Annotated in this window: 216 protein-coding genes, 2 tRNA genes, 1 pseudogene, 1 riboswitch and 1 other annotated feature (2 of these 221 cut by a window edge); of the genes and pseudogenes, 27 read left to right on the top strand and 192 right to left on the bottom strand. The window is 40.9% G+C overall.

Translation table 11 applies throughout. The features are described 5' to 3' along the window. The 43 genes from B7709_RS08150 to gyrA all read right to left on the bottom strand — a co-directional run. On the bottom strand, positions 1–2 hold a 2-nt sliver of the coding sequence (locus B7709_RS08150) for a TraX family protein (protein WP_084883117.1). It extends 736 nt beyond the left edge of the window; only 2 of the gene's 738 nt are visible here; its start codon straddles the left edge of the window (only 2 of its three bases are visible, at positions 1–2); its stop codon lies off the left edge, out of view. 144 nt (positions 3–146) lie between these two features. Further along, positions 147–1,022 carry an N-carbamoylputrescine amidase gene (aguB, locus tag B7709_RS08145; protein WP_084972390.1) on the bottom strand — a complete coding sequence of 292 codons (876 nt, stop codon included), beginning with the start codon at positions 1,020–1,022 and terminating at the stop codon, positions 147–149. Between the two features lie 9 nt (positions 1,023–1,031). Then, positions 1,032–2,117, bottom strand: a complete 1,086-nt coding sequence (aguA, locus tag B7709_RS08140; RefSeq protein WP_084972389.1) for an agmatine deiminase — start codon at positions 2,115–2,117, stop codon at positions 1,032–1,034. Next, entirely contained in the window at positions 2,114–3,241 is a 1,128-nt protein-coding gene (gene nspC, locus B7709_RS08135) for a carboxynorspermidine decarboxylase (RefSeq protein ID WP_084972388.1), read from the bottom strand. Before nspC ends, aguA begins: the two co-directional genes overlap by 4 nt. Continuing rightward, positions 3,241–4,500, bottom strand: a complete 1,260-nt coding sequence (locus B7709_RS08130) for a saccharopine dehydrogenase family protein (RefSeq protein ID WP_084972387.1) — start codon at positions 4,498–4,500, stop codon at positions 3,241–3,243. Before B7709_RS08130 ends, nspC begins: the two co-directional genes overlap by 1 nt. Beyond that, on the bottom strand, positions 4,497–5,357 hold the full coding sequence (speE, locus tag B7709_RS08125) for a polyamine aminopropyltransferase (protein WP_000366713.1): 861 nt from the start codon (positions 5,355–5,357) through the stop codon (positions 4,497–4,499). The genes B7709_RS08130 and speE overlap by 4 nt, the downstream gene beginning before the upstream one ends. After that, complete coding sequence (locus B7709_RS08120; protein WP_084972386.1) at positions 5,358–6,818, bottom strand: aminotransferase class I/II-fold pyridoxal phosphate-dependent enzyme; 1,461 nt, start codon at positions 6,816–6,818, stop codon at positions 5,358–5,360. Between the two features lie 548 nt (positions 6,819–7,366). Continuing rightward, positions 7,367–7,678 carry a hypothetical protein gene (locus tag B7709_RS08115; RefSeq protein WP_084972385.1) on the bottom strand — a complete coding sequence of 104 codons (312 nt, stop codon included), beginning with the start codon at positions 7,676–7,678 and terminating at the stop codon, positions 7,367–7,369. A 143-nt stretch (positions 7,679–7,821) separates the two neighbouring features. After that, positions 7,822–9,615 carry a KAP family P-loop NTPase fold protein gene (locus B7709_RS08110; RefSeq protein WP_084972384.1) on the bottom strand — a complete coding sequence of 598 codons (1,794 nt, stop codon included), beginning with the start codon at positions 9,613–9,615 and terminating at the stop codon, positions 7,822–7,824. Positions 9,616–9,856: 241 nt separating this feature from the next. Beyond that, on the bottom strand, positions 9,857–10,732 hold the full coding sequence (locus B7709_RS08105; RefSeq protein ID WP_084972383.1) for a DUF4300 family protein: 876 nt from the start codon (positions 10,730–10,732) through the stop codon (positions 9,857–9,859). Positions 10,733–11,017: 285 nt separating this feature from the next. Beyond that, positions 11,018–11,962 (bottom strand): bifunctional riboflavin kinase/FAD synthetase, encoded by a 945-nt coding sequence (locus B7709_RS08100; protein WP_084972382.1) that lies wholly within the window; start codon positions 11,960–11,962, stop codon positions 11,018–11,020. 143 nt (positions 11,963–12,105) lie between these two features. Then, a complete protein-coding gene (gene smc, locus B7709_RS08095; protein ID WP_084972381.1) occupies positions 12,106–15,645 on the bottom strand; it encodes a chromosome segregation protein SMC in 3,540 nt (1,179 codons plus the stop codon). Beyond that, positions 15,636–16,334: a ribonuclease III gene (gene rnc, locus B7709_RS08090; protein WP_084972380.1), complete on the bottom strand. Its 699-nt coding sequence runs from the start codon at positions 16,332–16,334 to the stop codon at positions 15,636–15,638. Before rnc ends, smc begins: the two co-directional genes overlap by 10 nt. A 185-nt stretch (positions 16,335–16,519) precedes the next feature. Next, positions 16,520–16,591, bottom strand: a tRNA-Arg gene (locus B7709_RS08085). Between the two features lie 67 nt (positions 16,592–16,658). Continuing rightward, positions 16,659–17,645, bottom strand: a complete 987-nt coding sequence (locus B7709_RS08080) for a GMP reductase (protein ID WP_084972379.1) — start codon at positions 17,643–17,645, stop codon at positions 16,659–16,661. 174 nt (positions 17,646–17,819) lie between these two features. Further along, on the bottom strand, positions 17,820–19,163 hold the full coding sequence (locus B7709_RS08075) for an McrC family protein (protein ID WP_084972378.1): 1,344 nt from the start codon (positions 19,161–19,163) through the stop codon (positions 17,820–17,822). Further along, on the bottom strand, positions 19,150–20,778 hold the full coding sequence (locus tag B7709_RS08070) for an AAA family ATPase (protein ID WP_084972377.1): 1,629 nt from the start codon (positions 20,776–20,778) through the stop codon (positions 19,150–19,152). Before B7709_RS08070 ends, B7709_RS08075 begins: the two co-directional genes overlap by 14 nt. Before the next feature lie 162 nt (positions 20,779–20,940). After that, a complete protein-coding gene (locus B7709_RS08065; RefSeq protein ID WP_084972376.1) occupies positions 20,941–21,720 on the bottom strand; it encodes an L-threonylcarbamoyladenylate synthase in 780 nt (259 codons plus the stop codon). 25 nt (positions 21,721–21,745) lie between these two features. Then, a complete protein-coding gene (gene leuD / locus B7709_RS08060) occupies positions 21,746–22,339 on the bottom strand; it encodes a 3-isopropylmalate dehydratase small subunit (RefSeq protein WP_000410625.1) in 594 nt (197 codons plus the stop codon). Between the two features lie 9 nt (positions 22,340–22,348). After that, the gene (gene leuC, locus B7709_RS08055; RefSeq protein ID WP_084972375.1) at positions 22,349–23,731 is read right to left on the bottom strand and encodes a 3-isopropylmalate dehydratase large subunit; all 1,383 of its coding nucleotides are present in this window, start codon (positions 23,729–23,731) and stop codon (positions 22,349–22,351) included. A 3-nt stretch (positions 23,732–23,734) separates the two neighbouring features. Next, positions 23,735–24,004 (bottom strand): DUF1294 domain-containing protein, encoded by a 270-nt coding sequence (locus B7709_RS08050; protein WP_084972374.1) that lies wholly within the window; start codon positions 24,002–24,004, stop codon positions 23,735–23,737. Continuing rightward, positions 24,001–25,038 carry a 3-isopropylmalate dehydrogenase gene (gene leuB, locus B7709_RS08045; protein ID WP_084972373.1) on the bottom strand — a complete coding sequence of 346 codons (1,038 nt, stop codon included), beginning with the start codon at positions 25,036–25,038 and terminating at the stop codon, positions 24,001–24,003. The genes B7709_RS08050 and leuB overlap by 4 nt, the downstream gene beginning before the upstream one ends. Positions 25,039–25,049: 11 nt before the next feature. Further along, complete coding sequence (locus B7709_RS08040; RefSeq protein ID WP_084972372.1) at positions 25,050–26,612, bottom strand: 2-isopropylmalate synthase; 1,563 nt, start codon at positions 26,610–26,612, stop codon at positions 25,050–25,052. Positions 26,613–26,926: 314 nt separating this feature from the next. Then, positions 26,927–27,583: an MmcQ/YjbR family DNA-binding protein gene (locus B7709_RS08035; protein ID WP_084972371.1), complete on the bottom strand. Its 657-nt coding sequence runs from the start codon at positions 27,581–27,583 to the stop codon at positions 26,927–26,929. A 43-nt stretch (positions 27,584–27,626) separates the two neighbouring features. Next, positions 27,627–28,259: a copper homeostasis protein CutC gene (locus tag B7709_RS08030; RefSeq protein ID WP_084972370.1), complete on the bottom strand. Its 633-nt coding sequence runs from the start codon at positions 28,257–28,259 to the stop codon at positions 27,627–27,629. Between the two features lie 93 nt (positions 28,260–28,352). Further along, complete coding sequence (locus B7709_RS08025) at positions 28,353–28,712, bottom strand: YbaN family protein (RefSeq protein ID WP_084972369.1); 360 nt, start codon at positions 28,710–28,712, stop codon at positions 28,353–28,355. A gap of 108 nt (positions 28,713–28,820) precedes the next feature. Beyond that, entirely contained in the window at positions 28,821–30,908 is a 2,088-nt protein-coding gene (gene topA, locus B7709_RS08020) for a type I DNA topoisomerase (protein WP_084972368.1), read from the bottom strand. A 117-nt stretch (positions 30,909–31,025) separates the two neighbouring features. After that, positions 31,026–31,874 (bottom strand): DNA-processing protein DprA, encoded by an 849-nt coding sequence (gene dprA / locus B7709_RS08015; protein WP_084972367.1) that lies wholly within the window; start codon positions 31,872–31,874, stop codon positions 31,026–31,028. Positions 31,875–32,036: 162 nt separating this feature from the next. Next, a complete protein-coding gene (gene lepA / locus B7709_RS08010; protein ID WP_001047199.1) occupies positions 32,037–33,860 on the bottom strand; it encodes a translation elongation factor 4 in 1,824 nt (607 codons plus the stop codon). Between the two features lie 78 nt (positions 33,861–33,938). Then, positions 33,939–34,667 carry a metallophosphoesterase family protein gene (locus B7709_RS08005; RefSeq protein WP_084972366.1) on the bottom strand — a complete coding sequence of 243 codons (729 nt, stop codon included), beginning with the start codon at positions 34,665–34,667 and terminating at the stop codon, positions 33,939–33,941. Then, positions 34,668–36,335 carry a DNA repair protein RecN gene (gene recN / locus B7709_RS08000; RefSeq protein ID WP_084972365.1) on the bottom strand — a complete coding sequence of 556 codons (1,668 nt, stop codon included), beginning with the start codon at positions 36,333–36,335 and terminating at the stop codon, positions 34,668–34,670. A 6-nt stretch (positions 36,336–36,341) separates the two neighbouring features. After that, positions 36,342–36,773, bottom strand: a complete 432-nt coding sequence (locus B7709_RS07995; protein ID WP_084972364.1) for an arginine repressor — start codon at positions 36,771–36,773, stop codon at positions 36,342–36,344. Further along, on the bottom strand, positions 36,766–37,581 hold the full coding sequence (locus tag B7709_RS07990) for a TlyA family RNA methyltransferase (protein ID WP_084972363.1): 816 nt from the start codon (positions 37,579–37,581) through the stop codon (positions 36,766–36,768). The genes B7709_RS07995 and B7709_RS07990 overlap by 8 nt, the downstream gene beginning before the upstream one ends. Then, positions 37,574–38,449 carry a polyprenyl synthetase family protein gene (locus B7709_RS07985; RefSeq protein ID WP_084972362.1) on the bottom strand — a complete coding sequence of 292 codons (876 nt, stop codon included), beginning with the start codon at positions 38,447–38,449 and terminating at the stop codon, positions 37,574–37,576. Before B7709_RS07985 ends, B7709_RS07990 begins: the two co-directional genes overlap by 8 nt. After that, positions 38,446–38,658: an exodeoxyribonuclease VII small subunit gene (locus B7709_RS07980; RefSeq protein WP_000043230.1), complete on the bottom strand. Its 213-nt coding sequence runs from the start codon at positions 38,656–38,658 to the stop codon at positions 38,446–38,448. Before B7709_RS07980 ends, B7709_RS07985 begins: the two co-directional genes overlap by 4 nt. Beyond that, on the bottom strand, positions 38,636–39,976 hold the full coding sequence (gene xseA / locus B7709_RS07975) for an exodeoxyribonuclease VII large subunit (protein WP_084972361.1): 1,341 nt from the start codon (positions 39,974–39,976) through the stop codon (positions 38,636–38,638). The genes B7709_RS07980 and xseA overlap by 23 nt, the downstream gene beginning before the upstream one ends. 128 nt (positions 39,977–40,104) lie before the next feature. Beyond that, positions 40,105–40,743, bottom strand: a complete 639-nt coding sequence (udk, locus tag B7709_RS07970) for a uridine kinase (RefSeq protein ID WP_084972360.1) — start codon at positions 40,741–40,743, stop codon at positions 40,105–40,107. 113 nt (positions 40,744–40,856) lie between these two features. After that, positions 40,857–41,735 (bottom strand): tRNA pseudouridine(55) synthase TruB, encoded by an 879-nt coding sequence (gene truB / locus B7709_RS07965; RefSeq protein ID WP_084972359.1) that lies wholly within the window; start codon positions 41,733–41,735, stop codon positions 40,857–40,859. Positions 41,736–41,744: 9 nt separating this feature from the next. Then, positions 41,745–43,019 carry a DUF2130 domain-containing protein gene (locus B7709_RS07960; RefSeq protein WP_084972358.1) on the bottom strand — a complete coding sequence of 425 codons (1,275 nt, stop codon included), beginning with the start codon at positions 43,017–43,019 and terminating at the stop codon, positions 41,745–41,747. A gap of 94 nt (positions 43,020–43,113) precedes the next feature. Next, a complete protein-coding gene (locus tag B7709_RS07955) occupies positions 43,114–44,394 on the bottom strand; it encodes an O-acetylhomoserine aminocarboxypropyltransferase/cysteine synthase family protein (RefSeq protein ID WP_084972357.1) in 1,281 nt (426 codons plus the stop codon). A gap of 150 nt (positions 44,395–44,544) precedes the next feature. Continuing rightward, positions 44,545–45,342, bottom strand: a complete 798-nt coding sequence (locus tag B7709_RS07950; RefSeq protein ID WP_000254787.1) for a formate/nitrite transporter family protein — start codon at positions 45,340–45,342, stop codon at positions 44,545–44,547. A 199-nt stretch (positions 45,343–45,541) separates the two neighbouring features. Next, positions 45,542–46,288 (bottom strand): class A sortase, encoded by a 747-nt coding sequence (locus tag B7709_RS07945; RefSeq protein WP_084972356.1) that lies wholly within the window; start codon positions 46,286–46,288, stop codon positions 45,542–45,544. Then, on the bottom strand, positions 46,288–48,756 hold the full coding sequence (gene gyrA / locus B7709_RS07940; protein ID WP_084972355.1) for a DNA gyrase subunit A: 2,469 nt from the start codon (positions 48,754–48,756) through the stop codon (positions 46,288–46,290). Before gyrA ends, B7709_RS07945 begins: the two co-directional genes overlap by 1 nt. 193 nt (positions 48,757–48,949) lie before the next feature. On the opposite strand from gyrA, the gene B7709_RS07935 reads away from it, so the two are divergent. Then, the gene (locus tag B7709_RS07935) at positions 48,950–49,936 is read left to right on the top strand and encodes an L-lactate dehydrogenase (protein WP_070800159.1); all 987 of its coding nucleotides are present in this window, start codon (positions 48,950–48,952) and stop codon (positions 49,934–49,936) included. Between the two features lie 216 nt (positions 49,937–50,152). On the opposite strand, the gene B7709_RS07930 is transcribed toward B7709_RS07935, so the two are convergent. The 31 genes from B7709_RS07930 to B7709_RS07770 all read right to left on the bottom strand — a co-directional run bounded on the left by B7709_RS07930 (position 50,153) and on the right by B7709_RS07770 (position 79,529). Next, positions 50,153–50,644, bottom strand: coding sequence for a phosphoribosylanthranilate isomerase (locus B7709_RS07930; protein ID WP_084972354.1), 492 nt, complete (start codon positions 50,642–50,644; stop codon positions 50,153–50,155). A gap of 63 nt (positions 50,645–50,707) precedes the next feature. After that, complete coding sequence (locus B7709_RS07925) at positions 50,708–51,589, bottom strand: diacylglycerol/lipid kinase family protein (protein WP_084972353.1); 882 nt, start codon at positions 51,587–51,589, stop codon at positions 50,708–50,710. Between the two features lie 163 nt (positions 51,590–51,752). Beyond that, positions 51,753–52,379: an SAP domain-containing protein gene (locus B7709_RS07920; protein ID WP_084972352.1), complete on the bottom strand. Its 627-nt coding sequence runs from the start codon at positions 52,377–52,379 to the stop codon at positions 51,753–51,755. Between the two features lie 102 nt (positions 52,380–52,481). After that, positions 52,482–52,610: an ADP-ribosylglycohydrolase gene (locus tag B7709_RS10265; protein WP_084972351.1), complete on the bottom strand. Its 129-nt coding sequence runs from the start codon at positions 52,608–52,610 to the stop codon at positions 52,482–52,484. 11 nt (positions 52,611–52,621) lie between these two features. Further along, positions 52,622–53,428 (bottom strand): alpha/beta hydrolase, encoded by an 807-nt coding sequence (locus tag B7709_RS07910; RefSeq protein WP_084972350.1) that lies wholly within the window; start codon positions 53,426–53,428, stop codon positions 52,622–52,624. Positions 53,429–53,494: 66 nt separating this feature from the next. Further along, positions 53,495–53,992 carry a hypothetical protein gene (locus tag B7709_RS07905; RefSeq protein WP_204956360.1) on the bottom strand — a complete coding sequence of 166 codons (498 nt, stop codon included), beginning with the start codon at positions 53,990–53,992 and terminating at the stop codon, positions 53,495–53,497. Positions 53,993–54,073: 81 nt separating this feature from the next. Beyond that, on the bottom strand, positions 54,074–54,337 hold the full coding sequence (locus B7709_RS07900; protein ID WP_084972349.1) for a hypothetical protein: 264 nt from the start codon (positions 54,335–54,337) through the stop codon (positions 54,074–54,076). Between the two features lie 45 nt (positions 54,338–54,382). Then, positions 54,383–55,024, bottom strand: a complete 642-nt coding sequence (locus tag B7709_RS07895; protein ID WP_275655636.1) for a T7SS effector LXG polymorphic toxin — start codon at positions 55,022–55,024, stop codon at positions 54,383–54,385. Positions 55,025–55,084: 60 nt separating this feature from the next. Continuing rightward, the gene (locus B7709_RS07890) at positions 55,085–55,528 is read right to left on the bottom strand and encodes an SMI1/KNR4 family protein (protein ID WP_061603750.1); all 444 of its coding nucleotides are present in this window, start codon (positions 55,526–55,528) and stop codon (positions 55,085–55,087) included. 1 nt (position 55,529) lies between these two features. Next, the gene (locus tag B7709_RS07885; RefSeq protein ID WP_084972347.1) at positions 55,530–55,850 is read right to left on the bottom strand and encodes an HNH endonuclease; all 321 of its coding nucleotides are present in this window, start codon (positions 55,848–55,850) and stop codon (positions 55,530–55,532) included. A gap of 182 nt (positions 55,851–56,032) precedes the next feature. Then, entirely contained in the window at positions 56,033–56,422 is a 390-nt protein-coding gene (locus B7709_RS07880; RefSeq protein WP_000656834.1) for a hypothetical protein, read from the bottom strand. Then, complete coding sequence (locus tag B7709_RS10195; protein ID WP_193431704.1) at positions 56,419–58,323, bottom strand: T7SS effector LXG polymorphic toxin; 1,905 nt, start codon at positions 58,321–58,323, stop codon at positions 56,419–56,421. The genes B7709_RS07880 and B7709_RS10195 overlap by 4 nt, the downstream gene beginning before the upstream one ends. Continuing rightward, positions 58,323–59,027: a DUF4176 domain-containing protein gene (locus B7709_RS07860; RefSeq protein WP_084972346.1), complete on the bottom strand. Its 705-nt coding sequence runs from the start codon at positions 59,025–59,027 to the stop codon at positions 58,323–58,325. Before B7709_RS07860 ends, B7709_RS10195 begins: the two co-directional genes overlap by 1 nt. Further along, positions 59,027–59,320, bottom strand: coding sequence for a type VII secretion protein (locus B7709_RS07855; protein WP_084972345.1), 294 nt, complete (start codon positions 59,318–59,320; stop codon positions 59,027–59,029). The genes B7709_RS07860 and B7709_RS07855 overlap by 1 nt, the downstream gene beginning before the upstream one ends. A gap of 12 nt (positions 59,321–59,332) precedes the next feature. Then, positions 59,333–59,761, bottom strand: coding sequence for a DUF5082 domain-containing protein (locus B7709_RS07850; protein WP_070842359.1), 429 nt, complete (start codon positions 59,759–59,761; stop codon positions 59,333–59,335). A 108-nt stretch (positions 59,762–59,869) separates the two neighbouring features. Beyond that, positions 59,870–64,318: a type VII secretion protein EssC gene (essC, locus tag B7709_RS07845; protein ID WP_084972344.1), complete on the bottom strand. Its 4,449-nt coding sequence runs from the start codon at positions 64,316–64,318 to the stop codon at positions 59,870–59,872. Next, the gene (gene essB / locus B7709_RS07840; protein ID WP_084972343.1) at positions 64,308–65,498 is read right to left on the bottom strand and encodes a type VII secretion protein EssB; all 1,191 of its coding nucleotides are present in this window, start codon (positions 65,496–65,498) and stop codon (positions 64,308–64,310) included. The genes essC and essB overlap by 11 nt, the downstream gene beginning before the upstream one ends. Then, positions 65,495–65,743 (bottom strand): EsaB/YukD family protein, encoded by a 249-nt coding sequence (locus tag B7709_RS07835; protein ID WP_084948606.1) that lies wholly within the window; start codon positions 65,741–65,743, stop codon positions 65,495–65,497. The genes essB and B7709_RS07835 overlap by 4 nt, the downstream gene beginning before the upstream one ends. Beyond that, positions 65,743–66,228, bottom strand: coding sequence for a type VII secretion EssA family protein (locus B7709_RS07830; protein ID WP_084972342.1), 486 nt, complete (start codon positions 66,226–66,228; stop codon positions 65,743–65,745). Before B7709_RS07830 ends, B7709_RS07835 begins: the two co-directional genes overlap by 1 nt. Before the next feature lie 98 nt (positions 66,229–66,326). Further along, positions 66,327–69,785 (bottom strand): type VII secretion protein EsaA, encoded by a 3,459-nt coding sequence (gene esaA / locus B7709_RS07825; RefSeq protein ID WP_084972341.1) that lies wholly within the window; start codon positions 69,783–69,785, stop codon positions 66,327–66,329. Between the two features lie 65 nt (positions 69,786–69,850). After that, positions 69,851–70,144 (bottom strand): WXG100 family type VII secretion target, encoded by a 294-nt coding sequence (locus tag B7709_RS07820; protein WP_084972340.1) that lies wholly within the window; start codon positions 70,142–70,144, stop codon positions 69,851–69,853. A gap of 471 nt (positions 70,145–70,615) precedes the next feature. After that, a complete protein-coding gene (rlmD, locus tag B7709_RS07815) occupies positions 70,616–71,974 on the bottom strand; it encodes a 23S rRNA (uracil(1939)-C(5))-methyltransferase RlmD (RefSeq protein WP_084972339.1) in 1,359 nt (452 codons plus the stop codon). Positions 71,975–72,047: 73 nt separating this feature from the next. After that, positions 72,048–73,022, bottom strand: coding sequence for a DUF1002 domain-containing protein (locus B7709_RS07810; protein ID WP_084972338.1), 975 nt, complete (start codon positions 73,020–73,022; stop codon positions 72,048–72,050). A gap of 86 nt (positions 73,023–73,108) precedes the next feature. Next, positions 73,109–73,711, bottom strand: coding sequence for a lysozyme family protein (locus tag B7709_RS07805; protein WP_084972337.1), 603 nt, complete (start codon positions 73,709–73,711; stop codon positions 73,109–73,111). Further along, entirely contained in the window at positions 73,711–74,685 is a 975-nt protein-coding gene (locus B7709_RS07800) for a nucleoid-associated protein (protein ID WP_162279176.1), read from the bottom strand. Before B7709_RS07800 ends, B7709_RS07805 begins: the two co-directional genes overlap by 1 nt. Before the next feature lie 7 nt (positions 74,686–74,692). Beyond that, complete coding sequence (gene glyA / locus B7709_RS07795; protein WP_084972335.1) at positions 74,693–75,949, bottom strand: serine hydroxymethyltransferase; 1,257 nt, start codon at positions 75,947–75,949, stop codon at positions 74,693–74,695. A 58-nt stretch (positions 75,950–76,007) separates the two neighbouring features. Next, positions 76,008–76,439 (bottom strand): GNAT family N-acetyltransferase, encoded by a 432-nt coding sequence (locus B7709_RS07790; protein WP_084972334.1) that lies wholly within the window; start codon positions 76,437–76,439, stop codon positions 76,008–76,010. Position 76,440: 1 nt separating this feature from the next. After that, positions 76,441–77,043 (bottom strand): L-threonylcarbamoyladenylate synthase, encoded by a 603-nt coding sequence (locus B7709_RS07785; protein WP_084972333.1) that lies wholly within the window; start codon positions 77,041–77,043, stop codon positions 76,441–76,443. Beyond that, positions 77,027–77,863, bottom strand: coding sequence for a peptide chain release factor N(5)-glutamine methyltransferase (gene prmC, locus B7709_RS07780; protein ID WP_084972332.1), 837 nt, complete (start codon positions 77,861–77,863; stop codon positions 77,027–77,029). The genes B7709_RS07785 and prmC overlap by 17 nt, the downstream gene beginning before the upstream one ends. Further along, positions 77,863–78,942, bottom strand: a complete 1,080-nt coding sequence (prfA, locus tag B7709_RS07775) for a peptide chain release factor 1 (protein WP_001028815.1) — start codon at positions 78,940–78,942, stop codon at positions 77,863–77,865. The genes prmC and prfA overlap by 1 nt, the downstream gene beginning before the upstream one ends. Further along, positions 78,939–79,529, bottom strand: a complete 591-nt coding sequence (locus tag B7709_RS07770) for a thymidine kinase (RefSeq protein WP_084972331.1) — start codon at positions 79,527–79,529, stop codon at positions 78,939–78,941. The genes prfA and B7709_RS07770 overlap by 4 nt, the downstream gene beginning before the upstream one ends. A 122-nt stretch (positions 79,530–79,651) precedes the next feature. Between B7709_RS07770 and B7709_RS07765 the strand changes: the two genes are divergently transcribed. Further along, positions 79,652–79,834, top strand: a complete 183-nt coding sequence (locus tag B7709_RS07765; protein WP_049509325.1) for a 4-oxalocrotonate tautomerase — start codon at positions 79,652–79,654, stop codon at positions 79,832–79,834. A gap of 135 nt (positions 79,835–79,969) precedes the next feature. Next, positions 79,970–81,343: a tRNA uridine-5-carboxymethylaminomethyl(34) synthesis GTPase MnmE gene (mnmE, locus tag B7709_RS07760; RefSeq protein ID WP_084972330.1), complete on the top strand. Its 1,374-nt coding sequence runs from the start codon at positions 79,970–79,972 to the stop codon at positions 81,341–81,343. 37 nt (positions 81,344–81,380) lie between these two features. On the opposite strand, the gene dapA is transcribed toward mnmE, so the two are convergent. The 4 genes from dapA to B7709_RS07740 all read right to left on the bottom strand — a co-directional run bounded on the left by dapA (position 81,381) and on the right by B7709_RS07740 (position 84,493). Beyond that, positions 81,381–82,316, bottom strand: a complete 936-nt coding sequence (dapA, locus tag B7709_RS07755; protein ID WP_084972329.1) for a 4-hydroxy-tetrahydrodipicolinate synthase — start codon at positions 82,314–82,316, stop codon at positions 81,381–81,383. 55 nt (positions 82,317–82,371) lie between these two features. After that, positions 82,372–83,448 carry an aspartate-semialdehyde dehydrogenase gene (locus tag B7709_RS07750; RefSeq protein WP_084972328.1) on the bottom strand — a complete coding sequence of 359 codons (1,077 nt, stop codon included), beginning with the start codon at positions 83,446–83,448 and terminating at the stop codon, positions 82,372–82,374. Between the two features lie 357 nt (positions 83,449–83,805). Continuing rightward, positions 83,806–83,878 (bottom strand) — tRNA-Thr (locus B7709_RS07745). 105 nt (positions 83,879–83,983) lie between these two features. After that, entirely contained in the window at positions 83,984–84,493 is a 510-nt protein-coding gene (locus tag B7709_RS07740; protein ID WP_084972327.1) for a QueT transporter family protein, read from the bottom strand. Next, a riboswitch (PreQ1 riboswitch) is annotated at positions 84,491–84,587 on the bottom strand. It overlaps the preceding gene by 3 nt. Positions 84,588–84,615: 28 nt before the next feature. On the opposite strand from B7709_RS07740, the gene B7709_RS07735 reads away from it, so the two are divergent. Next, a complete protein-coding gene (locus tag B7709_RS07735; RefSeq protein ID WP_084972625.1) occupies positions 84,616–85,053 on the top strand; it encodes a GtrA family protein in 438 nt (145 codons plus the stop codon). A gap of 77 nt (positions 85,054–85,130) precedes the next feature. Next, positions 85,131–85,511, top strand: a complete 381-nt coding sequence (gene mscL / locus B7709_RS07730) for a large conductance mechanosensitive channel protein MscL (RefSeq protein ID WP_084972624.1) — start codon at positions 85,131–85,133, stop codon at positions 85,509–85,511. A 40-nt stretch (positions 85,512–85,551) separates the two neighbouring features. Here the strand turns inward: mscL and hemH are convergent, their stop codons facing one another. Continuing rightward, complete coding sequence (hemH, locus tag B7709_RS07725) at positions 85,552–86,646, bottom strand: ferrochelatase (RefSeq protein ID WP_084972326.1); 1,095 nt, start codon at positions 86,644–86,646, stop codon at positions 85,552–85,554. A gap of 150 nt (positions 86,647–86,796) precedes the next feature. Here hemH and pepT point away from each other — a divergent pair, with 150 nt between their 5' ends. Further along, positions 86,797–88,020 carry a peptidase T gene (gene pepT / locus B7709_RS07720; protein ID WP_084972325.1) on the top strand — a complete coding sequence of 408 codons (1,224 nt, stop codon included), beginning with the start codon at positions 86,797–86,799 and terminating at the stop codon, positions 88,018–88,020. A gap of 36 nt (positions 88,021–88,056) precedes the next feature. On the opposite strand, the gene B7709_RS07715 is transcribed toward pepT, so the two are convergent. The 6 genes from B7709_RS07715 to B7709_RS07690 all read right to left on the bottom strand — a co-directional run bounded on the left by B7709_RS07715 (position 88,057) and on the right by B7709_RS07690 (position 98,650). Further along, the gene (locus B7709_RS07715; protein WP_084972324.1) at positions 88,057–91,104 is read right to left on the bottom strand and encodes a pneumococcal-type histidine triad protein; all 3,048 of its coding nucleotides are present in this window, start codon (positions 91,102–91,104) and stop codon (positions 88,057–88,059) included. 13 nt (positions 91,105–91,117) lie between these two features. Then, on the bottom strand, positions 91,118–92,035 hold the full coding sequence (locus B7709_RS07710) for a metal ABC transporter solute-binding protein, Zn/Mn family (RefSeq protein WP_084972323.1): 918 nt from the start codon (positions 92,033–92,035) through the stop codon (positions 91,118–91,120). A gap of 195 nt (positions 92,036–92,230) precedes the next feature. Further along, positions 92,231–94,708, bottom strand: a complete 2,478-nt coding sequence (locus tag B7709_RS07705; RefSeq protein ID WP_084972322.1) for a pneumococcal-type histidine triad protein — start codon at positions 94,706–94,708, stop codon at positions 92,231–92,233. A gap of 254 nt (positions 94,709–94,962) precedes the next feature. After that, the gene (gene ptsP / locus B7709_RS07700; protein ID WP_084972321.1) at positions 94,963–96,696 is read right to left on the bottom strand and encodes a phosphoenolpyruvate--protein phosphotransferase; all 1,734 of its coding nucleotides are present in this window, start codon (positions 96,694–96,696) and stop codon (positions 94,963–94,965) included. Positions 96,697–96,701: 5 nt separating this feature from the next. After that, positions 96,702–96,965 (bottom strand): phosphocarrier protein HPr, encoded by a 264-nt coding sequence (locus B7709_RS07695; RefSeq protein ID WP_000146948.1) that lies wholly within the window; start codon positions 96,963–96,965, stop codon positions 96,702–96,704. A 464-nt stretch (positions 96,966–97,429) separates the two neighbouring features. Next, positions 97,430–98,650, bottom strand: coding sequence for an alpha/beta hydrolase family protein (locus tag B7709_RS07690; protein WP_061453578.1), 1,221 nt, complete (start codon positions 98,648–98,650; stop codon positions 97,430–97,432). 668 nt (positions 98,651–99,318) lie between these two features. Between B7709_RS07690 and nrdH the strand changes: the two genes are divergently transcribed. The 4 genes from nrdH to B7709_RS07670 all read left to right on the top strand — a co-directional run bounded on the left by nrdH (position 99,319) and on the right by B7709_RS07670 (position 103,846). Next, positions 99,319–99,537, top strand: coding sequence for a glutaredoxin-like protein NrdH (gene nrdH / locus B7709_RS07685; protein WP_000259249.1), 219 nt, complete (start codon positions 99,319–99,321; stop codon positions 99,535–99,537). A gap of 86 nt (positions 99,538–99,623) precedes the next feature. Then, on the top strand, positions 99,624–101,783 hold the full coding sequence (gene nrdE, locus B7709_RS07680; protein ID WP_084972320.1) for a class 1b ribonucleoside-diphosphate reductase subunit alpha: 2,160 nt from the start codon (positions 99,624–99,626) through the stop codon (positions 101,781–101,783). Positions 101,784–101,978: 195 nt separating this feature from the next. After that, a complete protein-coding gene (nrdF, locus tag B7709_RS07675; RefSeq protein WP_000451372.1) occupies positions 101,979–102,941 on the top strand; it encodes a class 1b ribonucleoside-diphosphate reductase subunit beta in 963 nt (320 codons plus the stop codon). Between the two features lie 137 nt (positions 102,942–103,078). Then, positions 103,079–103,846, top strand: coding sequence for a DeoR/GlpR family DNA-binding transcription regulator (locus B7709_RS07670; RefSeq protein ID WP_084972319.1), 768 nt, complete (start codon positions 103,079–103,081; stop codon positions 103,844–103,846). A 40-nt stretch (positions 103,847–103,886) separates the two neighbouring features. Here the strand turns inward: B7709_RS07670 and lacG are convergent, their stop codons facing one another. From lacG to B7709_RS07585, 17 genes are all read right to left on the bottom strand, one after another. Continuing rightward, positions 103,887–105,293, bottom strand: a complete 1,407-nt coding sequence (gene lacG / locus B7709_RS07665; RefSeq protein WP_084972318.1) for a 6-phospho-beta-galactosidase — start codon at positions 105,291–105,293, stop codon at positions 103,887–103,889. 84 nt (positions 105,294–105,377) lie between these two features. Further along, positions 105,378–107,072, bottom strand: coding sequence for a lactose-specific PTS transporter subunit EIIC (locus B7709_RS07660; RefSeq protein ID WP_061421069.1), 1,695 nt, complete (start codon positions 107,070–107,072; stop codon positions 105,378–105,380). Next, positions 107,072–107,389, bottom strand: a complete 318-nt coding sequence (locus tag B7709_RS07655) for a PTS lactose/cellobiose transporter subunit IIA (protein ID WP_001078319.1) — start codon at positions 107,387–107,389, stop codon at positions 107,072–107,074. The genes B7709_RS07660 and B7709_RS07655 overlap by 1 nt, the downstream gene beginning before the upstream one ends. A 35-nt stretch (positions 107,390–107,424) precedes the next feature. Then, complete coding sequence (locus tag B7709_RS07650; protein ID WP_084972317.1) at positions 107,425–108,261, bottom strand: PRD domain-containing protein; 837 nt, start codon at positions 108,259–108,261, stop codon at positions 107,425–107,427. Positions 108,262–108,493: 232 nt separating this feature from the next. Beyond that, complete coding sequence (gene lacD / locus B7709_RS07645) at positions 108,494–109,474, bottom strand: tagatose-bisphosphate aldolase (protein WP_084972316.1); 981 nt, start codon at positions 109,472–109,474, stop codon at positions 108,494–108,496. Position 109,475: 1 nt separating this feature from the next. Further along, on the bottom strand, positions 109,476–110,405 hold the full coding sequence (locus B7709_RS07640; RefSeq protein WP_084972315.1) for a tagatose-6-phosphate kinase: 930 nt from the start codon (positions 110,403–110,405) through the stop codon (positions 109,476–109,478). A 10-nt stretch (positions 110,406–110,415) separates the two neighbouring features. Then, positions 110,416–110,931, bottom strand: coding sequence for a galactose-6-phosphate isomerase subunit LacB (gene lacB / locus B7709_RS07635; protein WP_001216905.1), 516 nt, complete (start codon positions 110,929–110,931; stop codon positions 110,416–110,418). 30 nt (positions 110,932–110,961) lie between these two features. Continuing rightward, entirely contained in the window at positions 110,962–111,387 is a 426-nt protein-coding gene (gene lacA / locus B7709_RS07630; protein WP_061452607.1) for a galactose-6-phosphate isomerase subunit LacA, read from the bottom strand. A gap of 287 nt (positions 111,388–111,674) precedes the next feature. Next, the gene (locus B7709_RS07625) at positions 111,675–112,571 is read right to left on the bottom strand and encodes an aldose 1-epimerase family protein (RefSeq protein WP_084972314.1); all 897 of its coding nucleotides are present in this window, start codon (positions 112,569–112,571) and stop codon (positions 111,675–111,677) included. A 105-nt stretch (positions 112,572–112,676) separates the two neighbouring features. After that, positions 112,677–114,152: a PTS galactitol transporter subunit IIC gene (locus B7709_RS07620; RefSeq protein ID WP_000382509.1), complete on the bottom strand. Its 1,476-nt coding sequence runs from the start codon at positions 114,150–114,152 to the stop codon at positions 112,677–112,679. Positions 114,153–114,196: 44 nt separating this feature from the next. Further along, positions 114,197–114,502, bottom strand: coding sequence for a PTS sugar transporter subunit IIB (locus B7709_RS07615; protein ID WP_038805326.1), 306 nt, complete (start codon positions 114,500–114,502; stop codon positions 114,197–114,199). 41 nt (positions 114,503–114,543) lie between these two features. Next, positions 114,544–115,020 carry a PTS sugar transporter subunit IIA gene (locus tag B7709_RS07610; RefSeq protein WP_061453571.1) on the bottom strand — a complete coding sequence of 159 codons (477 nt, stop codon included), beginning with the start codon at positions 115,018–115,020 and terminating at the stop codon, positions 114,544–114,546. A gap of 182 nt (positions 115,021–115,202) precedes the next feature. Then, a complete protein-coding gene (locus B7709_RS07605) occupies positions 115,203–115,892 on the bottom strand; it encodes a sugar phosphate nucleotidyltransferase (RefSeq protein WP_084972313.1) in 690 nt (229 codons plus the stop codon). 11 nt (positions 115,893–115,903) lie between these two features. Next, on the bottom strand, positions 115,904–116,782 hold the full coding sequence (locus tag B7709_RS07600; protein WP_084972312.1) for a DMT family transporter: 879 nt from the start codon (positions 116,780–116,782) through the stop codon (positions 115,904–115,906). Further along, a complete protein-coding gene (locus B7709_RS07595; RefSeq protein ID WP_084972311.1) occupies positions 116,772–117,641 on the bottom strand; it encodes a phosphotransferase family protein in 870 nt (289 codons plus the stop codon). The genes B7709_RS07600 and B7709_RS07595 overlap by 11 nt, the downstream gene beginning before the upstream one ends. 16 nt (positions 117,642–117,657) lie before the next feature. Next, a complete protein-coding gene (locus B7709_RS07590; protein ID WP_084972310.1) occupies positions 117,658–118,680 on the bottom strand; it encodes a ribitol-5-phosphate dehydrogenase in 1,023 nt (340 codons plus the stop codon). A 4-nt stretch (positions 118,681–118,684) separates the two neighbouring features. Beyond that, positions 118,685–119,392, bottom strand: a complete 708-nt coding sequence (locus B7709_RS07585; RefSeq protein ID WP_084972309.1) for an IspD/TarI family cytidylyltransferase — start codon at positions 119,390–119,392, stop codon at positions 118,685–118,687. 954 nt (positions 119,393–120,346) lie between these two features. Between B7709_RS07585 and B7709_RS07580 the strand changes: the two genes are divergently transcribed. Continuing rightward, positions 120,347–120,646 (top strand): YbaB/EbfC family nucleoid-associated protein, encoded by a 300-nt coding sequence (locus B7709_RS07580; RefSeq protein ID WP_061453840.1) that lies wholly within the window; start codon positions 120,347–120,349, stop codon positions 120,644–120,646. A gap of 196 nt (positions 120,647–120,842) precedes the next feature. On the opposite strand, the gene B7709_RS07575 is transcribed toward B7709_RS07580, so the two are convergent. The 7 genes from B7709_RS07575 to glmU form a co-directional block, all read right to left on the bottom strand. Further along, positions 120,843–122,606 (bottom strand): glycerophosphoryl diester phosphodiesterase membrane domain-containing protein, encoded by a 1,764-nt coding sequence (locus B7709_RS07575; RefSeq protein ID WP_084972308.1) that lies wholly within the window; start codon positions 122,604–122,606, stop codon positions 120,843–120,845. 8 nt (positions 122,607–122,614) lie between these two features. Beyond that, entirely contained in the window at positions 122,615–123,205 is a 591-nt protein-coding gene (locus B7709_RS07570; RefSeq protein ID WP_084972307.1) for a 3'-5' exonuclease, read from the bottom strand. A gap of 81 nt (positions 123,206–123,286) precedes the next feature. Then, positions 123,287–123,781 carry a chromosome segregation protein RocS gene (gene rocS, locus B7709_RS07565; protein WP_061453567.1) on the bottom strand — a complete coding sequence of 165 codons (495 nt, stop codon included), beginning with the start codon at positions 123,779–123,781 and terminating at the stop codon, positions 123,287–123,289. Positions 123,782–123,857: 76 nt separating this feature from the next. Continuing rightward, positions 123,858–124,550 carry a 5'-methylthioadenosine/adenosylhomocysteine nucleosidase gene (locus B7709_RS07560; RefSeq protein ID WP_084972306.1) on the bottom strand — a complete coding sequence of 231 codons (693 nt, stop codon included), beginning with the start codon at positions 124,548–124,550 and terminating at the stop codon, positions 123,858–123,860. Positions 124,551–124,565: 15 nt separating this feature from the next. Then, the gene (gene macP / locus B7709_RS07555; RefSeq protein ID WP_084972305.1) at positions 124,566–124,877 is read right to left on the bottom strand and encodes a cell wall synthase accessory phosphoprotein MacP; all 312 of its coding nucleotides are present in this window, start codon (positions 124,875–124,877) and stop codon (positions 124,566–124,568) included. 11 nt (positions 124,878–124,888) lie between these two features. Then, entirely contained in the window at positions 124,889–125,434 is a 546-nt protein-coding gene (locus B7709_RS07550; RefSeq protein WP_084972304.1) for an NUDIX hydrolase, read from the bottom strand. A gap of 9 nt (positions 125,435–125,443) precedes the next feature. Then, complete coding sequence (glmU, locus tag B7709_RS07545) at positions 125,444–126,823, bottom strand: bifunctional UDP-N-acetylglucosamine diphosphorylase/glucosamine-1-phosphate N-acetyltransferase GlmU (RefSeq protein ID WP_084972303.1); 1,380 nt, start codon at positions 126,821–126,823, stop codon at positions 125,444–125,446. A gap of 156 nt (positions 126,824–126,979) precedes the next feature. Here glmU and B7709_RS07540 point away from each other — a divergent pair, with 156 nt between their 5' ends. From B7709_RS07540 to lysS, 5 genes are all read left to right on the top strand, one after another. Then, positions 126,980–127,780, top strand: a complete 801-nt coding sequence (locus B7709_RS07540) for a glycoside hydrolase family 25 protein (RefSeq protein ID WP_084972302.1) — start codon at positions 126,980–126,982, stop codon at positions 127,778–127,780. A 105-nt stretch (positions 127,781–127,885) separates the two neighbouring features. Next, positions 127,886–128,728, top strand: coding sequence for a DUF368 domain-containing protein (locus tag B7709_RS07535; RefSeq protein WP_084972301.1), 843 nt, complete (start codon positions 127,886–127,888; stop codon positions 128,726–128,728). Next, positions 128,728–129,210, top strand: a complete 483-nt coding sequence (locus B7709_RS07530) for an aminoacyl-tRNA deacylase (RefSeq protein ID WP_061453562.1) — start codon at positions 128,728–128,730, stop codon at positions 129,208–129,210. The genes B7709_RS07535 and B7709_RS07530 overlap by 1 nt, the downstream gene beginning before the upstream one ends. Further along, the gene (locus B7709_RS07525) at positions 129,210–129,833 is read left to right on the top strand and encodes a histidine phosphatase family protein (protein WP_084972300.1); all 624 of its coding nucleotides are present in this window, start codon (positions 129,210–129,212) and stop codon (positions 129,831–129,833) included. Before B7709_RS07530 ends, B7709_RS07525 begins: the two co-directional genes overlap by 1 nt. 138 nt (positions 129,834–129,971) lie before the next feature. Beyond that, positions 129,972–131,462 (top strand): lysine--tRNA ligase, encoded by a 1,491-nt coding sequence (gene lysS / locus B7709_RS07520; protein WP_084972299.1) that lies wholly within the window; start codon positions 129,972–129,974, stop codon positions 131,460–131,462. Between the two features lie 74 nt (positions 131,463–131,536). On the opposite strand, the gene B7709_RS07515 is transcribed toward lysS, so the two are convergent. The 5 genes from B7709_RS07515 to B7709_RS07495 all read right to left on the bottom strand — a co-directional run bounded on the left by B7709_RS07515 (position 131,537) and on the right by B7709_RS07495 (position 136,203). Further along, positions 131,537–132,376: an amino acid ABC transporter substrate-binding protein gene (locus tag B7709_RS07515; protein ID WP_084972298.1), complete on the bottom strand. Its 840-nt coding sequence runs from the start codon at positions 132,374–132,376 to the stop codon at positions 131,537–131,539. A gap of 9 nt (positions 132,377–132,385) precedes the next feature. Next, positions 132,386–133,015: an amino acid ABC transporter ATP-binding protein gene (locus tag B7709_RS07510; RefSeq protein ID WP_084972297.1), complete on the bottom strand. Its 630-nt coding sequence runs from the start codon at positions 133,013–133,015 to the stop codon at positions 132,386–132,388. Positions 133,016–133,025: 10 nt separating this feature from the next. Further along, positions 133,026–133,667, bottom strand: a complete 642-nt coding sequence (locus B7709_RS07505) for an amino acid ABC transporter permease (RefSeq protein ID WP_084972296.1) — start codon at positions 133,665–133,667, stop codon at positions 133,026–133,028. 150 nt (positions 133,668–133,817) lie between these two features. After that, positions 133,818–135,047, bottom strand: coding sequence for a tetratricopeptide repeat protein (locus tag B7709_RS07500; protein WP_162279174.1), 1,230 nt, complete (start codon positions 135,045–135,047; stop codon positions 133,818–133,820). After that, a complete protein-coding gene (locus B7709_RS07495) occupies positions 135,037–136,203 on the bottom strand; it encodes an AI-2E family transporter (protein WP_084972295.1) in 1,167 nt (388 codons plus the stop codon). Before B7709_RS07495 ends, B7709_RS07500 begins: the two co-directional genes overlap by 11 nt. A gap of 144 nt (positions 136,204–136,347) precedes the next feature. Here B7709_RS07495 and B7709_RS07490 point away from each other — a divergent pair, with 144 nt between their 5' ends. Beyond that, a complete protein-coding gene (locus B7709_RS07490) occupies positions 136,348–137,361 on the top strand; it encodes a lactonase family protein (protein WP_084972294.1) in 1,014 nt (337 codons plus the stop codon). A gap of 43 nt (positions 137,362–137,404) precedes the next feature. Here B7709_RS07490 and B7709_RS07485 read toward each other — a convergent pair whose 3' ends face one another. From B7709_RS07485 to B7709_RS07435, 11 genes are all read right to left on the bottom strand, one after another. Continuing rightward, positions 137,405–137,824, bottom strand: coding sequence for a F0F1 ATP synthase subunit epsilon (locus B7709_RS07485; protein WP_084972293.1), 420 nt, complete (start codon positions 137,822–137,824; stop codon positions 137,405–137,407). 10 nt (positions 137,825–137,834) lie between these two features. Next, the gene (gene atpD / locus B7709_RS07480) at positions 137,835–139,241 is read right to left on the bottom strand and encodes a F0F1 ATP synthase subunit beta (RefSeq protein ID WP_000094372.1); all 1,407 of its coding nucleotides are present in this window, start codon (positions 139,239–139,241) and stop codon (positions 137,835–137,837) included. Positions 139,242–139,326: 85 nt separating this feature from the next. After that, positions 139,327–140,205 (bottom strand): F0F1 ATP synthase subunit gamma, encoded by an 879-nt coding sequence (locus B7709_RS07475; RefSeq protein WP_084972292.1) that lies wholly within the window; start codon positions 140,203–140,205, stop codon positions 139,327–139,329. A 15-nt stretch (positions 140,206–140,220) separates the two neighbouring features. Continuing rightward, positions 140,221–141,726, bottom strand: coding sequence for a F0F1 ATP synthase subunit alpha (atpA, locus tag B7709_RS07470; RefSeq protein WP_084972291.1), 1,506 nt, complete (start codon positions 141,724–141,726; stop codon positions 140,221–140,223). A gap of 14 nt (positions 141,727–141,740) precedes the next feature. Continuing rightward, the gene (locus tag B7709_RS07465; RefSeq protein WP_000359021.1) at positions 141,741–142,277 is read right to left on the bottom strand and encodes a F0F1 ATP synthase subunit delta; all 537 of its coding nucleotides are present in this window, start codon (positions 142,275–142,277) and stop codon (positions 141,741–141,743) included. Next, positions 142,277–142,771 (bottom strand): F0F1 ATP synthase subunit B, encoded by a 495-nt coding sequence (gene atpF / locus B7709_RS07460; RefSeq protein ID WP_000366311.1) that lies wholly within the window; start codon positions 142,769–142,771, stop codon positions 142,277–142,279. Before atpF ends, B7709_RS07465 begins: the two co-directional genes overlap by 1 nt. A gap of 18 nt (positions 142,772–142,789) precedes the next feature. Further along, entirely contained in the window at positions 142,790–143,506 is a 717-nt protein-coding gene (atpB, locus tag B7709_RS07455) for a F0F1 ATP synthase subunit A (protein WP_000392937.1), read from the bottom strand. Between the two features lie 32 nt (positions 143,507–143,538). Next, complete coding sequence (locus B7709_RS07450; protein WP_001054551.1) at positions 143,539–143,739, bottom strand: F0F1 ATP synthase subunit C; 201 nt, start codon at positions 143,737–143,739, stop codon at positions 143,539–143,541. 231 nt (positions 143,740–143,970) lie between these two features. Continuing rightward, positions 143,971–144,282, bottom strand: a complete 312-nt coding sequence (locus tag B7709_RS07445; RefSeq protein WP_008279616.1) for a CHY zinc finger protein — start codon at positions 144,280–144,282, stop codon at positions 143,971–143,973. Positions 144,283–144,296: 14 nt separating this feature from the next. Beyond that, entirely contained in the window at positions 144,297–145,583 is a 1,287-nt protein-coding gene (locus B7709_RS07440) for a peptidase U32 family protein (protein WP_000169097.1), read from the bottom strand. Positions 145,584–145,719: 136 nt separating this feature from the next. Further along, the gene (locus tag B7709_RS07435) at positions 145,720–146,418 is read right to left on the bottom strand and encodes a GntR family transcriptional regulator (RefSeq protein ID WP_084972290.1); all 699 of its coding nucleotides are present in this window, start codon (positions 146,416–146,418) and stop codon (positions 145,720–145,722) included. Between the two features lie 140 nt (positions 146,419–146,558). On the opposite strand from B7709_RS07435, the gene guaA reads away from it, so the two are divergent. The 5 genes from guaA to B7709_RS07410 all read left to right on the top strand — a co-directional run bounded on the left by guaA (position 146,559) and on the right by B7709_RS07410 (position 152,889). Further along, the gene (guaA, locus tag B7709_RS07430; RefSeq protein WP_084972289.1) at positions 146,559–148,121 is read left to right on the top strand and encodes a glutamine-hydrolyzing GMP synthase; all 1,563 of its coding nucleotides are present in this window, start codon (positions 146,559–146,561) and stop codon (positions 148,119–148,121) included. Positions 148,122–148,367: 246 nt separating this feature from the next. Next, on the top strand, positions 148,368–149,141 hold the full coding sequence (locus tag B7709_RS07425; RefSeq protein ID WP_049485215.1) for an ABC transporter ATP-binding protein: 774 nt from the start codon (positions 148,368–148,370) through the stop codon (positions 149,139–149,141). Beyond that, positions 149,131–151,185, top strand: a complete 2,055-nt coding sequence (locus B7709_RS07420; protein WP_084972288.1) for an FtsX-like permease family protein — start codon at positions 149,131–149,133, stop codon at positions 151,183–151,185. Before B7709_RS07425 ends, B7709_RS07420 begins: the two co-directional genes overlap by 11 nt. Positions 151,186–151,217: 32 nt before the next feature. Beyond that, positions 151,218–151,901: a response regulator transcription factor gene (locus B7709_RS07415; protein WP_084972287.1), complete on the top strand. Its 684-nt coding sequence runs from the start codon at positions 151,218–151,220 to the stop codon at positions 151,899–151,901. Further along, positions 151,891–152,889: a sensor histidine kinase gene (locus B7709_RS07410; protein ID WP_084972286.1), complete on the top strand. Its 999-nt coding sequence runs from the start codon at positions 151,891–151,893 to the stop codon at positions 152,887–152,889. The genes B7709_RS07415 and B7709_RS07410 overlap by 11 nt, the downstream gene beginning before the upstream one ends. Positions 152,890–152,971: 82 nt before the next feature. Here the strand turns inward: B7709_RS07410 and ffh are convergent, their stop codons facing one another. From ffh to B7709_RS07390, 4 genes are all read right to left on the bottom strand, one after another. Further along, complete coding sequence (gene ffh / locus B7709_RS07405) at positions 152,972–154,543, bottom strand: signal recognition particle protein (protein ID WP_084972285.1); 1,572 nt, start codon at positions 154,541–154,543, stop codon at positions 152,972–152,974. Between the two features lie 11 nt (positions 154,544–154,554). Continuing rightward, positions 154,555–154,887, bottom strand: a complete 333-nt coding sequence (locus B7709_RS07400) for a putative DNA-binding protein (RefSeq protein WP_000402066.1) — start codon at positions 154,885–154,887, stop codon at positions 154,555–154,557. Between the two features lie 140 nt (positions 154,888–155,027). Then, positions 155,028–156,224 (bottom strand): elongation factor Tu, encoded by a 1,197-nt coding sequence (gene tuf / locus B7709_RS07395; RefSeq protein WP_001040719.1) that lies wholly within the window; start codon positions 156,222–156,224, stop codon positions 155,028–155,030. 234 nt (positions 156,225–156,458) lie between these two features. Continuing rightward, positions 156,459–157,568 (bottom strand): AI-2E family transporter, encoded by a 1,110-nt coding sequence (locus tag B7709_RS07390; protein WP_084972284.1) that lies wholly within the window; start codon positions 157,566–157,568, stop codon positions 156,459–156,461. Between the two features lie 104 nt (positions 157,569–157,672). On the opposite strand from B7709_RS07390, the gene pbp3 reads away from it, so the two are divergent. After that, a complete protein-coding gene (gene pbp3 / locus B7709_RS07385) occupies positions 157,673–158,914 on the top strand; it encodes a D-alanyl-D-alanine carboxypeptidase PBP3 (RefSeq protein ID WP_084972283.1) in 1,242 nt (413 codons plus the stop codon). A 31-nt stretch (positions 158,915–158,945) separates the two neighbouring features. Here the strand turns inward: pbp3 and sdbB are convergent, their stop codons facing one another. The 9 genes from sdbB to B7709_RS07340 form a co-directional block, all read right to left on the bottom strand. Continuing rightward, positions 158,946–159,491, bottom strand: a complete 546-nt coding sequence (gene sdbB / locus B7709_RS07380) for a thiol-disulfide oxidoreductase-associated lipoprotein SdbB (protein ID WP_000755591.1) — start codon at positions 159,489–159,491, stop codon at positions 158,946–158,948. A gap of 12 nt (positions 159,492–159,503) precedes the next feature. Further along, positions 159,504–160,211, bottom strand: coding sequence for a thiol-disulfide oxidoreductase-associated membrane protein CcdA2 (ccdA2, locus tag B7709_RS07375; RefSeq protein ID WP_002875594.1), 708 nt, complete (start codon positions 160,209–160,211; stop codon positions 159,504–159,506). 126 nt (positions 160,212–160,337) lie between these two features. Continuing rightward, positions 160,338–161,198: a methionyl aminopeptidase gene (locus tag B7709_RS07370; protein WP_061453536.1), complete on the bottom strand. Its 861-nt coding sequence runs from the start codon at positions 161,196–161,198 to the stop codon at positions 160,338–160,340. 15 nt (positions 161,199–161,213) lie between these two features. Next, the gene (gene spxR / locus B7709_RS07365) at positions 161,214–162,491 is read right to left on the bottom strand and encodes a CBS-HotDog domain-containing transcription factor SpxR (protein WP_084972282.1); all 1,278 of its coding nucleotides are present in this window, start codon (positions 162,489–162,491) and stop codon (positions 161,214–161,216) included. Continuing rightward, positions 162,484–163,035, bottom strand: coding sequence for a GNAT family N-acetyltransferase (locus B7709_RS07360; protein ID WP_084972281.1), 552 nt, complete (start codon positions 163,033–163,035; stop codon positions 162,484–162,486). Before B7709_RS07360 ends, spxR begins: the two co-directional genes overlap by 8 nt. 15 nt (positions 163,036–163,050) lie before the next feature. Next, positions 163,051–164,310 (bottom strand): UDP-N-acetylglucosamine 1-carboxyvinyltransferase, encoded by a 1,260-nt coding sequence (locus tag B7709_RS07355; protein ID WP_084972280.1) that lies wholly within the window; start codon positions 164,308–164,310, stop codon positions 163,051–163,053. A gap of 173 nt (positions 164,311–164,483) precedes the next feature. Beyond that, positions 164,484–165,989, bottom strand: coding sequence for a pyruvate kinase (gene pyk, locus B7709_RS07350; RefSeq protein WP_084972279.1), 1,506 nt, complete (start codon positions 165,987–165,989; stop codon positions 164,484–164,486). A gap of 66 nt (positions 165,990–166,055) precedes the next feature. Continuing rightward, positions 166,056–167,063, bottom strand: a complete 1,008-nt coding sequence (gene pfkA / locus B7709_RS07345) for a 6-phosphofructokinase (protein ID WP_000820883.1) — start codon at positions 167,061–167,063, stop codon at positions 166,056–166,058. An 80-nt stretch (positions 167,064–167,143) separates the two neighbouring features. Further along, positions 167,144–170,245, bottom strand: a complete 3,102-nt coding sequence (locus tag B7709_RS07340; protein ID WP_084972278.1) for a DNA polymerase III subunit alpha — start codon at positions 170,243–170,245, stop codon at positions 167,144–167,146. Between the two features lie 266 nt (positions 170,246–170,511). On the opposite strand from B7709_RS07340, the gene B7709_RS07335 reads away from it, so the two are divergent. Both B7709_RS07335 and B7709_RS07330 read left to right on the top strand, forming a co-directional pair. Then, positions 170,512–172,785, top strand: coding sequence for a Xaa-Pro dipeptidyl-peptidase (locus B7709_RS07335; protein WP_084972277.1), 2,274 nt, complete (start codon positions 170,512–170,514; stop codon positions 172,783–172,785). 16 nt (positions 172,786–172,801) lie between these two features. Then, the gene (locus tag B7709_RS07330; protein ID WP_001043005.1) at positions 172,802–173,272 is read left to right on the top strand and encodes an arginine repressor; all 471 of its coding nucleotides are present in this window, start codon (positions 172,802–172,804) and stop codon (positions 173,270–173,272) included. A gap of 248 nt (positions 173,273–173,520) precedes the next feature. On the opposite strand, the gene B7709_RS07325 is transcribed toward B7709_RS07330, so the two are convergent. From B7709_RS07325 to B7709_RS07245, 17 genes are all read right to left on the bottom strand, one after another. After that, the gene (locus B7709_RS07325) at positions 173,521–174,507 is read right to left on the bottom strand and encodes a PhoH family protein (RefSeq protein ID WP_084972276.1); all 987 of its coding nucleotides are present in this window, start codon (positions 174,505–174,507) and stop codon (positions 173,521–173,523) included. An 80-nt stretch (positions 174,508–174,587) separates the two neighbouring features. Further along, positions 174,588–174,803, bottom strand: a complete 216-nt coding sequence (locus B7709_RS07320) for a YozE family protein (protein WP_084972275.1) — start codon at positions 174,801–174,803, stop codon at positions 174,588–174,590. A gap of 44 nt (positions 174,804–174,847) precedes the next feature. Further along, entirely contained in the window at positions 174,848–175,405 is a 558-nt protein-coding gene (locus tag B7709_RS07315) for a GrpB family protein (protein WP_084972274.1), read from the bottom strand. 11 nt (positions 175,406–175,416) lie between these two features. Then, the gene (gene cvfB, locus B7709_RS07310; RefSeq protein ID WP_084972273.1) at positions 175,417–176,271 is read right to left on the bottom strand and encodes an RNA-binding virulence regulatory protein CvfB; all 855 of its coding nucleotides are present in this window, start codon (positions 176,269–176,271) and stop codon (positions 175,417–175,419) included. Positions 176,272–176,330: 59 nt separating this feature from the next. Beyond that, the gene (gene frr / locus B7709_RS07305) at positions 176,331–176,888 is read right to left on the bottom strand and encodes a ribosome recycling factor (protein ID WP_084972272.1); all 558 of its coding nucleotides are present in this window, start codon (positions 176,886–176,888) and stop codon (positions 176,331–176,333) included. A 7-nt stretch (positions 176,889–176,895) separates the two neighbouring features. Further along, entirely contained in the window at positions 176,896–177,633 is a 738-nt protein-coding gene (gene pyrH / locus B7709_RS07300; protein WP_000002996.1) for a UMP kinase, read from the bottom strand. A gap of 84 nt (positions 177,634–177,717) precedes the next feature. Then, positions 177,718–179,052 carry a methylenetetrahydrofolate--tRNA-(uracil(54)-C(5))-methyltransferase (FADH(2)-oxidizing) TrmFO gene (gene trmFO, locus B7709_RS07295; RefSeq protein ID WP_084972271.1) on the bottom strand — a complete coding sequence of 445 codons (1,335 nt, stop codon included), beginning with the start codon at positions 179,050–179,052 and terminating at the stop codon, positions 177,718–177,720. Positions 179,053–179,238: 186 nt separating this feature from the next. Further along, positions 179,239–180,117: a 16S rRNA (cytidine(1402)-2'-O)-methyltransferase gene (gene rsmI / locus B7709_RS07290; RefSeq protein ID WP_084972270.1), complete on the bottom strand. Its 879-nt coding sequence runs from the start codon at positions 180,115–180,117 to the stop codon at positions 179,239–179,241. Between the two features lie 2 nt (positions 180,118–180,119). After that, the gene (yabA, locus tag B7709_RS07285) at positions 180,120–180,437 is read right to left on the bottom strand and encodes a DNA replication initiation control protein YabA (protein WP_000358229.1); all 318 of its coding nucleotides are present in this window, start codon (positions 180,435–180,437) and stop codon (positions 180,120–180,122) included. A gap of 36 nt (positions 180,438–180,473) precedes the next feature. Next, a complete protein-coding gene (locus tag B7709_RS07280; protein ID WP_000808200.1) occupies positions 180,474–181,364 on the bottom strand; it encodes a DNA polymerase III subunit delta' in 891 nt (296 codons plus the stop codon). Continuing rightward, entirely contained in the window at positions 181,361–181,999 is a 639-nt protein-coding gene (gene tmk / locus B7709_RS07275) for a dTMP kinase (RefSeq protein WP_000033370.1), read from the bottom strand. The genes B7709_RS07280 and tmk overlap by 4 nt, the downstream gene beginning before the upstream one ends. Before the next feature lie 120 nt (positions 182,000–182,119). Then, on the bottom strand, positions 182,120–182,917 hold the full coding sequence (gene proC / locus B7709_RS07270; protein ID WP_084972269.1) for a pyrroline-5-carboxylate reductase: 798 nt from the start codon (positions 182,915–182,917) through the stop codon (positions 182,120–182,122). Positions 182,918–182,920: 3 nt separating this feature from the next. Then, positions 182,921–184,183 carry a glutamate-5-semialdehyde dehydrogenase gene (locus B7709_RS07265; RefSeq protein WP_084972268.1) on the bottom strand — a complete coding sequence of 421 codons (1,263 nt, stop codon included), beginning with the start codon at positions 184,181–184,183 and terminating at the stop codon, positions 182,921–182,923. Positions 184,184–184,192: 9 nt separating this feature from the next. Then, positions 184,193–185,302: a glutamate 5-kinase gene (gene proB, locus B7709_RS07260; RefSeq protein WP_223330948.1), complete on the bottom strand. Its 1,110-nt coding sequence runs from the start codon at positions 185,300–185,302 to the stop codon at positions 184,193–184,195. A 100-nt stretch (positions 185,303–185,402) separates the two neighbouring features. After that, positions 185,403–186,302 (bottom strand): RluA family pseudouridine synthase, encoded by a 900-nt coding sequence (locus tag B7709_RS07255; RefSeq protein ID WP_084972266.1) that lies wholly within the window; start codon positions 186,300–186,302, stop codon positions 185,403–185,405. Further along, positions 186,286–186,753, bottom strand: coding sequence for a signal peptidase II (gene lspA / locus B7709_RS07250; protein ID WP_084972265.1), 468 nt, complete (start codon positions 186,751–186,753; stop codon positions 186,286–186,288). Before lspA ends, B7709_RS07255 begins: the two co-directional genes overlap by 17 nt. Beyond that, entirely contained in the window at positions 186,750–187,658 is a 909-nt protein-coding gene (locus tag B7709_RS07245) for a LysR family transcriptional regulator (RefSeq protein ID WP_084972264.1), read from the bottom strand. Before B7709_RS07245 ends, lspA begins: the two co-directional genes overlap by 4 nt. On the opposite strand from B7709_RS07245, the pseudogene B7709_RS10385 reads away from it, so the two are divergent. Further along, a pseudogene (locus tag B7709_RS10385) lies at positions 187,651–187,752 on the top strand (AraC family transcriptional regulator); the annotation flags it as partial. The gene B7709_RS07245 and the pseudogene B7709_RS10385 overlap by 8 nt on opposite strands. Before the next feature lie 345 nt (positions 187,753–188,097). On the opposite strand, the gene metK reads toward B7709_RS10385, so the two are convergent. From metK to ybeY, 36 genes are all read right to left on the bottom strand, one after another. Beyond that, positions 188,098–189,288 (bottom strand): methionine adenosyltransferase, encoded by a 1,191-nt coding sequence (gene metK / locus B7709_RS07240; protein ID WP_084972263.1) that lies wholly within the window; start codon positions 189,286–189,288, stop codon positions 188,098–188,100. 463 nt (positions 189,289–189,751) lie between these two features. Further along, positions 189,752–191,131: a VWA domain-containing protein gene (locus B7709_RS07230; protein WP_084972262.1), complete on the bottom strand. Its 1,380-nt coding sequence runs from the start codon at positions 191,129–191,131 to the stop codon at positions 189,752–189,754. Between the two features lie 241 nt (positions 191,132–191,372). After that, a complete protein-coding gene (locus B7709_RS07225) occupies positions 191,373–192,716 on the bottom strand; it encodes a DEAD/DEAH box helicase (protein ID WP_084972261.1) in 1,344 nt (447 codons plus the stop codon). Between the two features lie 274 nt (positions 192,717–192,990). Further along, positions 192,991–196,350, bottom strand: a complete 3,360-nt coding sequence (locus tag B7709_RS07220; protein WP_084972260.1) for an SHIRT domain-containing protein — start codon at positions 196,348–196,350, stop codon at positions 192,991–192,993. A 288-nt stretch (positions 196,351–196,638) separates the two neighbouring features. Continuing rightward, positions 196,639–196,812: a hypothetical protein gene (locus B7709_RS10130; RefSeq protein ID WP_000502572.1), complete on the bottom strand. Its 174-nt coding sequence runs from the start codon at positions 196,810–196,812 to the stop codon at positions 196,639–196,641. A 9-nt stretch (positions 196,813–196,821) separates the two neighbouring features. Further along, positions 196,822–198,132, bottom strand: coding sequence for a GTPase ObgE (gene obgE, locus B7709_RS07210; protein WP_084972259.1), 1,311 nt, complete (start codon positions 198,130–198,132; stop codon positions 196,822–196,824). A 65-nt stretch (positions 198,133–198,197) separates the two neighbouring features. Further along, entirely contained in the window at positions 198,198–198,332 is a 135-nt protein-coding gene (locus B7709_RS07205) for a DUF4044 domain-containing protein (protein ID WP_061453515.1), read from the bottom strand. A gap of 42 nt (positions 198,333–198,374) precedes the next feature. Continuing rightward, the gene (locus B7709_RS07200; RefSeq protein ID WP_162279173.1) at positions 198,375–198,566 is read right to left on the bottom strand and encodes a PspC domain-containing protein; all 192 of its coding nucleotides are present in this window, start codon (positions 198,564–198,566) and stop codon (positions 198,375–198,377) included. Positions 198,567–198,588: 22 nt separating this feature from the next. Beyond that, positions 198,589–199,905 carry a glycosyltransferase family 4 protein gene (locus tag B7709_RS07195; RefSeq protein ID WP_084972258.1) on the bottom strand — a complete coding sequence of 439 codons (1,317 nt, stop codon included), beginning with the start codon at positions 199,903–199,905 and terminating at the stop codon, positions 198,589–198,591. A gap of 8 nt (positions 199,906–199,913) precedes the next feature. Beyond that, the gene (locus B7709_RS07190) at positions 199,914–200,957 is read right to left on the bottom strand and encodes a glycosyltransferase family 4 protein (RefSeq protein WP_193431703.1); all 1,044 of its coding nucleotides are present in this window, start codon (positions 200,955–200,957) and stop codon (positions 199,914–199,916) included. Positions 200,958–201,067: 110 nt separating this feature from the next. Next, entirely contained in the window at positions 201,068–201,397 is a 330-nt protein-coding gene (locus B7709_RS07185; RefSeq protein WP_033585983.1) for a metal-sulfur cluster assembly factor, read from the bottom strand. Between the two features lie 13 nt (positions 201,398–201,410). Next, positions 201,411–202,520, bottom strand: a complete 1,110-nt coding sequence (gene rpoD / locus B7709_RS07180) for an RNA polymerase sigma factor RpoD (protein ID WP_000201893.1) — start codon at positions 202,518–202,520, stop codon at positions 201,411–201,413. 2 nt (positions 202,521–202,522) lie between these two features. Next, on the bottom strand, positions 202,523–204,283 hold the full coding sequence (dnaG, locus tag B7709_RS07175; protein WP_084972257.1) for a DNA primase: 1,761 nt from the start codon (positions 204,281–204,283) through the stop codon (positions 202,523–202,525). 185 nt (positions 204,284–204,468) lie between these two features. Next, a complete protein-coding gene (locus B7709_RS07170; protein ID WP_084972256.1) occupies positions 204,469–205,227 on the bottom strand; it encodes an ABC transporter ATP-binding protein in 759 nt (252 codons plus the stop codon). Beyond that, complete coding sequence (locus B7709_RS07165) at positions 205,224–206,090, bottom strand: ABC transporter permease (protein WP_084860027.1); 867 nt, start codon at positions 206,088–206,090, stop codon at positions 205,224–205,226. The genes B7709_RS07170 and B7709_RS07165 overlap by 4 nt, the downstream gene beginning before the upstream one ends. A gap of 65 nt (positions 206,091–206,155) precedes the next feature. Continuing rightward, positions 206,156–207,151, bottom strand: coding sequence for a tryptophan ABC transporter substrate-binding protein (trpX, locus tag B7709_RS07160; RefSeq protein WP_084972255.1), 996 nt, complete (start codon positions 207,149–207,151; stop codon positions 206,156–206,158). Between the two features lie 118 nt (positions 207,152–207,269). Then, positions 207,270–207,486: a binding site (T-box leader), on the bottom strand. A 95-nt stretch (positions 207,487–207,581) separates the two neighbouring features. Beyond that, complete coding sequence (gene ppc / locus B7709_RS07155) at positions 207,582–210,278, bottom strand: phosphoenolpyruvate carboxylase (protein ID WP_084972254.1); 2,697 nt, start codon at positions 210,276–210,278, stop codon at positions 207,582–207,584. Positions 210,279–210,301: 23 nt separating this feature from the next. Beyond that, positions 210,302–211,525 (bottom strand): cell division peptidoglycan polymerase FtsW, encoded by a 1,224-nt coding sequence (gene ftsW / locus B7709_RS07150; protein ID WP_084972253.1) that lies wholly within the window; start codon positions 211,523–211,525, stop codon positions 210,302–210,304. Positions 211,526–211,715: 190 nt separating this feature from the next. Continuing rightward, positions 211,716–212,663 carry a peptidylprolyl isomerase PrsA gene (prsA, locus tag B7709_RS07145; protein WP_084972252.1) on the bottom strand — a complete coding sequence of 316 codons (948 nt, stop codon included), beginning with the start codon at positions 212,661–212,663 and terminating at the stop codon, positions 211,716–211,718. A gap of 189 nt (positions 212,664–212,852) precedes the next feature. Further along, positions 212,853–214,109 (bottom strand): LPXTG cell wall anchor domain-containing protein, encoded by a 1,257-nt coding sequence (locus B7709_RS10075; protein ID WP_158085829.1) that lies wholly within the window; start codon positions 214,107–214,109, stop codon positions 212,853–212,855. Between the two features lie 302 nt (positions 214,110–214,411). Continuing rightward, positions 214,412–215,035 carry a recombinase family protein gene (locus B7709_RS07135; RefSeq protein ID WP_084972250.1) on the bottom strand — a complete coding sequence of 208 codons (624 nt, stop codon included), beginning with the start codon at positions 215,033–215,035 and terminating at the stop codon, positions 214,412–214,414. A gap of 47 nt (positions 215,036–215,082) precedes the next feature. Further along, a complete protein-coding gene (locus tag B7709_RS07130; RefSeq protein WP_068981916.1) occupies positions 215,083–215,796 on the bottom strand; it encodes an O-methyltransferase in 714 nt (237 codons plus the stop codon). Position 215,797: 1 nt separating this feature from the next. Next, positions 215,798–217,600 carry an oligoendopeptidase F gene (gene pepF / locus B7709_RS07125; protein WP_084972249.1) on the bottom strand — a complete coding sequence of 601 codons (1,803 nt, stop codon included), beginning with the start codon at positions 217,598–217,600 and terminating at the stop codon, positions 215,798–215,800. A gap of 18 nt (positions 217,601–217,618) precedes the next feature. Beyond that, positions 217,619–218,575 (bottom strand): competence protein CoiA, encoded by a 957-nt coding sequence (locus B7709_RS07120; protein ID WP_084972248.1) that lies wholly within the window; start codon positions 218,573–218,575, stop codon positions 217,619–217,621. Between the two features lie 74 nt (positions 218,576–218,649). Beyond that, a complete protein-coding gene (locus B7709_RS07115) occupies positions 218,650–219,798 on the bottom strand; it encodes a PDDEXK family nuclease (RefSeq protein WP_084972621.1) in 1,149 nt (382 codons plus the stop codon). A gap of 171 nt (positions 219,799–219,969) precedes the next feature. Continuing rightward, complete coding sequence (gene tehB, locus B7709_RS07110) at positions 219,970–220,830, bottom strand: SAM-dependent methyltransferase TehB (protein ID WP_084972247.1); 861 nt, start codon at positions 220,828–220,830, stop codon at positions 219,970–219,972. Positions 220,831–220,844: 14 nt separating this feature from the next. After that, positions 220,845–221,312: an SsrA-binding protein SmpB gene (gene smpB / locus B7709_RS07105; RefSeq protein ID WP_001051743.1), complete on the bottom strand. Its 468-nt coding sequence runs from the start codon at positions 221,310–221,312 to the stop codon at positions 220,845–220,847. Further along, positions 221,275–223,632, bottom strand: a complete 2,358-nt coding sequence (rnr, locus tag B7709_RS07100) for a ribonuclease R (protein WP_084972246.1) — start codon at positions 223,630–223,632, stop codon at positions 221,275–221,277. The genes smpB and rnr overlap by 38 nt, the downstream gene beginning before the upstream one ends. Positions 223,633–223,727: 95 nt before the next feature. Further along, positions 223,728–223,961: a preprotein translocase subunit SecG gene (gene secG, locus B7709_RS07095; RefSeq protein ID WP_000282517.1), complete on the bottom strand. Its 234-nt coding sequence runs from the start codon at positions 223,959–223,961 to the stop codon at positions 223,728–223,730. A gap of 39 nt (positions 223,962–224,000) precedes the next feature. Next, complete coding sequence (rpmG, locus tag B7709_RS07090) at positions 224,001–224,150, bottom strand: 50S ribosomal protein L33 (protein ID WP_001809104.1); 150 nt, start codon at positions 224,148–224,150, stop codon at positions 224,001–224,003. Further along, entirely contained in the window at positions 224,150–225,349 is a 1,200-nt protein-coding gene (locus tag B7709_RS07085; RefSeq protein ID WP_084972620.1) for a multidrug efflux MFS transporter, read from the bottom strand. Before B7709_RS07085 ends, rpmG begins: the two co-directional genes overlap by 1 nt. After that, positions 225,336–225,941 (bottom strand): dephospho-CoA kinase, encoded by a 606-nt coding sequence (gene coaE, locus B7709_RS07080; protein WP_084972245.1) that lies wholly within the window; start codon positions 225,939–225,941, stop codon positions 225,336–225,338. The genes B7709_RS07085 and coaE overlap by 14 nt, the downstream gene beginning before the upstream one ends. Next, complete coding sequence (gene mutM, locus B7709_RS07075; RefSeq protein ID WP_084972244.1) at positions 225,941–226,765, bottom strand: DNA-formamidopyrimidine glycosylase; 825 nt, start codon at positions 226,763–226,765, stop codon at positions 225,941–225,943. The genes coaE and mutM overlap by 1 nt, the downstream gene beginning before the upstream one ends. Before the next feature lie 48 nt (positions 226,766–226,813). Beyond that, the gene (gene era / locus B7709_RS07070) at positions 226,814–227,713 is read right to left on the bottom strand and encodes a GTPase Era (RefSeq protein WP_000143274.1); all 900 of its coding nucleotides are present in this window, start codon (positions 227,711–227,713) and stop codon (positions 226,814–226,816) included. Positions 227,714–227,729: 16 nt separating this feature from the next. Beyond that, positions 227,730–228,125, bottom strand: coding sequence for a diacylglycerol kinase family protein (locus tag B7709_RS07065; RefSeq protein WP_084972243.1), 396 nt, complete (start codon positions 228,123–228,125; stop codon positions 227,730–227,732). Beyond that, the gene (gene ybeY, locus B7709_RS07060; protein ID WP_084972242.1) at positions 228,106–228,603 is read right to left on the bottom strand and encodes an rRNA maturation RNase YbeY; all 498 of its coding nucleotides are present in this window, start codon (positions 228,601–228,603) and stop codon (positions 228,106–228,108) included. The genes B7709_RS07065 and ybeY overlap by 20 nt, the downstream gene beginning before the upstream one ends. Before the next feature lie 104 nt (positions 228,604–228,707). Here ybeY and pavA point away from each other — a divergent pair, with 104 nt between their 5' ends. Further along, positions 228,708–230,363, top strand: a complete 1,656-nt coding sequence (gene pavA / locus B7709_RS07055) for an Rqc2 family fibronectin-binding protein PavA (protein WP_084972241.1) — start codon at positions 228,708–228,710, stop codon at positions 230,361–230,363. Positions 230,364–230,396: 33 nt separating this feature from the next. Here the strand turns inward: pavA and deoD are convergent, their stop codons facing one another. Next, positions 230,397–230,686, bottom strand: the 3' end of a protein-coding gene (gene deoD, locus B7709_RS07050; RefSeq protein WP_012972499.1) for a purine-nucleoside phosphorylase. 421 nt of this gene lie beyond the right edge of the window; the window shows 290 of its 711 coding nt (coding positions 422–711); its start codon lies off the right edge, out of view; the stop codon is at positions 230,397–230,399.

Here is a 230,686-nt window from a genome sequence, read left to right as displayed (position 1 = left end):
ATAATAAACCTCTTTCTTTTTGATCTACATAGAGTATAGCATACATTTCCGCGTATAATCGTACACCCATCTTACATTTAAAAAGCCTATCTTACATTTTTGTAAGACAGGCGTGAATATCAAAAATTTATTATGAAATTTACCTTCTAGTCCGTAATTCGTTGGTACATTTCTGGTCTTCTATCTCGAAACAGTCCCCAGTTTAGGCGTTCACTTGCTCCCTTGTCAAGGTCATAAGTAGCTAAGAGAACAGCTTCTCCTTGCCTTTCAGCTTTCTCTAGAATAGCTCCTGTTTCATCCGTCATAAAGGACGAACCGTAGAAGTCAAGACTGGAACTCTGTCCACCATTTTCCTCACTAGGAGTGACTTCTTCCAAACCGTAGCGATTAGCTGCAATGACCGGAACAATATTAGCTGCTGCGTGCCCTTGCATAGTACGTTGCCAGTGACCACAACTATCTGTATCCAAAATCGGTTCTGAACCTATAGCTGTTGGGTAAAAGAGTAATTCTGCCCCATTCAACGCAAGACAGCGCGCTGTTTCGGGGAACCATTGATCCCAACAGATGCCAATCCCAATCTTAGCATAGCGAGTATCCCAGACCTTGAAACCAGTGTTACCAGGCGTAAAATAAAACTTTTCTTGATAATAATGGTCATCTGGTATGTGGGTCTTCCGATAGACGCCCAGCACTTCTCCATCAGCATCAATGACGGCGATGGAGTTATACAAGACATTGCCGTCTTTTTCGTAGAAACTAATCGGTAGAACAACCTGTAGTTCCTTAGCAATCACTTTAAAATGCTGAATGGCTAAATTTTCTGTCACTGACTGGGCATATTGGTAGTAGTCATACTGGCGTTCCTGACAGAAATAGGGGCGTTCAAACAACTCCGGTAAGAGAATGATTTGTGCGCCTTGTTCTGCAGCCTGACGTACCAAACGCTCTGCGGTTTGGATATTTGTTGCTACATCCTTGGCACATTGCATCTGGATCGCTGCAACTCTTACATTTCTCATCTTTTCCTCCTATTCTGGGATTTGTTGGGTGATACAGTGGATATTTCCACCACCTAAAAGAATATCTCTAGCTGCTATTCCTACGACTTTACGGTCTGGGAAACACTTACCGAGGATATCTAGGGCCACTTGGTCGTTTACATCCTCAAACTGTGGCACTAAGACAGACTTGTTTGCAATATAGAAATTGACATAGGAAGCTGCAAGGCGCTCGCCCTCATAACGCTCCTCTTCCCCCTCTTCATAGGTATAACCTGGTAAATCCTCCTTAGTGACAACCTGACGAATAGCTGGGATAGGAAGCTTATGAATGATGAAGGAACGCCCTTTTGCATCTGTTTCCTTCTCTAAAAGCTCAAGGTCAGCTACTGACATGGCATACTGAGGATCGTTTTGATCATCTGTCCAAGCCAAGACAAGCTCTGCAGGACCAACGAAGGCTGCAACATTGTCAACGTGTTCATTGGTTTCGTCCTGATAAATACCATAAGGTAGCCAAATAACTTTTTCAGCGCCAAGGCACTCTAATAAGGTGTTTTCAATTTGCTCTTTAGACAGGTGGGGATTGCGTCCAGGACTAAGTAAGCAGCTTTCAGTCACAAGAATGGTCCCTTGACCATCGCTATGGATTGCTCCGCCTTCCAGTACAAAAGGTTTGGCATCGTAAACAGGCATTTCCAAGGCCTCAGCAAAACGACTGGCTACTTGGTCATCCTCTTCATAATCTTGATAAAGACCATCTACAGCGCCACCCCATGCATTAAAAGACCAATCGACTGCCAACTTTTCTCTTTTATCATTGACGAGAATAGTCGGACCTGTATCACGCGCCCAGGCATCATTGGTAGGAATATCTAGATAAACAACCTTGTCTCCAAGATAGGATTGCGCTTCAGATAGATGGTCCTGCTCTACCAAAAGATAAACAGTTTCCCCTTCTGCTATGGTCTTGATAATCTGGCTAAATGCTCTTTTGGCAGCCTTTCCTTGGGAGGGCCATGAACCTGGTCGAGTCGGCCATATCATGAGGGTACCATGATGGGGTTCGTACTCTGCTGGCATACGATAGCCTGCTTTTTTCGGAGTTTCTATCATGATAATCTCCCTTTAAAGTCTTGATAGCCGAAGGTTTTGACTAAGCTGCAGTCACCTTGCTCGTCCATGAGATAGAGACTTGGCAAGCCAATACCGTTAAAGGTATTATTTTTGACAAAGGAGTAAATAGCCATGTCTTCAAAATAAAGTCTGTCACCGATTTGAACTGGATTTGCAAAACTATAATCACCAATCACATCTCCCGTCAGGCAGGTATTGGAAGAAAGTCTGTAGGTATGGGCTTTTTCCTGCGCCTCAAAGCCGTTTCTCAAAGGTGGTCGATAAGGCATCTCAAGTACATCAGGCATATGGCAGGTCGCGGAGGCGTCTAAAATCAAGATCTCCATACCGTTTTCGACAATATCCAATACTTCAGTTGCTAGATAACCCGCATTTAACGCAATGGCTTCACCCGGCTCGATATAGACTTCAAGATTGTAAGTTTCTCGGATACGCTTGATTTCAGAAATCAGTAAATCCATATCGTAGTCTTCTCTTGTGATGTGGTGTCCGCCACCCATATTGAGCCATTTTACCTCATGTAAATAAGAACTAAACTGCGCTTCTACAGCTTTCAAAGTTGTCTCTAAATCCTCTGAACCTTGCTCGCAAAGGGTATGAAAATGAAGTCCGTCCACTAAATCCAACAAATCACTAGGAATTTTATCTAGTGTTACTCCAAAACGAGATCCAGGAGCACAAGGGTCATAGAGCGCGTGATCTCCTTGGGTTGAACACTGAGGATTGATACGCAAACCGACACTGATACCAGCCTCTTGACAACGAGGACCATGTTTACGCAACTGTCTCTCCGAGTTAAAAACAATATGGTCTGTTATCTCAAGCAGTTCCTCTAAGTCCGCATCCTTAAAAGCAGGCGCGAATACATGGACTTCACCAGGAAACTCTTCTCTAGCTAGCTTGGCCTCATAGAGTCCACTAGCCGTCGTACCTGACAGATACTGGCTAATCAAGGGATAGGTTTTGTAAAGAGAATATGCCTTCTGGGCAAGCAAAACCTTGCAACCGGCTTCTTCTTGCACATATTGTAGAATGCGGCAGTTGGCTTCTAACTTTGCCAAGTCAATGACATAAGCTGGTGTTGGTACTTGTTCTAGCTTCATTAGTCCACCATTTGTGGATTTTCAACCACAACCCAAGGCAAACCATACTTATTCAAAGCTTCCATGAATGGATCTGGATCCAATTCTTCAAGATTATAAACACCCGGTTGTTTCCAAGTACCATTCATCACTAATTTGGTCCCAATCATGGCTGGAACACCAGTTGTGTAAGAAATCGCTTGTGAACCTACTTCGGCGTAACATTCCTGATGGTCGCAAACATTGTAGATGTAGATGGTCTTTTCAACACCATCTTTGACACCTGTAAAGATACAACCGATATTGGTTTTACCAACTGTGCGTGGACCAAGGCTGGCTGGATCTGGAAGCAAGGCTTTCAAAAATTGGATTGGCACAATGTCTTGTCCATTAAAGTTAATAGCATCCGTACGAAGAAGACCAACGTTTTCCAAGCATTTCATATGCGTTAGATAAGATTGGCCAAAAGTCATAAAGAAACGAATGCGTTTAACACCTGGAATATTTTTCGCCAATGACTCAATTTCTTCATGGTGAAGGAGATACATATCTTTTTGTCCAACTTGAGGGAAATCATACTCACGCTTGATTGACATAGCTTCGACTTCGACCCATTTTCCATCTTCCCAGTAAGAACCTGGCGCAGAAACCTCGCGGAGGTTGATTTCTGGGTTAAAGTTTGTTGCAAATGGATAACCGTGGTCACCACCATTACAGTCTAAAATGTCGATATAGTGGATTTCATCAAAATAGTGTTTGAGAGCATAAGTTGAAAAGACACTGGTCACACCTGGGTCGAAACCAGAACCGAGAAGAGCAGTTAAGCCCGCTTCTTTGAATTTCTCCTGATATGCCCATTGCCATGAGTAGTCAAAGTAGGCTGTAAAACCAAGTTCCTTGCAGCGTTTTTCATAGATAGCACGCCATTCGGGGTCTTCTGTGTCCTCAGCCTCATAGTTGGCCGTGTCGATATAGTGGACACCTGTCGCCAAACATGCGTCCATAATGGTTAAATCTTGATATGGTAGTGCTACGTTCAAAACAGCTTCTGGCTTGTAGCTTTCAATCAAAGTAATCACTTCTTGAACCTTGTCAGCGTCAAGGGCAGCTGTCTCAATCTTTGTACTTGTTTTACCTTCCAGTTTAGCCTTCAAGTCATCACATTTTGACTTGGTACGGCTAGCAATCATAATCTCTGTAAAGGTTTCGCTATCTTGGCAAATCTTTGAAATAGCAACTTGGGCAACGCCCCCACATCCAATAACTAGTAAACGACTCATTTTTTTCCTTCCTCTTCTTCTAAAATGTCCTCAACATACTTGGGCAACATAAAGGCACCAACATGTAAGTTTGCAGTATAGTATTCCGTGAAAAGCTGGCGTTTTTTCCAGCCTTCCTTGTCAAAATCTTTAACAGGGTGGTATTTTTTCGATGCAAATCCAAACAACCAATAGCCAGCTGGACTGGTTGGGATGTGCGCCTGATAGACCCGACTGATTGGAAAGGCTTGATTAACCTTACGGTGCATACTTCGACAAGCAGACTCATCCTCATCAAAGAAAGGACTCCCATGCTGGTAAATCATGATACCGTCTTCCTTCAGAGCTCTGTAACTATTGCCGTAAAATTCCTTGGTAAAAAGCCCTTCCGTATGCCCAAATGGATCTGTCGCATCGTTAATAATGATATCGTAATCATCCTCACAGTTTCTCAAAAAGCGTAGCCCATTTTGGTAGTAAATGGTAACACGAGGATCATCTAGCCCTGCAGCAAAGTCTGGGAAATACTCACGACAGACCTCAACCAACATCTCATCTGGTTCCACAATATCGATTTGCTCCAGTTCAGGATAGAGGGTTAATACTTGGGCAACACCACCGTCACCACCCCCAATAACCAAGACTTTCTTTGGATTTGGGTGGACAGCCATGGGAACGTGAACGGTCATTTCATTGTAAACAAAATCATCTGCATCTGAAAACAAGACATGCCCATTTAAGATCAATATCTTTCCAAAAGCTGGCGTATCTAATACTTCGATATCCTGCCATTCACTCTTACCAGCGTAGAGTTGCTTGGCTGTTCTCAGGGACAGTTTCACATCTGGAGTATGAACTTCAGAAAACCATAAATCCATCTAGTTCTCCTTTCTCTCAATAACATTAATGTGATTGACCTCTGGATCTTCCGTCCCTTGGAGGGAGCAACCACGTTCTTTGGCAAACAGGATATAATCCACAATTTCTCGTGTAATGCGTTCACCTGGTGCTAGGATTGGGATGCCTGGAGGATAGCACATGACAAATTCGCCACAGACCTGTCCAACGGATTCATCCAATGTTAAACTTCTTCTCTCTGAATAAAAGGCTTCCTGAGGAGACAGGACCAACTCGGGTTGAATATATTCTCCAGCTATCAAGTCCTTTCCATCTCGTGAGTAAAGTCTCTTAATATCAGCTAAAGCACCAACCAGACGCTCAATGTCTTGGATGCGGTCACCAATTGAAATATAGGCTAAGATATTCCCTATATCACCAAACTCGATCTGAATGTCGTATTCGTCTCGTAAGAGGTCATAAACCTCGATACCTGTTAAACCAATACCCTGAGTGTAAACTGACAGCTTTGTCACGTCAAAATCACAAACGGACACTCCGTCTATTAACTCTTTTGAGTAGGCATAGTAACCACCGATAGCATTGATTTCACGACGAGCATACTCGGATAGCTCAATGACCTTCTCAAAAGACTCTTTACCACGAAGGGCTAGATTGCGACGTGAAATATCCAAACTAGCCATCAACAAGTATGAGGCGGATGTTGACTGGGTCAGGTTGATGATTTGACGAATGTACTCAGGATTCAACTGCTCTCCGATTAAAAGAACTGAGCTTTGGGTCAAACTCCCTCCAGACTTATGCATGGAAACTGCTGCCATATCAGCTCCAGCATCCATAGCAGAAATTGGCAGTTTATCAGTGAAATGCAAATGTGCTCCATGGGCTTCGTCCACTAAAACAAGCATGCCAGCCTCATGAGCCATTTTCGTCAATCCATTGAGATCTGAACAAATTCCATAGTAGGTTGGATTGTTAATTAGGATGGCCTTGGCATCTGGATGCTCCTTTATGGCCTGTGCTACTCGGTCATTTTCAAGACCTAATGCGATGCCGATTTTAGGATCCACACTCATCTCGATATAGATGGGAATGGCTCCGCATAAAACAAGAGCATTAATAGCTGATTTATGGACATTTCGAGGAAGGATGATTTTATCACCTGATTTACAGGTGGAAAGAATCATGGTTTGCACAGATGAGGTTGTCCCGCCAATCATTAAAAAGGCATGAGCAGCACCAAATGCTTCTGCCGCTAGTTCCTCTGCATCTCTGATAATCGAAATAGGATGACCTAGATTATCCAAGGATTTCATCGAATTGACATCAATGCCAACACATTTTTCTCCCAATAATTCAACAAGTTCTGGATTTCCCCGTCCGCGCTTGTGACCTGGCACATCAAAGGGAACAATCCGTTTTTTTCGTAGCTTAATCAGACCTTCATAAATAGGGGCCTGATTCTGATCTAACTCTTTCAAAACATACTCCTTAACCGTATTTTTAGCTCCTCAAAATGGTGAGGGCGACCAAAGGTTGACTTATGAAAAAAGAGCAGGTTTTCACCTGCTCTGCAATCTTCTGACGTGTTTATTTTGGTTTCTGTTGAGTATGTCTGTTCCCGATGTTTCCTAACTCTCTAGTAGCAAATATTACGTACTTTATTGATCGTTTCACAAGATGACGTGTGCTTTCACCACACTAAAATTTATGAATTAGGACAAGTGTCCTAACATCAACTTATAAAAGTAGGCTTTTAACCCTATCAATAATGTGGCTTTTCAACCACGCTTCGGCATTCAACCCTGCCTGTCCGTAGGCATTTTTTACTCGGGTTTATATTTACTAGAAAACATCTTCTCATTTTCTAAGCCTTATAACTATATCATGTTTACAAGAGCTTGTAAAGTACCTTTTTTGAATTTTCTTAAATTTTGTTCGTGAATAGTTAAATTGCTACCAAAAAGTTCATGTTTAACAAACTGAAAACGATTATAAAATGAACCAATTTTTTTAGTTCATTTCAAGATTATTTAATCTTATGCTTATTCATTTTTTCCTGAAAAATGTCTGTAATGATTTTGCACAATTCTTCTCGTTCCTTCTCAGGAATCTCACTACTTCTTTTGGCTACTGCGTAGAGCTCTGGATGTTCGACAGAAATACGCTTTATTGTCCGAGTTGTAGCATGTTTTCGCACGAAAAAGGGGATGCGCTTGATCCACTCTTGGGGAACCAAATCTAGTATTTTAGCCGCTGTTTCCTTATCACTAATCTCAGAAGTTGTTAGTCCTTGCTTAATCATCTCTTGTTCTTTTTCAGTAAAGTCTTTTAATTTCATTAGCCTTCTCCTATCTAAAAATATTTCTATGGTAAATTATATACCAATGAGAGAAAAACTACACAGAATAAATTTTGTAAGATATGCTCAATAATGAGATTTCATCGTTTAGTTAACTAGTGAAATCAAAAAGCACTAAAAAGCTAAAAATATTTTTTGGCATCCTCTAAGAGCCTTGAAAAATCACTTAAAAAAATTTTTTCAAATTCGTCATATTTTTGGAGATTCTGTCGTAACATTTTAGCTTTAAAATGTTTATATGTGTTTCTATTAATCTTTCCTATTAGTTTCTTATTAACATAGATTTGTATACCATCATTATTTATATTTCCATAAGTATCACCCGATATATAAATTGAGTTCGATTTATTATTTTGAGAGTAAATATTTAATCCTTGTCCTTTTCCTTGTGTTAATCGAACTATATTATATTCATTAGCTATCTTTATAAAATCTAATGAAATTGGCATTTCGCGTTCTTCCTTCTTCTCTTTTCCAAAATACTCTGGTTTTGAAAGATCGAAATGATTAGTATTAACCAGTGTATTAAATAATTTGCGAATAACGAATTGAACATCTTCATTCGGTGAATGATTTTGAGTTGAGGTTTTATTTATATCTATATCAAAGTTTCCGGTTGAAATTGTGTTTGAAGAGATCATTCTTTTCATCAAATTTTCGAATTCTTCAACTTCTAGTTTATCAACATTATATTTAAGCAATAATTTCAAAGTATTAAAAAATTTTCTGAAAGATTCTAATTCCTTTTGGTTTTTAAAACTAAAGATACCGTAGCGAGACACGAGGAAATTATAATCAGCATCGTCAGGTATTTCAAATGAATTTTCAAGTAAATCAATGAGAAAATATTTAGTTTCTTCAGAATCTTCGGGACTGTTATTATATGAAGTTAATAAATAGTCATAAGCTTCATCAAATCGTAATTGAAAACATACTGTAGCTATGATTAGTAATTTATCATCATTTTCTAACTCATTATTTGGGTTTATAATATGCATTAAAAGACTGACAGAATTGAATAATCTGTTAACACTGCGAGGATTATTTCCGATTGAGTCTCTAATTAATTGAGTTACATTCTTTGTAACGTCATCATTAAAATAAAAATTAAGTTTTTCCAAAGAGACATTAACAAAATTCTCCATATGATAATTTGCAACAGGTACAGTAAAAGGTACTTGAATTATTTTCTCAAAAAAAGCTTTTCCCTTTTCGTTGTCCAAATCATCACCATACTTACTTTTTATTCCTCTTAAAACAACATTATAATCAATAGCTAAAACAAAGACACAATTTCTGCAATCTAAGAAAAGTTTTAAAATTTCTAAGAATTCAATCGCTTTTTTGGGGACTAATCTGTCAAGGTCATCAATGAAAATTACTATCTTTTCATAATTATTTTCTTTGATAGAGTCATCAATGATACTTTGTAGATTTTGTTTCAGATTTTTTAAATTATTAGCTTTTTCTTCATTGCTTATTAATTTTAGAAGTTGATCATTAATTTTTTCAATATTTAAGATACCAAAATCTAGTTTAAGATATTCCATACTTTTTGTAATAACTGCCAAAGATTTTTTAAAGTTCTCTCTTTTATTTACATCCGTTACTTCTAATTCATCAATTAAATCTGTAATTAACGTGACTGCTAAATTCTTATCCATATCAAATTGTGAATATTGCCAAGTATTAAAAAATATTGTTTTAATTTTTCTTTTTGAATTACTTGACGATTTTTCTTTAAGTTTTTCCTCAACTTGATACATAATACTGGTTTTTCCGGTCCCCCAATCGCCTTGAATAGCTAGTGTTAAAGGAGTCTCGCATCCAGTAATAAAGTTTGATAATCCAAGAATATACTCGTCAATCATAAATTCGTCTTTTACAGTTGGAATATCAGAAAATGTATTGTACATATAATTTCCTTTCAAAATATTTTATATAGAATATGCTAAATTACGAATAACACTCAATTTATATTATGTTAATGACATTTAATATTGAGGTTCTAAAAAGTAATTGTTGTAGATATGTCACAAAAAATTCTACTTCTCTTCTTCTGTCGCTTCACAGACTAATGTTTACATCCCAGAATCCGATAAGAATGACAACTAAAAGCGCTATTACTGTTTCCAATTTGATTATCCTTTTCCTAGCTTAATAACCTTCAACCCACTTTTCATTATCCATGATGAAAGACTTAGCTAGTCCGTCACCTGTGTAATCCGCATACTTGGTGGATAGATATTTGTAACAATCTTCCTTGCTCGCAAACTTAATAGCTTGATATGGCTCTTCAAAAGTCAGTTTCTCTACAAATAAGAAACCATCATCAGCTGGCACTAAAACACCAACGTGCCCGACAAAAAGAAACTCTCCGTCCAAATTATCATGCAAAACAACTGACAGCATTCGAGCTTTGTCATTAAATTGAAACTGGGAGAAGAATTTCTCCATCTTCTGCGCGTGAATTTTTACATCCGTCGTTGCTTCCGTCTTCACCCTAGAAAATAGAATATCAAACTCTTCCTTATCTTTCGCATCAAAAATCTTTCCCTTATCGATAGCATCGTTATCAACGAAAAGAAGCTGATCATTCTTTTCAAGTTTTGGGATTGTGACTGAATTTTTTAAGAGGGCATAGCTATTGATACGGCAGTTGGTTCCGACAAAGTCACCCTTTTTTTGATTCCAGAGATTGTCGATTTTCTCTACATCGTATTCCGTCTTTGTAAAGGAAGTAAAATCACCACTTAAGCCAGTGGAGCCAACAGTCGCATTATAGTCTGTGACAAGATTGAAAAATGCGTCAACACTATTTGGATCCAAGTGGGCTGATAAGAGTGCTTTGACCTCTTCAGTACTGACCTGATTGTTAAGATTGGTATATGAAGCCGTCCAAGGAACTTTATCTGAACTGGTCTGTGTCAGATTTGTAGCCTCAGTCCTCGTATTATTTTGCTGACAAGCAGCCAATCCAAGAAATAACGGCAAGCACAGTCCCATGGCTACTACTTTTCTCGTTCGTTTCATGCGATGCTCCTTTTTGAATTTTATAACTAGTAATTTATAACTTGAACTACATACAACTAAGAAGAATAATTCATTCTCTACTAGAAATATGAGTAATTTGTAGAATAAGGATCTAAACCTATTAACTATATTATACTATATTAGCAAGAAAAAGACTGTAAGAATCACAAAATACTTACAGTCTCCTTTTAGGATACTATTTCCCCTATAAATTTATGAGAAATTTTCAAAACTAGCACCAAAACAACTAATCCTTCTAGTAGCTTTTTCAGACGTTTTCTATACCTAAGACCCTTGAATGACAGAATCTCCATCCTTCCAGTTTCGAGCAATCTCTTCGTCTGTCTTGAGTTGGTCTACGAGCTCGTCGATGGAGTCAAATTTGACCATATCACGGACACGGTCCAGCCAGTAGACCATGACTGTCTCACCATAAATATCATCTGAAAAGTCAAAAATATTGACTTCAAAACGTGGTTCTTCTCCATCAAAGGTAACATTTTTCCCAACACTTGCCATCCCACGATATCTCTGACGTTGTACTTCTACATCGACTACGTAAACACCGTCTGCTGGCATATAAGTTCGATCTCTTAGGACCAGATTGGCTGTTGGATAACCAATAGTACGCCCACGAGCATTTCCGTGAACGACCATCCCACGGGTTGGGAGAGGTGTGCCTAGTAGATGGTTGACTTCCTTGACATCTCCATCAAGAATAGCTTGGCGAATCCGTGTGGAACTGATCTTTCCCTTTTCATCCTCGACCGGAGGAACAATGATAATCTCTCCATCAAAATAATCCTTCAAGTCATCTGCAGTTTTCTTATCTGAGCCAAACGTGTAATCAAATCCTGCTACGATAATAGCTGGTTTTAAAGCTCTAACATAAGTATCAAAGAATTCCTGCCCTGTTAGATTAGCGAACTTGCTACTAAAGTCCAGTAGGAAAAGAGCTTCTACCCCGTGCCACTTCATCTTGTGCTCCCGCTCCTCATGATTAACGATGTGAAGCATGAGCTCAGGTTGATAAGGTTGTAAGGCAAGTTTTGGCGACTCCGTAAAGGTCATCACGACAACTGGCAGATAATCCTTCATCGAAGCCTTGCTGGCCACTTCAAAAAGTTTCTGATGCCCCTTGTGGATGCCATCAAAATAACCAAGTACAAGGACTGTTTTTCCCGGTACTGCAATATCTTTTTCGTTCTTAATAGGTACTGTTGTAATCATGAAACTATTATATCATAGAGCAAGTCTTTTCGCTAAGAGGAAATCCCAAATGTCGGTTTTTGCGCCTGAACTGACCTTGATAGACAATTCAAGCTATGAGTTTTAAAAAATAGCACCTCCTAAGAGATGCTATCGTTTGGTAACTAGTCTACTGTCTCTTCCAAGTCTTTTAACTTAACTGAAACAATCTTAGACACACCTGATTCTTGCATGGTAACTCCATAGATAGAATCCGCTGCCGCCATGGTCCCCTTACGGTGGGTCACAACGATAAACTGACTATCCTTGTCAAAGCGGTTGAGGTAATCCCCGAAACGTTTAACATTGGCTTCGTCTAGCGCTGCCTCTACCTCATCCAAGATAACAAAAGGAATAGTTTTGACTCGAATGATAGAGAACAACAAGGCCAGAGCCGATAGGGCTTTTTCACCACCACTCATGAGGTTGAGTGATTGGATTTTCTTACCTGGTGGTTGAACAGAAATCTCCACACCAGCTGTTAAAAGATCGCCCTCAGTTAATATCAAGTCTGCCTGACCTCCACCAAACATCTGTCTAAAGGTCACTTTAAAGGACTCACGAATAGCCTCAAAGGTTGATTTAAAGCGTTCCTTAACCTCATCATTCATCTCTGTAATGGTCTCAAGGAGCAGGTTTTTCGCAGATAAAATATCATCTCGTTGGCTATTTAGGAAATCCAAACGGTTGTGAACTTCTTCGTACTGTTCAATAGCTTCCAAGTTGACAGGACCGAGAGAGCGAATAGCCTTCTCAAGATCTTTAACCTCTTGCTCTGCCAGATTGAGATTTTCCAACTCATGCGCTTTTTCTAGAGCCTCAGTGTAGCTGATCTGGTACTGGTCAGTTAATTGAGCTTGTAGATAGCGCAAGCGTTCGCTGACCTTCTCTTTCTTGGCTTCAGCACGTGTTTGTTTGCGAATCCACTCCTCATTCTGCTGGCGAGCCTGGTCCAAATGACTAGCAATATCATCCAGCTGACCTTCAATATCATCCAACTCAAACTGCTTGCGAATCAAACCTTGTTGGAGGTTTGTTTTCTGAGTTTTGGCCTCTTCCGCCTGCTGACTTAGCAGATCCGTATCAACCTTCTCAAGATTATCAACCTTTTCTTGGAGGAGGCGTTGGATTTCCTCTTGTTCGATATCCAGATTATCCAGTTCCTTACCTAGGCGTTCAATATCAGTCACTTCGTACCGCTTTTGTCCTTGCAGTTCTAACTTAAGCAAGCGTGCTTGCGCTACTTGTTCCTGCAAGTTTTGATAGCGTTCTTGAATAGCATTCTTATTAGACTTAATCTCTTCAATCTCAGCTTCTAGACTTTGCTTTTCCCTTGCGATAGTAGCAAGGCACTCTTGGCATTTTTCCTTATCCGCTTGCCAATCTCCTTCAGAAAGACGATTTAATTCCTCTTCTTGAAGTTTCCAAAGAGTTTCTAGTTCTTCGACCTGCTGACTAGTTTGCTGATAAGCGAGAGACAAGCCTTGCTCCTGGATACGAGCTTGCTCACCCTGAGATTTGATGGCCTCTAATCTTTCTGTTAATACTGCCATCTCATCTTGCAAGGTCTTCAAAGTCGCTTCTTCTGAACGCAGACTAGCTTCTTCTTCAGCAATTTCTTTTTGTAATTGTTCCAGTTCTGGCTTGATGAAGATACTGTTATTCTGGCGATTGGCACCACCCGCATAGGAACCACCTGTGCGCAACTCTGTCCCATCAAGCGTCACCATACGAACCTGGTAACGAACTTGGCGAGCTGCGGCACGGGCATGTTCTACGGTATCAAAGATAGCTGTTGTCGCGAGCAAATTCTTGAAAATGGCTTCTAGTCTAGTATCAAAAGTAACCAACTCATCAGCCATACCAAGGAAGCCCGGACTTGATGCGATAGCATCTTGATTCTGACTAGAAATCGTACGAGCCTTGATAGTCGTCAACGGAAGGAAGGTTGCACGACCGGATCTGTTGCGCTTGAGGAAATCAATAGCCTTAGTCGCTGCGTTCTCATCTTCTACGATGATGTGCTGACTGCTAGCTCCAAGCGCAATTTCTAAGGCAATTTGATAATGAACATCAAAAGTCAAATGCTCACTGACTGCACCAATAATCCCACCTAGGCGGTCTTTTTCTTGGAGAACACTCTTAACACCCGCGTAAAAGTTGCTATGATTTCTAAGGATATTCTCTAAACTTTGGGATCTAGCCTGCTTATTTTTGAGACTATCCAGACGGTCAAAGAGTTGGCTCTGCTGAACTTGGTAAGAAACTTTCTGCTCCTCTTGCTCCTTGGCACTAGCTTGATAGTCAGCCAATAATTTCTGAACCTGTTCCTTGGCAGTTTCAAGCTCAGCCTCTTGCTGACTGGCCTTTTCTTGAGCTGTAGCCAGTTGTTCTTTCAGTTTCTCAAGTTGATCTGCTTGTTTTTGAGATAGCTGACGGCTGTTCTCTAGTTCATTCTCAATGCGGGTCAGTTGGTTTGAGACATCCGCTTCTTCTTGTAAAAGCGCCACAAAACGTTCACGCAAGAGCTCGATCATCTGGTCAGGATCGTCTGAGAAAGTCAACAATTCTGCCTCTAAACGATTGAGTTCCTTGTTGTTTTCAGCTAGACTTTCCTCTAACTGTTCCAAATTCCCTTCTTTTTCTGCCTTCTCTTTACTTAGAGTCTTTCTCTTATCTTCTAAAGATGCCAAACGGGCTTGTGCTTCTTGTTGATTGAGGGCTACCTGCTCTGACTCAAGTTTTGATAGGGCTAATTTTCGCTCTAAGTCACTTATCAGATTCGTCAGATCCATCAAGCTCCCTTGGTCTTTAGACATTTGAGCTTGGAGATCTTGGCGTTTCTTTTTAAGACTTTGATTTTCTTCTTCTAACTCTTCACGCTTTTGGTAGTAGCTCGTCAAAAGTTCCTGAACCTGAACTAACTCTTCTTCTGTCAGCTCTAGTTCAGCCTTGTTTTCCTTGATCTGAGCGACCAAAACATCCAAGTAAATAGCCTTGCGTTGACCATCCAAGTCGAGAAACTTCCGAGCATTCTCAGCTTGTTTTGCAAGAGGCTTGATTTGATTGTCTAACTCATAGATAATGTCCTCTAAACGGTCTAGATTGTCCTGAGTTTGTTGCAGTTTGCTCTCTGTTTCTTTTCTACGAGTTTTGTACTTTAAAACTCCAGCAGCTTCTTCAAAAATAGCTCGACGCTCTTCAGGCTTGGAATTAAAAATCTCTTCAACCTTCCCTTGGGAAATAATAGAGAAGGAATCACGTCCCAGACCTGTATCTAAGAAAAGGTCATGTACATCACGTAGACGGACTTTCTTGCCATCAATTCGATACTCACTATCTCCACTACGATAAATATGGCGTTCTACCTTAATTTCTTGTCCCGCATCCTTGATAAAGCCATCTTCATTATCCAAGGTCACGACAACAGAGGCATAATTGAGCGGTTTACGACTTTCAGTCCCAGCAAAAATGACATCGGGCATCTTGCCACCACGAAGGCTCTTAACACTGGACTCTCCCAAGGCCCATCGCAGACTTTCTGTGATATTTGATTTTCCAGATCCATTTGGCCCAACGACAGCTGTCACACCTTGGTCAAAGACGACTTTGGTCTTGTCAGCAAAGGACTTGAATCCCTGAATCTCAATTTCCTTTAAATACATGAATCCAGCCCCTTCTCAACGGCATTTTTTGCAGCCTCTTGCTCTGCTAATTTTTTAGAACGGCCTTGGCCTTTTCCGATGCTCTTACCTTCAACCAGAACTTCTACATCAAAAACCTTATCATGAGCAGGTCCCGCCTCAGAGGTAACCTGATAACGAATATCCACATCCCCATTGACTTGGAGTAACTCTTGCAGGTGTGTCTTGTAATCTTTAATCATTTCAAAGTCACCTGCTTCGACCTTGGGAATCATGACCTGATAGATGAACTCTTTTACCCTAGCAACATCCTTGTCTAAAAGCAAAGCACCCAGAAAGGCTTCAAAGGCATCACCAAGAATGGTGTCACGATTGCGTCCACCAGACTTTTCTTCCCCTTTTCCTAGCTTGATAAACTGATCAAACTGGCAATCACGCGCAAAACCAGCCAAACTCTCCTCACGGACAATCATAGCACGGAGTTTGGACAAATCACCCTCTGGTTTCTTAGGATATTTTTTATACAGATATTCTGAAATCAATAATTGCAGAACAGCGTCTCCTAAAAATTCCAAGCGCTCATTGTGTGAAATTTTTAAGAGGCGGTGCTCATTGGCATAACTCGTATGAGTAAAGGCCGTTTCCAGTAAGTTTTTGTCTGCAAATTCGATTGCAAAACGCTTTTTCAGTACAGTTTGTAATTCTTTCATACTGACCTCTTTCTAATAATTACGATCCTTCCTATTATATCAAAAAAAGCCCTCTGAGTCACTTTAAAACGGGACTGGAGGGAATTTGAGCATTTTTTAGAAAAAGTTCTTCAATTCTAGGGGGCAGATTTGGGATAGTATAAAGAAAAAAGCTCTATTTAAAGAGCTTTTTTAGGCTGTTTACATCCACCCTGAGGGAATCGAACCCCCATCTTAAGAACCGGAATCTTACGTGATATCCATTACACTAAGGGTGGAAACTTGTTTTATTATAACAGAAATTTGCTCTAATAACAAGTTTTTTATGGATGGACTAAGCGTCTATTAGTGGGAAGCATCCCCATTCCAGATAGAGTTTTTCACGATTACATAATCAACGTGCTTGAGGTCAGCAACCTTGCGTCCACCTGCGTAGGAAATGGCACTTTGCAAATCCTGCTCCATCTCAGTAAGGGTGTCTTGCAAATGCCCTTTGGCAGGAAGTAAGATGCGTTTGCCTTCCACGTTTTTATAAGCACCCTTTTGATATTGGGAAGCTGAACCATAGTATTCTTTGAACTGTTCGCCGTCGACTTCAATCGTCTTTCCTGGGCTTTCAATATGTCCTGCAAATAGGGAACCAATCATGACCATGCTAGCACCGAAACGGATAGACTTGGCAATGTCGCCATGAGTACGAATTCCACCATCAGCGATGATCGGCTTACGCGCAGCCTTTGCACACCAGCGAAGAGCAGCCAACTGCCAACCGCCAGTACCAAAACCTGTTTTCACCTTGGTGATACAAACCTTACCAGGACCGATTCCAACCTTGGTAGCATCTGCCCCAGCATTTTCCAATTCACGTACAGCTTCTGGTGTTCCCACATTCCCAGCAATGACAAAAGTGTCTGGTAATTCTTTCTTGATGTGCTGAATCATAGAAATCACGCTATCTGCATGACCGTGAGCAATATCAATCGTGATGTACTCAGGAGCATCAGTCTTGAGCTGGCTAACAAAGTCATACTCGTAATCCTTAACACCAACAGAAATGGAAGCAATGAGCCCTTGATCATGCATGCGTTTGATAAAAGGAATGCGCCCCGCCTCGTCAAAACGGTGCATAATGTAGAAATAACCACCTTTAGCAAGTTGCTCTGCTACGTTCTCATCCAAAATCGTCTGCATATTTGCAGGTACAACAGGTAGTTTGAAAGTGTGATTTCCAAGTGTGACACTTGTATCCGCTTCTGCACGGCTTTTAATGACACATTTATTAGGGATCAACTGAATATCTTCGTAATCAAAAATTGGAAATTCATTTAACATATCGATGTCTCGTTTCTTTTATAATGACCTACCTATGCTTGCGCATCCCTACGCCTTTTTCCGACGTTTCCTTAATTTATTATAAACCAAAGTACAGTTTTTGTCAAATATTTTCAATAATCAAATTATATTGTTCGGAAATTACTTATATAAATAGCCAAAAAAGTGAAGAGATTATTTTCTCCCCACTTCTTCATCAATAATCGCTTTAAAATTTTCTTCTGAATTTTCCATCATTTTACAAAATGCACTATAGGATGAGGCATTCTGAGGGATTTGGATAGACCACTTCTTCAATTGAGCTCCATAGCCAGCTAGTTTTCCTATTTCACTATTTACTGACCGCTCTATACTAGGAAAAATCAGTCCAGCTTTCTCAGCTTTTAAAATATAAGAATAGGAAATCATCTGGAACAAGTCCTCACGGTTTATTCCTTTTTCAGTATCTTCAAGTTTTTTATATTTAGCATCTAGAACAATCTTTCGTTCTCTATCATAAAAATCTGGATACACTTTTCGATCACGCCTTTTGCGATTTTCATGATTTTTATCGTCTAAAAATACTGAAATTCCGTCCGTCTTATCCTTATTTCGTGGATGGATGAAAACTTTTGGCAACAAGGTATAAACATACTCTTCCCAAAGCCAGGAAACATCAAAAAGAATACCATGGATTTTTTGTTCCTGATACCCTAAACCGTACTTTTCTTGATTTAGGATCATCAGACAAAGTTCTTGTAACTTTCTGTACTCGTGAAAGTATGCATGACGTATAGGTTTAGATTGATTTCCCCGAATAATCTTAGCACGGTCAACTAATTTATAAGATGGGGTTACACGCACGATTTCTGCCACATTTTCACGACTAGTTAAGAGGTTATCAAGGACCTCTTGCCCAATGCTTTTCTGATTATTAATGTATTCAATAGTGTGACGGATCAATTGCATGAGTGGATTATCATAGGTGAACTCTCTCGTTGTGTAGGCAACATTTCCTGTGAAAGGAAGGTTTTTCTTGAGATGGTTTCTTACATCAATCACTCCCTTTACATGACTGTCGTTATGAGAAAATCTCTGGTATTCCTTATAAAGACCCTTTCGGAGAGCAGCTTGTAGATACTTTGGAAAGAGGTAAATCAAGAACTGATAAAGTCTATCCTCTTGAGATAGGCCAACATCTAAACTAGTCAGATTGATATTGAGAACTTTTTGTAAGAGATAATGCAAAAAATGGTCGTTACTTTCATCAGAAAAACGAGAGGAAATCGTCAATCTTTCCTGACCACATCCCAGAAAACCAATCACATTACCTGTCTTGATTTCCTGATTGACTGTTTCAAAGATTTTTTGGTCTCTTTCTAAGTCAGGAGAATATTGCAGGTCATTTGGAAAAATAAAGATACTGTCCTCTCGAGAAAGGTTATCCAGTGTTCTATCAAGAAGGGCTTGACTTAGTTTAGGATATTCTGCGACAAAGTCTTCTTTAGCAATTTTATGCTGATTATCAGTTATCTGCATCATTATCACCAGTATCTTGCTGATCTGTTCGCTCGTTATTTGTCAGCTCAAATGCTTTTTTCAATGTTTCCAGAGTTTCAGATTCCTCATAAGAACCACGTAAATAATCTTCCAAAAGTGGTTTGAGATAATCAGACCAGAGTAATTCATAGTTAAAATCTACATCCTTCAATTTAAGGAAATAACTTGGTCCGATATGGTAATGACTGTTTAATTCCTGAATATTTTCGATAGCAGTATTCAAGTTCCTTAGTCGGGTTTTAGCTTCTTCAGCATCTTCACCTAGTTCTTGATCTAGAATATAAAGTTGACTGTCAGCCATAACTTCAACAAAACGGAAACGACGACGCATAGCAAAATCAAAGGTATCCACCGAACGATCAATATCATTCATTGTTCCGATAATATAAACATTTTCAGGGATATAAAACTTTTCATCAGTTTCGTGTAGATTGGCATATTGGGTAGAAACACTTCCCTCTTTACCACGATAGCCAGGGTCAATAGAGAAAAAGAGTTCTCCAAAAATCTTAGAAATCTCCCCACGATTGATCTCATCGATGATGAAAACGAATTTCTTATCTGTGTTGATCGTTGGAGACACATAATCACATAAGCCATAGCTTTCTTTCATGTGATCTAAAACGATTTTTTGATAAGTTTCGTACTTTAAATTAGTCTCTTCACCCTTGTACAAAAGATACACTTTTTCTTTGGTAGCAACGGGAGAATCAAACTTCACATTCCCTTGACTATTTAAACTGGCTGGAACCGAACTACGAGGGAAGAAGTATTGTCCTTGCTTTTCATTGATAGCATCTGTCAGCTTAGCCCACGTTTCCTCAAAATTATCTTGTCCTCCAGTTTTCTGTGCTGCTTTAGCCTTCTGGCAAAACTGCTTAAAAATACCATCTTGTAATTTAAACTCAATAGCTCCATCCTCATTTGATACCGGTCTCAACCCCTCTACAAAATCTGTATAGTCATAGGATGGATGAAACTGTACAAAGCCGATTTGGTCTTCGTTGCCATCTGTTAATTCATTTGCAATATCAATAGCAAGGTGTGTTTTTCCTGTACCAGGTGCACCTCGAAGGATAAGGTTTTTGGATTTTCTTAATATATCTAAATAATCGTTAATATTTTTATTCATAACAACTTTCTCTATATTTTTTCTGTATGTGCCATTTAGAATGGATTTATATAAATTGATACGTTCCTTGTTTCTGTCCCAGTTGATGGTTTGTCTTACACCTTTTTTACCTTGGTATTCCCATCCACCATCTACTTTCAACCATTTAACACCAATACAATGTTTAAATGTTTTTTTAGATTCGTCAAAATAATAAGGTTTCACACATTGACCAATTCCTAAAATTTCCTTAACCCCTGTGGTAGCTATTATGTAATCATCTTTTTTTATGTCATGAGCAAATTTCCAAATAAATTTATCTCTCTGTTTTCCCTGTTTCAATTCTTGAGGATTTTTATAATCTAGAATACTAGACAAATTAGAATCAAAATCTATACAAGCTATATTCTCTTCTTTAAATAGGGACCAAACTTTTCCACCTCCTCCTGCAACTATCATCCAATAATTTAATTTTTCTTCCATTTTGTAGCTCCATTTTCATATATAGACTAGTCAGTATTTAATATTTCAAAATCCTATTTCATATATAGAATATCATATCCTATAAAAAAAGAAAAGAATTTCTAAAGAAAAGTCCAGTGTAGAAAGCTTTATTTCCTCATAACACTAGACTTCTTTTCAATATTAATAATACTCCCCCTGACGGTAATCCCATGAGTTAAAGGTATCTGACAAGTGCATCATAATCTTATCAATGTCGAGTCCTTTACGGATCACAACTGGAGCTGGTGAAATTGAACGGTCTCCACCTTGTTCTGGGATGAGATTGCCGTCCTTATCAACCATAGATACCATCACCCCTTGTTCGTAGCGAGTTTCGATTGTTTTGTCAGGTTGGATGGATGCCACATAATCGTCAGCTTCAATGACAAGGTCCACTGCTCCTTCGATACGTTCTCCGATTCCTTCCACCTTACCGCGGTTTCCTTTTCCAGATGGGTTTGCAGATGAGGCATAGACCATTTTGCCTTCTTCCCAAAGTTTAGCAGCCAACTGTTCACCAGCTTTACCAAACTTGATGACAAAACAACTAGTACCACGCACGTCTGTCATGAGTTCTTCACGACCATCACCGTATGCTTTCAATTGCTCAAAGGCTTCTGGTTTCCAAGGAAGGATACAACCTAGGAGAATGTCTTCGTCCCAATGTTTTTGGTAGAAGGCTTCAATTTCTGGATTGAGTTGTGCTAAAGCGCGAAGCTCATCCATACTGCCACAGAGGACAACTCCTGGTTTGTTACGGTTACGCTCTTTGGCTTCAAACTTGCGTTCAAGTCCTGCCTTATCGCTAGTCATGATGATGTAACCAACTTTGGTTGGACAAACGATACAACCGCCCTCACCTTTTAAAATGTCATGGCCTTCTTGTGAAAGTGTTCCGTTCCATTGAATGTGTTTTGTCATAGTTCTATTTCCTTTTCTATTTTTTCTAATCCTGCCAGTAGGCTGGACGTTGTTTTTCATAAGCAGCAATCAAGTCTTCATACTGCAACGTAATACCGATATCATCCAAACCATTTAAGAGCTTGTGTTTCCATTCGCTATCGATTTCAAAAGTGAATTCACCGACTGGTGAGATGATTTTTTGTTGTTCCAAGTCCACAGTTACCTGATCGCTTGGTTGTAGCTGGGCTAGTTTCTCTCTAACCTCTCTGGGTTGAACAATGGGCAACATACCATTATTGAGTTCATTATTGTAATGAATATCACCAAAAGACCCTGCAATCACGACTTTAAAACCATAGTCTGCCAAAGCCCAAGCTGCGTGTTCCCTGGACGATCCTGCGCCAAAGTTATCCCCTGAGATGAGAATACTGGCTTTACGGTATTCTGGTCGGTTAAAGACAAAGTCTGGGTCCTCAGTATACTTGTCGTCCAGATAACGCCAAGCGTACATAAGGTACTTACCAAAGCCCTTCTTATCAATTAACTTGAGAAACTGCTTGGGAAGGATTTGGTCGGTGTCAATGTTATCATTCATGAGAGGAACGGTCGTTCCCGTATAAACTGTAAATTTCTCCATATCCTCTCCTTACTGGGCTTCTGGCATCTGCCGAACATCTACGAAACGCCCTGCGATAGCTGCCGCAGCTGCCATAGCTGGACTGCAAAGATGGGTTTTAGCACCAAATCCTTGTCTGTCTTCAAAGTTGCGGTTACTGGTTGAGGCACAGTGAACACCATCAGGGACCTTGTCTGGGTTCATCCCTAGACACATAGAGCAACCTGGGTCTCTCCACTCAAAGCCAGCGTCTAGGAAAACCTTGTCCAAGCCCAACTTCTCAGCAGCTCGCTTAACCGGACGAGAGCCCGGAACCACGATAGCCGTTAGATTGGGGGCTATTTTCTTTCCTTTGACAAATCGCGCAGCCAGTTGCAAGTCGCTGAGACGAGCATTTGTACAAGAGCCGATAAAGATATAACCTAGTTCAATATCTGCTGGCTTTTGACCAGGTTCCAAATCCATATAATTGTAGGCTCGTTCATCATTCATATCCTTAATTTCTGGGAAACTACTGTCAAAGTCAACCCCCATAGCAGGGGTGGTTCCCCAGGTCACCATAGGAGCTAAGTCTGAGACATCCATCTGGATAACCTTATCATAAACAGCATCATCATCGCTGACTAGCGTCTTCCAATCGGCAACTGCCTCCTCGAAAGCTTTTGGAACACATTCCCGTCCCTTTAGATAGTCATAGGTAGTCTGATCTGGATTCATAATCCCCATCTTAGAACCAAACTCGATGGACATGTTACAGATGGTCATTCGCTCTTCCATGGTCAGAGCATCAATCGCTTGCCCACGATATTCCACCACATAGCCAACACCACAAGCAACGCCGTACTTGGCAATCAAGGCGAGAATGTAATCCTTAGAATAAACTCCCTTTTGAGGAACACCAGTGAATTCTACCAACATTTTCTTAGGTTTAACTTGCCAGAGTGTCTGAGTAGCAAATACATGCTCGACCTCACTGGTTCCAATCCCAAAAGCGATAGCTCCAAAAGCTCCATGAGTAGCTGTGTGGCTGTCTCCACAAACGATGAATTTTCCTGGTTGAGTTCGTCCTGTTTCTGGACCAACCATGTGAACGATTCCTTGTTTTTCAGAACCATGGGCCGCATGTTCAATCCCAAACTCCTCAACATTTTCAGCAAGCTTATCAATTTGAGCCTTAGAAATAACATCTCGAATATCGTAGATATTGACAGTCGGAACATTATGATCAAAGGTTCCAAATGTCAAGTCTGGCCGTCTCAATCTGCGACCTGCGTCTCGTAATCCTTGAAAAGCTTGGGGACTGGTCACTTCATGAATATAGTGTTGATCTACATACATGAGTTGAGGCTGTCCTTCTTCTCCTGTGATGACATGACGGTCCCATAATTTATCAAAAATCGATTTTCCTGCCATCCATTACCTCCAAATAAAATATAAGGCTACTAGTGTGGTTCCCATCCCGAGAAACCAAACTGTTTTAAAATACCATTTTCTAGTCTTGTGGTGAAAGGTGATTCCTGCTAACCAAGCTCCAAAACCACCACAAGTAAAGGCTAAAATAAGTAAGATTTTCTCTGGGATACGCCAAGCTCTTCTCCTTGCCTTGGATTTGTCAATGCCATAAATCAAGAAAATCAGCAAATTCCAAATCAAGAGGGCAAGCGTTATTCCTTCATTTATCTTCATAATCTTTCAATGATGGCTTCTGTCATTTCCTTGGTCGAAGCCTGTCCTCCAATATCTCTTGTTAAAACACCAGCCGCTAAACTAGCTTCAACAGCATGTTCGATACACTCCGCATCCTCATAACGTCCAAAGCTGTCTCTCAGCATCATGGCAACTGACAAAATCATAGAGATAGGATTGGCAATTCCTTGACCTGCAATATCAGGTGCCGAACCATGAATAGGTTCATAAAGACTTGGACCTTTTTCAGAATGACTAGCTGATGGCATGACTCCAAGCGTGCCAGATAGAACGCTTGATTCATCAGATAGAATATCTCCGAAAAGATTCTCCGTCACGATAACATCAAACTTGGCAGGATTAGTAATCATAAGCATAGCAGCTGAGTCGACTAGCTGGTACTCCAAGGTTACGTCTGAAAATTCTTTTGAAACTTCCTCAGCTACTCTCCGCCAGAGTTTTGATGTCGCTAGAACATTTTGCTTATCGATACTAGTAACGATTTTTCTGCGATTTCTTGCAATTTCAAAAGCCTTGCGAATAATCCGCTCTACTTCCTCATAGCTGTAGTCGTTGATATCACACGCTTTGCGCTCTTCAAGGATATGATCCCCAAAGTAAATCCCACCTGTCAACTCACGTACCACGACAAAGTCTACACCAGCAATTCGTTCTGGTTTAAGTGGTGACAAATGCTTAAGACTATCAAAGATTTTTACAGGGCGAATATTGGCATAAAGATTGAGTTCCTTACGAAGAGTAAGTAGACCTTGTTCAGGTCGAATCGCTGCCCCATCATACTGGGGACTACCGATAGCCGCAAGGAGAATAGCATCTGCTTCTCTACATGCCTTGAGGGTTTCATCAGGTAAGGGATGCCCCACAGCATCAATACCTGCACCTCCAAAGGGGCATCTATCTATCTCATAGTCAAAACCTGTTTTTGAAGCTAGAGGTTCTAGAACTGCTAAACCAGCTTCCATGATTTCTGGACCGATTCCATCCCCTGCTAGAGCTACTATTTTCTTTGTCATAGCCTTCTCCTTTACACACTAGGCATGTCTCGGTAGGAAACGCTATGCCCCATCTCACCTGCATTCTCTTTTTGAACAAAAGTATTGGCATTGATATAAGCAATAGCCGAAGCTTTCAACACATCGAAATCGAGTCCTGCTGCATTAAAGATGGTTTCGGTATCTCTGTTTTCAACAGTGACCAAAACCCGAGCTTGGGCATCGATACCATCTGTTACCGCGTCAATAGTGTAGGAAACCAAGCGGACAGATTGGTTAAAGAACTTATCGATAGCGTTAAAGATTGCTTCAACGGAACCTTGTCCTGTCGCATTAAATTCGACTTTTTCACCATCCATATTAGCCAGACTAACAAGCGCTTCAATGTCATTATCTGCATGGGTTTGAAGTTGTAAATCATCAAAGTGGAAACCTTCTGGGTTTTCAACCATGGTTCCAGCTACCAGAGCTCGAATATCTGCATCTGTGATTTCTTGTTTCTTGTCTGCTAGAGCCTTGAACTTAGCGAAGAGTGGTTTGATATCCTCTTCTGTAAAGTCTAGAGCTAATTCTCTTAGTTTCTCAACAAAGGCATGGCGACCAGACAATTTACCAAGCGGAAGACTATTGCTCTTAACACCAACCAATTCAGGTGTAATGATTTCATAAGTGAGAGGATTTTTAAGGACTCCATCTTGGTGAATACCAGACTCGTGAGAGAAGGCATTACCACCAACCACAGCCTTGTTTTTAGGAACCGGAATACCAGAGAAGCGAGAAACCATTTCTGACGTATTCATTGTTTCATCCAAAACAATATCACTAGTTGCTTGGAAGAAATCCTCACGAATCTTCAAAGCAACAGCTACTTCTTCAAGAGCAACATTACCTGCGCGTTCACCGATACCATTAATAGTTCCCTGGACACGTCCAGCACCATGTTTAATTGCTGTCAAAGTATTTGCAGTTGCCATACCGAGATCATCATGACAGTGGACACCAAAGACAACTTTATGATCTGATTTAATATTTTCAGTCAAGTGGTCAAAGATGCGTGCAAACTCTTCTGGCGTGGTGAATCCAACCGTGTCAGGGATATTGATATAAGACGCACCAGCATCAACCGCTGTTTGAACGACTTGTAATAGGAAATCCAACTCTGTTCTAGTCGCATCCTCTGGAGAGAATTCGACCACTTCAAACTTAGAACGAGCATAAGAAACATGTTCCTTGATAGCTTCTAAAATCTCTTCCTTGCTCTTATTGAGCTTATACTTGCGATGAATCGGACTGGTAGCGATAAAGACATGAATTTGTGGATACTTGGCATCCTTAAGAGCCTCATAACAAGCATCAATATCAGATTTTACAGAACGAGCTAATCCTGTCACTGCTGTTTTTTTCATGACTTTAGCAATTTCTTGAACGGCTATAAATGAATCTGGACTAGCAGCCGGAAAACCAGCTTCAATTACAGAAATTCCCCATTTCTCCAACTGTCTTGCAATGGCAATTTTTTCCTTGATTGAGAAGTTAACACCAGGTGTTTGTTCCCCATCACGAAGACTGGTATCAAAAAATTCAACTGTACGCATAAGATTTCCCCTTTTCCAAATGTGGTTTTAAAAAAACATCTCGCTTAGAAGCCCAAGCGAGATGTTGATTTACTCCCGCTTGGTAAGCCAAACAGGACTAATGCTTTTGCACTAGCCCGAGTACCTCAACAACAAAGCAAATTGATTAAACTTAGCTGTTTTCATGTTTGACTTTCTCCTTCGTTTGATATCTTGTTTAGTATTTTAGCATAGCTAAAAACACTTGTCAAGAAAAAATCCATTATTTTCTGAAAATTTCTTCAGTAAAGAATATTTTGCTAATTGAAAGTATTTGAAAACTCGAGCGAATTTCCTTATTTTTTCACGGTTAGGTTCCAACTTCTTTCGATGAGTTCTAACACCTCTTCATCTAGCAAACTATCATCAAGTGCCAGACTAAGCCAGTAGCGTTTGTTCATATGAAAGGCTGGATAAATGCCTTTTTTTGAAAGTAAGTCAGCTACTTGGTCGTGTTTGAGGTTGACTGCTTCGACTAGTCCTTCTCTGCCCTTTTCCAGCTTATTCCATGGAATTCTCATCAAAACAGCATACCACTTTTGATTGCCTTCATGACGCAATACAGCTGTATCAGGTGACTTTTCCCACAGATACTCCAACTGATTACCATACTTTTTCTGAACTTGAGCCATGATACGCTTAGTCTGAGGGCAGATAAAATCCTGCACATCAAAGCAAGCCTTCCGAATCTGGTAAAGAATCTCCAAACAAGCCTCACGGACACTTCCGACAAAACTTCCCCGCATACTTTCCATGTGTACTTGAGGATAGAGGTCACCCGTTTCCTGATCAAAAACCTGAAAGCTCACATTATCAGGAGTGATGGAGACTGTCATGGCAAAGTCTCCATCCAAAATCTGGCACCTGTAGCTCCAGACTCCCCCATTCTCTACAAAACCATAGGCACGAGCTTTTTCTTGATTAAATTGATAGGATTTAAAAATTTCAAACATATGTGAAAACTGCTACCCAAAGCTAGCAGTTCCTTTCTATTTTTTAAAAGACAACCTTGGTTCCATGCAATTGTGTCACGCCCAGCTGATCGATAAAGGTTTGACGGTTGTCAAGGTCAATCCCCCCACCTGGTAGAATTTCAATTTTACCTTTAGCATGTTCCAAAATTCTGTGATAGTGAGCGAAACGTTTCTCTAAAGAGTCACCAGACACACCAGAACGGGTCAAGATACGAGTGACACCAGCTTGGCTGAGCCAGTCAATAGCTTCCAATTGCTCTTCATCACTTAATTCATCAAAGGCCATGTGAAAGACAATTTCCATTCCTTTTGATGCAGCAATCAGCTTCTCAAGATTATCCTTGTCCAACTTCTTATCAGCAGTTAAAGCACCAAAAACGACCCCTTGGCTACCTGCTTGAGCAGTTATACGAATGTCTTCTAGCATGATGGCAATTTCCAGATCATGATAAACAAAGTCGCCACCACGTGGACGAATCATGGTCATGATGGTCGTATCGTAGTTAGCTGCCAGTTCAACTGCTGCCTTGGTTACGCCATAGCTTGGTGTTGTCCCGCCAACTGCTAAATTATCACAAAGTTCGATTCGACGAGCTCCAGCCTGCATCGCTTTTTCAAGCAAAGTTACATTTTCAGCACAAAATTCGTAAATCATTTGATTCTCCTTGAAAATTACTTTTAATTTATTATATCATATTGTTTTAAATATGCTTTCATTTTTATCAAGGCAAATAACTACTATTTTTATCTATTTTTTGTCAGGAATGACTTTAAAGAGATAATAGGTGATAAAGACAGTCAGGGCTCCCAGACCGATTTTGACTGGCAAAAGAGGGGCAAAATAAATAGAAATTCCCATCAAGATATAGATAGATACGATGATTTTTTTCTTGCGTTCTCGCGCGATTGACTTGGTCTCGCGAAAGTCAGCTACATAAGTCTGATAGAGCTTAGTGTGATAAAGCCAGTTTTCAAAACGCTTAGAAGATTTTGAAAAGCAAGCGATAGCTAACAAAAGAAAGGGAGTTGTTGGTAAAAGTGGCAAGACAACTCCAATGACAGCTAAGGCCAGTGAAATAAAGCCAATGCTTAGGTAAATGATACGCATGATTTCTCCTAGATAAATTATCTCTTCCTCTAGTTTCGCATACAAGGGGGAAATTTGTCAAGCCTCAACAAAAAAAGAGCCTGAAATTTATTTTCAGGACTCTGTATTTTATTTGATTTTTTCCTCTTCGTAGTCGCCATTACTACACACAATCTGTTTGCCACCACCACGGACTTTCTTCTCCACAAGGAAGTGACCACATTTTGGACAATCCCGTCCAATTGGTTTGTCCCACGAAGTAAATTCACATTCTGGATAGCGATTGCAACCATAGAAGATACGATTGCGTTTGGTTTTGCGCTCAATGATTTGTCCTTGATGGCAGCTTGGGCACTCAACACCAATCTCCTTAACAATCGCTTGCGTATGGCGACAGTCTGGGAAATTGCTACAAGCATAGAATTTACCAAAACGTCCTAATTTAATCACCATTGGACTACCACAGACCTCACAGTCAAACCCAGCTGGCTCATCCTTAATCTGAATTTTTTCCATTTCAGCTTCAGCCTTGGCTACTTCTTTGGAGAATGGTTTATAAAATTCATCAATAACACGTTGCCACTGTTCTTTTCCAACTTCGACATCATCCAGTTTTCCTTCCATTTCAGCTGTGAAAGTCACGTTTACGATGTCTGGGAAGTATTCAACAATGAGTTTATTGACAATTTCTCCCAACTCAGTTGGTTCAAAGCGTTTGGCTGCCAGACGAACATAATAGCGTTTCTGAATGGTTTCAATAGTTGGTGCGTAGGTTGATGGACGACCAACTCCATTTTCTTCCAAAGTCTTGATAAGGGTCGCTTCTGAATAGCGAGCAGGTGGTTGGGTGAAATGTTGTTCTGGCTTGCTATTCACCTGTTTGACCACATCTCCAACAGCCATGTCAGGCAACATCTTGTTTTTGTCAGAGTCATTGTAGATAGCAAGATAACCATCAAACTTAACTTGACTACCATTTGCCGCAAACTGAACCCCATTTTGAGAGAGCTTGACAGCCATGGTATCAAAGATAGCTCCCGTCATCTGGCTAGCCACAAAACGGTTCCAGATAAGGGTATAGAGCTTGAGCTGGTCTTTGTCCAAGTACTTAGCGATGCTTTCTGGTGTGTTAAAGACGCTAGATGGACGAATGGCTTCGTGGGCATCTTGAGCACCTGAGGCATTCTTGACCTTGCTACCATGCTTGGAATACTTGCTACCAAAACGGTCGTTAATGTAGCTTGCCGCTTCATTCTGAGCTACTGGACTGATACGGGTCGAGTCTGTACGCATATAGGTAATCAAACCTTGTACGCCTGTACCGATATTAATCCCTTCATAAAGCTGTTGAGCAACCATCATGGTCTTACGAGTACGGAAATTGATTTTGTTGGCAGCATCCATTTGCATGGTTGAGGTCGTATAAGGTAGGGGCGCATTGCGTTTGCGTTCTTTCTTATCTACCTGATCCACTGTAAAATCTTTACTCGTTAGATGGGACAAGACTTCTTTGACCTCTTCATTGGTGGTCAATTTCATCTTTTTACCATTCATACCATAGAAAGAAGCTTGAAATTGCTTGGTTCCCTTCTTAAAGACACCATCAATTGTCCAGTATTCCTCTGGTTGAAAGGCATTGATTTCATTTTCACGGTCAATGATGAGCTTAAGAGCTACAGACTGCACGCGTCCTGCTGATAAGCCCTTCTTGACTTTTTTCCACAAAATTGGCGAAATCGAATAGCCTACCAAACGGTCCAAGACACGACGAGCTTGTTGGGCATCGACCAAGTCCATATCAATCTTGCGAGGTTCTTTAAAAGCGTTTTTCACTGCATCCTTGGTGATTTCATTAAAGACCACACGGTTGGCATCATTTTCATCCAGATCGAGAATATGAGCTAAATGCCAGGAAATCGCTTCTCCTTCACGGTCCGGGTCACTTGCCAGAAAGACTTTATTGGCCTTTTTGGCTTCTTTTTTCAGATCATTGATGAGAGGACCTTTTCCTCGGATATTGATATATTGCGGTTCATAGTTGTTTTCGATGTCAACTGACATACTGGATTTTTTCAAATCTCGGATATGTCCGACACTGGCTAGAACCTTGTAATTGCGTCCTAGATATTTCTCAATCGTTTTCGCCTTGGCAGGCGACTCCACGATGACTAGATTTTTCTTAACTGTTGATTTTTTCTTCTTTGTTGCCGTAGCCACACTATCACACCTTTTCAAAGTAATAAACTTTATAAAGTGTAAACCATTTTTAAAGACCTGTCAAGACTTAACTCCTATAGTATAGAAGAAAAGTTTATCTGAATGAACAATTTCTCCTTAAAATTCAAACTCAGCTAGCACATCCTGACCACTTGTAATCAGTTTTGCTCCCTCTTGGATCAAGTGATGACAGCCATCTGAATGGCCATCAAGAATGTCCCCTGGAATGGCAAAAACATCGCGTCCTTCTTCCATAGCTCGCTCACAGGTAATAAGACTACCAGAACGCATCCTTGCCTCTGCAACGATCACACCACGGCAAAGGCCAGCAATGATGCGATTACGAGCTGGAAAGTGAAATTTCAAGGGTTCTTCACCTGGACCGTACTCACTTAGCACTAGATGATGATTTCCAATGTAGTCCTGCAAGCGTTTATTAGCACGTGGATAAAAAACATCCAATCCTGTTCCAATGACAGCAATCGTTCTCCCTCCATTCTGGAGCGCAGCCATATGGGCAGCGGTATCGATTCCTTTTGCTAAGCCACTAACCACGATTAACTCGTTTTCTAAACCTTGGATAATTTTCTGGACCGACTTTGCCCCTTGGCTCGAACAAGAACGACTCCCTACAAGAGCAACCTTGGGAAATTTCAATAAATCCAGATTCCCTTTGTAAAACAAAAGAGCTGGAGGGTCATAAATCTCACTCAGATCCCAAGGATAACAGTCGTCTAGAATCGAGAAAGATGGGAATTTTTGAAACTCCTTCTCCAACTGCACATCATCTATCTGGAAATAGCGTTCCATAAAGACAGCAGGATTGCGGCAACTAGAGATTTCAGCAATATCCCCTAACAAAAGTTCCTCCTCCACAGTCTCGTCATATTCAAGGACAGTTAAAATCTGTTGATTGGTCAAACCTGCTTTTCTTAATTTGTAAATCTCATAGTTTGTGATTTTCATATACAACTCCATTTCTTTTGCTACTCATCTATCTATTCGTAAAAATCATAAAAAGAAGACATGATAATCTGATTTTTACATTTATTAAGCTTTCGCATTTGATAGCTTGCGTTTATCAAAAATAGAAAAAACTCTTGAAAAATCTTCAAGAGTTTTCTATTTCTATTCTTCATCCATGCTCAAGACGCTGAGGAAGGCTTCTTGTGGAACTTCTACTGATCCGATAGCCTTCATGCGTTTCTTACCAGCTTTTTGTTTTTCAAGGAGTTTGCGTTTACGAGAAACGTCACCACCATAACACTTGGCAAGTACGTTTTTACGAAGGGCCTTGATATCCGTACGAGCCACAATCTTGTGTCCAATAGCTGCTTGAATTGGCACCTCAAACTGTTGACGAGGGATGATTTTCTTGAGCTTATCAACGATGAGTTTCCCACGTTCGTAGGCAAAATCCTTGTGAACGATAAAGCTGAGGGCATCCACCTTATCACCATTGAGAAGGATGTCCATTTTGACCAGCTTAGATGGGCGATACTCTGATAATTCGTAGTCAAAGCTAGCGTAACCACGTGTCGAAGACTTGAGCTTATCAAAAAAGTCAAAGACAATTTCAGCAAGTGGGATTTGATAGATGACATTCACACGATTGTCATCAATATAATCCATGGTCACAAAGTCCCCACGTTTGCGTTGAGCCAATTCCATTACTGCCCCAACAAACTCCTGTGGTACCATAATCTGAGCCTTGACATAAGGTTCTTCAATGGTCGCAATCTTAGTTGGGTCTGGGAATTCTGATGGGTTAGATACATCCATAGACTCACCGTCAGTTTGGTTAACCTTATAGATAACAGATGGAGCTGTCATGATGAGGTCAATGTTAAACTCACGCTCTAAACGCTCTTGGATAACATCCATATGAAGAAGTCCAAGGAAACCACAACGGAAACCAAATCCCAGCGCCTGCGATGTTTCAGGTTCAAATTGAAGACTCGCATCGTTGAGCTGCAATTTTTCAAGGGCTTCACGCAGGTCATTGTACTTGTTTGATTCGATTGGGTAAAGACCCGCAAAAACCATAGGATTCATCTGCTTGTACCCATCTAGCGGTTCAGCTGCAGGATTGCTGGCTAGGGTCACTGTATCTCCGACACGCGTGTCTTGAACCGTCTTGATAGAAGCAGCAATATAACCAACGTCACCTGTCGCTAGGAAATCACGCCCGACTGCTTTCGGCGTGAAAATTCCGACCTCAGTCACATCAAAGGTCTTGCCATTGCTCATGAGCTGAATCTTATCGCCAGGTTTGACTACCCCATCCATGACACGAACTTGGAGGATAACCCCACGGTAAGCATCGTAGACAGAGTCAAAAATCAAGGCCTTGAGTGGCGCCGTTACATCACCTGTTGGTGCTGGTACTTTTTCAACGATTTGCTCAAGAATCTCTTCGATACCAATACCAGCCTTGGCAGAAGCTAAGACAGCTTCACTGGCATCCAGTCCAATGACATCCTCAATCTCTGTACGAACGCGCTCAGGATCGGCTGCTGGTAGGTCAATCTTATTAATAACTGGAAGAATTTCCAAATCATTGTCCAAGGCTAGATAAACATTGGCAAGCGTCTGAGCCTCAATCCCTTGGGCTGCATCGACCACCAAAATCGCCCCTTCACAGGCTGCTAGCGAACGCGACACTTCATAGGTAAAGTCCACGTGCCCAGGTGTGTCAATCAGGTGGAAAATGTAGGTCTCACCGTCTTTAGCAGTATAATTGAGCTCAATAGCATTAAGCTTAATGGTAATCCCACGTTCTCGTTCTAAATCCATGCTATCCAGAAGTTGGGCTTGCATTTCACGACTAGAAACCGTCTCCGTCTTTTCCAAAATGCGGTCCGCCAGCGTTGACTTTCCGTGGTCAATATGGGCGATAATAGAGAAGTTTCGAATCTTCTCCTGTCTTTTCTTTAATTCTTCTAAGTTCATGCTGCTCTTCCTTTCAGGGTATCTATTAATTATAAATTGTTTTTAACATTTTGACAAGACCATACCCTTCTAGGAGTACTAATCTTCGGCGACAAAGCCGTCATTTTCAATAAAATAGTGCTCTGTCATGCCTTGGTCAGTAAAGACAATCCCATGAAGGACACCACCGTAGACAGCTCCTCCATCCATGCCAATCTTGCCATCTTCTGTAATCCAAAGCTCAGCAGTACCTCGGTCTTGCTTCAGCAAACCATAAACTGGTGTATGCCCAAAGACAATGGTTTTCCCGGTATGATTTTCAGCTTCGTGGAACGGTTTTCTGAGCCAAACTTTCTTGTAATCAGTTGTTTCATGCCAATCATCCAAGGTCAAATCAATACCAGCATGGACAAAGATATACTTATCTGTCTCAAAGACAAAAGGCATCTGACGAATAAATTCGACTAAATCTGCTGCTTCCGTCTCAACACGTTTAGCGTCTTCAACTGCATCCACAGGTGCATCCAAGGGACGACCTAGGATCGAGTTAATGGTTGTATCACCACCATTTCGACGATAGTGGTCATAGCTTTCTTCGGGATTGTCCAACCAAGTTAAAAACATATACTCGTGGTTGCCTGATAGACAGATCGCTCCATGATTGTCCACCAAGTCCTTGACCATTTCTAGAACACGGCGGCTATCTTCACCTCGGTCAATCAAATCCCCTAGAAAAAGCAACTGGGTGCGACCATCCCATGTTTTGAGAAGGTCTTCCAGCATGCCTGCTTTCCCGTGAACATCTCCAATTACATAATAGTCTGTCATTTATTTCTCCCTCGTTTGCAATAATTCTCTGGCTTGGGTAAGGGCCGCTTCGGTTACATTTTCCCCAGCCAACATTTTAGCGACTTCCTCTACTCGCTCTTCTAAAGTTAAGAGACGAACCGTAGAAACAGTTGAATGTTCGTCACTAATCTTTTCAATAAAGAACTGGTAGTCCGCAATGGCAATCACTTGTGGTAGATGAGAAATTGCTAAAACTTGACCATGCTGGCCAATCTTATGAATCTTCTGCGCAATAGCTTGGGCCACACGACCTGAAACTCCCGTATCCACCTCATCAAAGACAATACTGGTCTTACCTTCCTTACGAGAAAAGGCAGACTTGATAGCTAGCATGAGACGAGACAATTCCCCACCAGATGCAACCTTGACCAAGGGTTTAAGGTCTTCGCCAGGGTTGGTTGAAATGTAAAACTCAACTGTTTCATTTCCTTCACGACTGAATTTGCCCTTACTAAAGCGAACCTGAAACTGTGCCTTTTCCATATAGAGATCTTGCAGTTCTTGCTTAATCTCTGCTTCGAGCTGCTGGGCCAAGTCATGGCGAGCAGATGCAAGCTGACCAGCCAAATCAACTAGATTGACTTCCAATTTCTTAAGCTCTGCTTCCATGTCTTCAGAAGAAAGGTTATTTCCAGTCAAGAGATTGTATTCATCTGTAATTTTAGCAAAGTAAAGCAAGACATCGTCTACAGTCCCACCATACTTGCGGGTAATAGTATTCAGAAGGTCTAAGCGATTTTCAACCTGCATGAGGCGATTGCCATCAAAATCTAAATCTTCAATGATATCTTCCAAACGCTTGGTAATATCTTCTAAAACATAGTAGGTCTCTGATAGAGAGCTTGAAATTTCACGGTATTCAGGGTCGAATTCTTCGACACTTTCCATGTCATTCATGGCGGAACGGACATTTGCTAGGCTGGAGAATTCCTCATTGTCCAACATAGTGTAGGCATTTGTCAAGGTATCCGCTATATTCTTGTGATTGAGGAGTTTATCTCGTTCTTGGTTGAGAGCCAAGTCTTCACCAGCCTGCAAGTTCGCTGCCTCAATCTCTGCCATTTGAAATTCCAACATCTCAATGCGAGACTTGTGTTCCTGCTGATTTTTCTTGACTTCAAGAACTTGTTTACGCATTTTGCGATAGGCGTCAAAGCTTGTCTGATAGGCTTGTTTTAACTCCAAAAATGCTGCATCACCAAACTCATCCAACATCTGGATGTGAAGCTGTGGACGCATTAATTCTTCTTGGTCATGTTGACCATGAATATCCACAAGGTGCTGCCCAATTGTACGCAAGACAGAAAGATTGATCATCTGGCCATTTACACGACTAATACTTCGTCCGTTTTGGAGAATCTCACGGCGTATGATGATTTCATCGCCCAATTCCAAGCCTTGCTCCTCAAAAAGTTCCTGTAAAAGGCGACGGTTTTCAACCGAGAAAAGTCCCTCAATCTCTGCCTTAGGAGCACCGTGACGAATAACATCTGTCGTTGCTCGAGCCCCCAACATGAGATTCATAGCATCGATAACGATAGATTTTCCGGCACCCGTTTCCCCGGTCAAAACAGTCATACCCTTTTCAAAATTGAGAGAAATGGCCTCAATAATGGCAAAGTTTTTTATCGAAATTTCAAGTAACATACTGACCTACCATTTTTTTACTTGTTCAACAATTTCCTCAGCAGCCTCAGCAGTTTTGGCTACAATTAGGATAGAATCATCATCAGCTAGGCAGCTAAAAATCTGTTCAGAGAATGCTTCAACCAACTGACTCTTCACAAAAATAGTATTTCCAGGAATGACAGAAAGATTGATCATATTTCCCATTAACTCAGAACTCACAATATTGTCCTCAGCCAACTGCAAACTTTTGACGATTGATTTTGGCAACTCATAGATATAGGTGTTGTTCTTCAAAGGAAGTTTAACAATCCCAAGCTCCTTGATGTCCCTTGAGACAGTGGCTTGAGTAGCAGAAATACCTGCTTCCTTCAAATGCTCAACGATTTCTTCCTGAGTCCCGATTTGATAATCCGTAACAAATCTTCTAATTTTTTCAAGTCTCTCTTTTTTATTCATCTTTAAATTCTCTATGTGCTCTCTCTACAACTTTTTCTATTTCAGGTGCAACTTGGTTACTTGCTCCCTCTTCCTTTTTCAAATATGCCAGAAATTCGATGTTTCCATGTCCACCTTGGATTGGTGAATAGTCTAATCCAAGCACTGAAAAACCTTGTTCAACTGCCATAGCAGTGACAGATTCAAGGACATGTTGATGAACCTTGGTATCACGAATGATCCCATTCTTCCCAATCTGCTCACGACCTGCTTCAAACTGAGGTTTGACAAGTGCTACCACCTTACCTTGTTCAACCAAGACACGATGCAAGGCAGGCAAAATCAGACTGAGGGAAATGAAACTCACATCAATGCTGGCAAAGCTCGGTTCCTGCTCAAAATCAGTCTTTTCAGCATAACGAAAATTAAACTGCTCCATACTGACAACTCGTGGGTCTTGGCGTAATTTCCAAGCCAACTGATTAGTACCGACATCCACCGCATAGACAAGCTCAGCACCATTTTGCAACATGACATCAGTAAATCCTCCAGTGGAGGCCCCAATATCAATCGTTGTCGCTCCTTCAACTGACAAATCAAAGATCTCCAAGGCCTTTTCTAATTTCAAGCCACCACGACTGACATACTTGAGTTTTTCACCTTTGAGTTTTAGCTCAGTATCATCTGGGATTTTCTCTCCTGGTTTATCAAATCGTTCTCCATTATGGACTGCTACGACTAGACCAGCCATGACACCACGCTTGGCTTGTTCACGCGTTTCAAACAAACCCTGTTTATAAGCTAGTACATCCACTCTTTCCTTAGCCATTGATTCTCAAACTTTCTACTACTTTCACAATCGGCTCTGTTTCAAAGCTTACTTGCTGGGAAATTTCTTCTAATTTAGCCGTGGCTTGATCCAGAGTTTGGTTACAAAAGACAATCGCCCCCTCCAAACCCAGCAAGGCTGGATAGGTTGATTTTTCAGCCTGCAAATCCTTTTGTGGAGTCTTGCCGATTTCCTCAAAACTAGCGGTCACATCCAGCACATCATCTCGAACTTGAAAGGCCAGCCCGATCAATTCACCAACAGTTTTCAGCTTTGTCTGCATTTTAGGAGATAATTCCGCTATGATAGCAGCTGCTTGAAAGGGATAAGCTAGTAGTTTACCTGTTTTATTAGCATGAATGGTTCGGAGTTCTTCCAAAGATAAGTGCTGATGTTCACCCTCCATGTCCAGAACCTGGCCTGCTACCATTCCCATGCTTCCAGAAGCAAGAGATAAGTTAGCAATCAAGTCCACCTTGATCTGGCTTGGCAAGTCTGCCTGCGCTATCAAAGCATAGGGGTCTAGGAACAAGGCATCTCCTGCCAAAATTGCCATTGCTTCACCAAATTTCTTATGATTGGTCAAGCGTCCCCGACGATAATCGTCGTCATCCATGGCAGGAAGGTCATCGTGAATCAAGCTTCCTGTATGAATCATCTCCAAGGCAGCAGCCACCTGCGCATGAGCTGGTTGGATAACGACTTGCAGAGCTTCCAGAACTTCTAACAAGAGAAAAGGGCGAATACGCTTGCCACCAGCATGAATGGAATAGAGAACAGACTCTCGTAAACTAGAGGCAAACTGCTGATCTCCATAAAAGTCTTCCAAGGCTGACTCAACAAGAGCTAATTTTTCTTGCTTCTTCATTCAAAATCACTTTCTGTTCCATCTTCTTGCATGACCTTGACCAAGGTCTTTTCAGCCTTGTCCAGCGTCGCTTGGAGTTCTTTTGACAAGACCATGCCCTTTTGGAAAGCAGTAATCGCATCTTCTAAGGCAATTTCACCATTTTCTAAACTTTGGACAATGGTTTCCAGTTCTGCTAGATTTTCCTCAAATTTCTTTTGTTTTGACATCTTTAACCTCTAATTCTACTTGACCGTCTCGCATCAACAGCGTCACTTGGTCTTTTTTCTTCAAACTCTCAACCGAATCCACAACGGACTCTTCTTTTTTGACAATAGCATAGCCACGCGCAACAATTCGGCTCGTATCCAACATCAGCAAGGCTTCTGAAAGTCGCTTGACCTCAGCAACCTTAGCATCATAAACCAGAGCCATTTGGCTACGGAGGAGCTTGTTCAACTGAGCAAGCCGGTCTTGATAGCGTTGGATTTTGGTAACGGGTGATAATTGTAGCAATTGGTGAGTCCTTGCTTGGACAACTTGTTTGCTATCAGAAATCCGTGTTCGCAAACTTTGTTTTAAGCGCAGTTGCAGCTGATCCAAGCGTTGCAAATAACCGTCATACAAGCGCTCTGGCTGTCTAAAGATAACAGACTGACTGCATTTTTTCAAAGCTTCTTTTTTCCTTGACAGGACATTCTGAACTGCTGTTGCCATTCGTTTTTCTTGATTTTGCAAATGGGTCAAGAGATCCAGCTTAGTTACAGGCGTTGCCAGTTCTGCCGCAGCAGTTGGTGTCGCCGCTCTGCGATCTGCCACAAAGTCTGCCAAAGTCACATCCGTCTCATGCCCCACACTAGAAATGACTGGCAAACGGGATTCAAAAATAGCCCGTACCACGATCTCTTCGTTAAAAGCCCAGAGATCCTCGATGGAACCTCCACCACGACCAATAATGAGCAAGTCCAAATCATCCTGTTGATTAGCACGAGCAATATTCCGTGCTATTTCCTCAGCAGCTCCATCTCCTTGCACCTTGGTCGGATAGAGAAGGATATCAACACCAGGAAAACGTCTGCTCACGGTCGTGATAATATCTCGAATAACGGCGCCACTGCGGCTGGTCACTACACCAATTCTCTTAGCAAACTGGGGAAGAGGTTGCTTGAATCGTTCTTGAAATAAACCTTCTTCTGTCAGTTTTTTTTTGAGTTGTTCAAACTGAATCGCGAGCGCCCCAAACCCATCAGGTTCAGCCTTCTCAATGATGATAGAGTAGCTCCCACTCGGTTCATAAACCTGAACACGCCCAATCACATTGATCTTCATTCCTTCTTCGAGGTCGAAGCCTAATTTCTGATAAATTCCTGACCAGATGGTCGCTTGAATAACCGCATGGTCATCTTTTAGAGAGAAATATTGGTGAGTAGGTCGTTTACGAAAGTTGGAAACCTGACCAGTTAAATAGACCCGTTCCAAGTATGGGTCTTTATCGAATTTCATTTTCAGATACTTGGTCAAAGTTGTTACCGATAAATACTTTTCCATCTCCACCTACTATTCATTTTCTTGCTTTTCCATGGGTATTATTATACCAAAAATATGATTAAAAATCTCCTTTTGCATATCGAAACGAAAGGAAAAATAGAAAAAGGAGGCCAAGCCTCCTCATCTGATTATTTGCTGTTTCGAGCTTCTTCCAAAATCTTTGCAATCTTGGTCGTCAAAAGGTCGATAGCAACGGTATTACTGACCCCTTCAGGAATGACGATATCCGCATACCGCTTGGTCGGCTCGATGAATTGGTGATACATAGGTTTTACAACACCCAGATATTGGTCAATCACGCTATCCAAACTACGGCCACGCTCTTCCATATCGCGCTTGATACGACGAATAATGCGCACATCATCATCTGTATCCACAAAAATCTTGATATCCATCAAATCACGCAGACGCTTGTCCTCCAAGACCAAAATCCCCTCAACGATAAAGACATCTTGAGGCTCCTGACGATAGGTTTTCTTACTCCGTGTATGCGCTGTATAGTCATAAGTAGGGATATCCACTGGACGCCCCGCCAACAACTCTTTAATTTGCTCGATCATCAAGTCTGTATCAAAGGCAAAAGGGTGGTCGTAGTTGGTTTTGACACGCTCTTCAAAGGTCAAATGAGACTGATCCTTGTAGTATGAATCATGCTCAATCATGGAAATCTTTTCATCAGGAAAATGCGATAAAATGGCTCTTGAAACACTGGTTTTACCACCACCAGAACCACCTGTCACTCCGATAATGATTGGTCTATTTTGCATGCTATCCTCCGTTTTTTTATCCGTCGTCTATTCTATCATATTTTTTACAAAATTTATAGTCTGATTTGGATAGTCTAGGGGAAACACAAATCCATCTCCACACTCCAGTTAAACTAGCTAAAAACCTTTCTTGGTTTGTAAAAATTGTCCCTTTTTTCTAGAATAGCTAGCAACTTATTTCCTTCAAAGGCAGCCAATTCTTTGTCCGTTTGGTCTAGCTCGATAAAACGGCCAAAGCGCACTTCTGTAGCTTCTTCTGGAGTTAGGAAAACTTTGACAAGATCTCCTGTACCAATCTCTAGAGGATGGAGAAAATCCAATTGACCAGCCTCCACTTTTTCAGCAATTTCTTCCAAGGTAAGAGCGTCTTCCAATTGTAAACCGGCTGCACTAGTCCGTGTCAAATGGGACATGTGAGCCGCATAACCCAACTTCTCTCCCAAGTCAACAGACAAGGTACGAATATAAGTTCCCTTACTGCATTTTACACGAAAGGTGAAACGTGCAAGTTCGCCCTCATAAGAAATCGGACTTGTCCGTTCAAAGCTATAAATAGTTATCTGACGTTCTGGACGCTCCACTTCCTGACCAGCACGTGCATACTCATAGAGCTTGCGACCATTGACCTTGACAGCCGAATACATGGGAGGAATCTGAGTAATAGGCCCAGTCAGGCTAGTAATTGCTTCATCGACAAGCTTTTCATCTAAGGGCGACAAAACGGGTGTCTCTGCGACCACTTCCCCACTAGCATCCTCGGTCGTTGTTGAATAACCCAGAGTGATTTCTCCCTCGTAGACCTTGCCCTCATCCTGCATAAACTCAACCATGCGGGTCGCCTTGCCAACTGCAATGGGCAAAACACCCACTACATCCGGATCCAAGGTCCCACCATGACCAATCTTCTTAGTCCCCAAAATCTTACGCAGTTTAAAAACCGCATCATGCGAGGTCATTCCCGCTTCTTTTTTTAAGTTGATAATACCGTTCATTTTTGCTTTCTATTCCCCCTTCAAGGCATCAAACTTCGCTTTCATGGTTGGATTTTTACGAGTCAATTTTTTAACCGAAACATCTTCCAATTTATTGTTTGCAAGACGGAGTTGGTTTTCTGATGTTGTTAGGAATTTTTTGACCTCTTCCATCCGTTTGATGGCCTTGTCGATTTCATCGATGGCTTTACCAAAGTTAGTTGAAGCTGAATTGTAGTTCTTGGCAAAGGCTAGTTTAAAGGCATACAAATCTTCCTCAAAGTGAGTGATATCAATGTTTTGTTCACGGACAAGTGCCAACTCTTGCTTATATTTCAAAGAATTAAGCGCAGCATTTCTTAAGAGACCAATTAACTGGATAAAGAACTGGGGACGAACCACATACATCTTTTCATACTCGTGGCTAACATCAACAATCCCTGTATTAAAGTAGTCGTTATCGGCCTCAAGCATGGTCACCAAAACTGCATACTCACAGTTCTTTTCACGACGGTCCTTGTCCAATTCTTTATAAAAATCCGCATTCTTATGTTTCTTCTCTGTTCCGTCGGCTTCATTTTTCATCTCAAACATGATGGAAATGATTTCCACTCCATTTTCATCACATTCACGGAAGATAAAGTCGCCTTTAGACCCACGCGCAGAGACCTTGTTATCCTTCTCAAAGTAGGCATTTGGAAAGGCAAAACTACGAACCTTGTTAAACTCACTCTCTGCATACTGTTCCAGACTCTCCCCGATAGCTTTTGTAGATTGTTGGGCTTTGAAATTCTTGTAAAATTCAACTTGTTCACTAGCAGCCTTGAGCTGGGCTTCGTAATTCTGCTTAACAGAAGCCAAAGACAACTCATTTTCCTTTTCTTGCAAGAGGAGCTGATTTTTAACTTGATCTCGTTCTTTTTCTAGGTCAGAGAGGGTCTTTTGCAGTTGATTTTCATGCTCCAAACGTAAGGTAGCCAGTTGGTTTTCCAAGGTCTGTACTTCCTTATCCTTAGCCAGTAAAGCCTCATGACTTGTCTGTTCAACCTCTTTCTTTGCCAATTCTTTCTCTGTATCAAAGTTTTGGATTTGACTCTGTAATTGGGCAATTTCTTGGTCTTTTTGAGCTAGTTTTGACTGTTGCTCATTCATAGCCTTTTGCTCAGCTAGGGCAAGCTCCTGCTTCATGCGATCGTGTAGTTCCTTATCAAACTCTGTCGTTCTCACTTGGGACAAAAGTTCAGCATACTGGCTCTCATTTACTGTAAAGACTTCCCCACAGTTGGGACATTTGATTTCGTTCATAACTTTCCTCTTTCTAGACTTCTGTAACCATTATATCATGCTTGAGGGAAAATCAAAAACAGCGAGTCGAAACCCACTGTTTATATCTGTTACTTTAAATTTTTTCCAAGGCCAAACGCAAATCTTCAATCAAATCCTCTACATTTTCAAGACCGATAGACAAGCGGATTTGGTTTGGTGTGACACCTGCTGCTTCTAGATCTTTTTCTGACAACTGACCGTGAGTGGTTGTGGCTGGATGGACCACAAGGGACTTAGCATCTGCAACGTTTGCAAGGTCAGAGAAGATTTCCAAATTATCAATCACCTTGCGGGCTTCTGCTTCTCCACCTTTGACATGGAAGGTAAAGATTGAACCTACACCTTTTGGCAAGTATTTCTCAGCCAAAGCACGGTAAGGACTGTCAGCTAGTTTTGGATAGTTGACTTTTTCTACCTTAGGATGGTTAACAAGGAAATCAACGATTTTCTCTGTATTTTGAATATGGCGTTCTACACGAAGCGAAAGCGTTTCGAGTCCTTGGAGTAATAGGAAAGCATTAAATGGTGACAAGGCTGCACCAGTATCACGAAGCAATTGAACTCGAACAGCGATGATAAAGGCTGCTGCCCCAACATCGCGAGTATAGCTCAAGTTGTGGTAGCTAGGATCTTCCTCTACAAATTGAGGGAATTTTCCTGAAGCTTCCCAGTCAAAACGACCACTATCCACGATAACACCACCAATAGTCGTACCATGACCACCGATAAACTTAGTTGCTGAGTGAATGGCAATATCTACACCGTGAGAGAAGACGTTAATCAAATACGGTGTGGCAAAAGTATTGTCCGAAACGAGAGGAATTTGGTGTTTATGAGCAATTTCGGCCAATTTTTCCAAGTCAGGAATGTTAATCAAGGGGTTGCCCAAGGTTTCAATCAAGACAAGCTTGGTATTGTCATTGATAGCTGCTTCAACTTCCTCCAGATTATCCACATCGACAAAGGTAGTTGTGATCCCATAACGAGGAAGGGTTTCTTTCAAGAGGTTGAAGGTCCCACCGTAAATAGTTGACGCAGCCACCACATGGTCACCAGCGTGAGCAAGCGCCAAAATAGTGTAGGTTACAGCAGCCATACCTGATGCTGTCGCTAGTGCTCCGACACCACCTTCAAGGGCAGCAATTCGTTCTTCAAAGGTCGCTGTTGTAGGGTTGGTGATGCGAGTATAGATATTGCCTGGTTTTCTCAAGGCAAAAAGATCTGCACCTTCCTGCGTGTCATCAAAAACGAAGGATGTTGTTTGATAAATCGGTACTGCACGAGACTTGGTCGCTGGATCAACGACTTGTCCAGCATGCAATTGTAGGGTTTCAAATTTAAAATCACGAGTCATAAGATGACCTCCAAATAGCTTCATTACGGATATTGTATCATCTTGTACCAGTCTTTTCCAATACCGTTTTTCTATATTTTGATATAAGGAACAACTATGACTAGTCATACACATCAAACAAAAAAGCACGATTAACTCGTGCTCATTTCTTTAATCGACATAAGTATCTTCGTTTTTATTGAGGAAGGCGTATGGCAAGCCCATCAAGAGACCTCCTCCGATAAAGTTCCCGACAAAGGTTACACCCCAGTGACGAAGAATATTAGGAATGTCAAAGTTTGCAATTGAATCCGCTGCAACACTGAATTTCACAATCGCGAAAGAAGCAAAGTTCGCAGCAATGTGCTCGTTTGTCAAGAATACAAACATGTAAATCGCTGATAAGACAAGCCAAAGTTTGGCACCACCATCTTTGACCAAAACAAATGAAAGAATGGCAATGTTTACAAAGATATTGGCTAAAATACCTTCAAGTAAGACTAACTCATTTGAACGACCTAACTTCATCTCTACAACCCCTGAGATGAAACTATCATGAGTCAGATTTGCATAGGCTGCTGAGTGGGCAAAGCCCCAACCTGCTATCAAAGCTCCGATGAGGTTGAACAAGGTACAGTATAGTAAAATCTCAGCTGTTTTTCTCCAAGAGATTTTTTTCAAGAAACTGCCAGCAGTCAAGAACATCATGTTTGAAGTTACCAACTCAGCATTCAAGAAAACAATGTAGGCCAATCCCCAAGCAAAAACAAATGGGAAAAGAAAACGTCCGCTACCTGGCGCTATTTTATTAATCAAGTCAGCTCCAACTGCACCCGCAGCCGTACTAAATGTTAGAAAGGCACCTGCAAACATAGAACGAATCGCATACTTAAATTTACTTTGACTATAAAGACTTTCCTTCTTCTTGCAAGCAAATTCAATCTTTGAGATAAATTCTGAAGAGACCATAAAAAAACTCCTAAAACTTTTATTTGTGATAATTATAACATAATTCTTGTTTTCAAGAAAGCGTTTCCCGTGAAATATGAAAGTTTTGTTCAAAAAATTTCACTTGTAATACTTCTCATATTTTTCTTTAAAAGTTTTTTTAGTTCTCTTTGTTCACACAAAAACCAGCGAAATGACTATTTCACTGGTTCATTAGAGTTTAATAACGCTGTTTATATGGTTTATTAAAGGCACTAAGGACATCATCAGATGTTTCTGAATATGCTTTAACTTCTTTAAAATCACCTTTAACAATAATTCGCTCTGTCGCGTCATAGTCGACACAGGTTACCAATGTGATTTCTTTGATACCATCACGGTCTTCAATTTCGTCTACGCGATCAGGCGTTACGTGCTTCACCTCACGAATCTCATAGGTGTATACTTTATCTTTATCAGTCAGATAAATTTTCATCCCTGCTTTGGCATTGACCAAAGGCGAAAAGAGCATTTGGCTTGCATTTTCAGCAGTAAAGATATGGTGGCTTGCTAGTGAATAGTTGCCTTCCCCCATTTTCTGATTTGCTTTCATGGTCCCTGCCCCGTAGAACAAGTTTACATTATCTAAACCTTTAAAAATAGGCAGGTTGATCTCTACTTCAGGAATGGCAATCCCTCCTATGACTGGAAGTTGTTGAGCATCCCACTGGGCAGCTAACACCGCTTCTGATGAGATTGATTTGACAGAATCAAAATCGAAATTTCCTTCTGCCTCTTTATTCTCTTCAATCTTTTCCTTAGTCACCTGACTGACTTGATATTTATTGGTATTCCAAACCATAAACATGTTTCGGATCTTTGAATTAAAAATCAAGACCAAAGACAAGAGGATGAGAAAGACTGCTAGGATATTGGTCAGCAGGTTTCTGCGTTTCTTTTTTTTCTTTTTATTATCTTTTTCAGACATTATACTTCACTCTCTGTTTCAATTTCAGTCCCAACTTCTTCTTTTTCTGCTGCGGCAACCGTTGTAAAGGTCACAATCTTGGCATCTTGGTCTAGACGCATCACCTTAACTCCCATCGTTGAGCGTCCTGTTTGTGAAATATTGGCAACGTTTGTTCGAATCATGACCCCTGTATCCGTGATAATCATCAGATCTTCATCACCTTTAACAGTGAGGAGGCCTGCAAGAGGACCATTCTTCTCAGCAACATTGGCTGTCTTCATTCCTTTACCACCACGGCCTTTAGTTGGATATTCAGTAGCAAGAGTACGTTTACCATAACCTTTTTCAGTGATGATAAGGACCTCATCCTGGTCAGTAATAACACTTGCGCCAACTACTGTATCACCTTCACGAAGATTGACTCCTCGGACACCTGTCGCGATACGGCTCATTCCACGAACAGCTGACTGATTAAAGCGAACAGAATAACCAAACTTGGTACCAATGATGATATCGGTATCTTCTTCTGTCAGCAAGACATTGATCAACTCATCCTCATCCTTGAGATTCAAGGCCTTAAGTCCATTCTGACGAATGTTAGCAAATTCCTTGACGCTGGTTCTCTTCACGATTCCGTGACGAGTTGTAAAAAAGAGATAAGCATCATCACTACGTTCAGACTCAACGTTGATGATGGTCTGAATGCTTTCGCCTTCGTCTAACTTCAAAAGATTGACAACTGGCAAGCCCTTGGCTGTACGGCCATACTCTGGGATTTCATAACCTTTAAGGCGATAGACACGTCCTTTATTAGTAAAGAAGAGCAGGTGATCATGAGTGCTGGTTGAAACCAACTCACGCACAAAGTCATCATCCTTAACACCAGTACCTTGGACTCCACGGCCACCACGTTTTTGGGCAGTGAACTCACCTTGGTCCAGACGTTTAATGTAGCCCTTGTTAGAAAGGGTAATCAAGACATCCGTCTCCTCAATCAAATCTTCATCTTCAAGAGTTAAGACTTCTCCGACCATCAACTCAGTACGGCGCTTGTCACCAAACTTGCGTTTGACTTCGTCCAGCTCCTCTTTGATGATTTGGGCCACACGCTCAGGTTTGGCAAGAATATCGGCCAAATCTGCAATCAAGGCAATCAATTCATCATACTCAGACTGAATCTTATCACGTTCCAATCCTGTCAAACGACGAAGACGCATATCAAGGATAGCCTGACTTTGACGCTCTGAAAGTTTAAACTTGCTCATCAACTCAGCTTGTGCTTCGGCATCCGTTTCACTAGCACGGATGATACGGATTACCTCGTCGATATGGTCAAGTGCAATTAAAAGACCTTCTAAGATGTGCGCACGCGCTTCTGCTTTTTCCTTGTCAAAACGGGTACGACGAACAACCACTTCCTTTTGGTGCTCGATATAAGCATCCAAAATTTGACGAAGAGACAAGATTTTCGGTACGCCATTCTGAATCGCCAGCATATTGAAACCAAAGTTGGTTTGCATCTGGGTCATCTTGAAGAGATTGTTAAGGATAACATTTGCGGAGGCATCGCGTTTGACTTCGATAACGAAACGAACCCCTTCACGGTTGGATTCATCACGGACCGCAGTAATGCCCTCAATCCGTTTTTCCTGAACCAAGCGAACAATATGCTCATGCACCTTGGTTTTATTAACCATGTAAGGAAATTCCGTTACAACGATACGCTCACGACCTGTCTTAGTAGTTTCAATCTCTGTACGAGAACGAAGAACAATCGAACCTTTACCAGTTTCGTAGGCCTTATGAATACCTGATTTCCCCATAACAAGGGCACCAGTTGGAAAGTCTGGACCAGGCAAGACTTCCATCAAGTCCTTAGTAGTCACATCTGGATTGTCCATGACCAGCTTCACGGCATCAATGGTTTCACCAAGGTTGTGAGGAGGAATGTTGGTAGCCATCCCAACAGCAATTCCAGTCGCCCCATTGACCAAAAGGTTTGGAAAACGAGCTGGCAAGACCAGAGGTTCACGTTCATTGGCATCGTAGTTGTCTACGAAATCAACCGTATTTTTATTGATATCACGAAGCATTTCAAGAGCAATCTTGCTCATACGTGCCTCAGTGTAACGTTGCGCGGCAGCACCGTCCCCATCCATGGAACCAAAGTTTCCATGCCCATCAACGAGCATGTAACGGTAACTCCACCACTGGGCCATGCGGACCATAGCTTCATAAATAGAGGAATCTCCGTGTGGGTGATATTTACCCATAACATCCCCTGTGATACGGGCTGACTTTTTATGGGGTTTGTCTGGAGTAACACCTAATTCATTCATTCCGTAAAGAATACGACGGTGAACTGGTTTCAAGCCATCTCGAACATCAGGAAGAGCACGAGCTACGATAACACTCATGGCGTAGTCGATAAAGCTAGTCTTCATCTCCTTTGTCAGATTGACATTCACTAAATTTCTATCCTGCATTCATAAATGCCTCATTTCACTATTAGTAACTAGATATATTATACCATAAAATGTACATCATTTCAGTCTTTGGAAATCACTAAAACGTTTACATCAAGAACAAGAGGGCATATTCGTGACAAAGTTTTTTAAAAGTGATAGAATGAAAGTGTCTGGGGATTCCCCTAAAAAAAATGAAGGAGATGTTTAGATAATGACTTCAACTAAACAACACAAAAAAGTGATCCTTGTTGGTGACGGTGCCGTAGGTTCATCTTACGCTTTCGCACTTGTTAACCAAGGAATTGCACAAGAGCTTGGAATTATCGAAATTCCTCAATTACACGAAAAAGCTGTAGGTGATGCGCTTGACCTTAGCCACGCCCTTGCCTTCACTTCACCTAAAAAAATCTACGCTGCTCAATACGCTGACTGTGCAGACGCTGACCTTGTTGTTATCACTGCAGGTGCTCCTCAAAAACCAGGTGAAACTCGTCTTGACCTTGTAGGTAAAAACTTGGCTATCAACAAATCAATTGTAACACAAGTTGTTGAATCAGGTTTTGATGGTATCTTCCTTGTTGCAGCTAACCCAGTTGACGTTTTGACTTACTCAACTTGGAAATTCTCTGGATTCCCTAAAGAACGTGTTATCGGTTCAGGTACTTCACTTGACTCAGCTCGTTTCCGTCAAGCACTTGCTGAAAAATTGGATGTTGATGCTCGTTCAGTTCACGCCTACATCATGGGTGAACACGGAGATTCTGAATTTGCGGTTTGGTCACATGCCAATATCGCTGGTGTAAACCTTGAAGAATTCCTTAAAGATACTCAAAACGTTCAAGAAGCTGAATTGATTGAATTGTTCGAAGGCGTTCGTGATGCAGCCTACACAATCATCAACAAAAAAGGAGCTACATACTATGGTATCGCAGTAGCACTTGCTCGTATCACAAAAGCAATCCTTGATGACGAAAATGCAGTACTTCCACTTTCAGTCTTCCAAGAAGGGCAATACGGTGTTAAAAACGTCTTTATCGGTCAACCAGCTGTTGTTGGTGCACACGGTATCGTTCGTCCAGTAAACATCCCATTGAACGACGCTGAAACTCAAAAAATGCAAGCATCTGCAAAAGAATTGCAAGCAATTATTGATGAAGCATGGAAAAACCCTGAATTCCAAGCAGCTTCTAAAAACTAATCCATATAAAAACAGTTCCTTGTAGTCAGAAGGGACTGTTTTTGTATTATCTAACTCTTATCTAACTATCGAACAAATTGACAAAAAAACTAATGAGTCTCTTGTATGTATCCATGTACCCTTTGTATTCACATAACTCCATCACAAATTGCCTCACGTTCAATCAATACAAAAAAACAGCAAATCGATTTGCTTCACTATTTTCTACATATGATTTTACAAATGTCTTTCCAACCACTCTATCTTTTTAAAATCCTTATTGTTATTGTGCTCATTTCGATAGGAATCTTGGGAAGAAGCCTTGTAAATACTTAAATACTGTTCTAAACTTGGAACGCGAAAAGTGATGTTTTCGTGATGAATCAGCTCTATATCTGATTCCGAAACTCCTGCAAAATCAGGTAAAGAATCGATACTTCCGAATTCAACGCTCAGACCATCCTTTTGGAATTCATGCTCATGAATATCTATTAAGGCGTAACCTAAGCGTTTCATCACTTTCATTATCTTATCCCAATCATAAATTCTGAGATGATCAGGTGCTTCCCAACCTCTAGGGTCACCAGGCACATGAATGTCAATGTCTGACGGCCCCCATTCTTCATTTGAACGGTATTCAAACCCCAAAGAGCCCATGAGAGTCGGAGTGATCCCGACTTGGTTTAAATGAGAACAAATTGTTCGAAATTCATCAAATAGAGAATTCATTCCTCCCCCAATCGTTGATATAAAACTCGATTTCGCAGTGAAAAATAAACTAATGTTTACCTTCTACTCTTTCGGTTTCGAAAATACTTCTACTCGCTGTGCTAGGACTTTGATTTCTACAGGTAGGTTATCGGATTTATCGCCGTCAACATCTGACTCCAATTCACTATCTGAAGAGATCTTAATATTACGCGCTCTGATATACTCAATATTGTCATTTCCGACAACATCCCCTTTTAGTAAATCAGGAATGACGGATAATTTTGAGAATATAGAAGCATCTTTCAGAATCAAAATATTGGCATAGCCGTCCTTGTTTTCTTCAAAGATTTTCTTATCAGCGAAGTAATTTGTCAAGAGAACCAAAACATGACTAGCTTCACCAACATAATTTCCATTTTCTGTCTCAACCTTAATGTTAAAGACCTGATCCGTCATGACAGACTTCATGGTATTTACAGCATAGGCTAGAATACCAAATTTTGTCTTATCCTCGATTTCAACATTGTGAATCGCCTCAGGCAGAGAACCGATACTAAAGATATAACCAAAATAGTTATCATTCGCTTTACCGATATCAATCTTGTTGGTTAAGTTAAAATCGAGTTCATCAATCGCACCATCGATGTCTTGATTGATTTCCAGAAGTTTCGTAATGAGGTTACCCGTCCCACCTGGGATAATACCCAACTTAGGAATGTAGTCTCTCTCAGCAATACCCGAAATGACTTCATTGACTGTCCCATCTCCACCAAACACAAGCACTGCATCGTACTGCTCACGTGAAGCTTCCTCAGCAAAATGTGTTGCATCTAAGGCTTTTTCAGTAATTCTGGTTTCCACGTGCTCAAAATAATCTTTGGCTTTATTCTCCAGCTTGACCTTATAATCCAAAGCCTTTTCCCCACCAGAGGTTGGGTTGATAATTACCATTGCTTTTTTCATTGATTTTCTCCTTGAATTTTAAATAGAAATATTAGCGTAGCTACATTTATCATTACATACAATGCTATTATATAATGAAAACTCAGAAAAAAGAACTTTGACGTACTGGGCATTGATGTATAATAGCTAGTTTAAAATTCAGATTATCAAAAGCAAGTCACTTCTATTTAACTACCTCGCCATACTCTTTTATTTTATCAGCATATTCGGTCAAAAGATTCATTGAATAAATTTTTTCATTACTTGAATTTCTAACTTCTTTCCAAAGAATAGAAGCTACTTTTAGCTTATTCGAGTAATTATGACTATTTTCGTCTGCACAGAAATCCTTTAAAAATTGATTCCATTGACAAACCGAATGATCATACTTGGCATAATCTGAATTTCCATAATAAACTTTTAGCATATCTTGGATTGTAAAACTTAAATCATGTTCTCTTTTGACTTTTCTCCAAGCAGTAGCCATATCAGCAGTAAATTTGAAGGGTGAAACCTCTGTTAAAGTTGAGAAATATTCTCTAAAGGGTGCATTAAAGGCGAATCCACATTCAAGTAAGGGCGTATCTAAAGTAACGACTTCTACTTGTTTCTTCTTGCTTTTTATTGATGATTTTTTAATCAAATTCCCCTTGAAGTACTGCTCAATAATATGATTGAGTTCCTGTTTTGTACCTCTATATTCAAGTCCTAATGACCTGCATATCTGTGAAAGTTCATCACGATACCAGTAATATTTATTAAATTCATCAAAGGATGTGATTTTATCAAACTCAGGTCTGCTCTCTATCAATATAATACCTCCTTAAAACCAATCTAGTTTTCATCTTAAAATAATGGGTTTTAGTTCCTATATTTTGAGGAATAGTTCCGTTTCTCTAACAATTCTACGCACTCAGCGGTTCGGACTTACCGTATCATCCGTGAAAAAACAATCCTCACGAAATAAAGGAAAATCCTTCGTTTTGATATTGTTCCATTCGTAAACTGAATCTACAATGTCTCCAACTATTGCTCCTAGCATACGTTTCCTCCTTATGGCATATCAGATTCGTTACACATTTCTAATGAGTCACTCTTTAAAAATGGCACCACCAAATCAATCCACTCATAAGGCAGGTAAGCTGATAAATAGCCGTGGTTATAGCCCTTTCCTTCATACAAAATTGTATTTGAATGTAGCTGATGAAATAATTTCGCTGATTCTTTCACACAGTTCAATTCTTTTTCACCATAGATATACAGAACCTGAGCCTTGCTAGCAGAAATCATATCTTTCAGCTTGTAACATCCCATATAGTTTTTGTAAATGGTCACCAATGTTTTGATAGGCGTCCTTGGCAAATCCTCCAAATAATAAGCTTTTATTTCCTCTGGATAAGCCAGTTTAGGATAGAGTTTGTTCATCATGCTTAACTGAAGTTTGCAAGAGAATTTATTGAACATCAGTTTACCAAATAGAGACACTAGAAAGATGCTGATTTTAGCTAACCTTGGTTGAGGAATACAGAGACTTCCGTCTATGATGGCCTTCTTAGCAATTTCACTGTCTAAAGACAAAAGCTCCATGGCAATTTGACCACCAAGTGAAACACCACCGATTGCAAACAATTTCCCACCACAGTTTGCTTTGATATAGTCTAGAATCTCCAAAGCAGAATCTTCAGTAGAAACATAATCAAGTTGATATTCCTCGCCGTGGCCATTCAAAGTTGGTAGAATAATACGGTATTCTTTTGACAAGATTCGTGCTTGACGAAGATAATTCCACCAAGAACTTCCACCACCATGTATCAGTAAAATAGGAGGCAAATTCTTATCACCAAATTCATGGAATTTCATGTTTAACTCCTTACTGTAGGACTTTCACTAGCTACATCCTTGTTTAATTGGCTCGTACAAGCAAAGCTACACACTCAACGTGCGAAGATAGTCATCAAACTTCGAACTTTCCCGTGCAAGTCGGCTTTGCCTAATATTTTCAAGAATCCGCTCTTTATCAAAGGGCTTCTCTGCCACTCTCACTACATCATCCGCAAGTTTGCTTGAGAAGTGCATCACCTCACGTAGAGTCTTACTCTCAACGCTGAAGGTAGGCATGGTTCCCATACCTCCCGCAAAGGCAACTGCCTCTTTACGAATGCCAACTGGGATTCGAGTGTCTAATAATTTCTCCCCAAATTTCCCAATGACATTATTGCTCTTCGCTAGGATATTGTCAACCTTTGATCCCCATTTTTCGACATTTGCGAGAATTCTTGATTTGGTGCTGTTCTTGGCTAACTGAATCATCTCAGCTGCCTTAGCTCCTAGTTTCGTCCCCTTAGCCATCTTACCTACAGCTGCTGGACCGACAAAAAGACTAGCAACTTCAAAGGTCAATCCTCCTACGTCATAGGCATCCATATGGGTAACTTTATCCCAGAGGGCTTTTCCTGTCTCTTGAGCACGATAAACTGCCTTATCCGCATAGCTCGCATTGGGATCCTAGCCACGCTGAGCCGCACCTGAATCCGTCAGAGCAGTGTAAGTTCCTACTCCTAACTCCGCAAGGCTAGACAAGTTATCTGCCGTTCCTTGCAAGTTACGCTTCATCCACTCTGGAGTTTTACCTCCTGTTAGGCGATTGACGCCATCAATACTGGCAATACCAATGATCTGAGTCAAATCTACAGCTCCGATGGCAGTCTCTGAAACCATACTACCAGCTGCACCAATAAATCCTTCCGCAAACAGGAGTGTATCTTTCAAGTCCTGTGGAATAGGCAGATTCCGTGTGCCCTCAACGACATCGCCTCACCAGGAACCAATCTCATTCGAGCGATCCTTCAGCCAGTATTGGATGGGGTGATGACGACGATAAGAAGCTTCTCGCTCAGCGGCTTCTTGTTCTGCCTTGCGTTTAGCAGCCTCAATCGCTTCTGCCTTGGCTCTCGCATACTGCTGATCCAGCTCATGAATCGCTTTACCGAGGTCGTCATGCGCCACAAAGTTAGTTAAAACAGGATCGCTATAACTCAGACTCTTCACTCTTCCAGCAGCTGCCATTTGACTACTTAAAGCACTAAAAAGCTGTTCAGTACTGCTGGTTGTCGTCATCTTATCAAAGGCATTGACCTTATTCTTCGTATCCTGAACATACTTCCGGGCCGCCTGGGTATTGGTATAGAAGGTGCTGCTTAAGGGAGCACTCAGACGATAGAGAGTCGAAATACCATCATAGATACTCTTGAAGTTAGTATCCATCACCTTGTGTTTCTCATCGGCTTCATTTAGCTTCTTGACCGCATCATCCAAAGTTTCTTCTGCCAGAACTGCCGTTGCAGAGGTTTCGCCAACAAAATTCTGAAAATCCGTGATCGTCTTGGAAAACTCAGAACCTAGAAATTCTAAGCCATTCTTTAAGCCAACAATCACGGGGTTATGAACATTATTGATTTCATATATATATATGACTTAATATAACTTAGAATAATATGATTGTAAAAATTACTTTAATCATTCAATCACAGTCAATTGATTTATGAACTCCTCAAAAGAGTTAGCTATAAAATAAGTATTTCCATCATCGTCCGAACCCTCTAAGTTATAAGCATGATCATAATAGTACACCCCTTTATCTTCTCCTTTACAAACTAAAATAAAGAACCCCATCAGTACATCATCTCCAATAATAAGAGTGTTTTCAGGTAAATCTTCTTTGTATTCTTGAGTCCATTCAAGAATGTTACAATTCTCGGTTTCTGTATCAATTCCATATAGAATATCTATGGCTATTACTTCTTGATTCAAAGGAAGTGCTATACCAAGCTCACCTTCTGCGCACATCCCATTATTCGATAGAATAAAATCCTTATAATCTAAAGGGAATGAGATATTTAAAGTATTTTCAACTCGAGTAATTTGCTCCTCATTTATTTTTTTAAAACCTTCTAGAATCATCTTATTTTCCTTTCTTTAGGGAAACTCCTCCGCGATGGGTAAACTCTGCGTGAATGCTCTTATTCACTTCTTGTAATGTCTTTAAGTCCTCATGATGGTGCCATGTGCTACTTCGTAGTTTTTTTCCAAGAGGAGCTGTCATATTTGCTTTCTTAAAATCAATAGCATAATTCTTGAATTCACCAATTTCCACTTCCTGCCTTACTAGACCAGCTTCTTTAAAATCAGGAAATCCATCAATATATTTTATTGTAATACCCTCAGAATTTGTATATACCCAAGTACCGTCTTCAAGTATTTCAATTTTCCCACCTTTATCCATCCATTTTTGTGGTGTCGGAGAGTTTTTAGGTTTAGTTTGTAATAATTCTTTTGTTATATTCTCTGCAGTAAGTTCACCTTTAAAAGTCGCTGTAGCTTTCCCAGAACCACCTACTCCTCGTACTACATCATCCGCCGGACAAAATCTTTAATGCGTTTAGAAAAACAATAAATATCTATTCTTTAATTTCCAGATTCATCGTCCTCATCGTCTAAAATTATTTCATCTGAACTGACTAACTCCTCTTTGGTAATTTCTCCCATTTTAAATCTGCGTCTTTTGTTTAGATCAAAAATTATTTCATGCAAATCTGCAAAGTAAGAAGAAAAGTTAGCCATCGAAGACAATAACTCGTAATAGAATTGACTGTATTGCTCATCAGCTATACTTTGATCAATTATTTCTTCCTTGAATGCTGAAATACCTGACATAAGCTCTTGAAAGTCATCAGATAGATTATCATCTATCAATTCTTTAAAATCTTTTAATTTTTTATTTTCTTCTAACGAGTATCCTAGCCTCGAATTGAATCGTTTACACACCTCATAAAGTTTATAGATTTCTTCCTTCAATGTAATTTCCTTCCTTTAGCTTTTAATAACTTATCTGTGTTTAAAGTACCATCAAGATTAAGTACAGATTTCAAATTACCACGTTTATCAAAAACTTCAAAATGGTCCATATGTAAACCATCCAAATACAGGTAATCTCCTTTGCGCAAATTTCTATCAACCTTCTCCATCACCTCATAAACACTTTGCCCGTCATATTGTTTCTTCGTCTTTCTAAGACTGCCCCTAATCTTTTTTCCAAAGTCTGTCTCAAAAAACTCAGACATATTATTAACAGCTTGTGTGACTCGCTCCGCCTTCCCAGAACCACCTACACCTCTCACAACATCATCCGCATGTTTACTTGAGAAGTGCATCACATCACGTAGTGTCTTACTCTCAACGCTGAAGGTAGGCATGGTTCCCATACCTCCCGCAAAGGTAACTGCCTCTTTACGAATGCCAACCGGGATTCGGGTGTCTAATAATTTCTCTCCAAATTGCCTAATGACATTATTGCTCTTAGACAGGATATTGTCAACCTTTGATCCCCATTTTTCGACATTTGCGAGGATTTTTGCCTTGGTACTGTTCTTAGCTAACTGAATCATCTCAGCTGCCTTAGCTCCTAGCTTGGTCCCCTTAGCCATCTTACCCACAGCTGCTGGACCGACAAAAAGACTGGCAATCTCAAAGGTCAAGCCTCCTGCGTCATAGGCATCCATATGGGTAACTTTATCCCAAAGGGCTTTTCCGGTCTCTTGAGCACGATAAGCAGCCTTATCCGCATAGCTGGCATTGGGATCCTGGCCACGCTGAGCCGCTCCTGGATCCGTCAGAGCAGTGTAAGTTCCTACTCCTAACTCCGCAAGGCTAGACAGGTTATCTGCCGTTCCTTGCAAGTCCCGCTTCATCCACTCTGGAGTTTGACCGCCTGTTAAGCGATTGACGCCATCAATACTGGCAATACCAATAATCTGAGTCAAATCTACAGCTCCGATAGCAGTCTCTGAAACCATACTTCCAGCTGCACCAATAAAACCTTCCGCAAACAGGAGGGAATCCTTTATCCCTTGAGGAAGCGGTAGATTTCGTGTTCCCTCAACGACATCCCCCCACCAGGAACCAATCTCATTCGAGCGATCCTTCAGCCAGGCTTGGATGGGGTGATGACGGCGATAAGAAGCTTCTCGCTCAGCGGCTTCTTGTTCTGCCTTGCGTTTAGCAGCCTCAATCGCTTCTGCCTTGGCTTTCGCATACTGCTGATCCATCTCATAAATCGCTTTACCGAGATCTTCATGCGCCACAAAGTTAGTTAAAACAGGATCACTATAACTCAGACTCTTCACTCTTCCAGCAGCCGCCATCTGGCTACCTAAAGCACTAAAAAGCTGTTCAGTACTGCTGGTCGTGGACATCTTATCAAAGGCATTGACCTTATTCTTCGTATCCTGAACATACTTCCGGGCTGTCTGGGTATTGGTATAGAAGGTGCTGCTTAAGGGAGCACTCAGACGATAGAGAGTCGAAATACCATCATAGATACTCTTGAAGTTAGTATCCATCACCTTGTGTTTCTCATCGGCTTCATTTAGCTTCTTGACCGCATCATCCAAAGTTTCTTCTGCCAGAACTGCCGTTGCAGAGGTTTCGCCAACAAAATTCTGAAAATCCGTGATCGTCTTGGAAAACTCAGAACCTAGAAATTCTAAGCCATTCTTTAAGCCAACAATCACGGGGTTATGAACATTATTGATTTCATTCGTAATCGCTTTCCCAACTTCTCCATGCATGGAATTACTGGTGATGATGGCATTCATCCCATTTTTAGCGGTATCCAACTGACTCTGAGCAGTTGCGACCATCTTCATATAGGCCTCTTGGGCTTTCTGAAGCTCCGCAATATCGACATAAAATCCCATTAGCCTTCCTCCGTGTTTAAATACGGCTCATAATACCGAACAAAATCCTCACTGCGCATAAAGGCAGTCGATACTTGTTGCTGGGAGAGCTGAGTCGCACGTAAAACATCCTCTGTAAACTGACTTTCCCAGTCGTCACTGTAACCTTCAAAACGAAGTCGCTCAATCATCATGTTACTTACGAAAAAAGCGTCCATTCCAGGCATCTCACCCAAGGGCCAGATGCGAGCCAAATAGTCTACCACATAGTCATCAAATCCTTCTTGAAGAGGCATCTTGCGGCCTGAAATCGTAACGAGTGGTCCTGGCCCCTCCGCTAAGCTTTTCTGGAGTTCCTCTGGTAAGAGCTCCAAATCTAGCTCAACAACAGAACCTAAAGGATAAATAGGACTGTAGACACTGTCCACAATCCCCATGAAATCCTGTAAATCAGTGATGGAAAATAGTTGATCTAGTTGATTATAATGGATCTGAGCTTCCTGATTCTCATAATCAAAATGACAAGTAAAAGTTGCACCGAAACTTGGCACATACTCATAGATATCCTCCAGTTTCCTCAGAGCCTTATAGAGTCCCTTCAAAATCTGCGGACGCATTCCTAATTGTTGACCAAGTTGAATCAAAGTATCATCTACTTCGAATGTCTCTCTCGTACGGCTAGTAATAATACTTGTAAAAATCTTATTCTTATCGTATTGAACCATTACTTAAACCTCACATTGGCTGTATTCTTATCAAACTGACCGGCCATAGCTTTATCATCAGCCACAATCTTCTCACCAACCGTAATCATTTGAGAAGTACGCTCCATTTCAAAATCCTTATAATCACTCAGAATTTTTTTCGCTTGTTCTTGAAGGGTCTCAAAAGATTTCATCCGATTCAAGGTAGTTTTTCCAATCTTTGTCACTTGAATGTCTGATACAGATGCGACCTTAGTCCGTGCTGAGGTAACAACACTTTGCCAAGAAGCTGAACTGATTCCTATTTTATCCATCTATCCTACTCCCTAAAAAATAGCTGCCAAGAAGCTTTCAACCGCATTCCAAGCACTTCCAATAGCACCACCTAAATCGCCTAGCTCCAATTTTCGCTTTGCGATCTCTGCATCCAACTTCGCCAAATTCATTTCATGCTCATTTTGATGCGTATTCATCGTCGTCGCAATTTTCGATAAAGTCTTATCAAATGTATCACGTCTTGTCCCTTTAAAGGTATCCGTAGAAATAGTTGTAGAGTATTGAGAAACTGTATTGCGGAACTCACTATAGGATTGAATTTGCTTAGAAAGTTCTTTTCTAGCAGATTCTAACTTCTCAATCTCTGCTTTTTTCTTATCGTATGCTTTCTGGTACTGATTCGCCAAACTTTCATAGCGACTCGCTTGCGCTCGATTATAAGCATTACTAGCAAGCCGCTTTTCTTCAAAATCACTCATCTTTATACCTCTTTTGACTAAACCTTACAGTTAATAGAATTATATCAAAAATTCTGATGTTTTACCATAAGGAGAATGAAAAATAAGAGCAAGTCAAATGACTCGCTTTTATTCACTGATAAGCTTAATACGATAGCCTTCTCGGCTGGTGAAGTAGTTGTACTCATCGACTCCGACAACGGACTCTGTGAAGCTACTCTTAATGGATACAACATTCTGGTCTTGGAAACGAATACCAATACAGCCTGCAGGCACATTGACCTTTAGAATCTTATCCACTTCCATATAACCATTAACAATTTGACGCAACTCACCCATAAAGATGAAGTGGAGCCCAACGGTCCCTCCTTTGTGCAGGAGAGACTTAAAGGCATCTTCTGTCATTTTAAGATTCATAAGCTTGCTGAGGGCTTGTGCTTCTGGAATCAAGATGTAGATAGGATAATCCAAATCAGCTGGCGTGCGCGCATCCACTTCAGACTGCATATCCATAAAGAAACCAGGGATCTCCTCGCCCACAAATACTTCGTCGAACAGCCCTTCCGACTGATGGTAGTTTCCTGTTGGATCCACCAAGAACTTTTTAATGTGACTAGGCACTTTTTCTAAGCCTGTCAGAAGCGCTGCTTCGCCATATTCTAGCTGTTGCATGGTATCATAGAGAAGCTCAAAGTAGCCGTCTCGTTTTGGCACAAAGCCAACCGGGTGTGTACTTTCTTTGTCAAAACCAATTGGCAACTCGCCTCTTTGCCACATATCCTGAACTTCCTCGTGATCTTCAAAGAAACTCGTAGAAATCTTACTTGGCAACATAGGTACTGCTTTTGGACGTAAGCCTTGCCAGTCTTGATTCATCGATTGGATTTCTGCTGTTAAGTGAGAAAGACGGTCGATGTCGTCTTTTCCTTCTATCGGCAGATAGACTTGTAACTCTAGAACTTCTTCCTGTGTCACCTGAGCACGGCCGACAATTTCCTGGCCTGGCAGGGCATCACGTCCCATAACCGTCCGAAGCGCTCCTTCTTCTACTAAGTAAAAGCTCAAAGCATTGGGAATCGTCGAGCTCATCCGTAAACGCAAGCTACTAGAGCTGAGTACGGTTATCAGAGTATAAATACCCAGACTAGCTCCTTCACGTAGGAGCTGGTTGACAGCTGACTCGATGATCTCCTCTAATGGGCTTTCCCGTACTGAGTCATAGCCATCAAAGAAGTTGAGAAGAACAGGGAGAGCTTGACCTGTCTTTTGCTCATACTGTGACAGACTAGACACGCCAACCTCTGTAAAGAGGGCTTTCCGCTCTTTCATAAGACTATCCAGACGTTTCAGATACTTGAGGAGCTTTTCTTCCTCATCTAGTCGAACCAGATCCGCCACGTGTGGCAACTCTCTAATTGGTAAGAGACCATTCGTCCCAAAATCAAAAAGGTTAAACTGAACTTGCTCAGGCGTATTTCTACGAGCCAGATTCATGAGGATAGTTTGAAGAGCTGTTGATTTTCCAAAGCCTGGGGACCCATATAAGACGGTATTGCCCAACTCCTCAATATCAAAGTGGTAGACCTCCTGCTTTTGAGCACTTGGCAGATCCAGCATGCCTAGTGGAATGGAGAGTTGACGTGGGGTTGTCCACTCTGCTTGACGGTCAATTGCCGCTCCTACTAGCTCCTCTCCAAGAGGTGGTAACCATGGCTTTTCAGGGAGGATGACTTGCAGACGCTCCGTTTCCTTATTGATATAATCAATCACAGCTTCAAGCTCTGTCTCCTGCTCTTGTGTCTCTTCAACCGAGTAATCCCCGTCATTTCCGTCAATCAAGAGTTCGCTCTGCCCTAGTTGATTCACTAACCAAATCCGTTCATCTACTTGATTACCTTCATCACTATAAGGCTGATAATCCGCTCCACTCCATGCTGACTGAAAGAGTTCATAGATTTCATTGTTTCCGACCTGAAGATAAGCACGACCAGGCTGAGTGATACTAGCCGCATCTGGGGTTTTGATAATCTCATTTGAGTCTGAAGGATCGGCAACCTTGAGCGCCAGCTTAAAGCGAGAATTAGACCAGATCTGCTCATCCACCACTCCAGATGGCTTTTGAGTCGCAAGGATCAGGTGAACCCCTAGGGAACGTCCGATACGTGCCGTGGAGACGAGTTCTGCCATAAACTCTGGTTCATTTTGCTTCAACTCCGCAAACTCATCTGAGATCAGGAAAAGATGAGGTAAAGGCTCTGTCGGATAAGTCTTTTTCTCCTCTGGATCGCTAAGTGCCTTTCCTTTTTTATAGAGCTTGGTGTAGCCATTGATATGGTTGACACCGAATTTCCCAAAGAGACGCTGACGCTTTTGAAGTTCCGCACGAATACTCTTCAGCGCACGAGCTGTCCCAGCTCCATCCAAGTTGGTAATAGCACCCATCAAGTGAGGCAGCTTGGCAAAGAGATTGGCCATTCCTCCCCCTTTGAAGTCAATCGGAAGAAATCCAACATCTTCTGGCGCAAAGTTAACAGCTAGAGACAGAATATAGCTCTGCACAATCTCAGACTTACCAGAGCCGGTAGTCCCTGCAACTAGTCCGTGTGGACCATGCGCACGCTCATGAAGGTTGAGCAGCACAATATCATCCTTTCCTCGAACACCTAGAGGTACAGCGAGAGACTTAGATGCATCCGCCGCCTGCCAGCGTTTCTCCACATCCAATTCCTCGACCTGCTTAACACCGTAGAGTTCCATAAAGGAAATCGTATCTGGAATCGAGTTTTTCTCCACTTCGATATGATTGAGATTGGCCAAACGGTAAATCGCTTCTTCAAGTTTTCCATTTTGAGGCAGACGATTAGGCTTAAAGTCTTGGTTGATATAGATATGATGATTATTGACGAGCTTGGCTGTTTCTCCATTTTGGTAATCAACCACTGCCGTCACCGTCTCAGGCAACATATTGAGGCTTTCCTTACCCCAGATAACCGTCACCCCATACTGGGTCATATCCTCTGCCAGAAATTCATTGAGCCCATGTCCTGACAGCCATGACTCATCCAAAATCGTCAAGACATAGTGCGGCGAGAAGATTTGCTCCTGCTTTTGTTCCCGAACGACCTGACGACGCTTGACTAACATCTGGTAAAAAGAGGTCAAGATCATGTCCCTGGTCTGGTCATCATGAATAAGTCCCCGTAGATTGAGACTCCGCATTTGCGCATGAGGCAACCAGCGCCATTCTCGCCAGTGATTCTCGTATTCCTCTTGGGAGACCAAGGTCACAAACTCTACATCATGATAGGAATGGAGCGCCGCAATCTGAAACAATAGCGTTTGAACTGCTACTCGTAAGACAGGAACTACTCCCGCTAATCCCAAAGCCTGATCACGTAGAGAGAGGACAATAGGCGCATCCTCTAATTTTATATGAGGTTGTACCAGTTTTTTCTCGACAAAGCGGCTCCAGTCTTCCTTGCGATTGGTTGGTTGAAAACGTAAGGAATAACTAGAATCAATCGTTCCAGTTCCCAAATGAACCTTTAGAAAGTCATCATTTGTCACCATCTTCTCATAAATCCGTGGGTTGTAACTTTCTACTAAATCCACTAATTCATCAACCGATGGAAAATTATATGTCAAGGCTTTCTTTTGTTCCGCCTTTAGACGACTCAATTGGCTTCCTGTCTCTAAGAGATACTCTTGATAATCATCGTTTCTTTTCTGATTCTTCTCTTTGACTTCCTTTTTGTTGGTAAAATAGCTCGATACTGAAAATCCAGCTGTCAAGAGACTGGCACTGGCCATTCCCATCATAAGAAAGGCATTTCCCTGCATAAAGACACTAGAGGCTCCGCTAATCACCACCATTCCAACAGGCGGTACGATCGCACGCCATAGCTCACCACGTCTAAGTTTTTCTTCTGGCGCTGGTGAATTGATTTCCACCTTATCCTCAGGCTCTTTTAGATAAATGCGTGGACTTCTACGATAATTAGGAAACTCATATGGAAACTCAGCTTGATAAGGCTCTTCAAACAAATGATCAGATTGGATAGTGTACTGTCTGCTCAAGGGCAGGAAATGGATCTGATGTTCTCGAAATGAGAAAAGAAAGCAGTCCACCACCAAAACATCCCCTACCTGAATAGAGGCATCAACTTCCTCTAGAATTTGTCCATTTAGATAAACCTTAGCTCCATTAGATGATCCAGAGAGATGATAGGTATTCTCCTTAACCTTCAGGTAAAGGAGAGCTTGACTTTCAAGGCAAACATTTGCTTTCTTCTCCTTAGAAAAGAGTAAGTCCTGCTTAGGATAGGTAAAGGAATGGATCTGAATCTGTTCATGTGGAATGGCTACCAGACTTTCCTCCTCCTGACCAGCCCAAGGGATTCCGTCCTTTTCAAGACCACTTTCAGTAATTGAGATATGACTTTCTCCAATATTGATTGAGGAGGCCCTTTCGGTCAACTCTTTGTACTCAAAGCATTCTTTAAACGAAAACACATGCCAAAGAACCTCTTCATCTGACAGCTTTTGACTCCAAGTCGCTTGTTTGCCCTTAGTTGCCATTTTTAGTCTCCTTTGATGTACTATTTGCCTTTGAACTTCCGTTTAATTGTTCCTGTAACTTATCAATTTCTTTTTGATACTTTTCAAGGAGTTCTCGCTTTTTCGCTCCGCTCATCGTACTGTCTGTATTGACCTGATCATAGAGCTTCGTATAAGCATGAAGAATATACTGAATGTCCCCAATATTTTGAGCAATATCAAGTGCTTTTTCAAGTTCCCCACGTCCGATATAGATCCAATAAGAAAGAGTATTCTCACTAGATTTCTGTGACAAGTTTCTAGATACAGCTTCCTTTTGTTCTTGAGTCAGATTGTCTAACTCTAACGAGCTAGCCGCAAGTGTATACTGGACTCCCTTCGGAAGACTATTTGGAGCTTCTGACTTAAGACCTTCTACCACTGCCGTATAATCCTTAGCAATGTAACTCGTCTCAGCCTGAATGATTTTATACTGCTTAGGCACCACATAAAAAGCATAAATACCTGTTGCAATCCCCATCGCAACTGTTACAATTGCGAGTCCTAAAGAACTCCATTTAAACAATTGATAGTTCCTTTTCGAGACAAGCAGTTTTTCCTTTTGACGCTTCTCTTCTTGGATACGAGCCTGCTCACTAATGAGATGGTCTACTTCATCAAAAGTCTCCGCTTTAAAAAGAGTTTCCGCAAAAGCATTTTTTACCGTCGTAAGACTATCAATTAACTCTTCAAAGTTGAGCTTAGGTTGTAAAATGAACACAGCTAAAGCCTTATATTGCTTTAACAAGTCCTCTTTCATGAGCGAAAAAGGAACCACACTATCTGTCATCCCTCTATGTCCTAAAAGGACACTTTCCCCGCTCACAAACAGATTATCTGGGTGAATAAAGGGTTTCATAGGCTGATCGACAGTTTCTTTTAAGAATTGTAACTTTTGAAAAAGATGAAGGCGTTCTAAGATTTCTTTATTTTCAACAGATTCTCGAATCGACTGATAACCTGCTGGAATTTGGTAAGAAAGACGAACGACCTCTTCTACCTCTTCTTTCACTGCTCCTTGAGCTAAATGTGCCGTGCTTTCTAAAAAGAATCGATACTGCTTCATCCGATTCAGTTGAAATTGATTAGCGGATAACTTAATCTCTAGTTCACCAGCCTCTTTCGACCACTTAGATTGGATACTTGTCTCTTGTACTTTCATTTCTTTCTCCCTACAATTTCTAATTGATCTCCGTTTCCTAAAGGAAAGTCCGCTATCTGGTCATCATCATAAAAGGCAATTGATTTATTAGTCACTTGAAGATCAAAGTGACTTGGTAGCTCTTGGTTCATCATTGAAAATGACTCACATATCAGCTCTTTTACTCTCTTGAATGAAACCTGCGTTGGAAGTTTCAAATCATATATTTGGTCTCTCCATTTTATACCAACCGTAATTGTCTTCATCACACACTCTCCTTCTTAAAACGAAGCACTTTTGAGTACTTCCTACCTAGCCAAACACCTAGATAGGTCACTCCAAGTAGACCTATTCCCAATCCTAAAATAGATAGCCAAGTAGGTAGCGAAGTGTTAGAGGTGCTCTCTCCAGTCAAAATTGCTTCATCTGCTCTATAATTTGCTTGAAACAAGCCACGCGTCACCTTATCCTGACTCTGAAAACTATTAGTATCTTTAGTCCCGGTAAAAAGAGAGGACTGCGCTTGATGAACATTCTCTTGCTGTGCTTTTTGTAGCTGTTTTTCTTTCTTCACACTATCTTCTAAAAATAATTCAGGAATATTCTTAGACTTAGTAGTCTGAGGACTGTTCCCTTGATCATGGATGGTTTGATTATTAATTTCAAGACTTCCATCATCTGCTCGGACATCACCTGAGTTAAGAAAAAAACACAACAATAATAGACTAAAAATGACTTGAACCTTCTTCATAAATCTCCTTCCCCACTTGGTAAAGATAACTTTATTATACTACAAATCACACCATCTCACAAGAAGACAAAAAGGATCCTTACGGATCCTTACCTTGATTATTTCTTTCTTGTAAAGAGATTGAGACCAACTCCGATCCCTACAAATAATAAAAGTAGAAGAATCGTTACAATGCCTAAGCTACCACCGACCAAGAGATAACTAAAGCCGTTTTCAATATTTTGTAACGGAGAAAGTCGATATAAGAAATTAAGGAAACTTCCTGATTGTGTTGCCACTCCCAAAATAGGAGTTAGTAGGAGATAAAAACCTAAGAGGGATGACGATACAATATAAGTCGGATACGGAGCTTTCTTCAAGCCGTAAGATAGCACTAAAATCAAGCTTGCCATTAACATAAAGCAATAAATGAACCATAAGAATCCATTAGCTGCTGTTGCTACTCCTATTGTAACTCCTGAAAACAAAATCGAACCAACAGTAGCTGTTATGATTGTCGGTAAGAAACTTTGAAGTTTCAAGTCCCACTTTTTCGTTGTCAAAAGATCAGTTTCTTCCCTTTCCTGTCTATCTTTAACAAAGCGTCCGATCGTCATAGCTATCACAAAAGAAATAACCGATAACAACAAGGTCATATAATAGGGGATGATGGAAATGTGACTAGCTGCCTGTGTCTTACCTTCTGTGACTTTTGTAGTAATTGGATCGGATAAGAAATTGAACACTTGCTTGTTATCAGCACCTCCACTTTTCGCATTGGCAAGCACCTTTCCAAACTGTTCTGCATAAGAGGTATTTTTCTCAACTGTACCACTTGTTTCCTTCACACTCTGATTCAAACTGGAAAGGACACCATCTGCGGACTTTTGAATCGATTCTGTTGTCTCGTTTAACTGTTGGATTTGTGGTGAGATATCTCGTACCTGAGCAGCTCCATCAGCTGTAGCTTGTGCAGTTTTTTTAGAACTATCTCGTAAGCTATCGTATTGAGACAAAAGTGACTTCACTTCTTCTTCCAGCTTAGAGGTATTCATCTTCTCTGGTTGTGGATTTTGATCATTGACAACTGATTCATAAGCAAGTTTCTCAGAATCTTTCCACTGATTATGAGCCTCATCTAAGACCTTCTGCATCTCCCCATACCAGGTATTTAAGGCAGAAGCTTGCTTAACAAGCAAATCTGAGTCTGGGAGAGACTGATACACTTGACGAAGGGTGCCTTCTTTAGGATTCTCTTTTTCACCTAGAATATCTGTCACACCCTTTAATTGCTGATCTACCTGTTTGTATAAATTATCTCCTGCAAGCCGATACTTCGTAACTAAAACATCCGATATTTCTGAAGCTCGTTCGTCGTCAGTTAGATTATTGTAGAGACTATATACAGAATCTGGACTAGCCTTTTGTACGAGAGTACCACTTGATAGCGTGCCTGCAAATTGATTGATATCTAAACTTGCCCCTGGTGATGCAAATAGAGTAACGATTTGTTGGGCAGCAAGGTCTAGGTTTTGGAAGTTTTTCAGAATCGTAGGTAAATCCTCAGCCAAAGTGTCATACTTACCATTAAAGACAGATAACTGAGCACTAGCTTGAACTGAACTTCCATCTGTCCAACTATAACCTACTTGGTTATAGGAATTCTTTTTCACATCATCAGATAAATTCCACTTTATCTGTCCACTAATCGTGACACTCACCTTTTTAGGAAGTGTTGCATAGCTTGGTTGACTGATTTCTGGTGAAGTAGTTGGCGTTGCTGCCGTACTTTCACTTGTAGAAGTGGAATTTGTAGATGTTGTTGCATCACTTGCATCCTCATTTGAAGTACTTGATCCCCCTGAGTCCGAAGAGGCAACAGGAGTAGTTGACGCCGTTCTTTCATTGACAAATGTGACTTGAATTGTATTTCCTGATACTGCAGCTGTCACATGATAGCCTGTATCTTTTAACTGTTGACGGATAGAGGCTTCAATTGAATCTTTCGTCACACCTTCCAGTTCAAGATTCCCCATCTTTGCATCATCGATGTTCAATTGGACTGTCTGACTACCAGTTGACGGATCAAATTCTATAGTTTGGTGAATGGGATAGGTCGCCGGACTAGTAACAGTAGCCGCTGAGGACAGATACTTAAAGGTTGTATTTTGTCCTAAAGAGCCACCCAACTCGCTACTGTAGTTAGACACAATTTTCAGTTCATTACGATAAGTTGTAGCCTCATCTGATGAGATCAATTTATCTTGCTCTAATTTAGCAATGAGAGCACTCAAATCTCCAGATGAAATCATCGGTAAGCGACTAGCAATTGCCTCAATATACTGCTTAGGAAGTTTGCTTCGGTTTTCTGGCTTCGTCATTAAGTTCAAAATAGCCGAGCGAATATCTTTATCAGTAGCTGTCTGAACACTTAAATCCTTAGAGCCATAATAAGTCTCTGCAATGGTCTCCCTGAGTGCTCTAAGCTCCGCTACTTCTTTTTCTAAAGAAGTGATTTGTGCCTCTAAGTTCCCCTTGACCTTACTTTGTGCAGTTTTATACTCCCCCGCCTTAGCTTTGAAATCTGCCATAAAGGAACCGGTTGCCGTATCGGAAGACTGCAATTCTTTTAATTTAGCATTCCCGACAGTGTAAAGGGCATTATACAAGTCAGAATAATGCTTCTGATCATCTGTCCATTGTTTTTCCAAGGCAGCCTTATCTTTTTCAGATTGCTCCTTATATTGGTCGGTTGACTTTTCAAGACGAGTATTAGCTTCTTTTGAAAACTCATTCACAGAGTTTGTTGTAGACTCAAGGGCTTTCCCAGAAGCATCTAAAGAGTTGTTATTCGCTTCCATGCTGCTTGCGACTGATTTAACAAAAGCTTCTTGTTGGGTCTTAAAGAGTTCATTATCCGTCTTCAGACTATTTGCAATGGATTGAGTACTTCTAAATGAATCTGGTAGGGTCGAAAATGGAGCTTGAATATTTGAAATGATGAACGTATTTTGAGACAACTCTGTAGCTGCCATCTGATTCACATTCGTCTGTGCATCTGAAAGATTCCGAATGATGCTCGAAAAATACATCCGAACCACCCGTTGATTAAATCCTTGTAAGACTGTATTAACTTGACTGTGGACAGCCTGATTAGCTTGTTCGTTTTGCCCTTCGCGAATCTGGTAAGAAACAGTGGCTTTTTCTGGAGAAACACTCTCTAAGCTCAACAATTTCTCAGAAAAGTCTGACGGAAGAGTAATAACTGCATCAAACTGACCAGACTTCAATCCTGCTTCAGCCACGCTACGATTGGTTGTCTCCCAGTTATTCTCTGTATCCTGATTAATTAAAGTGACAAAATCAGAGCCTAAATTATAATCAGTATTTTCAAACCTTGCACCTTTATCTTCATTCACAAGCGCATATTGAACCTTAGCAGTTTGCTTGATCTCACTTGAATAGTGAAGGCTCTGATCCTTTAATGCGAAATAAACAAGAGAACCTGATAACAGGGATACGCATGCTACTGCAGTTAAAATTTTTAAGTATCGTTTTTCTTTATGAGGACTATTCATTATTACCTTTTCCACTTATAACTAGCAAAAAACGACGCCCCTTTCGAAGCGCCGTTCACCGATGATTAATTCAAGCCAAATGAAGCTGCGTCCTGACGGTCACGCTCAGCAACAGTATCTGCGTATTGATTCAATTGTGCATGGATACTTTCAAGAAGTTGTTCCATTTGAGTTACGCTTACTGATAATTGTTGGAATTGTTCCAAGTAAGATTGGAAAGCCGCACCTTGCCATTGTCCTTGAAGACGACCATTTGCGCCTGAAACTTTGTTAATGGCATCTTTCAATTGTTCAGAAGCATTGGTATAAGTTTGTGCTTCAGACTTTAACTGTTCTGGGGTCAACGAAATTGCTGGCATATCATTATTCTCCTTTTTTGACTTGGTCATCTTCCCGATAACCTTATAGTCAATATTGTATCACAAACTCGTCAGATTGCAAGTGTTTTTTAGAATTTTGATTCAACTTTATAAATCGATTGAATACTTCCCACTATTTGATGTGTGCAATCAAGCATGTCACATCTTTCAATATAAAAATACTAGGTTATAATGCATTTCATTGTAGACTATTGTATCAATTACTGAACTCCTACTTCCATCGACCATCTTGGTGATATCAGAAAATCAAAAAAAGGGGGGGCAAAACAATTCCCACAGACACCCTACCTGCTGGAACATTTTGCACCCCCTCTGCGTATGTGGGAATAAATTTCATACTTTACCACTATCAATCCTACCACATCACTTCAGACTGTTAGATTTATACTTCACTCAAAAATTCAAAAAAGCTGAATATCAAGCCTTTTGTAAACCCTGAAACGGTGGGATTTATCCTTTCCTCTCCAGCAGTCCTACAACCTCGATATGATGCGTTTGAGGAAAAAGATCCACTGGTTGTACTTTCTGCAGTTCATAACCCAATTCTTGGTAAAGTTTGATATCACGCGCCATGGTTGCGACATTGCAGGAGATATATGCGATGCGGTCTGCTCCTGTTTGAGCGCTTGCTTTGATAAAGCTTTCGGTCAAACCCTTGCGTGGTGGGTCGACCAAGATAACGGTTGGTTGAATACCTTCCTTGAGCCAATTTTTTATAGCATTTTCAGCTGTGTCACAGACATAGTGGGCATTTGTGATATTGTTTAATGCAGCATTCTTCTGGCTATTCTCAACTGCTTCTGGAATCACTTCAACACCGTAGACTTCCTTGACATGTTTCGCAACGGAGAGTCCTATCGTTCCAATTCCTGAGTAAGCGTCAATCACCACATCATCTTCTCTTAACTCTGCAAAGTCAATGGCTGTTTGATAGAGTTTCTCCGCCATTTTAGTATTGACTTGGTAAAAGGCTGGACCAGCGATTTGGAAGTCGTTCCCCAACATCTGATCGGTAATATAGTCTTGACCATAAAGACTCTTCCACTCCTTACCAAAAATCGCATTGGTATTCTGGTCGTTGATATTTTGCATGACAGACACAATCTCTGGGAACTGCTTGATAAGTTGTTCAATCAACTGCTCCCCACGGAAAATTTTAGGACGTGTAGTCACTAAGATAACCATGATTTGTCCTGAATAGTGACCACGACGCACCACAAGGTTCCGAATCAAGCCAGACTGTTCCTTTTCGTCATAAGGTCTTAAATCAAAACGACGAAGCAAATCTCGTAAAGCCACAATCACTTGGTCAATAACAGGATCCTGGATAAAGAAATCTTCAAGAGGCATGAGGTCATGTGAATTTTTACGGAAAAAGCCAGTTTCCAAGACACCATTCACTCGACGAACGGGCACCTGTGCCTTATTTCGATACTTGACAGGATCTTCCATACCAAGCGTTTCAGCAACCTCTACATCTGTAATACCAGCAATCTTGTAAAGACTGTCTTTGACTTGCTTGGTTTTAAACTTGAGCTGCTCTGGATATGCAAGATGCCCCAAATCAGCGATACCTGAGCGTAGATAAGCTAGGTCAAGGTCTTGGTTACGATGTGAAGAGTAAGTAAGGTATTCTTCAACTTTCCCGTAGCCAATTTTTTTATTGACTTTAAGGACTCGCATGAGGATTTTCTCAGTTGGTAGAGCATTTTCTACAAAGAAAACCAAACCATCTACCTTAGCAACCCCAGCACTTTCATGGGTCAAATCAACAATTTCAACTTCTACAATATCATTTTTCTTTAACATATTTTCACTTTCTATTGGCCAACAAAAAAAGACGGCAACATTTCTGCTACCATCTATTATATCATGAAATGACCTAAGCACCAAAACTCTTGAAGAAGTTGACAATGGCTTGCCAAAGGGAGCTAAAGAAGTTGCCCCCGTCTTCTAGCGCTTTATTGGCATCAAAGTTGAGGTTGATATTTTTAAAGCTATCTCCAGCTTGGGAAACAATGCTTTCCTTGAGGTCGTTTAGGGTTTTAGTGAAATCAGCATTATTCAAGATGTCACTCTTTGAGAGGTTAAGGGCAAAATTGATGATGATATTGACCTGATTTCCTGTTATAACCTGATCGAGTTTGTAGTTTTTTAGCGTGTCTTCAACGATTTTGCGAACATCTTCTTCTGTCAGATTTCCTTTGGCTTCTTTTGCCTTTGCGATTCCTGCCTTGATATCTGCCAAAGCGACATTGAGTTTATTGGCATCATAACCTGACTTGTCCTTGTTTTCAGCATTGATATCGGACAAGGCTTTTAACTCTTCTTGAGCCAAGTCTTTATTGGCTTGTGGTACTTTAGCACCATTGGCCTCTAACGAGTAGTAAATCCCTGCTAGGGCGCTCTCTCCTGTAACTGGAATAGGAGCTGCAACTGTAATTTTGGCATGCTCCACTCCCAGCGTCACTGCCGCGTTACGGTACATATCCTGCGTCACCTTGGTGATATTTTCAGGCGTTTCAATCTTGACTTCTAGAGGCGACTTATCACCTAGCTTTTGAATCTTAGCTGACGAATAGAGCTGTAGGCTAGCATCATTAGCCACATTCATGATTTTCGAATAGATATCAGGGGTCATAGTTTTGATATCTTTGGTGTCTTTTGATGCATCATAGCCAAGTCTGCTAAGAGTTTGATTTTTCTGGTCTTCGGATAGAGAAGAACCTAGGACATATTCAGGTTGTACATAGGTTTCATCGATTACTTTTTGAACATCGGTTGCTGCGTGGACGCTCGTCATAACTGTTGCGGCCCACAATACTGCAGCGCTTGTTAGAAAGAGTTTCTTTCTCATGGGATATTCCCTCCTTTACCTTTCTAGGGTAATAAAACAATCTTAAAGAAAACTTATAGCAAAAAACACCTGGTAAAACCAGATGTTTAGAAGAAATTAAAGAATTTCATGATATAGAGATTAAAGCGTACCTGTCTCGAGTAGTAATAATTTCCACCATTTTCATAGAGTTCGGCTCCATGAAAGATAGAAATAGGGTTGATATAGGTGTAGGTCTTCCCTGTAGTATTGCCAAGGATTGGAGCGACGGTTTCACGAGAATATTGTTTGGCCAAGGCGAGAGTGTTTTCCTTGCCATTTTGAGCGATAAAATCGATATAAGCAGGTCCAAAATTATAGGCTTGCACAGCTGTCCAGACATCAACGCCCTTTTCCTGAGCTAGGTAGAGATTATCAGTCAATGTCTGAATTCCCTGACGAATGCTCGTCACATTGTCATTGATAGTATTTGTAGTACCGCTAGCAGACTCGCTAGACTGCATGACATCGCCTTCTTTTCCCTTCGTTTCGGTATAAATCATGGCGAGCACAAGCTCTTCATTGGCTGGAGTATCTCTTTCACTCAAGATTTCTCGCACCATGGGTTGGTAGGTCATGACTTGCTTTACATCCTGACGAATATGATAGGCTTTATATCCAGCAAAAAGGAGGACTGCTAGCACTAGCATTCTTCTTATAAATTTAAACATTATTTACTTTGAATATCCTCGATATTTTTAATTAAGATAGAATAGGTTCCATTGTCATTTTGGATAAACTCAACAGACTCCGCGTCCTGGTAAACATTATTTGGAACGATGAGTTCGATTCCGTTTGACAAGGAAAGTTTTTGATTTTCAAATTTCTTGAGTTGACGACTGGCATCAATTTCATCAAACTGGACTGGTTCTGGTACGGCTTCCTTGACTTGGTCGATAAAACTCAAACGAGCTGTTAGATTGTTATCAAAAAGGTCGTTAGCCAATTTCTCAGGAGACAACTCATTGTTTTCTTCAAGATTGTTGAAAATCGCTGATTTGACCTTGGATTGAAACTGAAAATCATCTGTATTAAAGGACTCTGCAATTCTCTGAGCCGTTTTTTCCAGTTCCTTGATGGATTTTTTTGGCGAAATCTTAGGGGCAACAGCTAGGAGATTTTCTGAAAAATAGTTCAAAAAAGTCCCATTGTACTTGATTCGTTTCTCGATCAGATGGTACTTGCGACTCTGTAGATTAACCACCAAGGCCTCGTCAGCTCCCGTTCCAAAACCGGGCAGATTATTCTGAGTTAGCTTGATTGGATTATCAACTTCTCCACCAAGGTGGGTCAAGGTTTCCCGCAAGGCAATTCGTAAGAAAGCGAAATGCTCTACACCTTCTTTAGAAAACTGGACAAAAACCAAGTCATTGGTCCTGAGATTTTCGGAAATGCTAAATTCCTCTTTCCAGAGATTAGCCAGTGTTACTGAAGTCTCCAACAAATCGTCTGTGATATGATTGAAGAAGGGATTTTCTTCCTCGAAAATCCCCGTCTTAGCTTCATCTGAATACACACGTTCGATTTTTTTGCGCAAGTATTCCTCGATTTTTGGAGTAATATTGAGAAACTTATCCGCTAGAAACAACTCAGTATCATCTGGGCTGAACTGATGGATAATGGCTTTCTTAATATAAATGTCCATAAAAGTATTAGTCCTCGTATAGTGGGAAGGCATCTGTCAATGCTTTGACTTCGCTTTTCACTTCTTCTAAGACAGCTTCATTTTCTGCATTCTTAAGGGTTTTAATGATGAGCTCAGCCACTTTACGGCTTTCTTCTTCACCAAATCCACGTGCAGTAATGGCTGCAGATCCGATACGAATCCCACTTGTCTTGAATGGTGACAAGGTTTCGTATGGAATTGAGTTTTTATTTAGGGTAATATTGACTTCATCCAGCAAGTTTTGAGCAATTTTTCCGTTTTCTACAACCTTAGTCACATCCACTAGGAAGAGGTGATTTTCAGTACCACCAGAAATAATACGGAAATCAGGGTCTTGCAAGAAGACTTCAACCATAGTCTTGCTGTTTTTGATGACATTAGCAGCATATTCCTTGAAGGCTGGATCCAAAACTTCTTTGAATGAGACAGCCTTAGCCGCCACAACATGCTCTAAAGGACCACCTTGAATACCAGGGAAAATAGCTGAGTTGATTTTCTTAGCTAGGTCTTCATCATTTGTCAAAATCAAACCACCACGAGGTCCACGAAGAGTTTTGTGGGTCGTTGTTGTCGTGATATGAGCGTATGGCACTGGGCTTGGGTGAAGTCCAGCTGCCACCAAACCAGCGATATGGGCCATATCTACCATAAGCTTAGCCCCAACAGCATCTGCGATTTCACGGAATTTTGAGAAGTCGATAATTTGAGAATAGGCTGAAGCACCCGCTACAATTAGTTTTGGTTTTACTTCTTGTGCTTGTTTCAAGATAGCGTCAAAGTCCAAAAGTTCCGTTTCAGGGTCCACACTATAGGAAACAAAGTTATAAGTTTGACCTGAGAAGCTAACTGGAGCTCCGTGAGTCAAGTGTCCACCTGCTGCCAAATCCATTCCCATTACAGTGTCACCAGGCTCAATCAAGGCCATGTAGGCCGCACAGTTGGCTTGGCTTCCTGAGTGAGGTTGAACATTGGCGAATTTAGCACCGAAAATTTCTTTTGCACGTTCAATAGCGAGAGTTTCTACCACGTCTACTACATCAGTTCCACCATAATAACGGCGTCCTGGGTAACCCTCGGCATATTTGTTTGTCAAGATAGACCCTTGAGCTGCCATAACAGCCTTGGAAACCACGTTTTCCGAAGCGATCAACTCGATGTTATTTTGTTGGCGTTCTTCTTCTTTGGCAATAGCATTCCAGAGATCAGCATCGTATGCTTTAAAATCGTCTTTGTCAAAAATCATAGGTCTTCTCCTTTATAGTGTGACTGGTCCTTTAGTTTATTTTTCAATAAGAAAAAAACTAAAAGATGCGAATAAACCGTTTCTGCATTTTATCACAAGTATAACCAACTTTTTCATAAAATGCATGAGCACCCAGACGATGATCGGCAGAATTTAAGCGGATAAACTCATAACCACGTCTTTTTGCTTCTTGATCCAACCCTTGCAGTAAGCTTTTACCGATACCTCGGCCTTGTGCTTGAGGCGAAACTGCTAAAGCTAAGATATTGAAACCTGCTTTGGAATAGAGGGATTCATAAACTTCAGCATGGACATAGCCAAGCAAGATATGACTGGCAGTATCCTCGTAGCCAAGTAGGAAATGATGGGAATCCTGAGATAATTTAGCTAGTTGACTAGCTGTGTCCTCTGGACTAAAAGAATAACCCAAAGCCTCTTGGTTAATCTCACATATAGCATTCACATCTGTTTCTTGCAAATCTCTTAGCATCTCATTCCTCCTCAAAAGAAATCTCTGGCAACCGAGCAAGAATATCTTCTCGTTTAATTGCCCCTTGGCGTAAGATTTTCACCTTGTCTCCAGACAAATCCAAAATCGTCGAATCCTGTCCAGTTAGAAAAGCGTCGTCCTCCAGACCCAGAACCTCTTGATCAAAATCCTCTAGAATTTGAGCAAAGGTCACTCCACTCGCCTGACCAGAGATATTGGCTGACGGCCCAATCAAAGGACCTGTCTCTCGAATCAAATCAAGGGTAATGGGGTGACTCGGCATCCGAAATCCAACAGTTGCAAGACCAGAGTTGACCCAATAGGGAACTCTGTCATTGGCTTCTAGGATAAGGGTCAAGGAACCTGGTAAAAAGATCTCTACAAGTTTTTGTAGATAAGCTGGCTGATTCTTTGAAAAGTGCAAGATGTCTTCCAAAGAGGCAACATTGAGGTTAAGCGCCTTGTCTCTGGGACGACGTTTGAGTTGATAAACATGGTCCACTGCTTTTTCGTCCAGAGCTTTGGCAAAGAGACCATAAACTGTCTCGGTAGGTAAGACAACTGCCCCACCCTTTTCCAACTCTTGTCTAATTCTGTCCATCATCAACTACAACCATCCTATCTTGACCAAACTGGTCCTTGAGTGTTCGTACTCTTTTTTCAGGAAGATGTTTCCTAAAAAGATCAGGAACACTCTGACCTTGCTTGTATCCAATTTCAAGGTAAATCTTACCACCATATGTGAGATAGTCTTTTGCATCTTCCGCAATTCTGCGGTAAATAGCTAGGCCATCCTCATCTGCAAAAAGAGCTAGATGAGGCTCTGAATGCAAAACATTCAAACCAACCTCTGACTCATCTTCACGAGAGATATAGGGTGGATTGGATACAATTATATCATATTTTTCAGAAATTTCTGCAAAACAATCCGATTTTTTAAAAAATATATTAAGATTTTGATTTTTGGCATTCTCTGATGCAAGATCAAGTGCCTCTTGAGAAATATCTGTTGCTGTCACTAACCAATTTGGTCTGTTTTTTGCTAGTGCAAGGGCTATGGCACCACTTCCCGTACCGATGTCCAATATCTTGAGATTTTCCTTAGGATTTTCAGCTAGGATAAGTTGCACCAACTCCTCTGTCTCTGGACGAGGAATCAAAACTCGCTCATCAACTGTTAACTGCATACCAAAGAAATCTGCATGACCAATGATATACTGTGCTGGTTTATGAGCTGCTAGCTGCTGGTAAATTTCTTCTACAAATTGCATTTCTTCGTCTGTTACCTCTTGCTGGAGGGCAAAAACGAAATCTGTAAAAGAAAGATTTTTCAGACTACGATAGACAAAAGAGAGGCTTTCAGCTTCCTCTCCTTGTCTTATCAACTCTTCTTCAAAATCTGAGAATAATTGAGCTAATTTCATTATTTGTTTAATTCTTCTAATTTTTGTGTTTGGTCATAGAGCACCAAGGCATCCACAACTTCATCCAATTTACCAGACAAGATGGTATCTAGTTTTTGGAGAGTCAAGCCAATACGGTGGTCTGTGACACGGTTTTGTGGGAAGTTATATGTACGAATACGTTCTGAACGGTCACCAGTACCGATAGTAGACTTACGTTCAGCGTCTTGTTCATCCTGGGCAATTTGTGCAAAGTGGTCAGCAACACGCGCACGGATGATTTTCATGGCCTTCTCACGGTTTTTCTGCTGGGTACGTTCTTCCTGCATCTCAACCTTGATATTGGTTGGCAAGTGAACGATACGCACGGCAGTCGCAACCTTATTGACGTTCTGACCACCAGCACCAGATGCGTGGTAGATATCAACACGAAGGTCTTTTGGATCAATATCGTATTCTACTTCTTCGACTTCAGGCATAACAAGAACTGTCGCAGTTGAAGTGTGGACACGACCTTGGCTTTCTGTCACAGGGACACGTTGCACACGGTGGGCACCTGATTCGTACTTAAGCTTAGAATATACAGATTGACCAGAAACCATAGCAACCACTTCCTTGAAACCACCGACACCATTCATAGAAGCTTCCATGACTTCAAAGCGCCAGCCTTGGGCTTCCGCATACTTTTGGTACATAGTTAGCAAATCTCCGGCGAAAAGTGCCGCTTCGTCACCACCAGCCGCTCCACGAATTTCAAGGATGATGTTCTTGTCATCGTTTGGATCCTTTGGAAGGAGCAAGATTTTCAATTTTTCTTCGTATTCTTCTTTTTCAGCCTTGGCATCTTTTAATTCTTGCTTGGCCATTTCTTCCAAGTCCGCATCTCCGCCTGACTCCTTAATCATCTCTTCGGCATCAACGATGTTTTGAAGGACTTGTTTGTACTCACGGTAGGCTGTTACCGTATCGCGAGTGGAAGCCTCTTCTTTGGACAATTCCATGAAACGTTTGGTATCAGATACCACATCAGGGTCACTGAGCAATTCTCCTAATTCTTCATAACGGTCTTCTACAGCTTGTAGTTGATCATAGATGTTCATTTTTCTTCATTCTCCTTATTGATTTCAGGCGCAAAATAATGTTTACGGCAAACTGAGATATAGGTTTCATTGCCACCAATCTGAATTTGTTCTCCCTCATAGGTAGGCTTACCATCTAGGGTTCTGAGTACCATAGTCGCCTTTTTCTTACAATACTGGCAAATGGTCTTAATCTCGTCAATCTTATCTGCTAAAAGCAAAAGGTATTTGGAACCTTCGAATAGTTCATTGCGAAAGTCATTTTTCAAACCAAATGCCATTACAGGGATGTCTAACTCATCAACAATACGAGCTAGATCGTAAACATGATGACGTTTGAGAAACTGGGCCTCATCAACCAGCACACAGTAGGGGTTCTCAGGTAAATCACGGATATAGCCAAAGATATCCGTCGTTTCCTCAATCGCAATGGCTGGGCGTTTCATGCCAATCCGACTCGACACATAGCCAACACCGTCACGCGTATCCAGAGCAGAAGTCATAATCACAACTCCTTTTCCTTGCTCCTCGTAGTTATAGGCCACTTTTAAAATCTCAATCGTCTTACCAGAGTTCATGGTCCCATAACGATAATACAACTGTGCCATGCTTCTATTTCACGTCCATTTCTAAATTTTTGCTATATTCTAGTATATCATAATTTTCTGAAGCTTTAAACGGCAAAATGTGGTAAAATAGAAGAAATCAAGAACCAGTGGAGGAAACCATTATGCCATTTGTACGCATCGATTTATTTGAAGGACGCACGCTCGAGCAAAAGAAAGCTCTTGCTAAGGAAGTAACGGAAGCTGTTGTTCGTAATACTGGAGCCCCTCAATCTGCTGTCCATATCATTATCAACGACATGCCAGAAGGAACTTATTTCCCTCAAGGAGAAATGCGCACCAAATAAGCTAGCTTAAGCAGAATTGCTTAGGCTTTTTCAATCTCCAAGTAGCCTCCATTGAAGAAATAGCTTAAATTTGTTACAATTTGAAAAGAAACTTGGAAATATTGCCAAGAAATGAGCTATAAATAAGGAAAAATTATGATTACACGTGAATTTGATACCATCGCTGCGATTTCTACTCCTCTTGGAGAAGGGGCCATTGGGATTGTCCGCCTGAGCGGAACTGACAGTTTTGCTATAGCGCAAAAGATTTTTAAAGGTAAAGACTTAAGCAAGGTTGCCAGCCACACTCTTAACTACGGACACATCGTTGATCCTCTAACTGGTAAGGTCATGGACGAGGTTATGGTTGGGGCTATGAAGTCTCCAAAGACCTTTACTCGTGAGGATATTATTGAGATCAACACTCATGGTGGGATTGCGGTGACCAACGAGATTCTCCAATTAGCTATCCGTGAAGGAGCTCGGTTGGCAGAACCTGGAGAATTTACCAAGCGCGCCTTCCTAAATGGACGTGTGGATTTGACGCAGGCTGAGGCGGTGATGGATATCATCCGTGCCAAGACAGACAAGGCCATGAACATTGCGGTCAAACAACTAGATGGTTCCCTCTCTGATCTTATCAATAATACTCGCCAAGAAATCCTCAATACACTTGCCCAAGTTGAGGTCAATATCGACTATCCTGAGTATGACGATGTTGAGGAAGCTACTACTGCAGTTGTCCGAGAGAAGACAATGGAGTTTGAACAATTACTAACTAATCTCCTTAGAACAGCCCGTCGCGGTAAAATCCTTCGCGAAGGAATATCCACAGCCATCATCGGCCGTCCCAACGTTGGAAAATCTAGCCTTCTCAACAACCTCTTGCGTGAAGACAAGGCAATTGTGACTGACATCGCTGGTACTACACGAGATGTCATCGAAGAATACGTCAACATCAACGGTGTTCCTCTTAAATTGATTGACACAGCTGGAATCCGTGACACAGATGACATCGTCGAACAAATCGGTGTTGAGCGTTCCAAAAAAGCCCTCAAGGAAGCTGACTTGGTTCTACTGGTGCTAAATGCCAGCGAACCACTGACCGCCCAAGATCGTCAACTCTTAGAAATTAGCCAGGATACTAATCTTATTATTCTTCTTAATAAAACTGACCTACCAGAAGCAATTGAAACTTCGGAACTTCCTGAAGATGTTATCCGTATTTCAGTTCTTAAAAACCAAAATATCGATAAGATTGAAGAGAGAATCAACAACCTCTTCTTTGAAAATGCTGGTTTGGTCGAACAAGATGCTACTTACTTGTCTAATGCCCGTCATATTTCCTTGATTGAGAAGGCTGTTGAAAGCCTACAAGCTGTAAACGAAGGTCTTGAACTAGGGATGCCAGTTGATTTGCTTCAAGTAGATTTGACTCGTACTTGGGAAATTCTCGGAGAAATCACAGGTGAGGCTGCTCCAGATGAACTCATCACTCAACTTTTTAGTCAATTCTGTTTAGGAAAATAAGAAATCCATGATCCTTAGATCATGGATTTTCTATTCGTTAGTAATCTGGTCTTAGGACACCTGTTACAGTTGCCTTTGTCGCTTCGTAGTCGCCATCTACTACAACTTTGATAATACGTTTGGCATCTTCCTCTGGTGCTGGAACTAGAGGTAGACGAGTTGGTCCAGCCGCAAATCCCATGTAGTTCAGAACTGCCTTAACTGGTGCAGGACTTGGATAAGAGAAGAGAGCATTGACCTTAGGAATGAATTTACGCTGAATAGCTGCTGCTTTCTTCATATCGCTTTCTGCAATGGCAGTGAACATCTCGTGCATCTCATCTCCATTTGTATGAGAGGCAACAGAAATAACCCCATCCGCACCAAGGTTCATAGCATGGAAGGCATCACCATCTTCACCAGTATAAATCAAAAACTCCTCTGGCTTGTGTTCAATCAAGTAAGCCATATTTGCCAAACTGGTACATTCTTTAACACCGATGATATTAGGATGATCAGCCAAGCGAAGCATGGTCTCAGGAGTCAATTCGACAACCACACGCCCTGGAATGTTATAAATGATAATCGGCAAATCTGAGGCATCAGCAATAGCCTTAAAGTGCTGGTACATACCTTCTTGTGATGGTTTATTGTAGTATGGAACGATAGCGAGCCCAGCAGCAAAACCACCAAATTCTGCTACTTCTTTGACAAACTCGATAGAGTCTCGCGTATCATTGGTACCCACACCCGCAATCAAAGGAACCCGTCCATTGACCACTTTTTGTACAGCAGTAAAAATCTCCAACTCTTCATCGTGAGTCAAAGTCGGACTCTCAGCTGTAGTTCCAGCTAGCAAAATACCATCCGTATGGTGGGCTAACAAATGCTCTATAAGGGCTGGAATGGCATCAAAGTTGATGGAACCATCCTCATGGAAAGGGGTAATAAAGGCCGTGATGATTTTACACTCTTTTAAATCTTGATAAGACATGAAAATACCTCTCTATTTCAAAGAAGGAGTTCATCTGAACTCCTAAACGATATGACTATCTTAATTCAAATTTCAATTCAGCTGTTGGACGAACCAATCCACGTTCATGAAGCGTTTCTGCGATCTGTACAGAGTTCCAAGCAGCACCTTTGAGAAGGTTGTCTGAAACAACCCACATGTGGATTCCTTTTTCTGCATCTAGGTCTTTACGGATACGACCAACAAAGGTATCACGTGAACCTACTGCATTGACGGCTTGAGGGTAGATTTGATGAGCTACGTCATCCTCCAGAACTGCACCTGGGAAGGCTGCGATAGCTGCTTTTACTTCTTCAATTGGAGCCACTTCTTTTGTTTCGATATAAACAGACTCAGAGTGAGCTGACAAGACTGGAATACGAACACAGGTTGCAGATACTGCAATGCTGTCATCTTCCATGATTTTCTTAGTTTCCTTAGTCATCTTCATCTCTTCGTAAGTATAATCATTGTCAGTAAAGACATCGATTTGTGGAAGAGCGTTAAAGGCGATAGGATAGTGTTTCTTGTCACCACCTGAAGGCAAGATTTCCGCATGCAAATCACGTGGATTTACACCATCATTCAAGACTTCACGAAGTTCACGTTGTGTTTCAAGAATCGCTCCCATACCAGCACCAGAAACGGCTTGGTAAGTTGAAACGATGATACGGTCCAAGCCCCATTTTTGACGGACAGGTTCAAGCGCTACCATCATTTGGATTGTTGAACAGTTAGGGCAGGCAATAATCCCGTTGTGGGCATCAAGTGCATGAGCATTGACCTCTGGTACAACCAAAGGAACATCCGGATTTTGACGGAAATAAGATGTATTATCTACTACTACCGATCCAGCTTGAACTGCGTATGGTGCATACTTAGCTGATGTCGAACCACCTGCTGAGAAGAGTGCAATATCAACATCCTCAAAAGCGGTCTCAGTCGTTTCTTCAATCGTAATATCTTGGTCTTTAAATTTCAAAGTTTTGCCTGCTGAACGTGCAGAAGCAAGGTAACGGATTTTATCAATTGGAAGTGTTGATTCTTCCAACATTTTTATCATCTGAGCTCCGACAGCACCTGTCGCGCCGACTACAGCAACTGTATATCCCATAAATAACCTCTTTCGGAATTTTCTAAAAATTTCTATAATAGATGTATTATACTACTTTTTCCAGAAATTGAAAAGCATTTTTAGACTATATTTTCTGAAAACTAAAAATCCCTAGTCATTGACCAGGGACTAAGAGGCATCTTCATGTGATGAGCAGGTTCACACAACTCATCAAGGTCCGCTCCTGCGTTATGACCTCCTTATGCTCAATAGTAGTCTGAAGACTACCTATCGACTCATCGCAACTACTATTCTACTAGATAGAGTCACTTTTGTCAACAGCCAAAACTCTTTAACTTCATTTATACAAGTGTACAAGAATAACCTTGGTTTCCCAAGGTTATTTCGTTTCTATCATGCTAATTGCCGGGATTGAACCGGCGACCTCATCCTTACCATGGATGCGCTCTGCCAACTGAGCTAAATCAGCTTACCTAAAAAGTATACTATAGTTCTATGTTCTTGTCAAGCGCTCTCTTTTAATTTTATGGAATAAAAAAAGCTAGATTTATTAAGAATCTAGCTTATAAACTTCTTATTTTGTTAGATCGATTTGCTGTCCCAGTTTATTGATCAAAATCGCACCCACGATAAGTGATGCAAACTCTCCAATCCCCGTAGAGAACCATGTGAAGAAGAATGGGGCCTCTGCAACGATATGAAGTTCAGCTGCAATGGTAATCATTGAAATTGAAAAGAGGATTGAAAAGAAGAAATGATCTTTACGAATCAAACCATTGAACAAATAATCATTTTTGTATTTGTTAAAGAGCCATACACCTAGACTTAGGAAAACTAGGGTAGAACCTCCACCGACAAAGACATCTATTAGACCAAAGCTAAAGAAATTAGCAATCATACAACCAATCGTCACACCGATGATATATTTAGGATTGTAAAAGGCTAGAAAATTCATCATCTCAGAAATACGGAACTGGTAAGCACCGTAGCTAATAGCATTTAGTGGTGGGGTAATGGTCAAAACCACATAGATAGCAGCAACAATAGCAATATCTGCCATGTCACGAACAGTTAAATTTTTCATGTTCTCTCCTTTGGCGGTTTCCCGCGTAAAATATGCTTGGTGAAAGAAGCTAAGCACCAAGGGTTGAGTGAATCAACCTTACCAGTATAGCACAATATATGACTTTATGCTATACTAAAATCATGAAAAATCAAATAAAAGCTTTCTTTGATAACGAGATTCTCTCCTACTTATTTTTTGGTGGTGCTACTACTCTGGTCTCAATTTTATCACGTTTAGCTATCTACCGTATCAGCCATCAAGAAGTCCTAGCAACCATACTCGCAAATATTATTGCTATTCTTTTTGCCTTTATCACTAATGATGCATTTGTTTTTAAACAAGAGAGAAAAAATTGGGCAATCCGTCTGGCTAAATTTTTCTTAGCACGGCTCTCTACTCTTGGTTTGGACGTTCTTTTAACTTATATTTTCGTTACATCTTATCCCAATATTATTGGTCAGTTTGTTGAACAGAATATAGATAGGGTTAATACCATCGAAACTCTGATTGCTCAAATCTTGATTATCATTCTCAATTATATATTTAGTAAATCATATATCTTTAAAAAAGTGTCTTAAATCATAAGCATTAGAGTTGCATTATATAGCTATTTAAGATATAATATAACATGATTTTATGAAAGGATTTTATGAAAATGTTAAAAGATTTTAAAGAATTTTTGCTTCGTGGTAATGTCGTTGACCTCGCTGTCGGTGTGATCATTGCCTCTGCTTTTGGTGCTATCGTTACTTCACTTGTAAATGATATCATCACTCCACTTATCTTAAACCCAGCTTTGAAAGCTGCGAATGTTGAGCGTATCGCTGAGCTTTCATGGAATGGTGTTGGTTACGGTAGCTTCTTGAGCGCTGTCATCAACTTCCTTGTTGTGGGTACAGTTCTCTTCTTCGTTATCAAAGGTATTGAAAAAGCTCAAAACCTTCGTAAGAAAGAGGAAGTGGTTGAGGAAGCACCTGCTGCTCCAACTGAACTTGAAGTTCTTCAAGAAATCAAAGCTCTTCTTGAGAAAAAATAAGACAAAAAAGGATCTAGCTTCATGCTAAATCCTTTTTTCTTTAGTCTTTCGGCAACTTACCTGCCTTTTCTAGCATTTTTTTAATTAAGTAAGGCATCTTCACATTTTCACGGCCTTTTTTCTCAATCAGTTTTTTCACAAATTCTGGCATTTGGAGATCGTCTGTTTCCTCCATAATATCCTTAGTGGTTGCTGAAGGAGCTAATTCATCAAAGGTTTCTTCTTCTGGGAGAAATTCCTTAAATTCTTTTTGTTCATTGTCCCTCACAGTATCAACTAAAGCATCAATTAAACGAAAATCTGTATTTGGCATTGGTGGGCGATGATAATTTACCCCTAATTCTTGACATAACTCATAACATTCTACATCATTATCAAAAAGAACTTCAATATGTTCACTGATAAAGCTAATCGGTACAAAAATATAATGCTCTGGATGTTGTTTCTGTTCTCTCAAATACTCGAGTACATCTGGCTTGATCCAAGGGATTCCAATATCGCTTTCGCTCTGCCAAGTATTGGTATACTGGTCGGCTGTTAGGCCGAGTTGTTCAGCGATTAGCTTGCTATTATCGAAAATTTGATCGATATAAGGATCTCCAAAGTCTAAGGCAAAAATTGGAACACTATGGGCTGAGAAGATTACCTTAAAGGACTCTTCTCCCACATCGTTCCGTAAAATTTTGCTAATCTCATCTGTCCAAAAGTCCAGCAAAGCCTGTTGTTGATACCAGTCCTTAATGACTAAAAATCGGATCTGCTGGCTTTCCAGAAACTTTTCATACCCCATGACTGAGTAAAAAGAATAATGAGGTTCCAAAATCAAGCAGATACATTCTTCAACACCATCTGCTTCCATCTGCTTGATTACGTCTGGAATAAAGGGACGAGAAAATTTGTTGGCAAAGTAGATACCGTACTCCTCGCCTAAACGTTCCTTGACTAAATCAACCTCCTCACGTGTAATACGCTGCAAGGGTGTCCCACCGATAAGGACATAGTTGTCATAGAGAGTCTGAATCTCGTGATCTTGGGGTCTAACTCCACGACGAATGTTTGTAAAGAATTCTGCTACACTCTCAAAGGTGATCTCTTCTGGCGAACCAAATGTCATCATTAAAATTGCTTTTTTCATTGATATGTCCTTGTGATGTTTTTTTCAATTACCATTCTACCATGAAATATATAATAAATAAACGCTTTCATTCATTTTTTTTTATTTACTTCTCTTTGTCTTTCTCTCCATTCTATGATACAATGAAAAAATGATATTAAAGGAGTTTTTATGACTTATCCCAACCTTTTGGAACGTTTTCTGACCTACGTTAAGGTCAATACGCGTTCTGATGAACACTCTACTACTACTCCAAGTACGCAAAGCCAGGTAGATTTTGCGACCAATATTCTTATCCCTGAAATGAAACGTGTCGGCCTGCAAAATGTTTACTATCTGCCAAATGGTTTTGCTATTGGTACCTTACCAGCTAACGATCCAAATCTCACTCGCAAAATTGGCTTCATCTCCCACATGGATACTGCTGATTTTAATGCTGAAGGGGTGAAGCCGCAAGTCATCGAAAATTACGATGGTGGAGCTATCGACTTGGGTGATTCTGGATTTAAACTCGATCCTGCTGATTTCAAGAGCCTTGAAAAATATCATGGCCAAACGCTTATCACAACTGATGGCACGACCTTGCTAGGTGCTGATGACAAGTCTGGGATTGCTGAAATTATGACTGCTATCGAATACCTGGCTGCTCATCCCGAAATCAAGCATTGTGAAATTCGAGTTGGTTTTGGTCCAGATGAAGAAATTGGCGTTGGTGCTAACAAATTCGATGCTAAAGATTTTGATGTTGATTTCGCCTACACTGTTGACGGAGGACCACTAGGGGAACTCCAGTACGAGACTTTCTCAGCAGCTGGCGCTGAGCTCCATTTCCAAGGGCGTAATGTCCACCCTGGTACTGCCAAAGGACAGATGGTCAATGCCCTTCAGCTGGCGATTGATTTTCATAATCAACTTCCTGAGAACGACCGACCAGAGCTGACAGATGGTTACCAAGGTTTCTATCATCTTATGGATGTGTCAGGTAGTGTCGAGGAGGCGCGTGCAAGCTATATCATTCGAGACTTTGAAAAAGATGCCTTTGAAGCTCGTAAGGAAACCATGCGGGACATTGCTGATAAGATGAATCAAAAGCTTGGGAATAATAGAGTAACCTTGAGTCTGACAGACCAGTACTACAATATGAAAGAAGTCATCGAGAAAGACATGACACCCGTTACCATTGCCAAAGCCGTAATGGAAGATCTGGGAATCACGCCAATCATTGAACCAATTCGTGGTGGAACAGATGGTTCTAAGATTTCCTTCATGGGAATTCCAACTCCAAATATCTTTGCTGGTGGTGAAAACATGCACGGTCGTTTTGAATACGTCAGCCTTCAAACTATGGAGCGCGCAGTAGATACCATCATTGGTATTGTATCCTATAAAGACTAAAAAAGACGAGGTAGCTCAGCTACTTCGCCTTTCTTTTTATTCGTTTGGTTGAGCACTTGAGTCAGACTCACTTTGCTCTTGCTTTTCGCTTGCTTGAGATGTCGCTGTTTCACTATCTTTCTCAGACTTAGATTGGTTAGCAGTTTCACTTGATTTTGAACGGAGTTCTTGGTTCAAGCTAATAATCTCTTTAGCTAGAGTAAGGAGGCCTTCTTTATCACTACTTTTGGCTGCGAGTTGATCAAATAGGGCATCAACACGCTCAAAGTCTGCATCTGATCCCTTATTATCCTCAAGGTACTTGTGAAGAGAGAGCAAGACATTATAAAGTTTTTGATAGATGATCACCGTTTGCGGATCTTGTTCTGCCTGTTTTTCCTCTCGTTGGATAGTTGCTGCAATACGGTTCAAAAGTTCCTCAAGCTGTGTCTTGGCTTCATCAAAGTCTGCATTTTCTTTTTCTGTGGCTGCTTTGATATTAGCTGCTTCTTCAGCTAGGGATTGTTTGACACCATCTTCTTTGACACGTGCTAAGAGGTCTGTTACTTTGGCTAGAAGTGCTTCAACTTCTTCCTTCTTCACATGAGTGACACGTTCTTCTGGCATAAAGTCACCATAGAGTTCTTTTAGGAATTCATAGATAGCTGTCTTAGCAGTTTGGCTATCCACTTTTTCCGTATCCAGAATGGTTTTGCCAGCTTTTGTAGAAACTGGTTCGTCTTTGAGAGCTTCTTCCACCTCTAGTTTAGTTTGGTAGATGGTTGGGAATAACTTGTTTAAGTCGGTTGCTTTGAGGAAAGATTGCGACTGGTAAAGTTCCCAAGTCAACTTGGCAACACGGTTACGTAGTTCTTCTCTGAGTCGGCCATCAGATACATGTTCGTAGAAATACTTAATGTACTCTACTGTCGTAACCCCTGTCCGATCACGGAAATCTTGCAAGGCTTGAAGTTTCGCTTCAATCGCATCCAACTCTGTCTCATCTTGTGCTAGCTTCGCATCCTGCAAATGTAGCAAGAGATCCTTCTTAGGCAAACCATAAGTATCTGTATCCAGTGTATTGATCTTATCTACAAGGGCTTGGTATTTCTTGTCCAAAGATGATGTTTCAACTGGAGACACACTGTGATCCACATGGATATATTGCTTATCAAAGAGATCCAAGGCTGCTAGGTATCCAGCAGTTGAGTTTGTCGCAAGTTTTTTCATGTTCTCGGTAAATTGACCCAAAGCAAGTTCAACCCGTCTCTGCATGATAGGTTTGTCTTTGTAGAGACTTCTGCTATCTGCTAATAGTTGATCAACTTTAGAAAGAACAGTTTGCTCGTCAAAAGCTCCAGGCTGATAGCTTGATTGTAAGGTAGGAATCTTATTCTTTAAAGCGACCTCATAACCCTTGGTCTGAACCTTAATATAGTGATTGTGATCACCATGTGGAATGACAAAACTACCATTTTCAACCTGCAAACTATAAGGAGACACATTGTCGCGTAGGGCAGTAGTATAAAGTTCATTTAAGAAATCAAGTTCAGGATCACCTGTCTGCAGCGGTATACGAACATGTTCTTTTCGTACTGCATAGGGATGAATATGAGTAGGATCATAGGCTTGATCCGGATTTCCAAAGACAAAGAATCCATTTGAAATACGAATCGCTTCAAGCGGTACTCCGTAGGTCTGTGAGATATACTTGATTTTTTCTTCATCGCTCGCATCTCTTGAGAAATTTTCCACGGTCTTGGCAAGTGGTTGAACAGGCTCAGACTGACGATTTTCTTTCAAGTGGTTTTGGGCGGCTTTAATTTGAGCATCAGTCAAGTCCTTCTTAAAGAAATAATGAGCGTGATCTCCATGAGAAACTACAAACCCTTGCTCATCTTCACTGACAACGCGTTCAGCTGCAAAGTCGTGATCATGCTCTTCGTCATGATGGTGATTATGGTTCTCTCCATCGTGGTCATGATCTTTATGCTTGGTCCCCTGACTTCCATGGTCACCGTCTTGGTCATGATGATGGTCTTGCTGATCAGGATGTTCTACTGGTTTACTTGGATTTTCCAAAGGTACTGGTTGCCCACTGTCGCTAGCAAGAGGAATCATACGCGCAATCTTTTCTTCCAAAGCAGAAAGCTTTGTATACGGAATGAAATGATAGTGATTTCCATGAGGAATCGCTACGCCACTCGGTGTTCTGCTTGAAATCTTAGCAGGGTCAAAAATTAAGCCATCCGATTCCGCATAACGTTGATTACTTGGAAGTGCATAGAGCTGTTTTAATAGATTCTGAAGGCTCTCTTCTGTATTGCTTGGTGTTTCAGTTTGTTGACTAGAATTAGTGGTTTGACCGATTCCATTTTGACTTGGACGATAGTCAGTCACACTCGGTTGTTTTCTAGTTCCAGAGAGGTAGGCTTGAGCAGCAGCCAATTCACTAGCAGACAAGGAACTCTTTGGAATGTAGTGGTAATGTCCACCGTGAGGAACGATATAAGCATCACCAGTATCTTCTATAATATCAGATGGATTAAAGATGTATCCATCATCGGTAGTATAGCGTCCTTGTGACCGTGCAAGTGTCACTGCACTGTTAGAAGTTGGCGCATCGTGTGTATGACCTTGTTTTTGGCGTTCAATTTCGTCTTTTGTACGAACGTTATCTGCATGTGCCGCATCCTTAAGGTAAACATAATACTTACCATCAACCTTGATAATGTAGCCACCTTTGATTTCGTTGACAATATCAGCGTCTTTAAGTTGATAATTGGCATCTCTCATCAAGAGTTCTTCACTGAAAATTGCATCAAAAGGAACTTTACCATTGTAATAATGGAAATGATCACCGTGTGAAGTCACATAACCTTGATCGGTAATTTTCACAACAATTTGTTCTGCCTGAATATCTTCCTTTTTGCTAACTTGATCTGGTGTCTGAGTTTCTGATTTTTGTGAGTCTTGTTTCCCATCGACATAAGATACACGGTTATTGTCTTTGTTTCCTTCTACTTGGTGTTGGTTCAGTGCATAGATGCAAAGACTTAGGGAAAGTACTAAAGCCGATCCCGCCACAAGATACTTTTTCTTCATTTTCATAATCTCCTCATTTTAATTCTTCAGCAAGAACTTTCATATTTTCTTCTAAATTTTCTAAGTAAGTTTTGTCATTTTCGGGGTCTGCTTCCAAAGGATTCAGTGTTTTCAGACTAACTCCTGTTGATTTGACCAAGGTTTCAGCGACTTTAGAAGAAGCGTTGCTCTCAGTAAAGATAGTTTTAACCTTATAGGTTTTGACAAATTCTTGGATTTCTGTCAACTGTCTCGGACTCGGCTCTTGTTCAGGGGAAATCCCTGCTATACCAAGTTGTTTCAAACCGAAGCGTTTAGCCAGGTACGAAAAGGCTGTATGTTGTGTTACAAAGGTCTTTTGACTCGCTTTTTCAAAAATAGGCTGGTATTTCTTAGTCAATTCTTGAGCTTTAGCGATAAAGTTTTTAGCATTCTTTTGATAAGTTTCCTTATTGGAACTATCAAGCTCCGAAAGTTTATCCGCAATAATCTGCGCTTCTTCGCCTGCTTTTTCAGGATCTAACCAAGTATGCGGATCGTAAAGTGTTTTTTCATCAATCCCATCCCCAGCTTCTACATCTTCCAAGCCTGGTACACGCTCCAAGGTCATCCCTTCAGACGCTTCTAAAACTTTTACTTTTGATTTTTTTAAATTTGGATCCAGGCTTCCCGCCCAAGACTCCAGTGTATGCGAGTGGTAGACAAAGACATCCGCATCATAGATGGCAGCAATGTCATTCGCTGAGGGTTCATATGAGTGAATCCCACTACTTGACTGAATCATCCGTACATCATTCAAGTCCCCTGATACCTCTTTTACCATGGCGTAGATTGGGTAAAAACTTGTTACAATCTTCATCCCTTTTGCCTCTTGTTTTTCTTTTTGGCTACATGCTCCTAAGACAAGAACCAACAGACCTGTCATTAATAATAGAAATGTTCTTTTTTTCATCATTACTCCTTAACTAGTATTTAACCATTTAATTAACTAGTAAATAGTTTATCTTTATTTACCATATATGTCAAGTTATTTTGCACATTTTCATGAAAAAATGAGAACTAGAACTCACATTCTGCTCTCATTTTTCGATTTTATCTTTTCTAGCTCTCCTATTTTGTTTTTAGGAGTTAGAAAATGCTGCTACAACTACTTACTCTCCCTTAACAAAGCCAATAGTTTTTCAGCTTCTGCCAAAATAGTATTGTTGTCTTGGGCGCCAAATAGTAAATTATTCTTTAATCCTGTGAGAGTTTCTTTTGCATTGGACTTGATAATGGGGTCTTGGATTTTTGCAAGTAGCTCTTCAGCCTCTCTTAACTTCGCTTCAACCTTTTCAGTCTCGACCCGAGGCTCTTCTGCTTCCTCTGGCGATTCTTCTTCTGGCTCCTCAGTTGGTTTTGTAGACTCTGGTTTCTCACTCTGCGGTTTCTCCTCTGATGGTTTTTCCGTATGATTGTTATCAGCTTGACCATTTTGGTTTCTTTGAACATGGTCACTTGCATTGCCCCATCCGCTATCTGAATGCGGACGTTCGTTTGGATGTTCAACATAGTACTTCACAGTCGCAAAGAGATCTTCTAGACTATACCCCTTAGGCGCCTCATAAAGACCTTCGTCAAACCACTCAAATTTGATGTTATGGTAATGGTCATAATGAGGTATGATTAAACTACCGTTTTTGACTTCCACAGTATGTTGGAGATTGTAAGGCATACGATTAAGTGGCACCTTCTTAGCTGCTTTTACTCGATTGTAGATAGCCTCTGCTCCTTTAGCCTCAGTATTTCTTGAACCCTGATGGTCAGTCGAAGGAGGCGTCAAACCTTTTTCTTTAGCATAAGCCTGGGCTGCTGCTCTTTCAGCTTCAGCCAAACTACCTTTCTTAATCCAATGACTATGGGTCATATGTGGAGTTACATAGGCATCCCCCTCATCACTGGTAATATCACGAGGATCAAAGATATAACCGTCTTCTGTTGTATACTTGCCTGCCAACTTGGCTACTTGAATCTCATCATCTGTGTAAGCAATTTGCGCATTCGGTTTTCCTAAACGTTCTGGATGACGAATGGGTGCTAAGAAGGCAAGAATATCATCCACCAACTTGACTTTATCACTTGAGGCATCATTGAGGCGTTCCAACAGTTTATCCAAAGCTTCAAAATCAGCTTGTCGCCCTTTATTATCAAGTAAATCTTGATGAATTCTTTCTAGTAAATTATAAGCCTTATTGTAAAATTCTCTATCACTGGATGGGAGCTCAGTTTTCTTATCTCCTAGCTTATGAGATAAACTTTCCTGCTTGGCTAGTTTACTATCAATGGCTGCTGCTGTTTCTGCCGAAAGTTCCTTTGCTGGGATATAACGAGATACTCCATTCTCCTCAAACACATAACCACCGCCTGCTTTTCGAATCGCTTGTTTAACCAATTTTTCGTCAATTGGATTGCTTGGAGCTGGTTGAGGATTTGGTGCAGGTTGCGGACTCGGACTAGGTTCTGGAGTCGGTTGTGGACTTGGTTCTTCCGGTTTTGAATCCGGTAGCCAATGGTTCGAACGATAACGAAGAGGAATAATACGAGCAATTCGTTCTTCCAATTCAGACATTTGTTCATAAGGGATAAAGTGGTAATGGTTACCATGAGGGACAGCTACACCTCTGGCTGTGCGACTTGTGATTTGTGCTGGGTCGAAAACAAGGCCATCAGATTCCACATGTCGTTGGCTCAATGGCAGTTTGTAGAGCTGTTTCAACAAACTATCAATGTCATCACTTTGACTCGCTTGACTGTTAGTGTTGCTGTTGTTGCTTGTGTTAGCATTGGTAGTTCCCTGATTGCTTACAGAAGGGACCCAGTTAGTTCTTGGTGTGCTATCGCTATTTTGTCGGCGATAGGTTATTGAACTTGACAGATTTCCCCGACCAGATAGGAAGGCTTCTGCGGCAGCCAACTCGCTAGCTGATAATTCATTCTTGGGAATATAATGGTAATGATTGCCATGAGGAACGATATAAGCATCACCAGTATTTTCAATGATATCAGATGCATTAAAGATATAACCATCATCCGTAGTATAGCGTCCTTGCGAACGTGCCAAGGATAGAGCACCATCGTTTCTTGGGGTGCCACCTTCACGATGCTGACTATGCTCTTGTTTTTGTCGATTGATTTCTTCTTTTGTACGGACATTATCTGCATGAGCAGCATCCTTAAGGTAAACATAGTATTTTCCATCTACCTTAATAACATAACCACCCTTGACTTCATTGACAATATCCTCATCTTTTAGCTTATAGTTTGGATCCTTCATGAGTAATTCTTCACTGAAAATCGCATCATAAGGAACCTTACCATTGTAATAATGATAGTGGTCGCCATGTGAAGTAACATAGCCTTGGTCTGTTATCTTGATGACGATTTGCTCCGCATTGATTCCTTCACGCTTGCTAACCTCATCAGGAGTCAAATTCTCCGTTTTTTGCGTTGCTTGTTTTCCATCTATATAGGAAACACGATTATTTTCCTTAATCGTTCTGGCTTGATAAAGTCCCAACTCGTAAGAGCAAACACTTAAAATCAAAGCTGCCGCAGAACCAGCAAGGTATTTTTTATTAATTTTCATTGAAACTCACTTTCTTTTTGATATTTCTAGTTACAATTCATTTCTAAATTGCAGAAACTCCTCTCTATTTCTTAACTGGTTAATAGTTTACTCCTAAATTTGCAACTTGTCAAGAATTTTATGAACTGGTTAAGTATTTTTTTGTTCTGACCACTACTTTTTCAAGGTTGGACTTTCTATAAGAAAGATTTTCTTGAAAATTCTTTAAAAAATATCAAAAAAGTCCTTGCAACTGAGTTGCAGGGACTTTTCAATTAATCAAAATTAACGTATTCTTTTTGAAGTTCAAGAACTTCTTCCATTGTTGAGCATTCTGTAAGGGCACGGTTTGCGTACTCTTCCATCTTAACTGTGTCAAGTTTCTTCATCAAGCTACGTGTACGAAGTACAGATGTTGCTGACATAGAGAACTCATCCAAGCCCATTCCGACGAGAAGTGGAACGGCTTGTTGGTCACCAGCCATCTCACCACACATACCAGCCCATTTACCTTCAGCGTGAGCTGCTTTGATCACATTGTTGATCAAACGAAGGATTGATGGGTTGTATGGTTGGTAAAGGTATGAAACTTGCTCGTTCATACGGTCTGCTGCCATTGTGTATTGGATCAAGTCGTTTGTACCAATTGAGAAGAAGTCAACTTCTTTGGCAAATTGGTCTGCAAGCATAGCTGCTGCAGGGATCTCGATCATGATACCAACTTGGATATTGTCCGCAACTGCAACACCTTCAGCAAGAAGGTTTTCTTTTTCTTCGTCAAAGACTGCTTTAGCTGCACGGAATTCCTTCAAGAGCGCAACCATTGGGAACATGATACGCAATTGACCGTGTACAGACGCACGAAGAAGGGCACGGATTTGTGTGCGGAACATAGCATCTCCAGTTTCAGAGATAGAGATACGAAGGGCACGGAATCCAAGGAATGGATTCATTTCGTGAGGCATATCGAAGTAAGGAAGTTCCTTATCTCCACCGATATCCATTGTACGAACGACAACTGGTTTACCGTTCATTCCTTCAAGTACAGCCTTGTATGCTTCGTACTGCTCGTCTTCTGTTGGGAAATCTTGAGAATCCATGTACAAGAATTCTGTACGGTAAAGACCAACAGCTTCTGCACCGTTGTCATTGACACCTTCCACGTCTTTTGGAGTACCGATGTTGGCAGCCAATTCGAAGTGTTTGCCATCAGCTGTCACTGTTTTAGCATCTTTCAAAAGTGCCCATTCAGCTTTTTGTTGAGCATAAGCTTCACCAGCTGCTTTAAATTCTATTGCTTGTTCATCAGTTGGGTTGATAATAACCTCACCAGTGATTCCGTTAACAGCAAGGATGTCACCGTCTTTAACGATTTCAGTGATGTTATTTGTACCCAATACAGCAGCGATTTCAAGTGTACGAGCCATGATAGCTGAGTGGCTTGTACGTCCACCGATGTTGGTTACAAAAGCTTTTACAAAGTTCTTGTCCAATTGAGCTGTATCAGAAGGAGTCAAGTCATGTGCAATGACAATTACTTCTTCATTGATAGAAGCTGGGTTTGGCAATTTTTTACCAAGAAGATTTGCCAATACACGTTTTGTCACGTCGCGGATATCCGCCGCACGTTCTTGCATGTATGGGTTGTCTTCCATACCTTCAAAGATAGTGATAAACATGTCTGTCACTTCTTTCAGACCTGCTTCTGCATTCACTTTCTTAGCACGGATTGTTTCTTTGATTTGACTAATCATTTCTGGATCAGCAAGAACCATTAAGTGAGCGTCAAATACTTGAGCAGCTTCTTCACCTAGCGTACCTACTGCTTTCTCACGAATAACAGAAAGCTCGTCTTGTGATGCTTTTAGAGCGACATCAAGGCGAGCTTCTTCTGCGTTTGTATCTTCGACTGTAACAGTCTCAAATGACAAATCCGGTTGAACGAGTAGATATGCTTTTGCAACTGCAACACCGTCTGATGCTGCGATTCCTTTAAGCATTTCTGTCATTTTCCTTATGCCAATCCTTCTTTTTCCATAGTTTCAGTGATAGCAGCGATTGCGTCGTCAGCATCTGCACCTTCAGCTGAAATTGTAACGTCAGCACCTTGGCCAACACCGAGACTCATGACACCCATGATAGATTTAAGGTTTACTGATTTACCTTTGTACTCAAGAGTGATATCTGAAGCAAATTTGCTAGCTGTTTGAACCAACAATGTTGCTGGACGTGCGTGAATACCTGTTTCTGCCACTACGTGGAAATCTTTAGAAGCCATAGTTTGACTCTCCTTTAAGTGTTTTCTTTTTGAGTTATATGTGATAACCCTTACAAGACTGTATTATATCATCTTCAAGATAATTTTTCAAGTATTTTATGGACTTTTACTGAAAATGAAATTACTTCTTTTTCTATTATAATGAGCACTCTAGCAATTAAATAGCATATCTAAACACTAATTGTTCAAAAATGTTATCATCAAAATTCAATTTTCAAAGCTATTTTCTCTTAATATCAATCAGAAGACAATCCTAGTAAATAATGAAAAAATAATACTATTTAGTTATAATTAATATAACTCAGCCAACCTATTATTTGAAAAGACTTCATCAAATACTGAAATTCTAAAACCTACTCTTACCATCAACAGTAGAGAATTTATTCAATTTGCTACTTAAAGTAAAATAGGCTTGTAGCACCTAACAGTAAAAATGTAGATATATCTAAGTAGTATAAGTAGAACTAAAACTTTGATTGATTCCATTCAAATAAAGTATCCAACCAATCAAAAACGACATTATGGGCGAGTCTTAAATTATTGACTTGGCAATGAGCGTCCGCACCACTTTCCGCCTCAAATACTTGAAGTTTAGTTTGTTGATTTTTAGATTTAAGTGATTCATAAATTACCTTAGTTTGATGCTGCAGTTCAGCACCCTCACCCTTTCCCATGATAAACAGGCATGGGCATTGAATTTTTTGATAATCTACAATCTTTGCATAGTTAAATACATCATCAATAGCACTCTTAAAATCAGAAGTACCAAACTGCCATGCATACTTTTTAAGATTCAAATTTGCTGATTCATTCAAATTTCCAGCTAATTTTAAAATGGCATTTATTAACCAACTAGGTGCTTTCAAACTTGATCCGAATTCTTTTCTGAAGAGCTCTGCAACGTCGTAAATAGGGGTACTAGCAATCCAAGCATGAATTCTTGGATCCTTTTCGACAGCTTGTGCGGTAAAATATCCCCCTCCGCTGACACCATAAATGGCTAAATAATTTAGTTTAGGATTTCTATTTTCCAACCAGTCTATGCATAATGAAATTGGAATAGAAGCATCCACATCAAAGATTAGCCCTCTACTAGGATTGCTCCCTTGACCAGGAAGGTCAACCATTAAAACATTATAATTTCGTATCCATCCAGGATATCCTGCAAAATAAAATAAATCTTCGCGATAAGTATCACCTCCACCAATCATAATCAGCGTTGGGCAATTATCACCGCTATGAAGATAATAACCAGGCAAGTAGGAATCCTGATAAGCAATAGTTAGTTTTTCAATCGGTGTACCTAGTGAATGAATTGCACTAGAGAACGCCTTCTCCATTTGACAAACGATAGGTAAGTATTCGGCAGAAAATGGATCAGTAAACTGGATTGCCGATCGAAGTGAGTAGGTCTGTGCGAGATAATACTGCGCCTTTGTTTGTTCACTCAAACCTAAATTACTAACCTTTTGTTCAAGATAGTTCACATGTGATAAAAACTCATTTTTCCAGTCATCAGGTTTTGGTGAATTACCTAACTTTTGAGCAAGATAATACAGCTCTCCATGAGAGAGGCCAAAAACTTCACCGATTCCTAGCAACCAATTAAAGAAAAAATCCGTATCCCCATTCTTAAAAAATACGCGAGTCGATTGCCGTTTTAAAATGACCTCGTTTTCTTTCACCACGCACCTCCTGATTTGCATTCTTTCATTTATTAATCTATTAATCCTATTTCCCTAACAACATTATACTATATATTTCCACAGTAAGTATAAGTTTCTAAAGTGAATAACTCTATTCTAATAGTTTTTGCATATTCAACATTTATCTAACTCATCTACTGTCTTTTATATTTTTTAAATAGTCTATATACCTAAATATCGTAATCGCTATAAACTCTTTTCATAGCTTCATTTTTAAATTTATTCCTATCTATATGGTCACTACTAGTATACCACATAAAGCGAATACTTCCCAAAAATTACAGTTATATACTCTCTATCAAGAATACGAAATTCATAATCTATTTGGATGAATGCAGTATAATCTAACATCTTCATTTTAGTTATCTTTTAAATATTTTAATACAAAATATAGGGACATCTTGTGCAGAGACTTTCTTTTTTTCATTAATATTACAGTTTCAGTTTTGTTAAAGCATTGTCTCCGCTAAACTTATTCATGCTCTTACGATTTTTGCCATTTTCAACTTCTTTCAAAAACCACTATATCTTGTATTTTAATTTTAAAACTGTAACTTTTAGGCACAAGATTTAGTTTAAAAAGTTTGACAAAGTTTTTTTTTCTGATATACTAAGAAAGTAATCAAATTTTATGAGGAGTTACGAAAATGGTAACGGTTTATTCTAAAAATAATTGTGTACAATGTAAAATGACCAAACGTTTCTTGGATAGCAACAACGTGTCTTATCGTGAGATCAATCTTGACGAGCAACCTGAGTACGTCGATCAAGTTAAAGAGCTCGGTTTCAGCGCTGCTCCTGTTATCCAAACACCAACTGAAGTCTTTTCAGGTTTCCAACCAGGAAAACTGAAACAATTAGCATAATCTTAGTAAATCATCCAGAAGAAACTCGCTTCTAGGGCTAACTTAGAGGCCTTTCTTTTGTAATCAGGTTAGATAAGGAAAATTTTATGGGATTAAAACATCTTGAAGACGTGACATACTTCCGTCTCAATAACGAAATCAACCGTCCTGTTAATGGACAAATCATGCTTCATAAAGATAAGGAAGCCTTGGATGCTTTCTTTAAAGAAAATGTAGTTCCAAACACTATGGTTTTTGATTCAATTACTGATAAAATCAACTACCTCATTGAACACAACTATATCGAAACTGCATTTCTCAAGAAATACCGCCCAGAGTTTTTGGAAGAATTGCACCAATTTATCAAAGACCAAAACTTCCAATTCAAGTCATTCATGGCTGCCTATAAATTTTACAACCAGTACGCCTTGAAGACTAACGATGGTGAATATTACCTTGAAAGTATGGAAGACCGTGTCTTCTTTAATGCGCTTTATTTTGCAGACGGAGATGAAGCGATTGCGACTGATATTGCCAATGAAATCATCCACCAACGCTACCAACCAGCTACTCCTTCTTTCTTGAATGCTGGTCGCGCCCGTCGTGGGGAGTTGGTATCTTGTTTCTTGATTCAGGTAACTGATGACATGAACTCTATCGGACGTTCCATCAACTCAGCTCTTCAACTTTCACGTATCGGTGGTGGTGTGGGAATTTCCCTCAGCAACCTTCGTGAAGCTGGAGCTCCTATCAAAGGTTACGAAGGAGCAGCATCTGGTGTCGTGCCAGTTATGAAACTTTTTGAGGACAGTTTCTCTTACTCTAACCAATTAGGGCAACGTCAAGGTGCTGGGGTTGTCTACCTCAATGTCTTTCACCCAGATATCATTGCTTTCCTTTCAACTAAGAAAGAAAATGCCGATGAAAAAGTTCGTGTGAAGACACTATCACTTGGTGTTGTAGTACCCGATAAATTCTACGAATTGGCTCGCAAAAATGAAGAAATGTACCTCTTCAGTCCTTACTCTGTAGAACTTGAATACGGTGTGCCATTCAACTACATCGACATCACTGAAAAATACGATGAATTAGTCGCAAATCCAAACATCCGTAAGACAAAAATCAAGGCGCGAGATTTGGAAACTGAAATCTCTAAATTGCAACAAGAGTCTGGCTATCCTTATGTGGTCAACATCGATACGGCTAACCGTGCAAATCCAGTTGATGGAAAGATTATCATGAGTAACTTGTGTTCTGAGATTCTTCAAGTTCAAGAACCAAGCTTAATCAACGATGCTCAAGAATTTCTTCAAATGGGAACGGACGTTTCATGTAACCTTGGTTCAACCAACGTCGTCAACATGATGACCTCACCTGACTTTGGTCGTTCTATTCGTGCCATGGTTCGTGCCCTTACTTTTGTTACAGATAGTTCGCACATCGTAGCTGTTCCTACTATTGACCACGGAAATAGTTTGGCTCACACCTTTGGTCTTGGTGCCATGGGACTGCACAGCTACCTTGCCCAACAACTGATCGAATACGGATCACCTGAGTCAATTGAATTTACCAGTATCTACTTTATGCTTATGAACTACTGGACCTTGGTGGAGTCAAACAATATCGCGCGTGAACGTGGTATTACCTTCCACAACTTTGAAAAATCAGACTATGCTAACGGAAGCTACTTTGATAAGTATGTGACAGGCGAATTTGTTCCAAAATCAGACCGTGTTAAAGAACTCTTCAAAGACGTCTTTATCCCATGTGCTGCTGACTGGGCTGAACTTCGCGAAAAGGTTCAAGCAGATGGTCTTTATCACCAAAACCGTCTAGCTGTTGCTCCAAATGGTTCTATCAGTTACATCAACGATGTTTCTGCATCTATCCACCCGATTACGCAACGTATCGAAGAACGCCAAGAGAAGAAAATCGGTAAAATCTATTATCCAGCTGCAGGCTTGTCAACAGAAACTATTCCTTTCTACACTTCTGCTTACGACATGGATATGCGTAAGGTGATTGATGTTTACGCTGCTGCAACAGAACACGTGGACCAAGGACTTTCACTCACCCTCTTCATGCGTAGTGATATTCCAAAAGGTCTTTACGAATGGAAGAAAGAAAACAAACAAACGACACGTGACTTGTCTATCCTTCGTAACTATGCCTTTAACAAGGGTATCAAGTCTATTTACTACGTCCGTACCTTTACAGACGACGGTGGAGAAGTCGGTGCTAACCAATGTGAAAGCTGTGTGATTTAGCTCTATTCTGAGCTAACTAAATTTCCTCAGATTACTGATTAAAGGATTACACTAAACTAAACTTGGACAAGCATCTAAAATACTAGGAAAAATGAAAAGTCGGTCTTCCGACTTTTTGTGCGATACTCTTCTCAGACTATGATAAAATAGAGATGATTTGACAATCGCATTATTACATACAGAAAGAGATTTTAAATGGAAACTTACTACAAAGCCATTAACTGGAATGCCATCGAAGATGTCATCGACAAATCCACTTGGGAAAAGCTAACGGAGCAATTCTGGCTCGATACACGTATCCCCTTGTCAAATGACCTAGACGACTGGAGGAAACTATCAAACAAAGAAAAAGACTTAGTTGGAAAAGTCTTTGGTGGTTTGACCCTTCTCGATACCATGCAATCTGAAACTGGTGTTCAGGCGCTTCGCGCAGACATCCGTACACCGCATGAGGAAGCTGTTTTCAACAACATCCAGTTTATGGAATCTGTCCACGCAAAATCTTACTCTTCTATCTTTTCTACCTTGAACACCAAGGCTGAAATCGAAGAAATCTTTGAATGGACCAACACTAACCCCTACCTACAAAGAAAAGCGGAAATTATCAATGAAATCTACCTCAATGGTAGCCCACTAGAAAAGAAAGTTGCCAGCGTCTTCCTTGAAACCTTCCTCTTCTACTCTGGTTTCTTTACCCCCCTCTACTATCTCGGTAACAACAAACTGGCCAACGTTGCGGAAATCATCAAACTGATCATTCGTGATGAGTCTGTTCACGGAACCTACATTGGTTACAAATTCCAACTTGGTTTCAATGAATTACCTGAAGAAGAGCAAGAAAAGCTCAAAGAATGGATGTACGACCTGCTCTACACCCTCTATGAGAACGAAGAAGGTTATACAGAAAGTCTCTATGACGGTGTGGGATGGACCGAAGAAGTTAAAACCTTCCTTCGCTACAATGCCAATAAGGCCCTTATGAACCTAGGACAAGATCCACTCTTCCCAGATTCAGCTGATGATGTCAATCCCATCGTCATGAACGGTATTTCAACAGGAACTTCTAACCACGACTTCTTCTCTCAAGTCGGAAATGGTTACCTCCTTGGTGAAGTTGAAGCCATGCAAGACGAGGATTACAACTACGGTTTAGACTAATTTGACCAATCATTCAAAATATCATGGTTTGTTTAAAACAACCATGGTATTTTTGTTTTTGTTTTATTTTGTTTTTTTATTTGATTGATTGAGCGTTTTATGGTAAGATAATAATAGTAGAAATCGAGGTGATAAGGATGCTAAAGCAAGAAAAACTAGATAGTATTCTAGAAGCAGTAAACACAAAAGGCACTATTACTGTAAAAGAGATTATGGAGAGTCTTGATGTGTCAGATATGACAGCTCGCCGCTACTTACAAGAATTGGCAGATAAGGATTTGCTGGTACGCGTGCATGGTGGCGCTGAAAAACTTCGTACAGGTTCTCTCTTAAACAACGAACGCTCAAACGTCGAAAAACAAGGTTTGCAGATTGCTGAAAAACAAGAAATTAGCCGTTTTGCAGGTCATTTGATTGACGAAGGTGAAACTATTTTTATCGGGCCAGGAACGACCTTAGAATGTTTTGCTTGTGAACTCCCGATTGATAATATTCGTGTTGTAACAAACAGTCTTCCTGTTTTTCTCATCCTAAACGAACGAAAACTAACAGATTTGATCTTGATTGGTGGAAACTATCGCTCTATCACTGGTGCTTTTGTAGGGACACTTACCTTGCAGGATTTGACTAACCTTCAGTTTTCTAAGGCATTTGTAAGCTGTAATGGCATTAAGGATAAGGCTATTGCCACCTTCAGCGAGGAAGAGGGCGAAGTACAACGAATCGCCTTGAATAATGCTAATAAAAAATACTTACTGGCAGACCACAGTAAGTTTAATAAGTTTGATTTTTACAATTTTTACAATATATCAGAGATTGATACGATTGTTTCAGATTCTAAACTGAGTCTGGAGACATTTGAAGATCTGTCCAAACAAACAACCATTCTTTTATCAAAACCATAAAAATTCCCCTGCCTTTTGGCGGGGAATTTTTTTGTTAGTTTTAGTCAATAATCTGCGTCTCAGCTAGTTTCTTGTACCAGTGAGCTGATTTCTTTGGATAACGCTCCTGCGTCTCAAAATCAACATAGAAGAGGCCGTAACGCTTTTCGTAACCATTTGACCAAGAAAAGACATCCATCAGAGACCAGATAAAGTAGCCTTTGACATTGGCTCCATCAGAGATTGCATCTGCAATCACTTCCATATGTTTCTTAACATAATCAATCCGTCCATCATCATAAACTGTCCCATCCACAAACTCATCTTTGTATCCAAGACCATTCTCAGTGATGTAGATTTTCTTGTAGTTAGGATAATCCTGCTTCACGCGCATGATTTGATCATACAAACCTTGAGGATAGATAATCCAGTCCCAATCCGTACGTGGCACATAATCTGGAGCTACACGGCGTCCGACTCCCTTAATCTGATATTTAGAGCTTCCTTTTTCACCCTTACCATTGTGAATGATTTCTGTTTCGCCATCAAAGGCTTGCATCCAATCACTCATGTAGTAGTTAATTCCAAGGAAGTCATTCAAGTCTTTTGCGGCTTCTAGGACTACGAAGTCTTCTTCACGCAAATCTAAGCTTCCACCATTGACTGCTAAGATATGGTTGACACCTTCCATGGTTACTTCGGAATATCGTCCTAGATAAGTCGCGTCTAGGATAAACTTGTTATGGATAATATCTTCTAACTCAGCTGCACGGACATCTGCAGGATTTTCAGGATCCAGAGGATACTTAGTAGGCAGGGCATGAACCACACCAATTTCACCTTTATAACCTTTATCTTTATATAGCTTGACTGCACGCGCATGAGACACCATCATATTGTGGTGAGATTGAAATACTTTGGCAAGGTCGTACTGAATACCTGGAGGGAATTTCCCAACCAAATACTGACCATCTCCTATCGGCCCAATTTCATTAAAGGTTGTCCAAAAGTTAACTTCAGGAAATTCTTCAAAACAGAAGGCTGCATAATCCACAAAGTGATCAATGTTTTCTCTATTCAGGAAATCTCCGTTTGAATGAAGTGCTTCTGGCGTGTCAAAGTGATGAAGAGTCACGAAGGGCTCAACATGCCGTTTGTGGCACTCTGCAAATAGATTATGATAGAACTCAACCCCCTTGTCATTAACCTTCCCATAACCCGTTGGAAAGATACGTGACCAAGCGATTGAAATACGGATACCATTGACACCATACTCTTCTGCAAGTTTGAGATCAACTGGGTATTTGTGATAGAAATCACTGGCTGGTTCAGCAGTGTACCAGTAGTTATCTTTGAGGTATTTGTCCCAGGCGACTGGCCCTTTACCATCAGTATGTGTAGCACCTTCTGCTTGGTAGGCTGCTGTTGCTCCGCCAAAGATAAAGTCTTTTGGAAGTGTTTTTGTCATTTGATTCACCTTTCAAGAAATAGAAATGAGATGGAGATAGAGTTGGGAGGAGTTCCTCCATCTCACTTCTTCGCTATTTACCTTTTATTCTTCGAACTGCGCTTGAACAAAGGCAAGAGCGCCTTTTCCATCGCGAGTCAATTTAATGTATTGGCCACCTTCTGTCTTAGCAAGTTTGATACCAAGTTTGTCGGTTTCGGCCTTCATGTCTTCAAAGTTTGAAGCAACTTGAGGAGCAAGGATAACCAGATCAAACTCTGGCAACATTTCACGGTGAGCTCCATAGCCACCAGCTGCTGCTTTAACAGGAACTTTGTATTCTGCTGCCGCTTTGTTTAGAGCATTTGCAAGGAGACCACTTGTACCTCCTCCTGCACAGAGAACGAGAACATTTGTTTCTTCTGTGATTGTGTTTTGCGCTGCTTCTACACCTGCTTTTTCAAGAATAGCATCTGCTTTGGCAGTGTTGAAGTTTGCAGCTACTTTTTCTTTCAATTCATCATTGGCTTTGCCTGAACGCTCTTCTTCAAGAATTTGTTCATCATAAACCTTGAGGAATGGATAGTAGATGGCTACGTCAACAAGGATTAACAAAGCAGCAAGAACAAATGACAAGAATTGGAAGTTTGTACCGAGAACAATACCGAGCGGACCTGGTGTTGTCCAAGGAAGGTTAGCAGTAAATGAGTTCATGCCAAGCGTCTCAATGAAGAATTTAAAAATCCATACGTTGGCAATTGGCGCAAAGATAAATGGAATAAAGAAAATTGGGTTCAAGACAAGTGGTGCACCAAACAGGATTGGTTCGTTTACTCCAAAGAATGTTGGAACAACAGACGCACGTCCGATTGCACGGTTACGTTTCGATTTGGTCAACCACATGAACATGAATGGGACAACCAGTGTCGCACCCGTACCACCCATGGTAACGATAAACATTTGTGTACCTGAAGTAAGAATCTTGTCTGCATGCATCCCTTGTTGGAGAAGGTTCAAGTTGACTTCGGCATTTGCATAGGTAATAGCTGCGATTGCTGGTTCAACGATAGATGGACCATGGATACCAACAAACCAGAAGAAGGCAAAGGCACCAAAGATAATCGTAATACCTAGATAACCATCAGCAGCAGAGAATAATGGTGCAAAGAATTTACCGATTGATTCAGCTACGCTTGCACCAACAAAATGACGAGCTAGTAAATCAAGAGCATAAAGAGAAACCACTGATAGAGTGAATGGAATCACATCTTTAAAGACTTGTGAGATATTTGGTGGAACTTCGTCAGGCATACGAATGGTAACGTTGTTCTTAACACAAACCTTATAGATGGCTACAGTAACAAAGGCAGCAAGAAAGGCAGAAAGCAAACCTTTTGTCCCAAGGAAACCTGTCGCAAAGCCACCTTCAATTGGATCAGCTGCCAACATCAACAAACCAACAATCGCAGCCAACAGTGTTGACATATAGTTGATTTGGTTGGTTTTTTCCATGCTGCGGTTTACTGAGTCGGTCAATGACTTAGCTGTTGTACCAGCTACCAAGAGAGCCAGAATCCCCATTGAATAGCTATAAGGTTTCATGAGGAGATTAACAACATCATCAGACCATTTAAAGCCCCATGAGTTTGGTACAAAAGCAATCAAGATAAAGATACTTGAGAAGAGAATAACAGGCATACCTGCAATGAAACCATCACGAATAGCACGAAGATAGATATTACGAGATAATTTCTCAAAGAAAGGCTTCCCTTTCTCGATAAATGAAATTAGTTTGTTCATTACTTAACTCCTCTCTTGTAGAGTTCAATTAAATGGTGCATCAAATCTTTTAACAAGATAGTTGTCATCAAGTGATCCTGGCCATGCATCATGGTTACACTATAGGCCAAATCTTCACCAGCTGCTTCCTTAGTCAATAGACTTGTTTGCGCGTGATGAGCCTCGGCGATACAGCCACCAGCTTCCTCGACTAAGCTATCTGCTTTCGCAAAATCGCCAGCTTCAGCAGCCTTCAAGGCTTCCAATAGTTTTGAACGAGCATCGCCAGCATAGGCTACGATTTCAAAACCTAACAATGTTACTTCTTCTCTATTCATGATAGAATTCTCCTTATGTATTTTTAATTAAATTTTTATGACAATAAACGTTGGATATGTAGAACTAGATAAACTCGTTCACTTTTATACAAATCAAGACCCGTATGTTGCGTAATCACATCATAGATCTTGGAACCAATCTCGAACGCTTTTGGATAGGATTGTTTAATATGATCTTCCATATCCAGAAGAGATTGATTATCATCTCTGGAACGGTCTAAATAATCCAAAAAATAGTTGAGATGAATCATAAAGCGATCATAGAAATGGTTATTCTCTTTAGTTCGTTGAATAGAGTAACTCTTCAGCACTTCTTCAACATTCCTGAGAATTTCTTTCCTCTTATCAATCGACTCCACAAGTTCCACTTCATTCTCCCCTTCGGCATTGATGAAATGATAAGCGATCCGAATAATTTCATCCTCAGGGAAATGATCTGTCAACTTCTGACGGTAGATTTCAAAGGCTTCCTTTGCGATTTGAAAAGCTACAGGATACTTGGCAGAAATATCTGGCAGATTGCTATCCTTGTACCTTCCTTGTGTTAGAGCTTGATAAGAACAATATATATGATCTGTCAAAGTCACATAGAGATACTCTTGAATCGGATAATGATATTTCTTAGAAAGCTTATCAATGATCTCGTAGGTCACTGTGATAAAATCAAGCGGAACATCTTTGAGAAGAGCCATAAAGTTTTCTCTGGACTCTTCGGTCTTCATCCGAAAGATTTTCTCAACCTGATTTTCAGCAATCAAATCCCCCTTCTTTTTTCCAAATGCAATCCCCTTACCAATCACAATCACTTCTTCCCCTTTGTCGTTTCTGACAAGCGAGACGTTGTGATTCATTGGGTTTAGAATTCGATACATGGCAACCTCCTTTTGTATCTTAAAGGTATATGAGTATAAAAAATGACCACAAATGAACTAGAAAATCCTTTGATTTCTAATCCACCTGTGATCATGCCTAATATTACTTAGTAACACTCACCTTGTATTAACTTGTGATTTAAGTATAGCACAAGTCAGTTTGTTTGTAAACCTTTACATTCAACTTTTTTTAAATTTTTTAGATTTATGTTCCTAAACTAGGAGGAGCTTCTTACACGCGTTCAGTCCATGAAGTCGCTGTGGTTTGGAGAACCTTGTTAAGTTCGTCAATGTTCTCAAATCCAGTTGTGCGTAGCCATTCACGAGCTGCTGCCTCACCGTCTTTGATGTAGGCTTCAACTGATCCAGCCCAAGTTGCACGGCCGCAAAGAACTCCGTTGAAGTTTGCGCCTGATTCGTGGGCAAAGACAAGGGTTTCTTGGAAGAGTTTAGCTGATACACCAGCACTCAAGTAGATGTATGGCAAGTTCGTTGCTTCGTCTTGTGCTTTAAAGAAGGCTGCTGCTTCTTCACGAGTATGGACGATTTCACCATCGCCAAAACCTTCAATGTATTTGACGTTGACTGGAACTTCCACTTTCAAGACATCGATGTTGAAGCGTGGATTTGAAAAGACTTTCATGGCACCGATAACCTTGTGTGGTTTCACTTTTGCGTATTCTGCAGAACCTGCGTCAGCGATTTTTTCATCATAAGCCAAAATTTCAAGGAAGAATGGAATGTCTTCTGCCACACACTCAGAACCAATACGTTCGATGTAAGCTTGCTTTTCTTGATTGAGCTCGTCAGCGCTGTCTACATCGTAGTAAAGCAAGAACTTAACAGCATCTGCACCTTGTTCCTTGATGCGTTTTGCAGACCAAACATCCAAGCAATCAGGCAAGCGTTTAGTGCTAGTTGTATCGTAGCCAGTTTTTTCATAGGCAAGGAGAAGACCAGCATTTGGATCAAGCGCTTTTGTAGCTGGAAGTCCATACTCAGGGTCAAGGAGCATAGATGATGCGTATTTTGTCAATTCATCAGCTACCAAGACCTTAAGTTCTTCCATTTGAGCAACTGTTGGCTCTTCTGTTTGATATTGAGCCATAAGGCGTTTTAAAGCACCACGTTGGTCAAAGGCAAGAGCTGAGATAATGCCGTTCTCGTCAGAGAGTTTTTCTAAGCGTGCACGTTTGTTTTCTGTTAAAGCCATTTTATACCTCTTTTACTATTAATTGATCATATAAAGCTTGATAGTTGGCCATATTGACATGACCTGTCATCTTTTCTTGGGCATTGAGCATACCAAGGACATTGGCCTTGATGAGGAGTTCTTGATCAGATTCCTTATGAAGAAGACCTGATGAAATACCTGCAACAGTAGAATCTCCAGATCCAACTGGATTAACTACTTGAATTCTCGGAATATCTACCTTGTAGAAAGTATCACCATGTTTTGCAAAAGCACCATTTGCACCAAGTGAAACGATAATCCATTCAATCCCTGCAAATAGAGACTCTTGAAGAACTTCCTTTAATTCATCCAAATCCTCAGAAACTTCTCTTCCAAGAAGTTGAGACAATTCTTCATTATTTGGTTTGATTACTGTTGGTTTGTGTGGTGATTCAAGAACTGCCTGAAGGGCAGCACCTGAGCAGTCCAGAACAACTGGTTTTCCTGCGCGATTAGCAAGTTCTACCAAGTTCGCATAATAGTCAACTGGAAGACCTGCTGGCAGACTACCGGAGATGGCTACTACTTCTACAGTGTCAAGAAGATTCTCGAAATGAATCAAGAAATCTTGCCCTTCTTGTTCCAAAACTTCTGGTCCTTTTTCAAGGATTTCTGTTTGGTTGTCTCCGTGGAGAATAGCGATACAGTTACGAGTCTCTCCTTGAATGGAGAAGAAATGTTTACTGACCTTATCATCGATATGTTCTACCAAAAACTCACCAAGTTTGCCACCGACCAGACCAGTAGCAGCAACAGAATCACCAAACTCTGAAAGAACTCGCGTAACATTGAGCCCTTTACCACCAGCTGTCTTGGTCACATCCACCACACGGTTGATAGTATCAATTTTCAATTCATCCAAAGGATAAGAAATATCAATGGATGGATTCATTGTGACTGTTAAAATCATGCGTCACCTCTTAGTCGTGGTATTCACCACGATCCCATTTTTCAAGGAATTCTGTAAAGAAGTTTGCATCTGCTTGATGAGCATTGTGAGTCTCAACGTGTTCAATTTTTGCAATCAATTTTTTGTTTTCTTCTGATGGTTTGTATTCAGCATTGATGAAAGCTTCAATGATATCGCACATAAGCAATTCACCAGTAATCTTACCACCAAATCCGATAACGTTGGCATTGAGTTCTTCTTTAGCATAAAGTGCTGTTGTCATATCACGAACCAAGGCAGAGCGTACACCTGGAACTTTGTTAACAGCGTTATTGATACCAACACCAGTACCACAGATACATACCCCAAGATCAGCTTGTCCGCTAACAACTGCTTCCCCTACTTTTTTACCAAAAATTGGATAGTGTGTTCGAGCATGATCGTAAGTACCAAAGTCAATGACTTCATGTCCTTTTGATTTCAAAAATTCTGAAACCGCCATTTTTTCATCTGTTACGATGTGGTCACATCCAATTGCAATTCTCATTTTTATCTTACCTTTCTTACTATAATCTAATTAGCACATTTTGTTCAACATGTCGACACGAATTTGGTGACGGCCACCGTCGTATTTACCATTAACAAAACCTTTAGCAATATTTTTAGCCAATTCATCACCAACAAGTTGTGCACCCATAGTGATCATGCGTGAGTTGTTGTGTCCACGAGTCATATAGGCTGAACGTTCATCTGAAACTTCTGCAGCAACCATTCCTTTGATTTTAGTTGCGACCATGAATGGACCAGCACCATAAGCATCAATCACGATACCAAGGTTTTGTTCTTCTTTGTTTACTTCTGCAGCAACAGCAAGAGTCACATCGACAAAGTCTTGGCCTTCTGCTGTAACATCCACTACTTGGAAGTTTTCTTTTTCTAGGAAGTCTTTCACAACCTCTTTCAATCTCAAACCTGCAGCATCTGCACCGATAACAATAGACATATTGTTTACTCCTTTTTATTTTTCTAGGCCAGTAAAGACTTTTATAGCTAGCAGTATACTTACAAAAGGCTTTCTAGCAGTTTATTAACAAATTAAATTGAATGAGATGAATAACACCTTATCCAAGTCCAGGAAATCAGTTTCCTAGAGCTAATATTTCTCTATCAAAGAGAATATAACAAATGATTGTTTGTCTCAAACATCATTTGTTGTTTACAAACATAATATACTCCTATTTTTATAAAAAGTCAACACTTATTGTTTGTTTTTGTGTTTTATTTTTTAGTTTAAAAGATTTCGATATCAAAACCAATCTGATCTACTTGGCCTGGTTCTAGGAGACGAACATTCTTCTTATCTTCCAGATGATCTCCTTCTTCAAGTGAAGTTGACAAGCCAGACCATGGTTCAAAGGCAATGAAAGGCCCCTTATTTAAGGTTGACCAGATGATGAGATTTGAAAACTCTTGGAAGTTTACTTTCAATCCTTTCTCATGTTTGCGAGAACGAAGCGCGATCGTTCTGGATTGCAACTCATCCAAAGTCACTGCATCAACACGAAACAGATCGTAACTGAGCTCCACTTCCTTTTGAGCCTTCAACCATAGACTTCTATCCTGTAAATCTAACATTCCTGTTTCTGGGAATGGACGCGGAACAGAGCAAGTCTCTTCTTTCTCAAACTCTAAATAGTAATCTTCATAAGTTTCGCCATCCAGCAGAGGGCAATTAAATCCTGGATGACCTCCGATAAAGTATGGCATGACTTTGCTAGTTTCTTTATTGAGAATCTTGTATTGGGTACGAACTGTCTTGCCAGTCACTAGATAAGTGATTTCAAGACGAAAATGATAAGGATAGTTTTGATAGCTATTCTCATCATCTTCGATAGCAAAGGTTACACTATTTTCTGTTTGATTAACTAATTCAAATTCTTTTTTACGAACCAAACCATGTCTAGGAATAGCTCCTTTCGTCTCCGTTCCATCTGCGTGACTGTAGAAGACTGTATCTTCTCTTAAAGAACCACAGATTGGAAAGAGTACTGGAGCTTGTCCGCTCCAGTAAGTGGGATTTCCTTGCCACAGATACTCAATGCCATCTCGATCCTTGATCGATGACAAGGCGCCACCCAAGGTTTTAAATTGAACCGTTAACTGGTCTGATTTTACTTCAATTACCATTATATCTCCAACTATTTTTAGATTCAAGATAAAAAACTAGGTTGCCACTCCCAACGTCGGAAATTGACAACCTAGTTTTCACAATTTACATTTTATAGGAGCGAATTATTTAGCATTTGCTGCGTATTCTTCGTTACGTTTGATCATTTGTTTTCTATACCAAGCAAAGATACCCACATAGAATACAAGGAAAGCTGCTGCACCAAGGATTGCTTTGATATCGCCTGTTGTAGCATTACCGATTGCCCAACCAAATAGTTTTTCAATTGGTCCTTCAAGAGTTGAGTGAGTGATCAATTGAGTTTGGCTCACACCTTCTGGGAAGGCACCTACACCTTTAGCAAGTTCAGTTGCAAATGGAGCGATAAGTGTACCTGAAAGAAGGAAGAGTGGCAACAAGAGTGTTCCGAAGATGATCATACGGAGCAATTTACCACGAGTAACAACCAAGAGAGCTGGAGTTACACCCATAGCGATGATACCTGCAAGTGGCAAGATACCATTTCCGACATTTGAAAGAAGCACTGCTTCTACTAGCATGATTGGAGCAAGTACGTTGGCACAAGCCCAGATTTCAGCACGACCAGCGATGAAAGGCCAGTCAAGACCGATGTTAAATTTACGTCCTTGAAGACGTTTAGTAGCAACGTTTGTAATACCTTGTGAAAGTGGTTCTACAGCAGCAATGAACCATGAACCGATAAGTGAGAAGAGCTCCAAGCAGACACCGGCAGTCAAACCAAGGCTCAACCAACCTTTAATAACAAGTTCCCATTTATCAGCTCCTTCTACACCAGCAACTGGATGTGGAGTTCCCATCAAACCAATAACGATACCAAGGATGAAACCGATGAAGAATTTAGATCCCCAGAAACCGATTTTCTTGTTCAATTTTGCAGCATCAAAGTCATATTTATCAAGACCTGGCAATACTTTATCGAAGATCTTATCCAAGACCATGATAACTGGGTTCATCATGTAGTTCATGTGAGTTGAAGTCATTGGTGACGAACTTGGTGCGTTAAGAAGATCATCGAAAGTTGGTTTCATCAAGTCAGAGTTGATGATTTTCAAAACACCTACAAGGACAACTGCAGCAGTCGCGATGAAGAGTGAAACCCCTTGGCTAACTCCATTGTTGTCTGCGTACCATTTGATCAAAAGACCAGTGATTGACAAGTGCCAGATATCGAAGATATCGACATCAAGCGTGTCCGTTTTCTTCATTGCAAGCATCACAACGTTGACAATCAACATCACAAGCAAGAAGTAAAGTGTCCAGGCAGATCCCCAAGTGATTGTAGCAAGTGGTGCCCAACCAACGTCAGTGATGTTCAACTGAATACCTGTGTTTTCAACGAATTTCGCAAGTGATGCTGAGAAAGCTCCGTTGAGCATACCGATGATAGCACCGATACCAGTAAGGGCGATGGCAAGTTTAATACCACCTTCAAGCGCTTTGGAGAATTTCACTCCAAATAGTAGGGCCAATACTGTCAAGATGATCAGCATGATGATAGGACCACCCATTTCCAAGACTGGCTTGAAAATCTTATTGGCTAGTTCGATAATGACGTCCATAATAGTTCCTCCCTTTATTTTTATGGAATCTTACAAAATAATAATTAACTTAGTCCGTGTTCTTTGATAGCTGCCTCAATATTGTCAAATACTGGAGCGCTCATTGCTGGAATACGGAACAAGATTGGTCCAGCTTCAATCACTGGAATCCCTGGTTCAAAACCAAGGTCAGTTGCAGCGATTGGTGTGAAGATATCATAGCCTTTCATAAGATCTTCATTCACATCTTTTACCATAACTGCATCGCAGTGAACATCGTACCCGCGGTTTGCGAGTTCTTCTTCAAGAGCACTTTTGATTTGGTGACTTGAGTTTACACCTGCACCGCAGGCAGCGAGAATTTTAATCATTAGGATTTCCTCCAATTTATATTTTTATTTAATAAACAAAGTTAAGCTGTTGCTTCAGCGATATAAGCATAAAGTTTTTCTGGTTCAGAAATTTTTGATAAATCTTCCAGATGGCCATTTCCTGTGAAAAAGTCCATCAACTGAGCAAGAATATTTGTTTGACTCGAACTTGAATTGTTAATGATAAAGAAGAGTAGAGATACTTCCACTTCTCTATCAGGAGCAATCATATTGTGAAAAGTTACTGGTTTTTCTAATCGAACAACCACCACTTTCTCAGCTAGATTATGAACAATATCTGTATGAGGAATCGCTACATTTGGCAAGTCCTTCCCTAGAAATTCCATATCTAAGCCAGTTGGAAATGACTTTTCACGCGTGATCAAGGCTTCACGATAAGTTGGAGTCACTATTTCTCGTTCTTCCAACAGGGTTGCTACCTGGTCAAAGAGTTGTTCTTGATTATCCGCTTCTAAGCAAAACACGAGGTCTTTGTCAAAGAAATGATCTAATCCCATAACAGTTTCCCTTCTTTCAATTAACTTTTACGTTATAAGTATAACACTATATGAAACCGTTGTCAATACTTTTTGTTTTATTTTGTTTCTTTTTTTGTTTTGTTTTAAGAATACAATCAATACCAAACACTCCTTAATTTCAACTACAAAAAAAAAGAAGGTCCAATCCTTCTTCTCTTTCCTTAATTAATAGTAGATAAAATTTCTTCTAGCTTTTGATAGTCCTTAACGCTATCAATTTCATAGATGCTGTTGCCTTCTAATTCTTCGACATACACATCTAACTCTTTGATATTATCTTTAACCATGTTATCCCAATAGAGGTCAACAAATTCGCCGCTTGCATAGGCTTTGTCAATAAAGCCAACAATCTTTTCTGCGGTTGGAGCATCCCAGAATGATACACCACTCAAAATACGGCCAGCTTTGCTATCAACAATGATGTCTTGAACCTTATAGTCATCACCGTAAACCAAGAACCATTCATTTTCACAATCTTCACGATACACACTGAAGTAAGTAGATCGGTCGATATCATTGCGGAACATGTTCTTGAAAAGATAATTGTCCGCATCAATGACATAGCTGTTAGCTAAATCTTCTTTTACAAGGTAAAGTGAGTAAAAGTTATTGTAATCGGCATACTTGTCGTTAAAAACTAAACGAACACCATATTTTTCTTTTAGGTAGTCGAATTGTTCTTTGAGGTAGCCAACAACAATGATAATCTCATCAATTCCTCGCTCTCTTAAAAATTCAATTTGGTATTCTACCAAAGGTTTCTGGTTTACCTTAACCAAGGCTTTGGGGGTGTTTTCAGTCATAGGGCGCAAACGAGTTCCCAACCCCGCTGCCAAGATGATTGCTTTCACGCTATTCTCCTTTATTCTTTGATAATAATATAAACACCAGCCATGACAACAAGTGATGTAATAATGGTCACCATATCGAGAGGTGTTCCTAAAAGCATTGCTGAGAACAATACTGTCCAGACGACATAGCTTACGTTCAAACCAGTTGCTTTTGCAGGTTGTAAACGGTTGATAGCAATGTAATAAGCAAAATAAGAAATCATATTACATGCTGCAAAGACTAACATCAAGCCGAGTAATTGTCCACCTGCTACTTCTGCAAATGAATGATGAGAAAAGAGCACAATCACAAGATAAGACAAGAATGAAGTTACTTGGCGGATTAATAGTGCTTCAATTTCGCTTAGATCACTTTCCATGGCGTAGGAACTAAGAACACTTTCACTTCCCCAGGCAATGGCACAAACTAATGCACAAAGAATTCCGATATAAAAAGAATTAACCTGCTCAACTTTGTATGTCTGGGCAATAATACCAGCGATAATCAACAAAATACCAAAGACAGTATTCTTAGATACCTTGTGTTTCAAAATGAAAAATGCTAGTAAAACAGAAACTGCTGGATAGATAGCTGATACTGAAGACGCAAGAGAACTACCGATATACTTAACCGCATAAAGATTGGCCTGCATGCCAATAGGTCCAGCTAGCAAGGCACCGATAATAACACTGACATTTCGGATATTTAGGAAAATTGAAAAACGAACTTTTCCTTCTTTTACCAAAAGAAAAGCTAACAAGATAAAGATACTCAAGAAATCATGTGCAGCAGCCACTACAAAAGGCGAAAGATTTGTAAAAATCGAAAAGATATAAGAACTGATAGTCAGACCTAGCCCCCAGAAGATACCTGAGAGCAGACCAAAAGAAACACCATTTTTATTCTTCATCCGAACCTCCATAGTAGGTCAAACCGTCAACAGCTCTTTGGTAACGACCCACACCATAATCTCCAAAGTCAGCACCTTGAGCTTCTTTGTACACTGTCCACAAACTCCAGATAGTATCTTGCAAAATTTTATAGATTCGAATCTTTTCACGAGATACTGGAGTTTTGTCACTCTCATAGTAGGTTAGGAAATCTTCTTCTTCCTGATTTGTAAATTCAGATTCCAAAAAGAGAGCTGCCAAATCCCACATTGGGTCATTCATGGAAGAGTACTCCCAGTCAATCAAATACATGCGTCCTTGGGGAGACTCGATAAAGTTTTCTGGAACCAAATCGATATGGCAAGACTTTCTGTCAACACCTAAGTCAGCCAATCTTTTCTCTAACGAAAATACATCTTTTCTCACAGCTTCATAATTGGCGTAAGGGACATTCCCCTCAATCAGGGCTTCGTATTTTTTGATTTCCTCAAAAGGTGCAAATTCCCCTCTTAGTTCTTTACCTGATGCATGAATGGTCTGTAGAATCGGTGCAATCTTTTCAAACTTGGTCTTAATTGAAGTGGAATCAAGCGTTGTTGCAGATTCAATGTACTCATTTACCTTGATTCCTGACTCAATATCAAAAAGATAATTCTTGACATCAAGATTTAAATCTTTCAACAATTCAAGATTGTATTTTTCATCTTGACGATTGATGAGCTTTTCAGTCCCTTTTCCGAAAAATTTAACAATATAGGGTTTAGAAGTTGTTTTAACCAAATAATTCTGATTGGTCATGCCCCCTAGTTGTTCAACACTGAGGACTTCCTCTTCCTCAGATAGCAAGGAAGAGATTTTTTCTTTGATGAGTTTCTCCACAATTTACCTCCATCTTCTACACTTCCCACTTGAACACTGTTTTAAAAGCAGTATTTAGGTCTGTAGCAAAGACTCGGTGAATGTCCTTTATTTCTCTCACTGGTTCTTCAATATAAAGGATATTTTTCAGACGATTCGCAAACTTTTTAACTTCCATCATCTGTATTGCATTTTCAAAATCAATCCGTCCTGATCGTGACGAACCAACCAATAATAAACCTTTTTCTAAAGCATCTCGTGTATTGATATTGACCTTGTACTCGCTCACTCCCATCATGAGAATCGTACCTTGAGGGCGAATGTAACGAATCAAGTCATTGATAGCAGGTCCTGTTCCATCGCCACCACAACATTCAAATCCATGATCAAAGGTCAGATCCTCAGGAATATTATCCGTGATGTAGCACTCTTTTGCAAAAGAGAAGAGCTCCAATTTTTCCCAATGGCGACCAATCACGATAATCTCTGCTTCTGGTAGAGTGTAATTGATAATATTGGCAACCACAAAGGCCAAACTACCATCTCCGATAACTGCGATACGCTCTCGTTTGCTGTGGGCGAGATTCAAGAAACGATCCATAGCATGCATACCCACACTCACAAACTCGGTAATGGCTGCAACTGTGTCCTCAATGTCATTATAAGACACAACACGATCTTTTGGAAGAGAGACAAATTCTCTCATAAAGCCATCATAACCACTAGATAGGAAGTAGGTTCCTGTCATGTAGTTCTCGTAGAACTCCTTGTCACTCTGCATAGGCGGTTGATTTGGGACCATAACTACCTTTTGACCGATTTCATAAGTCCCAGTTGGATCTGAAATAACAGTTCCACAAGACTCGTGAATCATAGCCATAGGAAGCTTTTTAGCCAATATCTTAGGATCACGTTTCCCTTGATAGTAACGTTGATCCGCATGACAGACCGCCATATAATTTGGACGAATCAGGATATGATTTTCCTGATCAATGTCCTCTTCTTGGTATTTTACATTAATAAACTTTGGTTTGGTCAGTTGATAAATTTGATTAATCATAGCCTTAGTCTTTCTCAATCATACTTTTCGCGATTTTCAAGTCTGTCACAGTCGTGATTTTAAGGTTTGAATATTCCCCTTTAGCTAGGGCAACGTCTTTCCCTTTGATAACAAAAATCTTACATGCATCTGTCAGGATTTCCTTTTCTTGATCAGATAGGGATCCATACAAGTCCATGAAATCCTTGCATCGGAAGGTTTGAGGTGTTTGACCTTGGTAGAGGTGAGCACGATTTGGAATATCAGTGATGAACTGACCATTGGTACTTTCAACAATGGTATCAACCGCTTCTACTACTGTGTCAACTGCATCATGATTTTGGGCGAGTTTGATATTGTCCTGAATCATTCGAAGTGTAATAAATGGACGAACAGAGTCGTGGGTAATCACGATGTCTTCTGGAGAAATCGGACGGTAGGCATCAATGGCTTCTATAATCTTCTCGATACTGCTATTACGATCAGCACCACCCTTGGTAATGATGATACGATCCTTATGGAGAGAAAAATACTTGTCAATCAAGTCCTCAGCGTGTGAAACCCAATCTCCATGAACTCCAACTACAATTTTTTCAATACTTGGCTCCAAGACAAATTTTTCAATTGTGTGGATCAAAATAGGACGATCACCCAACTCCAAGAATTGTTTTGGTAAATTACTGATTCCCATGCGTGTGCCAGTTCCTCCGGCTAGAATTCCTGCATAGATCATATATATTCTCCTTTGTTTATTCTTAAAAACTCATTACTATCTATTATATCACAATCTGCCCTTATCATGAAGAAAAGATAGAACCCCATTTAGTCGAACCAACTCACTATTTTGGTCAAAAAGTGAACAATGTCCAAATGAATTTGAAAAAATCATAACAAATTTAAAAATAAAATTAGGTTATCCTCTACATTATCTATTTAACGTTCGGTTAACATAGAGTTTTTCAGAATATAATACAAACCTTAAAGTTATTTTTAAAAATACAAAAAAACTAGAAATCCATAAATTTCTTAAACTAGGAATTAATAAATCCTTTTTTACTCATAACATCAAGCCTAGTCCATTGAAGCACAAAATCGAATAAACTTGAAAAGAGCATAGAAAAGTCAACCGAAATCAATTCATTTTATTTTTTATAAACAGTATAAATGTCCGCAATCTCTCACTTGAAGTCAGCCGTAAACTAGAGATATGATTTACAAGGCATAGCCATTCTTCATTTGCTTTAGTGTAAAGTATTTGGGAAATTGACAGCGTAGTAAAAACATGCTATAATTTACTGTGTATTAAAAGAGGAGAATACTGATTTCTACAGGGATTGCTAATAGAACTTAGCAGCTTGATATGCCTTATAGATAGAAATGGTTTCTTTCAAATGAATTTGAAAGAAAAATAGCCTAGAAAATGAAGTGATTGCTTTTAAAATGAGGGAGGGATGAAAACAACAAAATCAGTATCCTGACCTACATCACTTCACTTTCAAGAGTAAATATCAGCCTATGATTTAAAGAACTAAATTCTTTTGTAGCTTAGGTATTAAAAGCTCTCCTTTATTAAACACACAGAAGATACCACTCTATACGATATATGTTTGAAGGTGGTTACTTTGCTCAAGAAAAACGATATCAGAGGATGAAATTCCCTGACCAAGAAAGGAACCTAGAAACTATTATGATGAACATGCAAAATATGATGAAGCAAGCCCAAAAACTTAAAAAAGACATGGATATTGCTCAAGCAGAATTAGCTGCAACAGAATTTACTGGAAAATCTAGCCAAGATTTAGTCATTGCAACTCTAACTGGTGATAAAAAAGTTGTTAAGATTGAATTTAAACCTGAAGTTGTTGATCCAGAAGACTTGGATACTCTATCTGATTTGACTAGTCAAGCTATCAATCATGCCATTGATCAAATTAATGAAACTGCTAAACAAAAATTAAGTGCTTTTTCAGGCGGATTGTCTTTCTAGTTCTATTGACTTTTAGCATTTATAACTATTTGTTAATTGTATCAAAGTTACACCCTATAATAAAAAGGAGAGGTTCGTTCCTCTCCTTTTTATTATTTCAGTCCATAATTTCAATCCACATATTGTAAACTGAAATTCAAACACTTTTCTACTTATCTATTTTTATATTAGGTCTCAACTACTATAAATGACTAGTTTAGAAATTAAAGAACTCCGTTGCTTTTTTTAGTAGTAGTTCCGTATACTCAGGATCATCTTGCGCCGTTGTTACTTGCAACTGAACCATTTCAAGATCATCCGTAATCATCCCATCAGCTCCGAGCTGAACGGCTTTATCAAAAGACTCAGAACCATTCACAGTCCATACGTAAAGCTTTTGTTCTGTATACCAAAGTTTAGTGACAAAATATTCATCCAATGTTGAATACTCCATGGTATAGCCAGTTGCCTTGGTTTTTGGGAAAATACTATTATAAGGCATAATAAAGTAGGACGGAATCTCAGGATCATAATTCAAAACCTTATCAATCACCTGGTAATCAAGGGATTGAATCTGGTGTCCATATTTCTTGATGGTCGTCCCATACTTTTCAAGGAAATGTTCCATCATTTGAGGACTGTCTTTTTTACTGGTTTTGATTTCAATCAACAATCTTTGATGAAGTTCATTCGCGCGATTGAGATAGTCATCAAAACTAGATATCTTGGTTCGATAGCCATTTTCAGAAATATCTAACCCTTTCAACTCCTCCAAAGTCAAGTCTTGAGGACTGGCATTGATACCTGCTAAGTTCTTAAGATTAGCGTCATGCATCATCACAAACTGACCATCTTTGGTCTCCTGTACATCCATTTCAATCAAATCTGGTTTCAGTTGCGCTGTTTTTTCCAAAGACTGTACAGTGTTTTGTACACCATTTTTATTTGAAACGCCCCTATGTGAAATGACTAAAGGGATATTTGTCACAGGAGCTTCCAGATAGATATAACCTTCCAGCGCAAAAAAGATACTAGCACAGCCCATAACTCCCCATCTCATCAGATGGTCTTTTTTTCTTCTTGGCATAATCTCCAGTTCCTCACCTGTCAAAAAGGAGACAAACTTAACAAGGAAATAGGTCAACGCCATATAGTGGATATTTTTTATCAGGACAAAGTTGATAACTCCAAGAATCAGTGATTCTTTCTGTGTTAAATTGTCAATTACAATCTGTCCCAATAGCAAGGGAGTCAAGAGGAGAAAGAAAAAGAGATAGGTTTTAATAATAATGAGTAGTAAGTTCCAAGCATAAAAGAGAACTTGTTTTTTTGTCTTTTGCAGACTAAATTTTACTCCCTCTCTCACAGTCTTCTTTTCAAAGAGAATCTTTGGAAGGACAAACATGAGTCGGACAGACACATAGAGCAAAATCCAAGCAGATGCAAAAATCATCAAACCTACTAACCAGTGCTTGTCTTCCAGATAAGTTACGATAAAGTCTGGAATAACGATTTTATTTAAGTAATAAATTTTTAAAATTTTCCTGATGAAAGGAAAGAGCATGGCTACGTAGAAGAATATAAAGGCCATCTTACAGAAGCTCAAGCGTTTCATGAACAGAAAACTTTGCTGGAAAACTTTGCGACTGTACTCAATCAAGGTTCTCTTTTCGTGGTAGAGAAGGTGACGCGCCCCAATAAAGAGGAGGCAAATCTGGAAATAGGCCACCAAAAGATTGATTACAATCAAGACGAGAAAGGCCAGACTGATTAAAGGAGAACTCGTGATAATGGCAAAAATATTATTATAAGAAATAAACAAATAGCCCGTCTGACTTAGTAAAAGACCAGCAAGAAAAGAATTGAGAGGTAACCACAAATATTCCACCATCATGAAAATTAAGAAAAAGAGGAAGAGAACTTTATCTAGGTTGAGGTAAATTTTCCTAAAACCTAGTTTTTTAGGTTTTTCAGGTTTCATAAGCACTCCTAGTCTAGAAATTGAGATAAGTCTAGCCCACCAAAGGGATTCATGGATAGATTGCTCTGTTCTTTCAATAATAGCTTTCCTTCATCCGATTCTAAAAAGGCTTCGTAAACACGCGCTGTCATGCGGGCATCTTCTAAACTATTATGCGATTGACCTTTAAAGCCTAAAAAATTCGCTACAGTTTGCAGTTTGAGGTTGGCAATGCCGTGTAGGTCAGAACTACGGCGTTCAAAAGCCTCATCATATAGGTCAACCTTATACTGGTCACGATAATCAATACCATGCTCCATGAGAATAGGCAAATCACTCTTGGCTGCATTGTAGCCAACAATGGGTAAGGTGCCTACAAATCCCTGAAAGTCCTGTAAAACTTGTTCTACTTTTGGCGCATCTTTCAAGGTTTCAGCTGTAATTCCTGTCAAACCATTGATAAAACTCTTTAAAGGTACGCTGGTATGGACATAAGAATCAAAGGCATCTATTTCATGACCATCTTGAAAATGAACTGCTGATACCTGAATTAAATGGGTAACCCCTTCGTGTTGATTGAATTCTAAGTCAAAGGCGATATAGTCTCTTAATTTTTCCATCTTTTACCTCAATTCCGACTCAATTTAAACTATAAATAATAAAAGAAGCTATTAGGTTAGTGAATAACCCAAACAGCTTCTTTATTTTCCTCCAAACAGGCGAGCAAAAAAGCCTCTTTTGGTTGCTTGGACTTCTTCTTTTGCTTGGTCCAACTCTAGTTTCAAGCTTTCTTGATCCTTCATAGCTTGAAGAGTTAACTGTTGCTGTTGATCCAATTGTTTGTCCTTTTCAGCAATCTGGCGGTCTTTGATGCGCATCTGCTCATCTTTTTCTGCCAGCTGCTGGTCCTTGGCCTTGAGTTGCTCGTACAATCGAAGAATTTCAGCATTTTTCTCATCGACCAAGATTTCCATCAGTTCACGTTGTTTGACATCATCACTGACTGGTTCATCTTCAAAAATCGTTTTTTTATAGATTTCTTCTAGCTTGATTAAGCCACTTCGAGTAACTACTGTTACACCTTTGTCATTTTTTTTCGTGTCCTCTTCGGGAAGTTCTTTGACACGATTGTTGATTGCCTGACGAGATAGGCCTAAGACCTCTGCAATCTCACTGACGGTCATTTCAATACTCATAATATCCTCTGAAACGTTTTCTAGCTTTTCTTTATTTAAATCTTATCATAAGCTAGATAAACTGTCAAATTTCCGCTTAATTCAAGGCCTTTAAAAAGGCTAGTAAGACTTGGGCAGAACGACGTCCTGCTTCTATAATAAACTCATCAAATGAAATAGAGGCCTCGTGATTGGCATTGTCACTCATAGCGCGAATGACTAGGAAAGGTAGGTCAAGAGCCTGAGCCGCTTGAGCAATGGCTGCCCCTTCCATTTCAACTGCTAAAACAGCTGGAAAGTGGGACTTGATACTAGCAATCTTGTCTTCTCCAGCTATAAAACTGTCCCCTGTAGCAATCAAGCCTAGGTGCCAGGTCTGGTCTAACTGAGATAAATTTGTTTGAATCCTAGTGATAAAGTTCTTATCGGATTCAAAGTAAAGGGGTTGACCAGCCATCTGACCATAAGCATAGCCAAATGCAGTAACGTCCACATCATGATAAGCCAGTTTATCCGCAATCACTACATCGCCAACGGCAATCCCTTCTGCAAGAGCACCTGCTGATCCTGTATTGATAATGGCTTCTACCTGAAAATGGTCAGCTAGAACAGCCACACTCATAGCCGACATAACCTTCCCAATCCCACTCTGAACCAGGACAACTTCTGTCTTGCCAATAGTACCAGTATAGTAGGTGTTTCCCAAGACCTGGACTTCTTGGGTTTTGTCCAAATTCTGAGTCAGATGTAGGAGCTCTTCTGGCATGGCAGCAATGATTCCAATTTTCATTTCATATCCTTTCAATTACAAGAGTTTCATTGCCAACACTAACAAAACTAAGAGTAGAATGACTGCAAACAAGATGCGATTGAGTTTTGAATTAAAAATATTTCTCTTGGTGTTTTCAATACGACGACTCTTATGAATCGTTGGCTCTACTTCGATCGTTAAGGTATCTTGACTAAAACCATGATCTCTAGAACGTGAATTCCCAAAATGTTGTGAAGCAGTTGGTAGGATCTTAGTTTCCTCATCATCTTGAAGAGGTGCCCCTGAGATTTTCTCACCGCGGTTAGCACGTTCAATTATTTCATCTGTTAATAAAGGTTTTCCCATGGGTTGCTCCTCTATTTCTTTTGTAGTTCCCAGTACTGGATTGCCATGATAGTCTTGGCATCACAGATATGACCTGACTGGATCAGGTTCTTGGCCTCCTCTAGACTCACTTCTAGAACTTCCAAGGTTTCATCATCGTCTTGCGGACGAGGATTTTCTACCTTCGTCAAATCACTTGCAAGGTAGAGTTTCAATTTTTCATTACAAAAACCAATTGCAGAATAGAAATCGTATAAGAGTTCTAACTTAGCTGTGTAGGCAACCTCTTCTTCCAATTCACGAAGAGCCGCTGCCATTGGATCTGCATTTTCACCAACTTCAAGTTTTCCAGCGGGAATCTCATAAGAGACAGCCTCGATGGCCTTCCGATATTGCTTAACGAGGATAATTTTATCCTCAGCTGTCACGGCTAGAACACAAACGGCTCCATTGTGGAAAATCAAGTCACGTTGAGCAGTGCCTTTTCCTTCTGGTAGTTCCACCTGATCTTGCACCAGTTTAAAAATAGGACCTTGATAGATTTCTTTTCGACTAAGCGTTTTTTCTTCAAATTCCATAATCGACTCCTACTGGTTCTTCGGATGATGAGGCAAGCGTGTTGCGTACTCATCTTTGTTTACTTGTCGTCCACGACCAATCGCAATGGCATCAGCAGGAACATTCTTAGTAATGGTTGAACCAGCACCAACGAGAGAATTATCCCCAAGTTCTACAGGGGCGATGATGGTTGAGTTTGATCCAACAAAGACATTGTTGCCAATGATAGTCTTGTGCTTGTTTTTCCCGTCATAGTTTACTGTAATCGTACCTGCGCCAAAGTTAACATGGCTACCCACTTCACAGTTTCCGATATAGGTCAAATGACCAGCCTTGGTATTTTCACCGATAGAAGATCCTTTTACTTCTACGAAGTTTCCAATATGAACTTGGGGAGCTAGACTTGAACCTGGACGGATGTGGGCATAAGGACCGACAGTCACGCCGTCTGCAACTGTACTTTCCTCTATCATAGAGTTTGTAATCACGGCTCTAGATCCGATAGAGCTATCCACGATATAAGTCCCATTTGTTAAAATAGTCTCCGCCCCAATCTTCGTTTGACCTTTCAAGGTAACGTTGGCTTCGATTTGGACTTCAGGAGCAATCTCAACATCAACGTCAATATAAGTCGCTTCTGGATTGACAAAGCTGACACCATTCACCATGTGAACGTGATTGATACGGCGACGCATCACTGCTTCTGCAGTCGCAAGAGCTACACGGTCATTTACCCCAAGACTTTCATCAAAGTCTTTCACAGTATAGGCACCAACCTTCTCACCAGCTTCACGGAAGATACCAATCACATCGGTAATATAGTATTCTCCTTGGGCATTGTTGGTGTTGATATTTTTAAGGGCTTCAAAAAGACGTTGGTTATCAAAAACGTAAGTTCCTGTATTGATTTCCTTGATTTGTTTTTCAAAATCCGAGGCATCTTTTTGCTCAACAATACGAAGAACTTCCGCATTATCGTTGCGGACAATTCGACCGTATCCAAAAGGATTTGCCGCTTCAGCTGTCAGGATAGTCGCAACATTCTTGTGATTGATATGGAAATCCAAGAGATTTTTTAAGCTTTCACCTGTAATCAGAGGTGTATCACCAGCGATAACCAAGGTGTGACCTGTCAGGCCTTCTAAGATTGGCTCTGCCATCATGACAGCATGACCAGTTCCTAACTGTTCTGACTGGGTAACAAAGTCTGTCTGTCCAGCCAAGACTTGCTCAACTAACTCGGCTTTGTGCCCCACTACGGTAACTGTCTTTTCAGGTTGAATAGCATCAACACTACGAAAAACGTGTTCCAACATTGAAATTCCTGCTACTTTATGAAGTACCTTAGGAAGATCTGATTTCATGCGAGTACCTTTACCCGCTGCTAAAATAATGGCATAATTTGACATACTATTCTCTTTTCTCTAGAAATTCCCTTATATTATACCATAATTTAAGTTGTGAGGAGTAATCAAATAGGAAAAAGCAGTAAGACATCCTGCTATCCCTCGTTTCTCAAGTGTTTTCTTTGATTTTTTTTAGATTTTACGATAAACTAAATAGGTATGAGAAAACAGATTCATCCTGCTATTATTTTTAGTTTATTTGGAATTTTTATAGCAATTTTACTCCTCAACAAACCAAGTTTTGAGGACCATCCTATCAAAACTAAGCCAAATACTCTTCAAGTTGAAACACAAGCCTTGCATAATCTTGACAAACCGATTATCGACGTCTCTGGTTGGCAAAGGCCTGAGGAGATCAACTACGATACCTTATCTCAAAACATTTCTGGTGTTATCGTTCGCGTGCACAATGGGGCTCAGCATACTGAAACAAATAATGCTGCCTTTATCAATGGTGTAGATAAAGCCTATCAAAATCACATAGCAGAATTTCAAAAACGCAATGTCCCTGTGGGTGTTTATGCTTACGTAGCTGGAAAAAGTAAAGAAGATATGGAAAAGGCTGCTGAAGTCTTCTATAATGCTGCTTCTCCCTACAATCCTAGCTACTACTGGTTGGACGTTGAAGAAAAAACAATGTCCGATATGAATGAAGGTGTTGAAGCCTTTCGTGCTAAACTGGAATCTTTAGGTGCTAAAAACATCGGCATCTACATTGGGGTTTACTTTATGCAAGAACATAGTATCAATACAGATAAGTTTACTGCTATTTGGATTCCTTCCTATGGAACTGACTCTGGTTATTTTGAAACTAAGCCAAATACTGATCTGGACTACGATCTCCACCAGTACACATCTAAAGGAAGAATTGCTGGATTTGAACATCATTTGGACATCAATTTGATTTCTACAGCTAAAGAGAAGGAAGAAACCTTCAGAAAACTATTTTTAAGACCATAAGACAAGTGAAAATAACAAACTTTTTCACTTGTTTTTTCATTTTCTCCCCGTCTGTGTTATAATTGATAGCATAGAGAAGAATTTTATGAAATTGAGGATTTTATTATGTTTTCATGGATTGCACGAGTTATTAAAGGAATCGTCATCGCCCTAGGATTTATCTTGCCCGGTATTTCTGGAGGAGTTCTGGCTGCAATATTAGGTATCTACGAGCGAATGATCGGCTTTCTAGCTCATCCTTTTAAGGATTTTAAATCAAATATCCTTTACTTTATCCCAGTAGCTATCGGGATGCTACTAGGTATTGGGCTATTTTCGTATCCAATCGAGTATTTACTAGAAAATTACCAAGTCTATGTTTTATGGAGTTTTGCTGGAGCTATCATTGGTACAGTTCCTAGCCTCCTTAAAGAATCTAATCGAGAGTCTGATCGTGATAAGATTGACCTAGTTTGGTTCTGGGCTACCTTTATCCTTTCAGGTGTCGGGCTCTATGCGCTAAACTTTGTTGTTGGTTCACTCAGTGCCAGTTTCGCTAGTTTCATCTTAGCGGGTGCTCTTTTAGCTCTGGGTGTCTTGGTTCCTGGTTTAAGTCCGTCAAATCTCCTCTTGATTTTGGGACTGTACGCTCCTATGCTGACTGGTTTTAAAACCTTTGATTTATTTGGCACCTTCCTTCCTATCGGCATTGGTGCAGGGGCAACCCTCATTATCTTTTCAAAATTGATGGATCATGCCTTGAACAACTACCACTCCCGTGTTTATCACTTTATCATTGGGATTGTGCTGTCGAGCACTCTCTTAATTTTGATTCCAAATGCTGGAAATGCTGAAAGTATCCAATACACTGGACTTTCCATTGTGAGCTATGTTCTCGTTGCCTTCTTCTTTGCGCTTGGTATCTGGCTTGGTATCTGGATGAGTCAGTTGGAGGATAAGTATAAATAATGGCAAAGAAAGTCAAGAATAAAAAAACCTTGGTCGAACAAATCTTAACCAAGGCCGGTATTGACCATATCGGTATTCAAATCAATGCACTTGAAGGAGAACTTCCTCCTGAATACGGCAGAAACCAAATCTTTAAAACCTTGGCTCTTTTGGGAGACAAGACAGGACCGATTATTGGAATTGTTCCCATAACAGAACACCTCGCCGAGAAAAAACTAGCAAAGGTTTCTGGCAATAAAAAAGTGACCATGATTCCACAGAAAGACTTAGAAAAAACGACAGGCTATATTCATGGTGCAAATAACCCAATCGGCATTCGCCAAAAACACAATTATCCAATTTTTATTGATCAGACTGCTTTGGATTTAGACCAAATGATTGTCTCTGCTGGGGAAGTCGGACATAGTATCATCATACTCCCTCGAGACTTGGCCAGCTTTGTAAAAGCCGATTTTGCTGATATCTTGGAGGAAAGTAAGTAATGAAACTCTATTTTGTCCGTCACGGTCGCACCCTCTGGAATCTTGAAGGACGTTTTCAAGGCGCTAGTGGCGACTCGCCCCTTCTTTCAGAATCCATTGACATCTTAAAGCAACTTGGTCAGTATCTCAAGGAAATACCCTTTGATATGATTTATTCAAGTGATTTGCCCAGAGCGGTCAAATCTGCTGAAATTATCCAAAGTCAACTCCAGACCCCCTGTCCTTTAGAAAGTATTCCAGACCTACGTGAATGGCAACTTGGGAAACTTGAAGGTTTAAAAATCGCAACTCTCAATTCCATTTATCCACAACAAATCAAGGCCTTTCGCTCCAATCTGGCTCAGTTTGATACGAGGATGTTTGAAGCGGAATCCCTTTACAGTACTACGAAGCGGACCATTCAGTTTATCAAATCTCTGAAAGGAAGTCCGGCTGAAAACATTCTAATCGTCGGTCATGGTGCAAATCTCACTGCTAGCCTACGTACACTTCTAGGTTATAAAGAGGCTCACCTTCACAAAGATGGGGGCTTGGCCAATGCTAGTTTGACGATTTTGGACACTGAGGATTTTGAATCCTTCACTCTCGAAAGATGGAATGACACTTCCTATCAAGAAAAATAATGAAACTTGATCCCATCGGTCAAGTTCTTTTTAGTTTTTAAAGAATATCCGTGAATTTCTCTGCTATTTATGATAAAATGGGAGTATCGTAAAAAATGACTCATCGTATTCAATTTTGAGTAAAATTAGGAGGAACCCATGTCTATAGAACATATGGAAGAACTAAATGACCAGCAGATCGTTCGCCGTGAAAAAATGGCTGCGCTCCGTGAGCAAGGAATTGATCCCTTCGGAAAACGTTTTGAACGTACTGCTAACTCACAAGAACTTAAAGATAAATTTGCGGAACTTGATAAAGAACAATTACATGAATTAAATGAAACTGCTACTATCGCTGGACGTTTAGTAACTAAACGTGGTAAAGGGAAAGTTGGCTTTGCCCATCTTCAAGACCGAGAAGGTCAAATCCAAATCTACGTTCGTAAAGATGAAGTCGGTGAAGAAAACTACGAAATCTTCAAAAAGGCTGACCTCGGTGACTTCCTTGGTGTCGAAGGTGAAGTGATGCGTACAGATATGGGAGAGCTCTCTATCAAGGCCACACACATAACGCACTTGTCTAAAGCGCTTCGTCCGCTTCCTGAAAAATTCCACGGTTTGACTGACGTTGAAACAATTTACCGTAAACGTTACCTTGACTTGATTTCTAACCGTGAAAGCTTTGAACGTTTTGTCACTCGTTCAAAAATCATCTCTGAAATCCGTCGTTATCTTGATCAAAAAGGTTTCCTTGAAGTGGAAACACCTGTTCTTCACAACGAAGCTGGTGGTGCTGCTGCTCGTCCATTTATCACTCACCACAATGCCCAAAACATTGACATGGTACTTCGTATCGCGACCGAGCTTCACTTGAAACGTCTTATCGTTGGTGGTATGGAACGTGTCTATGAAATTGGCCGTATCTTCCGTAACGAAGGAATGGACGCTACTCACAACCCTGAATTCACTTCTATCGAAGTTTACCAAGCTTATGCAGACTTCCAAGATATCATGGACTTGACTGAAGGTATTATCCAACACGCTGCTAAGGCAGTCAAAGGTGATGGCCCAGTTAACTATCAAGGTACTGAAATCAAGATCAATGAACCATTTAAACGTGTTCACATGGTGGATGCTATCAAGGAAATTACTGGTGTAGATTTCTGGCAAGACATGACCTTCGAGGAAGCTAAAGCTATCGCTGCTGAGAAGAAAGTTCCAGTTGAAAAACATTACACTGAAGTCGGTCACATTATCAACGCCTTCTTTGAAGAATTTGTCGAAGAAACATTGATCCAACCAACCTTTGTCTATGGACATCCAGTAGCTGTGTCTCCACTCGCTAAGAAAAATCCTGAAGACGAACGCTTTACTGACCGCTTTGAGCTCTTCATCATGACCAAGGAATACGGTAATGCCTTTACCGAGTTGAACGACCCAATCGACCAACTTAGCCGTTTTGAAGCCCAAGCAAAAGCTAAAGAACTTGGTGACGACGAAGCAACAGGTATCGACTACGATTACATCGAGGCCCTTGAATATGGTATGCCACCAACAGGTGGTTTGGGAATCGGTATTGACCGTCTCTGCATGCTCCTCACTGATACAACCACTATCCGTGACGTTCTACTCTTCCCAACAATGAAATAAACTCTTATCCTCTGGCTCTTGTCAGAGGATATTTAATACTAAAAGAGACTGAGGAAAAACTCAATCTCTTTTTCTTATTCTTGATTTTTCACCTGACTGGTTGCTACATCTTCTCCAAACCATTTTTGACTGATTTCCTGGAACTTTCCTTCTTTGTATAGTGCAACAAAGGCTTGGTTCAAAGCAGCCAACAAAGTTTTATCAGCAGGTCTTACACCGACTGCAAAAGCTTCACTTTCAAATCCAGCTGAAAAGACATTGTAGTCATTTAATATTCCTTCAGACTGGAGGTAGTAATTGGCATAGACACGGTCAATCAACAAGGCATCAATCCGATCATTTTTCAAATCAATCAAAGCTTCGTTGAAACTTTGGTATTGATTGGCCTTCTGATCTTTTACCTGATTTTTTAGCAAATCTGACTGCGCTTCAAAGTTCAAATAGCCAGAAGATCCAGCCTGAGCTCCCAAAACCTTGTTATTCATATCTTTGATTGACTGGATGTTCTGAGATTTTTTAGAAACTAAAACTTGTTGATTTTCCATATAAGGAATGGTAAAGGCAACCTTCTCTCTCCGTTCATCTGTCGCAGAATAACCATTCCAGATGGCATCAATGGTACCATTTTGTAGTTCGGTTTCTTTCATATCCCAGTCGATGGGTTGAAAATTCACCTGAATTCCAAGTTTTTCAGAGACAGCTTGAGCTAGATCAATATCAAAACCTGCATACTGGCCATTCTTTTCTTCGAATCCCATGGGAACGAAGGTATTGTCAAATCCAATGGTAATGCCACCCTGTTCTTGGTATTTGAACCAATTATCCTGCTTCGGATCACTGACCTTTTGCGTACAAGCAGTCAGGAAGAAGCTAAAGAACAAAGCAAGTACTAGGGCAATTTTCTTTCTCTTCATAGGCACCTCCTACTTTGGCTCAACCTTAAGAATCTGATCAGCAATGTTTTCAGCAAACTGAAGGTCGTGCGTCACAACAATCTGGGTCATGCCACGCTCTTTATTTTGAAGGATAAGTTTTTCCACTTCTAATCGTAACTCGGGATCTAAAGCTGATGTAGGCTCATCATATCCGATAACTTCTGGATCAATCATCATGGCGCGCGCTAAAGCGACACGCTGTTTTTGTCCACCAGATAAGGAAAATGGAAAGGCATCAGCATGTCCTGCTAACCCAAGTTGTTCTAACAAACCACGCGCCTTCTTCTCAGCAGCTTCCTTATCCATATCCATGGTTTTAATAGGTGACAAGGTTAGGTTTTCTAGAACTGACAAATGCGGAAAGAGTTGAAAGTCTTGGAAAACAAATCCTAGTAGATTACGCTTTTCTAGTTCGTCTATAGCTAGAGATTCGCCATTATAGTAGATTTCTCCAGAATCAATGGTTTCCAGGCCAGCTAGCATACGTAATAATGTAGTCTTTCCACCTCCTGATGGACCTACGATTGCGAGGATTTGCTTTTCAGGAATTGATAGGCTGAAATTGGTTAAGATTTGTTTGCCACCAAAGGCTTTATTGATTTTTCGTAATTCTAACATAGCAATCCTCCTATCCGTAATAACTGTACTTCTTCTCAAGTTTTTTCACTACAATGGTCACAAGCCCAATCATGATCAAATAAATCGCTCCAGCTAAAAACATTGGAACAAGACTGGCATCTCGATTGGTCGCTGTTCGACTAGCCAAGATCAAATCTGAAATCCCCAATGCATAGACTAAAGAGGTATCCTTGACCAAACTCATAATTTCGTTAAAGACACTTGGTAAGACAATCTTTGTCACCTGAGGAAGTATGATATAACGAACTGTATCAAATGGACTAAACTTTAACACTTTTGCAGCCTCGTACTGTCCCTTCGGAATAGTCTCAATACCGCCACGAAAGATTTCTGCAAAATAGGCTGCATAGTTCAATACAAAAGCAATCACGGCTGCAGGAAGACGATCTAAACGTATCCCAATACTAGGGAGCACATAGTAGATAAAAATTAATTGCAAGAGCAAGGGAGTTCCTCGCATTACCCATATATAAAGATTAATCAGATAATGGAGGGGTTTCCAATGAACTTGCAAGGTAAAGGCAATAACAATCCCTAAAGGAATAGAAAAGATTAAGACCAGAGCAAAGACTTGGAGAGTCATACTTGCACCGTTCAATAAACTTGGCAAAATCTCGAATATATAAGACATACTGCACCTCCTAAAAATAATTATTCCTATTATAGCATAAATAAACAATTTATCAAGGAGTTTTTTTGTAAAAAAATTCTATTTCTTTTTAAAAATAAAAACCGTATCTATCAAAAATGATGAGATACAGTTTCGCTTTATAGAATATTTTTAAAGTGTTTCTAGCAGTTCTTGCATCTGAATATCATCTGGAATCAGTTTTAAATATGCTTCTGCTTGCTTCTTAGCTTCTTCGAAATACCCTAATTCCCGCAAGACATAAGTATATTGCTCCAGAAACTCTGGGTTGTCCTTAAGGTCAGACGACAATTCTTGATAGAGCTCATAAGCCCTATCTAAATCCTCGATTTCCTGGTAAGAACGGGCAATCATCCACTTGGTCAGGAGGTTTTCAGGTTCTTGACTTTGTAGAGCGATAATATCCTCAAACCGCTCTTGTTCCATATAAATGGTCGCAAGGCGAAGGAAAATCTCTTCAAGGTCTTCTGCATCTTCTTTGGCAGTAAGGAGAAATTGCTCCGCGGCGCTAGGATCATGCAATTCATATGAAAACTGAGAAGCGGCTAGTAAGAGCCGAGTTTCAAATGGATTTTTCTCCAAACCTTGTTTAACGATACGAAGAGCCTCTTCCACCTGATGTTCCTTGTGCAAGGCTTGACTATAGCCGTACTCATATCCTTCAAATTCAGGTGAAATAGTGTCAATCTGCTTAAAGTAAAGAACAGATTTTTGATACTCTTCTTGATCAAAGTAAAGACTAGCTAGTTCAAAGGCAGTTTGGTCATTGTATTCTAGTTCTAGAGCTTTTTCTAAGAATTCCGTTGCAGCTTCAAACTTGCCTAACTGGGCATAAGCGTAGCCAATTCGTTGGTAGATTGATACGCCTGTTTGCTCATAAATGGAGCGATTATCCAACTGAGCGTAGCCTTGAATGGCTTCCTGATAGTTTCCTAACTCGCTATCCAACTCAGCCAAACCAAAAACTAATAAGGGATCATCTGAGTAGTTTAAGGCTTCCAGTAACTTTTCACGCGCTACATCTGTCAAACCCTCCAACTGATAGAGGTCGGCCTTCAAAGCCAAAGCTGACACATACCAGTCACTTTCAGGTGTGATTTCCTCTAGGTAGGCAAAGGCTTCTTCTACCTGTCCATCCTCGCTAGCAATGCTTGCTAAGTTCAGATTCACTTCTGGAAATTCTGACACAATTTTTAGATAAATTTCCTTGGCTTGCGGATAAAAGCCAATTCCCTCAAGATAACTTGCTAGTTCGTAGAGAATTTCCGTCGAATCAGTTTCAAGTGCCTTATGAAAATACTGATCTGCTTTGTTTAGATCTTGTTCATCCAAAGCCTGGAGCATGCGTTGACTATTGTTCACTCTTGATTTCCTCCCCTTCTTCTTCATACAAACCACTGATCTTTTTGTACCAGTTAAAGATAGCAGAAATAACCACCTTAGCTGAGGCATAAACTGGGATTCCCAGCAAGACACCCCAAATACCAAACATAGATCCTGAAGTCAGGAGAACAAAGAGGACATTGATGGGATGAATATTGAGCTGACTACCTAAAATAAGAGGTGAAACGAAACGTCCTTCAATCGTTTGTTCAACAATAAAGACAATAATTACTTTCAAAAGCATAACAGGTCCTGCAATCAAGCCCAAAACAAGAGCAGGCAACATCGCTAGAAAACTTCCTAGATAAGGTACTAGATTGAGGATACCAGCCGTGATACCTAGAGTCACAGCATATCTGAGGCCAATAATCTTAAAGAAGATAATAAACATAATCGCTACAATAATAGCAACTGTAACCTGTCCTCTAACATAGTTTGACAACTGTTTATTAACATCTGACAAAACTTGTCCGACTGGTTCTTTTAACTTGTTTGGGATGAATTTAGTGAGGTAATCCCGCAAGCCTTTCCCATCTCTCAAAAGATAAAAGAGCATAAAGGGTACGATAATAACTGCTACAATAACCTGAGATGCTCCGCTGATAAAAGAGCTGACCCAGTTAACAGCTTGAGAAGAGATTTTGCTGGCCCACATCGTCGCCTCACTAGAAGCATTGGCAAGAACTTGCTCCAACTGCGGTTTAAAATCATCTGGCAAGCGTTTGGTTACAAGATCATTGATAACCTTATCAGCATCCTTAAGATAAGTCGGTACATTCTTTGCAAAATTTAAGACCTGACGTTGGAGATTTGGAATAGCGACTGCCAGCCCCCAAATGATAAAAAGTCCAATGATGACAAAAACAATACTGATGGCAAGTACACGATTGATCTTGTGTTTCTCCATCCAGTCAACAATCGGATTGAGGAGGTAATAAAGTAAACCAGATAAAATAACTGGCAACATGACAACCCCAAGAAAGTCTAAAACGGGTAAAAAGATAAAACTAATCTTACTTAGAATGAAAATGTTTAGCCCCAGTAACAAGGTTACTAAAAATACGGTGATAGCTTTGTTGTCTAAAAACCACTTGAAAAACCAAGATAGGCTAAAATGTTTCTCTTTATGTTCCATAAATACATCCTTTCTGTCATTCTCTCATTATACCATTTTTAATCTAAAATAACTCTTTTTTAAAGTGCTTACATAGACTAAATGGACACTGTCTGACTGTCATTTTGTGGTATAATGAACTTATCATTATTAAGAGGTATGGACATGAAAGAAACTATTTATTTTGGAACTTATACTCGTCGCTCATCTAAAGGGATATACAAGGCAGATTTTGATACAGAAACAGGCCAGCTTGCAAATCTTGAGCTTTTTGCTACCGAACCAAGTCCGACCTACCTTGCCTTTGACCAACAGCAACACTTATACACCGTAGGGAGCAAGGATGGCTTTGGTGGCATCGCTGCATACAAGACAGATGGCACTTTGCTAAATCATGTAGTTGAAGAAGGCGCTCCCCATTGTTATGTGGCAGTGGATGAAAAGCGTAGTCTCGTTTACGGAGCCAATTATCATAAGGGGCAAGTTCTGGTTTATAAACGTCAAACGGATGGTAGCCTCTTCCAAACAGATCTGGATCAGCATAGTGGACAAGGTCCTCATGAAAACCAAACTTCTCCACATGTACACTTTACGGATCTAACACCTGACCAGTATCTCGTCACATGTGATCTAGGTACTGATGAGGTGACGACTTATGATGTTAGCTCAGAAGGAAAACTAACTAAACTCTACACTTATCACAGCCAAGCCGGAGCAGGTGCTCGCCACATCGTTTTCCACCACCACTATAAGATTGCCTATCTCATCTGCGAACTTAATAGCACTATTGAGGTCTTGATTTATGATGGTGTTGGTGAATTTGAACGCATGCAAGTCATTTCAACCTTACCAGATGGATACAAAGGCTTCAATGCTACTGCTGCCATTCGTCTTTCAAAAGATGGCAACTACCTCTATGCATCCAACCGTGGTCATGATTCCATTGCAGTCTATACAATCCTCGCTGATGGTAGTTTGGAATTATTAGAGATTGTTCCAAGTCATGGTAAAACGCCACGCGATTTCGACCTAACTCCTGATCAAGAGTTTCTCATTGCTGTTCATCAAGATTCTGATAACGCAACCGTCTTTAAACGTAATCCCGAAACTGGTCGATTAGCTGAACTTTCTAACGATTTCCGAGTTCCCGAAGCCGTTTGCATCACCTTTAATAATTAAGGTAAAATAAAAATGAACTTGCTTAATCAAGTTCATTTTTATTTTATAGTTTATTTCCGACATTGATACGGTTAATGGCACGTTGCAAAGCAACCTTAGCTCGCCGTTCTTGGTCAATCAAGTGTTTATCTTGCGCTTCTTCAATCTCACGTTCAGCACGAAGTTTCGCACGCTCTGCACGACTAATATCGATATCACGAGCACGCTCTGCCGAGTCTGCTACGATGGTAATGATGTCATTGGCAATCTCGATAATCCCTCCATTCACTGCAATCCAGTTCACATGAGTATCGTCATCGATTCGTTTTACCTTTACTTCATCAACCGCTAAAACCGCAATCATATTTTCATGTCGTGGCAAGATCCCCATCTCACCATCCAGAGTTCGTACCGATACAAAGCTGGCATGGTGATCATAGACGAGGCCATCTGGTGTCACGATCTGGACAGTTAACTGAGTCATAGATCACCTCTTAAAATCCCATTTTCTCTGCCTTAGCAATGACGTCTTCGATTGAACCGACACCACGGAAGGCATCTTCTGGTAGCTGGTCATGTTTTCCTTCAAGGATTTCCTTAAAGCCACGAACTGTTTCTGCTACGGGTACATACGAACCAGGTTGGCCAGTAAATTGCTCCGCAACGTTGAAGTTTTGAGACAAGAAGAACTGGATACGACGGGCACGTGCAACCAAGGTCTTTTCTTCATCTGACAACTCATCCATACCAAGGATAGCAATGATATCTTGCAATTCATGGTAACGTTGAAGGACGCGTTTCACCTCAGCCGCAACTGCATAGTGCTCTTCTCCAACGATTTCAGGAGCCAAGGCACGAGAGCTTGAAGCAAGTGGATCCACGGCTGGATAAATCCCCAATTGAACCAATTTACGTTCCAAGTTAGTAGTTGAATCCAAGTGAGCGAAGGCTGTTGCTGGTGCTGGGTCAGTATAGTCATCCGCTGGCACGTAGATAGCCTGAATAGAGGTTACAGAACCCTTCTTGGTTGATGTGATACGCTCTTGCAATTGACCCATTTCCGTAGCAAGTGTTGGTTGGTAACCAACGGCTGATGGCATACGACCCAAAAGGGCAGATACTTCTGAACCAGCCTGAGTGAAACGGAAAATATTATCGATAAAGAGAAGCACGTCTTGGCCTTCTACATCACGGAAATATTCGGCGATTGTCAAACCAGTGAGGGCAACACGCATACGTGCTCCAGGTGGTTCATTCATCTGACCAAATACCATGGCTGTTTTCTCGATAACACCTGATTCTTTCATTTCCCAGTAAAGGTCGTTCCCCTCACGAGTACGTTCCCCAACACCGGTAAATACTGAAATACCACCGTGTTCTTGGGCGATGTTGTGAATCAATTCTTGGATCAAGACTGTTTTACCAACTCCGGCACCACCAAAGAGTCCAACTTTACCACCTTTTAGGTAAGGGGCAAGAAGGTCGATAACCTTAATCCCAGTTTCGAGAATTTCAGAAGAGGTAGACAATTCATCAAAGGTTGGAGCTTTTTTATGAATTGGCTGACGCTCAGCGTCTTCAGCGAAAGGAGCATCCAAGTCAATCGTATCTCCCAAAACATTGAAGACACGTCCCAAAGTTTCTTTACCCACTGGTACAGAGATTGGACGACCTGTGTCCAAAACTTCCATTCCACGAGTCAAACCATCTGTTGATTCCATGGCGATCGTACGGACCATACCATCACCCAACTCCAAGGCTACTTCAAGGACGATTTTTGTTTTTCTTTCGTCATTTTTGTAGACGACAAGTGCATTGTTAATCTCAGGAAGTGTTTCCCCTGCTGCAAACAAAACGTCTACAACGGGTCCAATAACCTGAGCAATTTTACCTGAACTCATCTCCTTCTCCTATTCTATATAAGATACTGTCGGTTCCTAGTTTGCCTAGGTCCTAAGTTCATTTTGATACGTACAGGGCAGAGCCTTATTCTAAGGCACTAGCTCCCGCTACGATTTCTGTAATTTCTTGTGTAATCGCCGCCTGTCTGGCACGGTTATACTGGATTGTCAAATCATTAATGACTTTCTTGGCATTATCTGTCGCCGTTTGCATGGCTGTCATACCTGCAGCATTCTCAGCTGTCTTGGCATCGATAATAGCCCCGTAAATCATACTTTCGGCATACTGCGGCAACAACTGCTCTAGAATCTCATCACGACTCGTTTCCAACTCAAATGTCAAGCTATACTCTTCATCCGCTTCATTTGGATCCAAGTCAACAATCGGAAGCATTTGCTCCACACGCATTTGGCTGGTAAGCGTATTGACGTGGTGATTATAGCAGACATAGAGTTCGTCAAAAAGTTCATTTTGATACATTTCAATCGTTTTTGAAATAATTTTACGAACTTCATCAAAACTAGGTTGATCTGCCAAGCCACGTAGTTCATAGATTGGCTGAATGCCACGAGCCTTAAAGAAATCAGCTCCCATACCACCGATACAGATCATCTCAAAACCTGTACCATCTGGATGGTATTCTTCTTTCAACTCCATCACAGCTTTAAGGATGGAAGCATTATAACCCCCAACCAAGCCCCGGTCTGAAGTGATAACGATATAGCCTGTTTTCTTAACTGGACGACTGATGAGCATCGGATTGGTTGAACCACCAGATCCATTGCCATGTAGAATATCCGTCAAAAGCTTACGAACCTTCTGAGCATAAACTTGGAAGTTGCGCGCTGCTTCTTCAGAGCGACCTAACTTGGCCGCCGATACCATTTGCATAGCATTAGTGATTTGACTCGTATTTTTAGTTGAGGCGATTTTTGTTTTAATATCATTTAGAGATACTGCCATCTGACACCTCTATTCTTATTGGAAGCTGGATTGATTGAGAAACTCGGTAATCGCAGCATCCAAGACTGCTTCTTCTGGCAAGTCTTTTGTTTCACGAATGGTTTCCAAAATCTCTGGATAGTGAGCGTCAAAGAAGGCATGAAACTCCTCCTCAAAACGAACAATATCATCTACTGGAACAGTATCCAAGAAACCATGTGTCAAAGCGTAAAGAATGGTTACTTGTTTCTCAACAGGTAATGGTTTATGAACTGGTTGTTTCAATACTTCTACAGTACGACGTCCACGGTTCAACTTAGCCTGTGTTGCTGCATCCAAGTCAGAACCAAACTTAGTGAAGGCTTCCAACTCACGATATGATGCTAGGTCAATACGAAGTGTACCTGCAACCTTTTTCATAGCTTTGATTTGTGCAGAACCACCTACACGAGATACAGATGAACCCGCATCGATAGCTGGACGAATCCCTGCATTAAAGAGGCCATCTCCAAGGAAGATTTGTCCATCTGTGATTGAAATTACGTTGGTTGCGATGTAGGCAGAGATGTCTCCTGCTTGCGTCTCGATAAATGGTAGGGCTGTGATTGATCCACCACCAAGCTCGTCAGAAACTTTAGCTGAGCGCTCAAGCAAACGGCTGTGGAGGTAGAAAACATCCCCTGGGAAGGCTTCACGACCTGGTGGACGACGAAGCAGGAGGGAGAGCTCACGATAAGCCACCGCTTGTTTTGAAAGATCATCATAAACGATCAAAACATGCTTCCCTTGGTACATAAACTCTTCTGCCATAGCAACCCCAGCATAAGGAGCTAGGAAGAGCAATGGAGAAGGCTGTGATGCAGAGGCTGTCACAACGATGGTATAGTCCAAGGCGCCGTACTGACGTAGCGTTTCAACTTGCGTACGAACGGTTGACTCTTTTTGTCCAATCGCGACATAGATACAGATCATATCTTGACCTTTTTGGTTCAAGATTGTATCAATCGCAATGGTTGTTTTCCCTGTCTGACGGTCGCCGATAATCAACTCACGTTGACCACGACCAATCGGTACAAGGGCGTCAATAGCTTTCAAACCGGTTTGCAATGGTTCTGATACAGACTTACGTTGCATAACGCCTGGAGCTGGCGCTTCTACTGGACGAGTCTTATCCGTGTGGATTTCTCCAAGACCGTCAACAGGACGACCGAGTGGATCGACAACACGTCCAATCAGGCTGTCCCCCACAGGGACTTCCATGATTTTACCTGTACGGCGAATGGTATCCCCTTCACGGATATCTGTAAAGTCTCCAAGGATGATAATCCCAACGTCTGTAGACTCCAAGTTTTGCGCCATCCCATAAGAGCCGTTTTCAAAGATCAACAACTCTCCACTCATGGCATTTTCAAGACCGTGAGCACGCGCAATTCCGTCCCCGATATAGGTTACAACACCTGTTTCAGAAACATCAAAATTGGGTTTGAAATTTTCAATTTGTTGCTTAATTAAAGCGCTGATTTCTTGTGCGTTAATTGCCAAAAGAACACCACTTTCTATTTCAAATTTTCTTTAACAACACGAAGTTGCTGTTTAATACTCACATCAATTGTCTTGTGATTGGCAAAAATGACAAAACCACCAATGAGACTTTCATCGATTTGTTCTTTGATAGTCCGAACTTTCAGAGACATTTTTTTCTCAATCAAAGGAAGCAATCGCGCCTTCTGGTCATCTGTTAATGGATGAGCGGAGGCAATCGTTACTTCAAATCGATTCGTTTCTTTTTCAAGTCGACTCAAACAATCTACAATTACTTCATAAAATAAATTTGCTCTGTGATTGTATAGCAGCACCTGAAAAAAGTTTTGCATTAATGGTGACACTGAGTCTTGGAAGAAACGAACGGTTTTTTCCTTATCCGACTCACCTACTGCCACTTGACCTAAAAAAGAAGGCAAGTCTGTTTCTTCTGCGACTTGCTTGATTTGAGCTAAGTCAGAAAAGATACGGTCTTCTTCTCCCTTTTCAATCACCAATTGGACAAAAGGCATGCTGTATTTTTCAATTACCTTTACTGTCTTTTTGTCCATTAAGCTTCTCCTAGCTGATCGATGTACTGATCAATGAGTTCTTTATGGGCTTGTCCGTCAAGGTTTTGTGAGATGATTTTACCAGCGAGACTAATCGTCAAATCTGCTACCTCACCCTTAACGCTTTGTAAAGCTTCCGCTTTATTTTGAGCAATTTCTTGGTTAGCTTTTTCTTTCAAGCGTCCTGCTTCCAGTTTCGCCTCAGCCAAGATGTCAGCTCTACTTTTCTCAGCTGTTTCCTTTGCATTCTCGATAATTGTCTTAGCTTCCGAACGGCTACCTGCCAACTCAGCTTCACGTTTGCTAGCGAGTTCTTCGGCCTTCTTACGGGCAGCTTCTGCTCCGTCAATATCTGAAGAAATTTTTTCAGCACGTTCATCTAAAATATTGGTAAGATTTCCCCAGGCATATTTTTTCACTAAAAAAATTAATAAAAGGAAGGAACCAGCGATAAGAATAAAGTCACCAATAATGGTACTAATAGTTAAATCCATCTTCTAATCCTCCTCTACTTACTCTTCCCCAGCATTTATCTTCTTACCAATGTACATCGATGACAACATGGTAAAGACATAGGCTTGAATACATGAAATGAAAATCGAAAAGGCTGTCCATAACATGTTTGCGATAAAGGCAAAAGGATACCAATACAAAGCATTTTGTGACAAGGCTAATAGCAATCCAGCTAAGACCTCACCGGCAAAAATATTTCCGTAGATCCGAATCGCCAAGGAAGCAAAATTGGTGAACTCTTCTAAAATGTTCATCGGAGTCATAAAGCCAGGTGTAACAAATGCTCTCAAATATTCTTTAACGCCTCTACGACGAACTCCTTCTACATGGGCGATCAAAGTGATCAAGAATGATAGGGATAAATCGTATCCAAGGTTGGCTGTTGGGGAAGTCCACAAGTTATAACCGTTTGTTGTTTGTACTTTTGCCATTAAGCCGATATTATTGGCAACCAAGATAAACAGAAATAGAGAAAACAGAAATAAGGAATAATCCTTGATGTATGATTCTCCAATGTTTGGTTTGGTAAAACCAATCACAAAGTCGTAAATCATCTCAAGAGCATTTTGTTTGCCCTTTGGACGGATGGTCATTTTACGACTTGCCCAGTAGACAAAGGCAAAAACCATCAAAACAGTTACAAGAGACATGGCAAGCAGGGTCAAATCAAAGGATATTGGTCCAATATTAACGGTTGGATTCAAACTTTCTTCCATGGTTTGACACCTCCATTTCTAAATAGAGTTGTCTATTTAATGACAAATGACATCGCCAAGGTTACAAAGAATGTTCCTTCGATAAAGGCAATCCCCATGATCATCAAACTACGCAATTGTGGGATGATGTCTGGTTGGCGTGCTGCAGACTTGAACAAACCGTTCATCAAAAATCCTTCTGCAAGGGATACACCCATACAGGCAAGACATAGACCGAAAAATGTTAAATTCATGATGAATTCTCCTTTTTATTTAAATTTACTTCCTTAGTTTAGTCCTAAAATTTGTTTTTGTCAACTTTTTACTAACATTGAAAGCGTTTCATATGATTTATTTCTATTTTTGCTGTTTTTACCCCATTCTATAGAAAGTTTTTCCATTTTAGATTGCGAATTTTTCTTGATTTTACTCTATTTTCTGAAACAAACTGAAAAATCCAAGTTAAGAACTTGGATCGATTCATTTTATTTAAAATAGTAGGAATAGTGTTGTTTACAACCTGGATTAAATGGTGCACTGCAGTAAGGACAAGCCATCTGTTTTTGGTATTCTTGGAAAGTCATTGTCCTCTTACAACCCCCACATAAGATTGGTCGATCCTCAAAAAGCGCCAAGGGATAGGGAGAAAAAACATGTGTCTCCATAGTATTGTGACACTGATAGCATGCGTAGTATTTTTTGCATTCATAACATTGGAGTGAAACAATATCCTTTTCACTATGATAATGAACACATCTGCTTTCATCATCTACCAATAAACCTTGAGCTTGTATCATTCCCTTTTCCTTATCTAGGCACGAACTGTAACACTTGTCCCGTCTTCCTTATAGAGGTTGATGAGCCCTTCCTTGAGAGCGCGGACCATATCCCCTACTTGAACAGGTTGTGGAACCTTGATTGTCAAGAGTTCCATTGGATTTGGAGCACGGTCTATTTTATTGCCCTTGGCATCATGAAGATCTTCGATATAAGTTTCAAAATGTCGGAAACCTGGTCCGTAAAACTCAACTTGGTCTCCTTCATTGATAACATTCCGTTGACGAATGGTTGCCGTTTGAGTCGCATCATCATACGAAACCACTTCAGCGACAAACTTGTATTCAGGAATTTTACGACGAGCGCCAAACAACTGTTCGTTTTCAGACGGTGTACCGTAGTAGAAACCTGTTGCCAATTCACGTTGGGCAACCTTCCACATCTCGTCTACCAAGTCTTGTTTGATAGCTTCAAATTTCTCAGGACTTTCAAGATAAGCATCCACAGCTGCCTTGTAGCAGTTTGTTACTGTTGAAACATAGTGAATAGACTTCATGCGTCCTTCAATCTTAAGACTGTCTACACCATTTTCAATCATATCTGGAATATGGTCAATCATAGACATATCAACGGCAGACATTGAAAATTCTTCTGGGATTTCACCCTTAAGGCTCTTACGTTCTTGGCCAAAGGGCATATCGTAGAGGTCATATTTCCAACGGCAAGACTGAGAACAGCCTCCGCGGTTAGCATCACGCATACTCATGTGGTTTGAAAGCGTACAGCGACCTGAGTAAGAAATACACATGGCCCCATGGACAAAGGCTTCAATCTCAACGTCTGTACGTTTACGAATTTCTGCCAATTCTTCCATTGAAACTTCACGAGCCAAAACCACACGAGTTAGACCAAGTTCTTTCCAGAACTCTAGAGTTTCATAGTTGGTCGCACTGGCTTGAGTTGAAAGGTGAATTTCAAGGCCTGGTGCTTCTGTTGCTGCAATCATAATCAAGGCAGGATCTGACACGATAACTGCCGCAATCCCAATATCACGCAACTTACGGAACCATTCTCCAGCGCCAGCTTCGTTTCCTTCGTGCATAACCATATTGGCAGCTACATAAACCTTGGCACCGTACTTGGCAGCGAACTGAACACCTTCTTCCATCTGCTCAAAGGTAAAGTTTCCAGCACGGCTACGAAGACCATAGGCTTGCCCACCGATAAAGACAGCATCCGCACCGTATTGAACAGCTACTTTTAGCTTCTCTAAAGTTCCCGCAGGTGATAAAACCTCAGGACGTTTTAATGTTTTTGTCATTTTTTCTCCTATTTGCAATATAAAAGTTTGACGTTTTTCCTTCTCATTTTATAGTAAATAATAGATAAAATCAAGTCTAGACAGATTGTTTTGACAATTCTAATCTTTTCAAAAAGAAAAAACTAATCTTCTGAGACTAGTTGTTTTCAAGATAAAATTCAAAACGTTCACCCACATACTGACTCTTAACATATTCAAAAGCCGTCCCATCATCAAGATAGGAAACCTGAGTCAAGGCTAGAATCGCATGCCCCTTTTCGACTTCCAGATAGTGAGCTATCTTTTCCTTAGCCAATCTCGCATAAATGGTCTGTTGGGATTTGCCAATCCGGTAACCATGTTGCTGCAAGGTTTGGAAGAAATGACTGGTGATTTCTTCTTTTTTGAAATCCTTAATAAATTTCTCAGGAATGGATGCGACTTCATAGACTAGTGGAACTTGGTCAGCGTAACGCACCCGTTCCATGCGGATAATATTCTCTGTCGGAGTAATCCCTAGCTTAGCGACCTCTTGCTCATTTGGAATGGTTCTTCTGTAAGAAATGAGTTGGCTAGAAGGGACTTTCCCCTGAGATTTGACAATCTCCGTAAAACTGGTTGTCCCCCGCATTTTTTCTTGGACACGAGTGCTAGAGACAAAGGTTCCACTTCCTACTCGACGCTCCAAAACTCCTTCCTCAACCAAGAGAGAGATAGCCTGGCGTAATGTCATCCGGCTAACTTGAAACTGTTCCGCTAAATCTCGCTCACTTGGAAGTCTCTCTCCGATTTTCCAATGATGCTCATCTATATCCTTTTTGATCTGATCGTGGATTTTCATATAAGCTGGTAACATGATTCTCACTTCTTTTCTTTATTTTCTCCATTGTACCGTATTTGCTAAGAAAAAGTCAAACTTTGCCTTGTTTAGTTGGTAATTCGCCCCTATTTGTGATAGAATATTGAAAAAGATATTTCTTTTGAGAAAGGAAAAAGATGAGCAACATTTCAACTGATTTGCAAGATGTCGAAAAAATCATCGTGCTGGACTATGGTAGCCAATACAACCAGCTGATTTCACGCCGTATTCGTGAAATTGGTGTTTTTTCAGAGCTAAAAAGTCATAAAATCTCAGCCGCAGAGGTTCGTGCGATTAACCCTGTAGGAATCATCCTCTCTGGTGGACCAAACTCTGTATACGAAGATGGTTCATTTGATATTGACTCAGAAATTTTTGAACTTGGCATTCCAATTTTGGGAATCTGCTATGGTATGCAACTTTTAACTCATAAACTTGGAGGAAAAGTTGTCCCTGCAGGTGATGCTGGTAACCGCGAGTATGGCCAATCACCACTTACCCATACCACTTCTGCCCTCTTTGAAGGAACTCCTGAAGAACAGATTGTTTTGATGAGCCATGGCGATGCTGTAACAGAAATTCCTGCCGATTTTGTTCGTACTGGTACTTCTGCTGACTGTCCTTATGCAGCCATTGAAAACCCTGACAAGCACATCTATGGGATCCAATTCCACCCAGAAGTGCGCCATTCTGTATACGGAAATGATATCCTTCGTAACTTTGCCCTTAACATCTGTAAGGCTAAAGGCGACTGGTCAATGGATAACTTTATCGACATGCAGATTCAAAAAATTCGTGAAACTGTAGGTGACAAGCGTGTTCTTCTCGGCCTATCAGGTGGTGTTGACTCTTCTGTTGTTGGAGTTCTTCTCCAAAAAGCAATCGGTGATCAATTAATCTGTATCTTTGTAGACCACGGTCTTCTCCGTAAGGGAGAGGCTGACCAGGTTATGGACATGCTTGGTGGTAAGTTTGGTTTGAATATCGTCAAAGCAGACGCTACAAAACGCTTCCTTGACAAACTTGCAGGTGTTTCTGATCCTGAACAAAAACGGAAGATTATCGGTAATGAGTTTGTTTATGTCTTTGATGACGAGGCAAGTAAGCTCAAAGATGTAAAATTCCTTGCTCAAGGAACGCTTTACACTGACGTGATTGAGTCTGGTACAGATACTGCTCAAACCATCAAATCACACCACAATGTTGGTGGTCTTCCAGAAGACATGCAGTTTGAATTGATTGAGCCATTGAACACTCTTTATAAAGACGAAGTCCGTGCCCTCGGTACAGAGCTTGGTATGCCAGACCACATCGTGTGGCGCCAACCATTCCCAGGACCAGGACTCGCTATCCGTGTCATGGGTGAAATCACTGAGGAAAAACTAGAAACTGTTCGTGAGTCTGATGCTATCCTACGTGAAGAAATCGCTAAAGCTGGTCTTGACCGCGATATCTGGCAATACTTCACTGTCAACACAGGCGTTCGTTCAGTAGGTGTTATGGGTGACGGTCGTACATATGACTACACCATTGCCATTCGCGCTATCACTTCTATCGATGGTATGACAGCTGACTTTGCCAAAATTCCTTGGGATGTCCTTCAAAAGATCTCTGTACGTATCGTAAACGAAGTAGACCACGTTAACCGTATCGTCTACGATATTACAAGTAAACCACCCGCAACCGTTGAGTGGGAATAGAATTTTCTATAAAATAATAAATAATACTGCTGGAGCATGGACTACAGTAGTATTATTTTTTATAATTTCAATATTAAGAAAATTTCTCGACTCTCAACACCCCTTTTTAAATCCCTGAAACCATGCTATAATATAGTAAGTATAGATCCAATAACCTAATGATAAAGATTTCTTACATCATCCGTAAGTGTTATTCTACTCTGATTCATATTATAATGAAAGTAACAAAAGATGGAGGTGTTTCACATGGAAACAATTTTACGAGTAGAATCATTAACAAAGCATTATGGAAAAGAGCCGAATAGCACCAAGGCCTTGAACGGTATATCTTTTCAAGTTGTCAAAGGTGAATTCTTAGGGATTATGGGGAGCAGTGGATCTGGAAAAACAACCCTTCTTAACTGTCTCGCTACTATCATCAAGCCAACTGACGGCTCCATTCAAATGCAAGAAAAGGATTTAGGTCAATTAAAAGGTAGTCAGTTAGCTGATTATCGTGGCAAGGAAATTGGCTACCTCTTTCAAAATTTTGAGCTTTTGGAAAATCTGACAGCCAAAGAAAATATTTTACTTCCCTTGTCTTTGCACAAGGTCAATGCTAACGAAAGCAAGAATCGGTTAGAATTGCTCTCCCAATATCTAGATATTTCTGAACTCCTGGATAAGTTCCCTTCTCAATTATCAGGTGGTCAACGGCAAAGGGTAGCTGCTGCGCGTGCTTTGATTTTAGACCCTAAGATTGTATTTGCAGATGAGCCCACAGGAGCTTTGGATTCAAAAAATGCGACCATATTGATGCAAAAATTAGCTGAAATGAATCAAGTGGAAGAAACCACCATTCTCATGGTGACACACGATTCAGTCGCAGCCAGCTTTTGCAACCGCATCTTGTTTATCCAGGACGGAAAACTATTCCATGAAATCCGTCGTGATTATCCAAGAGAAAGTCAAGAAGACTTCTACCACAGAATACTAAAGGTCATGGCTGCACTGGCTGGAGGTGATGGCAATGTTTTCTAAATTAGTCTCAAGAAATAGCAAGAGAGATCGAAAGAATAATGGCTTGTACTTCAGTTCTATGATTCTTTCTATTATCTCCTTTTACATCATCCTTTCTTTGTCCCATCAAGATGTGATGATCTTTCTAAAACAAATAGAAAGTGACGCTGTAAATAAAATCTTTAGCATGATTCCCATTCTTTATGTGGCAACTCTCTTTATTCTCTTTTTTCTAGTCTACTTCGCAAGCAGTATGCAGATGGAAAGGAGAAAACATGAATTTGGCGTCTATCTCACACTAGGCATGCGAAGAAGCAAACTGTTCTTGCTACTCCTACTCGAGGATTTGAGAAACAGTGTCCTTGCCCTTGGAATAGGACTTCCTATTTCCATCTTAATTTCAGAACTGATTAGTCTAATAACCGCTAAAATTGTGGGGTTGGGGATTATTGAGCATCAATTTTCTCTATCTACCACAGCTCTACTCTATACAGTTATCGGCTTCCTAGCCGTAAAATTAACTGTCTTTGTTCTTTTAAGTGCAAAGACGGCCAATAAAGAAATCGGAAATCTACTATCCTATTCTCCTTCCGGTATGAAGAAAGTACTCCCCAAGGGAGTGTACCTTCTTGCTTCCGTCTTCGGAATTTTGCTTCTAGGAACAGCCTATTACTTGGGTATGAGTGGACGAGCTTGGGAAAGTATCATAACCATGGGCATCACTGTTCTCTTGGGAACTCTAGGAACGATCCTACTCTTCTTTGGTATGCGTTTATTTATAGACATTTTGGTCAATCTTGGAAGCCATCGAAAACTTCATACCTATAATTTTAGACAGATTCAGGAATTAGTTATCCAGCGCTCAACTATACTGGCTATCTGCTCCCTCTTAATCTTCTCTGCCTTGTGCCTCTTTGGAGCAGGTGTTGCCATTGCAAGCGGCAATTCAGGCAATCAACCCCATGTATTGGATTATACATTTAGAGATAGCAAGCAAGAAACAGATGAAAATCTTGATGTAAATACAGTAAAAAAAGAGCTTGAAGCTTCTGGACTAGCATCACAGTTTTCAAAGATTCTGCAAATCAAAGTCGGCAAACCAAAAGAACATGAGTCCGTGTCCTTTGAACAGTTCATCAAGGTGTTGAAAGAGCAAAAAGACAGTAAAAACAAGGAAATCTTAGTCCATAATTTCCAAAAATATATAAGTTCCCACCTTTTGCCACTCTCTGAATACAATGAGCTTAGAAAGGCTGCCAATCTCCCTCCTATAGAATTAACTAGCAGGGAAGCCTACTTGTATATGGGGAAAGATTTTCTCTCAGATGAAAGTCTCGTCAACTCTGTTCTGAAGACGAAGCCTCAAATCAAAGTCATGGGGAATGAGGTAAAATTGATTGGAGAGGTTCAGTCTTTACCGATTGTAACGGATCGTGAAATCACCCTCTCTGTTGCCCTCATAGTCCCAGATGAGGTCTTTATGAGCTATACAGATGGTCAGTATTCGAACTATGTCAGCGGTATCTTGGCTCCTGAGCTAGTCAAGGAAAAAGGCTTGATGAGAGCTATCTCAGATACCAATGAAAAGCTAAATCAAACCTCTCTTGGCTATGAAAGCTATATACAAAATATGGGGCGACAATTGTTTTACATCATCTCTGCCAGCTATATCACCATCTATCTGGCTATCATCTTCCTTGTTGTCGCAAATACAATCATCGGCGTTCAATTTTTGATGGGTCAGAGACAATCCTACAGACGATACCAAACCTTAATCCATCTCGGAGCCAACTATGAAACTCTTTGTAAATCGTCAGAAAAGCAAGTCAACTGGTATTTCGGTCTGCCAATAGCCCTTGCACTTATCAGTAGTAGCTTCGGAGTGAGCTCCCTCCTCACAGGAATAGTACCTGCTAGTGTAAGAATGGCCATGGGGCAGAAATTTATCACAGCCATGCTGGTAGTACTGCTCTTAGCTGGATTTGAAGTCATCTATATCAGAATTGTAAAGAAAAATAGCAACAAGTATTTGTTATCCTTAATGGAACCCAAAAGAGAAGAATAAACTTTAAAAAGCGAGGAAAAGGAGGAACTAATATGAAGCATATTCTGGTTATTGAAGATGAAGCCTTGATTCGAGATGAAATTGTCATCTTGTTAGAGAAAACGGGTTATCAAGTTGATAAGTTGACTGACTTCAAAGATACAAGCCAGCAAGTATTGCAATACGATACGGATTTAATCATACTAGATTTGAATTTGCCGGGAGAAACAGGTTTTCAAATTTGTAAAAATCTCAAGTCCAAACGCTCTGTGCCCATATTGGTTCTCACCTCCCGTGAACAACTAAAAGATGAGATTTACGCCCTGAAATTAGGGGCAGATGAGTATCTAACAAAGCCTTTCAAGAAAGAAAGATTTTTGGCACGTATAGAAAATATCTTAAAACGCTATGAAGGCAGACGAAATCTACTTGAAAAAGATAATTTTCTGCTGGATAGACAGACCTATACCCTTTATATCAATGGACACTCGATTTTACTCCCCCAAAATCAAGGGAAATTGTTAGAAACCTTATTGGTTACTAATGCTCCTGTCGTCACAAAAGAAGAACTAAGTATGAAACTGTGGAATACAACTGAGTTCATCGATGAAAATGCCCTACAAGTAAACATTGCAAGGCTAAAAAAGGTGATGAAACAGGCTGGCATTGCCCTTCAAGTCAAGTCCGTCAGAGGTATTGGTTACAAGCTTGAAGAGGTAAGTCCAGATGAAACATAATCTAAAATATCTAGCTAGTTATCTGCCTTGGTTACTTGTTCTCTTAGCATTTGATCTATTTACAGCTGTCCTGCTTTGGCTTTCAGATGTGAGAATGTTTCAAGCCCTCATCCTTCTCTATATTTTAGCCACCGTCCTGCTTTTTTTCATCCTATCATTCTTACTTATAAAAACAGAAAGAAAAAAATCATCTGCCTATAAAGCCTTCATAGCCAATTCCAAGACGGATACTGAGCTTGAATTATTGCATTTATCAAGTGCCTCAGAAAAAGAAAGCATTGAAAAAATAGCAGATACACTTTATCAAAAGCAGGCTGAAATAGGAAAACTCAACTCATTACTAGCCGAGTATGAGGACTATGTTGAAAAATGGGCGCATGAGATTAAACTCCCTCTGTCGCTTCTTTCCCTCCTTTTGGACAATCAAAGCGACCAGTTGCCTGAGGATACAGCTTTTAAGTTGGACTATGTGAAAAAGCAAATCCAAGAAAATGTATCACAGATCCTATTCTACTACAGGGTGAAAAGTGAGAAAAATGATTTTCTATTTGAATACCTTGACCTAGAAGAGTGTATCCAAGATCTTTTGGAAAACTTTGATCCCTTGCTCAAAGAAAAGAAATTTACGATTAAGGTAGAAAACATACAAGGAATCTGCTACACCGATCAACGCAGTTTTGAATTTATCCTCTCTCAAATCCTAGCCAACTCCATTAAATATAGCTCCGACAAACCCGAACTCAATATTTATATATCAAAAGACAAGGGACGTACAAGTCTGATTATTAGGGATAATGGCTGCGGAGTTAAAGCTTGTGACTTCCCTCATATCTTTGAGAAAGGTTTTACAGGTGATTCAGGAGAGACAAGGAATAAATCAACAGGCATGGGCCTCTATCTGGTCAAACAATTAGCAGATGCTTTAAAAATCGAAATCACAGTAAAATCCGAATGGATGCAAGGATTTGAAATCACTCTTTCTATTTAGTCATTTTTCAATTAAGAAAATTGCCTAATCATAGGAAGCACATATTTTATACCAAAAAGGAAAGCACTTCTGCTTTCCTTTTTTATTTGCGTTTTTTCTTAGCTTTTTTCATTTTGTTGGCCATGCGTTTCATAGACTGTTTCATGGCAAATTCACCGATTTTACCTTTGAGTCCACCACCGAACATCTGGCTCATATCTGGCATGCCTGCTCCTCCGAGACCTGACATATCCGGCATTCCACCTTGTCCCATCATGCCTTCAAGGGCAGACATATCCATTCCGCCCATATTTGGCATATTTTTAGGAAGGTTATTGGGATTGATTCCCATTTGCTTCATCATCTTATTCATATCCCCGGACATGACACCTTGCATGAGCTGTTTGGCCTGGTTAAAGTCCTTGATGAATTTATTGACTTCGACAAAGGTATTTCCAGAACCTGCAGCGATACGACGGCGACGGCTTGGATTTAACAAATCAGGATTTTCACGCTCTTCGGGTGTCATGGAAGATACAATGGCACGTTTGCGCGCAATCTGGCGCTCATCCACCTTCATATTTTGAAGGGCAGGGTTGTTAGCCATACCTGGAATCATCTTGAGCAAGTCTTCCATTGGTCCCATATTTTGCACCTGATCCAATTGATCAATGAAATCATTGAAATCAAAGGTGTTTTCGCGCATCTTCTCAGCCATTTCAAGGGCTTTTTGCTCATCGTATTCCTGAGAAGCTTTCTCGATCAAGGTCAGCATATCCCCCATACCAAGGATACGGCTTGACATACGATCTGGGTGGAAGGTTTCGATATCTATTATCTTTTCACCCGTACCAGTGAACTTGATAGGTTTTCCAGTGATGTGACGAACAGACAAAGCTGCACCACCACGAGTATCCCCATCAATCTTGGTAAGAATAACCCCAGTCACTTCTAACTGAGCATTGAATTCGCGAGCAACATTGGCCGCTTCCTGACCAATCATGGCATCAATGACGAGGAGGATTTCATTTGGTTGAGCCAGTGCTTTAACATCACGAAGCTCATTCATGAGAAGTTCATCGATTTGTAAACGCCCTGCCGTATCGATCAAGACATAGTCGTTGTGATTGGCTTGCGCTTGCTCCAAACCTTGACGGACAATCTCAACAGCTGGTACTTCTGTTCCAAGCGCAAAGACTGGAACATCAATCTGCTGTCCAAGTGTTTTCAACTGGTCGATGGCGGCTGGACGATAGATATCCGCAGCAATCATCAAAGGACGTGCATTTTCTTCCTTCTTGAGTTTATTAGCCAGCTTACCAGCAAAGGTCGTTTTACCAGCCCCCTGCAAACCGACCATCATGATAATGGTTGGAATTTTTGGTGACTTGATAATTTCTGCCGTATCGGAACCTAAAACAGCTGTCAATTCCTCATCGACGATTTTGATAATCTGTTGGGCAGGATTGAGGGTATCAATGACCTCGTGTCCGATTGCACGTTCACGAACCTTCTTGATAAAGTCCTTTACAACAGGCAAGGCAACGTCGGCTTCCAGCAAGGCCAAGCGAATCTCTTTGGTTGCTTCCTGGACATCAGCCTCAGATATTTTTCCTTTTTTACGTAGATTTTTAAAGACGTTCTGTAAACGTTCTGTTAAACTTTCAAATGCCATTTTTCTTCCTCTTACTCTCTATTATCAATGCTTGTTAAAATTTCTATCTGCTCCTGCAGAAAGTCATCCTTGGGATAACGCTCCAAGATCTGGTCAAAAATCTGACTACGAACAATGTAGTCCGAATACATGTGTAATTTCATCTCATAATCTTCTAAAATCTTTTCTGTCCGCTTGATATTGTCATAAACAGCTTGGCGACTGACACCGAACTCTTCAGCAATCTCAGCAAGACTGTAATCATCTGCATAATAAAGCTCTATATAGTTCATTTGTTTGTCTGTCAAAAGCGCAGCATAAAATTCAAAAAGTGCATTCATGCGATTGGTTTTTTCGATTTCCATAAGTTTTATTATATCAAAAAATCTATCATATCGCTATAGTAGAGGACTTCAAAAACAGATTGAATAAAAAAAAGAACCTTGCAAGCAAGATTCTTTTAGTGTCTGACTTAAATAATTGTTCTTCTGGGAACTTAATCGAATTAAGCTTCGATTTCTGTAACCATACCTGAACCAACAGTACGTCCACCCTCACGGATAGAGAATGTAGTACCTTGTTCTACGGCGATTGGGTGGATCAACTCAACGTCGATAGTCACGTTATCACCAGGCATTACCATTTCAGTACCTGCTGGAAGTTCGATTGAACCTGTAACGTCAGTAGTACGGAAGTAGAATTGTGGACGGTAGTTGTTGAAGAATGGAGTGTGACGTCCACCTTCTTCTTTAGTAAGGATGTAAACTTCACCTTTAAATTTAGTGTGTGGGTTGATTGAACCTGGTTTAGCGATAACTTGTCCACGTTCGATTTCATCACGTTGAACACCACGAAGAAGGACACCTACGTTATCTCCGGCAAGACCTTCGTCAAGTTGTTTACGGAACATTTCAACACCAGTAACAACTGCTTTTTGAGTTTCTTCTTTGATACCAACGATTTCGATTTCGTCGTTGACACGAACAGTACCACGGTCGATACGTCCTGAAGCAACTGTACCACGTCCAGTGATTGAGAATACGTCTTCGACTGGAAGAAGCAATGGCTTGTCTGTATCACGTTCTGGTTCTGGGATGTATTCATCAACAGTGTTCATCAATTCCATGATGATGTCTTCGTACTTAGAGTCACCTTCAAGAGCTTTAAGAGCTGAACCTTGGATAACTGGAAGATCGTCACCTGGAAAGTCGTATTCTGACAAGAGGTCACGGATTTCCATTTCAACCAATTCAAGCAATTCTTCGTCGTCTACCAAGTCAATTTTGTTCATGAAGACGATAAGGTGTTTAACACCAACCTGACGTGAAAGAAGGATGTGCTCACGAGTTTGTGGCATTGGTCCGTCAGTTGAAGCTACTACAAGGATAGCTCCGTCCATTTGAGCGGCACCAGTGATCATGTTTTTAACGTAGTCCGCGTGTCCTGGAGCGTCGATGTGAGCGTAGTGACGTTTTTCAGTTTCGTACTCAACGTGCGCAGTGTTGATAGTGATACCGCGTTCGCGTTCTTCTGGAGCAGCATCGATAGACGCATAGTCTTTTGGTTGGTTAACTGCTGAAGGCAAGCGACGTGCCAATACAGTTGTGATAGCTGCAGTCAAAGTAGTTTTACCGTGGTCAACGTGTCCGATAGTACCAATGTTAACGTGTGGTTTACTACGATCGTATTTTTCTTTTGCCATTTGAGTAAAAGCCTCCAATAAAATATATTTTATAGATAGACAGTAGGCAATACAGTCTAACTTTCCTTACTATTTTATCAAATTTCTGCTAAATTGCAAGTGTTTTACACATATTTTGTGAATTAATCTAAATCTTATCAAATCCTGTTCTTCTGCTTCTTTGTGGCAATATGAATTCAAACTTATTTTGTTTGGAGATAGTATTTTCATCAAAAAAATCAGGTTTCCCTGATTTTAATTTGATTCTGTTTTTTCCAGTTCCTTAGCTTCTTTATGGTTTTCATATAATTTCGCTAGGAACTTAGTAATTTCTTTAAAAATAGAATAAGTAGGTACTGCTACGACCATCCCTATGACACCGTAGATATTACTTGACAGTAAGAGGAGCACTAAGATCGTAATCGGATGTACTTTCATAACTCCTCCAACGATACGTGGATAGAGAACATTCCCATCAATCTGTTGAATAATAAGCATATAAGCAACCGCAATCAACATACGATGAGGATCTGTGAAAATATTGGCAATCACCATTGGAATCAAGCCAATACTTGGACCAACATAAGGAATTAAATTTGCGATTCCAGAGAAAATAGCAAAAACTAGGGCGTACTTTAATCCGATAACGCTATAGCCAATATAGGCTAAACATCCAATAATAACCGCATCAATCGCAATTCCACTGATATAGCGCGCTATGGTTGTATTGAGATTGGTTAAAAGGCTAGAAAGATTCAATTTGTCATGTTTTAAGACGGTACGTTCCAACATTGGTAGCAACTTATGACCATCCAACAAGAAATAAATCAAGAATACAGGGGTCATAATGAGAATCAGAACTGTACTAAACAAGGCTGAAAGAACGCTTCCTAAACTATTGCTAACGCTGTTAAGGATATTTTGGAGAATATCGACATAGGATAGATTTAACTGTTGAATGGTTTTTTGAATATCAATATTTTGGAAGACTGGATTCATGGACAAATCGATGATCAAATCTTGTAGTCTACTATAGATATTTTGACTAGAAATAATCAAGCTGGTCAACTGATTAATCAAAATCGGCAAGAGATAAACGACCCCCACAACGATAGCACCAATCAAGGCACAAAGAGTGACCAAGACACCAATTAGACGATTGATCTTACATCTCTTTTCTAAGAAAGTAACGACTGGATTTGTAATGTAGTAAAAAAATCCACCAAGCAAAAATGGAATCATGATGGTATTCACAACTGTTACGAAGGGAGTAATGATGGCTCCCATTTCTCTCCAAAGATAGAAAATCAGTGTTAACAATAAAATTTCAGCTGTCCAAAAAAATAATTTGTTTCTACGGAACATAGGTATCCTCCTTCTCTCTATTTTACCATATTTCTGAAAAAGATAAGATGGCTTTAGTAAAAAAGCGAGAATATTTTTTTTCTTTATGATAAAATAAAGCTAATATGAAAAAAATAATTTTATCTTTTATGACACTTTTAGTTCTTGGAACAGCTTCTACTGTTTCTGCTCAGGAGTTTGATGTTGCTGCTAAACATGCCATTGCTGTCGAGGCTACAACTGGAAAAATCCTCTATGAAAAAGATGCAAATCAGCCTGTAGAAATTGCTTCTATTACTAAATTGGTTACAGTTTATTTGGTCTATGAAGCTCTGGAACAAGGAACTATCAGCCTATCTACACCTGTTGATATTTCGGACTATCCTTACAAACTTACAACTAATTCTGAGGCGAGTAACGTCCCTATGGAAGCTCGAAATTATACTGTTGAACAACTATTAGAGGCTACAATGGTATCCAGTGCAAACAGCGCTGCCATTGCACTAGCAGAAAAGATTGCTGGTTCTGAGAAAGACTTTGTAGACAAAATGAGGGCTAAACTTCTTGAATGGGGAATTCAAGATGCAACTATTGTAAACACTACTGGTTTAAATAATGAGACCCTTGGCGATAATATCTATCCCGGTTCTAAAAAAGACGATGAAAACAAGTTGAGTGCCTACGACGTTGCAATCGTCGCTCGTAACCTCATCCGAGATTATCCTCAAGTTTTGGAAATCACCAAAAAGCCAACTTCTACCTTTGCAGGACTTGAAATCCACTCAACCAACTATATGTTGGAGGGAATGCCTGCCTATCGTGGTGGTATTGATGGACTAAAGACAGGTACTACTGATAAAGCTGGTGCTTCATTCGTTGGAACAACTGTTGAAAAAGGGATGCGTATTATTACAGTTGTTTTAAATGCAGATCAACAAGATACCAACCCTTATGCGCGTTTTACCGCAACTTCTGCACTTTTAGATTATATTTCTGCAAACTTTGCCTTAAAAACTGTTGTTCAGAAAGGTGAAGCATACAATGATAGTAAAGTAACAGTTCTGGATGGTAAAGAAGACAATGTGAAAGCTGTCGCTAAGTCAGACATTTCCATCGTCCAACGCATCGGAAGCGGTACTACACCAACTCTCCAATTCACACCGAAATCAACATCAGAAATGGCTCCACTAGAAGAAGGAAAGGTTGTTGGTACTCTAACCTATGATGATCAGGATTTGGTCGGTCAGGGCTATCTCACTTCCGACAAACCATCTTTTGAAATGGTTTCTGAAAAGAAAGTTGAAAAAGCCTTCTTTTTGAAGGTTTGGTGGAATCAATTTATCCGTTTTATCAATGAAAAACTATAAAAAAATCGCGATTTTCTTCGCGATTTTTTCTTTATTTCATTTCTTTAAATGCTGCTTCTGCATCAGCATTGCTAATAGCACCAAATTGGATTTTTCCGATTTTTCCTTGACTGTCAATCAAGTATTCCGTTGGAATACTACGAATTTGGTAGGCTTGGAAGGTGGTTGCTTGCGTATCATATAGAACTGGTATATCCTTATAGCCTTGTTCTTGGTACCATTTTGGAAAGTCTTGAACTGTTTTTTCACCTTGGAGACCAGGTGCAATGACACTCAAAATTTCAAAGTCTCGATCTTGTTTGGCAGCTAGTTCCATCAACTCAGGCATGCTTTTTTTACATGGTCCACACCAAGAAGCCCAGAATTTCAAATAGACCTTTTTCCCTTTGTAGTCCGATAACTTCACTTCTTTGCCATCCATAGACTGCAAGGTAAAGTCTGGCGCATCCTTACCGACTGCAATTTGTTGTACAGCAGGTTGTTTGGGACTGCTTGTCTGTTTGGTTTCTTTTTCACCACAGGCAATCAACAAGAATAGAGACATGAGGCTCAATCCAGCAAAAATAACTTTTTTCATTTTTTTCTCCTTTTATCCAAGAATTCCTGACAAGGCATTTAACTGCCCTAGCATTAATAATAATCCCATCAAAATAATCAAAGCTCCCCCGATTTTCTTTAGTAGAATCATATGGGGTTTTAATTTACTAAAATAGGGCATAATCCAGCCCGAAGCCAAGGCCAAAACAATGAAAGGAAGGGCCATTCCCAATGTATATACTAATGTTAACACGGCTCCTTGCCAAGCACCATTGCCACCGGAAGCTGCTAGGGCCAAGACTGAACTTAAGACTGGTCCGATACAAGGGGTCCAACCAAAACTAAAGGTTATCCCAAGTAAAAAGGCTGACAGATAGTGATTAGACTTTGATTGTTTAAAGGTGACTGTCTTTTGAACTTCCAGTTTATTGAAATGCAAGATTTCCATCTGATGAAGTCCTAAAAGAATAATGACTATTCCCATAGCATAACGAAACCAGTCTGCATAGAGCATGTGCCCTAGGAATCCAGCTCCAAATCCTAAAATAAAGAAAATGAGGGAGATTCCTGCAATAAAGCACAAGGTTCGAATTAAGCCTGACCATGCAACGTCTCTTCCAAAAAATCGAAAGCTTTTCGAATTCCCCTGATCATCCAGTAAAATACCAGCATAGACTGGTAGCAAAGGGAAGATGCAGGGTGAAAAGAAAGACAGAATGCCGGCTAAGAAAACTGATACTAAAAATATAATAGACTCCAACGAATTACCTACTTTCACAAAATTCTAATCTTATTTTACTACAAAAGAAAAAATTTGTGACAACTTTGCTACGCTTGTCTATTTTATATAAACTGAATATAAAAAAGGAGTCAAGCTCCTTTCATTTTAATAAGTTCCTTCTTCACCTTGACTAGTCAAGATAACAGGACCGTCTTTAGTAATCACGAACTGATGTTCATATTGGCAAGATAGACCGCCATCGATGGTTTTATGAGCCCAGCCAGTCTTCATATCTGTATCAATTTCCCAGTCCCCAGTATTGATCATGGGTTCAATGGTCAGCACCATTCCTTCACGGAGACGAAGACCACGACCTGCAACACCGTAGTTAGGGACCATTGGCTCCTCGTGCATAGTCGGACCAACTCCGTGACCAACCAAATCACGCACGACGCCGTAACCGCGACTTTCAGCATATTCTTGAATCGCTGCACCGATATCTCCAATACGATTGCCAACAACTGCTTGCTCAATCCCTATATACATAGCTTCCTTGGTCACGTCCATCAGGTTTTTCACTTCTTCAGACGGTGTACCAACTGCATAAGCCCAACATGAGTCTGCTAAACCACCTGTATAACTTTGGGTGTATTTTTTCATTTGCTCAACATTATTAAAGTTGAGTTTTGACACATTGAGGTCGGATTTGGCAATCGGACCACCTAGAACCATGTCAACCTTGAGCAAATCGCCATCTTTCAAGATGTAATGACGTGGAAAAGCGTGAGCTACTTCGTCGTTGAGAGAGCAACAAGTGGCATAGGGGTAATCCATGACTGCCCCATCCACACCAATCTGTAGAGGAAGGAAATTCTCCTCTTTACAACGTCGACGAACGTACTCTTCTACTTCCCACATATCCACGCCTGGCTTAATCAAATCACGTAAGCCTATATGGATGCTAGCGAGGAAATCACCTGCCTTGTCCATGGCTTCGATTTCACGTGCTGATTTTAAAGTTATCATTTTTTCTCCTAGATTCTAATTGATTTTAACTGTAACATTTGCTTTTGAAACAATCTGATGACCATGATAAATATCATAATCAATAATAGCTGAGCGTCTCGTGTGGTGAATAATACGCGCCTGAATTCGCAAAGTATCATCTATCTGAACAGCTTGTAAGAAGTAAACTAGCATCTGCTCGATGATTAAATTGCGTCTGCTATTTGCCACCAAATCCTGTGTCATATGAGTTAAAATTTCAGCAAGAACACCATTTGCCAAAACTCCGTTCTTTTCAAGCATAAAGGGCTCAACTGTAATCACAACTTCGTCGTGATGATAAGACAACTTTTGACCGATTTGCTCTGAAAAAGTCGGCAAAGCCGAAACCTGAGAACGACTCATCTTATCCATGACATCTCGTCTCGTTACAACTCCGAGCAAGGTTTGGTTACTTCTGACAACGGGAACCATCTCAAAGTCTTCTGCGATCATCCGTTGACTGACATTGGCAATATTAGTCGCTAAGCCTGTTACGAAAATGCTGCGCGTCATCACCTTATCAATCGTCGTGCTAGGGGATTTGTCCCCTGCATCACGCATGGTAATCACTCCCACAACCACTTGATGTTGGTTAATGACTGGGAAACGACTACTTCTGTTCTTACGTACCAAGTCCAAATAGTCTTTCACTGTGTCCGTTTCCCTCAAAAAGCCATACTCATGGCTAGGACGATAGATTTTTTCAACTGTTAAAATGTCTGTCTTAATCTGCACATTTGACAAAGCTCTATTGATCATGGTTGCAACTGTAAAGGTATCATGCTTGCTTCGTAAAACAGGGATTCCTTTCTGATTGGCAAGTTCCAGTACATCCTCATGCACATGAAAACCACCCGTCACCAGAACTGCATTTTCATTTTCCAGCGCCAAAAGCTGAATACGAGTACGGTCTCCGACGATTAACAAACCACCATCATTCAGATAGGATAAGATATTCCGCTCGGTCATAGCCCCGATTGAAAATTTGCTGAATTCCTTGTCCAACCCTTCCTGACCAGCCAAGACTTCAGATGAGGTTACTTCTGCAATCTCTGCATAGGTCAGTTTTTCAATCGCCACTTTCTGAGATTTGACACGAATGGTTCCACTACGAGGTCGAGTTTCTACAATTCCACGGTTTTCAGCTTCTTTAATGGCACGATAAGCCGTCCCATCACTGACACCCAAGTGATTGGAAATGCTACGAACACTGACACGTTTTCCTATTGGTAACTCTTCCAGATAACTTAAGATTTCTTGGTGTTTACTCACTGAACTCTCCTTTTATGTATCGAAATTCAAGGTAGTCCCTCATTTTTCGTGTATAGCGATCGCTCCCCTTAAACTGTCGGAAGAGACTAAATCCCGATTTTAAGGCGACTTTCTGACTAGCTTGATTCTCCAGATGAGTGATGATGGATAATTGTTTTAAACCAAATTCTTCAAATGAAAGCTGACATAGTTTGGTAACTACTTCTGTCATAAAACCCTGTGACCAAGAATCCTTTTTTAAGAAATAACCAATTTCTGCCTCTTTCTTGATTTCATCGATCTTTTCAAATTTAATGGAGCCAATCATCTCCTGATTATCTTGGTGACAAATGGCCCAGACACCTAGAGGAGTCTTCATAAAATAGTTAGCAAGTGCGTACTGACTTTCTTCTAAACTTGCTTGACTGGGAAAAATAAATTGTAGATTTTCAGGATCTGAAGCAATCTCGTGAAAAGCTTGACTATCACTAAAAAAGAAAGGACGCAAATACAAGCGCTCCGTTTCAAAGAAAGAAAACATTGCTAATTTGGTCCAAATATTCATAATCACCTCAACGGTTTAGTCTTCAACAAGTGTAATATCTGCTCCGAGACTGCGTAATTTTTCAATAATATCTGAGTAACCACGAAGGATAAACTCAATATTCGTAATTTCAGTCTGACCTTGAGCCATCAAGCCAGCGATGACAAGTGCAGCACCAGCTCGCAAGTCTGTAGCTTTCACCTTGGCACCATGCAGAACACGTCCACCAGTGTAGAAAATATGGTCATTTGTAGTCATAATATCTGCATCCATTTTCGCTAACTCAAAGACATGATTGACACGTTTCTCATAAATCGTGTCAATAATAGTACCACGACCTTGAGCTGTCAGCAAAAGCGGTGTGATAGGCTGTTGCAAATCCGTTGCAAAACCAGGATAGGGAGCTGTTTTGATATTGATAGCCTTCAAATCAGATTGCTCTTCAACGAAGATACTATCTTCAGAGACCGTCATACGAACGCCCATTTCCTCTAGTTTGGCGATAAATCCTTCTAAGTGTTCATAAAGAACATTGTTAATACGGATTCCTGTACCAACCGCTGCAGCAAGTGAAATATAGGTTCCAGCTTCAATGCGGTCTGGAATGACCTGGTGGCGCGTTCCATGAAGTTTCTCGACACCATCAATAATGATAATATCAGTCCCTGCACCACGAATGTGGGCCCCCATATTATTCAAAAGGGTAGCCACATCTATGATTTCTGGTTCACGAGCTGCATTTTCAATGACAGTACGTCCCTTAGCTTTAACAGCCGCAATCATGGTATTAATCGTCGCACCAACACTGACTGTATCCATGTAGATACTTGCACCATGAAGACCCATTCCTTGAGCAGACAAATTCATATTGTCTCCCTCATAACTCACCTTAGCTCCCATAGCTTCGAAAGCTTTGAGATGAAGATCAATCGGACGGGGTCCCAGATCACATCCGCCAGGAAGTCCAACCGTAGCTTCACCAAAGCGACCTAAAAGACTTCCATAGAAATAATAAGATGCACGAAGGCTATTGATCTTGCCATAAGGCATTGGGATATTCTGAACACCTCTAGGATCAATCTCCAAAACATCATCGTAGCGTTTTACTTTCGCTCCCATGATTTCCATAATCTCTACAAGACTAGCAACGTCTGAAATATCTGGGACACAATCCAAAGTGACAACATCATCTGCCAGTATAATAGCAGGAATTAATGCTACAACACTATTCTTAGCACCGCTAATAGTGATTTCACCTTGCAATGGATGTCCACCATTGATGACAATTTTTCTCATGTTATACTCTTTCAAAATTTACTAAAAAGGTCTTTACATTCTATTATACCATAGTTCTCCTATTTTTCCCATTTCTGTTTAATAAAATTCTCTCTCTTTTTATCTTCTAAAATAGAAAAAAGACCTATCACACAAGCCATGAAGCTTGATATGATAGGCTTTGAAATGTTAGATTAACGTACTGTACGGATACGCATTGTGTTTGTACGGACAGCTTCTCCAAGCGGCACACCTGCAACGATAACGATATCGTCACCAGATTCTACAAGCCCTGCTTCAACTGCTTTACGTTCAGCGATTTCGAACATATCATCAGTTGATGATGGAGTTTCAGTCAACATTGGGATAACACCCCAGTTCAACATCAATCCACGCTCTGTCAATTCATCGAATGTCAATGCTAAGATATCAGCATTTGGACGGTATTTAGAAATCAAACGTGCTGTGTGACCAGTCTTAGTAAGGGTAACAACCAATTTGATGTTCATTGAGTTAGTAGCATCTTTAACAGCTGAAGCCATAACTTCTGTCTTAGAGTTACGTTCGAAAGTATCTGAGTTCAAACGTCCGTACTCGTTAAGAAGAGTTTGAGCGTTCTTGTCGATCGTAGCCATTGTAGTTACTGACTCAAGTGGGTATTTACCGTTTGCAGACTCACCTGAAAGCATTGTAGCGTCAGTTCCGTCGATAACAGCGTTAAATACGTCTGATACTTCTGAACGAGTTGCACGTGGTTTTTCAGTCATTGTTTCAAGCATGTTTGTTGCTGTAATAACAACTTTACCAGCTGCATTGACTTTAGTAATGATCATTTTTTGGTAAACTGGAACCATTTCGAATGGTACTTCGATACCCATGTCACCACGGGCAATCATGATACCGTCAGCAGCTTCAATGATTTCGTCCAAATTATCGATACCTTGTTGGTTTTCGATTTTTGCAAACAATTGAACGTGTCCATTACCAGTTTCTTCACAGATTGCACGAACTTCGTTGACGTCTTTTGCAGTACGTACAAATGAAATCGCGATGAAGTTGATACCTTGTTCAAGACCGAAGCGGATATCGTCGTTATCACGCTCAGCAAGAGCTGGGAAAGGAATTTTAGTGTTAGGGATGTTTACACCTTTTTGTTTAGCAATGATACCATCATTTTCAACTACAACTTCAAATTCGCGAGTTTCATCATCTTTTGAGAAAACGCGAAGACCAAGTTTACCATCGTCAACCAAGACTTGATGACCAACTTCAACATCATCGTAGATATCAAGAGCACCAGCAACGTTCAAAGCAATCACTTCACGAGTTGATTTGATTCCTTGTTTAGTCGCAACGCGGATTTTTTCACCAGTTTTGTAAGAGTACTCTTTTGCATCACCTTCGAACAATTCAGTACGGATTTCAGGTCCTTTAGTATCAAGAAGGAAACCAACTTTTTTACCTGCAATTTTTTCAGCAAGTTTAACAGTTGCCATACGCTCACCTTGTTCTTGGTGGTCACCGTGTGAGAAGTTGAAACGGAAAGTGTTTGCTCCAGCTTCAATCAGCTGAGCAATATTTTTAGCTGAAGCTTCAACGTCAAGTTTTTCACCCCAGTATCCGTCTTCACCGAATTTTTTACCTCCACGGATTTCAACCGCAGGACCTAAAGTTGCAACGATTTTTACACGTTTGTTCATGATTTTTGTGACTCCTTTATATAATTCGACCTTTTATGGTCATGTTACCAAATTAATGAAAGTTGATTAGGACAAGCTCTTGTTCAACGCAGAAAGTTCAAGATCAGCTTTATGAGGGTTGTTAACAACAATCTTACCATCAGCTGTTAGGCTAAACAAAGCTCCTTCTTCTGCTGTGCCAAGAATTGGATTCTCAACCATTTTTTCGTTTCGGATACCAACAGCAACACCACCGATTCCCTCTTTAAGGAGTTTAACAGCGTGTGCACCCATGCGTGATGCCAATACACGGTCACGAGCAGTTGGTGAACCACCACGTTGGATGTGACCAAGTTCTGTTACACGAAGGTCGCTTGTATCTCCAGCTTCTTTTAGTTTTTGACCAAATTCAGCTGCCGACATAACACCTTCTGCCAAAACGATAATGTTGTGTTTTTTACCATGCTCATAACCAGCTTTGATGCTTGCTACGATTTCTTCCATCTTGAAACCTTCTTCAGGGATGATGATTTCGTCAGCACCAGTTGCGATACCTGCCCAAAGAGCGATATCACCAGCATTACGTCCCATTACTTCAACAACGAAAGTACGACGGTGACTTGATGATGTATCACGAATTTTATCGATTGCATCCATTGCAGTAGTAACTGCAGTATCAAACCCAATTGTGAAATCAGTTCCTACGATATCGTTATCAATAGTTCCTGGAAGTCCGATAGCTGGGAACCCATGTTCCGTCAAGCGCATAGCTCCGTGATAAGAACCGTCTCCACCGATAACTACGACTCCTTCGATACCGTGTTTTTTCAATTGCTCAATCCCTTTAAGTTGGCCTTCAAGTTGTGCAAACTCAGGGTAACGAGCAGAGTGAAGGAAAGTACCACCACGAGAAATGATGTCTCCTACTGAAGCAGCATCAAGTGGATAAATTTCACCGGCAACCATACCTGCGTATCCATCATAGATACCAAAAACTTCCATTCCTTCTGAGATTGCTTGGCGAACTACCGCACGGATGGCAGCATTCATACCAGGGGCGTCTCCACCACTGGTTAAAACAGCAATACGTTTCATTTGGTTATGCTCCTTTTTCTTTTAACATTCTTACTGATTATACCACATTTAAATCGAAAATTCTTCTATTTTCCGTATTTTTAGCGATAAATCGTTTTCATAGCAATTCCCTCTAATTTTTCCTGTAGAGTAGAATCTTTTCTTACAAAATGTTGTGTAGAAACAACCGTTTTTTGTTCCTCTTCATACCTGATAATGACAGGGATTGGGCCTTTGTATTGTTCTAGAATATTTGAAATCTCTTTATCATTTTCATGATTTTTAACTTGAATCCAGAATCGTTCCGCTACTGCTTCTTTCAAATCTTGTGCAATCATTTGCAGACGACCATCTCGAGATTGAACCTTCCCATTGATATAGTAAAATTTCCCTTCGGATAAGATAGAGGCGAATTTTCGATACTGATCCGAAAATACAGTCACATCCATCCGAGACTTACTATCATGAACCTGTAGAAAGGCCATGCTTTCGCCCTTCTTGGTTCGAATGACTTTTAGCTTTTGCACTTCAACTAGAAGTGTTGCTTGACTCCCCTCGGTAAGAGTAGCAATGGGTGTCGTTGGATAAAGGGCTTGTTTGGCAAGCGTTTGGATAGGATGAGCACTGATACCAACCCCAATCAGTTCCTGCTCCTTGTAAAATTTCTCTGCTTCTGAGAAATCATCAGCCTCCGTCCAACTATAGCTTGCATCTGCAAATAGTCCTCCCAACTCCTCAACAAAGACAAATAGGTTTGGTAGGTTCACTAGGATTTTCTGGCGGTTCTTGTCAAAGTCATCAAAGAGCCCAAGTTCAACCAAAGGAGACAAAAGCGATAGTTTCTTGTAATTCTTAGGAAGACGTGTGACGAAATCTTCAATACTTGAGAAAGGACGATTTTCGATAATCCAATAAGAAAAATCTCTTGGCATACCCTTAATGGCTTTCAAACCAAGATAGATTGTCTTCTGGGTAATCTTATCATGATAGGGAATGCTGTTGATTGCTAAAGACGCTACTTCAAATCCCATCTGCAGAGCATCTACTATGTAATCACTGCTGGAGTAATTCAACATGACTTGGAAGAAAATAGCAGGATAATGCGTCTTGAAATAAGCAAGCTGAAATGCCAGGGCTGAGTAGGCATAGGCGTGAGATCTATTAAATCCATAGCCTGCAAACTTTTCCATCACTGCAAAAACTTGATTGGCTTTCTCTTCTGAATGCCCGAGTTTAACTGCACCAGCGATAAAATCTTCCTTCATCAAATGCATCTCTTTGGCATTTTTCTTACCCATGGCTCGTCTGAGAATGTCGGCTTTTCCAAGACTAAAGCCTCCAAAGCGCTGAGCTACCTGCATGACTTGCTCTTGATAGAGCATGATACCGTAAGTTGATGAGAGGATGTCCTCCAAGGTAGGATCCAGCACCGTCACCTTTTCTTTGCCATGCTTACGAGCCACAAAATTATCGATATAATCACTAGCACCAGGTCTGTTGAGGGATGTCGTTGCTACCACTTCTTCAAAGACTTGCGGCTGAACTCGTTTCAAGAGTCGAATAGCTCCTGGTTGTTCAAATTGGAAAATACCTTTCGTATTTCCAGTAGCAAAGAGAGCCAGAGTTGCCTTGTCTTCCAAATCAATCTCTTCGATTTTCAGATGAACGCCCTCTGATTCCGCAAGTAATTCCTGCATTTTCTGTACGAAAGTCAAGTTACGCAGACCTAGGAAATCCATTTTTAGAAGGCCATTTGCTTCAACTGCATGTGCATCATATTGAGTGATTAGCATGTCCTCACCGTATTTTAGAGGAATATAGTCTGTCAGATCCTGGTCACTCATAACGACTCCTGCCGCATGGATAGAGGTCTGACGAGGATAACCTTCAATCTTTCGAGCAATCTCAAAAGCTTTTTGGTATTCAATCTTGCTATTGATGACCTGCCTAAATTGCAAATTCTTCTCATAGGCCGTCGTTAGCGTATCTCGGAAACTGATTTTTTTCGTAATATTTGTTAATTCATACTCAGGGACACCATAGCGTTTAAAAACATCACGAATTGCTTGTTTGGCTCCAAAGGTCGAATAAGTGACAATCTGCGCCACGTGTTGACTTCCATACCGATCACGAACATAACGAATGAACTCTGGTCTATAAAGATCTGGAATGTCAATATCAATATCAGGCATGGTGTAACGCTCACGATTTAAAAAGCGCTCGAAAATCAAGTTTTTCTCAACCGGATCAATCCCTGTGATGTCAAGTGAATAGGCCACCAAACTACCCACAGCAGAACCGCGCCCCATTCCCATATAGTAGCCTTGAGAACGTCCAAAGCGCAACAAATCCCAAACCACAAGGAAATAGTCGTCAAATCCCATATCATGAATCACAGCTAATTCTTCATTCAGTCGTTCACGATAGATAGCTGAGGTTAGCCCCTTAGTTATCAACCCTTGCTCAGCCCTCTCTCTAAGTTCTTCTACCGCTGGTCTTTCCGGGTTAAAGCGAGGGAGTTTTAAACTTGGATCAATTTGGTAGCTAACATTCTCTATCACACCTTGGAGATTGGCAAGTGCCTGAGGGAAGCAATTTTTAAATTGAGCTTCTAAGTCTGAAGCTGGTAGAAAGAGCCCTTGTTGTGAATGCACATCCACTTCTCTCAGACTGACATTATCCTTAATTGCCGCTAGGATTTGCAAAACCTGTATGTCTTCTTTCTCAAAAGAGTTGACCTGATACAGTGGAAGAATGGATTTGGTAAAGACTTCTTGGTGAGTATCGGGACTAACCCCAATAAAGTAATCGTGACCCAAATCCAGCTGTTCGATTCCATCAAAATAGGGAACAATAATGGCAACATCTTCGAGGTGGGAGGTGAAATCAGACCAGTTATTTCGTCCAGTCATTTTTAAAGTTGATAACTTCATCAACTCTTGGTAACCTTTAGTAGATAGAGCTAGAAAACGGAAAGAAATACTCTTCTCGTCTATAATCAAGGTCATTTCAAGACCAATTAAAGGTTGGATTCCATATTTTCGAGTCACTTCTAAAAAGTGATAGGCTCCATAGAGATTATCCACATCCATGATAGCAAGGTGAGAATAGCCATACTCTTTAGCTGTTTGTACATATTTTTCAATCGAAACCACACTTTCCATAAAACTGTAAACAGTCTTGGTGTCGAGCTGCGCAATCATTTCTTCTCCTCCTTGCTTTAGATATAGTACTATTATACCATTTTAAAAACTAGAATGAAAAGGTAGAAGACTATTCCTTTCACTCTCACCTATAAAACCAAGCTGTTCTCAAAATCTGAATGCTATTGTGCTGAAATCTCCACGTTTTAAGATAGTTTGATCCCTGTTTCGGCCTCTTTTTAAATTGACTTCATCATAGGTCAACAATATCTTTTTTACCTTATTTTTGATATACTAAATTTAGAATATTTCTAAAGGAGAGCGCCATGCGTTTTAATCAATTCAGCTACTTGTCCGTTTCTCATTCGCAAGTTTTGCGCGAGTTATCCCAGCTTGGTTTGAAGCTGGTACCAGAACAATCATCAAAAAAACAACTTGAACAATTTGTCCGCTGGAGTTTTTTCACTTATACAAATACCGATTATGCTCTATCCACTTTAGCTGTGGATAAAGAAACGGATCTTTTGAGCTTCTTTCAGTCTGATAAAGAGTTGACTGCTGATATTTTCTATACCGTAGTTTTTCAACTTTTGGGCTTCAACTTTCTTATTGACTTTGGGGATGCTGAACAATTCCGTAAAGAAACTGGATTTCCTATTATTTACGGAGATTTGATTGAAAATATCTATCATTTACTCAACACTCGAACCAAAAAGGGAAATACGCTCATCGACCAGCTTGTTAGTGATGGACTAATTGCAGAAGATAATCACTACCACTACTTTAACGGCAAGAGCTTGGCAACCTTCTCTAGTCACGATGTCATTCGTGAAGTCGTTTATGTAGAGAGTCGTGTGGATACTGATAAAGACGGCCTCCCTGACTTAGTCAAGGTCAGCATTATTCGTCCTCGCTATGAGGGACAGATCCCTACGATTATGACTGCAAGTCCGTATCACCAAGGGACCAACGACAAAGCCAGCGACAAGGCTCTCTACAAGATGGAAGAAGAGCTTGAGATTAAACTGCCCCATACCATTGAACTTGAGGAGCCTAAGCTGAATTTAGTTGAACCTTTTGGTCAAGCCGAACTCGTCTCTGAGGCTGAGGAAAAGCTAACTCACATCAATAGTTCTTACACTCTCAACGATTACTTCCTCCCACGAGGATTTGCTAATCTCTATGTATCGGGTGTTGGAACCAAGGATTCCCAAGGTCTCATGACCAATGGGGACTACCAGCAGATTGAGGCATATAAAAATGTCATTGATTGGCTCAATGGTCGTTGCCGTGCCTTTACTGACCACACGCGCAAGCGCCAAATCAAGGCCGACTGGTCAAACGGAAAAGTCGCAACAACAGGAATTTCCTATCTAGGCACCATGTCCAATGGTCTTGCGACAACTGGTGTGGATGGCTTAGAAGTAATCATCGCAGAAGCAGGTATTTCCTCTTGGTACAACTACTATCGTGAAAATGGTCTGGTAACCAGCCCTGGTGGTTATCCAGGTGAGGATTTTGACTCACTTGCTGAATTGACCTACTCCCGCAATCTCTTAGCCGGTGACTATATCCGTGCTAATGAAGCCCACCAAACAGACTTAGAGAAGGTAAAAGAACAATTAGATCGCAAGACTGGTGACTACAATCAATTTTGGCATGATCGCAACTATCTACTCAATGCTCACAAGGTTAAAGCTGAGGTAGTCTTTACGCATGGTTCCCAGGATTGGAACGTCAAACCACTTCATGTATATCAGATGTTTCATGCTCTTCCTGACAATATTCGCAAGCACCTCTTTTTCCATCATGGTGCTCATGTTTATATGAATAACTGGCAGTCGATTGACTTCCGCGAATCCATGAATGCCTTGTTAAGTAAAAAATTGTTAGGACTTGACTCAGGATATCAACTTCCTACTGTTATCTGGCAGGACAATACAGCACCGCAAACATGGCAGAGTCTTGATGACTTTGGTAAAGAAGATGAATTGCATACTTTCTCACTTGGAACTGAAGAAAAAGTGATTCAAAACCAGTATAGTCAAAAAGATTTTGAGCGTTATGGCAAGACTTACCAAACCTTTAACACAGAACTTTACCAAGGAAAAGCCAATCAGATTACCATTGACCTTCCAGTAAGCCAAGACATTCATTTAAATGGTCGAGTTGAGCTAAAACTTCGTATCAAATCAAGTACAAACAAGGGACTACTTTCTGCCCAACTGCTAGAACTTGGACAAAAGAAATATCTACAGCCTTATCCAGCTGTTTTAAGTGCTAGAACCATTGACAACGGTCGCTACCACATGCTTGAAAATCTCTGTGAACTGCCATTCAATCCAAGCGCCCAACGTGTCATCACCAAAGGCTACCTTAATTTGCAAAATCGAAGTGACCTCTTAAGGATTGAAGCAATTCAACCCAATGAATGGATGGATTTCAAGCTAGAGCTTCAACCAACTATCTACAAACTTAAAGAAGGAGATACTCTCCGTTTGGTTCTCTATACAACAGACTTTGAGATTACAATTCGAGATAATACAGACTATCACTTGACTGTTGATTTAGCACAGTCCACTATCATCATCCCCTCATAAAAGGAGGCAGCTTTATATGAATAAATCTGAACATAGACACCAACTCATCCGTGCACTTGTAGCTAAAAATAAGATTCATACACAGGCAGAGTTGCAAGCTTTACTAGCTGAAAATGATATTCAAGTCACACAGGCCACTCTCTCACGCGATATCAAAACCATGAATCTATCAAAGGTTCGCGAAGCAGATCATTCTTACTACGTTTTAAATACTGGTTCCATCTCCAAATGGGAAAAACGCCTAGAAAACTATATGGAGGATGGCTTGGTCATGCTACGTCCTGTTCAGCATCAGGTTGTCCTCAAGACCTTGCCAGGCCTTGCCCAATCGTTTGGAGCTGTTCTTGATGCACTTGATTTTAAACAAATCATTGCCACCGTATGTGGTGATGATGTCTGCCTTCTTATCTGTGAAAATGCTGAAGAAGCACAGACTTGCTTTGAAATTCTTAAAAAATTTGCGCCACCTTTTTTCTTCAATGACTAAAAAATCCCCCGTGATGAATCCAATCACGGGGTTCTGTTTTATAACGGTATAATTTCTACAATATGCAAAACCAATGTAAGGGTTATAAACCCTCTGTTACCATAGGGAAAAATCCCATATAATCTATAATGAACATGATCTCATGTTAGAAATGGCTTCAACTTTAAGAAATTGATTTTCATCACCTTAAGATAAAAGGGGGATCAAAATGTATTCTCTCAATATTATGCTTTCAGGCTCTATACAAGTTATTCCACTTCTTGATTCTTTTCTTCATCTTTAACTGGAGCTGGTTCATAGGCCCGGATAATTTGAGCGACAACTGGATGACGAACCACATCCTTGGCTGAAAAATGAACAAAGTCAATTTGGTGAATGTTCTTGAGCTTTTCTTGGGCATCAATCAAACCTGACTTGACGTTACGCGGTAGGTCAATCTGACTAATATCTCCATTGACAATCATCTTAGAATTAAAACCTAAACGCGTCAAGAACATCTTCATCTGCATGATGGTCGTATTTTGCGCCTCATCGAGAATGACAAAGGCATCATCCAAGGTCCGTCCACGCATGTAGGCAAGGGGCGCAATCTCAATGATTTCACGCTCCATGAGACGAGTCGTTTGGTCTTTGCCGAGAATCTGATACAAGGCATCATAAACTGGTCGAAGGTAAGGATCCACCTTCTCCTTGAGATCACCCGGAAGAAATCCAAGACTCTCACCAGCTTCCACTGCCGGACGAGTTAGGATAATTCGCTTGACCTGCCCACGTTTAAGGGCTATCACTGCCAAGGTGACTGCAAGGAAGGTCTTCCCTGTCCCTGCAGGCCCAATTCCAAAGGTCACATCATGCTGTTTGACACTGTCCACATAAAGCTTTTGACCCAAGGTTTTGACACGGATAGGCTTCCCAGTATTATCCTTGATGATTTCTTCTTCGTAAAGGGCGACAAACTTGTCAATTTCATCGTTTTTGACCATGCTAATCGCAGTGACCACATCTGGCGTACCGACAGTCATTCCACGATTCACCAAAACCATCAAGGCTTGAATAACTTGACGGGCTTCCTCACAGGCAGCTTCTTCTCCCAAAACCTGCACAATCTCCGTACGAGCATGAATCACCACATCAAGCTCTTCTTCCATCAAACGAAGATGGCGCTCATTGGAACCAAAAAGATGAAACAGGTCATCTGGATGACTCAGTTGAATGTCTATTGAATGTTCCTTCAAATAAAGAACCTCTCTAATCCTTTTATTTCTTTTTATTATAGCAAAGAGAACAATAAAATACTAGCCTCATCTCATTGTCTCTAGTGTTCTAAGTATTCTTGCCAGATAGAGTCAAAATCTCCTAGGTTAAAAGAGAAACTGGCATGTTCCTCCAAAAAGCGACTCACCTCATCAAAATCATCTGTGTGTTTTGGGAAGACTGACTCTTCAAAAGCGAGATCTGCTAGGATGGCTTTTGGACTGTTACTTTTAGGATTGCGCTCGGTCATGAGCCAAGTGTAAAATGATTTTCTCAATTCTTTCTCCTATCAAGACTTTTTTGATAAAACTTTTCTGATTTTTAAAAATTCCTGGACTTAGCCTCTGACACATAGTGGTTTATAAAATCTGTTTTAGCATCTGTATAAGCATCACGATTGTGTTCAAATTTTTTCCACAAATCCAGTTTTAATTCCTGATACGCTTTGGCGATATCTGGATGTTGACAGAGATAATCTCTAAAATAAATCTCGTCATGATCTCCCATCAGTCGCAAATGTAGATGAAAAACCTTCTCGGCAAAGCCCTGCTCTGTGTAGCCTTTATTTAGCGAAATCCTGTTAGGACTCTCTGACATCACTAGCCAACCATTTTTCACCAATAAATCCCTAACCCTTGCTAAATCCTCTATACTACCTACTTCTAATAGAATATCAACGATGTTCTTAGCCCAAATATTAGGGATAGCAGTGCTACCAATATGTTCTATTCTTTTAATAACATTTGCACCCAATATTTTTTTCAGATTTGCTTTTTCCGATTCATACCAGTCTTTCCACTCTGATTTATGCTCTACCAGAAAAATAGGAAAAAGTTGCCAGAGTTCCTCTAAACTCATTTCTTCAAGTTTCTTTATCATGACTAGAAAGCCTAAACCAACTCTGTACCAAACTGGTCTTGCTTGATTTTGCCAGCCTTCATCAAGCCACCGAGCGCTTTCTTGAACTGACCTTTAGAAATGCCAAAGGTTGCCTTGATGTCCTCAGGAGATGACTTATCATTCAAGGTCATAAAACCGCCATTGCTTTCCAAGTAGGTCAAAATCATCTGGGCATCATTTTCTAGCATTTCAAAAGAACGCGGTTTAAGGGAGAGGTTCAGAGTGCGGTCAACCTCGCGGAAACCAATGACACGCGCATCTAAGACTTGCCCCAAACGTGGCTCTGCATAGCGCTCGCTAGGATGGATAAAACCAAGCATGTTATTCTCTGGCAGGTAAACAAAAGTTCCTGACAGCTTGAGACGGTAAACAATGGCTGGCCAGTTTTGGTTCTGCATGTTGTTGTAGGCAGGACGAGCCAGACGTTGGAAATCTTCTTGATAAGCCAAGAGTCCCCAGATACGGTCTTTCTTGTCCACCTCAAGACGGATGTAAAGTTTATCACCTTTCTTAGGCCAGAGTTCCTTGAGCTCAGGGAGGATATCGAGTGACACAACGATTTCTTTATCAGGTAGACCGGTATCAACAAAAACACCCAAGTCCTTACGAACTTCCGTTACGGTTCCCCAACCAAATTGGTCCTGAGTTGCAGTCACTTCTATGGTTGTCAGGCGGAGTTTTTGCTTCATATCCGTGTAGGCAAAGCCTTTGACCGTATCCCCTACTGTATGTTGACCTTCTTCCTTAGCAAGAGCATAAGTCTGACCATCCTTTTGCACAAAGTAAAAACGGTCATTTTCATCGATGATGAGTCCAACGATAAAACTTGCAAGATTTGTATTCATATTTCCTTCTTTCGAATAAAACTCAGCCAGCAATGCCAACTGAGTTTTTCTGTTTATTTTTAGACTTCCAAGATTTCTTTTTCTTTGTTGGCAGTCATGTCGTCGATGTGTTTCACAGCGTCGTCTGTTACTTTTTGAATATCTTTTTCAAGAGTCTTCAATTCGTCTTCAGTGATTTCTTTTGCTTTTTCTTGCTTTTTAGCTTCGTCCATAGCGTCGCGACGGATGTTGCGGACAGCCACTTTAGCATTTTCACCGACCTTCTTCACTTCTTTGGCAAGGTCACGACGAGTCTCTTCTGTAAGAGCTGGGATAACCAAGCGGATCACAGAGCCGTCATTAGCTGGTGTAATACCAAGATCAGAAGCATTCAAGGCACGTTCGATGTCTTTCAATGAAGACTTGTCAAATGGTGTTACCAACAAGACACGCGCTTCTGGAATGGTAATTGAAGCGATTTGGTTAAGAGGAGTTTCGACTCCATAGTATTCTACGTAGATACGGTCTAGCAAGCTTGCGTTGGCACGACCGGCACGGATTCCACCAAATTCACGAGCAAGTGATTGGTGAGACTGGGTCATTCTCTCTTTAGCTTTTTCTACAATTGCATTAGCCATAATTTTCTTATTCCTTTTCTTCGATATTGTTTGAAACTGTTGTTCCGATATTTTCACCAAATACGACACGTTTGATGTTGCCTGGTTGGTTCATGTTAAAGACAACTAAGTCAATGTCGTTGTCCATAGAGAGGGTTGAAGCAGTTGAGTCCATGATACGAAGACCTTTATTGATAACGTCACGGTGGGTCAATTCTTCAAACTTAACGGCAGTCTTGTCTTTCTTAGGATCGGCATTGTAAACACCATCGACCCCATTTTTAGCCATAAGGATGGCATCCGCTTCGATTTCAGCTGCACGAAGGGCTGCTGTTGTATCTGTTGAGAAGTAAGGTGAACCAATCCCAGCACCAAAGATAACGATACGCCCTTTTTCAAGGTGGCGAAGAGCACGTCCACGTACGTAAGGTTCTGCCACTTGTTGCATAGCAATGGCTGTTTGCACACGCGTATCAACACCAACTTGTTGCAATGAATCTGCCATCACAAGAGCATTCATCACGGTCCCAAGCATTCCAGTGTAATCGGCCTGAACGCGGTCCATTCCTGCTTCTGCAGCAGGTTCTCCGCGCCAGAGATTTCCTCCACCAATAACAAGGGCAATTTCGATACCTAAGCTATGAACTTCTTGAATCTCTTTTGCGATTGTTTGAACTGTTTGGATATCAATCCCTACGCCACGTTCACCTGCAAGAGCCTCACCTGATAACTTGATTAAAATACGTTTATACTTGGGGTTCGCCATTTTTACTCTCCTTTTTTCATCCTACCTATTTTATCACAATTTCTTAGATTTTTATAGTGTCATGAGCAATTCTTTCAAAAAAAATTAGACCGTTAAAAACTCCTCTAAGTCCTTAAGGGCACGCTCTGCAATTTTTTCATAACGAGCCTTCTTATCACGGATACGCTCGCCTTCCAACTCCTTGATAATCCCAAAATTGACGTTCATTGGTTGGAAATGTTTACTATCTGCATGAGTGATGTAATGAGCCAGACTTCCAATCGCTGTGGTCTCTGGGAAAATAGCTGCGCTTTCCCCCTTGAAAAGACGAGCCGCGTTAATACCCGCAACTAAGCCTGAAGCTGCTGACTCAACATAGCCTTCCACACCCGTCATCTGACCAGCAAAGAAGAGATTAGGCTGTTTCTTAGAACGGTAGGTCTGTTCGAGAAGATTTGGTGAATCCATGTACGAATTGCGGTGCATGACCCCATAACGGACAAACTCAGCATTTTCAAGACCTGGAATCATTTGGAAGACACGCTTTTGTTCTCCCCATTTGAGGTGGGTCTGGAAACCGACGATATTGTAGAGGCTACCAGCTGCATTGTCCTGACGAAGCTGGACAACTGCATACGGTGTTTTAAAGTCGCCATCACGAGGCCCCGTATAGTCGTCTGGGTACTCCAGCCCAACTGGTTTCATAGGTCCATAAAGCATGGTTTTAATGCCACGTTTGGCCATGACTTCGATAGGCATACAACCTTCAAAATACTTTTCTTTTTCAAACGAATTGAGCGGTGCTTCTTCCGCATTGACCAAAGCTTCATGAAAATCCATAAACTCTTGTTTGGTCATGGGAGCATTGAGGTAGGCTGCCTCTCCCTTGTCATAACGAGACTTGAGATAGACCTTACTCATATCGATGGTGTTGACATCGATAATAGGTGCCGCCGCGTCATAGAAATAGAATCCATCCCCATCATTAAGGGCATGAATCTTCTCAGCTAGGGCATCACTGGTTAAAGGACCAGTCGCTACAACTGTAATAACATCCGTTGGCAATTCTGTAATTTCATCACGAACCACTTCAATCAAGGGATGATTGGCTACTTTTTCGGTCACCATTTGGGAGAAACCGTCGCGGTCCACCGCAAGGGCTCCGCCTGCAGGAACACGTGTAGCTTCAGCAGATTCTAAGATAACAGAACCCAAGCGGCGCATTTCTTCCTTGAGGAGTCCAACGGCATTTGTCAAAGCATCCCCACGTAAGGAATTGGAACAAACCAACTCAGCAAAATTGTCTGTTTTGTGCTGAGGAGTTGATTTGACACCACGCATTTCATAGAGTTTAACTGGAATACCACGTTCTGCGATTTGGTAAGCAGCTTCAGACCCTGCCAAACCAGCACCGATAACATTGATATAAGATTGAGACACGACACTAATACCTCTTTGGGAGTGTGAGGACAAGCTTCACATTGAAAAAGCCAACCGAACTTACTTCGCTTTCGAGTTTCTTGGCTCAGGCTGAAAAAGTCCACTGGACTTTTTCACTCCCACAAATCTTTCTAATTTTTCTTTTACTAGTATAACAAAAAAAGGGAAGAAGGCAAACTTCCCTGTTTAGTCGTTGAATTGTTTCTCTTCCCAGTCGTGGTAGGCAGCGTAGAGTTGGCTTTTATTCCACTGGTAGAGTTTCGCAACTTCCTTGATGGCTTGATTTTTCTTCATACCTTGCTGGATACGAGCTTGGATTTCTAAGAACAAGTCCTCGTCGTCCTTTTCCTCCACATCCTGACTGGCGCCTTCAACGATGAGAAGGCATTCGCCCTTGAGTGGCGTTTCAGCAATACTTTCTAGTAGCTCTGAAATCTTTCCTCGTTGGTATTCTTCATAGATTTTGGTCAATTCCCTGACCAAGACTACCGAGCGGTCACCGTAGACTTCTAGCATATTTCCCAATGTATCCGCTACACGATGGGGCGATTCGTAGAAAATCTGAGTTTCTGGGTAATCTTTTTTTAAGTCGAAAAATTGCTTTTGCTGGCCTGATTTTCTCGGTAAGAAACCGTAAAAGATATGTGGCTGTGGCGCCAAACCACTGGCAATCAAAGCAGAAATTCCTGCACTAGCACCTGGAACGGTAACAACTGCGATTTCTTCCTCAATAGCTGCCTTGACCAAATCATGCCCAGGATCTGAGATACTAGGCAGACCCGCATCAGAGACCTGAGCGATACTTTGTCCCGCTTTCAGAAAACTAATCAAGTCAGGAATCTTTTCCTTGGCATTGTGCTCATGAAAACTAATCTGCTTGGTGGAGATGTCAAAATGCTTGAGCAAAAGACCTGTATTGCGCGTGTCCTCAGCAGCAATCCAGTCCACCTCTTTCAAGGTCTGAATAGCACGAAAGGTCATGTCATCTAGATTGCCAATCGGCGTTGCCACTAGGTAAAGCTTGCCATAGGGAGATTGTCCCTTAAAACTTTTTTGAATCTGCATGCTTACTCCCTATATAACAACTCATCACAGAACATACATTCCTCGTCCTGCTCGCGGCGCTGTCCATAAAAATCATTACATACGTGAAACCCATCTTTATAGATTCGGCGGACGCTTTCACGAACGTGCTTGGCCTTAACAGGTGTATCTGCTTCCACCTCGCCTAAGCGTTCGCGCAACTTACTATTTTCCAATCGAAGAGCTGTATTTTCCTCTACCAGGCTCTTGAGATTTTTCTTGATGGCTTCCACATCGGCCAAGGTCACCAATAACTGTTGGGAAAAATCGTCCAGTGCATCAAATAATTCTTTTTTGTCCATAAACCAGCCCTTTCCTTTCTTTATCCTTCATTGAGTTTATATTTCTTTCAAGACCAGATATTCCATGGCATTTTGAAAGCTAACATTGGCTTGCCACATTTTTCTGGCTTCTAGCAAATCTTGTAAAATCTGTCGAATCCTTGCTTGCAAGAGGTCCTGTCCACAGAGCACTTCGAGGATTCGCAAGACCTGATCTTGTTTTTCCTTGTCATCTGCCAAGCTGGCTAATTTAGCAACTTGGAGATAACTTTCTTTTTTCCTGGCTAATAACCAGGTCAGTAGGCGTTCACTCTCATCGACCAAGGTCCAAAAACTTGCCTGATTTGCCAGTTTTTCTGCTTCAGCATGTGATTGACAAAACTGGGCTAAAAGAGTCGCTTTTTTCTTGACCAGACCTGCTTGTTCTAATTGATGGATGAGCTTTTCTTCTTGCTTATTAAAATGGAAAATCTGGGTCCGACTACGGATTGTTGGCAAGATTTTTTCCTCATCGCTGGTCAAGAAGAAAATGTAAACTTCACTCTGGGGTTCTTCGATGACCTTGAGCAGAGAATTAGCCGCGTTAGGATGCATTTTCTCCGCCTGCTCGATAATAAAAACCTGCTGCCGACTTTCAATCCCTGCTTGAGAAAACTGACCCACCAATTCCCGAATGCGTTCTGTCTTGATGACCTGATTGACCGGCTTAATTAAGGTAACATCGGGAAATTCTTCCATCTCAATCAGCTTGCAGTTTCGGCATTTCTCACATGGTAAAACGCCTACTTTATCCGTACAAAAGAGGCTCTTAGCCAAAAACTGCGCCATTTCCAAGCTTCCAAAGAAACCTGAAAAGAGATAGGCGTGATTGAGCTGATCTTGTTCTAGGATACGGACAAAACGGTCAAACTGGTCTGGCTGCCAAGCTTTTAGTTGTTCTTGTTTCATTTATCCAAGCCCATTCTGTCAAACAAGACAGCCTTGGTAGCATCCACAACTTGCTCCAAAGGAAGACTCGCATCAATCTTGACAATGCGATTTCCTTCTTTGTCCAGAAGAGAAAGGTAACCTTGACGAACTTTCTTGTGCAAGTCTAAGCCTTCCAAGTCCAAACGATTGACCTCGCGGTCACTATTGGCAGCAATGCGAGCCAGCCCTTCTTCTACCTCAATGTCAAAATAGAGGGTCAAATCGGGTTTAAGGCCATCTGTCGCAAAGTGATTGAGCCAATCAATGGCATCAATATCCAAGCCACGGCCAAATCCCTGATAAGCAACAGAACTATCAATGAAGCGGTCCATAATGACCAACTTGCCAGCTTTAAGTGCTGGAAGAACTTTTTCCACCAAGTGCTGTCTACGACTGGCGATATAGAGGAGGAGTTCCGTTTTAGGATCCATCTGCGTATGACTTGGATCCAAAATCACTTCCCGAATCTTCTCTCCAATCAAGACTCCACCTGGCTCACGGGTCGTCAACACCTCTACTCCTTTTTCCTCTAAAATTGGGAGTAGAGCCTCTAAAACACTGGTCTTTCCTGCTCCCTCTGGTCCCTCAAGAGAGACTAAAAATCCTTTTGACATGTCTAACTCATTTCTTTTTTTCTACTTTCTATTCTATCAAAAAAATAGGTTTTTGTGACAATCTTTTTGCGTCTTCTGATTTCAAAAGAGCATAAAAGAGGCTGGGAGTCATCCAACCTCTTATTTACCTAATTCTTGTGTTCGTTTGTAGGCTTGATGAACTGCGTCCATGACGGTACCTCTAAAGGCATGTTCTTCCAGACTTGCTACACCCGCGATAGTCGAACCTCCTGGGCTACAAACTTGGTCTTTCAATACTCCAGGATGTTGCTGACTTTCAAGGACCATTTGTCCAGCGCCAACTACTGTTTGAGCTGCCATTTTCAAAGCCATTTCTCGTGGCAATCCTGTCTGTACACCCGCATCTGCCAAAGCCTCGATAAAGAGATAGACAAAAGCTGGTCCACAACCTGCAAGACCTGTCGCAGCATCTATTAAGCCATCCCCAAGTTCAACCAAGAGACCAGCCTTGACTAGAAGCTGACAAAAGAGTTCCCTGTCCTCAGCACGACAATTTGCTGACATGGCATAACTAATCACTCCTTGGCCGATAGCCACTGGAGTATTGGGCATGATGCGAATAATTCGGTGGTGACTGGGAAGAAGTCTAGCCAGTTTTTCCAAGGTCAATCCAGCTGCCATGGAAATCAAAAGAAGACTTTCTCGTTTTTCAAGGATGGTCTGATATTGAGCAAGCAGTTCAGAAAACTGGGCTGGCTTTACTCCTAGAAAAATCACGTCTGCTTCTGTAAAAATTTCTTCATTGCTGGAAGCCTGACCGCCGAAGTTGGCGATGAAAGCATCTACTTTCGCTTGACTGCGATTGGCAAGGAGAATCTGAGCTCCCATCTTGGCCTGCAAAACAGCCTTAGCCAAACTAGCACCCATATTCCCCAAACCGATAAATCCAATCTTCATCTCTTACTCCCTTATCTGTCCGTCACCAGTAACCACATACTTGTAGCTAGTTAATTCCTTCAAGCCCATTGGACCACGCGCATGCAGTTTCTGAGTAGAAATCCCCATTTCACATCCAAGACCAAATTGCCCACCATCAGTGAAACGCGTTGAGGCATTGACATAAACTGCTGCAGAGTCCACTTGATCTGTAAAGTAGGCTGCAGTTTCGGCATTTTCCGTCACAATCGCATCCGAATGATGAGTACTATGGGCTTCAATATGCGCAACCGCTTCTTCTAAACTGCTCACGACCTTAACCGCTAGGATATAGTCTAAAAACTCGGTGTCAAAGTCTTGAGCCTCAGCTACTCGACCTGAAAGAAACTGACTTGCTTTGCTATCCAGACGGAATTGAATTGGTTCCAGTTCAGCTTCTTTTCGATCTGCAACCAGAACTTGCTCCAAGCGAGGAAGGAAGCTTGCTGCCTTGTCATCATGAACGAGGAGAACCTCCATGGCATTACAAACAGAAGGACGACTGGTTTTAGCATTGTTGATGATAGATAGAGCCTTGTCTTCATCGGCATCCTTGTCCACATAGACATGAACAATTCCAGTTCCTGTCTCGATAACAGGTACAATAGCATTTTCAACCACGGCATTAATCAAGCCAGCACCTCCACGAGGAATAAGAAGGTCTAGATAACCCTTGGCCTTCATCATAGCATAGCTACTTTCTCGGCTGGTATCTTCCACCAGTTGAATCACATCTGCATGAATGGTAGTCGTCTCCAAACCCTTCTTCAAAGCTGTGACAATAGCATGAGCGGTTTGGTAGGCGTCCTTACCACTACGAAGAACGACTGCATTGCCACTCTTGAGAGCCAAGGCAGCCGCATCAGACGTCACATTTGGACGGCTTTCATAGATAATACCGATAACCCCCATAGCCACACGTTTCTTGGTGATAATCAAGCCATTTTCAAGATGATTGGTTTCTAAAACTTCACCGATAGGATCTGGTAAAGCAACCACTTCACGAATCCCTCTTGCCATCGCTTCTATACGTTTCGCATCCAAATAAAGACGATCCACCATGACATCCGAAATTTTCCCCTTGGCTGCTACCATATCAAGGGCATTGGCCGCTAAAATCTCCTCAGTAGCAGCCAATAAGTGATCAGCCATGGCTAGTAAGGCTTGGTTTTTCACTGCTTCACTGGCAGTATTGATTGATTTTTTAACAGCTTGTACCTGTTCAAATTGTTCTTGTGTACTTACCATCGTTCACCTCTAAAATTCTGTAAAGAGCAGCTGGATTTCAGGAGTGATGGAAATCCAGTCATCACGGTGAATCAAGACTCCCTTAGCTTTTTGAGAACGGAGCATATCTTCTAGGGCTGAGACGCCAAATTGGACACGTCCCTTTCCAAGAGATTGACCCGTTTCTTTATCAGCCACTGTGACAATATCGTGGTAAGAGAAGTTTCCTTCCACTTCTACCACGCCTGATAAAAGGAGACTTTTCCCGTTTTTTGAAAGTGCCTCTGCAGCTCCACCATCTACCCAAATCGTTCCCTGACTTTGAGCATAGAAGGCCAGCCATTGTTTCTGGGTACGAAGTCCCTTCTCTTGCGCAACAAAGAAGGATCCATCCCTAGTTTCTTCAGCTGCCTCAATCAAGGCATCTGATTTCAAGGAAGAGCAGATATAGACTGGCACCCCTGACTCCGTTGCGATCGTAGCTGCTTTGATTTTTGTTAGCATACCCCCAGTTCCGTTTGAAGAACCTGCTCCACCAGCCATATCAATAATCTCACGATTGATAGTCTCGATTTTCTCAAGACGTTTAGCTCTTGGATCTGAGTTGGGATTTCCAGTATAGAGACCGTCCACATCAGTCAAGAGAACCAAAAGATCCGCTTGAACCATCGCCGCTACCTGGGCACTCAGAGTGTCATTATCACCCACCTTGAGTTCGTCAATAACGACACTGTCATTCTCGTTGATGATAGGAATGGCACCACGATGAAGCAATACAGACAAGGCCTGGTGGGCGTTCTTATAACGACGTTTATCTACAAAATCATCCTGTGTCAGCAAGATTTGTGCAGAAACGATCTGGCGCATGAGGAGGTTGGTTGTATATTCCTCCAACAAAAGTCCCTGACCAACTGCAGCCGAAGCTTGTTTATCTGCAATCTTGGTCGGACGTTTTTTAAAACCCAAAGCTCCAAATCCAGCGGCAACTGCCCCAGATGACACTAAAATCAACTCATGTCCAGCCTCATGCAGCATAGCCAATTGCTGGGTAATTGCCTTTACTTTACTCCTTGATAAACTCCCGTCTTCATTTGTTAAGGAGGAAGTCCCTACCTTAAAGACGATTCGTTTGTACTTCATATTCTCACTCCGATTCTTCATATTTATCCATTATAACATGAATGCTTTAAAATAGAAAAGACTTGAAATAAAAAAGGTTGAGACAGCCATCTCAACTCTTTTATTTATTCTTAGTTTTACGCAATCTTTCCAGAGTTTCATTAAAAATCTCTGGAATATCTGCTGTGAACTCCAAGGTTTCACCTGTTCTCGGATGGGTAAAACCTAGAGTCTTAGCATGGAGAAATTGCCCATGTCCTTTCAGCGTTTTTCGAGGACCATAGACCTCATCACCAGCGACTGGATGGCCAATATAAGCCATATGAACACGGATTTGGTGGGTACGCCCTGTTTCCAGTTGCAACTCCACTAAGCTATAATCTCCAAAACGTTCCAAGACTTGAAAACGAGTCACTGCTGGCTTCCCTTTAGCAGTCACTGCCTGTTTCTTACGATCTTTTTCGCTCCGGCCAATCGGCGCTTCAATCACACCACGATCATTGGGAAGATTGCCATGAACAATCGCCCAGTATTTACGTAGAGACTTCTTGTCCTTGAGTTCTTGGGCAAGTGCCAAGTGTGCCTCGTCATTCTTAGCAATCATAAGGAGACCAGACGTATCCTTATCAATACGGTGAACGATACCAGGACGGAGAACCCCATTGATACCTGACAAGTCCTTGATATGGTACATGAGGGCATTGACCAAGGTTCCGCTAGTATGACCGGCACTGGGATGGACCACCATCCCTTGAGGTTTGTTAACAACGGCTACATCCTCATCTTGGTAGATGATATCAAGTGGAAGATTCTCAGCCACATACTCTAAAACCTCTGGTTCTGGCACATAGTAGGTGACGATATCCCCCTCTTGGACAGTGTATTTTGCTTTCTTGGCTTGCCCATTAACCAAAACTTGTCCAGCCTTGATTTGTTCATTCGCGAGACTGCGTGACAATTCTGTCAGGTCCGACAGAGCCTTGTCTAGACGTTGCCCACCAGTTTCAATTTTTATTTCCATTTACTTCCTCTTTAAGCATTGCAATCAATAGAACAATGACACCAACTGTCAAATAACTGTCAGCAACATTGAAAATCGCAAAGTTGATAAAGTCTAGGTGAAACATATCCACCACAAAACCTTGACTCATTCTGTCGATAAAGTTGCCCAGACCTCCCGCTATTATCAAAGTCAGTCCAAAAACTAACCAGAGAGAATCCTCCATGTGTTTATGTAAATACCAAATGGCACCGACCATAACGACCAGTGTAATGACAGCGAATAACCACTGCTGGTCTTGTAACATGGAGAAGGCCGCTCCCCTATTTTGCAGATAGGTTAAGCTAACGAGATTGGGGACCCACGAACGCACTTCACCCAGTGGAATCTGTTGGACAACATAATTTTTGACCAACTGATCCAGCCCAATCAAAAGCAGTACAATCACTGCCACTATTCCTCTTTTTTTCATGATTTCCTCTTTTGATCAAAATATTCTTGCATGACTTCAACGAAAAGAGTCCCAGCTTGACTAAGCTCCACTTCTTCCCGTTTGACATAGACCATGCGGTTATCTAGATTATCCTTGAGACGAATGACTGTAATCCCATTGACACTGTCACTATCTAAAAATCCTGAACCTGTCGCATAAGCATCCGTCCGCTCCAAAATACCATTCAAAGTAGCACGGTCCGTCACATTGAACATCTGCGAGCTCGCGCTAGTGTCGACAAAGTTCTCTGAATAATAAAGGTACTCATCCTTTTCCTGAGTAAAACGAACCGTTGGTAGATCCGCTAAATCCTCCATAATCAGTTCCTCTTTCTTTGCTAAAGGATGTCCTTCACGAAGATAAATGTGAGTCGGGAAAGGAATTAGTTCAATAACTTCCAAGCCTAACTTTTCAACCCGTTGCATGATGCCCTTTTGGTTTTGGTTGTTGAGGTAGATAATCCCAATCTCACTATGCCCTTGAGCTACTTCGTCTAAGATTTGAACTGTAGTAGACTCAAAAATACGGAAGCTCTTATAGTCAGGATAGCGCTCTGAAAAAGCCGTAATAGTTGGTGGTAAGAAGTCATAGTGCTGACTAGCAATAGAGAATTCATCTTTTTCTTCCTCAGGATTGGCATACTGATTTTGAAAAACATCAAATCCTTTAACTAATTCCTGCGCTTTTTCGTAAAATTCCATACCACGACGGGTCAAGAAAGTCCCTGAGCTGGTCCGACGGAAAATCTTAAAGCCCAGCTCTTTTTCCAAATCGCGGACAGAAATAGACAGACTCGGCTGGCTAACATACATCTTTTCAGCAGCTTCACGGAAAGTACCACTATTGGCAATAGCCACAACATAGCGTAATTGTTGAATGTTCATCTTTTACCCCCAACTTCTCTATCTGTTCATTATACCATAATTCAGAAGTTTTCCACAAAGGAAAAAGAATATCCATCATAAAATTCAACTACACTCAAATCGAGTATATAGAGCTAATAAAAACATAAGATTTCATCTATAATTTCCCAGAAGTTCGACACAAGAATACATTCTTTTAGAAGTTATCTGTTATGACAATAGATTCTAAAATCATAAATTTGGGAAATAAAAAGTCCATTTAAAAAAGCTTTCAGAAAATGATGTTTTACTTTCAACTCAAAGATATTTAAGTATTAGCAAACCTTGAGAAGGTCAACTCCAACTAGATTCCTTACCCACTTAAAGTCAAACTAAAAGGACTTGGCCCTGTATAATACAGGACTAAATCCTTTACTTAAATTAGTTGTCTAACTTTGAGAGTCAGTACATTGGAAATTTTTTATTTCACAGCTTCTTTCAAAGCATCTACCTTATCCAAACGTTCCCACGGAAGGTCAATATCTGTACGTCCCATGTGTCCATAAGCCGCTGTTTGACGGTAAATTGGCCGTTTGAGATCAAGCATTTGGATAATTCCCGCAGGGCGAAGGTCAAAAGTTTGACGCGCCACTTTTTCAAGCTTGCTTTCAGCTACTGTTCCAGTACCGAAAGTATCGATACGGACAGAAACAGGTTGCGCAACACCGATAGCGTAAGCTAATTGCACTTCTGCCTTCTTAGCAAGGCCTGCTGCAACGATATTCTTAGCAATGTAGCGAGCTGCATAAGAGGCTGAACGATCCACTTTAGTCGCATCCTTACCAGAAAAGGCACCACCACCATGACGAGAGTAGCCACCATAAGTGTCCACGATAATCTTACGACCAGTCAAGCCTGAGTCTCCCTGAGGTCCACCGATTACAAAGCGACCAGTTGGATTGATGAAGAATTTTGTTTGTTCATCCAAGTAAGAGGCTGGAATCACTTCCTTAATCACCTTGTTAATGACGTCCTCGTGGATTTGTTCATTGCTAACTTCTGGATCGTGCTGAGTAGAAATAACGACTGTATCTACGCGCACTGGACGGTCATTCTCATCGTATTCAACAGTCACTTGGGATTTGGCATCTGGGCGAAGATAGCTGATTTCACCAGACTTGCGAAGTTCTGCCAAACGACGAACCAGTTTGTGGCTAAGTGAGATTGGCAATGGCATGAGTTCCTCTGTCTCATCCACAGCAAATCCAAACATAAGACCTTGGTCGCCAGCTCCAATCAAGTCCAATGGGTCTTGATCTGCATTTCCACGAACTTCCAAGGCTTCGTTAACACCTTGAGCAATATCTGGAGATTGTTCCACTAAAGACGGATGGACTCCCACCGTCTCCGCAGAAAATCCATACTCGGTATTGGTATAGCCAATCTCTGCAATGGTATCACGAACTACACGGTTAATATCCACATAGGCATTTGTAGAAATTTCACCAAAAACGTGGACAGAACCTGTATATACAGCTGTCTCAGCAGCAACGTGCGCCTCTGGATCTTTCGCTAAAATAGCATCTAAAATCGCATCTGAAATTTGATCTGCAATCTTATCTGGATGCCCCTCAGATACAGATTCAGACGTGAATAATTTACGTTCTGACATAAAAATGTCCCCCCTTAAAAAATATTGTTATAGAGTTACAAAGTACTGGTAGATATTTCTATTGTCTAAGAGTTACGACGCGAAAGAAATAAAAACGATACTTTTTTATTTCTGAAGCTAGTAAGGCGCATAGGGTGACCGCATTATAGCGGCAACCGTAGAATGACGAGCGACTTTGGAGCCGTCATTCTTTGCGAGTTACAAAGTACTGATAGACATTTCTACCATCTTATCGGGACTATATAACCTTATCATTATACCACTTTTTACTTTTTTTTGCAGTATTTTCTCTAAGTCGAAAAAAGAACCTTACGGCTCTTTTTTCGTCATAAAAATTCGGCTTGTATTCTACAATACGAAATGTATACCTATACTTCTATGCATAGGTATACATACTACCTACTTTTTATTATCTGCTTTTATTTTCTCATGATATTTTTACAAACAATCTGCCAGTTTTAGGTTACTGTTCCTTTGACTTTCTATTGCTTACAGTTAAGCTGAGTCCAGCCATTAGGAGGCCAAGTCCAGCAATACCATAGTTCGCTGTATCATTACTTCCTGTATCAGGGAGTTTAGCTGCTTCTTGTTTATGAGCTGTAGCTACTGGAAGAGAGGTCGTTTGAATCGGATTCTCTGTCTGAACAACTGGTAATGTTGTACGACGTTCTAAGTAAAAACGATAATTATCTTTCGTTACCTTGTATTGACGTCCTTCACTTACTGTCTCAACAATCCATGAAGTTGCATCTTTAGTTAAAGAGTCAGCCAAGTTACGATCAATATTCATTAATCGACCTTCAGATACAAAATCTTTATAGTTAATAGAGATCCCTGTCGAAGTTGCAACAATTCTTTCGATCTTTGCGTCTTTCAAAGATGCAAGAGTATCCGCAATCGTTGGAATTGAAGGATCCTCCTTCATTTGAGCATCTGTTAACAATACGACAAACTTTTTATTTTTAGGTGACTTAGACCAGTCGTAGGTTGAAACAATTTGTGTAAGAGCAGGTGTAGATGTTTCAGCGAGGTCTCCACCATCTGCAATCTTAATGCCTGCTAAGGCTTTTTCAAGCTCAGCTGGGTCAGAGGTAAAATAAGATTCATTAAATTTTGTTAAAATTGTACCCTCATCTGCTTTTCCTCTTTCACGTCCATATACTTCATCACTAAAGGTAGCTAATCCAAAACGTGCTGCTACTCCATCTTTAGCAAGATTTCTTGCAAACTCATTGATATTGTTACGGACAGTGTCAATAGTTGAAGACATAGATCCTGAACGGTCAATAACGAAAACAATATCAGCTGCTCCCGCTTTTGTTACAGTTGGAGCTGTTTTAGTAATTTCAACAGTTGTTGTCTTGTCAACTCGTTCGTACTGGGTATAAGAATTTCCATCTTCATCTTTCCCGCTCACTGTACTCCCAGTTGTTTCAGTCTTTGGAGCAGGAAGTTCTTCGCTTTTTACAGGAGCCACTTCTGTCTTTGTGACTTCGACTGTTGCAGTTTCTTCATGAATCTTTTGATCACCTTCTTGGCGTTCTTTCACGTCAATAGGTGAAACCTTCTTAGAAACATCAACAAGGTCTCCAGGTTTTGCATCTGATTGGTTAACGACTGGTTTCGCCTCGTCAGCTTTAATTTCTGCTACAGCAGCTTCGACTGCTGACTTACTTGCTTCGGTTTTCTTTACTGTTTCAGCTGAAGTAGATGCCGGTTGTGTTGTTTCATCTGCAGACACTTGTCCGACCTGAGCAAAAGCAAACAAAATTGCTACAGAAGCCAACCCAACTTTCATTTTACGGAATGAAAAACGTTGTTGTTTCATAAATGATTTATCCATAGAAGTCCCCTTTTCTTTTCACGGATCAAATGATATAATCCGATTGTTTTATAGTATGATAACACAATTTTGTATAGTTTTCAATTTTTTTCCTTATGATTTCAATAAAATATTGCTCTAAAAAAGGTTTTAAAGCAATTACTGTTTTATAAATCAAATTATTTAAAATATATAATTATTATCTCCTTTGAATATTTCCGGAAATAAAAACTCAGTAGAATCACCTGATTCTACTGAGTTTTTAAAATGTTTGGCGTTTAGCTTTACGCTCTGCACGGCCACGTGCGCGATTTTCAGCACGCTTGGTTTTGCGGCGTTTTTCATCCACCGCCCATTGAATCTTCTTCTTATAGCCTGGTTTGACTTTTTTCTTTTTCTTTTTGACCAAGCCAATCATTTCAATATCAAGCTTATCCTGCTTCTTTTCACGGTTGGCACGACGATCACGGTCATAGGTATCTTGAAACTCTCCGTCTTTGACCATCTTAGGAGTAAACTTGATTCCTAATTTCTCCAACTCACGGATATCCGAGTCATCGCTTGGCTGGTAAAGGGTAATAGCTGTACCAGGCAGTCCGTTGCGCCCAGTCCGTCCAACACGGTGAACAAAGAAGGACAAGTCTTGCGGAATGGCATCATTGATGACATGACTGACACCTTCAATATCAATTCCACGCGCTGCCAAGTCCGTTGCGACAATATACTCAAAATCTAGATTTTTCACCTGATTCATGATCCGCTTGCGCTCGCGAGGAGCAATATCTCCATGAATCTTAGCCACCTTCAAACCTTGAGCAGTCAAATAAGAATGCAATTCATCTGCACGCGTTTTGGTGTTAACAAAAATCATTGCCAAATACGGTTGCATGACTTGAGTCAATTCATAAATCTGAGCATTCTTATCACGTCCCTTGGTCGAAATCAACCAGTTATCAATGGTATCAGAGATGACTGTTTTTGTTTTGATTTTTTCCATAACAGGATTTGACAAATATTTTTTCAAAAACGGTTGTAACTTCTGTGGAATGGTCGCTGAAAAAACCATGAATTGCAAGTCTTTTGGAAGACTTCCAGCAATCTTATCAACTGTCTCTAAGAATCCCATATCCAAGGTCATATCGGCTTCATCAACAACAAAGGTCTTGGCCTTGTGAATAGCTAAATCACCAGATTTGACCAAGTCATAGATTCGACCAGGAGTCCCGATGACAATATGAGGCTGGTTGCTGGCAAGTTTTTCAATCTGACGCGCCTTATCCGTACCACCAACATAGTTAACCACACGGACTTCCACATCTGAGTGGGCAGCAATCTGACGAGCTGCTTGGTAGATCTGAGTAGCTAACTCACGACTTGGAGCCGTAATCACTGCTTGCACACTATCGCTAGTTTCATCTAATTGCTGGAAAATGGGCAGCAAAAAAGTATGAGTCTTTCCTGAACCTGTTTTTGACTCACCGACCAAGTCTCGACCTGCTAAGACAATAGGAATTAACTTATCCTGTACCTCTGTCGGAGTTGTAAATTTCATCTCCTCCAAAGCCTTTTCTATATAGTTTTTAAACTGAAATTTCGTAAATGACATATTATCCTCGATTCTATTCATCTAACCATTATACCATATTTTGAGCATTTTCAGTAGTCCAACTAGTCTGACCTATCACAAGGTTATCAACTTCTCTAAATACCACTCTTAGACTTGAAATCACACATTTTATTTCTATCCAAAATTCAAAAAGAGAAGACCAAATTGGTCTTCTCTCAGCCTTAAAACTTGTGACTCAGATAGATTTGTCAAACAGTCAAGCAGATGCTTAAGAATCTTATAAAAGTAGATATACTCTAGATAAAATCAGTACTTAATCATCTTCCCGCTTGCGACCAAGAAGTAATCCTCCTAGACCTGCAAGAATAGCACTTGTCGTTGCTCCCTCAATTGAAATTAGAGAAGTGCTACCTGTATTTGGTAAGGTCGCTTGTTTAGCCTTATCTACGGCAGGAATTGGAACAGCTGGCTTATCATTTGCAACAGGTTTGCTTTCGGGCTTCACTAGCTGATTCAGTTGAGCTTTATCAGCTGAATCAGTTTCTTGGTCTGGCTTCACTTCTGGAGTCGCTGGTGGAACCGGACTTGGCTGTGGTTGTGGCTGCGGAACCAGTTGCGGTTGTGGCTGTGGCTGCGGACTAGGAGCTTGCTTGGCTTCAAAGCCCCACTTACCGACGAAGATCAGATTTCCTCCCTCTTCCACTTCTTGATAACCTAGGAATGTCCATGTACCATTTGCAACAGCAACTTCTACAGGCATCGGTACTTCTGGAACGAAAGCAATCGCTGCAGAAGAACTTGTGGTATATGTTCCACTTTGTGGAAGTAAGCTCAATACTTCTGTTGGCAAGTTATTGTCTGCCGTAGCACTTTCGAAGCGGTAGGTTACTTTATAGGTTTCAATTACCGGTGCAGGTAAAACATTAACTGGTACAAGAACTTTAGTAGAAGAACCATCTGGATAATCAACACGAACTGTACCGCTATAAGTACCTGGTTTTGTAGTATCTATTTGATCCGCAGGTGTGATATCTACTACCTTAGTGCCAGCTGGAAGGCTTGGCAAGTTCGTCACATTATCTGTCAAGTCTGGTGTTTCTCCAACCTTGATAGTTTCTTCCGTTACTTGAGGCGTATAAGTTTCAGCATTTGTCGGATTCGCCTTGAATTCCCACTTACCTACAAACTCTACATCAGTCTTGTTGACAACGGCGCTAGCTGCATCATAGTCCTTGAAGGTCCAAGTGCCATCATTCACTGAATCTGTGTATGTGGTTTGTGATGGTTGCTGAGCGGAAACAGTATTACCATTTTCATAAGTTGCACTGTCTCTTGGAGTCAAAGCGGTGATGGCTGCTGGAAGTGCTTTATCCGCCGTTGCGCTCTCGAAGCGATAATTTGCTTGATACTTGTTGGCTCTAAACTCCCACTGACCAACAAAGGTGACATTTGTCTTATTGACCACTGCGCCAGCTGGAATATACCTCTTAAATTTCCATATCCCATCGTTCGCTGAATCTACGTAATTAGTTTGGATTGGCTGCTTAGCCAAAACTGCAACACCATTCAGATATGTTGCACTGTCGCTTGGAGTCAAACCTTTGATTTCTGCTGGAAGTTGCTTACCTGCTGTTGCGCTCTCAAAGCGGTAACTTGCTTGGTACTTATTGGCTTCAAATGCCCATTTACCTACAAACTCAACATTAGCCTTGTTCACGACTGCATTATCTACAGCGTAGCCCTTAAAGGCCCAAGTACCGTCATGTACTGTGTCTGTGTAAATCGTCTTCACTGGCTGTTTAGCTGAAACAGGGTTACCATTCTCATAAGTTACACTATCATTTGGAGACAAGGCTGTAATAGCTACTGGAAGATCTTTTCCGGCTGTCGCACTTTCGAAACGGTAACCTGCTTGATACTGATTCGCCTTAAATGCCCACTTACCTGTGAAAGTCAAATCAGCTTTTTTCACAATCTTACTTTTGGCATCGTAACCAGTGAAAGTCCAGGTACCGTCGTTCACATCATCTTTGTAAGTCTTTGTTGTCGGCTCTTCTGGTACAACTTTTTGCGTGTTGTAATAGCTTGAGCTATCTTTTGGTGCTTTCTTCTGAATAAATTCAGGCAAATCAACACCAGCCGTTTCGCTCACAAAAGCATAGCTTACATGATGTGGTCTAGGCGTTACTTCCCAGATACCCGTAAATGTCACGCGCCTGCCATTATACGTCGCATTCTTCTGATCGTAACCTTTGAAGGTCCAGACATAATCTTTTTCTTCTTCAACTACTGATTCTTTAGCAGGTTGCTTGGCTACAATGGTGTCACCAACCTGATAAGAAGTCTCATCACTTGGGAGCATTCCCAAAATACTTTGTGGCAATGGAACACCTGCTTTAGAAGATTTGAATACATATTCTGGATTTGGAGTAGGTACCCAGCTTCCAAGGAAAGTCTGTCTACCTTTTGCTACAACGATTTTTTCTTTATCGTATCCTGCAAATGTCCAAGTTACCTTGTTTGCTCTGTCAACATAAGTCGTTTCACTTGGTTGCTCAGCATCTACTTCTGTAAGAAACAGACCGCCCATCTTATAATCAATTGGGTTTTTCGGAGTCAACTTGGTAATATGATCTGGTAATACGAAATCAGGATTAGTTGGTTGGAATTGATAGTCTATACCATTTGGCGTAAAGCTCCAGGATCCTGTGATGGTTTTCACTTTCGTACCTGCAATAGCTTTTCCGTATTTATCCGCATCAAAACCATGGAAGGTCCATGTACCTATCGGAACAGTTACTGTGGATGTATCAAGTTTACTTGCATCTTTGTAATCGTCAGCTCGTGCCACGAAATCAGTGCCAGCTGGAAGCATATCGCGAATCTTATTTGGAAGAGGGTAGACAGGAGTCGAGTTAGTAAATTTATACTCCACTCTGTAGATCGTATCCGTCTGTTTGGTAGAATTCTCAGGCAATTTTCCTTTAGAGGAAGTGTCTCCAGACTCTACTTCTTTTGAAGGAATCTTATCCTTTCCCAAGATGATTTTCGGTTTTTTATTACGAAGTCCCGAATTAACGAAGGTTACCAGATTTCGGTAAACTTTATCAATTTCTTCTTGCTTTGTCGCAGTTTGAAGTAGGCTATCAGCCGCTGTCATCAAATCATTAAGGATTTCTAAACTCTCATCTGTTTTCCTTGAAAAATCCTTGTTACGCAACTCTTTGAGATAGTTTTCTAAAGCACTCTTCTTCAGACTAACGTTTGCAGAGGGCAGCTGGGCTGCTCCTTCTGTGGATGGCTGAACCGTTTCAGCAACTGATTGAGAATTTCTAAGAGCAGTTGAATCTGTCACTTGACCCGCCTCTGTCACAGTAGGGGTAGCAGATTTTATGATGGCTTGATTGTCTTCTTTAGTCTCTGCTTGTACTGACGCAGAAGCCATCGCTGAAGTTGTTTCTTGATTCTCTGTTTTTGTTACTTCAGACGCTCCTTCTGAGGTTTGATTGTCTGACTTATTTCCCACTTGCGCTGTAGATTCAAGCTCATCTGCGTGGACTGTTTGATTCACTCCAGTCGCAGTGGGTGCAAACAAAAATCCAATCGCAAGGGAGACAGTAGCAACTGACAACTTGCGAATTGAATATTTTATCTCTCTATCCTGAAAAAACATTTCAGCCCTCCTTTTCTTTTATAACTTTTATTCTACCATAACTGACTGATATTATCGAATTTTTGCTCTAAATCTTTTAAAAATTATCTGGCGATATTTTTTTATAATATACAACTATTTTAAAAGTTTATTCTATAAAATAATTATAATAATAAACTTCTGTAGATTTAATTTTACTTGATTCTACAAGACATATCAAAAGGGGGAGAACAAATTTTGTTCTCTCCCAATATTAGCTTTTCAACTTCTACTACAAATTTCAAAGAGTTTTTTATCAATATCGATAGGCTATTTTTCTTCTTTATCAGCCTTCTCATTGTCTTTTTTTTCTCGTGCCAATCGAAGAGCACGTTTTGGGTTAAGACGATTAAACAATTCTTCTAGTTTCTTTTCATTCCACACATCTGCTGCAGAAACAAAATTTCCATCTGCATCTCGGAATGATATCGGTTTATCTCCCATATCAATCTCCTAGTCTACAAACTCAAACTCAAATTTACCGATTCGAACCAAGTCTCCATCTTTGGCACCACGCGCACGAAGGGCTTCGTCAACTCCCATACCACGTAACTGACGAGCAAACTTCATGACAGATTCGTCACGGTCAAAGTTGGTCATGTTAAAGAGTTTCATGAGTTTTTCACCAGAAAGTACCCATGTAGCATCATCGTCACGGTTAATTTCAAAGGCTTTTTCTTCCTCATTAAAGCCATAGTAAGCTTCTTCTTCCATATCAGACTCGTCATAGAGCAAGAACTCTGGAGTCTTATCTAACAATTCAGCTGTCGCATCCAAAAGGGGTGCCAAACCTTGCTTGGTCAATCCAGAAATAGGGAAGATGGCTGGAAGTTCTTCAAACTCATCGTAGTTTGCTGCCAATTTCTTCTTGAAGGTTTCCAGATTTTCCTGACTTTCAGGCATGTCCATCTTGTTAGCTACGATGATCTGTGGACGCTCCATCAAACGAAGGTTGTATGATTCCAATTCTTTATTGATAGCAAGATAATCTTCGTAAGGATCACGTCCTTCGCTGGCCGACATATCGATGATATGAAGGATAACTCGAGTGCGTTCAATATGACGAAGGAACTGAGTCCCCAAGCCGACACCCTGACTAGCTCCCTCAATCAAACCGGGAAGATCCGCTACGGCAAAAGATTCACCTGATTGTGTACGAACCATGCCTAAATTAGGGACAATAGTCGTAAAGTGGTAGGCACCGATTTTGGGCTTAGCAGAGGTAATCACGCTAAGAAGGGTTGATTTCCCGACAGAGGGGAAACCTACCAAACCGACATCCGCTAAGATTTTTAATTCTAGTTGCAACTCACGTTCCTGACCCGGCTCTCCATTTTCCGAAATTTCAGGTGCAGGATTTTTTGGTGTTGCAAAGCGGATATTTCCACGACCACCTCGACCGCCATGTGCCACGATAAATTCTTGGCCATGCTCAATCAAGTCTGTAATGACTTTACCTGTCTCTGCATCGCGTACAGTCGTTCCTTGTGGTACGCGAACACGAAGGTCTTCTGCACCACGCCCATGCATTCCTTTGGTCATCCCTTTTTCACCGGATTCGGCCTTAAAATGACGGTTATAGCGGAAATCCATCAAGGTACGCAAGCCTTCGTCTACAACGAAAACAACGTTACCTCCACGTCCGCCATCACCACCCCAAGGACCGCCATTCGGGACATATTTTTCACGGCGAAAGGCAACCATACCATCGCCACCATTACCAGCCTTGATCTTAATCTTGGCTGTATCTAAAAACATACTCATATTTTCTTCTCACTTTAAAAAGGACTGGAAAATCCAGTCACTAAACAATCCTGATTTATCACATTTTATAGATTACTCAACGCACCTATTGCTGTTGCAAAAATACCAAGCAAACTTGCAAGCAACATGACAATAACAATCAATAATGTTAATTTTTCAAACATTGTTTTTTTACGTTTTCCTTCATCTCCGAAAGCCATGTGGTCTCCTTTTCAATTTATTTTTATTTTTTAAATTATAGCTTAATAGTCTGTAGAGACTGGCGCAATTATCCATAGGATTATGTAAGCAAGTACCCCTGCCCCATAACAAAAGGCAAGAACTCCCCAAATCACACGGACAATGGTAGGGTCAATATCAAAATAATGGGCTACACCTGCGCAAACACCTCCAATTTTTTGATCTCTACCACTTCTCATAAATTTTTTTGCCATATTTTATTCTCCTATATTTTTACTAATCTCTCCAGTAATCCCGGAAGCTAGACAACTGCTTTTTAGAAGCCTTTAATATTCGTTTGGATTCTTTAACTGGAGCTGAAACAGCCTGCTGAGGTAGATAAAGAACCGTCTTCAGGAATCGCTGTGTCATGGGTTCGTCGCCACGTAGCTCCTGCTTAAATTTATTTGAAATAATGGCATCGAGATAAAACTCATGGACTCGTTTCCCAAAATTCTCAGCCGAAATCTCATACAACTTGTCAGCCAACTTCTGCTCATCCATATCTGGAGTGGCAATCAAAGACTCCAAGATGGCACCTGCAAGATCCTGTTCTCCATAGTAGAGAGTTCCAAACATCTTGTCACTGATCAGATTATCCAGATAAGGATTGCCATGAGCGATGACAGGCGTTCCACTGGCTAGACTCTCTAGATAAGTCAAACCTTGGGTTTCACTAGTGGATGCAGAGATAAAGAAATCTGCCGCCTTATAGTACAAGGCTGTTTCACTTGGGGCGATCATACCAGTAAAAATCACTTGATTTTGAATTCGCAACTGGACGGCTTGTTCTTTCAGACTGTCCAGATAAGGACCGTCACCAGCAACAACCAGTTTCACCTTGTCTTCTTCTTTCAAAACCTGCGCAAAGGCGGCTAGGACCGCTTGGATATTCTTCTCATAGGAGATACGAGAAAGACTCAGTAACATTTTCTCGTCTTCTTTAATCCCAAGTTTAAGTCGAAGGGCAGCTAAATTCTCTTCTTTAATCTCAGGTCGTTCAAACTTAGCTAACTCAATACCAGTTGGGATAACACGTTTTTCAACCTTGACTTTGTACTTAGATAGAAGATCCCGAACAATCTCACTAGGACAAATCACTCCATCAACATCGTGAAGGAAGCCCCGTACCAGATATTTTACCATACTTGGACGAATCAACATACCCTTAGCAATATAATGCACATAATCTTCGTACTGGGTATGGTAGGTATGAATAACAGGAATTTTCAATTCTCTTGCAATCCAAATCCCTAGTAAACCTAGTGAAAACTCTGTTTGCGTATGAATGATATCTAGCTGATACTGTTTAGCAATTTCAAGTGCCTTTGTAAATCCACGATAAGCAAAACGTCGATCCTTAAATGCAAAGAAGGGAACACTCGGAATTCGAATGATTTGCCAATCCTCGTAGCGGTTCACGTCTTTATCAGTGGTTGTAAAGATAAAAACCGCATGTCCCTGCTTTTCAAGCTCTGTCTTTAAGGTTCGAATACTAGTCGCAACCCCAGAAACCTGAGGAAAATAGGTGTCTGTAAATAAACCAATTCGCATAAACTACCTCACTTTTTGCCCAAAGCAGCCTGTTCTCGATAGAATTTTAGCCAAATTTCCAACAAGTGCTCCTCGGAGTACTCTTTGGAGATCTCGCGAGCTTTTTCTTTCAAGTCTTTCAACTTTTCAGGATGATTTTTGTATTCGAGAATGGCTTCTCTCATCTCTGAAACATCACTTGTAGCACGATAATTCCCATCGAGAATGACCTTATATAGATCTAAATCCCTCAACATAATAGGCGCCTCGCAACTAGCTGCCTCTAAGATGGTCATCGGGAATAATTCGTTGTAACTTGGTAGCAAGAAGAGATCCGCCAAAGCGTAGAGTTCTCGCATTCGCTCTGGAGGAACAATACCTGGGAAAATTAGATTTTTTGGTGGATTGTCCATAATCTTCTTGTAGCGTTCATAACCATCTGTTATTCCACCAAATGAAAAACCACCTGCCCAGATAAAGGTAATTTCTGGCAATTCCTCAGCAAGACGGATAAAGTCATCAATCCCTTTACGTTTCTGAACCTGACCCGCACCGACAACAACAAACTGATCCTCAGTTAAATCCATTTCCTGACGAAGTTTTGCTACTTGATCAGCTGGCAGCGAATGCCATTTTTCTTTGTTTACAAAATTTGGAATATACGTTACTTTTTCACGTGGAATACCAGCCGCTACCAAATCCTCTATAAACATGGGATTAACCACCACCAAGTGTTCCATTCGGTTGTAAAATGAAAAAACATAGCGTTTGATAATTCCTTTTAGGAAAAATGGAATCTTCAAACTCCCTTCAAGCGTATCAGGCAAAAAATGCACATAGCCAATTTTTCTCCCAGATCGCTTCTTTTGAAATGTAGATAAATAATAAGGGAAATCAATGGTATGAAAGTGAGTTACATCCGCCTCTACAGGAAGATTTTCCGTAACAATTAACTGGTCTTTGGCGTCACGATGTAGGAGACGGACCAACTCACGGTAGGCTCCTGATACTCCTTGACCAGCCACTTTTTCACTTGAGCTTAGCATATTAATACGCAATTTTTCGTTTTCCATACCATTCATTATACCATTTTATTTCTAGAAAATCAGCAAAAGAAAGAAGAGACTAGAGGAAAAAGAAGAATTTATCCTATTTTCCAATCGTCTCTTCTATTTTTTACTGTTTATTTAATTCCTAGGGCGATACGTGCATAGCGACTCATTTTTTCAACAGTCCAAGCTGGATACCAGACCAATTTAACTTCGGTATTGGTTACCTCAGGCACATCTGTCATCGCATCGTGTATCTGATCTGTTAAGAGGTCAGCCAGTGGGCAGCCCATAGTTGTTAAGGTCATATCAATTTCAGTGTGGCCAGTTTCACCATCAAAACGAATTTCATAAATCAAACCTAGGTTGACAATATCAATTCCCAACTCAGGGTCGATGACTTCTTCCAAGGCATTTAAAATGCGTGTTTTGATAGCCTCAATTTGCTCTTCTGTATAAGCCATATTCATCCTCACTCTAATCTTCAATAAAATCACGAAGCGGTTTGCTGCGACTTGGTTGACGTAGTTTTCTCAAAGCCTTGGCCTCAATCTGACGGATACGTTCACGAGTTACGTTAAAGACTTTACCAACATCTTCAAGAGTACGCATTTTCCCATCGTCCAAACCAAAACGAAGGCGCAAAACGTTCTCTTCACGGTCAGTCAAAGTGTCTAACACTTCATCCAATTGTTCACGCAAAACGATACGCGTTGTGTAGTCCACTGGATTTTCAATCACTTCGTCTTCGATAAAGTCCCCAAGATGGCTATCGTCTTCTTCACCAATCGGTGTTTCAAGAGATACTGGTTCTTGGGCGATTTTCAAGATTTCACGGACCTTGTCAGGTGTCATATCCATACGCTCAGCGATTTGTTCAGGTGTCGGATCTTGGCCCAATTCTTGAAGGAGATTACGCTGTTCACGGACAAGCTTGTTAATCGTTTCAACCATGTGAACAGGAATACGAATGGTACGAGCCTGATCAGCAATAGCACGAGTGATCGCCTGACGAATCCACCAAGTTGCATAAGTAGAAAACTTAAAACCTTTTGAATAGTCAAACTTGTCAACTGCTTTCATCAAGCCCATGTTTCCTTCTTGAATCAAATCAAGAAACTGCATACCACGACCTACATATCGCTTAGCAATCGAAACTACCAAACGTAGGTTGGCTTCTGCAAGACGCTGTTTGGCTTCGATATCACCAGCTTCAACAGCTAGGGCCAATTCTTTTTCCTCTTCATTGGTCAAGAGAGGAACAACCCCAATCTCTTTCAAATACATACGGACAGGGTCATTAACCTTGGCAGAGGTTGAGCCAATCAAGTCCTCATCACTGAGTTCAGGCTCTTCTTCTGTACTAAGGACACGTGCACTTGGATTTCCTTCGTTATCTGTGATAGAAATTCCAGCATCCTGAATCCGTTGCAAAAGATCCTCAATGCCGTCTGCATCAAGAGTAAAAGGAATCACCAGACTTGAGTTGATTTCATCATCTGTTGCTGTTCCTGTTTTTTTGTGGTTACGGATAAAGTCTGCTACTTGCACATCAAATGTGGTTACTTCTTTTTGTTTTGTTGCCATTATTACTCCATTCTTCTCTTTTGGGAAATCAATCGTTGCAATTCTTCCAAGGCTGTGTCTGTATCTCCTACATGACTAGCTTCCTGCACTTTCTTTTTAATTCTTAAGTTGTCCTTGCTGAGGAGGGCACGGTTACGAGTCGCTTCGACTTCAGAAAGTTCTTGAGGAGACATCTCAGCTGGCAAATCTAGACTAAGCACATGGTACCAAGCATTTTCAACCTCAGGAGTCTGATGAGACAGTTCCTCTGATCCGATTTCTCCCTCTACACTTAATAATTCGTAAAGAATCTGAAATTCTGGGGTATCAAAGAAAAAATCTTCTCTTAATCGGTAGTCATTTAACACAACTGGATTTTCAGCCATCCTATAAAGGAGATGAGCCTCTGCTCTCATGACTGCTGTCAGTTGCCGGGTCACAGGTAAACTAATCCCTACTGGTGTAGGATGCTCCTTTACCCTCTCCTGCCTTTGAACAATTCGACTTTCATTTACAATCTGTTCTACTTGCTGGTAATCAAAGGAAGGTAGGTTATCCGCCAGAATGTGGATATAAGAATTCTGGGCTGTGATAGACTTTTCTTTGGCGATTAAGGGCGCAATCTTTTCAATGAACTCGATTTGCGCTTGCAAGTTATCACTATTTTCAGGTTTGAGTTGGTGAATATAGAACTCTATGGGACTAATCCGTGTCTTGGTTAAGAGGTAGGCCAAATCTTCAGGAGAATTCTTTTGTAAATACTCATCTGGGTCCATAGCATCAGGTACTCGGACAACTTCCACTGAGAAATCTTTTAATTCTTCCAGAGCTTTGGCTGTCGCTGCCTGTCCTGCCTTGTCACCATCATAGCTGAGAACTATCTTTTTGGTAAAGCGTTTGAGGTGATCAACATGTTCCTTGCTCAGAGCTGTCCCCATGGAAGCTACAGCATTTTCTATACCAGCACGGTAGGCCGCGATAACATCCATGAAACCTTCCATCAGATAGAGTTCTGTGATCTTACCCGTTCCCTTTTTAGCCTTGTCCAAATGATACAATTCGTAACTCTTGTTAAAAATTGCAGTGGAACGACTATTTTTGTATTTGGCACTCTGATTATCGACTTCTTGCCAGATACGACCTGAAAAAGCAATGACCTGTCCCTTGTCGTTAGTCAAAGGAAAGACAATACGTCCGAAAAAGGTATCAAAAAACTGATTGTCATCTGACAAATAAAACAAACCAGAATCCAACAAATCCTTTTCTTCAAACTTGCCAGATAAACGTTGGTAAAGATAGTTTCTTTCTGCTGGAGCCAATCCAATTTGGAAGTGCTTCAAAACCTCATCCGTCAATCCGCGTTTGTAGAGATAAGTCCTTGCTTCTTCTCCCATCTTGGTCGTCATGAGGATTGCATGGTAAAAGCGTGCAGCTTCTTCATGCATGTCATATAGAGCTTGATGGGGCGAAGCCTGTTGAGGACGAGACTGGACAGGCATTGCTAGTTGAACACCAACCCGCTCCCCTAAGAGCTGAACGGCTTCCATAAAGGACACACCTTGGTATTCTTCGATGAACTTAAAGACATCTCCTGAGCGCCCACAACCGAAACAATGGTAGAACTGCTTGTCTTCCACAACGTTGAAAGAGGGGGTCTTTTCACCATGAAAAGGACAGAGCCCTAAATAGTTCCGTCCAGCCTTTTGTAAAGAAATCACGTCGCCTATGACTTCCACAATGTTGGTATTGTTTTTGATTTCTTCAATGACTTGCTTGTCAACCATACACAATACCTCCATCTTATCATAGTTTCACGTAAACTAGTATAGCTTATTTCTGAAAAAAAGTAAACCATTTCATACGCTTTCCGTAATTCTCTTTGCCTTATTTTTCTAGATAGAAAGAAGATATAAACACTTTAATGCTTCTAAGTTTCTCTTCTCTATTTTTTGATGATTATTTCACTCATCTATTCAAATAATTGATAGTAGTCTGAGATTTTCATCTTAGCTTTTTCTTCTTTATTGAGGTCTTGGATGATACGACCTTCCTTCATGACAATCAGACGATTGCCATACTTCAGTGCATCCTCCATATGGTGGGTAATCATCAAGGCTGTTAGATGATCTTTGCTGACAAAGTCATCTGTTAACTCCATCAAAGCAACACTGGTCTTTGGGTCAAGGGCGGCTGTGTGTTCATCCAACAAGAGCAACTCAGGTCGCTTCAAGGTTGCCATTAAGAGACTCAAGGCCTGACGTTGTCCACCTGATAGAAACTCAATCGGAGTATCTAGATGCTTTTCAAGACCATTTCCCACTTTTTCAATGGTAGCCTGAAATTCTTCTCTATGGCTTGAAAGTCTCCTAGGAAGGAGTCCTCTCTTCTCACCACGAAACTTGGCAATCAAGAGATTTTCCGCTACCGTCATACGGGGAGCCGTACCCATCTTAGGATCCTGAAAGACACGAGACAGGTACTTAGCCCGCTTTTCAGGTGAAAAATGCGTCACGTCCTCGCCCATGATACGGATACTGCCACTTGTTAAAGGTAAGGTACCTGCAATAGTGTTAAAAAGCGTTGACTTCCCTGCTCCATTTCCACCTAGAATGGTAATGAAATCATGTTCGAAAATTTCAAGAGAAACATCATTCAGTATGATTTTTTCCTCGTCATAGCCATTCGTGATGACTTTGGTGGCATTTTTTAATTCTACAATTGCTGTCATTTGCTAAACTTGACTCCTTTCAGGTATTTGCTTTTGAAGGTTGGAATCATAAGGCAAACTGCCAAAATCAAGGCGCTGTACAAACGAAGATAACTTGTATTAAACCCAAGAGCAATCACTCCCCAGACGAGGAACTGATAGGCGATAGAGCCAACGACGATGGTCATGAGGCGCTCTGCCAGAGTCAAACTCTTAAACAAAACCTCACCAATAATCAAGCTAGCTAGACCAACTACGATAACCCCGATACCTCGTGAAACATCCGCATATCCTTCTTGTTGAGCAATTAAGGCCCCTGCAAGCGCGATAATCCCATTTGAGAGAACCAAGCCCATGAGTTCCATACGTCCCGTATTGATACCAAAGCTACGAGCCATATCAGGATTGTCACCTGTAGCGATGTATGCCTGACCTAGTTTGGTATCTAGGAAAAAGAGCATAAGGCCAATAACAAGAGCTACAAAGATTAATCCAGTCAAGAGTTGGTTAAGGTCTGAATCAAAAGGCAAGACATCCTGAATTTGCTTGGTTCCAAGAAGCCCCAGATTAGCACGTCCCATAATCATGAGCATGATGGAATGGCAAGAAGTCATGACCAGAATCCCTGATAAGAGAGTTGGAATGTTTCCTTTGGTATATAAGAGTCCCGTCGCCATTCCAGCTAGACATCCCGCTCCTACTGCAGCTAAGGTCGCTAAAAATGGGTTGACTCCCTGCGTTATCAAGGTTACAGCTACTGCTCCCCCTAGAGGAAAAGAGCCCTCAGTAGTCATATCTGGAAAATTCAAAATTCGGAAAGTCATAAAGATTCCCAAACCTAGAATCGCCCAGACCATTCCCTGAGAAATAATGGATACTATCATAATCTTTCACTCATTTCTTTCTTTAGTAAAAATGGGAGGAGATGTGTCCAGCTCCTCCTTTATCTTTATTCAATCACTTGTCCTGCTTCTTTTAGAACGGACTCAGGAATGGTGATACCAAATTCCTGAGCTAGTTTTTTGTTAATCACTGACTTACCAGTTGAAAAGACATTGACTGGCGTATCAGCTGGTTTTTCACCTTTCAAAACTTTTGCAATCATTTTACCAGTAGCCACTCCAAGATCGTGTTGGTCAACTACTACAGATGCTAATCCACCTGCTTCTACCATGGCAGTGGCACTTGGGTAGATTGGCTTTTTAGCTGTTTGGTTACTTGAAACAACTGTTGAAAATGCTGATGCGATGGTGTTGTCAATTGGAACCCAGATTGCATCGACCTTGCTTGTCATGACATTGACTGTTGAAGCAATTTCATTTGTTGATGGAACAGCAAAGGTTTCGACTGTCAAACCTGCTTTTTCAGCATAAGCCTTGAATTCTTCTACCTGTGTTTTTGAGTTATCTTCGCTACTTGAGTAAAGAGCGCCGATTGTTTTGACATTTGGTGTCAAAGTTTTAATCAATTCCACTTGCTGTTCAGCTGGGTTATGATCTGACACCCCTGTGATGTTGCCACCTGGTTTTTTCAAATCTTTGACCAAGTTAGCACCGATTGGGTCTGTAATAGCAGCCATGATAACAGGTAGGTCTTTTGTAGCACTAGCGAGTCCTTGAGCAGCTGGTGTTGCAATCCCAACAACGACATCGTTTCCATTTGCCACCAATTGTTTACTCATGGTTGCAACCTTGCTCTGATCACCTTCTGAGTTCATAAAGTCGATTTTTACTTGGTCACCTTTATAGCCTTCTTCAGCTAATCCATCTTGAATCCCTTGGTAAATCAAGTCCAAGGATGGGTGACTAACAAATTGAAGGACACCAACCTTAGCGACCTTTTGCTCTTCCTTAGCTGCTGGCTTGTTCATTGATGAATAAATCAAGCTAGCCACTACCAATACTGCTAATCCAGCGACAATTCCAATCAAACGTTTATTTTTCATTTTTCTTTCTCCTTAATTCTTTTACCTTAACTTTTTAAATCACATCATCAAGCGATGCCATCGTTTAAATTCCAATATCTTTCCTCCCCATAGAAAAAGTCCTCACACAAAAAACTTGTGTGAGGACGTCGATGCGCGGTGCCACCTCAATTATAGGGAATATCCCTATCGCTCTTTCTCGCATTCACGAGTTGCACTGTAAGGTGTGCTCACCGAATTTTTATGATTTCAAATTCTTAATAACATTCAGCCCAATTTTCATCACTTTCATTTATCTGTTTCCACCAACCACAGACTCTCTAAAAAATTTCAATGATTACTTTCTGAATGTTTAAATTATATCATTTTTCAATTACTTGTCAAGACTATTTTTAGAATTTTTTAAACTATTCAAAAACTTCCCCTTGAAAAAGAGGAAGTTTAGAAAAAATCAACCTGAATTACGCAAACCTGTTGCAATTCCGTTAATGGTTATATGAATCAATCTTTCTTCGTCTGCTGACAATTCGCCACGACGTTGACGTTTAATCAACTCCAACTGGATGTAGTTAAGAATATTAAAGTAAGGCATACGATAGTTTAGACTGTCTTTTAGGTAAGAGTTTTCTGCCAAGAGTTCGTCATAACCTTCAATAGCTAAAATAACATCCTTAGTCAATTGCCATTCATCTAAAATAGTGTAGTAGATAGCCTGCACTTCTTCATCTTCACAGAGCTTGGCATATTCAAAGGCAATGTTCATGTTAGACTTAGACAAGACCATGTCTACATTGGAAAGTAAAGATTGGAAGAAAGGCCAGTTTTGGTACATGTCACGAAGAAACTCGATATTTTTCGGATCTTGATCAATAAACTCTTTAAAGCTCGATCCTACTCCATACCATCCAGGGAACATGACACGACTTTGTGACCATGAGAAGACCCAAGGGATAGCACGTAGACCACCGATTTCTGTAATGGTCTTACGAGCAGCTGGACGCGAACCGATATTAAAGCTTGAAATAGCCTTAATCGGACTGGACTCAAAGAAATAGTCATAGAAATGTTCATTTCCAAAGACCAAGTCACGGTAGATATCGTAGCTACGATCCACTACTTGGTCCATAATGGCTTCGTAACGGTTTGACGTATTGGTATCACTCTTCTTCTTAGTAATCATACGATTAATGGCTGCAGAAACCAGCATCTCAAGATTGTAATAAGCAGCGTCTTTGTTTCCGTATTTGTTTCCAATCACTTCTCCTTGCTCAGTCAAACGGATACGATCCTTGATAGACTTGAGCGGTTGAGATGTAATGGCTTCATAAGTTGGGCCACCACCACGACCCACAGTACCACCACGACCATGGAAGAAAGTGACCTTAACGCCAAATTCGTCACCGATAGCAGTTAGTTGTTGCTGCGCCTTGTAAAGGGTCCAACATGAGGACAAGTAACCACCGTCCTTGTTACTATCAGAGTAACCGAGCATGATTTCCTGATAGTTATCTTTTGAAGCAATCCATTTTTTAGCTAAAGGAAGAGAGAAGTATTTTCTCATGGTTTCTTCCGAATGATCCAAGTCCTCGATAGTCTCAAACAGGGGAACAATTTGGACACGGGCTTTTTGGGCATCCACCAAGCCGACTTCTTTGAGCATGATTGCTAGCTCGAGCATATCGGATACACTTGTTGCGTGAGAAATGATGGTTTGACGAATGACATTTTCACCCAGTTTATCCTTCAATTTACGAGCAGCCTTAAAGATAGACAACTCTTTCTCAAGAAGTTCTGACTTTTCAGCATGAGTTGCTGAAAGGATACGAGGGTCTTCTTCCAACTCTTTTAAGAGGAGAGCGCATTTTTCATCTTCAGAAAGGTCGCTATAATGGTCGTTAATACCAGCTGATGCTAGCAATTCTGCCACACAAGCTTCATGGACACTCGAATCTTGGCGCATGTCGATAGAGGCAAGATAGAAGCCAAAGATTTCAACTGCCTGCATCAACTCTACAAATTCTCCTGAAATCAGGTACTCACCTTTGTTCTCTAATAGAGAATCTCGGATGGCCAACAAGTCTTGATAAAATTCATCTGCGGTAGCATATCTAGGCTGAAGATCCTTGTCTTCAATCAAATAAGCCTTGGTTGCCTGCATCTTAGCTTGGATATCAAAGAGAGCACGACGATAGAGTTCTTTTTCACGATAAATCGAGTTGTCCTGAGACTTCAGCGCCATCTCACGAACCTTGTCGCTGACATTCACGATGCTGGTTGAAAGTGAGAATTCACGATAGAGGTTATAAATCTTCTCATCGTAGTAATTCATGATGACTTCACACTGGGTCAAGGCTGATTTGTTGAGGGTTTCTGCCGTTACGAAAGGATTTCCATCACGGTCTCCTCCGATCCACATCCCCATGGTAATCGGTTTTGGATGTTGGAGTTCGATACCTTGTTCCTTAGCCAGTTTCTTATACTCAGCCGTCAAACGAGGAACAGCATTCAAGAAAGAACTCTGATAGTACTCCATCACGTTGGTGATCTCGTTGGTTACTTTCAATTTCTTCTCGCGAATCATGTCCGTTTGCATGATAATTTCAATATAACGACGGAGATCGGTATGCCATTTTTCTTTATTAATCAAACCTAGTTTGACATCACGGTACTTGCGCAAGAGAGTATGGATATGGTTGGTCAAGTCCAGCATACTCTTGCGTTGTACTTGAGTCGGGTGGGCAGTCAAGACAGGAACTACATTTAACTTTTCTAGAATTTCAGCTGCGTTTTCTTTTTCAGCCACCATCTTTATGGTTGTAGATAATTTGCCTAGATAGTCCTGGTCGATATTGTTTTGATGGTTAATCTCGTAAGCCAAATCCACATCTTCAGAGATATTGATCAAGAGTGGAAGGATTGAGAAATAGCGAGAAATATAAATCATTTCTTCATTCGAAAGACTGGTCACCAATTTATTGAGTCCTTGATAGTCTTCGCTTGTAGACAAGTTCTTCAACTGCATGATTTTATCAAAGGTCTCTGGGGCCAGCATATTTTTTGTGATATCTTCTAATAGCTCCGTCAAAATCAAGACTTCTTCTTGGACAACGGCTTTATTGCTATAGTTTTCTAATTTTTGAAGTGACATAAACTTTCCTTTCCATACAATCTTTACAGAGTAGCAGAAGTTTGACTTTCATATTCTCTGATAAGTTTGGCACGTTTTTCACTGGCATCGATATTTAGTACAAAGGCAATGGCTACGGATAAGACCAGGAGACTATTTCCCCCTTGTGAAAGGAAGGGGAAGGTTACCCCTGTAGAAGGAATTAACCCGGAAATCCCACCAATATTGACAAAGACCTGAACAAGGATCATGCCTCCGACACCGATAGCAACCATAGAGTTAAAGGGATCCTTAGCTCGAATACCGACTAGGATGATTCTCAAAATCAAGAAGAAGAGGAGTGCCAAAATCATACTCGCTCCTACAAATCCAAATTCCTCAATAACGATCGAAAAGACGAAATCTGTGTGGGCTTCTGGCAAATAACCACGCTTTTCGATGGAATTTCCTAATCCAAGTCCAAACCAGCCACCATTCACCATGGCATAGTAGGAATTTGCAAGCTGATGTCCTGCGCCTGCCAAGTCATTAAAAGGATTAAAGAAGGCACTGAAACGTTTAGCAACGTAGCCAAACACTGGAATTTGAGAAAACTTTTCAACCCCGACAAAGCGAATGACAGACAAGACTAGAATCGAACCACCTGCCAAAAGAGCTAAGAAAGTTGAAAACCAACGGTAGGCAATCCCACTGACTGTATACATAATCAGTGATACCATCACCAAGATAGTCGCATTTCCCAAATCTGGGAAAATTCCCAAACTACCTATCAAAATCAACAAAACAAAACGCCAGTCATTAAAAGCACGAGGCAGCCATTGATTTTGGGTCAAGACTTGAAAATCATAGACCGCTATCTCATCTTGTTGTTTTGAAAATCGATGGGCTAGGTACCAAATAATAATAATCTTTAGGTACTCTGCGGGTTGAATCGTCACTGGCCCTACAGAAATCCAACCATAGGCACCATTGATTGGGGTACCAATTAACCGCGCCAAAGCCAAGAGAATCATCTCCACAAACATAACGATAAAAATCAAGCGTTCATTTCTTAAAAAACCAAGTTTCAGTTTATAAATTAAGGCAATCAAAATCAAACTGATTATCCAAAACATTCCTTGGTTCCGAGCTAACTGAAGAGCGCTTTTCCCCTCTTGGATCAGGGTAGCACTCGTCGTTGAGTAAACGACGATTAGACCCAAAATCGATAAAAGGAGGTAAGGAATCAAAATGGAATAGTTCAATAGGTGCCTTTTACTAATTTTCATATGTCACCACTCTAATAGGAACAGAGAAATCTGTTCCCAATTCCGTTTTATTTTCTAGTTTTGATTGCTATTATACCATTTTTTCAGAAAGAAAAAAACTCTTATCCTTTAATCCTTCGAATTTTGCTCTTTGGACTAAATTGATTAGAAAAAAATACAAACTTCAAGACAAAGTTTGTATTTTTCTTTTTTATTCTGCTGATGAGCTACTGCTTGAACTTGAGCTTGAGTCTCCACTTCCAATATATTGAGCAAAAATACTCTGGAAAGCAGGGTCTTTTATTTTAATATTTGCTGCTTGGAATTCTTTTCCGATGACACTCTGAACGAAGGAAGCATCGTTTTGTTTCTGTGTCAAAATGACAGTTTTTAATTTTTCTTTGTAATCATCTAAATTTGAGGATTTTTCTGTTTTCTTGGTTACTTTGATGATGTAGAATTGGTTACTATAAGCTTGGGGACCAGTTGCTCTAATCACATCAGATACCCCATTTACATCCAAGGCAAAGGCAGCCTTCTTAACTTGTTCTGGAAGTTCTGTAGATGCCGAGTCAAAAGTAATCTCACCACCATTTTCTTTTGTCTTGTCATCATTAGAGTTGTCTTTTGCCAACTGGGCAAAATCAGCTCCTTCAGCTTTTGCTTTTTCGAGCACTTCTTTTGCCTTGTCTTCATTATCCATACGGATGATTTGCGCTGTCACATCGGGTGTGTAAGCTTCGAAAGCTTTTTGGTAAACTTCGTCAGTCAATTCATTTTCTGCTGCTTTCTTAACTGCCAATTCAACCAATTTGCTGGTGCGAATTTGAGCTTTACGAGTCTCAGGAGTCATCCCCGCACGTGAGAGAACATTTTGATAACTGTCGCCGTATTTCTTCTGCTCTTCGGCAACGGCATCATCTACTTCTTGTTCAGTCACTTCAGACCCATATTGCTTTTCAAATACTTTTTCTATCGTCATATTGAGCAAGACTTGTTGTGCAGTTGGGTTGTTTTTGGCTTGTTCATAAAATTGGTGTTCAGTGATAACATCACCCTTCATACTGATGAGGTCAGCTCCTTCAGAACTTTTTGAACAAGCAGCCAAAGTCGCTACAGATAATAAGGTAATGGCTCCTGCCAATAGTTTTTTCTTCATGTTTACTCCTTTTTCTAAAAACGGTCAAAAATTTCTCTAGACCAACTCAATCATTATACCATATTTTATAGCAGATAACTTAAATAAGACTAAAAATAGTAGCTTTTAAATTTTTAACGATTCAATTTTTTTCATTCCAAAAAGAACCTGAACAACGGTTCAAGTTCTTTGTTTATCTTATATTATTTTTTAGTGACGTCCTTTGTAAGTCAAGCCTGCTAGACCAAGACTTGCAAGGAGGAAGCCTGCAAATCCAAGAATTGAATTTTGTTCGCCAGTGTTTGGTAGGGCTGTAGTTTCTGGTTTCGAAACAGGTTTGTCAGCTTTAGTGTTTGAATCTTGCCCAACAGGTTTTACAGGAGCTTGTGGAGCAGTATTCGAATTAGTTTGTGGTTTGGTTTCCGGTTTTACTTCTGGTTTTGAAGTCTCTGAAGGTTTAGTTTCCGGTTTTACTTCTGGTTTTGAAGCCTCTGAAGGTTTAGTTTCCGGTTTCACCTCTGGTTTCGGAGTTTCTGAAGGTTTAGTTGCCGGTTTTACTTCTGGTTTCGGTGTTTCTGAAGGCTTAGTTTCCGGTTTCACCTCTGGTTTCGGAGTTTCTGAAGGTTTAGTTGCCGGTTTTACTTCTGGTTTCGGTGTTTCTGAAGGCTTAGTTTCCTGCTTAACCTCTGGTTTCGGAGTTTCTGAAGGCTTAGTTTCCGGTTTTACTTCTGGTTTTGGTGTCTCTGAAGGGTTGGTTTCCGGCTTAACTTCTGGTTTTGAAGTCTCTGAAGGGTTGGTTTCCGGCTTAACTTCTGGTTTTGAAGTCTCTGAAGGTTTAGTTTCCGGTTTTACTTCTGGTTTTGGAGTTTCTGAAGGGTTGGTCTCTGGCTTAACTTCTGGTTTTGGAGTTTCAGATGGTTTAGTCTCAGGTGTCACTTCTGGTTTTGGCGTATCAGAAGGTTTAGTTTCCGGTTTTACTTCTGGTTTTGGTGTTTCTGAAGGTTTGGTCTCTGGTTTTACTCCTGGTTTTGGATTTTCCTTGTCCTTATCTTTGCCTGGAGTTGGCGCTGGTTCCGGAGTCGGAGTTGGCGTTGGTTCTAACTTCCTATAATTAAGATACATATCATTGTATCCATTAGCTCCATAAAAATACATACTCACTACGTCGTAGGATGCATTGTAATTAGGCATCCATTCGTAGTTTGAGACAATTTGGTATCCGCTAATTTCTTTATAGATATTAACAGATTGGCCAGGGTATAGAACCCCGATCATTTTAGCGGAGATTTCTTCCCCACTATCAATATCACGATATGTGATTCTAAAATTTAGCGGCTCTTGACTTTCGTCAGCCTTTACGACACTAATCCCAAAAACAGGGTTATCGGTCAAAGCTGGCGTAACAACGCCAAGAGCTGCAACGGAAAGCAAAGAAATACCAAATTTGGTTACTTTATTCGTTTTCATCATTTCCTCCTTAGGCATGTAGATTACCTTTTAGGTATGTAAATACTACAAAAGGCATAATTTTTGATTTAGTTTTTCGTAAAGTTCTCCTCAACCACTTGAGCGACAAGGGTTTTGGTGTATCGCCTAAGGACCGTTAAACGATACACTTAAAAAACAAAAAAAATACAAATCTAACACAGACTCAAAACCTTGTTAAATTTGTATTTTCTGAAATATTCACATTGTTATTTTGAATGTTTCGCCAAACGGTCGTTAATCGAAACATATTTACGCCTTCATTGTAGCATTTTATCTTGTTTTTAGCAAGAAATTTGCGAAACATTTTTGCGATTGTTGGCCACCTTGTTTCGTTCCAAGACTTTATAGATGGTTGAGGTCGAAATTCGTTCTGTTTTTGCTATTGTTCTGATGCTTGTTTCCCCTGCCAAATACTGCTCAATGATTCTCTCCTCCTTATCTTTTGACATTCGCTTGGCACCTAGTTTGATGCCTTTTTCCTTGGCTTTACGAAGTCCTTCACGGGTACGAAATCGCAAGTTTTCCAGCTCACTTTCTGCCACAAATCCTAAAATCATACAAAGTAACCTACCAATGAGCGAATCGGTTTCCAGCTTTTCATACAGGCTGATGAGCTGGATTTGATGTTCGTTGAGCTGCTCGATTATTTTCAGCAATTTAAACATGGAGCGGGTGAGCCTATCAAGTTTGTAGATGGTGAAAGTGACTTGCATTCCTTTTTTCGAAAGCGTTTGGGCCAATTTTAGAGCCTTTTCGAGTTCTGAGCGTGCATTATTTGAGCCAGATTCACGCTCGATAAAAAGCTGGGCACAATGCTTGAGAGCATCGATTTGCACCTCTAAGCCCAAATCTTGCTTGTGGGTTGAAACGCGTGCATAGCCAATATTGATGATGTTTTGAGACATAAAAATCCTCCTGTTTTTGATACAGAAGGATTATACGATTTTTAATATTATTCCATTTCTGGTAAAGTTACATTTTCCACATTCTTTCGTAGCATAAGAATACCGTCTCCAAGTGGAACTAAAGTCGCTGTTAAATCTGGATTGTCTAACGTTGCGTCGAACAGTCTTTGCAAACCACGGTAAATGGTGCGTTGACCCCGACGGACTTCCATGATGTCCTTGGCAACATCGCCTCCTTGGAAAATATCATCCAAAACCACTACTCCACCAACTTCCAAGTGTTTAAGGATTTCTGGTAGAAAGACGATGTACTTGGACTTGGCTGAATCCATAAAGACAAAGTCATATGTTTCAGTCAAGGTTAACAAGACATCGACTGCGTCTCCCTCTAGGAGGGTGATTTGTTTGCGACTGTCAAACTGGGCAAAGTTTTCCTTGGCAAAGCCTATCATCTCAGGATTGCGGTCAATGGTTGTAATCTTAGCATTTGGTGCATGTTCCGCCATCAGGAGGGCAGAAAAGCCAATTGCCGTTCCAATCTCCAAAATGTTCTTGGGCTGCAGACTTTCCATGAGAAAACGGAAATATGCGACTGTTTCATGAGGAATAATGGGAATATTTTCCTTACGAGCGAAGGTTTCCAATTCTTTCAAGGAACCTGTCACCTGCTTTTGACGCTGGCGCATGAACTCTACGATTTCTTCCTTGACAACGGGACGTCGCATATTGTGATTGGCATTTTTACTATAAGACTCTACCATCTTAAGCTAGTCCCAATTTTTCAACTAAGGCTTCAAACTCATTCAAGCGGCGTTCAAAGACTGCAAAGGCGTCGTTGAGATAGTCTTCCTTCTCCATATCCACTCCCGCTTTTCTCATGACATTGAGTGGATAGTCTGACTTACCTGCCTTGAGGTAGTCGATATAACGGTCACGGTCTTCCTGACTACCATGGACAATCTTCTCAGCCAAGGCTGAAGCCGCTGCAAAACCAGTCGAATACTGGTATACGTAGTAGTTATAGTAGAAGTGTGGAATGCGCGCCCATTCGTACTGAATTTCAGGATTGTCTTCTTTGCTAAGTCCATAGTACTCTTGGTTCAAGTCAGCATAGAGTTTATTCAGGAAATCACTTGTCAAGACTTCTCCATTTTGGTCTGCTTGGTGGATAGCATGTTCAAACTCAGCGAATTGAGTTTGACGGAAGACTGTTCCACGGAAACCATCCAAGAAGTTATTGAGAATAGCAAAGCGAGTTGCATCATCTTCTACTTCTGCCAGTAATTTCTCCGTCAAGATATTTTCGTTGGTCGTTGAGGCAATCTCTGCCAAAAAGATAGAGTAATCTCCGTAAACATAAGGTTGAGTTTCACGAGTATAGCTGGAGTGCATACTGTGACCAGTCTCATGGACAAGGGTAAAGAGATTGTCTAGATTGTCCTGCCAGTTGAGAAGCATGAAGGCATTGGTATCGTAAGAACCACCAGAGTAGGCACCAGAACGCTTGCCTTGGTTTTCATAGACATCAATCCAACGCTCACTAAAGGCCCGTTTAACACGGCTCAAGTAGTCGTCACCCAAGACTGCCAAGGCTTCTTCAGCCTTTTTCAAGGCTTCTTCGTAGGTAAAGCTGTATTCTACTGAAGATAGTGGTGTGTATACATCGTACATCTTGAGATCTGAAATACCCAAGATTTTAGAACGAAGTTCAAGGTAACGATGCAAGAGTGGCAAATGCTTGCGAACTGCTGCTACTAGATTGTCATAGACACTTTCAGGAACAAAGTTGGCAGCGAGGGCTGCATGGCGAGCGCTCTTATAGTTGCGAACTTTGGCGCGGTAGTTTTGCACCTTAACATTTGTCTGCAAAGTCTTAGCATAAGTGTGTTGGAATTGCTCGTATGTCGCATAGAGGGCTTCATAGGCACCACGGCGCACTTCACGATTTTTAGACTCCATCAAACGGATGTAAGTTCCGTGTGAGAGTTGCACTTCCTTGCCTTCATCATCAAGGACATATGGGAAGCTAATATCCGCATTGTCCAAAATAGCGAAGGTTTCACTAGCCGAGCCAAAGATTTCTCCTGCTCCAGCAAGCAATTCTTCCTCACGTTGCGAAAGAACATGGTCTTTCTTTTGCAAGAGCTTGTCAAAAAAGTGTTTGTATACTTGGAGTTTCGGCTGAGCTTCTAGAAAGGCTGTATACTGCTCTTGGCTAATCTCCATAAACTCAGGTTCGTAGAATGAAAAGGCTTGTTCTAACTGACTGTAGAGGGTCATAGCCTTGGCATAGTACTCCTGATACTTAGCTTCACGTGTGTCTTGGTCATTTTTCATATGTGCATAGACATAAAGCTTTTCAACTTGGCGTTCCAAGTCAAGTGAGAATTCTGTAATCTCAAGCAAACTGTCCGCGCTGTCCAAGAGATGTCCCTCATACTGGGATGCTGTTTGTACTTTTTCAGTTAAGTCTTTCAAGGCTTCTTCCCAAGCCTGGTCTGTTGGGTAGATTGTCGAAAGATCCCATGTATCTTTTTCATTTATTTCATGTCGTTGTAATACCATAAGATTCCTCCATCCTTTCTATTTTATCACATTTTCTGAAAAATATAAGTGATAAAAGGCTGGTGGATAGAGCTTTTGACGATTATTTTTTATATTTTTTTGATAGTAAGCGAAAAATTCTTTATAATAGCTAGTCAAATCCGTTTCAATCTGCAAAAAATCACCCGATTCTATTGGTCTGACTTGGGGATACCAGTCGTCCAGTTGACGGTTTAATAAATTGTCTCCTTGTTGATAAGCCTCCTCCTGTTTTTTCATCCAGTAAGGGGTTTGGTAGTACAACTGTTGGCGAATGTAGTGACAGATAGTGGTATCTTGCACAACTGCAAAACAAGACAGTTTTTGTTTCTGATAAGGAAATCGTAAAATTTCCAAGAGATTTCCTTGACCAAAGGGAAATTCCTTGACCTGAAAATGAAGCTTGCCACGTAGGTCCTGATGCAGAAGATATTTGAGTCTCAGAACTTGATTTTTGAGATCTAGTTCCCAAACATAGAATCCCATATTTTGACTAAAATAGAGAAATCCCCTTTGCAGTTGTGTTAATCGCTCTTTTAACCAGAGTTTTTCTCCCAGTAGCCAGATAACTTGGTATCCCTGACTTCGGTAGCCTTGACTTCTATCGCCTAAAAGCTTTTGAGACAAGGGACTGCACTGAACCTCCAGAGCTAGTTTCTCATTGACAAGAACATCCGCTATCTGCTGAATCTCGGGCAGACTATATTCTAAGGCGACCTGACTGTCCTTCTTGGCCCAGTGATAAAGGGCCTCTTTGTTGCCCAAGTGTTCTGGACTTTCATTCTCAAAAATGGCCATACAATCTCTTAACCTTTCATGGGCAAAGTGCGTTCGAATGCTCAGTCCTTGGCGTAAGCGTAGTCCACCACCACAGGCGGGGCAGGTATAAGCTTGCTTGGTAACGTCTTTTTCGAGTGCATTTACCAATTTTCCCTTGGCATCTCTGGCTACAAACATGGTCTACCTCCTTTTCTCATTTATTCGAAAAAGAACTAAAAAAGACTGGAATTCCAGCCTTTCATATTACTTTTCTACCTTTTAAACCTCTTAGAGTATTTTTTCAGCATGGGAATGAGATTGGGTATCTGCTCGCTCCTAATGACGAGCACGCCGTATTCCTGACAACGATTGGCATAAACAGGATTGATTTTTCCCGTACAGACAATCAACTTGAGGCAACTCTCCCCAACAAAATGATTGGCGTAGACTTCTAGCTCATTGATGGCTTCAACTGATAAATCAGTCATCTTGCAGGAGATAAAGGTAATCGAGCGTCCCTTTCTCAGAATGACATCAATCTCATTTTGAACATTATCTGCCTCTGGAAAGATGCCATTCCAATCAATCTCACCGCCTATCATGCACTCATCAAACAGCTGAGATTCAAGCGCCAAGAGATAGAGATATACCTCTAAAATATGTCCCTTGTTGCGGCAAAAGACTTGAGCTTCTTGACTTGGAAAGCTGTATGCTACTCGTTTCTTGTCTTCGCTTTCAATACAAAGCATCCCCGCTTCCACAAGTAAAGGGATAAGGGATTCTGGGTAGTGATAATACTTGCCGTTGTTTTCCAGTATCTTTTTGGTCTCAGCATGAAGGTCATTGGTCTTGGCTAGAGAGAAAAATTGGGTCACTTGATACCAGTGGGAAGGATTGGCAATGGCAGAGCTGGCTAGTTTTTTTATGGCCGCAATTTGCTCAACTGAGTGGACAGGGCGTTTGGATTTGAGCATTTTTCCACCACGCAAGGCTATCAACTGTTGGATGCTTAGGGTTGGAATGTCCAAATCTTCTTTTTCCAACTGACTAGCTGTCCACTTGTATTGTTTGCCCCGCTCGACATCCATGGCAACGATGGGGAGGTGGCGATCCAAGCCATATTGATAGAGAGATAAGGCAAGGAGTGAATCTCCGCCAAAAACATCAAGAAGGATTTTGTCATAGCCTGCTAGGCAATAATCTAACTGGTCCGCTAGTTGTTCTAAAGACAGCTGACGAAAGATCACACGCTGGATATGGGGGACTTCGTCCGTGATAAAGTGACGCAGTGAAAGTTTATCGTTATTGCTTATTTTCGTCAAAGAAAGGAAGAGAATCTCGTCACAATCACTGACAAAGGCTTGGTAGACATTCTTTTCCAATACATGCCGATCATACAATTCCACCAAAAGACTCGCCATTGGACCACCTCCATCATCCACACTTTCTTGAGCCGAGAGCAATACAGCTCTACTGCTCATATTTCCTACTTTTAGTATAGCATAAAATCCTGCTCGCCCCAATCTAAGGCCACAAATAAAAACGAACAGAAACCTTGCAAAGTGGTTTCTATTCATTTGTAAAGATTTGATTTACTTGATTTTCTTGGCGAGCATGGTCGCAAATCGGAGTTGAATGCGATTGCCATTTTCATCGCGACGATGCAGATGTCCTGGATTTTCATTGTACTTGACCAACTCCCACTCCTTATAGTAGTCAGCCAATTCCCCTTCTTTAAAGGTGAATGGGAAGTTAACCGAGCAAGGATAATCCTCCGTGTCCATGGCACAGACGATGAGGTTGTAGCCACCGACCGTAGTTTTCTCCTGCATATTTTGGATGATAGCTGGAATACGGTCCGCTTGAAGAAACATGAGAACAACTGTTGAAACGATAAAATCATAGACTTGCCTAATGCTGGCTGAATTGATATCATAAAGTCCAACAGGCATGTCTAGATCCTCTTGCTCTACGATACTTTGCAAGATTTCAAGAGATAGTTCATTTTGATCCACAGCTGTCACATCAAAACCTTGCTGGGCTAAAAAGAGAGCGTTACGGCCTTGACCACAACCCAAGTCCAAGGCTCTTCCAGGTTTTACCGTCTGCATGGCCTCTAGAACCTCTGAATGGACTGGATTGGTCTGGTACTTCTTAGAAAAGTAATCCTCGGGTCTACAATAAAACTCCAAGTACCATTCTACATCATCTGTGGCTGCCTCTACTCGATGCCAGGCTTGCGGTTGCGCCATGGGATTGTCGGCCCCTGCTTGGAAAAGGTGTTCAGCTAGAACCTCACCATCCTCTGTCAACTCAATAAACTTGAGTGCTCCTTTTACAACTGTAATCTTGCCCCAAGTACCCACTTTGGTATTGTGCTTCTGCTGGACAGCTTCGGGCATTGTTTGTTTATTCCACAAGGGCATGCGTTTATAGGCGATTAGTTTTTCCATTATTATTCCTCTTCTTATCGCTGGTTCACAGCTTTCATCACACGCGCGATGTCACGATTTTGTTCACGTCGCTTGATCGACTCCCGTTTGTCATAGTCATGTTTCCCTTTGGCAAGGCCTAAAAGGAGTTTGGCATAGCCATCTTTGAGATAGACTTTGAGGGGAACTAGGGTCATTCCTGTTCCTTTGGTTTCTTGTTCCAATTTTTGGATTTGCTTCTTATGGAGCAGGAGTTTGCGACGGCGTTCTGGCTCCTGATTCCAGATATTGCCCTCTTCGTAAGGAGCAATATGAACATTGCTCAACCAGACTTCCCCATTTTTTACTTGGGCAAAGCCATCCTTGAGATTGATTCTAGCCGCTCGAACACTCTTGATTTCCGTTCCTGTCAGGACCATTCCTGCCTCTAGCGTATCTACGATTGTATAGTCGTGGTGCGCTTTTTTATTTTGTGCGACGACCTTTCCCTCGCCCTTTGCCATGCTTGGCTCCTTTCTTAGCTACTTCTTTGTAAAATGGTTTCTTACCCTTTTTCTTTTTGTCTTTAGAAGACGATTTGCGCTTATCATTAAAACGACCTTGTTTCTTCTTGTCTTCCTTCTTATCTGAGCGACGACTTGAACCGCGCCCTCTTTCTTTGCGACCAGCCTGTTGTTTCAAGCCTTTTTCAATGACATCAAACTCACTTGGGATATAAGAGAAGTCAATCTCACCTGTCGTCTTATCCGCTCTTTCAACGCGAATGCGAATCTGTTGCCCCACACGGAAGGTTATTCCTGACTTCTCTCCACGAAGAGTCAAATCACGCTCGTTGAAATGATAAAATTCAGGAAGATTGGTAATGTGAATCAAACCTTCGACTGTATTTGGTAATTCGACAAAGAGACCAAACTTGACAATGCTGGATACAACCGCATCGTACTCTTCGCCCACATATTCTTCCATGTACTCAGCCTTTTTCATGGCTTCGACTTCACGCTCTGCCTCGATGGCACGACGCTCACGATTGGAAGACTGGGTCGCAATCTCTGGAATCACTTGCTCAAAATGCTCTGCTATTTCCTTGGAACGCCCATAGTCGCGAATCATCCGATGTACCAAGAGGTCAGGATAACGACGAATCGGACTTGTAAAGTGGGTGTAGTAGTCCGCAGCCAACCCATAGTGACCGTGGTTATGCTCCGAATAACGAGCTTGTTGCATAGAACGGAGAAGCATCATGGACAAGACATCTGCATAGGGCTCTCCCTCAACAGTACGCATGATGTCTTGGAGGGCCTCTTGGCTAATCTCACTGGCAGTTCCATAGATACGCAATCCAAAACTTGAAGCGTAATCAATAAATTTCTGAATTTTTTCAGCTTTCGGTTCCTCATGGATACGATAGATAAAAGGTAGATCCAGCTTGCTAAAGTGTTCCGCAACTGTTTCGTTGGCCATCAACATGAAGGACTCAATCATCCGTTCTGCAGTCCCACGATGTCGAAGAACGATATCAACTGGCTTTCCTTTTTTATCCACCAAAATCTTAGCTTCACTGGTATCAAAATTAAGGGCACCACGTTTCTCACGCATGTTTTCTAGCCTTTCATGAAGCTTGGCCATTAACTCGATACTAGGAACAATTTTCTTATACTCTTGTCTCTTTTCCTCATCGCCAGCCAGAATGTCATTGACAGCGCTATAGGTCATACGAAAACTTGTCTTGATAACCGTTTGTGTGATGGTGTAGTTGACTACATGACCATGCTTATCAATTTCCATAATGGCAGACTGGGTCAGGCGGTCAACTTGAGGATTGAGAGAGCAGATGCCGTTTGAAAGGCGTTCTGGTAGCATTGGCACTACTCGGTCTGTCACATAGACAGACGTCGCGCGGTTAAGGGCTTCCTTGTCAAGAGCAGAACCCTCAGTCACATAGTAGGAAACATCCGCGATGTGAACTCCGAGTTCGATATTGCCATTTTTCAAAGGCTTGATGTGAACTGCGTCGTCCAAGTCCTTGGCATCCGCACCGTCAATAGTAAATGTAAGCTCATCTCTCAAATCAAGACGCCCTTCCATATCCTTTTCTGTGGGAGCATCAGGCACACTTTCTGCTTCTTTTAAAACAGCCTCTGGAAATTCTGAAACAATATCCATGGACTCCAAGACTTCAAGGACATCAATCCCAGCATCAGTCGAGTGTCCCACCACGTCCAGCACACTAGCGACAAAGAAATCGTGTTTCTTACTTGGATATTTATCGATAAAGACCTTGAGAACTTCTGTTCCATCAAGTTTGAGGGCTGGTTTCTTAACATAGATGGGTTGGCTGACTTTCTGATTTTTTGAACGGATATAACCCGCATACTTGGGCTTTTCCTGATCTAGAACGATTTGGCCGACAACTGTTGTCAGACTATGCTCTAGGATATCGATAATTTTGGCTTCCGCCGCTGTTCCCTTGTTACGATCAGCGACTTTCTTGATGACAACCTCAACCGTATCGCCATCAATGGCATAGTTGACATCGTTTTTTCCTACAAAAAGGTCGTCCTCCTCGCCTTCCAGACTGACAAAGCCAAAGCCATTTTTATGGGCATGAAAAATCCCCTTGAGAGTAATCTCATGTTTCTTCTTTTGGTCCAGACATAAGCTACCATCTTCTCCAAATCGAATCTGGTGCTTTCTTTCCATCAGAGACAGGGTTTTAATCAACTCACGGAAATCCTTGGATCCATCCTTTCCGAGAGCCTGAGCCAGGTCATTTACCGTCACGCGCCCCTTCTCTTGCAAATATTCTTTAATTTTATCTTTCATGTTTTCTTTCTAGATTTTTATAATTTTTTTGATGGATAACTTTAGTAAACATTATTCAAAATAAAAATAGGCTAAGACCTAGTCTCGCCCATTTCTTATCTACTTGATAATACCGTCAATGCTAAGGCAATGGCTAGCCAGAAAAAGACTAAAATACCTGTCAAACGTTGCATCACAGCTTCAAAACCACGCGCTTTACTACGTTCAAACAAATCACCTGAGCTGGCATCAAATACATTGCTGGATTGGTTTTTAGTTGGTTGCATAAAAATCGCAATCACAATCACAACAGATAATACTAATAAAATGGTTAATAATAGGTTATACATATCAAACTCCTTAAAATCCCTATTATTTTACCATAAATTCTACTTAGATTCAAGATGTAGGGTTACTTTTCTTTCCTTGGGACAATACTTTAAAACTTCTATCTTGTCTGGATGGGTTTTGGAGTTCTTACTGGTTAGATAATTGATGCTGCCACAAGAGGAGCATTTGAGATTGATTTTTACTCGCACTAGATTTCCTTTACTTTTAATAACGATCTAAATTGAACTAAATTGAATAAACAACTGAGAGCTACACAGGCTGCTGTAGCATAAAAAACAGAGTGGTATCCGAATTGCCCTGCTACTGCTGAACCAGTCATGGGACCAACAACACCTCCAAGATAGAAAAAGACTTGATTAAATGCAAAAATCCTTGAAATGCCTACTTTGGGAGTCATCTTACTAAGTAATGCATTAACACCTGGTATCAGGGCACCCGTTCCCAAACCAAATAGAAAACGATAAAATCCTAACTCCAGAGGGCTAGTCGCATTGGCACAGAGGAGATAAATAAGAGCCGAATAAAACTGGGCAACAAGTAGTAGGCGATGATTTCCCACCTTATCTCCTAGTTTTCCCATCACTCCAGCACTCATCATGCTAGAAAATCCCATACTGGATACTATCAAACCAGATACAAAGAGGAGATTTTCAGTCTGCCCTAAGTCCCGCACATAGAGAGTCAGGATAGGACCAATTGATTGAGCTGAAAATTGAATGACAAAACTAGTTAAAAACAGATTAATCAAAAGATGAGAGTGCTTGATTGAACCGAACAACTCCTTTGTTGGTATTGCTTTCTCCTTAGCTACTGGTTGAAAATCTTCCTTGATGAAGAAAATGGTTAAGATCGCAGCCAAAAACAAGAAGCCACCTACCAATAAAAAAACATTGCGGATACCAAAAATTTCAGCAATCAAGCCCCCCACAAAGGGGCCCGTTAGGGTTCCAGCTACTACCCCAGTTGATAAAGTCCCCAAAGCATAGCCCGACTTATCCTTAGGAACTTGACTGGCTATTAAAGCCGTCGCATTTGGTACGAAACCTGTAAATACACCATTTAATAATCTAAGAAAGATTAACCAATAGATATTTGGAACAAAGGCCAAGCCTCCCATGGTGATGGTCATAGCAAGTCCAGCTCGAATCATCATGGGTTTTCGACCGTACTTGTCAGCAAGAATACCCCAGATCGGGGAAATCAAAGCTGCTGAAACAGCCGAAATTGAGATGGCTAATCCAGCATAAAAAGCAACCTGATCCCTTTCGATTCCCAACTGCTCTACAAAGATAGGCATAAAAGGGACGACTAAGGATATACTAGCCCCAGTTAGAAAACTACCAAACCAGGCGACACGAAGATTACCTTTCCAACTAATCTCTTGCACAACCATCGCCTCCTTCAAGTAACTTCACTACTTGACTCACAAGCTGATCACGACTGCCATTGTTATCTAGGACATGAGTCGCCAAGCCCTTTTTTTCTTCTAAAGACCACTGGATTGCCAGACGCGACTCGGCGACTTCCTTAGAAAGCTGATTCCGTTTCATGAAACGTTCCACCTGAACATCTCGATCCACATAGACCAACCACGTTTCATCAAACCAGTTGGCATAGTCTTGCTCAAAAAGTAGGGGAATATCCATGAAAAAAATCGCTTCTGTCTGAGCTAACTGATCTCGCAATGCTGCCAGTTCCTCACGAATAATCTCTCCTTGTGTTTGCTTAGACCATTCCCGCTCTTCAGTTTTTGAAAAGATGAGACTAGCTAGGAGAGGGCGATTGAGTTCTCCATTTTCTAAGAGAATTTCCTGTCCAAAGTGCTGAACTAAGACCTGATACAGACGGCCTCCAGGTTTCTGTAGCTGGTGAACAACTGCGTCGGCATCCACCACTTGAAAGCCTTGCTGTCTCAGAAAATTTGTCACAGTTGACTTACCAGAGGCGATGCCCCCTGTGATTCCGATGATTTTTCCCATCAGTCCCTCCTTTGACACTGGGGACAAAAATGAGTTCCCCTTCCGCCAAGCTGGAATTTCTCAATGATGGTGCCACAGCATGAACATGCTTGACCAGCCTTATCATAGACCTGATGAAAATCCTGCATGGTTCCATCTTCGCCAAAGGCATTGGTATAGGTTCGAATGGTTGATCCGCCTTTTTCAACAGCCTGTCCCAAAACAGCAATGGTCTGGTCATGAATGGCTGTCGCTTCTGCTACTGTCAAAGTTTGGGAAGCTCTAGCTGGATGGACCTGAGCCCGCCAGAGGACCTCATCCACATAGATATTTCCCAGGCCAGCTACCAAGGTCTGATCTAAAAGATGGGATTTGATAGGCTTTTTAGATTTGGCTAGGGCAGCTTGAAAGGACTGCAAATCAAAGTCTTGCTCTCTTGGTTCAGGCCCTAATTTTTTAGAAACAAAGTAGGCTTCCAATAGGTCGGGTGCCAGCAGTTCCATAGTGCCAAACTTACGTACATCCTCATAAACAAGTGTACCACCATCTTCAAACTGAATGAAAACATGGGCATGCTTGCGTTCAGGTACCTGGTCTGGATAGTAAAAATACTTGCCTTCCATTCGCAAATGAGAAATCAAGACCTTGTCAGTCAGGTAAAAAAGTAGATATTTTCCACGACGCCCCATGGACTCAACAATCTGACCAGGCACTCCCTTTTGAAACTCGTCCAAATCTGTCTTGATCATCTTAGAATAAGCAATCTCTATATTAGAAATCTTCTTTCCTAAAATCAATTTTTCTAAGCCACGACGAACCGTTTCAACCTCAGGTAATTCAGGCATAAGTCCTCCTTCTGTAAAAACAAGAAGCAGGCATGAGCCCACCTCTACTTAGTATTCTTTTTCATTATAGCCAAAGTCAGCCAAATCTAGCTTTTTATCACGCCAGTTTTTCTTGACCTTGACCCAAGTTTCTAAGAAGACCTTGTCCCCTAGCATGAGTTCGATATCACGACGAGCCATAGTCCCAATTTTCTTGAGCATAGCGCCACCTTTACCGATGATGATACCCTTTTGGCTATCGCGCTCGACCATGATGGTAGCTCGGATATGAACCTTGTCTGTCTCTTCGTCACGTTTCATAGAGTCAACCACTACTGCGACTGAGTGAGGAATCTCTTCACGAGTTAGGTGCAAAACTTTCTCACGAATCATCTCTGAGACCAAGAAACGCTCTGGGTGGTCTGTGATTTGATCAGCTGGGAAATACTGGAAACCTTCCTCCAGATTTTCACTAAGAATGTCGATTAGACGAGAAACATTATTTCCCTGAAGGGCTGAGATAGGCACAATCTCCTTAAAGTCCATCTGGTTACGGAAGTCATCTATCTGAGCCAGAAGTTGGTCTGGGTGGACCTTGTCAATCTTATTGACCACCAAAATCACTGGAACCTTGGCTGCTTTCAGACGCTCGATAATCATGTCGTCGCCTTTACCACGTGGCTCATCAGCTGGCACCATGAATAGAACAGTATCCACTTCACGAAGGGTACTATAGGCAGATTCCACCATGAAATCCCCAAGAGCTGTTTTAGGCTTGTGAATTCCTGGTGTGTCGATAAAGACGATTTGTTCCTTATCCGTGGTGTAAATCCCCATGATTTTATTGCGCGTTGTTTGCGCCTTGTCACTCATGATAGCAATCTTTTGCCCCATAACGTGATTTAAAAAGGTTGACTTCCCAACATTGGGACGTCCTAAAATGGCTACAAAGCCTGATTTAAATGTCATAATTTCCTCTTATTGTTTAAAATAGTAAATCCCAAATGCGTGGGAGAAATATAAGCGCACCTGTCAAAGCGGCAAAAAGTGAGACCACAAGCACGGCACCTGCTGCCATGTCCTTGGCTTTCTTTGCTAACATAGAAAAGTGATAGTGACTGGCTAGATCCACCACATTTTCAATGGCAGAGTTCATAATTTCAAATGCTACTACCAAGAAAATGCTCATCAGGAGAAAGAGCCATTCGATCCGTGACACCTGAAAAACAAAACCTGCAAGGATAACCACTAGAGCTGTCACTGCATGTTTTCGCATATTGCGTTCTTCCTTGATGGCAGTCAGAATTCCTGTAAGGGCAAATTCTAAACTGGATACAAGGTCACGATTTTTCCATTTTCGTTTATTGTCTTGTGAGTCCATAGGCTGTTAAAATTTCTTCTTGTAAACCGAACATCTCCGCTTCTTCTTCCGAAGTGTAGTGATCATAGCCGTTGATATGTAAAAAGCCGTGTACTGCCAAGAAGCCCATCTCGCGCTCAAAGCTGTGACCGTATTCCTCGGCCTGCTCATGCGCTTTATCGATAGAGATGAAAAGTTCCCCAATATAGGCATCAAATTCAGACATCATTTCTGCCAATTCTGGATTGTCTGTCAAATCCTCCTCGTCAACAGTAATGTTCAATTCTGACTTATACTCAAGGCTAATGACATCTGTCGGACGATCCGTATCACGGTACTCGAGGTTGAGTTCGTGGCTACGTTCATTGGTCACAAAAGTAACTGCCATCTCCTTGTCTTCTTTTCCTATTTTTTGGGCTGCAAATTCCAAAATATCTTGGGTTTGTTGCAAGATTTCTTGTGAAACTTGACCAGTTTCATCTACCATTTCAATATACATGTGCTTCTCGATTCTCTTTACTTGGCTTTATTATACCATATTTCTATGATTTTATTCTACCTTTTTGATATAATACTATGGAATACAATCACAAGGAGAGAACGATGTCATTTGACGGATTTTTTTTACACCACATGGTTGAGGAATTGCGGAGCGAGTTGGTCAATGGTCGCATCCAAAAAATCAATCAGCCTTTTGAACAAGAGTTGGTCTTGCAAATCCGCAGTAATCGCCAAAGCCATCGCCTGCTCCTCTCTGCTCATCCAGTTTTCGGACGCATTCAGCTAACCCAAACGACCTTTGAAAATCCAGCCCAACCTTCCACCTTTATCATGGTTTTGAGAAAGTATTTACAAGGCGCCCTGATTGAGTCGATAGAGCAAGTGGAAAATGACCGTATCGTGGAGATCACTGTTTCCAATAAAAACGAGATTGGAGACCATATTCAGGCTACATTGATTATCGAAATCATGGGAAAACACAGTAATATTCTACTGGTCGATAAAAGCAGTCATAAAATCCTCGAAGTCATCAAACACGTTGGCTTTTCGCAAAATAGCTACCGAACCTTACTTCCAGGCTCGAGCTATATCGCTCCTCCAAGTACGGGATCCCTCAATCCTTTTACTATCAAGGATGAAAAACTCTTTGAAATCTTGCAAACCCAAGAACTAACTGCAAAAAATCTTCAAAGCCTTTTTCAAGGTCTAGGAAGAGATACCGCAAACGAACTGGAAAGGCTCTTGGTTCGTGATAAACTCTCCACTTTCCAGCACTTTTTCGGACAAGAAACTAAACCTTACCTAACGGAGACTTCCTTCAGTCCAGTTCCTTTTGCCAATCGTGTAGGAGAGCCTTTTGCCAGCCTTTCGGATCTCTTAGATACCTATTATAAGGATAAAGCCGAGCGCGACCGCGTTAAACAACAAGCCAGCGAACTGATTCGACGTGTTGAAAATGAACTACAGAAAAATCGTCACAAACTAAAAAAACAAGAAAAAGAATTACTGGCGACAGACAACGCTGAGGAGTTTCGCCAAAAAGGAGAGTTGCTGACAACCTTCCTCCACCAAGTGCCTAATGACCAAGACCAGGTTACCTTGGACAACTACTACACCAATCAGCCTATCACCATTGCTCTTGATAAGGCTCTAACACCCAGTCAGAATGCCCAGCGCTACTTTAAACGCTACCAGAAGCTCAAAGAAGCTGTCAAATATCTGACTGAGCTGATCGAAGAAACCAAGTCTACCATTCTCTATCTGGAAAGTGTGGAAACTGTTCTCAGTCAAGCTGGACTAGAGGAAATCGCTGAAATCCGTGAAGAATTGATCCAAACAGGCTTCATCCGAAGAAGACAGCGGGAGAAAATCCACAAACGCAAAAAACCAGAACAGTATCTGGCTAGCGACGGAAAAACCATCATCTATGTCGGACGAAACAATCTTCAAAATGAAGAATTGACCTTTAAAATGGCCCGCAAGGAGGAACTTTGGTTCCATGCCAAGAACATTCCTGGAAGTCATGTCGTTATCTCAGGAAATCTCAATCCTTCTGACGAAGTCAAGACAGATGCGGCGGAACTGGCTGCCTATTTCTCCAAAGGGCGCTTGTCAAATCTCGTGCAGGTGGATATGATTGAAGTCAAGAAACTCAACAAACCAACTGGTGGAAAACCTGGCTTTGTAACCTACACAGGACAAAAGACCCTCCGCGTTACACCAGACCCAGAAAAAATCGCATCTATGAAAAAATCCTGATTTCAAGTGAAATCAGGATTTTCTATTACAATTTTAGTCTGCAATCAAGGTTTCCAAACCAACCTTCATCATATCGGTGAAGGTATTTTGTCGTTCTTCTGCAGTGGTGTCTTCGTCTGGATTGACCAAGCTATCAGAAATGGTCATGATAGCTAGCGCATCCACATGGTGTTGGGCTGCCAAATAGTAAAGTGCTGCTGCTTCCATTTCCACAGCCTTGACGCCCCATTTACCAAGCTCGATATTCTTTTCAAAGTAGTTTGAGTAAAAGACATCCGATGACAAAACATTCCCAACGTGGGTTGTCATACCAAGTTCTTTGG

The organism is Streptococcus oralis subsp. dentisani (assembly GCF_002096335.1).
Lineage (GTDB): Bacteria > Bacillota > Bacilli > Lactobacillales > Streptococcaceae > Streptococcus > Streptococcus oralis_Z.
This window is presented reverse-complemented; position numbering and strand designations above follow the sequence as displayed.

Excerpts from the sequence above, each read along its gene's own strand:
- aguB (WP_084972390.1), bottom strand. The coding sequence starts at position 1,022 with ATGAGAAATGTAAGAGTTGCAGCGATCCAGATGCAATGTGCCAAGGAT.
- aguA (WP_084972389.1), bottom strand. The coding sequence starts at position 2,117 with ATGATAGAAACTCCGAAAAAAGCAGGCTATCGTATGCCAGCAGAGTAC.
- nspC (WP_084972388.1), bottom strand. The coding sequence starts at position 3,241 with ATGAAGCTAGAACAAGTACCAACACCAGCTTATGTCATTGACTTGGCA.
- B7709_RS08130 (WP_084972387.1), bottom strand. The coding sequence starts at position 4,500 with ATGAGTCGTTTACTAGTTATTGGATGTGGGGGCGTTGCCCAAGTTGCT.
- speE (WP_000366713.1), bottom strand. The coding sequence starts at position 5,357 with ATGGATTTATGGTTTTCTGAAGTTCATACTCCAGATGTGAAACTGTCC.
- B7709_RS08115 (WP_084972385.1), bottom strand. The coding sequence starts at position 7,678 with ATGAAATTAAAAGACTTTACTGAAAAAGAACAAGAGATGATTAAGCAA.
- B7709_RS08110 (WP_084972384.1), bottom strand. The coding sequence starts at position 9,615 with ATGTACAATACATTTTCTGATATTCCAACTGTAAAAGACGAATTTATG.
- B7709_RS08105 (WP_084972383.1), bottom strand. The coding sequence starts at position 10,732 with ATGAAACGAACGAGAAAAGTAGTAGCCATGGGACTGTGCTTGCCGTTA.
- B7709_RS08100 (WP_084972382.1), bottom strand. The coding sequence starts at position 11,962 with ATGATTACAACAGTACCTATTAAGAACGAAAAAGATATTGCAGTACCG.
- smc (WP_084972381.1), bottom strand. The coding sequence starts at position 15,645 with ATGTATTTAAAGGAAATTGAGATTCAGGGATTCAAGTCCTTTGCTGAC.
- rnc (WP_084972380.1), bottom strand. The coding sequence starts at position 16,334 with ATGAAAGAATTACAAACTGTACTGAAAAAGCGTTTTGCAATCGAATTT.
- B7709_RS08080 (WP_084972379.1), bottom strand. The coding sequence starts at position 17,645 with ATGTTAAATGAATTTCCAATTTTTGATTACGAAGATATTCAGTTGATC.
- B7709_RS08075 (WP_084972378.1), bottom strand. The coding sequence starts at position 19,163 with ATGCAGATAACTGATAATCAGCATAAAATTGCTAAAGAAGACTTTGTC.
- B7709_RS08070 (WP_084972377.1), bottom strand. The coding sequence starts at position 20,778 with ATGGAAGAAAAATTAAATTATTGGATGATAGTTGCAGGAGGAGGTGGA.
- B7709_RS08065 (WP_084972376.1), bottom strand. The coding sequence starts at position 21,720 with ATGACAAAACACATTCAATGGAACGGAACACTTTCACAAGAAGGCCAT.
- leuD (WP_000410625.1), bottom strand. The coding sequence starts at position 22,339 with ATGGAGAAATTTACAGTTTATACGGGAACGACCGTTCCTCTCATGAAT.
- leuC (WP_084972375.1), bottom strand. The coding sequence starts at position 23,731 with ATGGCAGGAAAATCGATTTTTGATAAATTATGGGACCGTCATGTCATC.
- B7709_RS08050 (WP_084972374.1), bottom strand. The coding sequence starts at position 24,004 with ATGAAGATAAATGAAGGAATAACGCTTGCCCTCTTGATTTGGAATTTG.
- leuB (WP_084972373.1), bottom strand. The coding sequence starts at position 25,038 with ATGACAAAGAAAATAGTAGCTCTAGCAGGGGATGGAATCGGTCCAGAA.
- B7709_RS08040 (WP_084972372.1), bottom strand. The coding sequence starts at position 26,612 with ATGCGTACAGTTGAATTTTTTGATACCAGTCTTCGTGATGGGGAACAA.
- B7709_RS08035 (WP_084972371.1), bottom strand. The coding sequence starts at position 27,583 with ATGTTTGAAATTTTTAAATCCTATCAATTTAATCAAGAAAAAGCTCGT.
- B7709_RS08030 (WP_084972370.1), bottom strand. The coding sequence starts at position 28,259 with ATGATTTACGAATTTTGTGCTGAAAATGTAACTTTGCTTGAAAAAGCG.
- B7709_RS08025 (WP_084972369.1), bottom strand. The coding sequence starts at position 28,712 with ATGCGTATCATTTACCTAAGCATTGGCTTTATTTCACTGGCCTTAGCT.
- dprA (WP_084972367.1), bottom strand. The coding sequence starts at position 31,874 with ATGAAAATCACAAACTATGAGATTTACAAATTAAGAAAAGCAGGTTTG.
- lepA (WP_001047199.1), bottom strand. The coding sequence starts at position 33,860 with ATGAACTTAGAAGAATTAAAGAAAAGACAGGAGAAGATTCGAAACTTC.
- B7709_RS08005 (WP_084972366.1), bottom strand. The coding sequence starts at position 34,667 with ATGACAGACTATTATGTAATTGGAGATGTTCACGGGAAAGCAGGCATG.
- recN (WP_084972365.1), bottom strand. The coding sequence starts at position 36,335 with ATGTTACTTGAAATTTCGATAAAAAACTTTGCCATTATTGAGGCCATT.
- B7709_RS07995 (WP_084972364.1), bottom strand. The coding sequence starts at position 36,773 with ATGAATAAAAAAGAGAGACTTGAAAAAATTAGAAGATTTGTTACGGAT.
- B7709_RS07990 (WP_084972363.1), bottom strand. The coding sequence starts at position 37,581 with ATGGCTAAGGAAAGAGTGGATGTACTAGCTTATAAACAGGGTTTGTTT.
- B7709_RS07985 (WP_084972362.1), bottom strand. The coding sequence starts at position 38,449 with ATGAAGAAGCAAGAAAAATTAGCTCTTGTTGAGTCAGCCTTGGAAGAC.
- B7709_RS07980 (WP_000043230.1), bottom strand. The coding sequence starts at position 38,658 with ATGTCAAAACAAAAGAAATTTGAGGAAAATCTAGCAGAACTGGAAACC.
- xseA (WP_084972361.1), bottom strand. The coding sequence starts at position 39,976 with ATGGAAAAGTATTTATCGGTAACAACTTTGACCAAGTATCTGAAAATG.
- udk (WP_084972360.1), bottom strand. The coding sequence starts at position 40,743 with ATGCAAAATAGACCAATCATTATCGGAGTGACAGGTGGTTCTGGTGGT.
- truB (WP_084972359.1), bottom strand. The coding sequence starts at position 41,735 with ATGAACGGTATTATCAACTTAAAAAAAGAAGCGGGAATGACCTCGCAT.
- B7709_RS07960 (WP_084972358.1), bottom strand. The coding sequence starts at position 43,019 with ATGAACGAAATCAAATGTCCCAACTGTGGGGAAGTCTTTACAGTAAAT.
- B7709_RS07955 (WP_084972357.1), bottom strand. The coding sequence starts at position 44,394 with ATGACTCGTGATTTTAAATTTGAAACCCTACAATTGCATGCTGGACAA.
- B7709_RS07950 (WP_000254787.1), bottom strand. The coding sequence starts at position 45,342 with ATGGTCTCTTCAGAATTTATCTCAAAGATTGAATTTGCTTGCAAGAAG.
- B7709_RS07945 (WP_084972356.1), bottom strand. The coding sequence starts at position 46,288 with ATGTCTGAAAAAGATAATAAAAAGAAAAAAAAGAAACGCAGAAACCTG.
- gyrA (WP_084972355.1), bottom strand. The coding sequence starts at position 48,756 with ATGCAGGATAGAAATTTAGTGAATGTCAATCTGACAAAGGAGATGAAG.
- B7709_RS07935 (WP_070800159.1), top strand. The coding sequence starts at position 48,950 with ATGACTTCAACTAAACAACACAAAAAAGTGATCCTTGTTGGTGACGGT.
- B7709_RS07930 (WP_084972354.1), bottom strand. The coding sequence starts at position 50,644 with ATGAATTCTCTATTTGATGAATTTCGAACAATTTGTTCTCATTTAAAC.
- B7709_RS07925 (WP_084972353.1), bottom strand. The coding sequence starts at position 51,589 with ATGAAAAAAGCAATGGTAATTATCAACCCAACCTCTGGTGGGGAAAAG.
- B7709_RS10265 (WP_084972351.1), bottom strand. The coding sequence starts at position 52,610 with ATGCTAGGAGCAATAGTTGGAGACATTGTAGATTCAGTTTACGAATGG.
- B7709_RS07910 (WP_084972350.1), bottom strand. The coding sequence starts at position 53,428 with ATGAAATTCCATGAATTTGGTGATAAGAATTTGCCTCCTATTTTACTG.
- B7709_RS07905 (WP_204956360.1), bottom strand. The coding sequence starts at position 53,992 with ATGGATGCCTATGACGTAGGAGGATTGACCTTTGAAGTTGCTAGTCTT.
- B7709_RS07890 (WP_061603750.1), bottom strand. The coding sequence starts at position 55,528 with ATGATTCTAGAAGGTTTTAAAAAAATAAATGAGGAGCAAATTACTCGA.
- B7709_RS07885 (WP_084972347.1), bottom strand. The coding sequence starts at position 55,850 with ATGGATAAAGGTGGGAAAATTGAAATACTTGAAGACGGTACTTGGGTA.
- B7709_RS10195 (WP_193431704.1), bottom strand. The coding sequence starts at position 58,323 with ATGGGATTTTATGTCGATATTGCGGAGCTTCAGAAAGCCCAAGAGGCC.
- B7709_RS07860 (WP_084972346.1), bottom strand. The coding sequence starts at position 59,027 with ATGGTTCAATACGATAAGAATAAGATTTTTACAAGTATTATTACTAGC.
- B7709_RS07855 (WP_084972345.1), bottom strand. The coding sequence starts at position 59,320 with ATGGATAAAATAGGAATCAGTTCAGCTTCTTGGCAAAGTGTTGTTACC.
- B7709_RS07850 (WP_070842359.1), bottom strand. The coding sequence starts at position 59,761 with ATGAGTGATTTTGAAGAAAAGCGGCTTGCTAGTAATGCTTATAATCGA.
- essC (WP_084972344.1), bottom strand. The coding sequence starts at position 64,318 with ATGGCAACTAAGGGCAAACAAGCGACTTGGAGTCAAAAGCTGTCAGAT.
- essB (WP_084972343.1), bottom strand. The coding sequence starts at position 65,498 with ATGAAAGTACAAGAGACAAGTATCCAATCTAAGTGGTCGAAAGAGGCT.
- B7709_RS07835 (WP_084948606.1), bottom strand. The coding sequence starts at position 65,743 with ATGAAGACAATTACGGTTGGTATAAAATGGAGAGACCAAATATATGAT.
- B7709_RS07830 (WP_084972342.1), bottom strand. The coding sequence starts at position 66,228 with ATGAAGAAGGTTCAAGTCATTTTTAGTCTATTATTGTTGTGTTTTTTT.
- esaA (WP_084972341.1), bottom strand. The coding sequence starts at position 69,785 with ATGAATAGTCCTCATAAAGAAAAACGATACTTAAAAATTTTAACTGCA.
- B7709_RS07820 (WP_084972340.1), bottom strand. The coding sequence starts at position 70,144 with ATGCCAGCAATTTCGTTGACCCCAGAACAGTTAAAGTCTGAAGCACAA.
- rlmD (WP_084972339.1), bottom strand. The coding sequence starts at position 71,974 with ATGTTAAAGAAAAATGATATTGTAGAAGTTGAAATTGTTGATTTGACC.
- B7709_RS07810 (WP_084972338.1), bottom strand. The coding sequence starts at position 73,022 with ATGAGAAAGAAACTCTTTCTAACAAGCGCTGCAGTATTGTGGGCCGCA.
- B7709_RS07805 (WP_084972337.1), bottom strand. The coding sequence starts at position 73,711 with ATGTTTAAATTTATAAGAAGAATGCTAGTGCTAGCAGTCCTCCTTTTT.
- B7709_RS07800 (WP_162279176.1), bottom strand. The coding sequence starts at position 74,685 with ATGGACATTTATATTAAGAAAGCCATTATCCATCAGTTCAGCCCAGAT.
- glyA (WP_084972335.1), bottom strand. The coding sequence starts at position 75,949 with ATGATTTTTGACAAAGACGATTTTAAAGCATACGATGCTGATCTCTGG.
- B7709_RS07790 (WP_084972334.1), bottom strand. The coding sequence starts at position 76,439 with ATGCTAAGAGATTTGCAAGAAACAGATGTGAATGCTATATGTGAGATT.
- B7709_RS07785 (WP_084972333.1), bottom strand. The coding sequence starts at position 77,043 with ATGATGGACAGAATTAGACAAGAGTTGGAAAAGGGTGGGGCAGTTGTC.
- prmC (WP_084972332.1), bottom strand. The coding sequence starts at position 77,863 with ATGAAATTAGCTCAATTATTCTCAGATTTTGAAGAAGAGTTGATAAGA.
- prfA (WP_001028815.1), bottom strand. The coding sequence starts at position 78,942 with ATGAACATCTATGATCAACTACAAGCTGTAGAAGACCGTTATGAAGAA.
- B7709_RS07770 (WP_084972331.1), bottom strand. The coding sequence starts at position 79,529 with ATGGCACAGTTGTATTATCGTTATGGGACCATGAACTCTGGTAAGACG.
- B7709_RS07765 (WP_049509325.1), top strand. The coding sequence starts at position 79,652 with ATGCCATTTGTACGCATCGATTTATTTGAAGGACGCACGCTCGAGCAA.
- mnmE (WP_084972330.1), top strand. The coding sequence starts at position 79,970 with ATGATTACACGTGAATTTGATACCATCGCTGCGATTTCTACTCCTCTT.
- dapA (WP_084972329.1), bottom strand. The coding sequence starts at position 82,316 with ATGTCTTATCAAGATTTAAAAGAGTGTAAAATCATCACGGCCTTTATT.
- B7709_RS07750 (WP_084972328.1), bottom strand. The coding sequence starts at position 83,448 with ATGGGATATACAGTTGCTGTAGTCGGCGCGACAGGTGCTGTCGGAGCT.
- B7709_RS07740 (WP_084972327.1), bottom strand. The coding sequence starts at position 84,493 with ATGAAAAATTTAACTGTTCGTGACATGGCAGATATTGCTATTGTTGCT.
- B7709_RS07735 (WP_084972625.1), top strand. The coding sequence starts at position 84,616 with ATGAAAAATCAAATAAAAGCTTTCTTTGATAACGAGATTCTCTCCTAC.
- mscL (WP_084972624.1), top strand. The coding sequence starts at position 85,131 with ATGTTAAAAGATTTTAAAGAATTTTTGCTTCGTGGTAATGTCGTTGAC.
- hemH (WP_084972326.1), bottom strand. The coding sequence starts at position 86,646 with ATGAAAAAAGCAATTTTAATGATGACATTTGGTTCGCCAGAAGAGATC.
- pepT (WP_084972325.1), top strand. The coding sequence starts at position 86,797 with ATGACTTATCCCAACCTTTTGGAACGTTTTCTGACCTACGTTAAGGTC.
- B7709_RS07715 (WP_084972324.1), bottom strand. The coding sequence starts at position 91,104 with ATGAAGAAAAAGTATCTTGTGGCGGGATCGGCTTTAGTACTTTCCCTA.
- B7709_RS07710 (WP_084972323.1), bottom strand. The coding sequence starts at position 92,035 with ATGAAAAAAAGAACATTTCTATTATTAATGACAGGTCTGTTGGTTCTT.
- B7709_RS07705 (WP_084972322.1), bottom strand. The coding sequence starts at position 94,708 with ATGAAAATTAATAAAAAATACCTTGCTGGTTCTGCGGCAGCTTTGATT.
- ptsP (WP_084972321.1), bottom strand. The coding sequence starts at position 96,696 with ATGACAGAAATGCTTAAAGGAATCGCAGCATCAGACGGTGTTGCAGTT.
- B7709_RS07695 (WP_000146948.1), bottom strand. The coding sequence starts at position 96,965 with ATGGCTTCTAAAGATTTCCACGTAGTGGCAGAAACAGGTATTCACGCA.
- nrdH (WP_000259249.1), top strand. The coding sequence starts at position 99,319 with ATGGTAACGGTTTATTCTAAAAATAATTGTGTACAATGTAAAATGACC.
- nrdE (WP_084972320.1), top strand. The coding sequence starts at position 99,624 with ATGGGATTAAAACATCTTGAAGACGTGACATACTTCCGTCTCAATAAC.
- nrdF (WP_000451372.1), top strand. The coding sequence starts at position 101,979 with ATGGAAACTTACTACAAAGCCATTAACTGGAATGCCATCGAAGATGTC.
- B7709_RS07670 (WP_084972319.1), top strand. The coding sequence starts at position 103,079 with ATGCTAAAGCAAGAAAAACTAGATAGTATTCTAGAAGCAGTAAACACA.
- lacG (WP_084972318.1), bottom strand. The coding sequence starts at position 105,293 with ATGACAAAAACACTTCCAAAAGACTTTATCTTTGGCGGAGCAACAGCA.
- B7709_RS07660 (WP_061421069.1), bottom strand. The coding sequence starts at position 107,072 with ATGAACAAACTAATTTCATTTATCGAGAAAGGGAAGCCTTTCTTTGAG.
- B7709_RS07655 (WP_001078319.1), bottom strand. The coding sequence starts at position 107,389 with ATGAATAGAGAAGAAGTAACATTGTTAGGTTTTGAAATCGTAGCCTAT.
- B7709_RS07650 (WP_084972317.1), bottom strand. The coding sequence starts at position 108,261 with ATGTATCGAATTCTAAACCCAATGAATCACAACGTCTCGCTTGTCAGA.
- lacD (WP_084972316.1), bottom strand. The coding sequence starts at position 109,474 with ATGGCTTTAACAGAAAACAAACGTGCACGCTTAGAAAAACTCTCTGAC.
- B7709_RS07640 (WP_084972315.1), bottom strand. The coding sequence starts at position 110,405 with ATGATTTTAACAGTCACAATGAATCCATCCATTGATATTTCTTATCCT.
- lacB (WP_001216905.1), bottom strand. The coding sequence starts at position 110,931 with ATGAGAATTGCAATTGGATGTGACCACATCGTAACAGATGAAAAAATG.
- lacA (WP_061452607.1), bottom strand. The coding sequence starts at position 111,387 with ATGTCTATTGTTATCGGTGCAGATGCTGCAGGTTTGAGATTGAAAGAG.
- B7709_RS07625 (WP_084972314.1), bottom strand. The coding sequence starts at position 112,571 with ATGGTAATTGAAGTAAAATCAGACCAGTTAACGGTTCAATTTAAAACC.
- B7709_RS07620 (WP_000382509.1), bottom strand. The coding sequence starts at position 114,152 with ATGGACGTCATTATCGAACTAGCCAATAAGATTTTCAAGCCAGTCTTG.
- B7709_RS07615 (WP_038805326.1), bottom strand. The coding sequence starts at position 114,502 with ATGATTAAAATTCTCGCTGCCTGCGGTGCAGGTGTAAACTCAAGTCAC.
- B7709_RS07610 (WP_061453571.1), bottom strand. The coding sequence starts at position 115,020 with ATGGGATTAGATCATTTCTTTGACAAAGACCTCGTGTTTTGCTTAGAA.
- B7709_RS07600 (WP_084972312.1), bottom strand. The coding sequence starts at position 116,782 with ATGAAGAATAAAAATGGTGTTTCTTTTGGTCTGCTCTCAGGTATCTTC.
- B7709_RS07590 (WP_084972310.1), bottom strand. The coding sequence starts at position 118,680 with ATGATTAATCAAATTTATCAACTGACCAAACCAAAGTTTATTAATGTA.
- B7709_RS07585 (WP_084972309.1), bottom strand. The coding sequence starts at position 119,392 with ATGATCTATGCAGGAATTCTAGCCGGAGGAACTGGCACACGCATGGGA.
- B7709_RS07580 (WP_061453840.1), top strand. The coding sequence starts at position 120,347 with ATGATGAACATGCAAAATATGATGAAGCAAGCCCAAAAACTTAAAAAA.
- B7709_RS07575 (WP_084972308.1), bottom strand. The coding sequence starts at position 122,606 with ATGAAACCTGAAAAACCTAAAAAACTAGGTTTTAGGAAAATTTACCTC.
- B7709_RS07570 (WP_084972307.1), bottom strand. The coding sequence starts at position 123,205 with ATGGAAAAATTAAGAGACTATATCGCCTTTGACTTAGAATTCAATCAA.
- rocS (WP_061453567.1), bottom strand. The coding sequence starts at position 123,781 with ATGAGTATTGAAATGACCGTCAGTGAGATTGCAGAGGTCTTAGGCCTA.
- B7709_RS07560 (WP_084972306.1), bottom strand. The coding sequence starts at position 124,550 with ATGAAAATTGGAATCATTGCTGCCATGCCAGAAGAGCTCCTACATCTG.
- macP (WP_084972305.1), bottom strand. The coding sequence starts at position 124,877 with ATGGGAAAACCTTTATTAACAGATGAAATAATTGAACGTGCTAACCGC.
- B7709_RS07550 (WP_084972304.1), bottom strand. The coding sequence starts at position 125,434 with ATGGAATTTGAAGAAAAAACGCTTAGTCGAAAAGAAATCTATCAAGGT.
- glmU (WP_084972303.1), bottom strand. The coding sequence starts at position 126,823 with ATGTCAAATTATGCCATTATTTTAGCAGCGGGTAAAGGTACTCGCATG.
- B7709_RS07540 (WP_084972302.1), top strand. The coding sequence starts at position 126,980 with ATGAGAAAACAGATTCATCCTGCTATTATTTTTAGTTTATTTGGAATT.
- B7709_RS07535 (WP_084972301.1), top strand. The coding sequence starts at position 127,886 with ATGTTTTCATGGATTGCACGAGTTATTAAAGGAATCGTCATCGCCCTA.
- B7709_RS07530 (WP_061453562.1), top strand. The coding sequence starts at position 128,728 with ATGGCAAAGAAAGTCAAGAATAAAAAAACCTTGGTCGAACAAATCTTA.
- B7709_RS07525 (WP_084972300.1), top strand. The coding sequence starts at position 129,210 with ATGAAACTCTATTTTGTCCGTCACGGTCGCACCCTCTGGAATCTTGAA.
- lysS (WP_084972299.1), top strand. The coding sequence starts at position 129,972 with ATGTCTATAGAACATATGGAAGAACTAAATGACCAGCAGATCGTTCGC.
- B7709_RS07515 (WP_084972298.1), bottom strand. The coding sequence starts at position 132,376 with ATGAAGAGAAAGAAAATTGCCCTAGTACTTGCTTTGTTCTTTAGCTTC.
- B7709_RS07510 (WP_084972297.1), bottom strand. The coding sequence starts at position 133,015 with ATGTTAGAATTACGAAAAATCAATAAAGCCTTTGGTGGCAAACAAATC.
- B7709_RS07505 (WP_084972296.1), bottom strand. The coding sequence starts at position 133,667 with ATGTCTTATATATTCGAGATTTTGCCAAGTTTATTGAACGGTGCAAGT.
- B7709_RS07495 (WP_084972295.1), bottom strand. The coding sequence starts at position 136,203 with ATGGAACATAAAGAGAAACATTTTAGCCTATCTTGGTTTTTCAAGTGG.
- B7709_RS07490 (WP_084972294.1), top strand. The coding sequence starts at position 136,348 with ATGAAAGAAACTATTTATTTTGGAACTTATACTCGTCGCTCATCTAAA.
- B7709_RS07485 (WP_084972293.1), bottom strand. The coding sequence starts at position 137,824 with ATGACTCAGTTAACTGTCCAGATCGTGACACCAGATGGCCTCGTCTAT.
- atpD (WP_000094372.1), bottom strand. The coding sequence starts at position 139,241 with ATGAGTTCAGGTAAAATTGCTCAGGTTATTGGACCCGTTGTAGACGTT.
- B7709_RS07475 (WP_084972292.1), bottom strand. The coding sequence starts at position 140,205 with ATGGCAGTATCTCTAAATGATATTAAAACAAAAATCGCCTCAACTAAA.
- B7709_RS07465 (WP_000359021.1), bottom strand. The coding sequence starts at position 142,277 with ATGGACAAAAAGACAGTAAAGGTAATTGAAAAATACAGCATGCCTTTT.
- atpF (WP_000366311.1), bottom strand. The coding sequence starts at position 142,771 with ATGGATTTAACTATTAGTACCATTATTGGTGACTTTATTCTTATCGCT.
- atpB (WP_000392937.1), bottom strand. The coding sequence starts at position 143,506 with ATGGAAGAAAGTTTGAATCCAACCGTTAATATTGGACCAATATCCTTT.
- B7709_RS07450 (WP_001054551.1), bottom strand. The coding sequence starts at position 143,739 with ATGAATTTAACATTTTTCGGTCTATGTCTTGCCTGTATGGGTGTATCC.
- B7709_RS07445 (WP_008279616.1), bottom strand. The coding sequence starts at position 144,282 with ATGATACAAGCTCAAGGTTTATTGGTAGATGATGAAAGCAGATGTGTT.
- B7709_RS07440 (WP_000169097.1), bottom strand. The coding sequence starts at position 145,583 with ATGACAAAAACATTAAAACGTCCTGAGGTTTTATCACCTGCGGGAACT.
- B7709_RS07435 (WP_084972290.1), bottom strand. The coding sequence starts at position 146,418 with ATGTTACCAGCTTATATGAAAATCCACGATCAGATCAAAAAGGATATA.
- guaA (WP_084972289.1), top strand. The coding sequence starts at position 146,559 with ATGAGCAACATTTCAACTGATTTGCAAGATGTCGAAAAAATCATCGTG.
- B7709_RS07425 (WP_049485215.1), top strand. The coding sequence starts at position 148,368 with ATGGAAACAATTTTACGAGTAGAATCATTAACAAAGCATTATGGAAAA.
- B7709_RS07420 (WP_084972288.1), top strand. The coding sequence starts at position 149,131 with ATGTTTTCTAAATTAGTCTCAAGAAATAGCAAGAGAGATCGAAAGAAT.
- B7709_RS07415 (WP_084972287.1), top strand. The coding sequence starts at position 151,218 with ATGAAGCATATTCTGGTTATTGAAGATGAAGCCTTGATTCGAGATGAA.
- B7709_RS07410 (WP_084972286.1), top strand. The coding sequence starts at position 151,891 with ATGAAACATAATCTAAAATATCTAGCTAGTTATCTGCCTTGGTTACTT.
- ffh (WP_084972285.1), bottom strand. The coding sequence starts at position 154,543 with ATGGCATTTGAAAGTTTAACAGAACGTTTACAGAACGTCTTTAAAAAT.
- B7709_RS07400 (WP_000402066.1), bottom strand. The coding sequence starts at position 154,887 with ATGGAAATCGAAAAAACCAATCGCATGAATGCACTTTTTGAATTTTAT.
- tuf (WP_001040719.1), bottom strand. The coding sequence starts at position 156,224 with ATGGCAAAAGAAAAATACGATCGTAGTAAACCACACGTTAACATTGGT.
- B7709_RS07390 (WP_084972284.1), bottom strand. The coding sequence starts at position 157,568 with ATGTTCCGTAGAAACAAATTATTTTTTTGGACAGCTGAAATTTTATTG.
- pbp3 (WP_084972283.1), top strand. The coding sequence starts at position 157,673 with ATGAAAAAAATAATTTTATCTTTTATGACACTTTTAGTTCTTGGAACA.
- sdbB (WP_000755591.1), bottom strand. The coding sequence starts at position 159,491 with ATGAAAAAAGTTATTTTTGCTGGATTGAGCCTCATGTCTCTATTCTTG.
- B7709_RS07370 (WP_061453536.1), bottom strand. The coding sequence starts at position 161,198 with ATGATAACTTTAAAATCAGCACGTGAAATCGAAGCCATGGACAAGGCA.
- B7709_RS07360 (WP_084972281.1), bottom strand. The coding sequence starts at position 163,035 with ATGAATATTTGGACCAAATTAGCAATGTTTTCTTTCTTTGAAACGGAG.
- B7709_RS07355 (WP_084972280.1), bottom strand. The coding sequence starts at position 164,310 with ATGAGAAAAATTGTCATCAATGGTGGACATCCATTGCAAGGTGAAATC.
- pyk (WP_084972279.1), bottom strand. The coding sequence starts at position 165,989 with ATGAACAAACGTGTAAAAATCGTTGCAACTTTAGGTCCTGCGGTTGAA.
- pfkA (WP_000820883.1), bottom strand. The coding sequence starts at position 167,063 with ATGAAACGTATTGCTGTTTTAACCAGTGGTGGAGACGCCCCTGGTATG.
- B7709_RS07340 (WP_084972278.1), bottom strand. The coding sequence starts at position 170,245 with ATGATTGCGCAGCTCGACACCAAGACTGTTTACAGTTTTATGGAAAGT.
- B7709_RS07335 (WP_084972277.1), top strand. The coding sequence starts at position 170,512 with ATGCGTTTTAATCAATTCAGCTACTTGTCCGTTTCTCATTCGCAAGTT.
- B7709_RS07330 (WP_001043005.1), top strand. The coding sequence starts at position 172,802 with ATGAATAAATCTGAACATAGACACCAACTCATCCGTGCACTTGTAGCT.
- B7709_RS07315 (WP_084972274.1), bottom strand. The coding sequence starts at position 175,405 with ATGATAAAGAAACTTGAAGAAATGAGTTTAGAGGAACTCTGGCAACTT.
- cvfB (WP_084972273.1), bottom strand. The coding sequence starts at position 176,271 with ATGAATACAAATCTTGCAAGTTTTATCGTTGGACTCATCATCGATGAA.
- frr (WP_084972272.1), bottom strand. The coding sequence starts at position 176,888 with ATGGCTAATGCAATTGTAGAAAAAGCTAAAGAGAGAATGACCCAGTCT.
- pyrH (WP_000002996.1), bottom strand. The coding sequence starts at position 177,633 with ATGGCGAACCCCAAGTATAAACGTATTTTAATCAAGTTATCAGGTGAG.
- rsmI (WP_084972270.1), bottom strand. The coding sequence starts at position 180,117 with ATGCAGATTCAAAAAAGTTTTAAGGGACAATCTCCCTATGGCAAGCTT.
- yabA (WP_000358229.1), bottom strand. The coding sequence starts at position 180,437 with ATGGACAAAAAAGAATTATTTGATGCACTGGACGATTTTTCCCAACAG.
- B7709_RS07280 (WP_000808200.1), bottom strand. The coding sequence starts at position 181,364 with ATGAAACAAGAACAACTAAAAGCTTGGCAGCCAGACCAGTTTGACCGT.
- tmk (WP_000033370.1), bottom strand. The coding sequence starts at position 181,999 with ATGTCAAAAGGATTTTTAGTCTCTCTTGAGGGACCAGAGGGAGCAGGA.
- proC (WP_084972269.1), bottom strand. The coding sequence starts at position 182,917 with ATGAAGATTGGATTTATCGGTTTGGGGAATATGGGTGCTAGTTTGGCT.
- B7709_RS07265 (WP_084972268.1), bottom strand. The coding sequence starts at position 184,183 with ATGGTAAGTACACAAGAACAATTTGAACAGGTACAAGCTGTTAAAAAA.
- proB (WP_223330948.1), bottom strand. The coding sequence starts at position 185,302 with ATGAAGTACAAACGAATCGTCTTTAAGGTAGGGACTTCCTCCTTAACA.
- B7709_RS07255 (WP_084972266.1), bottom strand. The coding sequence starts at position 186,302 with ATGGAAATAAAAATTGAAACTGGTGGGCAACGTCTAGACAAGGCTCTG.
- lspA (WP_084972265.1), bottom strand. The coding sequence starts at position 186,753 with ATGAAAAAAAGAGGAATAGTGGCAGTGATTGTACTGCTTTTGATTGGG.
- B7709_RS07245 (WP_084972264.1), bottom strand. The coding sequence starts at position 187,658 with ATGAACATTCAACAATTACGCTATGTTGTGGCTATTGCCAATAGTGGT.
- metK (WP_084972263.1), bottom strand. The coding sequence starts at position 189,288 with ATGTCAGAACGTAAATTATTCACGTCTGAATCTGTATCTGAGGGGCAT.
- B7709_RS07230 (WP_084972262.1), bottom strand. The coding sequence starts at position 191,131 with ATGGATAAATCATTTATGAAACAACAACGTTTTTCATTCCGTAAAATG.
- B7709_RS07225 (WP_084972261.1), bottom strand. The coding sequence starts at position 192,716 with ATGTCATTTACGAAATTTCAGTTTAAAAACTATATAGAAAAGGCTTTG.
- B7709_RS07220 (WP_084972260.1), bottom strand. The coding sequence starts at position 196,350 with ATGTTTTTTCAGGATAGAGAGATAAAATATTCAATTCGCAAGTTGTCA.
- B7709_RS10130 (WP_000502572.1), bottom strand. The coding sequence starts at position 196,812 with ATGGGAGATAAACCGATATCATTCCGAGATGCAGATGGAAATTTTGTT.
- obgE (WP_084972259.1), bottom strand. The coding sequence starts at position 198,132 with ATGAGTATGTTTTTAGATACAGCCAAGATTAAGATCAAGGCTGGTAAT.
- B7709_RS07205 (WP_061453515.1), bottom strand. The coding sequence starts at position 198,332 with ATGGCTTTCGGAGATGAAGGAAAACGTAAAAAAACAATGTTTGAAAAA.
- B7709_RS07200 (WP_162279173.1), bottom strand. The coding sequence starts at position 198,566 with ATGGCAAAAAAATTTATGAGAAGTGGTAGAGATCAAAAAATTGGAGGT.
- B7709_RS07195 (WP_084972258.1), bottom strand. The coding sequence starts at position 199,905 with ATGCGAATTGGTTTATTTACAGACACCTATTTTCCTCAGGTTTCTGGG.
- B7709_RS07190 (WP_193431703.1), bottom strand. The coding sequence starts at position 200,957 with ATGGAAAACGAAAAATTGCGTATTAATATGCTAAGCTCAAGTGAAAAA.
- B7709_RS07185 (WP_033585983.1), bottom strand. The coding sequence starts at position 201,397 with ATGGCTTATACAGAAGAGCAAATTGAGGCTATCAAAACACGCATTTTA.
- rpoD (WP_000201893.1), bottom strand. The coding sequence starts at position 202,520 with ATGGCAACAAAACAAAAAGAAGTAACCACATTTGATGTGCAAGTAGCA.
- dnaG (WP_084972257.1), bottom strand. The coding sequence starts at position 204,283 with ATGGTTGACAAGCAAGTCATTGAAGAAATCAAAAACAATACCAACATT.
- B7709_RS07170 (WP_084972256.1), bottom strand. The coding sequence starts at position 205,227 with ATGACAGCAATTGTAGAATTAAAAAATGCCACCAAAGTCATCACGAAT.
- B7709_RS07165 (WP_084860027.1), bottom strand. The coding sequence starts at position 206,090 with ATGATAGTATCCATTATTTCTCAGGGAATGGTCTGGGCGATTCTAGGT.
- trpX (WP_084972255.1), bottom strand. The coding sequence starts at position 207,151 with ATGAAAAATAAACGTTTGATTGGAATTGTCGCTGGATTAGCAGTATTG.
- ppc (WP_084972254.1), bottom strand. The coding sequence starts at position 210,278 with ATGTCACTTCAAAAATTAGAAAACTATAGCAATAAAGCCGTTGTCCAA.
- ftsW (WP_084972253.1), bottom strand. The coding sequence starts at position 211,525 with ATGAAAATTAGTAAAAGGCACCTATTGAACTATTCCATTTTGATTCCT.
- prsA (WP_084972252.1), bottom strand. The coding sequence starts at position 212,663 with ATGAAGAAAAAACTATTGGCAGGAGCCATTACCTTATTATCTGTAGCG.
- B7709_RS10075 (WP_158085829.1), bottom strand. The coding sequence starts at position 214,109 with ATGAAAACGAATAAAGTAACCAAATTTGGTATTTCTTTGCTTTCCGTT.
- B7709_RS07135 (WP_084972250.1), bottom strand. The coding sequence starts at position 215,035 with ATGTCTCAAAACATCATCAATATTGGCTATGCACGCGTTTCAACCCAC.
- B7709_RS07130 (WP_068981916.1), bottom strand. The coding sequence starts at position 215,796 with ATGGTAGAGTCTTATAGTAAAAATGCCAATCACAATATGCGACGTCCC.
- pepF (WP_084972249.1), bottom strand. The coding sequence starts at position 217,600 with ATGGTATTACAACGACATGAAATAAATGAAAAAGATACATGGGATCTT.
- B7709_RS07120 (WP_084972248.1), bottom strand. The coding sequence starts at position 218,575 with ATGTTTGTAGCCAGAGATGCCAAGGGAAAATTGGTAAATGCACTCGAA.
- B7709_RS07115 (WP_084972621.1), bottom strand. The coding sequence starts at position 219,798 with ATGGCGAGTCTTTTGGTGGAATTGTATGATCGGCATGTATTGGAAAAG.
- tehB (WP_084972247.1), bottom strand. The coding sequence starts at position 220,830 with ATGGAAAAACTAATCGCCTATAAACGCATGCCCTTGTGGAATAAACAA.
- smpB (WP_001051743.1), bottom strand. The coding sequence starts at position 221,312 with ATGGCAAAGGGCGAGGGAAAGGTCGTCGCACAAAATAAAAAAGCGCAC.
- rnr (WP_084972246.1), bottom strand. The coding sequence starts at position 223,632 with ATGAAAGATAAAATTAAAGAATATTTGCAAGAGAAGGGGCGCGTGACG.
- secG (WP_000282517.1), bottom strand. The coding sequence starts at position 223,961 with ATGTATAACCTATTATTAACCATTTTATTAGTATTATCTGTTGTGATT.
- coaE (WP_084972245.1), bottom strand. The coding sequence starts at position 225,941 with ATGGGAAAAATCATCGGAATCACAGGGGGCATCGCCTCTGGTAAGTCA.
- mutM (WP_084972244.1), bottom strand. The coding sequence starts at position 226,765 with ATGCCTGAATTACCTGAGGTTGAAACGGTTCGTCGTGGCTTAGAAAAA.
- era (WP_000143274.1), bottom strand. The coding sequence starts at position 227,713 with ATGACATTTAAATCAGGCTTTGTAGCCATTTTAGGACGTCCCAATGTT.
- B7709_RS07065 (WP_084972243.1), bottom strand. The coding sequence starts at position 228,125 with ATGGACTCACAAGACAATAAACGAAAATGGAAAAATCGTGACCTTGTA.
- ybeY (WP_084972242.1), bottom strand. The coding sequence starts at position 228,603 with ATGTATATTGAAATGGTAGATGAAACTGGTCAAGTTTCACAAGAAATC.
- pavA (WP_084972241.1), top strand. The coding sequence starts at position 228,708 with ATGTCATTTGACGGATTTTTTTTACACCACATGGTTGAGGAATTGCGG.